The sequence below is a fragment of the Paenibacillus sp. FSL K6-2859 genome, assembly GCF_038008265.1.
Classification (GTDB): Bacteria; Bacillota; Bacilli; order Paenibacillales; family Paenibacillaceae; genus Paenibacillus_AQ; species Paenibacillus_AQ nitricinens.
Genome location: NZ_JBBOYU010000001.1, coordinates 5,358,566 through 5,589,251, shown reverse-complemented (window position 1 = coordinate 5,589,251; position 230,686 = coordinate 5,358,566). Strand labels below are relative to the sequence as shown.

The window sequence follows — 230,686 nt, the reverse complement described above, 5'->3', positions numbered from 1 at the left end:
TGTTAGTGATCCTGCACTTTTGGTGTATATCGTAGAAGATCAGCGCGAAGAAGGCTATGAGATTGTCCGAATCCTCACTAATGACGCTGATACTTCTACTGATTGGTTTGATAACAATATGCATGATGCTTTTAAAGATGTGACTTCGAGCGCGTTTACAGGCAGTATGATTATGACGCCAGAAGATGAACGTTCCAAGTTTCAGAGAGAATTAATGACATACGGAGATTTAAAAAAGCAGCTGGAGCAGCATTTTCGGAATCTGGAGTAATATGGAGTAAAAACGAGGGTATCCGTAAGCTATGAAAATAGCTAGGATGCCCTTGTTATTATTAAAATAGGATGAGAATTACTTATTTTCCAAAATGTTTGATCTTGAAAATTCTGCTGAATAAGGTATAATAAATATCGTTGCGTCAATACATATCATTAATTCTTATATGTCCCGGTAGCTCAGCTGGATAGAGCATGCGCCTTCTAAGCGCACGGTCAGGGGTTCGAATCCCTTCCGGGACGTCAAGTAACAGCCTTCCTTCGGGAAGGCTGTTTTTGCGAGCAGGGAAAGAGAAGCCCAAGTGGTTCGTCGGAGCAAAGGCATCGATAGGATCAGCTTCGCAGTCAGCCCGGAAGGGCTGCATCCCGCTCGGGGCAAGTAACAGCCTTCCTTCGGGAAGGATGTTTTTGCGTGCAGAGCATCCTCGCCAAAGTAAGCAAACTGAAGCTCTGATAGATAATTAGGGAAAATCTCCCTATAATTCAGAGCTTTCTACTCAATAGACTAATAATTAGGGAAATCCTCCCTGTAATTTAACTAATTCGTTGGCGAATATAGATATTCTCCCGATTTTTAGGGAGGATTTCCCTCTTTTCATTCATTTCAAGCAATTATCGGCTAAATAGAGGGAGCTTTTCCCTAATTACTCTCAAAAAAGGCCAACCCTATAATTGGGGTTGGCCTAATTATACGAAAAGAAGGTGCCGAGAAAGTAGCCTTCACTACTTTTTCGGCACCTTGAGCCTTCCCGTGAAAAAGCTGTCTTGCATATGGCCACCGCTATAGAAGCGGCCAGATCTCCTCCCAGACAGTGTCTAGAATAGCTTGCATATTATCTTCCATACTGTTAATAGCGATTACCACTTGAGCATCCGGGGCAACCATGCAGAATTGACCGTGAGCGCCATCGGCACGATAAGCATCGTGCGTACACAACCAGAATTGACAGCCGTACCCTTGGCCCCAATCACCAGCTCCGTTATTTTCGATCTGCTTTTGTGTAACAAAATCAATCCAAGCTGCTGGAATAAGCTGCTGTCCCTTCCACATTCCTTTTTGCAAAAGAAGCTGTCCAATTTGGCTTAGTTCTTCGGTATTGATCTGAAGTCCGGCACAACCGAGGGTGATCCCTTGAGGAGTCGTTTCCCAATCAATATTTTCTATGCCTAGTGGGGCAAAGAGACGGGGAACGAGGTAATCCTTTACGGTTTGTCCGACACGGGCCTGAACCATGGCAGAGATCATAATGGTATCCCCGCTACTGTAGGTAAACTGTTCCCCAGGAGGTCTGTCTAAAGGCAGCGATAGATAATGTTGTATCCAATTTACATCCTTCAAGGCCAATCTTTCTTCAACCCAAAACGGTGGGGAATCATGCCCTGTACTCATACGTAGTAAATCGAACAAGGTCAACTCCCCAGGTTGCATGGAAGAACAGGCCTCTTTATGAGTGAATGCATATTCCGGAAACACATCTTTAAGTGTTGTATTTAGTGATAGCTTTCCTTCTTCGATGGCTAGACCCACCGCCATGCATGTAAAAGATTTGCTGACCGAATGCTGCAAGCGCCGGATATCCTCTGCGAGATCCACTTTCCCCACTAGAGATCCGTTTTGAAGCACACGTACATTGAATACATTTAATCCACGTTCGCGGATTTGAGCTTCAAAGCGAGTCATGTTTAACATAAAATGCAGCCCTCTTTCTCTATGATTCCAAGCTTGATGAGGTAGATTGTCGATCAAAATGATTGAAAATAGAGTGGAAACGTTTCCTATGACCGGATATTTAATAGCTAAATTGATGGTATTCTATTCTTATTTTAAAGTCAATGTAAGCAGGAAGACTACTGTTTAACACTAAACTACTTAGAATTTAAAATGAATTCGAGATGTGATTCATTTTTATTCGAAAATCATAGGTTGACTTCTAAAAAATATCTGTCCATAATGAACGTAATAAGCGATTTAGATACGAAAACAGTCAAAATGATGTCATGGGAAACGTTTCCCATCATTTCATGCGTTTCCACCAAGCTGATTTCATCAGGTGCAGGGGAGCTCATTATAGGGGTGAAACAGGGGGAATTATGAATATCAAGGATATTGCAAGACTATCAGGCGTTGGTATCGCCACGGTCTCCAGGGTAATTAATAACTCCGGTGTTGTAAGTGATGCAACCAGAGCTAAAGTAATGGCTGTTGTAAGAGAACATAATTACATTCCAAATGGAAATGCGAGCAATCTGAAGAAAACGCGTTCCAATACGATAGCGCTTATGGTTAAGGGAATTGCAAACCCGTTTTTTGCAGACATGATCAAAGAAGTAGAGCGTCAAGTAAATCTGCGCGGCTGTCCGCTTCTGATCCAGCATGTTGAAGATGGAGTGGATGAGATCAATGCTGCTCTTCAGCTTGTGAAGGAAAAGAATTTATACGGGGTAATCTTTATGGGTGGTACATATGACCATTCTGAAGAAAAATTCAAACAATTGCCGATCCCATTCGTTTTGACTACCATCACGACTACGAAGGATGTTGATCCTGCCGTATTCTCAAGTGTGATCATTGATGATATGCAAGAGTCCTATAAAGCTGTGAGCTATCTAATTTCACTCGGACACCGGAACATTTGTTTTTTGGCCAGATTTCCTTTGGTTCAGCATACTACCGGAAACCGTCGTCTTATGGGTTATATCAAGGCGCTTGAGGATCATGGGATTGAGTATGATGCTGCCTTGGTAGAGGATTGTGAATACAGTCCAAGTTCTGGCTTTACAGCTACGAAAAGACTGCTCAATAAGAAGAAAGATATCACTGCTGTCTTTGCCGCATCAGATACCATTGCTATCGGAGCTGCCAAAGCTTTATTGTCCTTGGGTCTATCAATTCCAAATGATATTTCGATCATCGGATTTGACGGTATAGAGATGGCAGAATACTATCACCCATCGTTGGATACGATTAGCCAGCCTGGGGTGGATATGGCGAAAGCCAGTGTTGAAATTCTGTTTGACCTGATTTCGGGACAATCGGAGAACAAGCATGTGGTATTCGAGTCTGTTTTGGTTAAGCGGGGATCTTGCAAGAAGATTAATAAACAAGCATAAATACCTTCGGCGTCCTTGTAAGGACGGTAAGCGTTTGAGCGAGAAATAGAAGGATAATTTATAGCGTAAGCATATACTTTCTTATATTCTATAAAAAAGGTTCCGTAAGGAGATGACATATGGCACTTCTAACCGTTGAGACTGGTTCTCCTACCTTAAGAATGACAACGTCCATTAGCATAATCTCCCCCGTTGATTCGGGCAACACCTCCGGTGGGACGCTTTATCTGTTACACGGTGCTGGCGATAATGCTAGCACATGGTACAGGATGACCACTATTGAGCAGTATGCTAACAAGTATGGCTGTACAGTCATAATGCCTCAGGTAGGAAGAAGTTATTATACAGATATGGAGTTCGGACTTGATTACTTCCACTATGTTACGCAAGAGCTGCCTGAGCTTTGTGGCCGAATGTTGAGACTGGATGATGATCCGCAGAAGACGTATGTTGCCGGACTATCGATGGGTGGATATGGGGCATTAAAATGTGCGCTTACCTATCCTGAGCGTTATAGCAAAGTCGTTTCTTTATCAGGCGTTACAGATATTCAGAAAAGATTGAGAGACCCGCAAATGTCTTCGGATATGGCGAGGGAGATGGCAGGCACTTTCGGAAAACGCTTACAAATCAAGCCGGATCAAGATCTGTATGCTTTAGCGGCTAAATTAATCGACGAGGAACGTGAGCTGCCTTCGATGCTGACCTGCTGTGGTTCAGAAGATCCATTTGTGGAGATGAACAGGGAATTTGCTTCTTATATGCAGGCGAGCCCCTATACATTTCGATATGTTGAGACCTCAGGAACGCATGAATGGAGATTCTGGGAGCAGCATCTGAAGACGGCTTTTGATTTCTTGTACAACTAAGAGTAAAGAGTAATTTTAGAGAGATATTATGGAGGATTTGAGATGAAAGACCAGCAACTGACGTCCCTGTTGAATCAGATGACGCTTGAAGAGAAGATCGCACAATTACAGCAGCTTGCTGCTAATTTCTATGAAGGGGCAGAAGAAGGAGGGAAAATCACTGGCCCTATGGCATCCATGGGGATTACGGATCACATGATTGAGAATAGTGGTTCAGTACTTGGACTTTCGGGCGCAGAGCAAGTCATTGCCGTCCAGGAAGCTCATTTACGTAAAAATAGATTAGGTATTCCATTACTGATGATGGCGGATATCGTGCATGGCTTCAAGACGATTTTTCCGGTGCCACTAGCGATTGGCTGCTCTTGGGATATGGAACGAGCAGAGCTGAGCGCCGAGATTGCGGCTAAAGAAGCGGCGGTCTCCGGTGTACACGTCACTTTTGCACCCATGGCGGACCTTGTTCGGGATCCGCGCTGGGGTAGAGTGATGGAGTCTACCGGCGAAGATCCTTATTTAAATGGTAGGTTTGCTCGTGCGTTTGTACGCGGATTTCAGGGAAGTGACTTGACGGGCGATGAAAGTCGTCTGGCAGCTTGTGTTAAGCACTTTGCAGCCTATGGTCTATCCGAAGGCGGACGGGATTATAATACGGTCGATTTGTCAGAACGTCAGCTAAGGGAATATTATCTGCCAGCCTATCGCGCTGCTCTGGATGAGGGCGCAGAAATGGTGATGACTTCGTTCAACACGATTGACGGAATTCCGATAAGCGGAAACGTTAAGCTGCTTCGTCAGCTGCTGCGTGAGGAATGGGGCTTTGACGGCGTGTTAATCTCGGATTGGGGCGCGGTGAAGGAACTGATCCCGCATGGTGTCGCCGAGGATGAAGCTGAAGCAGCACTTAAAGCTATCAAAGCTAGCGTGGATATCGAGATGATGACGGAGTGTTATGTGCACCAATTACCAGCTCTTGTAGCTGATGGGCAAGTGGACGAAAGCATCATCGATGAAGCCGTACTTCGTATTTTGAAATTGAAGCAAAGATTGGGCTTGTTTGAGAATCCTTTACGCGGGGCAGATGTAGAGAAAGAGCGTGAAGTGATTTTCTGTGAAGATCACCGGACAGCAGCGCGTGAACTAGCAGTTAAATCCTGTGTACTCCTTAAGAATGATCAGGTTTTACCGCTTGCGGCTGAGCAACACATTGCACTAATCGGACCTTTTGCCAATAACGGAGATATTCTTGGACCGTGGTCCTGGTTGGGTTCAACAGAAGAAGCTAGCCGTCTTGCCCCAGCAATGGAAGCTCGTGCTGTTGCGGGTAGAATTACCGTTGCCGAAGGCTCCGGGATTGAGAGCTTTACAGAAGAGCAATGGCTGGAGGCGAAATCGGCAGCATTGGAAGCCGATGTGATTGTGCTGGCACTTGGAGAACATTCGGACATGAGCGGAGAAGCTGGAAGTCGTTCAGATATCCGTTTGCCGGAAGCGCAGTGTGAGCTTTTGCAGCGTATGAAGATGCTGGGCAAGCCTATTGTGGTGGTGTTATTTAACGGACGCCCACTGGATCTTAGTGGCGTGATCGAGAACGCGGATGCTATTCTGGAAGCCTGGTTCCCAGGAAGCGAGGGCGGCGCGGCGATTACCAGCCTACTGTATGGTGACGAGAATCCGTCAGGAAGATTAACGATGTCTTTCCCTGTATCTGTTGGGCAAATTCCGGTCTATTATAATCATTTCAACACTGGACGCCCTCTTGGACCGGGTGCGGACAAACGTTATGTCTCACAATATCTGGACATTCCTAATGAGCCGTTTCTGCCATTTGGCTTCGGTCTAAGTTATACGACATTCAGCTACAGTGAGCCGCTCCTTTCCGGTGAAATCATGACGAAGGATCAGCCTATTAAGGTGACTGTTACGGTGACTAATACGGGCAATGTAAAAGGTGAAGAGGTAGTACAGCTCTATATCCGAGACATTTCAGGAGAAGTTGTCAGACCGATGAAGGAACTGAAGGACTTTGCCAAGTTCAGCCTCTCCCCGGGAGAAAGCAAGGAAGTAAGCTTTACGCTTACGGAAGAACAGCTTCGTTATTATCATAGCGATTTAAGCTTTAGCAGTGATCCGGGCAAATTCAAATTGTTTGTGGGTCCAAATAGCCAAGAGGTTAAAGAACGCGATTTTCGCTTAACATTAGCTTAAGTAGAATATATACGACACACGCTGTCGTAATCGAGGAGTGCAAAAATATGACTACTAATATGAATTCTAACATCCATTTAAACGCTGGAGACTTATCATTCACTTTTACAAACAGTGGGGACTTGTTCCAAGTTCTTCATGAACGGACAATGATCAATCAATTATTGCCTAATATTGTGGATGGCTCCTTATCCAATCTATATTTACGTATTCATAGTAATGGAAGCATTCAAGCTGTTCCTTTGCTGGGCATTCATTCTTCAAGCACTGTACGTAAGGCCGGGAACCGCTTGGTTTGGGAAGGTACTGCGGAAAATATTGAATATCAGGTTATTTTTACTCCTACGGCTCAAGGCGCATGGTTCTGGGATGTGAAGCTTTCGGGACATGAGGCAGATGTGGATCTCGTGTACGGACAAGATGTAGGTATTGCCGATATCGGTGCTGTTCGCAGTAATGAAGCCTACCTGTCACAGTATATTGATCATGCCGTATTCGAGGATCAGTCAAAGGGATATGTAGTATGCTCCAGACAGAATCAACCGCAAGGTGGCAAATTTCCATATCTACAACAGGGTGCAATCACTAAGTCAGCAAGCTTCTCGACAGATGGTTTTCAATTCTTTGGATTGTCTTATAAAGAGACTAATCAACCGGAAAGCTTGAGCCGGGAGCAATTAAGTAATGAAATCTATCAATATGAATTCGCTTATACTGCATTGCAATCGGAGCGGGTGAAATTGAGTGGGGAAGCAAGGTTTGTATTCTACGGATTGTTCAAACAAGATCATCCACAAGCGATCACTACCCTAGAATTTACGAATGATATCGCTGCGGCTTGGGATGCTGTAAAAGATTTACCTTTAGAAGCTGAAGCACCGCTCGAACGTTCTTTCCTCACGGAGGAGCTTGGTGCTCCGCTGGTGGCAGATTCTCTATCAGAGAATGAGATCGAAGGTCTGTTTCCAGTTCGTTATCAAGAGGAGAAAGAAGGAGACGTTCTACTGTCTTTCTTCACTGAAAATTATGAGCATGTAGTCCTAAAAGAGAAGGAATTACGCGTAGAACGCCCACATGGTCATATTCTGATGAGTGGGGATAACGCTCGACTTAACGATAAGGTTATCACGACAACTTCATATATGTATGGGATTTTCAACTCCCAAGTAGTCATTGGCAATACCAATTTCAACAAGCTAATGTCCAATCCTAGAAATGCGCTTAATATTCCAAAAGCTTCGGGACAACGAATTTATGTGCAGTGGAATGGCGAATACCGTCTACTGACCATGCCATCCCTGTTCGAGGTTGGTTTCAACTATGCCCGTTGGTATTACAGAACAGAAGGCGAATGCTTTATTATTACGAACTACACTACGGCAGATTCTCCGGAAATATTCCTGAATGTGCGTACGGAAAGCGGAAAAGCTTATCGCTATTTAGTCACTAATCAAATCACTATGAACGTTAATGAATACGAGCTTCCATATCAATGCAAGCAAGAAGAGGGAACTGTGACCTTCTCGGCGGACAGAAGCGCACTAAGTGCTGGAGAGTATCCTGACTTGCAGTATAAATTCCAGGTACAGGGAGCGGAGTTTACGCTTCAAGATGAAGGCAGATTCGTTACCAATGCTCCACACACAGATGCACCGTTAGCTGTTCTGGAGTTGTCGGCGAGCAGTGAGTGGACTTTGAATATTCAAGGCCTTCTGGATGGTAAGGAGATTCATTCGAGCAGCCGTACAGTTGAAGAGGAAATTTCCACATACCGCGAGTTCTATAGCGGGGTTATGAATGGCTTCCGCTTGACGCTAGGTGATGGGTCAGAAGGTGAGCTGTTTAAAGTGAATGCTCTGGCTTGGTGGTATACACATAATATGCTCGTCCATTATTCTGTCCCTCACGGGCTGGAGCAATATGGCGGCGCTGCCTGGGGAACTCGTGATGTGTGTCAGGGACCTGTGGAATATTTTATGGCTACGCAAAAATACGAACAGGTTCGTGAAATATTGCTGACGCTGTATGCTCATCAATATGAAGATGACGGTAACTGGCCACAGTGGTTCATGTTTGATAAATATACGAAGATTCAGCAAGAGGAAAGCCACGGGGATATTATTGTGTGGCCGCTCAAAGTGCTTGGAGACTATTTGGCAGTAACTAAAGATTACAGCATTTTGCAAGAAACAGTGCCGTATACTCGTAAGCATAGTTTTGACTTTACAGAGAAAGAAGCGACACTGCTGGATCATGCGCGGAAGGAAGTTGCGTATATTAAGAACCACTTCCTGCATGATACGCATTTGTCTTCTTACGGTGATGGAGATTGGGATGATACACTCCAGCCTGCGAATCCACAGTTGAAGCAATACATGGTTAGTAGCTGGACAGTGGCGCTTACCTATCAGACTCTTAATCAGTTCTCGGAAGTTCTTCGTTCCGTTGATCCAGCGGAAGCAGACGAGCTGAAGGCAATGGTGGATGGTATCCATGAGGATTTCAATACACATATGCTCCAATCTGAGGTGATTCCTGGATTCCTGTATATGGAAGATCCAGAGCAAGTGAAGCTTTTGGTACATCCGAGTGATAAGGAAACAGGAATCCAGTATCGTCTGCTGCCAATGACGCGCAGTATGATCAGTGAGCTATTAACTCCGGAACAAGCCGAAGCTCATTATGAAGTGATCCAAGATAAACTATTCTGTCCTGACGGTGTACGTTTAATGAACCGTCCAGCACAATATGTTGGCGGTGTAAGCAGTCATTTCAAACGTGCAGAGCAAGCTTCTAACTTTGGTCGGGAAATTGGACTTCAATATGTACATGCGCACATCCGTTATGTAGAAGCTATGGCTAAGCTAGGGAAAACCGATCAGGTCTGGAATGGCCTAGCAGCGATCAATCCGATCGGAATTCGCGATGTGGTGCCAAACGCTGAACTACGTCAAGCTAACTCCTATTTCAGTAGCTCGGATGGTAAATTTAACACTCGTTATGAGGCACAGGAGAATTTCGATAAGCTGCGTAATGGTGACGTGGCGGTCAAAGGCGGCTGGAGAATCTATTCCAGCGGTCCTGGGATCTACATGAATCAGTTAATCTCGAATGCACTAGGGATTCGTACCGAAGGCGGAGATTTAATTGTTGACCCCATCCTGCCGGAGTCGCTGGACGGCATGCGCTTTAGCTTTGAATATGCTGGTACTAAGGTAGACTTTATCTACCACCTTACGGGTGGGGAGAACAGTCGGATTACTATCAACGGTACAGAAGTGCAGGCTGAAGGTACACTTAATCGCTACCGCAGTGGCGGTGTTCGGATTAAGCGTGAGGACTTTGATCGTCTCTGCGTAGAAGCCGGGAATGTGATTGACATTTATAAGTAAGCTAATCATTAAAGGGCAATCTCTACGATAAGTGTAGAGATTGCCCTTTTTTTTGAAATACTACATACGGCTCGGTGTTGGTAATCCAAGTACTTCTAGCACATCACCTAAAGTGTTCTTAAATCTCGAAGTAAGCCAGAGGCGAAAGGCAATGGTCGCCGCCTCCCCTTTTAAAATCGGACAAGTAGAATAAAAATTATTGAAGAGAGTGGCTAAAGTATGTGCGTAAGTGCAGAGTATATTCGGCGTCAGTTCTACGCTTGCAGAATACAAGGTCTCCTCCCAGAGGCTAAGCTGTCTCAGCAGAGCAAGCTCTGCTTTTTCCATTTCGAGTGGGAATTGAATCTGTGAGGCATCTGTGTGGATTGGGAGGGTGGATTTGCCCAAAACACTACTAGCACGGGCATAGGTGTACATCAGATAAACTCCTGTGTTGCCGGATATTTCGGTAGCCTGTTTGAAGTCAAACACAATTTCTGTTCCCAGATTAAACCGCAGCAGATAATAGCGAATGGCAGCAGCTGCAATGATATGGCTGGGAAGCCCCTCTTTATCGGAGCGTGAATGTTCGATATTCTGTTCCATAAGCTTCACTAAATCGATCACCTTAACACCAATTCCTTGGCGCCCTGACATGGCATAAGAAGATTTTCCTTCCGAAATATTTATTCCCAGCTCGGCTGCGGAAGCCGGACTAAGGGACACCACACCATAACTCACATGATGGAGTTTCGCGGCTTGATCGTTATAACCTAATGCGCCCAAAGCCTGCTTAACCATTTGCTGCGGATATTCCTGTCTATAATCGATCACGTTAATAACACGATCCGCCTGTCCATAGGGCTCCTGGGTTCCAGTTAATCCTGTAGTCCATAAGCCGGACGAGAATTCACTGTAGGTGAAATCCTTGGTTAATAGACCAAATTTCCAGAGGTGATAGGCAATGTCTTTGGCAGTGTAAGTCAGAATACCATTCGAACGTACAAGTACCTTATCCATATGATGATCCTCCGAATCCGCTCCATTGCTAATCGCTGTCCCTTGCTTTAACACCCAGCAGCCTGCCAGCTTACCTTCAGTCTCCTGTACAAAAACCGTGGTTTGCTTCAATTGCTCAGATGCGGCTGCCCAGAATCCCTCTTTTAAAATATTACTTTCCCATACCAGCAGGTCATAGTGAATACCGAAACGCTTCATTTCCTCTACATGTTCTCTCACCATACGTTCAGCGACAAGGTTACCCAGCCACGCCTCATTGCCGTTACCCTGTTCCAGGGCATGCAGCATTTCTGTGCGCTTATGTGTCATCTCTGGATTCTGTGCATATTCTTTATTCACTTTGGCATAAAGATCCCAGCAATAATCACCAAAACGCTGATGATCTCCTTCCAACGGTACATTCAATAAACCAACGACTGTATCCGCTAACTGGTTGCCCAGATCATCGACGTAGTTATGGACCTCTACGTTATGTCCGGTTCTTTTCATTAGTCTGACCAGCGCATCGCCGATGCACGCATTTCTCAGGTGACCAACATGAGCAGCTTTGTTTGGATTGATTGAGGTGTGCTCGATGATGACCTTTTCCCCTGTGCTGTTGGGCAGTTCAAAGGAATGTTTAGCCCATATCCGCCAATCCATGTACAAATTAATAAATCCAGGAGCAGCTACTTCGACCTTTTGTAAAAAGCCTGTGTAGCTCTCTTGTAATTTAAGCTCTGCTTTTACTAACTCTGCTATGACGAGAGGTGATTTGCGCAGGATTTTGGCTAGCTGCATAGCAATATTGCAGGAATAATCACCATGCTCTAGATTAGCGGGCTGCTCGATCAGAATAGGAACATCGTTTGGGTAAGGAATTTCTAAGGTGTGGAATACTTTTTTTACACTTTGTTCAATGCTGTTTTTGATGGTTTGACTTAACATTTTATACCCTCCTTTGAAAATACAAAAAAGCCCTCGTCTCAAAAGAGACGAGGGCTTTAGCGCTCGCGGTACCACTCTCGTTGCTAAACAGACGTTTAGCCACCTTACAGGATAACGGTCTTCAGCCGGGACTTCCTACTTGGGTTCAGAAGTCCATCTCACGGGTGCGCTTCATTAAGTGATCTGTACCGGCTTACACTTACCCGGCTCGCTGAGGACTAGAACACCTTAACTACTCTCCCGCTCATCGATGCTTGAATAATTTTAATCAGTATAACGAATATTTTGAAAAAAGCAATAGGGCGAAACTCGGTATCAATCTGGAAACGCTTGAGTTTTAGATTGTCCGATAAGTAATTACAAACTCACAAAACAGAAGGGGCTCTCATTATTGAGTGAAAATTCCTTTGCATAAATGTCCACGCATTAACTTTAAATACAGAATATTACTATATAGAGCTATTAATTATGGATCATATTACTAGTTTTATAGTTTGTATTTTTTCAAATTGAGTGAAAGAGAGGAGTGAATAAAGATGGAATTATTTTCAACCGGACCTATAGATAATAGTCCAATTCTGGGGATCAGACAAACACAAATCGTAACAGTAAAAGTGGTTAATCGGGATTCTCTTAATCCTTATAATCTCGTCATTCAAGGCTTTTTTCTAAATGGATCAAGAACGATGTATGTGAATGAAATGGTAAATCTCACACCTAACCAAGTTCTAACTAGGAACTATTTTGCAGATTTAGATGCATTTGAATTTGTGTTTGCAACATTAGAAGAAGTTGAAGCACAGGTAGGGATCTCGGTCTGGGGAAAACAGACTTCGGGGCAATTGGTAGATCCTCATCGTGTAGTAGCATGGGAGAAGCACGCAGAAATAATCTAAAGGAGTGTTGAGAATTGAGCTATTTATCTACCGGGCCGATAGATAATACCATGGTGGGTGGGATACGACCTACTCAACATGTTACGATCAAAATCGATAACCGAAGCGATGTTACTTCTTCTACGGTTCTCGTCCAAGGATATTATATGGATGGGACAAGAACTTTGTATGTTAGTCAGCTTATTAACGTAATGCCTGAGCAAGTCATAACCAATGATTATTATGCTGATTTTGATGCATTTGAATTTATATTTACGACTTTAAGCCTGGTAGATGATCCTATTCAAGTTTCAGTATGGGGGAAAAATAGCTCAGGGCAAATCGTTACTGCTCACCGACTTGTTCATTCAGAATTACTCGGAGCAACCGTAGGGGCAACTGGGGCTACAGGTGATACAGGAGTGACTGGAGCGACGGGAGCAGACGGAGCTACTGGTGCGACGGGGGCTGATGGAGTAGCTGGTGCAACCGGAGCTGCCGGAGCAACGGGAGCCGATGGAGTGACTGGTGCAACGGGAGCCGATGGAGCGACAGGAGCAACGGGAGCCGACGGAGTGACTGGAGCAACGGGAGCCGATGGAGCGACTGGTGCGACCGGAGCCGATGGAGCGACTGGTGCGACCGGAGCCGACGGAGTGACTGGAGCAACGGGAGCCGACGGAGCAACTGGTGCAACGGGAGCCGATGGAGCGACTGGTGCGACCGGAGCCGATGGAGTAACAGGAGCGACCGGGGCAGATGGAGTGACTGGTGCGACCGGAGCCGACGGAGTGACAGGAGCAACGGGAGCCGACGGAGCAACTGGTGCAACGGGAGCCGACGGAGCAACTGGTGCAACGGGAGCCGACGGAGCAACTGGTGCAACGGGAGCCGATGGAGCGACTGGTGCGACCGGAGCCGATGGAGTGACAGGAGCGACCGGAGCCGATGGAGTGACAGGAGCGACCGGAACCGCTGGAGCGACTGGTGCGACCGGAGCCGCTGGAGTAACAGGAGCGACCGGGGCAGATGGAGTGACAGGAGCGACAGGAGCCAACGGAGTGACTGGAGCAACGGGAGTCGCTGGAGCGACTGGTGCGACCGGAGCCGCTGGAGTAACAGGAGCGACCGGGTCTGATGGAGTGACTGGTGCGACCGGAGCCGACGGAGTGGCAGGAGCAACGGGAGTCGCTGGAGTGACCGGAGCAACGGGAGCCGACGGAGTGACTGGTGCAACGGGAGCTGAAGGAGCGACAGGAGCAACGGGTGCAACCGGAGCCGCTGGAGTGACCGGAGCAACGGGAGCCGCTGGAGTGACTGGTGCGACCGGAGCCGCTGGAGTAACAGGAGCAACGGGAGCAACCGGAACCGCAGGAGTGACAGGAGCAACGGGAGTCGATGGAGTGACAGGAGCAACGGGAGTCGCTGGAGTGACCGGAGCAACTGGATCCGATGGAGCGACTGGGGCGACCGGATCCGATGGTGCAACTGGAGCAACTGGAGCAACGGGAGCCGCTGGAGTAACAGGAGCGACCGGGTCTGATGGAGTGACTGGTGCGACCGGAGCCGACGGAGTGACAGGAGCGACCGGAACCGCTGGAGCGACTGGTGCGACCGGAGCCGCTGGAGTAACCGGAGCAACGGGAGCCGATGGAGCAACAGGAGCAACCGGAATCGCAGGAGTGACAGGAGCAACCGGAGTCGCTGGAGTGACTGGTGCGACCGGAGCCGCTGGAGTAACAGGAGCGACCGGGGCTGATGGAGTGACTGGTGCGACCGGAGCCGACGGAGTGACAGGAGCAACGGGAGCCGATGGAGCGACTGGTGCGACCGGAGCCGACGGAGTGACAGGAGCAACGGGAGTCGCTGGAGTGACTGGTGCAACGGGAGCTGAAGGAGCAACGGGAGCAACCGGAACCGCAGGAGTGACAGGAGCAACGGGAGTCGCTGGAGTGACTGGTGCGACCGGAGCCGACGGAGTGACAGGAGCGACCGGAGCCGCTGGAGTGACCGGAGCAACGGGAGCAACGGGAGCGGCTGGTGTAACGGGAGCAACGGGAGCGGCTGGTGTAACGGGAGCAACGGGAGCCGCTGGAGTGACCGGAGCAACGGGAGCCGCTGGAGCAACAGGAGCAACTGGAGTAACAGGAGCGACCGGGGCAGATGGAGTGACCGGAGCAACCGGAATCGCAGGAGTAACAGGAGCAACCGGAACCGCAGGAGTGACCGGAGCAACGGGAGCCGTAGGAGTGACAGGAGCAACAGGAGTCGCAGGAGTGACCGGAGCAACGGGAGCTGCTGGAGTGACAGGAGCAACCGGAACAACTGGTGTAACTGGAGCAACGGGGCCGAATATTCAAGCTGAAGGATTCTCTGCATTCCTGCCAACTTTGTCAGTATCTAGTTCTTCCCAACTTACGGGCTGGACTGTGACTTCTCCGTTCTATTCTGATCCATCCTTTAGCCCAGTTACGGGAAATTACACAGTTCCGACGACAGGCAGATATTCTATTGAAGCAACTATTAATTATTCCACAACCGCTTCTATCTCAATAAGTCTTGGTAGTGGAATTAATCCAGCATTTATAGTTCAGAGAACATCTCCTACCGCAACAAATCTGGTAAGTGGATTATTTCCTGTGTTAGATGTCAATGTTGCGCTTATTCTAGATTTGAGAGCTATTTTGGGGAGTGGGACTGTAACGCTGGCTGGTGAGTTTGCTCTAACAGCAGGTGATGTTATTGGCTTGTTCTATGTGTCTAATGGTTTGACAGTTCCTTTGAATTTGGGCGGCGCCAACACAGCAGGTATAGTTTGGTCTGTTCATGAATTGACTTAAAAATTGTTCTCTAAGTTTCAATGTTCAAAGAGGGGGATAACCTGTAGCTGTAAGTATAGCTCATGGGTTATCCTCTGTTTTGATAACACAATATGTTGTGGGCTAGACGGAGAAAAGTGCTTTTAAGATTTGTAGTAGATTGAATTCTCATAGATTTACTAGTTTGCTCTGACAGTACTTAATATGTATAGCAGTGGCTTTTAATGGATGTCCACGCAATATTTCAAGATAAGAATATTACTATAAAGAGCCAGAAATTATGGACTGAAAATATATAATAGGCTCATCGTTAACAAATTTGGAGTAGATGGGAGGAATGATTATAGTAACGTTACAATTTTTGGGATTTATAGTGGACTATCTTGTTGTAGGGGTTTTTGATCTACAGATTTTAAGAGTATTTATAAATCTATTTGAATTGAAGAGGAGTTGAGAACTTGAGTCATTTATCTACTGGACCTATAGAAAACAATCTGGTAAGCGGTGAAAGACCTACTCAGCTTGTTACTATTAAACTGGTCAACCAGAGCGATGTCACTGCGTCGATAGTTCAAATCGAAGGCTATTATATGAACGGTACAAGAACACTATATGTTAGTGAACTTCATACGGTGGGACCTAATGAAGTACAAACGAATGACTATTATGCAAATTTTGATTCATTCGAATTTATATTCACAACACCAACTCTAGTAGATGATCCAATTCAAGTCTCAGTTTGGGGAAAAAGTAGCACTGGCCAATTAGTGACTGCTCATCGGCTTGTCTACTCTGAATTGTATGGTGAAAATATAGGGATTAGAGGAGCCACTGGTGCAACCGGAGATACAGGAGCCACCGGAGCAACTGGAACAGCAGGAGCCACCGGAGCGACAGGAACAGCCGGAGCCACCGGAGCAACAGGAGCAGCGGGAGTCACCGGAGCGACAGGAAGTGCGGGAGCCACTGGAGCGACAGGAAGTGCGGGAGCCACTGGAGCAACAGGAAGTGCGGGAGCCACTGGAGCAACAGGACCAGCGGGAGCGACCGGAGCAACAGGAACAGCGGGAGCCACTGGAGCGACAGGAAGTGCGGGAGCCACTGGAGCAACAGGAAGTGCGGGAGCCACTGGAGCAACAGGACCAGCGGGAGCGACCGGAGCAACAGGAACAGCGGGAGCCACTGGAGCAACAGGAACAGCGGGAGCGACCGGAGCGACAGGAACAGCGGGAGCCACCGGAGCAACAGGAACAGCGGGAGCGACCGGAGCAACAGGAACAGCGGGAGCCACTGGAGCAACAGGAACAGCGGGAGCGACCGGAGCGACAGGAACAGCGGGAGCCACCGGAGCAACAGGAAGTGCGGGAGCGACCGGAGCGACAGGACCAGCGGGAGCGACCGGAGCAACAGGAACAGCGGGAGCCACCGGAGCGACAGGAACAGCGGGAGCGACAGGACCAGCGGGAGCGACCGGAGCAACAGGACCAGCGGGAGCGACCGGAGCAACAGGAATAGCAGGAGCCACTGGAGCAACAGGAACAGCGGGAGCCACCGGAGCAACAGGAACAGCGGGAGCCACTGGAGCAACGGGCGCCACAGGTTCAGGTGCAATTATTCCGTATGCTTCTGGTCTGCCAGTAGCTATGACCACAGTTTTGGGAGGTCTTCTGAATACTTCAAGCGCAGTCGGCTTCGGCAGCAACGCAACAAACATTGCTATTACAGGGGGCACTATTGATCTTACAGGAGCAGCCGGGACCTTATTGAACTTTGCCTTCTCAGTTCCTCGTGCCGGAACGATTACGTCTATGGCAGCCTATTTCAGTACAACAGCTGCACTATCTTTATTGGGGTCCACAGTAACAATCACTGCTCAATTATATAGTTCTTCTACGCCTAACAATACCTTCACAGCAGTACCTGGAGCCTTAGTCACATTAAGTCCTGCATTTACAGGTGTACTTTCACTTGGCACGATTAGCAGTGGTACTACCACAGGCTTAAGTATTCCAGTTACGGTAGGAGAACGATTGCTCCTGGTCTTCACTTCAACGGTAACGGCCGGGCTTGACGTTGCGACAACCATTGCTGGCTATGCTAGCGGAGGAGTTACAATCGCTTAATCCGATGAATCTGAAATTGGGATATCCCAAAAGCCGTATGGCTACAGGATATCCCTTTATTTAGATCATCAGAATTTCACGAATGTCTTGTTCTGTAAGGGTAGATAACCCTTCCTGACCTGGCTGAATTACCTCATCGATCAAGTTCTTTTTCTTCTGTTGTAGCTCATACATTTTGTCTTCCACAGTACCTTGGGTGACGAGCCGGATCACTTGCACTACTTTTTTCTGCCCGATTCGATGTGCCCGATCGGCTGCTTGCTGCTCTACGGCAGGATTCCACCATAGATCGTATAGGATTACAGTGTCTGCCCCTGTTAAGTTGAGTCCGGTTCCACCAGCTTTTAAGGAGATCAGGAAAATATCTCGCTCTCCTTCATTAAATTGATTACATAAATCTACTCGCTGAGACACAGGCGTTTGGCCATCTAGGTAAAAATATGGAACCCCCTGATATCCGAGTTCACGTCCAATCAAACCGAGCATTTCTGTGAACTGGGAGAATACTAGCATTCGTTTACCCGAACTGCGGCATTCCTCTATGATTTCAAACAGCTGCTCGAACTTGGCAGAGCTTCCTTCATACCCATCCACAAATAGAGCTGGGTGACAACATAGCTGGCGCAGACGAGTGAGACCAGCAAGGATTTTAATGCGATTATTATTACCGAAACTATCCTGGGTCAAATGCTTAAGCGCCTCTTTTTTCAAACGTGCGAGATAAGCGACATATAACTTCTTCTGCTCAGGGAACAGCTCACAGGCTTGGAGTGATTCGATTTTCTCAGGCAATTCTTTTAATACGTCACTCTTTAAGCGCCGCAGCAAAAAGGGACGTGCCCGTTTCGCGATAGTTTCCCTCGGCAAATCGTGAAAAGCCTTCTTACCTGGAAAGAGCCCAGGAAACACAGTGCCAAAGATAGACCAAAGATCTTCTAACGCATTCTCAACAGGAGTTCCAGTAAGTGCAAAACGATGCCGGGCCTGAAGAGCCATTACAGCTTGGGCGGTCTGAGTAGTATGGTTCTTTATGGTTTGCGCTTCATCGAGAATCAGGGTATGAAAAGATTTCTTAGCATACAACTGAACATCTCTTCGAAGCAGTGGGTAAGAGGTAATGATTACATCTGCCTTCGCTGCATTTTTTAAAATTCGACCGCGTTCCGTTAAGCTTCCATCTGCAATAACAGCCTTGATCTCAGGCGTGAACTTTTTAAGCTCATTATGCCAGTTGTAGGTGAGAGAGGCAGGAGCGACAATAAGAGCGGGCAGACCACTCTGACGAATATCCGGAAGCTCGGAGAGCAGAAAAGCGATACTCTGCAGCGTTTTGCCAAGACCCATATCATCCGCTAAAATACCGCCAAAACGATAGTGGGCAAGCGTCTTCAGCCACTGGAATCCATACTGCTGATAATCCCGGAGCACAGGAGCTAGACTCTCTGGTATAGGGAAATCAAGATTCTCAGGATTGTGCATATTCGCAAGTAAACGTTTAAAGGATCTGCTCAGTTTGACGGAGTCACTTTGAGAATCGGAAGAGGTTAGATGTAACCCGCGAACGACGGGTAAAGAGAATTGCGCACCTTTAATCTCACCTTCTCGAATGCCCATCTCGTTCATAAAGGTGATGATTTCTTGGAGCTCCTCGCTCTCCAGCGGTAGCAGTGCCCCTTCAGGCAATCGGTAGTATTTACGTTTATCCTGAAGTGATTTTAAGACCATCACAATCTCAGATTCGGGAATACCACCCATGTCGAATTTAAAATCAAGCCAATCGGTTTTCTCATTCCAACTAATGCTTACCTTGGGTGGCGTGGTTCCCGTGAACAATCTTTCTTTGACAGCGGTGGTCGCATAGACCGTGAGTAGTGGCTCAAGCAACGGAATCGTGTGATACAAAAAATCGTACTCACCTTCCTCATCCGTCATAATATACCCGCCTTCGGTTTTGGCGAAGGATTCATGCTCCATCATCTCTAAAATTCGGGCCTCTCCTTCACCGTCGCGTATAAGAATCAAGTCCGTACCGCGAACATGGGCTTTTTCATCCAAAGGATTGATGATAATATCACCATACTGAAACTCTAGCCCGGCGAGCAGCCGATCTCTCACACGGTCCAGATAGAGCCTCGCGATAAGCTTATGTTGCACAATCCGATCAGCGATAGAGTCGGCGATATGTACATTTCCCAGTTTTTTCAGACCAGGGATAACCTTGTCCATAAAGGGCTCCATTTGTTCGGGGGCAATATCGATGCCGTCTCGACGAGAGGATTCCAACATTTTTTTCATCTCAGATAGACGCATGCATTCCTGAGCAGATAGCTTCAACAGCTTACCTTCAGACAGCACGAGTCTGTAGTCTTCCAGAACTGAGATCTGCTCAAGTCCTTGAATATCCAGATGGTATCCTTCGCCTTCAGCTTGTTTGAATGCAAAGCTAAGGGGTGGTGCTTCATTAGACATATGAATACCTTCGTACAACACCTCTTCTTGTTGCAGATATACCGACGAAACTTCTGAAAGAGCGGGCTGAAGCGTCTCCCAGAAAAAAGGAGGGATAGCCAGCAGGCGATCTCCCCCCAGGTTGCCACCATATGGAGAATAGTTAGTGACGTTATCGCGATACATTTTTTCATTTAAGACAATTTCAATCAGCTTCTGAAGAACGATGTTATCTTCCTTCCGAAAGCTGTGAATGGCAGGATCATAGACGAAATGCTTCGAGAATTCCAAGGTTTCTCCACGGTGTACACGTTCCAGAAAACCTCTTATTCTATGAACGACATAGGGTCGTTTTGAGCCGATTTTCATTTCTATTCCCAGCATGGTAGTGCTATAGCTGTAAGTGAATGGCTTGCAGATGAATTCGACATTTAATGGAATTCTATTATCTACAAAAGCCCCAGTACCGCTCGGACGTGGCTTATGGTTGCTGAACATACCTAGCAGGCTGCTCACAAGATGCTGGTCTCTGGACCTTCCTCCCATGTCTCGCGTAGAATCCGTAGAAATACGTGGGGTTAAGACTCCAGTATCCTCAATAGAAGATGGTCTAGAAGTTCCAGTATGATCTGGCCGTTCTCCAGCAGCTTCAAGGGCATCGATGCTGATCAGTACGGCTGCGATATGTTTGCAGAAAGGCCCTCCATGCGAGTAAGCAGGACAAGTACACTCTGCCGTGACATCACCATCGATATCGATAACAACAGTGACTTCGTAGCCAATGCCCCCTTGAACAAGCGCTTCATAACGAGATCGTGGCAGATCTGGGATGGATTCATTACGTTCTTCAATATCTATTATATCTACGCTTCCAGATTGGTAATAAGCCAATCCTTTTTCAAAAACAGACTTGCCGCACAGCAGCTTAATTACCCGTTCTGTCACACTAAAGCCCATAACATAATTCCTTCCTCGTAACTTGTTCTTCGAAAAGTCCGATTATTATATAGTCTTTATGATAACAGAACGGGCGTGCGCATCAAATAGGGGCTGCTACTCCACTAATCCCGTGCATAATAAAACGGATCGTCAGGTTAATTTCTTCCTCGTCGTTCCAGTCCTTCTCCGGCTGCAGCAGCAGGCGATTAAGCACATATCCTACAACGGATGAAATAGTAAAGCGTAGAATAGCGGGTGTAGGTAATTCGATGACTTCACCTTTTGCTTTGAAGTGTTCAACGATTTCGATGACGCGCTCCAGCACCTTACTTAGAATATTTTCTGCGAACTGTTCTCTGAGCACCGGTTGGAAAGGGATTTCCTGTATCAGAATCTTTAGAATTTTAAAATTCCTGCGGATAAACTCCAGACGGTTGATAATAAACGCCCGTAGAAATTCCTCGAAACTGTTATAGGGAACATCGAGTACCCCGTTAAAATTACGCAATACAAAGGGAGCGAGCATCCGACTCATGGTGGGGCCTATGATGGACAGCAGCAAATCTTTTTTGGTTTTGTAATATCGGAAAATCGTTCCCTCGGCCACGCCTGCCTTTTGAGCAATTTCACTAGTCGCAGCAGCAGCGTATCCTTTTTCGGAAAATACCTCAATCGCCGCATGCAGGATGGAAATCTGTTTCGATGTCAGCTTTTCGTCTTCACGTAAGGCCAGCAGTTCTTCTATCCACTGTTCATCTATATTTTGTTCCGAAGAATCATTTTTCTTCATTATTGCCCTCCAAATTCGCTACATTTTGCGGTGCTTGCGCAGTGCCAATACATTCAGAAGCATGAATAATAATGAAAATCCGATCAGCACATACACATCCAGAGCGATGGCACTCCATCCTTTGCCGCGGATCATGATGTTCATAAGCGCTTCTGATCCATAATAAATTGGCGTTGCGTAGCCAACGCGCTGTAGCCACATCGGTAGGGTATCGAGTGGGAACAGTCCACTGAGGAAGACCTGTGGCACGATAATGAGCGGAATGAACTGAATCATCTGTAGCTCGTTAGCAGCAAAAGCAGACAATAGCGTACCCAGCGTCAGCGCTGTCATCGACAGCAGCATAGTGAGGAGCATGACATAACCAAAGCTGCCTATCATCATAATGCCAAGGATCTGAATGGAAAACCACGAGATCAACAGGGCTTGGAATACGGTGAAAATGCCGAAACCACATACATAGCCGAGTACAATCTCCCATCTTTTTAAGGGAGTAGAAAGTAGGCGTTCAAGGGTGCCTGTAGTCCGTTCTCGCAGGAAAGAAACGCCGGCAATCAGGAATACGAAAAAGAAAATAAATACACCAATCATAATCGGACCGAAGCGGTCAATGGTCTTCATATTCTCAGAACCGTATAGATAGCTAATCTGAGGTTGTAATTGCAGCTGTTTCTCTGTATCAGGAAGAAGCTTTTGTGATAATTGTTGAAGCGTCAGGATCACCGCTTTATTGGCGGTCGGATTGCTGCCTTCTAACAGCACTTGGGGGATGACTCCTGATTCCCCAGCCTTTCCGTCCAAAGTGATCAAAGCGTCAATCTTTCCTTCTACTAGAGCACTTTTCCCTAGCTCTTCGCTGGCATACTCTTTAATTGTAGCGTTTTCTTCTTTTAACACTGCGGAGATATTTAGTGGTACCCCGGATATCCCGATTTTAGGCTCATAGGCATCCCCGTTGAATACCAAGCTCATTAAACTTAGAACGATGAGCGGTGCAATGAACATTAAGGCCATCGTTCTTTTATCATGAATAAATTGTCGCAAAATCCGTAAGGTGATCGCTCGGATTCTCATGAACGGACACCTCCATAATATAGAAAGGCTTCCTCAATAGAAGCTGAGCCTGTGGCTTCAAGCAGTCCGGCGGGTGTGTCGGCGGCAAGCAGCTTGCCATCACGGATCATTCCAAGGCGATCACATTTCTCAGCTTCATCCATGACATGTGTAGTTAGTACAATCGTGGTACCTTTCCGATTAAGAGCTTTTAGTTCTTTCCAGATGGATAGTCGGAGTACAGGATCGATACCTACTGTCGGTTCATCAAGAAGAAGTAGCGGAGGCTCATGGAGCAGCGCAATCGCCAGGGATAGGCGGCGTTTCATTCCGCCGGAGTATTGATCTACTCTTTTGCGCAGATGCTCCTGAAGATCTACTAGTTCCATAACAGCTTTGATGCGTTTGCCGCGCTCCGCACCTTTTAGTCCATATAGCGCAGCGAAGAACTCCAGATTTTCTTTTGCGCTGAGTTCCGTATATAGGGCATCAGATTGAGCCATGTATCCAATTTGCTGCAGCATGGATAACTTAGGCATAGTGACACCAAGCACCTTTACCTCACCTGAGGTCACCTCATCGATACCTGTAAGCAGCTTTACTAGCGTTGTTTTCCCGGAGCCAGAGGGCCCCAGTATGCCGAAGGTTTCGGCACGCTCCACTTGAAGTGAAATATCTTCGAGCACCTGTTTGTCTCCAAAGGCTTTACTAACATGGCTCACTGAAATGACTGGAACTTCCGAACCCATATTCATCTCCTCGATTCTGAATAGTCTGGGATACAAAGTGGTGTTACTGAGTACTCTGCACAACACTAATGAGTGAGCGCTCACTCATTAGTGTGCTCCGGAATCCAATAAATGTAAAGTGCTAGATTTCCACTACTTGAAATCAACTGACAATCAGGTATAAATCGCAAAGTAGCGGCATTTTTGCACAAGATGTGAATACCTGCTCACGAACCAACTTGATATGATGTTAACAAGGAATACAGCTGGGGATGTTCGACAACTCAATGATGCAAATGCCATTGCTTCCGAAATTGATTTGGCGTTGTGCCGAAATGGGTTTTGAACAATTTGCAAAAATGAGAGCAATTTGTGATACCTACTTCCTCGGCGATGTGTGCAACCGTGTATTTGCTTGAAGTCAGAAGATGAACGGCTTCCTGCATTCTTTTGACCGTTAAATAATCGGAAATACTGCTGCCTGTACATTCCTTGAATAAGTGGGATAAATGATGGGGGGAAAGATGTAGATCCTTGCTCATTTGATCGAGCCGCAAAGGTTTCTTGTAATGCAACTGCAGCCATTCCATAATACGTTCTGCCTGATGTGGTTTACGAAGCAATTGTTCCATGGAGGTCGGCTTCTGCTGTGTATCCCAAAGCGGCTTTAAAGTACGCAGGAACGTGATGAGAAATAATGAGACCTCTTCCATGAAATCATTTTTAGTCAAACTTGGAAGCGCTTTACCCAGATCCTTCAGAAGAGCTATCAGCGATTGCAGATCCTGCTGTTCATACCATCGGGGTGAGGAAGAATTGCCGCTGTGAATATGATGGAAAAAGCTTTGTAGGACGGGCCACTTCTCAAAATAAGCTTTAAATAGGCTGGGTTCATAATGCACAATCGAACGCACGAACGGAACCGCCTCATTGATTTCAATTTGAATATGATGCAGTTGATACGGCTGGAAAATACAAATCATTCCTGGCTTTATTTCATAGCTATTTTGATCAATAATGAGCGTCCCTTTACCTTCATGAACAATAAGAATTTCAACACCCTGATGAGCATGGAATGTACCTTGATAGTCGTCTGTATTTGTACTTGTTCTTTTATATACAAAATAGAGCTGGAACGGTTGTAAGTCCTGCTGCTCATGGTACGTCACATTCGTGTTCCTCCTATTAGTAGGGATGCGGATAACCTATCGTTTACAAAAGTATAAGAGAACCATTGCACAGTCAGCAACACCTAGATTAAAAAGTCTTACTCACTAATGGAGGACACTGAATTATGGCAGAACAAAAGACGGAATTACAACACGCAGGGTATAAAGCTTGGCTCGAATATCCATATATTCAATCTAGTGCAGTAAGAGAGTGCTATGCTGCTTGGTGCAAAAACATTTTGATCTCCGAACAGGATCATCCAGTGATCAAAAGTGCTGTGCAAGAACTAATACGCGGCATACAAGGAATGCTCGATAAAGAAGTTACCATTGCTGAATCTCGGGATAAAGATATGCAGGGCTGTATTGTGATCGGTACGTTTGATAGTAATCATTCGTTGATTACGCATACCTTTAGCGAGGCTACAAGGACAGCCATTGGATCAGAAGGTTATGCCATTCGAACAAACACGGAGAAGGACTGTATTGCAATTGGTGCTTCCACACCCGTGGGATTATTGTACGGTGTATTTGCATTCCTACGCTTGCTTGGAACAGGTCAATCTATCGAAGCGTTGGATGTGATGGACAATCCTGTAAATCTTCTCCGCATGATGAATCAATGGGATAACATCGATGGAAGCATCGAACGTGGTTACGCAGGGAAGTCCATATTTTACTCAGACAACGAAATCACTAAGGACTTTGATCGATTGCAAGATTATGCGAGAATGCTCGCTTCGATAGGAATCAATGCGATTGCTATAAACAATGTCAATGTACATCGGTTTGAAACGATGTTTATTACGGAGCGCTATCTTCCTGAGATCGCGCGGATTGCCGATATCTTCCGTAACTACGGGGTCAAGCTGTTTCTAAGTATTAACTATGCTAGCCCGATCGAAATCGGTGGATTGAATACAGCTGATCCGTTAGATTCTGATGTACGCCAATGGTGGAAGGCAAAGGCGGTAGAAATTTATAAATTGATTCCAGATTTCGGCGGTTTCCTCGTAAAAGCTGATTCAGAGAATCGTCCAGGTCCATTCACTTATGATCGTGATCATGCAGAAGGTTCGAACATGCTGGCTGAAGCTTTATTGCCCTTCGGGGGAATCGTCATCTGGCGCTGCTTCGTTTACAATTGCAAACAGGATTGGCGGGATCGCTCCACCGATCGTGCACGAGCGGCATATGATCACTTTAAACCGCTGGATGGCCAGTTTATGGAGAATGTTATTTTACAGGTGAAGAATGGTCCAATGGATTTCCAAGTACGTGAAGGTGTATCTCCGCTGTTCGGTGCCATGGAGCATACGAATATGATGATTGAGTTCCAAATTACGCAGGAATATACAGGCCAACAGCGTCATGTCTGTTACCTCGTCCCTCAATGGAAGGAAGTTCTTGATTTTAATACTTACGCAACAGATTCGGAGTCATCGGTGAAGCGGGTTGTTGATGGATCTATGTATGGTTATAAGTATAGCGGCTTCGCTGCTGTTTCAAATATTGGCAATGATCATAACTGGACGGGGCATTTATTAGCGCAGGCCAATCTGTATGGTTACGGTCGTCTCGCTTGGTATCCGGAATTAAGTGCAGAGCAAATCGCGAAGGAATGGATTATGCTCACATTCGGTGCAGAGGATGAGCAGTTAATAGATACGATTCGTGAGATCTTGTTAACCTCTTGGCCTATCTATGAATCTTATACTTCGCCGCTTGGCGTAGGCTGGATGGTCAATCCAGATCATCATTACGGTCCAAGTGTGGATGGATATGAGTACTCGAAATGGGGAACGTATCATTTTGCAGACTTACAAGGGATTGGCGTAGACCGGACAATAAAGACGGGTACGGGATATGTTGCTCAGTATCAAGGAGCGAATGTAGATTTGTATGAATCGGTAGCTACTTGTCCAGATGAGCTATTACTGTTCTTTCATCATGTACCGTATACGCGTACTCTTAAATCTGGTAAAACGGTCATCCAGCATATTTATGATACGCATTTTGATGGCGTGGACCGGGCAGCAGGGCTCAAAGAGAAGTGGCGATCCCTTGAGGGGAAAATGGACGACAGCAGGTACGGGCAGGTGGCAGACCGTCTGCATGAACAGGTACTACATGCCCGCGAGTGGAGAGATATCATCAATACGTATTTCTATCGAAAAAGCGGTATTCCAGACCAGCATCAACGCACAATATACTAAATATTAGCATTAGTAGGAGTGTGCCAGCAGGGCCACTCCTTCTCTTGCTCCATCCCTTTGTTTCATAATCCTATGAGAAGAAAGGAAGATACACATTGAATCATAAAAGATTATTTAATGAGGGCTGGGAATTTGCTAAGAGCACTTTAGAGGTGACGAATGCTGAGTCCTTGGATTTCCATCCCGTAGATCTCCCTCATGATTGGTTGATTTATAACACATTAGATTTGTATGAGAATAGTATTGGATGGTATCGTAAGTCTTTTATGAATGCGAAGAATGATAAGCAGTTACTGTTATGCTTTGATGGAGTTTATATGGACTCTGCGATCTATGTGAATAATCAATGGGTTGGAGAGTGGAAATACGGCTATTCTTCCTTTGAATATGAGATTACGGATAGTCTAATAGACGGGGAGAACGAAATTCTTGTGAAGGTCGTGCACCAGAGTCCGAATAGTAGATGGTATTCAGGAGCGGGTATCTATCGGAATGTATGGCTCAAGACAAGAGATTGTAATCATATTGTGACAGATGGAATTTACATTCATGCGGTACAAAAGAATGACGTTTGGCAAGTGGAGATCGACACCGATGTGAGCATTACAGGAGATATGCGGCTTTCCCAAACCATTCTGCATAAGGATCGAGTGATAAAGACCTGTGTTGAGAAGATCTCGGCAGCAGAGCTAACACAAGATGCCTCACGTATAAGTCAGGTACTGACTGTAGAGAATCCTTTATTATGGAGTCCCGATGCTCCGCATTTATATCAGCTAAAAACAGAATTGCAGCATAAGGCATCTGACCAGAGTTCTGATGAAGTGTGGACAACAATAGAAGATGTAACACAGTGTTTAGGCTTTCGAACGATTGTATTAAATCCGCAAGAGGGGATGCTTCTGAATGGGCAAAAGATCAAATTGAATGGTGTTTGTGAACATCATGATCTTGGCGCATTGGGTGCGGCGTTTCATACAGCGGCATTGCGAAGAAGACTTGAGATCTTAAAGGACATGGGCGTAAATGCGATACGTACCGCTCATAATATGCCTGCTGCAGAGCTTATGGATCTGGCGGACGAAATGGGGCTGCTTGTGGTTTCGGAAGCCTTTGATATGTGGGAGCGATCGAAGACCCCATATGATTACGCAAGATTTTTTAAGGACTGGGCGTTAAAAGATGTGAGAAGCTGGGTCATGCGAGATCGTAATCATCCAAGCTTGCTCATGTGGTGTATTGGCAATGAAATTTATGATACGCATGCTGACAAGCGAGGGCAAGAATTGACGAGCATGTTGATGGAAGCCGTGCTTCAATATGATCCGAGAGGCAACGGGAAAGTGACCCTTGGATCGAACTATATGCCTTGGGAGAATGCTCAGAAATGTGCGGACATCGTAAAGGTGGCAGGCTACAATTATGCGGAAAAATATTATCATCAGCATCACGCGGAACATCCTGACTGGATTATCTATGGTAGTGAGACCGCTTCTATTGTACAGAGCAGGGGAATATACCATTTCCCATTCGAGCAATCCATCCTGGCTGACGACGACGAGCAGTGCTCTGCGCTAGGTAATAGCTCTACAAGCTGGGGAGCAAAGTCAGCAGAAGCCTGTATTATTGCAGAGCGCGATGCAGCCTTCTCATTGGGACAATTCATATGGACTGGCTTTGACTATATTGGTGAACCAACACCGTATCATACGAAGAATTCGTATTTCGGGCAGATGGATACAGCGACCTTTAAAAAGGATTCCTATTACATCTATCAATCGGCTTGGACAAATTACAAGGAACATCCTATGGTGCATATTTTTCCCTATTGGGATTTCAACCCCGGTCAAATGATCGATGTTCGAGTCTGCTCGAATGCTCCCAAGATAGAATTGCAGTTCAATGGTAAGAGTGTTGGGACCTATGAAATCGATCATGTGCATGGAACGCAGTTAGCGGGCTGGTGGAAGCTTCCTTATGAACCAGGTGAGCTCAAGGCAATTGCTTACGATGAGGCTGGCCAAATCATTGCAGTTGACATTAGGAAATCGTTCGGTGATGCGAGTCGAATCTGCTTAAAGGCTGATAAGGGTACACTCCTTGCGAACGGCACAGATTTAATCTTCATTGAAATTACGATGGAGGATGAGCGCGGTAACGCCGTTGAGAATGCAAACAATCGCGTTCAGGTTCAGGTGAGCGGAGCAGGCCGTTTGATCGGTTTAGACAATGGAGATAGCACGGACTATGATCCATACAAAGGAACGGGTAGACGTTTGTTCAGCGGTAAGCTTATGGCGATTGTTGCTGCGGAATTAGAAGCAGGCACGATAATGGTTGAGGTTACCTCGAAAGATTTAGCAGGTAGTAAGCTACAGCTTCAATCGCTTCCTGTGGAAGATAGTGGAATAGGCATTTCAGCTAACACTAGAAACCTAGAGATGCCATGTGTATCGGGAAATGTAGAAGAAATTCCTTTGCGAAAAATAGAAATTATAAGTCATTCTGGACAACAGTTTAATGAAAATAGAAGAGAAATGATTGTACACGCAAACCTTTACCCTGTAGAAACTTCCTATTCTGAAGTGGAGTGGAGGATTGTAAATGATGCTGGGATTGAGTCCAATCTAGCTCGGATCGTATCGTTTGGAAATGAAGCCAAGATCACGGCGTTAGGAGATGGGAGTTTCCGCGTTCGCTGTATGAGTAAGAACGGTACAGAAAAGACAAAGCTGATTTCACAGTTGGAATTTACAGCGACTGGTCTTGGGACGGCTTACAAGGATCCGTATGGATTTATATCTGGCGGTCTATATGATGAGGTTAAGGGCGAAGTCGGAAATGGAAATGAACGAGGCGTAGCTACGAGTCGAGATGGTGAGACCCAGGTTGCTTATCGCGAGATCGACTTTGGACCTTATGGATCGGATTTGATAACGATTCCCCTATTCGCATTGTCTAGCGAAGCCTATGAGCTCCAGATTTGGGAAGGCATGCCGGACGAAGAGAACAGTGAGCTTTTGGCAGATGTTATCTATCAGAAGGAGTCGCAATGGAATGTATATCAGGAGGCAACCTATCTATTATCCAAGAGACTCACTGGCATCAGCTCTGTTTGTTTCGTATTGCAGAAGAAAGTGCACATAAAAGGCTTTTCATTTGTGAAAAAGAACCGAGCGTTCGAGCAGCATAGGGCTGTAGATGGTGATCGTATTTATGGTGATACGTTCACCATCGCGGAGCAGGGTGTTGAAGGGATTGGGAATAACGTATCTCTCGTGTTCGAGCAGATGGATTTTATGACAGAAGGTACTTCTAAGCTGGTCATTTGTGGGAGATCCCCGATCGATAAGAACACCATTCATCTTCGCTTCGAAAAGGGTGAAGAGTCTAATAATCAACTGATCGAATTTACAGAGTCAGATGGATATGTAGAGCGAGTATTTGAGCTGGAGAAAGTGACAGGGGAACAGAAGGTAACCTTTATCTTCTTGCCTGGAAGTCAGTTCGATTTCGGTTGGTTTCGTTTTGAGTGATCGGTTGCTTCAACTACTACGATAAATGAGAAAAAAGACCGTCTCCAAAGCCATGAAGGTGGCTGCGTGGGGCGGTCAGTTTATTTTAAGTAAGTTTTTAAGTAAGTGATTACGCTTTAATATAATCCGCAAAATTCTCCAGTAAGTATAAGGAGTTCATATCCTCACGCAAATGATGCTGGACTAGCTCATCTACTTTGTCTGGTTCATGGTTTGTCATACAATCCAGGATCATGTGATGCTCGCTCAAATTTTTCTCCAGCTTTTCTTGCTTTAGGGTATGCAGGCGTCGATATCTTTCATAATGCACATGGGAGAACTTAATTTGCTCCCACAAAAATTCATGTCCTGCTAATGTGAATAACGTCTTATGATAGGCATCATCCAAAGCAAAAAAGTGCTCAATGGCATGTTCTTGATGTATGGCATTTCTTTGTTCTTCTAAGATTTGCTTAAGCTCGAGGATACCTTTTAGAGTAAGACTACCGGATAGACCTTTGATAATATCCTTTTCTAGAACACTTCTTAAATAGATCATCTGCTCGACAGATTCCAAATCAATGTACGAAACAAGATTCCCTTTCTTTGGATACACATCAATATAGGACTCTAGGGATAGCTGTTTTAGCACATCACGTAAAGGTGTCCTGGATATCTGGAACCGCTCAGACAACACGGTCTCACTTAGAATGGTTCCAGGCTTTAGGGTTAGATTACGAATTTCGTGCTTCAACAAGTTCAAAATTTCATTTTTGGTGGACATGAGGTAACGTCTCCATTGCCATTGATTTTGGAATTCGGATATCTGAAACGGGATCCTGATATTAGAAAGTGATTTAATTATATATTCTTTTTATCTTGTATACAAGTTTTCAATAAGTGAATTAATATCATTGACAAAAGATATTGCTTAAATCTAATATTTGAATATATTATCTTGTATACAAGATCACGACGTTTGAAATTAGAGGAGGTTTTATCTAGATGAACATGACATGGAGATGGTATGGAGAAGGCAATGACAACATTACGCTTGATCATATCCGGCAAATTCCGGGGGTAATGGGTATTGTCTGGTCACTACATCATAAGGTAGCGGGCGAAGTGTGGGAAATGGATGACATTCAAAAGGTTGCGGATCAAATTACGAGCAAAGGGTTTAGCACTGCCGTAGTAGAGAGTGTGAACGTCCATGATGATATCAAGATTGGACTCCCGACGCGTGATAAATATATCGATATTTACATAGACACCATACGGAAGCTAGCCAAGGTCGGTACTAAAGTGATCTGTTACAATTTCATGCCGATCTTTGACTGGACTCGGACGGAGCTGTACAAGGAATTGCCGGATGGCTCGAATGCACTTTTTTATGAAAATGCAGCCATTAATGAGAACCCGCGCGACATGGTGAATCGTATTCTCGAGGGGGCCGGCGAATTTACAATGCCTGGCTGGGAGCCGGAGCGTCTTGCGAAGCTCGATGAGCTATTCGCCGCTTATACAGATGTAACGGAAGAGAAGCTGTTCGAGAACTTGGTCTATTTTCTGAAGCGCATTATTCCTGTCTGTGAAGAAGTCGACATCAAAATGGCTATTCATCCCGATGATCCTGCTTGGCCGATCTTTGGCTTGCCCCGCATTGTCCGCAGCCGTGATACGATCCGCCGTTTACTTGACGCAGTAGATAGTCCGTATAATGGTTTAACCTTCTGCACTGGGTCGCTCGGTACGAATCCGAAGAACGATCTGCCAGCTATGATTCGGGAATTTTGTAATCGTATTCATTTTGCCCATATTCGAAATGTTAAGGTTTTTGAGAACGGTGATTTTATTGAGGTGTCTCATCGTGGACGGGATGGCAGTGTGGATGTGGCAGAGGTTGTTAAAGCGTATCATGAGAATGGATATACGGGGTATGTGCGTCCAGATCATGGTCGTCATTTGTGGGGGGAAGAGAAGACTTGCCGCCCGGGATACGGGCTGTACGATAGAGCAATGGGGATCATGTATTTACTTGGTGTGTGGGATAGTCTCAACAATACGACGGGGGTGAAGTGAATGCTGCTTCTGACAAGAGAGAGTATTGAATCATGTGCAGAGGCGTGGAAGGACGCTAACGTGGAGCTTCCTCACTTTGATTATGAGCAGGTGGCGGAGAATACGCGCGTTAGGCCGGAATGGATTCATTTTGGAGCGGGAAATATTTTTCGGGGATTTGTTGCGAATGCTCACCAGAAGCTGTTGGAGCTTGGAAAAGCAGATACAGGTATTATCGCCGCTACCTCCTCTGACTACGAGCTGATTGACAAGATTTATAAGCCTCATGATCATTTGACACTTCTCGTACTAATGAATGCTAGTGGCGAGTTTACGAAAAAGGTAATTAGCAGTATTACCGAAGCTATTATGGCAAACAAGAATCGAGCGCAGGATTACTGTCGTTTAGTTGAAATTTTTGAAAATCCGAGTCTGCAGATGGCCAGTTTCACCATTACAGAGAAAGGTTATACCTTGACCGGTGCTGATGGAATGTACCTGAATATCGTGAAGCATGATATGGAGCAAGGGCCGGAGCAGCCTTCCCACAGCATGAGTGTGATCGCTTCTCTAGCGTACCGTCGATATCTAAAAGGCCAGTATCCGATGACTTTTGTCAGTATGGATAACTGTTCGTACAATGGGGATATGCTGAAAAATAGCGTGATTACAATCGCCAAGGCATGGGCTTCGAAAGGGCTTGTGGAGGAAGGTTTTGTTGCGTACCTCGAAGACGAGAGTCGCATAACATTCCCCTTGTCGATGATCGATAAAATCACACCACGTCCATCCGAGGAAGTACGTAAGGCTTTACAGGAGCAAGGGATTGGCGGTATGGATATACTTATTACCTCGAGAAACGCTCATACCGCACCTTTTGTTAATGCAGAAGTTAGCGAATATCTGGTCATTGAGGATAAGTTTACGAATGGGCGACCTTTATTAGAAGAAGCCGGCATTATATTCACAGATCGTGAGACCGTAAACAGGGTAGAAACGATGAAAGTTACCACCTGTCTAAACCCCTTGCATACTGCATTAGCGGTCACTGGCTGTCTACTAGGCTATACACAGATTTCGGATGAGATGCAGGATCAGACCCTACGTACATTAGTCGAGCGGATTGGGTATAAGGAAGGATTGCCTGTAGTTGTAGATCCTATCATTCTACGTCCACAGCAGTTCTTGGATGAAGTACTGCAAGAGCGCTTGGCGAATCCATTTATTCCGGACACCCCGCAGCGAATTGCGACAGATACGTCGCAGAAGGTAGGCATTCGTTATGGGGAAACGATCAAATCCTATGTACAACGCGAAGATCTTCATCCAGCTGAATTGACGGCGATTCCACTAGCAATTGCTGCCTGGTGCCGCTATTTGATCGGAGTGGATGACCAAGGGAACGCTTTTGAGCTGAGTCCTGATCCTTTAATGGAGTTACTTCAAGCGCATCTGCAAGGAGTGACTTTGGGAGATTCGACCTCTAATGTGCATAGGATTCTAGAAAATGAGAAGATTTTTGGTGTACCTTTATATGAAATCGGTCTGGGTAGCAAGATTGAAAGTTACTTCTATGAGATGCTGAAAGGCCCAGGAGATGTTAGGAGAACGTTGGAACAACATTTAAATGAAGAGTTAGTATAGATCACATTTACAAAAAGCCTCATGGAGTAAAAGCTACTGCACCCCGCAGAGTTTTCCCCCATGAGGCTTTTTCGTGTCTAGTCCATTTGGTTTATCTGAATTTAGCAGTCTAGTACGCTAATATACCTACTTTTTCAAAAAAATAATTATAGTTAATATTTCCATTACATTCCTCTGCAACAGAGTTGACAATTGTAGACGAAAATGACATTAGCAGTTACCTATACGAAAAGGGTGAATCTAATTGAAAAACAGTAAATGGATTAGCGCAACGTTGGCTTCAGCACTTCTTGCAACAGTAAGCGTTGGGAGTGTATCTGCAGCTAGCATCGGCAGTAATGTAAAATCTGTAGCTACCAATCAAACCGCTGCAAAAACAGCAGTTAAAGAAGGTACAGCTACTTGGAATGTAAATGGTACGCCGATTGTGTTTAACACCATTAATAGCAGTGGTTACAAGCTGTACTCGCTGAATCAGGTAACTGGTGAAATTGGAGCTAAGTTAGTACTTGGAGCTGGCGGGTTTGAACTTAATGACAGCAAGGGATTACATAATGTGAAGCTCAAAACAGGCTCAAAGAGCTATCAAGTAGATGGTAATTCCGAGACGTTCACAGTTGCTCCAGTATTTTATAACGGTAAAACCTATGTAGAGCTTTCTAAGTTAGTTTATGCATTAGGTGGAGAACTGGATGCTGATGCTAGCACGATTCTAAGCTTTGCCCGTCCTGAAGGATTGTTTGATACTTTGCACTGGACAGCAGCTGGAAGTCTGATTGCGAACAAAAGTGATGCTGAATCTGCTCAACTTATCAAGTTCAGCACTGAGCCAGGTAACTACGAAGTATTTTCATCCAATGACAGTGCAGTGGATTTTGCAGTGTCGCCGGATGGGCAATGGGGAGCTTTCAATGATGAGACGGGTTTGTTGAATCTGATTAACCTGTCTAGCGGAGCTACTAAGCTGCTTGGTACGGACAATAGTGTAAAAACGGATCTGGTTTGGTCAAATGATGGTAAAAATATTTACTTCGTCCAAGGTGACAAGCAAGAGAAAATCGCAAAAATCTCAGTAGACACTGGTGAAGTTAAATCCGTATTGGCGGACAAAGTAGAAAATAAATCCGAACTGCGCATTTCCGCTGACGAAAAGAGCGCCGTTTATATCGTTAACCTGACGGGTGTTGCTAAAAACGATGCAGACAGCACAGAAGATTCCCTTACTGTTGACTTCAGCTCTGCTGGAGAGCAGCTTTACAAGCTTGACCTGGCTACGAAAGATGCTAAACCCGCTGCACTGACAACTACACCGGATAACAAACTGTACCCTGAAATTTCTGCAGATGGTAGCGTCGTTTACCTGAGTGCAGATGCTGAGGGTAATGCAGCTAACACATTGAAGGTTGTAAAAGCAGACGGAACAAGCAGCAACATTGCACTTGATGTTGAAGTAACTTGGTCTACTGGCGTTAAGAACGGCTTGGTTGTAGCAGGTTCAGCGGCAGATGGAAGCACAGTAGTCTATTCCATTGATAACAATGGAGCTAAGACTGAACTGTTCCGCTCCACTGAGGATGTATCTGAAGTAGCTGTTTCAAATGATGGAAGCAAGCTTGCTATCGTAAGTGACGGCGGTGTATGGGTGGTTCAAGGCGGTAAAGCATTGCAACTGTCGAAATAATAAATTTCCTAATTATATTTAACGGCGTAGAGCCGAGAGGAGAAATAATACAAATGAAGATTTTCAAAAAGCTAACAGTAACGGCTCTAACGGCTGTAATTGCGGTAACCGCATCTTTCGCAGGGGTTGCAGCAGCAGCCGATTCACTTAAAGGTAAAATCACAGTTAACGGTTCGACCGCACTTCTTCCATTGACGCTTCAAGCGGCAAAAGAATTCCAGAAGCTGCACCCTAAAGTAAAAATCGCAGCCTCCGGTAAAGGTTCAGTAACTGGACCTCAAGCTGTTAAAAAAGGCATCGCTGATATCGGCGCTTGCGACTGGGATGCTAGCATAGACGTACCAGGCTTCAAAGCTTTTGACGGACAGGTAGCAAACAAAGTAGCTGTTATTCCTTTTGCTACAATCGTGAACAAAAATGTTGGCGTAGATAACCTTACAACTGAACAGCTTAAAGGCATTTATGCAGGTAAAATCACGAACTGGAAAGAAGTAGGCGGTGCAGATGCTGACATCGTGGTTATCACTCGTTCTTTCGGTTCCGGTACACGCGTTAACTATCAAGCTAAAGCTTTGGATGGCGGAGATATCGTTAAAAAAGCTAAAAACTATAAAGAAACAGGTTCATCCGGTGACATGAAGACTGCCGTTGGAACAACTCCTAACTCCATCGGTTATATCGACCTTGTATATGTAAGTGGCGACGTAAAAGCTGTTAAACACAACGGTGTAGCTGCTACTACAGACAACGTAATCAATGGATCTTATAAGATCTGGGCTTATGGTTACTACATGACTAAAGGCCAACCTACTGGCGCAACAAAAGAATTTATCGAATACGTACAAAGCAAGAAGTTCCAACAAGGTTCCCTGAAAAAGCTTAAATTTATTCCGATCGCAGCAATGAAGGGCTAATATCATCTGAAGATCATATTGAACGGTAACAGCGGCCAGCTCCGATCTTGATACGGGGGTGGCCGCTTACAGGAGGGAAAGTATGGGGGCACCAGTCCACGGCTTGGCAACTAGGGGAAAAGAGAGCGTAACGCAGGTTAGCGCTAACTCCAAACGTCACGGTAGACATTTGTTTAGTAACAAATTGTTTAAGTTTTATTTTTTATTCAGCATTCTTGCGCTTTGCTTTGTGCTTGGACTTGTAATTCTATTTATCGGCAAAACGGCTATGCTTCTGTTCGGCCATCTCTCGCCTGCGGACTTTTTCTTTTCCTTTAACTGGACGCCGGAAGAGGATTCTTTTGGAGCGGCTGCCTTCATTGTAAATACACTTTCACTAACTGCATTAACGCTGCTGATCGCAGTTCCTATCTCGGTAGGGATGGCAGTACTTTGTGCAGAGATTGCCCCAAAATGGATGAAGACTTTTATTCGTCCAGTGCTGGATTTATTGGTAGGTATTCCTTCAATTGTTTACGGATATATAGGCTTAACGGTATTACTTCCTTTCTTACGCAGAATTAGCGGGGAGAGCTTAGGCGATGGCTTGTTAGCCGCTGCACTTGTGCTCGCCTTAATGGTACTGCCAACCATTTGCCGAATCAGTGATGATGCCATTGTCTCTGTGCCGCGCAAATATCGGGATGCAGCATATGCTCTTGGATCTACCCGTTTACAGGTCATCATGCGTGTAATCCTGCCTGCGGCCAGCCGGGGGATTATCTCTGCAGTTATTCTAGGTATGACTCGTGCTGTAGGTGAGACGATGGCTGTAGTTATGGTTATCGGGAATACACCGCAATTGGCGAAGACGTTATTCACGCCAGCATCGGTGCTGACTAGTAACATCGTTATGCAAATCTCCAATGTAGAGTTTGACTCTACCTGGAACTATGCATTACATATGATGGCATTTCTTTTGCTAGTAATATCATTTGTATTAATTCTGATCATCCGCGTGCTGGGTAGAAAAAGGAGGGATGCAGCGTGAACGGATTCGCAAGTACAAAGCATACAGCGCGTGCTCAAAGAAACAATAAAATTGCGACCATAGGGTTTTATACCCTTGGGGCTTTAGTCATGCTGCTGATCTTCTGGCTGCTCTTCACGATTCTTAGTAAAGGTTTACCGGCACTTCGGCCCGATTTCCTGATTAAACAGCCTGAAGAGATTGACGCAGGTGGTGGGATTGGCCCGGTATTGTTTAACTCCTTTTACATTTTGTTCATCTCGCTGATTATTTCCGTTCCCATTGGTTTGGGTGCGGGAATCTATATGGCTGAGTATGCCCCAGATAATAAATTTACAGGGGCACTACGTATTTGCGTAGAATCTCTGTCATCGGTTCCATCGATTGTGTTCGGTATGCTCGGACTTGCAATTTTTGCAGAATATTTCGATGTCGGTCTGACGATTCTTGGCGGAGGCGTCAGCTTGGCGCTGCTGAATCTACCTATGCTTGCGCGAGTGACAGAGGAAGCGGTACGTGCTGTACCTGGGGACATCCGCGAGGCTGGTTATGCGCTTGGGATGACTAAATTCCACGTGATCCGCACGGTAGTTCTACCCGTTGCAATGTCTGCCATTGTTACTGGGATTTGTCTCGTTGCTGGACGCGCCTTCGGGGAGTCTGCGGTTATTATCCTTACCGCTGGTCTCAGTACCTCGGGCGAAATGTGGGATTTCAATCTGTTCTCTCCGGGTGAGACGCTGGCCGTACACCTTTGGTATGTACAATCCGAGGCGATTGTAGAAGATGCGCGTCAAATTGCTGATAAGTCGGCAGCGGTACTTGTATTTGTAGTTCTGTTTATCAATTTTGCATTTCGATTTCCGCTGTGGCTTAGCAATCGCCGCAAATAATGAACTGGGGTCTACGGGGGAAACCTGTAGGCTTTTATTTCGAAAAGCTGCTCTAAGGGAATGTTAGCGTTCGCTTAGAACAGCTTTTTGAGATTTTATCTGGGAGCTTTTTAATGGAGAGAAAACTAGCTACGTTAATTTTGGATATGCAGATCTTCTGTGATTGAATGATTACGCTCAACCTAGTGAAATTGGCGAGTTGCTCATGAATTGTAAATGAAAACTTGCGGAGTGTTGGTGGATTCGGGGGTGTTAATGGGGACATGCGAATGCTGACCGATTCGGGGATTGCTTGATTGCTTATGGATTGTTTGTTGAGTATTCGCATAGAGGGAATATCTCCCTATAATTCGACGCTCTATGGTCTCTAATGTTTATATAGGGAAATCCTCCCTATAATATCTATGTTTTGATCATAGATAGGGATTTTGAGTATTATTAAGGGTAGAAATTCCTATAAAGCTTGATTTTTAGCGATTCTAGGCAATTTTATAGGGAGGATTTCCCTATAGTTACAGTCTAGCTAGGATAATATAATCCTTTTCGATCTGGTCCTAGGAGAGTTCTACACTAGAAAGTACCTGAACGTACCCAGCCTACACGCACTTCAAGTAACTCCGAGAAACATCAACTGTATCCGCACCAGAACAATTGCCGAAGTTACTCTATAAACCTAGTGCCCTGAACGTACCCATCCTATACGCACCGCAATTAACTCCGAGAAGCATCAACTGTATCCGCACTAGCCTGGCCACCTAGCACAAACTGTTCAACGAACCTAACTGTCTGGTTTTTATTAAGTCTCATCTGAAGAACGATGATTTCAGCTCCTGTTTTTCTAGCACTCGTGTCGAATGTCTTTCTCCCTGAACGCAGAAACAGCCTCCCCGAAGGAAGGTTGTTAACGGGTCCAGAGCGGGATACAGCCCCAAAGGGCTGACTGCGAAGCGTATGCTTTCGATGCCTATACTCCGACGAACCTCCGTGCTTCACATCCCCTGAACGCAAAAACAGCCTCCCCGAAGGAAGGCTGTTACTCTGACGTCCCGGAAGGGATTCGAACCCCTGACCGTGCGCTTAGAAGGCGCATGCTCTATCCAGCTGAGCTACCGGGACATGATTGCTGGCTGAAAAGCAAGCAGGATTTATCATATCATGTATGCCGATGTTTTTCAAGCTGTTTTTTAAAAAGAGTACGGGGTATGCTATAATCTACAATTATTAAGTTTCGGATGAAGCTTAAGGTCTTAATAACATTTATGACGTTTTAGAATTCAATTCACATAATTAGCTATAAGGAGGTGCCCTCATTAAAGATTCAGATTCCCCCGCCACAAAAGAGAATATCGTCCTGTTTCCCAAGACACTGGACTATTATCAAATCCAGCTTACGGTGATGCTGGAGAGTGAACGATACGGGGAAGCGATGGAGCTGCTGCGTTTTTTGTTGCAGTGTCAAGGACAGGAAGAGCGGAATTACGAGGAATGGCGGTCTCTGCTGGAATGGCTCGAAACAGCTTTCCCTTATGCCTCTCAGAATGGAGATGCAGAAGGAGCCGTTCACCCCGAAGACGAAGATTTAAGGGAAGAAGATATGGCCCGTCTCTTGGCCAAATCAAAAATGACTGAGGATGCGGGGTATCCTCAAAAGCTGCTGCAGCGGATAATGAATGAGCCGCTGTCAGAGGCGACAATCCTAGCACTAGAGCAGCTTTCATATCTGGAAGGCGGCGGAGTCGATGAGGCGCTGACGGCATGGCTGCAGGGGGATAATGTTCACCCGCTGCTGCAATTTCGGACCCTGCAGACCCTTCGGCGGCGTGGGATGCAGGGAACAGTGAATCTGATTCGTGGTCACGAAACAGCAATTGTAGAGATTGAAAGTGTGCCGCTGCAGACAGAGGATTTTCCACCACAGGTGAGTCAGGTGCTCGAGCGGGTAGCCGAGCAGGCGGAGGTACACGAGCCTACGCTGTATTATTTTGCACAGGAGCTCTGGGGCCAGTTCGTCATGTCGATTTATGGATCGGAAGAGTATCGGAAAATACTGGATGGGGAAGACGCGCTACTAGATATTTGGGCGGGGGCGTTACACCAGTTTGTATCTGAGAGCTTAAACGGTACACGGCAAGAGGAGGAGACTCGCGGAATGTACGGCATTACCGACGGCATGCGCTTTCAATTTGAGGGGGCATATCGTGCGCTCAAGGGTTTTGTAAAGACTTCTCTACTTGATAAATAAAGTAATGTTGTATATAATATAATGGTTATTCTGTGCGTGGATTGTATCATTTTTTGAAGTAAACTTGTGAACCTATATTTTGGAGGGAAAAGTATAATATGAAAGCAACATGGGAAAAAATAGAGAAGAACCTTGGAGTTCTTGAAGTAGAAGTTGACGCAGAACGCGTTGCAGCAGCACTTGATAAAGCTTTTAACAAAGTCGTTAAGAAAGCTAACGTACCAGGCTTCCGTAAAGGTAAAGTGCCACGCCCGATCTTTGAATCCCGTTTTGGTGTAGAAAGCTTGTACCAAGATGCAATCGACATTCTTCTTCCTGAAGCTTATGGTGAAGCCGTTGAACAAACTGACATCTTCCCTGTAGACCGTCCTGAAGTTGATATTGAGCAATTTGCTAAGGGTCAATCCTTTATCTTCAAAGCGAAGATCACGGTTAAACCTGAAGTGAAGCTCGGCGATTACAAAGGTCTGGAAGTTCCAGTACAAAAAGCTGAAGTGACTGAAGAAGAGCTGAGCGCTGAGCTTGCTCGTCTGCAAGAGCGTCATGCTGAACTCGTAGTAGTTGAAGAAGAAGCAGCAGCTAACGGCGACATCGCTGTGATCGATTTTGACGGATATGTTGATGACGTACCGTTCGAAGGCGGAAAAGCTGAGCGTCATTCTCTTGAACTTGGCAGCAACTCCTTCATTCCTGGATTTGAAGAGCAAGTAGTGGGAATGTCCACTGGAGATTTCAAAGATGTTGAAGTTACTTTCCCTGATGAATACCATGCAGAGAACCTTGCGGGTAAGAAAGCAGTATTCAAAGTGAAACTGCACGAAATCAAACGCAAACAACTTCCTGCACTCGATGATGAGTTCGCTAAAGATGTAAGTGAATTCGAAACTTTGGAAGAGTACAAAGCAGATCTGAAAGCTCAGCTCGAATCCCGTAAACAGGATGAACTGAAAGGCCTTCGCGAGAACGCAGTTGTTGATAAAGCAGCAGCAAACGCTGAAGTTGAGATCCCTGAAGCCATGATCAACAGCGAAGTTGAGAACATGGTTCGTGACTTCGACACTCGTCTTCGTCAACAAGGTATGAACATGGATATGTTCCTTAGCTTCTCCGGTCAAACTCGTGAAGACTTGCAGAACCAAATGAAAGGCGATGCTGAAAAACGCGTTCGCAACAACCTGGTACTGGAAGTTATCGCTAAACAAGAGAACATTGAAGTTTCTGAAGAAGAAGTTAACGAAGAGTTGGCTACTATGGCTGAAGCTTACAAACGTACTCCAGAAGAAATTCGCAGCATCTTGGCAGCTAACGGTTCACTGAGCAGCTTGAACGAAGAACTTTCTTTGCGCAAAACCATTGATTTCCTTGTTAGCAATAGTGTAGAAGTTGAAGCAGTAGAAGAAGCACCAGCTGCTGAAGACGCTAAAGCTGAGTAAGATTTTTTAAACTACCTAGAACGGCCGAGCAATCGGCCTCCATACAGATATGATAAGGCACGTAAGTTTCGTTACGTGCCTTATTTTTATCCTCGGGCACAGATATATGTGATTACATAGGTATCCGTATGAGCGTATGGTATTAAGGAAATTGGCGTGATGACTTCACTATCACAAGCAGTGGACAGGTCTGCTGTAGTGAAAAAATGACATCGGGCCGTGAACGTGTTAAAATATTTTTGAAACGATAAGACTAATCTGTATAGAGAAAAGAGGTTGGTGGCATGAGTCTGGTACCAATGGTTGTGGAATCAACAAGTCGTGGAGAACGTTCATACGATATCTATTCCAGATTGCTCAAGGATCGCATTATTTTCTTAAGCAGTGCGATTGACGATGATGTCGCCAATCTGGTTATTGCTCAACTGCTGTTCCTTGCAGCAGATGATCCCGAGAAGGACATTCACTTGTACCTCAACTCACCCGGTGGTTCAGTAACAGCCGGCATGGGTATATACGATACGATGCAATACATCAAACCGGATGTTTCAACCATTTGTGTAGGGATGGCGGCAAGCATGGGATCGCTCCTTCTGACAGCTGGGGCTCCGGGCAAAAGATACGCGCTGACTAACAGCGAAGTTATGATTCATCAACCGCTCGGCGGTGTTCAAGGTCAAGCGTCTGACATTTGGATTCATACCGACTGGATCCTCAAGACGAAACAGAAGTTGAATCAAATTTATGTAGATCGCACAGGTCAGCCCCTTGAAAAAATCGAACGGGACACAGACCGCGATAACTTCATGAGTGCGGAAGAAGCCAAGGAATATGGGCTTATTGACCAGGTTCTTTCTTCACCGATGAAATCTTAAAGGGGTGGTTAGATGTTTAAATTTAATGATGAAAAAGGGCAATTGAAATGTTCTTTTTGCGGCAAATCACAAGAGCAGGTTCGTAAGCTTGTAGCAGGACCGGGCGTTTATATATGTGACGAATGTATCGAGCTTTGCACGGAAATTGTGGAAGAAGAGCTCGGTCATGAAGAAGAGCTTGATCTGAAGGATATTCCGAAACCAAAGGAAATCCGCGATATTTTGGATCAATATGTAATCGGTCAAGAGCAAGCGAAGAAATCGCTGTCTGTTGCGGTTTACAATCACTATAAGCGTGTGAACAGCCAGAGTAAGATCGAAGATGTTGAACTGACGAAGAGTAATATTCTTTTGCTTGGTCCAACCGGTTCGGGTAAAACTTTGCTCGCACAGACGATGGCGAAGATTATCAACGTTCCATTTGCGATTGCTGATGCTACTTCCTTAACGGAGGCTGGTTATGTCGGCGAGGATGTTGAGAACATTCTGCTTAAGCTGATTCAAGCGGCAGATTATGATGTGGAGAAAGCCGAACGCGGCATTATCTATATTGATGAGATTGATAAAGTGGCACGTAAATCCGAGAACCCGTCCATTACCCGTGACGTATCCGGTGAAGGTGTACAGCAGGCGCTTTTGAAGATTCTGGAAGGAACGGTTGCTTCTGTACCTCCACAAGGTGGACGTAAGCATCCTCATCAGGAGTTTATTCAAATCGACACGACGAACATCTTGTTCATCGTGGGCGGTGCCTTTGACGGACTGGAGCAAATGATTAAACGCCGTATCGGTAAAAAAGTCATTGGCTTCAACGCAGCGGTTGAAGGACAAAAGGATCTGGGGCCTGGCGAATATTTGTCGATGGTATTGCCTGAAGACTTGCTCAAATTCGGACTAATCCCTGAATTTGTAGGCCGTCTGCCAGTGATCTCGACTTTGGAGCCGCTTGATGAGAATACGCTGGTGCGTATCCTTTCCGAGCCTAAGAATGCACTCACTAAACAATATATCAAGCTGCTGGAAATGGATAACGTAGCGCTGAAGTTCGAACCGCTGGCACTCGAAGCGATTGCCAAGGAAGCGATCAAACGCAATACGGGAGCCCGTGGACTGCGCGCGATTATTGAGAGCATCATGCTTGATGTGATGTATGAAGTGCCTTCACGTGATGACATTAGGGATTGTGTGATCACGGAGCAGGTCGTTCAAGAGAAGGCTTTGCCTGAATTGAACCTTAAGAAAGACAAGAAGAAAGAGGAAAGCGCGTAAGTCGCTTACCTTAACAATACATGTCACTGTCTCCACCTTTCTTCCGCTTATCCCGCTTCACTAGCGGTTGCGAAGGGGTGGAGCTTTGGCGTTATGGGGGAGAAAAATCATGTTCTTGAGACACCAAACCCGTCCTGTCAATGTTGGCGGGCTCATTATTGGGGGAAACAACGAGGTTGCGATTCAAAGCATGTGTACAACCAAAACAGCTGATGTGGAGGCTACTGTAGCCGAAATTTTACGGCTTGAGGAAGCAGGCTGCCAACTGGTACGCGTTACTGTCAACAATGAAGAGGCAGCCGCCGCGATTAAGGAGATCAAGAAGCAGATTCATATCCCACTCGTAGCGGATATTCATTTTAACTATAAGCTCGCGCTGATGGCTATTGAGAACGGCATCGATAAAGTCCGGATTAATCCGGGGAATATCGGTCGTCGGGAGAAGGTAGAAGCAGTAGTTAAAGCTTGTAAAGAAAAAGGAATTCCGATTCGGATTGGTGTAAACGCCGGTTCTTTGGAGAATCATCTCTTGGAGAAATACGGATACCCGACTCCAGAAGCTATGGTAGAAAGTGCGCTGTACCATATTGGCATTCTGGAAGAGCTGGATTTCCACGACATTATCGTTTCCTTAAAAGCATCCGATGTGCCTATGGCCATCGAGGCTTACCGTCAGGCTGCGGAAGTCATTCCTTATCCGCTGCACCTCGGGATTACAGAATCCGGCACCTTGTTTGCCGGTACAGTAAAAAGCTCCGCAGGTATCGGTGCACTGCTCTCTATGGGCATCGGCAGCACCCTGCGTATCTCGCTTAGCGCTGATCCAGTGGAAGAAGTTAAGGTGGCACGCGAGCTGCTGAAGACCTTCGGTCTGATCTCTAACGCGGCTACACTCATTTCTTGTCCGACTTGCGGACGACTCGATATCGATCTTTTCTCCATCGCTAATGAGGTGGAAGAATACATTTCGAAGCTTAAGGTGCCTATTAAAGTATCCGTGCTCGGCTGTGCCGTTAATGGCCCTGGTGAGGCGCGTGAAGCAGATATTGGTATTGCTGGTGCCCGTGGGGAAGGGTTGTTGTTCCGTTACGGTCAGATGATTCGTAAGGTGCCTGAAGCGGAACTAGTGAATGAGCTGAAGAAGGAAATTGATGCGATCGTTGTAGCGTATGAGGAGACTGGTGAAATCCCAGGCCGCGCTCATGCTAACCTTGCACCTCCGGTGCAATCGAAGTAACTGGTATTTTACGAATTAATGATTCAATTCATAATAAGTGGCGAAGAACGCCCTGTTACACCCCGGTATATCCGGTGGTGGGAATGGGGCGTTTTTTTTGCGTGGAATTAATTAGTGTGGGGAAGGACGAATGAATAAGGGGGAACATCGAATGAACTATGAACAAGCGCATGAAGCGTTTATTGAGAAACATCTAGCAAGCAGGACTGGGGAAAGACGAGGAAGGCTAGAGAGAGGGCATCGTCATGCCGAAGAGATGTTTTTACAGAATGTATGGTGGGCGCTTCGTGGGGATTTCGCTGATCTACATCCGGAGTATGAGGTGCTGGATTGGCGCGGGCGATCTTATTTTGCTGACTTTGCTTTCTTGCCAGGACCCGTAAAATTATTGTTTGAGATCAAAGGATATGCAGCACATGTAAGAGACATGGACAGGCTGAAGTATTGTAATGAGCTAAATCGTGAGACGTTTCTGTACGGAATGGGTTACCAAGTAATCTCATTTGCCTACGACGATGTGGAACAGCGCCCTGAGCTATGCGTTACGTTGCTAAGATTGGCGTTAAGCCGCTACCAAATTGTAAGTGCACCGAGTGGTGGAGCAACTCTCACGGAGAAAGAAATTATCCGATATATAGCTGGAAAAGCGGGTGTAGTTCGACTTAAAGATATAGCAGATTATTTCGCGCTAGATCCTAAAACGGTACGATTGATGCTTATGAGATTATGCGAGAAAGGCTGGCTGAAAGCCGTGAAAAGGGAAAATGGCGTTAGAAATGTAGGTTATGAGTTAGCTCGGGATGTCTTATTTTACTGGGATTGATTAGCATAAGTTAAGGGGAGTAGTTAGGGATGAGTGTATTGTGAGAAAGAGCTGCACTTCAAAAGTAACTATGATTGTATGCCTGTTATAGGGAAAATCTCCCTATAAATAGACCGATTTTGCTCGAAAAGTGAGATTATACGGAAAACCTCCCTATAAATTCGCTAAAAGTAGCTGTTTGTACGTAAAACCGACGAATTATAGGGAGGAATTCCCTATGAGCCCCTCATTGGGATCGCCCTTCTCGAACTATAGGGAGTTCTTCCCTATAGTTCGGGGTCATAACCGAGCAAACGAATAGATATTTACCGAAATATTTCAACAAGGTTACTTTGCGTACTTAGTGAATTCATTGTATTAAGATAATTTCCGTTACTGAGGAGCCAAGACTAATCAAGTTACTTTACCCATATAGACAAATACTACAGTTACAGTATCTAATTAGATTTGATACAAGTAGCAATCCAATTAGCTAAAGTAGGCATTCGGCGTAAATTGTGAATACGATTTGCAAGGTGAATCGGTGTACAGATGCTCACTTCAAAGGTAACTATGATCGCATTCCTGTTATAGGGAAAATCTCCCTATAAATAGACCGATTTTGCTCGAAAAGTGAGTTTATATGGAAAACCTCCTTATAAATTCACTATAAGTAGCTGTTTTTACTTGAATCAACGTAATATGGGGAAAAATTCCCTATAAGCCCTTCATTGGGACTACTTTCTTCAAACTATAGGGAGGTTTTCCCTATAGTTCTTGCTAATTGGGTCATAACTGAGCAAATGAGTAGATATTTAGCGAAATAAATTAATAAGGTTACTTTGCGTACTTAGTGAGTTCAGTTTATTAAGATAATTATCATTACCGAGGAACCCAGACTAATCAAGTTACTTCCCCCCATTCAAACAAGTTTGTTACTAAATCTCAGGACTCCACCGACTGTCCTACACCAACAATTCAACAAATCCTCATTTGTGCGTTTACTAATTACCGAAACGGCTATACTACCTAATAGTAGCCAAAGGTGGAAAGGTAGACTGAACGAAACAGGAGGATGACCTATGGAATTAAGTATAGTTGTGATGATCGTGCAGCTCTTTTTCGCGCTGGTTATCGGCGTATACTTTTGGAATCTGCTGCGGGGTCAGAAGACAAACAAGACGGCGGTAGACCGAGAGTCGCGTAAAGAACTGGATAAACTACGGAAAATGCGTATGATTTCATTAACCAAACCCTTGTCGGAGAAAACTAGGCCGGCTTCTATTGGAGATATTGTCGGGCAAAAAGACGGGCTGCGCGCCCTGAAGGCCGCATTATGCAGTGCTAATCCGCAGCATGTGATTATTTATGGTCCGCCGGGAGTCGGCAAGACTGCAGCGGCACGGGTGGTCATGGAAGAGGCAAAGCGCAATCCGCTATCCCCTTTTAAAAACGATGCCAAATTCACTGAAATCGATGCGACAACCGCTCGTTTTGATGAGCGAGGTATTGCTGACCCGTTAATCGGATCGGTGCATGATCCTATCTATCAGGGTGCCGGAGCTATGGGTGTGGCAGGCGTGCCGCAACCGAAGCCGGGCGCGGTGACAAAAGCACATGGCGGGATTCTTTTTTTGGATGAGATCGGTGAGCTTCACCCCATTCAGATGAACAAGCTGCTAAAGGTGCTGGAGGACCGGAAGGTGCTGCTAGAGAGCGCGTATTATAATTCGGAGGACAATAATACTCCGGCTTATATTCATGATATTTTTCAAAATGGATTACCTGCTGATTTCCGTTTAGTTGGCGCGACTACGCGTTCCCCGGATGAGATCTCTCCAGCACTGCGTTCACGCTGCATGGAGATTTATTTCCGTCCGCTATTGCCGGATGAGATTGCGGTCATCGCGCGTGACGCGATACAGAAGATCGGACTGAAGCCAAGCCCGGATGCAGTCACTGTTGTGCAGCAATATGCAACAAATGGCCGGGAGGCAGTCAATATGATTCAGCTCGCAGCTGGATTAGCGCTAACGGAGCAGAGAGATACGCTTAATGCTGCTGATGTAGAATGGGTAGCAGGCAGTAGCCAGCTGCCACTTCGAACAGAGCGCAAAATTCCTTCGGCGCCACAGATTGGATTAGTTAACGGACTTGCAGTGTATGGACCGGGAATGGGCACCTTGCTCGAGATCGAAGTATCCGCAGCACCTGCGCAGAACGGTCAAGGTAGACTGAACGTAACCGGAGTGGTAGATGAGGAAGAGATTGGCGGAGGTTCTCGTACAATTCGGAGAAAGAGCATGGCTAAAGGCTCCGTGGAGAACGTATTGACCGTACTGCGCACCATGAATCTGGAACCGGACCGATATGATCTGCATGTGAACTTTCCAGGTGGAACTCCCATTGACGGACCTTCAGCAGGGGTTGCGATGGCAGTGGCTATTGTCTCCGCCATTCGTGGTCTTCCCGTGGATAATACCGTAGCGATCACTGGTGAGATAGGTATACATGGCCGTGTGAAGCCTGTTGGTGGTGTAATTGCGAAGGTGGAGGCTGCTTTTCAGGCGGGAGCTACTACGGTGCTTATTCCAAAAGAAAATTGGCAGTCCCTATTCGCTGACCTCGCCCCACTACGCGTCATTCCTATGGAAACGGTGGATGAGGTCTTCCGTCATCTGTTTGGTGCTGATACAGCAGATGTAAGGCTTCCTGCAGTAGCTGGTGAGCTATTCTCTGCAGCACCTTCGCTTCTGAAGGCCGATGCCGCTGGAGAGTCTGCAAAGGGTTAAGCTTTAAATATTACCTGGAATGTAAGCTAGGGTGTGTTATAGTTTCGATAAGTAAATCGAGACTTGCCGCTGGAATATAAAGGGAGCCGCAGGCGTGTCTGCTGCTTCCTTTTTTAAAGTATAAATTCACACTTTCCATAATCCTTACATTTCTTTGAGAAACGTTGCTGTTTTTTAAGGATAATAAGGTTGTTTATTCTTAAATTGCAAGTACTTTGTTGGTGTTTTGGGGCTGCTTTTGTTAGAATGAATTCATATGAGATTAATTGAGAGCCATGGGAGGTGCGAAAGCGATGATGACAAATAAAACAAAAGGTCGTCGTTTTCCTTTATTACCGCTAAGAGGTCTTCTTGTGTACCCAAGCATGGTTCTTCACTTGGATGTGGGCCGTGAGAAGTCAGTTCGGGCACTAGAAAAAGCTATGGTTGAAGATAATTTAATTCTTCTGTGTTCACAGTCGGAAGTGAATATTGAAGAGCCTGGTCAGGACGATATTTTTCGGGTCGGTACTGTCGCGAATGTGCGGCAAATGCTGAAGCTGCCAAACGGTACGATTCGTGTACTGGTTGAGGGTGTAGAACGAGCCGAAATTATTAATTATATCGATAATGATGAGTATTATGAGGTTATGGCGCGCGAGCTACCAGAAGAGGAAGATGGCGATCAAGAGTGTGACGCGCTGATGCGTACAGTACTTAATCAGTTCGAACACTATATAACGTTATCCAAAAAAGTGACACCAGAGACACTGGCTGCTGTATCCGATATTGAGGAGCCCGGTCGTCTTGCGGATGTTATTACGAGTCATTTATCGCTAAAAATTAAGGATAAGCAAGAAATTCTAGAGACGATTGATGTCAGTAAACGGCTAGAGAAGCTTCTTGATATTCTTAATAATGAGCGTGAAGTGCTGGAGCTTGAACGCAAGATCAATCAGCGTGTGAAGAAGCAGATGGAGAAGACGCAGAAGGAATATTATTTGCGCGAGCAAATGAAAGCGATCCAGAAAGAACTCGGCGAGAAGGAAGGCCGGGTGGGAGAAGCGGAAGAACTGCGGAATCTCATGGAAGAGAAGAATTTGCCGGAACGCGTGAAAGAGAAGATGGAGAAGGAAATCGATCGTCTGGAAAAAATGCCAGTGAGCTCAGCGGAAGGTGGCGTCATTCGCAACTATGTGGATTGGCTGCTGGGTCTTCCTTGGAATGAACAGACAGAAGATGACCTCGACATTAAGAAGGCAGAGCAAGTACTCGATGAGGACCACTACGGTTTGGAGAAACCAAAGGAGCGGGTATTGGAGTATTTAGCTGTTCAGCAGTTGGTGAAGAAGCTAAAAGGTCCGATCCTATGTCTTGTAGGGCCTCCAGGTGTGGGTAAAACCTCACTCGCTCGTTCCATCGCCCGTTCACTTAATCGTAAGTTCGTTCGCATTTCGCTTGGCGGTGTGCGTGATGAAGCGGAGATCCGTGGTCATCGCCGGACTTATGTGGGGGCAATGCCAGGCCGAATCATTCAAGGGATGAAGACGGCAGGGACGATTAATCCGGTTATTCTGCTAGATGAAATTGATAAAATGGCTGCAGATTTCCGTGGCGACCCATCCTCCGCATTGCTTGAGGTACTGGACCCGGAACAGAACAATACGTTCAGTGACCATTTCGTAGAGTTACCGTTTGATTTATCGAACGTTATGTTTGTTACAACAGCGAATGTTGTGCATAACATTCCGCGTCCGCTACTTGATCGGATGGAAATGCTGTTTATACCGGGTTATACGGAACTGGAGAAATTGCAGATCGGTAGCCGTTATCTTTTGCCGAAGCAGAAGAAGAATCATGGTCTTGCAGAAGATCAGCTGATCATTGAAGACGACAGTTTACTACGTATCGTGCGCGAATATACTCGTGAATCCGGTGTGCGTAATTTGGAGCAGCAGATTGCAGCGTTATGCCGCAAAGCCGCGAAACAGATAGTGTCCAAGGAAAAAGAAAGTGTAGTCATTCTGCCGGATGACATCAAGGATTACTTAGGTGCATCGAAGTACCGTTACGGTATGGCGGAGCTTGAAGATCAGATTGGCACAGTAACTGGACTGGCCTGGACTGAGGTTGGTGGCGATACGCTGCTGATCGAAGTGACTGTTGTGCAGGGAACGGGCAAGCTGACACTTACTGGACAACTGGGCGATGTAATGAAGGAGTCAGCGCAGGCCGCTTTCAGTTATACACGTTCGAAGGCGGAGGAGCTGGGGCTCCAGCCTGATTTTTATGAGAAGATTGATATTCATATCCACATTCCTGAAGGTGCGATTCCGAAGGATGGCCCGTCTGCAGGGATTACGATTGCTACCGCATTGATCTCCGCACTTACGAAGCGTTATGTTTCGAAGGATGTGGCCATGACTGGTGAGATCACTCTACGTGGACGTGTATTGCCGATCGGTGGACTGAAAGAGAAGTCTCTAGCTGCACACCGTGCCGGATATAAAAAGATCCTTCTTCCTAAAGACAATGAACGTGATCTGAAAGAAATTCCAGAGAGCGTGCGTAATGATGTGGAGTTCATACCAGTATCTAACATGGATCAGGTCTTGCATCATGCGTTAGTTGAGCATCATAATGAAATTAGCAGTGAGCCACCGAGTAGTGTGCATTAGAAAGGAAGTCCTATGAAAGTTAATATTGCCGAATTTATAATCAGTGCCGTTGGCCCTGATCAATACCCTGATGATGCTTTGCCAGAGGTTGCTCTGGCAGGGCGCTCCAATGTAGGGAAGTCATCCCTCATTAACCGAATGATTAACCGCAAGAATCTGGCTCGGACAAGCTCCACCCCAGGTAAGACCCAGCATATGAACTATTACCGTATCAATGAAGGCAGCATGTATTTTGTTGACTTTCCAGGTTACGGATATGCAAAAGTGTCGAAGACACAACGTGCGACATGGGGCAAGATGGTGGAAAAATATCTATCTGAGCGTGATACGTTGAAGCTTGTTCTGCTCATCGTGGATCTGCGTCATCCGCCGACCAGCAATGATAAGATGATGTTCGACTGGTTGAAGCATTATGATCTTCCTATGTGTGTAGTAGCGACTAAGGCGGATAAGATTCCGAAGACTCGCTGGCAAAAGCATATTAAGATCATGAAGCAGGAGCTTGGCGTGCTGCCAGGGGATAATTTCATTCCATTCTCTTCAGAGATTGGCCTTGGTAAAGAAGAGCTTTGGGGATTGATCGACGGGTATGTTCTCTCCTCTCCAGATTCTGAGGATGCTGAAATAGATGGAAATGAACCTCAGCAAGAGGAACCTACTGAAGCCTAAGACAAGAACTCATTTACAATCAAGCAACCATTCCATTTGGGAATGGTTGTATTTTTTTGTGGGTAAAACTAAATTTTCTATGGGAAGGGACCGATAGATAACATATGAAAGATATCCATTGCCACATCTTACCCTTTATGGATGACGGAGCTACTGATTGGGAATCCGCTCTCGCCATGGCGCAAGACGCCTATAGGGACGGAATTACATCCGTCATTGCCACACCACATCACGCCAACGGTCAATATATGAATAACTCCGCTAGTATAAGAGAAGCGGTGGATCTGATGAATGAGAAACTTCGTCAGCATGGCAATCCACTGCTTGTTCTTCCAGGTCAGGAAATCAGAGTGTACGGAGATTTACTGGATGATCTGGAGCGGGGGCAACTGCTAAGTCTTGCAGACTCGCGGTATATTTTGCTAGAAATGCCTTCTTCACGAGTCCCACGCAACATGGAAGAAATCTGTCACGAATTGATCATTCAAGGGTTCGTTCCGGTCATCGCCCATCCGGAGCGTAATGCTGAAGTAGCTGCCGATCCTTCTAAGTTAGAAAGATTGATAGAACTGGGATCACTCGGTCAGGTAACCGCACAAAGTCTTGCAGGCGTCTTCGGGAGTAAACTTCAGAAGCTATCCCTGGAGTTATGTCGTAGAAATGCAGTACATGTGTTGGCCTCTGATGCACATGACAGTGTTCATCGTCCTTTTGGATTAAATGCTGCTTATGTGGTTTTAGAGAAAGAATTAGGTCCTGAGATGCGCGACTATATGCGCGAGAACTCTCAGCAAATTGTGGCAAATGGTGAGGTTAATCATGGTAATCACGTACAAAAAAGGAGGAATCGACACAAATTGTTTGGGATTTTTTCCCGAAAGGGCTGACTAATCTACCTAATAGTGGTAGAATGGGTTTTATTGGGTGAATCGTTGATATACGTAATAGTGTAGACATAAGGTGAAATAGTCTAGGACTATAGTAACACGAGAATTTAAATACATATAAAGAGGTGGATATTTAGTGACTTTGAAAAAGAAACTAGTAGTATCGACATTAGCAGTTAGCATGGCAGCGGTTGCAGTAGCAGGACTTCCGCTTAGCAGCAAAGGATTGGCAGCTCAGTTTGGGATCGTTGGAACAGCATCCGCTGCAACTAGCGTGGATTTTGCAAGCTTGAAGGAGCGCGCAACGAAGCTTTATAGCACGCTTACTGATGCTGATAAGCAGACGCTTCGTGATTTCCGTACTGAGCTTCAAGGTCTTTCACGTGAGCAACTGGAAAAAGATTTCGCGCCTGTTTTGGCTCAACTTGAACTCAGCGATGGACAAAAATCTACATTGTTTGATTTCTATTTAGAAGTAGTATCGTCTATCTATACTCCGGATTTATCCGCAGTTACAGATATTCTGAAGTCCCCTAATTATGAGGCTTATCAAGCGCTACTGAAGGAAATCGGTAAACAAGCTGGTGTTACAGATCTTTCGGTTGAAGAAGTTTACAGCTTCATCTTTGGTTCAAACGGCGTTGAACAGAAGCTAATTAACTTGCTAAAAGGAAAATCAGAAACTGATCTGATTGATCTTATTGCTCATCCGAACAGTGAACTCGCGAATAAAGTGAAGGGTATTGTTCTCGATAGCACCATTGGTTCTGCCAACTATTCCTTGAGAGCGTCTCTAGCAGAACTTAAGATTACTAAAGAGATGATTTCAGCAACCAAGAATAATGTTGAATCAACACTTAAGAATGAAAAAGCAGCTGCGCTAGTTCTGGCGAAAGCTTACTACAACGCGTATCTTAAGACATCTACACCAATTACTGATCCTAGTACTCCGGGTTCCGGCTCCGGCTCCATAACGACTCCACCTGTATTAACTGTGGATCAGAAATTGGCAGCTGCGGCTACTTATGATGTATCTAAACTGGTACAAGTAGTAGATGGTAAAGCAACTGTGAAATTGGTAGATACCGATACAATCAATGCCTTGGCTAATCTTGCTGCTGCAGCTAAAGCTGCCGGTAAAGAAGGTACTGCCCTCACGCTGACATTGAATCTTGGTACGATCACTGCGCCTACTGTTGAAGTTCCGTTGTCCAAAGCTATTGTTGAAGCAGCTAAGACGAACGGCATTGCGAATATCGCAGTAACCTTTAATGGTGTAACCGTAACAATTCCTGTAAGTCAGTTCAGCACAGCTATTGCATTGACAGTAACTACCGCTAAACCAGAAGTTGTAACTTCTGTTACCAAACTGAAATTGGCTTCGGATGTGTATGAATTTGCACTTAGCGTGAACGGTGTAGCAACAAGCACATTCAAACAACCAATTACCATTAAACTTCCGCTTAAGAATACTGATGGTCTTGATAAAGAATTGCTGTCCGTAGCGAAGCTTGTATACGGTAGCCTGCAATTCCAAGGTGGTGTGCTTGATGGAGAGTTCATCGTAGAACCACGTGATACTTTCTCATCCTATGCAGTGCTTGAGAATAAAGTGAACTTTACGGATATTGCTAGTGTACAAGCATGGGCTGGCAAACAAATTCAAGTCGTAGCTGCAAAAGGTGCGATTGAAGGCGTAGGCGAAGGCAAATTCGCACCGAAGAGCAATGTAACTCGTGCAGAGTTCGCTAAAATGTTGATTCGTGCGCTTAACCTGGAGAACAATTCAGCTGTACAAAGCTTTAGCGATGTAAGTTCAACTGCTTGGTATGCACCATATGTAGCAGTTGCAGCAGAAAAAGGAATCATTACTGGACGCAGTGCGGCTAAGTTCGATCCTAATGCAACTATCACACGTGCAGAGATGGCAACAATGATCTCCCGCGCAGTGAAATCTATCAATCCAGCTGCAACAACGAATGTAACGGCAATCAGCCAATTCTCCGATGCTGCTAAGATCAGCGCATCTTTGAGAGATGGCGTAGCATTTGCAGCAGATCATAACTTGGTTATCGGAAATGCTGGTAAGTTCAACCCGAACGATACGGCAACTCGTGCTGAAGCAGCAGTAATTATCTACCGTACCATTAACTTCAAGTAAGTAAATAAAAAAGTATAGTATACAGCCTCCTCTCATGTAGGTGAGAGGAGGCAATTTTTTGCCAATAGGGAAGTACTGTAATATAGTAACGAAATATTTCAGAAATAGCTTGGAGGTAATTACACTTGTCATCACAAGAATTGGATCTTCGCGATTATTTTCAGATCGTCAGGAAGAGACTATGGCTGATTGTTAGCATAGTTGTTTTGGTGTGCGGTGTTGCTGGTGTGTACAGTCTGTATATTAAGAATCCGGTGTACGAAGCATCCACTAAGATTATCGTTAACCAGACACCGACACAATCGGCAGCAGCACAGCTTGATTTGAACCAGATTAATACTAATATTCAATTAATTAATACGTATAAGGAAATTATTAAGACTCCAGCCATCCTTGATATTGTTACGAGAGATTATCCGCAGTTCAATATTACTGCAGAAGAGCTGTTGAAGATGGTTAATGTGAGCTCTGTCAATAATACGCAGGTGATGACACTTGTCGTTCGAGATAATTCGTATCAGCGAGCCGCTGAAATCGTGAATGCCATTTCACTTGTATTCAAGGATGAGATTCCTAACCTATTTAATGTGGAGAATGTATCGATTCTGAATGAGGCCAAAGTGAATCCACTTATCGAGCCAGGACCGGTAGAACCGAATGTCTTAATGAATATGGCTATAGCTTTCATCGTTTCCTTGATGATTGGTTTAGGGATTGCTTTCTTGCTGGAATACATGGACGATACGCTGAAGACTGAAGCCGATATTGAGAGATATCTTGGTCTGCCAACGATAGCAATGATTACAAGATTGGGTTCAGAAGAAAATAAACAAGGCATAACACAGGCACAGACGCAAACATCCAGAAAGGCGGGCGAACTCGAACATGTCACAGCTGCCAAATAAACAACGTCATCTGATTACCGTTACGAATCCTCGCTCCCCTGTATCTGAAGCGTTTCGCGCGCTACGCACGAATATTGATTTTTCTTCTGTGGATGAGACTATTCAAGTGATTATGGTAACTTCGTCCGGACCGGAAGAAGGTAAATCAACGGTTTCTGCTAACTTGGCGGCGGCTTATGCTCAAGCAGATAAGAAGGTATTGTTGATTGACGCGGATTTGCGGAAGCCTACAGCACATAAGACTTTTTCGCTTAGTAACCGATTTGGGCTTTCTTCACTACTGTCTCAGCAGGCGGTTCTTGAGGATACTGTCCAAGATTCTGGTGTTTCCAATCTTTCCATCATGACCTCAGGACCGATTCCTCCAAATCCTGCAGAAATGATGGCTTCTAATCGGATGAGTACTCTTTTGCAGGACTTGCGCCAGCGTTATGATGTCATTCTTATTGATACTCCACCGTTATTGGCGGTTACAGATGCGCAGATCATGGCTTCCAAGAGTGATGGTGTCATTATGGTTGTCAGCTATGGCAAGGTAAAGCGGGATATTGCTGTAAAAGCTAAAGCTAACCTTGATCGTGTAGGTGCAAAAATGCTTGGCGTGGTGCTCAATAATGTAAAACGTAAAGCCAGCGAAGGTTACTATTACTACTACTATGGAAATTGATAGGTTCTTAAACAATAATGTTGTTTTTGGAGGCACTGAAAATGACAGCGAAATCTAGAGTGGTTCTATTATTCCTCATTGACCTAGCAATCATCTGGTTCAGCATTGTGACATCCTATTTATTTCGGTATCCTAACCACGCTCTTCAGGAATACGGTGCACAGATGCTGCAATTTGGCTTGATTGCAACATTTGCATTCGGGGGAAGTTTGATATATTTTGGTCTCTACCGTAGAATGTGGCAATATGCCAGCATTGGTGAGATTATATCGGTTTCTAAAGCCATTGTAGTAGGGTCTTTGTTTTCATTTGCCCTAGCTTATCTGATTTTGCCAGATAGAGTACCCCTTGCAATAGAAGTTAGGTCGATGGAGACCATTCTTTTATTAGTAGGTGGGGTTCGGTTTTTGTGGAGAGTACTCCATAATGACAGAATTAATTACAAAGACACTAAGACCCAAACACTAATTGTAGGTGCAGGGGATTGTGGAATACTAATTGCTCGGGAAATGATGGGTCCGTCTTTTGCTCATACGAAGCTGGTAGGTTTCATTGATGATAGTATCAATAAATATCATATGTCTATACTGGGTGTGCCCGTGTTAGGGAATCGTTACGCGATCCCCGCTATTGTGAAAGAACGGGAAATTCATGAGATTATTATCGCCATGCCCTCAGTTTCACGTACTGAAATCTCTGAAATTATTAATCTGGCAAAGAAGACCGGTGCTAAGCTTAAGATTATACCCGCACTTAACGATCTGATCGCGGGGAAAATATCCGTGAAGAAACTGCGAGATGTTAGTGTTGAAGATTTACTAGGCCGTGAGCCAATTATAGCGGATTTGAACAGTATCCTAGGGTATGTCCACCACAAGACTGTGTTAGTTACGGGGGCTGGTGGATCGATTGGTTCAGAACTCTGCCGGCAGATTGCGCCATTCGGCCCGGACAAGTTAATGCTGCTTGGACACGGCGAGAATAGCATTTATACGATTGAAATGGAGCTTCGTAAGCAATTTCCTGATCTGAATATTGTTACCGTAATCGCAGATGTACAGGACCGCAGTCGGATGATGGACATATTCAGTAGTCATAATCCACATGTTGTCTTTCATGCGGCAGCACATAAACACGTTCCATTAATGGAGCGTAACCCTTCCGAGGCGATTAAGAATAATGTGTTTGGAACAAGAAATGTTGCGGATTGTGCAGATAAATATGGTGCGGAGAGATTTGTAATGATCTCTTCAGATAAAGCGGTTAACCCAACAAGTGTGATGGGTGCAACTAAGCGGATTGCAGAAATGTATGTGCAGAGTTTGCATACCACGAGTAGAACGAAGTTCTCAGCTGTGCGTTTTGGAAACGTGCTTGGCAGTCGTGGAAGTGTGATCCCGGCCTTTAAACAGCAGATTGCTGTGGGTGGTCCGGTTACGGTTACTCATCCAGAGATGGTTCGTTATTTTATGACGATTCCAGAAGCTGTGCAGCTTGTAATCCAGTCGGGCTCTTTTGCCAAAGGTGGAGAAGTATTCATTCTGGATATGGGTGAACCGGTAAAGATTCTAACCTTAGCTGAAGATTTGATTACACTCTCAGGTTATGAACCCTATAAGGATATTGATATTCAATTCTCCGGTATTCGTGAGGGTGAGAAGTTGTATGAAGAGCTGTTGACGGATGAAGAAAATTTAGGTTCTACAGATCATGGAAGAATATTTATCGGTAGACCTAATGTAATCAGTCTGAATCAGTTGGAGCTGGAATTTAAACGTTTGGAACGTGTTCTCGCTGAAGAACCTGAAGTTATACGCGAAATAATCAATCAGATTGTACCGATGCAGCCCGTTGCCCAAGTTGCTATTAGCTAATTCATTCATAAAGGGGGATATGCAAGTGTTTAATAAACGATGGAAAAAGATCCTTTTATGGACGCTATCAGTCATTGTAGTTCTGGGTGTTGGTGGTTTGTTCGCTGCGAATTATGCGGTCGATAAGCTGATGAATTCTATGGTGGATGGTTTTGATCTGGAGTCTGAGGATCAAGTTAATGGTGGTCAAGATCAAGGAACTACACCTGAAGATACAGTAGTGGATGGTAAAGTCGATCCTGTAGCGTCTGCAACACCTACTCCATCAACAGATGATGTGGGAAGCAAAGATACTGGGGAAGCTGGAAAAGATACAACAGCTTCAACTACTAGTGAGCCTACGAAAACACCATCAACAGATTCGAAAGATGGCTCTTCAGATGGCTATACGGCACAGGTCTCAATAGATAAAGCTAAAGAAATTCAAGACAATGTTACGATGAAGGATAAGGCAGATGTAGCTGCTATTGTACTCGGTCAACTAAGTGTATCGGATATCAATCGGCTAAAAGATCTAGCTAAGGGTGGTCTGACGCTTGATGAGAAACGGGAAGCACGCAGTATCATCCTCGGTAAAGTTTCTGAAGAACAATATAATGAGCTTTCACAGGTAGCTAAGAAGTACGGCGTGAGTCAAGGGAAGACACGTGATCAAGTCCTTAAAGAGGAAGAGCAATTAAAAGCGAAAGAAAAGGGAAGTGAATAAGTATGTCTAAAGCAACGCTACCAGTCATAGCTCTATCGTTAATAGCTTCAATAGGGTTAGCACCCTTAACGGCATCTGCACCTATTTCCGTATCAGCAGCGGCGGTCCCAAATGCAACAACTAAGGCGGCAGCAGCAGCTACAGTCAAAGTACAAAGCATGAATGTGAAGATGGTTTTTGATGGAGCAAGTATTGGGACGCCTACAGGTCAATATGTATTCATGTACAATAATACAACTTATGTTCCATTACGCTTTATGTCATATGCATTACAAAAGAGTGTAGCTTGGGATGCTAAGAACGTTAAGGTTAATGTAGCAGAGCCTAGCAGTTCAGAGCTAGTTGTGATTAAAGAGTATCTAATGAATGCAACCAACGGGAATAGTGCTTCAGTAGTATCTAAGAATCTTGTACTCAATCAAGTGAAGGCAAGTTATGTATTTAACGGTGCAGCTAAGGCATTACCTACGGGGCAATCCAGCTTTATCTTGAATGGCTCCTTATATGTCCCTCTACGTTTTTTATCGGAATCTGTAGGTCATAACATTAGCTGGGATCAGAAGACGAAAACCATTACTGCTGCTTCTAAGGCTTATCAAGAACAAGGTGGCACTAAGGATACATCTCCAGTAGCGACACCAGTACCAACGGATTCAACCAGTGCAGTTAATGGTGGTTCAGCGGGAACTGGAAAGGTTTCTTATGAAACCATTACTAGTGAAACGGAAGCCAAACTTACTGCGCTTGAAGAACAAAGCCGATCGACATTAATGAGTATTGCGTTAGAATATTTCGGAGCAAAAGATGAAGCGAGTAAAAAGAGTATTAAGGCTAAAGGTGTACAACAACTAGCCTCATTAACTGCCAACTTCAACAGTATAATAGCCGACACTGAACAAAAACTGAACAGTAACGGATATAGTACGGAGATTATTAGTCAGTATAGAAGTAAATTTGAATCGACACTTCAGTCAGGGAAAAATGCGGCTGAGGCAATGAAAAACTAAACAAGATAAGACGATCATCTCTATGTCTCTTGGACATAGAGATGATGTACATAGATAGAAAATAGTAACTTAAAGGATCAGGTGAACTTATGAGACCTTATGTTTACGTGAAACAAACCATTGATTTTCTGTTGGCTTTAATCGGAATGTTAGTGTTATGGCCGGTCTTTTTGATCATCGCGATCGCGATTAAGACAAGCTCTAAAGGGCCTATCCTATTTAAACAAAAGAGATTAGGTAAAAAAAAATCGGAATTCTACATTCTCAAATTCAGAACGATGCGAACGGATACGCCTAATGATATGCCAACTCATCTATTGAAGGACCCAGATTTTTTTATAACAAAAGTAGGCAAGTTCCTAAGAAAAACAAGCTTGGATGAACTACCTCAGATTATTAATATCCTCAAAGGTGAGATGAGTATCGTTGGACCTCGCCCTGCGTTATGGAATCAGTATGATTTGATTGCGGAGCGTGATAAGTACGGAGCAAATGATATTAAGCCTGGATTGACCGGGTGGGCGCAGATTAATGGTCGGGATGAGTTGGAGATTGAGAAAAAGGCGAGTTTGGATGGGGAATATGTTAATAAGATTGGATTTATAATGGATGCGAAATGTTTCTGTACAACTTTAGTGAGTGTTACAAAAAGTGAGGGTGTAGTTGAAGGTGGATCTAGAAAATTTGAAATGTAGGAAGATGTGGTAAGTAAGATTATGTGATGTGAAGAAGGCTCTGAACCTCTATAGGGGACTTCAATAGGGCTGATTTAGTTAATTGCATTCATAAAGGGAGATATATGGAATGAAGCTGCTATTTATTACTACGGAAGGTTTTGATACTCCAGGGCCTAATAATCAAATGGCTATGGTTATGATAAATGATTTCATTGATGCGGGATATGAGGTTCATCTTGTACAGAGTAGAAGAAAAAAAATTAATCCTGATGTTCCCTCTATGTTGAAAGATAAGATTGGTTTTACATATGATGTAGTTGATCGGAAAATAATAGATAAAACTAGTTTCATAAGAAGATATTTGGATGAGGCATTGTTTGCAATCACCAGTTTTGGAAAATGGCGCAAGATCAAAGATATAGATCTTGTATTTTTACAATCTTGTCCGACTGTTATTTATCAGTTGCTAATGCTCAGAATATTCCTTAGAAAGCCGATAGTTTATAATATATACGATGTTTTTCCAGGACACGCCTATGACATTGGTGTAATTAAGAATAAGTTTTTATATAATACACTTAAATTCATTCAAAAAGTAACATATAAAATGAGCGCCATAATCACTGTTCTTTCGGATGATATGAAAGAGAAAATAATTGAGGAACAGGTTCCTGTTGGAAAAATAAAGGTAGTGCCTGCGTGGTATGATGATAAGGCTGTTAAAGAAATACCTTTAGAAGACAATAACTTTATTAAAAAATATAATATTTCCACAGATAAGTTTTATGTTCAATTTGCCGGAACAATTGGTTATGTTTTTAATTATAAGGCTATCTTGGAGGCTGCCACTCTACTAAAAGAAAATGAAGCAATTGTTTTTCAAATAGTTGGTGACGGAAATGTCAAACAAGAATTCATGAATGAAGTGAAAAATCGTAATCTTAGAAATATAATATTTTATCCTCTTCAACCGATAGAAATCGTTCCGGATGTATATAGTGCTTGCTCAATTTGTATCATCCCCTTAAATAAAGGCGTAATCGGGAATGGGGTTCCGAGTAAAGCACCTATTCTAATGGCCTGTCGTCGTGTGATAGTGAATTCAGTAGAGCCCGAGTCAAGGTATTCTACAATGTTCAATGATAATGGAATTGGAATATCTGTATCGAATAGTGATCATGAGGAGTTAGCGAAAGTTATATTAGATCTTTATCTTCATCCTGAGAAAATTACAGAGATGGCAGATAAGGCGAAATTATTTGGAGAAGAGAATTATTCTAGTACCACTAACACAAGAAAATATATTGAGATTTTAAATGAGCTAAAGGTGAACGCACTATGAAAATACTGTTAATTGGTTTTACAAAGATTGCTTATATGCCGTATATGAATTTTTATTTAAAGCAATTTGCAAATGAAGATAATGAAATTCACTTATTATATTGGAATAGAGATGGAAAAGATGAAATTCCAATCCCCGATTATGTGAAATTACATGAATTTAATTTTTTTCAAGAAGATGAAGTAGCCAAAATAAAAAAGATGACGAGTTTTCTAAAATATCGAGAAAAAGCCAAAAAATTATTAAAAAATCAAATTTTTGATCTTGTGGTCGTAATGCATACATTACCAGGCGTATTGCTATATGATGTCTTAGTAAAGTATTATCACAAAAAATACATATTAGATTATCGGGACGTTACATTTGAAAGCATAGGCTTTTATAAAAAAATTATTCATAAGCTAGTAAATCGTTCAGTTGCAACTTTTGTTAGTTCAGATGCATTTAGAGTTTATCTTCCTTTAGTCGATTATATATATACTTCTCATAACATTTTGTTAGAGTCTCTTAATCATAGAGATGTTAGGTGTAATGAATTGCGAGAGATTAAACCCATTAGAATAAGATATTGGGGGTTTATAAGGCATGAAAGTATCAATAAAGCTATTATTAAGAGTTTGGCTAATGATAACCGATTTGAGCTCCATTATCACGGAAGAGAACAAGAGACTGCATTTAACTTGAAAAGGTATTGCGGAGAAAATGAAATAGGGAATGTTTTTTTTCATGGTGAATATAAGCCAGAAGAAAGATATGAATTCGCAAGGAATACAGAAATTATTCATAATCTATTTGATAATGATAGGACAATGCAACCCGCAATGGCAAACAAATATTATGATGGATTGGTTTTTTATATCCCTCAACTCTGTAATGAAGGTTCTTTTATGGGAGAACAATTAACTAAGAGTGAAATTGGTATTAAGTGTAACCCTTATGATAATAGCTTCTCCGAGGATCTATTTAAGTATTACAATTCAATTTCATGGCCCGATTTTATACGGAATTGTGATAGAGAAATAGATGGAATTCTGATTAGTTACAATAAAGGGCAATTAGCATTACGAAATATCGTAAAAGATAAGTAAACTTCTTTTGAGGCTTTTATGATATTGAACGGCGTTGATAATTTAGTTGTTATCTATTATTTTTTATAGAAAACTGCAACGAAGCAACGAATCTGTATGTTAAGTTCTATCAACTAAAATATTTATTGGTAAAAATTAAAATATTTTTTTGGCTGATGCTACTTATGATAGTGGTTAAGAAATATTGATTAAACAAAAATAAGTGGGTGCATAAGAATTGCCGAAACAATCAATAAATGAGATAGAGTTTAAAGAAAAACGAAGTTCATATATTATTATTTTCCTTTTAATTTATATCACTTCTTCTTACTTCGCTACCATATCAGGACTTGTATCTGGAACTATTTGTATAGTGGGTTTAATTTTCATTTCTATTTTAAGTGTGATCTTGAATAATAGAAATTTTAAAGAAAATTTTAATCTTAAAAGTTATTTGTTGTTGCTATTACTTATTATTGTTTCATTGGTATCATCTTTCATTTATGGTGATGGCATTTACAATCATATTATTATACTAAGTGCTGTGATTTCTGGTTATTTAGTAACATTAGCATATTCCTTTGAAAGATTTATAAATGTATATCTTAAAATAATGTATTTTATATCGGTATTTTCTATAATTGTTTATTTAATAGTATCTTTCGTTCCATCTATATTAAACTTCACCCCTGTTATTGGTTATAGAGTAGGGGTTGAGGTTCATAATTTGTTTTTTTCTGTCGCTTTACCTGGAGCTGAATTTAATAGAAATTATGGTCTGTTTTGGGAGCCAGGTGCATTTCAAGTATATTTAAATTTAGCATTGATTTTCGAATTGTTTACAAAAAAAACAGTAAGAAAAAGATACGTTGTAGGATTTATTATTGCAATTATTACGACATTTTCAACCACAGGTTATATTGTTCTTGTTCCTATTTTATTAGCATATCTAATTAACAATGGAAGAATTAATATGAACTACAAAAAAACTTATAAATATTTTTTGGTTATAAGTTTACTTTCATTTTTGGTACTAGAATTTATGCCTGAAGAGTATATTCGTTTAATATTCGGAAAGCTAGAAGGAGTATTCTCTGAGGGTGGTAGCACAAACTTTTCAACAACTGTAAGGGTTAATGCTATTGTTTTTCCGTTTTATGAATTTATAAGATCACCTTTAATAGGTGTTGGTTATAGACAGTATCTTGCAATGGCTGCTGAGAAAATCTTTACAATGCCGACATTCACCCCAATTAATTGGTTTGCTCTTTTCGGTCTATTATGGGGAGTTTCATGTAATTATTATTACTTAAGAAATATCATGCATTTTAAATCTGGTAATATTTCAAGGTGTCTTATAGCTATAGCATTGTTGTTAGTGATAATGAGTGAAGATTTTATTAGAATTGCCTTTATGTATGTATTAATTTTCTATGGAACTAAAAATTTTAAACGTAATAAAAAGAATCTAAATAAACCTTCTTTTGGAGGGGAATTATGAGAACTGTATTGTTTTTAGTCGGTGAAAAATCATCAGCTAATGGAATCTGTGTGGATGCGGTAATGAAAGAAATGATAGATAGAAACTATAAGGTCATCTGTATAACTAATGAAGAACATGATTCGCTTAAAAGTGAGATAAAAGATGGAATAATTTATAGAGTAATAAAACCACGCTTAACTTATCGTTTAGATAAATGGTGTAACTACCGATCTGGAATTATGTCCAAGTTAGTTAGCAAATTGTCTTATTCTTTAAATAAACTTAAATTATTATTAAGTATTTCTACATGGCCACTAATCTCTCCTTTATATACATTTCGTTTTTATAAAGAAGCTAAAAGGATATTCTTGAATGAAAGCTATGATTGTATCATTTCCACCTATACACAAATAGATACTATCATCGCAGGATATTTAATTAAAAGAAAATTTCCGGTAGTAAAGTTTGTTCCCTACTTTTTAGATTCACTATCAGGTGGATATGGACCAAAGGTTTTCTCAAAGGAGTGGACTAGAAAAAGAGGATTAAAGTGGGAAAGGGGATTACTAAACGATGCTAGTAAAGTAATTGTAATGAAATCAAGTCAAAAACATCATGAGAGATTTAGCACGTCCCAAAAATACTATTCAGAGATTCGATATCTTGATATCCCTTTATTAATTGAAAATAAAATTGAATTAGAACGTACTAACATTCTTGATCACAATAAAATAAATTTAGTGTATATAGGATCAATACCTTATCATATTAGAAATCCAAAATACATTCTAGAAGTCTTTAATAGACTGAATCTAGAAAACTGTGTTCTTACAATAATTGGTACTAATACTTGTCCTCAGATAATCAGGAATGCGCAAGAAACCTGTATTAGAAATCAAATTAATGTAATTGATAGTATATCGCATGTTGAGGCAATGAAGGTAATAAGGGACGCTGACATTTTAATTAATATCGGAAATAATATTACTACGATGGTCCCAAGTAAAATTTTTGAGTATATGTCTACAGGAAAACCAATAATTTCTACATATCCAATCGATGATGAGCCAAGTTTAGCTTATTTGAAAAATTATCGATTGTCATTGTTATTGAATGAAAAAACAGAAAGTATTGAAGATGATATTTTAAAAGTAGAAAGATTTATTGTATCTAGCAAGAATCAGAAAGTAGATTTTTATGAATTAAATATAAAAATGTATAAAAATACGCCACAAGCATTTCTAGATGAGATAGAATCACTATTTGAATAAAGACTCGAAATCGAGTCATCTCTTATCAATATAAGAATATTAAAAAAATGAGAAGAAATATTAATTTATATGGGAGAGATAGTTAAATGTTTACAAATAAAACTCTTTTAATAACTGGTGGTACAGGTTCGTTTGGAAATGCTGTAATGAAAAGATTTTTAAATACTGGTATTAAAGAAATACGTATATTCTCAAGAGATGAGAAAAAACAAGATGACATGCGAAAGCAATATAAAAATGAAAAACTAAAGTTCTATTTAGGCGATGTACGTGATTTATCTAGCGTGAAAAATGCCATGCACGGTGTCGATTACATTTTCCATGCTGCTGCATTGAAACAAGTACCTTCATGTGAATTTTTCCCGTTAGAAGCAGTGAAAACAAATATATTAGGAACGGATAATGTACTTACAGCCGCTATTGATGAAGGTGTAAAAAAGGTTATTTGTTTATCTACTGACAAAGCAGCATATCCGATTAACGCTATGGGAATCTCAAAAGCTATGATGGAAAAAGTGTTTGTTGCAAAAGCAAAAACAGTAGATCCTAATAAGACATTGATTTGTGGTACACGTTACGGAAATGTGATGGCTTCTAGAGGCTCAGTAATTCCATTGTTTATTGAGCAAATAAAGAATGGAAAGCCTATCACAGTTACTGATCCTAACATGACTAGGTTTCTAATGAGCTTAGAGGAAGCCGTAGAATTAGTAATATTTGCATTTGAGAATGCTGAAGCTGGAGATATTATGGTCCAGAAATCGCCTGCATCAACTATTGGTGATCTTGCACAAGCAGTCAACGAGCTATTTCTTACTGATAATGAGATCAAGGTCATTGGCACCCGACATGGGGAAAAATTATATGAAACGTTGCTTACTAGGGAAGAACATGTTGTAGCTCAAGATATGGGAGGCTTCTATAGAGTACCAGCAGATAATAGAGATCTAAATTATGATAAGTATTTCGAGTTAGGTGATCAAAAATTATCTTCAGAAAATGAATATAATTCACATAATACAGAAATGTTGAACATTGATCAAATTAAGAGGAAATTAGTGGAGTTAGATTATGTTCAAGAACAATTGAGAGGCAGGATTTCATAATGAATAATATTTTAATCACTGGCTCAGAAGGATTTATTGCTAGGAATCTTATAGCGGAACTGAAGAATCAAGGTAACTTAAATATATTTGAATATTCTCGAGAAACAGGTCAAGAATTACTAGATCATTATTGTAAAACGGCAGACTTTGTATTTCATCTTGCTGGAATAAACCGTCCAAAAGATAAATCTGAGTTTATGGATGGAAATTATGGGTTTTTGTCGATATTATTGAATACTCTTAAAAAATATCAAAACAATTGTCCGATCATGATCTCTTCTTCTGTACAGGCTCAATATAATAATGATTATGGAATTAGTAAAAAAGCATGTGAAAAATTGCTGTTAGAATATAGTGAAGAAACAGGATCTAAAGTTTTTTTATATCGACTTCCAAATGTATTTGGAAAATGGTGTAAACCAAATTACAATAGTGCTATAGCGACTTTTTGCTATAATATTGCTCATGATTTTTCTATTACGGTAAATGATCCTGATGTTGTAATGAATTTAGTTTATATTGATGATTTAGTAGAAGAACTAGTACTTATTTTAGTTAACAATAAAAATTTAAAAGGTGATTATGTCAGTGTTCCAGTAACTTATACTGTCACTCTCGGAGCGATTGTTGAAATGATTTATTCTTTTAGAAAAAGTCGTGAAACGCAATCTATTCCAGATATGTCTGATGCATTAACAAAGAAATTATATAGTACATATCTTAGTTATTTACCTGAAGATCAATTCAGTTATCATTTGAAAATGAATAAAGATCAAAGAGGATCTTTTACAGAATTTATTAAGACCCCCGATCGAGGGCAGGTATCTGTTAATATTTCTAGACCAGGTATTACTAAAGGAAATCACTGGCATCATACTAAGACTGAAAAATTTCTCGTAGTAAGTGGTAAAGGTGTAATTCGATTTAAAAAAATTAATTCTGATAAGATTATAGAATATTTTGTGAGTGGTGAAAATTTAGAAGTTGTTGATATTCCTGTTGGATATACGCATAATATCCAAAACCTTTCTAACGATTCGGATATGATAACTATTATGTGGGCAAATGAGCAACTTAATCCTGAGAAACCTGATACTTTCTTTTTGGAGGTGAAGTAATTGGAAAAATTGAAGGTTATGACAGTAGTTGGTACCCGACCTGAGATTATTAGGCTTTCTGCAGTAATTAATAAATTAGAACAGTCAAATGTAATTGAGCATACACTTGTTCATACTGGTCAAAATTACGATTATGAGTTAAATGAAGTGTTCTTTAAAGATTTTAATTTAAAAAAACCACAATACTTTCTTAATGCTGCTACTGGAACGGCAGTGGAGACGATAGGTAATATTCTTATTAAAATTGATCCTATTATGGAACAAGTTAATCCAGATGCCTTTTTAGTATTGGGTGATACAAACAGCTGTTTATGCGCTGTTGTTGCAAAAAAAAGACAGATTCCAATTTTCCATATGGAAGCAGGTAATAGATGTTTTGATCAGAGAGTGCCTGAGGAAACAAATAGAAAAATAGTAGATCATATTGCAGATGTTAATTTAACTTATAGTGATATTGCTAGAGAGTATTTATTAAGAGAAGGGTTACCTGCTGATCTGATTATCAAGACGGGAAGTCCCATGTTTGAGGTTCTTAACTCAAGAAAAGAAGATATAAAGAAATCGGATGTATTAGAGAGACTAGAACTAAAAGAAGATGATTATTTTGTAGTTTCAGCTCACAGAGAAGAAAATATTAATTCGGAAATCAACTTTATGAATTTAGTGGATACGTTGAATTCTATTGCGGAAAAATACAATATTCCAATTATTGTGAGCACTCATCCTAGAACAAAAAATATGATAGATGTCAAAGGTATTAAATTCAACCCACTAGTAAGGATTATAAAACCCTTAGGATTTAATGACTACAATAAGCTTCAAATAAATTCAAGGGCTGTAATTAGTGATAGTGGAACTATTAGTGAAGAGTCATCTATTCTTGAATTCAAAGCTTTAAATATTAGACAAGCACATGAAAGACCAGAAGCTATGGAAGAAGGCTCAGTCATGATGGTAGGTCTAAAAAAAGATAGGATTCTACAAGGACTTCAAATACTTGAAACTCAAAAAAAGGGATCTATGAGGTTGGTGGAGGATTACTCCAAAGCAAATGTCTCTGATAAAGTACTTAGAATAATTATCTCGTATACTGATTATGTGAATAGAGTTGTTTGGAATAAATAATAAGATCATTTGGCTTAATATAGCTCTATTTGGAATAGAAGGTGGAAAATGAGTTCAAAGCTGAAAATATTACATATCAATTCTGGTAATTTCGGAAGTACAGGAAGTATTATGATGAATATTTCTGAAGCAGCACAAGAAAACGGACATACTTCTTATATATCCTATGCTAATTCACGAACAAATAATAAGAAACAGATAGATAATGGAATCTTGATCGGAAGTATCGTAGAAAGAAATGCTCATTTGAAATTGGCATATTATACTGGATTTAACGGTTCATTTTCCATTTTGTCTACGAAACGTTTTCTTAAGAAGATTGATGAAATAAAGCCTGATATTATACATCTACATAATCTGCATAACTGTTATATCAATTTAAAATTACTGTTTGAATATATCAAAAAGAGGGATGTTCATGTAGTTTGGACTTTGCATGATTGTTGGTCGTTTACTGGTCAATGTCCACATTTCACTATGGTTAAATGCGAAAAGTGGAAGACTCAGTGTTATGAATGTCCTCAATATAAAGAATATCCAGCAAGTAGAAATGATATGACTAGTTATATGTATTCTCTTAAAAAAGTATGGTTTAATGGTGTCAAAAATTTGACTATTGTAACACCTTCACAATGGTTAGCAAATGAAGTGAAAAAATCATTCTTGAAATGTTATCCAGTCAAAGTGATAAATAATGGGATCGACTTGAATGTATTTAAACCGATAACAAGTAATTTCAGGGATGAAAATAATTTATCTAATATGAGGATCATACTTGGAGTCGCAAATCCTTGGAGTAAAGGTAAAGGGCTGGATATCTTTATCGAGTTGGCGGAGAAATTAGATGAAAAATATAAAATAGTATTAGTGGGATTATCATCAGAACAACTGACAAATCTTCCTAACAATATACTGGGGTTACCTAAAATTGATGACGTTAAAGAATTAGTGGGTATTTATAGCTCAGCTGATTATTTTATGAATCCTAGCATAGAAGAGACTATGGGACTTGTTACGGTGGAATCAATAGCATGTGGAACACCAGCTATTGTTTCGAATTTCACGGCAGTGCCAGAGATGATTAATTCTGGAAGTGGTGTAGTAATCAAAAATTATAGAGTTGAAGATTTTTATAATGCAATTAAATCCGATATTAAATTCAAACAAGAAAATCTTTTGAAATGGGCTAGAAAGTTTGAAAAAAATCAAAAATACAGCGAATATATTTTGTTATACGAATCTATATTTGAATAATATAATAGAATCCTCAACGGGGAAAAATGAAAAAAATAGTAATTTAGACTTAAAACCAAAATCGTCGGTAGATTTTGATGTTACGTCGTTTCTTCTCAATCCTCCTTACTCTTTGCTTCATTTGAAGTTAATCTCTTATTATTAGAAATTCTTGGAGCATTAATTACGACAGTCAAGGCAAAAAAACTATAAATGGCTTGGCTATACCAGTCATCTTGCCTTAGATACACCCAGTCAATATATTCTGGGAGTACTGCTTTCATTAGGAAGTATGAACGACTGGTGTAGTTATGATTATGAGCCCATTTACCAAGAGTTTCAGAAAAGTGACTTACAAGTATTAATTGAATATAACCAAAGGCAAGAACCCGAGTTGGAGTGTTTAGATGCAAATTTCGTAGCAACCTACTTCCGTTGACATTCCTACCGTTATGTGAGTTAGTATCTAAAGTGCGAAATAATGAGATGCGTTTACTGAAGGATTGTGGAATTGTCTTTTGGTAAACTAGTCCAAAGTAAAGATTACTATAGATTTAAGAGAATGTACTGTCCAACTCGTGGTAGTGTTCTATGAGAACTTATCGTAAAACAAAGACCAGTAGAGGAGTGTATTAATGCTTATCGCAAAGAGTTCCTTTAGTTAAACAATGTGAGACATCACACTGGAACCAAACCGCTATTGTTTTATATCTCGTTACTTTGGGTTGCAATATTATGAGGTCGATCATTGATCGGATGAACAAACAGCTAAAATCTTAAGCTGCATAGTTTTGAAAAATGATAAATTTACTAATTAGAGTAGAGTAGTTAATTCAATTTTACGACAATTCTTAATGAAATTGATAAAGTTTTTAAATCAAAAAAAGATTTATTGAAAATAATTTGGAGGATACTATGAAGAAAGCAATGATAGTTAGTTTTTTTAAGAGTAACAATTTAGGTGATCTGGCATTAAGCCATTCGATTGAGCAAATTATAACTAATCAGGGTTATAGTATAGAAAAAATTGATTTTCCTACTGTTTCTTTCATTGAAAATTCTTTTACTATGCTTAATCATGATTTGATAATTGAAAAAAAAAATATAGATAAAAGTAAAAAGAAAATTTTACAGAAAAAAATAAAACAAAGTATTAAAGCAATTATAGGAGAGTCTCAAATTAAATATATTCTGTATATTGTTTCAAAATTAAAGAATACTTTTAAATGGAATATATTCAAAAAAAAAATGAGGGATAATGATATATTAGTAATTGGTGGAGGAAATATGATCATGGATACTATAAATACATGGCCCGACATATTTCATACATATTGTAAAATAGCTAAAAAACTTGATAAAGAAGTATATATATTATACGTTGGTGCAGGTCCAGTGAATAATGACAAAAGTAAAAAAATTTATAAAGAAACATTTAAATATGCTGAAAAAATATCAGTAAGAGATCCACTTTCAAAAAAAGTATGCGAAAACATAGCTGAAAAAAAAATATCTATTGTTGAAACAATAGACCCTGTTTTTTCTATTTTGATAAACTCTTATGAACAAAGAATGTCTACTTTAAATGAATTAAAGAAGACACTCGAGTTCAAAATTGGTATCTGTATAATTGGAAAAGAGTGTTTTAACACAAAAAATGATTATGATAAGTATTTATTAGTATTAAAAAAAATGTTGAACTGTCTGGTATTGAAATCATCGGGTACAATAAATTTTGTATTATTTTCTACTGAAGCATTAGATTATATTGCTATTAATGAATTTTATTCTATGGTAAATAATTATAGAAACATTAGTATTGTAGAAGTGGAAAAAATAAATGATGTCATTGATCTTTATGAAAATTTACATTATTTAATTGGTGGTCGGATGCACTCATTAATATTTGCGCAAAAATGTTTATTACCATTTTTGGGCATTGTTTGGCAAGATAAGATCAATGGTTTTGGTCAAGTTACTAATTCATCAAATAGAATTTTTGAAGTTTCGCTATTATATAAATCAATTGAAACAGTAGCTGATGATATATTAGGAATGATGATAAATCCAAAAGTTATAATAAATATGAATGAAACTAATAAGGCCTTACTTGATCTTGTAGAGTTAGGTAGTATAAGCTAACACTTTAATATTTCGTTGGGGGAAATATGAATAAATACAATAAATTGGTATCTAATTCAGTGATATTTGCAATAGGTAATTTCAGCTCAAAACTTATAACTGTTATTATGCTTCCTTTCTATACTTCATATCTTTCACAATCAGACTATGGACAAATTGATTTAATGATAACTACTATAGCTTTATTATTGCCATTATTAACACTTAATATAGTAGAAGCTGTTATAAGATTTAGTTTAGATAAAAAAAAATATTCCTATGGTGATGTATTAACTAATGCACTGATGTTTTTATTGTTTGGTGTGTTAATTTTACTTATGATATATCCAGTTCTTATTCACATACAATTCATAGGCGAATTCGTAATTTTATTCTACTGTATATTTATAGCACAATCATTTCACACGATAATTAAACAGTTTGCAAGATCAATTAATATGAGCAAAGTTTTTGTGATAAGTGATATACTATATACTATTTATTTTGTATTATTTAACATTTTATTTATTTATTTTTTTCGTCTAGGAGTCCAAGGGTACTTCTTTTCAATGATTATTGCATATATCCTAGATTTATTTTATTTACTAAAAAGAACAAATGCAAGACAATTTATTAAGAGAAAATATATAGATAAGTCAAAAATGAAATTAATGTTTTTATATTGTATACCTCTTATCCCAAATAATATAATGTGGTGGATACTGAATATTTCTGATAAATTCTTAATAACATATTTTTTGGGATTGAGCGCCAATGGTCTTTATGCAGTTGCTAGTAAGTTTCCTTCTATAATCGCTAATTTTCATGGAGTATTTTTTAATGCATGGCAAATTTCAGCGGTAGAAGAATATGAAGAGTTGGATAAGGATGAATTCTATTCGAATATTTTTAATGTGTTTTTCTTTCTCATGCTAATATTTTCATCAATATATATGATATTTAATAAATTTATTATCGGAATGCTCGTTGCTGATGAGTTTTATTCAGCTTGGAAGTATGCACCTATATTAGTTATGGGCGTCGTGTTCTCTAGTTTCTCTGGATTCATTGGGACTAATTATATTGCCATGAAAAAAACAAGAGGTGCTTTATATACATCATTATTTGGTGCATTAACAAACTTTATATTAAATTTAATTTTAATACCATGTTACGGCATATATGGTGCATCAATAGCCACTATGATAAGTTTTGCTCTTGTTTGGTTGTTAAGAATAAAAGATACAAGGAAATATGTTAAAATAAATTATCCTATTATTAAAATGATATTTGCATTAACTCTAATAATGACACAGCTTTCTTTAAATTACTTTAATTTTGATAGTGATATATTTGGAACTCTAAATATTGTATTTTGTTTATTGCTATTTATTTTAGGGTATGAATATTTTAGAAGGCCTATATTATCGTTATTAAGAAAAATTGGCCTGAGGTAAAGTTTATTTAATAGTACATGTATGATAATTCTATATAGCTCAGGCTTCTATAGAAGAACTTTATAATATTAAACTTCATAATGTAAATTTTTCAACTATTAAATGAGAACTCATTCTTTTTAAAATAAATCTAAAGCCTATCTGAAAGAATACATTTAATTGAACAGCATTCGTCATCGCGGAGTACTTGTAAATTAACCGTAGTTCGCTTGAACCAATGCGTTAAAGCAAACAAACGGGTAGCGTAGCCCATAATTTTTTTTAATATGCTTGCATAAATATTTGGTTATTTTGACTGTTTTGAAGATACTTTATGAAATTGACTCAATTTGTAGTTAATTAAAATAGTATTCAAAATATTAAGGAGTTATCTTTAATATTGATGTGATGAACTAATATGTATTATTTCATATAGTTACGATATTAAGTAAATGCTAAACTGGAAAAAAATTATGTTTTTGTGTAACATCCTCGATATTAATACTACTAATATTGATTAAAAGAGCAGACAAGAGGATTTTCAAATATTAAAGTGTCAAGGAAAATATAAATATGATAAATAGAAAAAAACTTATATATTTTTTTATGATAGTTATTGTACTTGGTGGTTTCTTTGAAGCAGGCAACTCACTAATATTTTGTCAGATACCCAAACAATCCGACGCCATTATCATCCTAAGCGGAGGCCAAGACCGGATAAAAAAGGCTGTTGAGTTATACAATTTTGGCTACGCTCCCAAAATTATTCTCTCTAACGCCAAAGAGTTAGCAAGTTCTGCAGGCGATATGCTCCAAACCGCACTCAATCTCGGTATACCCAAAGAAGCAATCTATACCGAGAATGCGGCGGAAAGCACTTATCAGAACGCTGAGTTTACTCTCCCTATAATGAAGGGACACAATTTTCAATCTGCGATCGTTGTTTCCTCTGAATTTCACATGCGGAGAGTAAAGCTGCTTTTTGATCGTGTGTACAAAGATTCAGGCATTGAACTTACATATGTCGGATCTACTTCTGGGTATAATGCTAAACGTTGGTGGAGTGATCGAAAGAGTGGGGAAACTACATTCAACGAGTATGTTAAGATGATAGGGAACACCTTTGGCTATAACGGACCAGAGGCAAAGAGAACGCTTGATCAGATTAAAAGCTGGTTTCGCTAGGCTCTTTTTTTCAATACTATCAACTTTTATGAGGTGATCGTAATGAACCAAAACAATTTTGTATGCAAATCTTGTGGTGGAACTTCTTTTGTAAAAGATGCGGGGAAGTCGCTTTGATAAAAGTAGATAAGCCCGAGAAGTTTTAAGAGTTGCTCATTGCTCAACCCAAACACCAAAATAAAACTCAGCAGAATTATTTTATCCCATACAGCGGATTAACTATATCTTTAATATCCTGGCGAAGCGGGAAGGGCGTAACTATATTGCTCTGCTTTGCCTATTTCTACGCTCTCTTCATTAGTATTAGTAACGTTTAAATACAGCGCATCAGGTTTAATAGGAAACTTAATTTTGATCTTTCCCCCGGGTTTCGAAACTGTAGCTTGATCTTTTATTGTTTTATAAAAAGTATCCGGATGCAGAGGATTTGAGCATCTTCCTACCTCTTTCACCAGCATGATGAACCGGCAACATAATCTATTTTCGTTTGATCTAAGTTTATAACTGGTCATACAGGCTCGTCAGGTAAAACTGTGTGATTAGAGCAGCCTGTAATCAATATCGCTAATGTAATGGCACAGGAGAGAACTATTTTTCCAATCATATCTTCCCTCCTTAAATACGTTATTGCTTACTTAGACTCTACATTGCTTAATCTGGTTGCAAAATTTATTCAATTTATAACTACATAATCCTTCCAAATCGTAGCTTTGTTACGGTTTTTTAATTATAATAATTATTATCTGGATTTCATAAAGCGTTCAAAAAATCTGTAAAAAGTCGTATTTTCGTGTGATATACTTAACACAGTGTTTTGAGATGTTGTGAAAGTGAATATTATGTAAAATATTCGTTAATATAACTGTACACAGTAATGAATAGAGACTAGGATGGTGAACTATCGATGCACATCGTCGTCGTTGGCCTGAATTATCGTACGGCTCCTGTGGAGGTAAGGGAACAGTTTGCTTTTGCGGAGAGTGATCTTCCGGCAGCGCTTCATCAATTGATGAAGACGAAGGGTGTGCTGGAAGGGGTCGTAGTAGCCACCTGCAACCGTACGGAAATTTATGTGGTCATGGACCGCCTTCATATGGGAGGTTATTTCCTCCGCGGCTTTATGGAGCAGTGGTTTGGAGTGAAAAATGAGCAATTTGCACAGCATATGTATATATATGAAGACGAGCAGGCGATTGCGCATTTGTTCCGCGTGACCTGCGGCCTGGATTCCATGGTGATTGGCGAGACGCAGATCCTGGGACAGGTGCGAAGTTCTTTTCTCACGGCTCAGGCTGAGGGTGTAACTGGAACTTGGTTCAATCGGTTATTTAAACAAGCGGTGACACTCGGCAAAAGAGCACATAGTGAAACGTCAATCGGCGAAAGCGCAGTATCTGTCAGTTATGCGGCAGTGGAGCTGGGCAAGCGGATTTTTGGCATGTTCACTGGTAAAAGAGTTCTGATTCTCGGCGCCGGCAAAATGAGTGAGCTCACTGTAAAGCATCTATATAGTAGTGGTGCGGCTGAAGTGATTGTCGCTAACCGTACGCTGTCGCGTGCGATTGAACTGGCAGAGAAGTTCTCGGGTAAGCCGAGCACGATTGAAGAGGCGCTAAAAACTCTTAATGAGGTAGATATCGTGATCAGCTCAACGGGAGCTGACGGCTATGTACTTTCGGCAGATCAGGTAGCGAATGCTATGAAGCGTCGCCCTTCGCGGCCGCTTTTTATGATTGATATCGCTGTACCCCGTGATATTGATCCTGCAGCGGCTAATGTGCCAGATGTTTTTTTGTATGATATTGACGATCTGGAGGGCATTGTGGAGAGTAACCTGGAAATGCGCCGGAGTGAAGCTGCGAAGATTGAAGTGATGATCGGTGAGGAAATGGATGAGTTCCAGCTGTGGCTTAAGACGCTTGGCGTGAGACCGGTAATCCGGGCGCTTCAGGATAAGTCGAATGCGATTCATGAGGAAACGATGGAGAGTCTGTTCAATAAGCTGCCTGAGCTGGACGAGCATCAGCGCAAGGTGATCCGTCGCTTGACCAAAAGCATTGTGAACCAAATGATGCATGATCCAATCAATGTAATTAAAGAGATGTCCGGTGGCAAGCAGGGGAATGAAGCGCTTGATTATTTCTCCAAAATCTTTGCGCTACAGGAACAGCTCGAATCCAATTCAGATGGCGGAGATTCCGCCCCGGTTAAGCAGTCTAGTTCCACAGAACGTACTGCCGGTAGCGGCGATTTTTCTGTGCCTAAGACGGTGCTTGCTCCGGCAGGCCTGTTGGGTAGGTGAGTGATATGCAACTGCTGAACGGAATATATGATGCCGCTCTGCTGCTATATGCCCTGAGCCTGCTGTTTGTTTTCTCGGATTGCCTTTATCGCAACCCGAGTGGGAAGCGGTTAGGCACGGGGCTTCTTGTTGTTGTGGGTCTTTTGCAAGCTACAGGACTCGGGATTCGTTTCTCTCAGGAGAAGGGGCTGCCCATTTTTACACCTTATGATTTCTTGTTCTGGTTTGCATTTAGTATTGTTCTGACTTCGCTTGCGGTGGCTTTTACACGTGGAGGCGAGTTTACGATTCTGCTGCTTAGTGTGGCTGGATTCTGTGTTTTTCTGCTAAATCGGGTTTGGCTGACGGCGGGTGGGCATACGCTTGAGACTTGGAGCTCGGTGTATGGCTGGTTGACAATGCATGTGATTTTGGCCAATTTGAGTTTTGCTGCACTGACACTTGGGACGGTATTTGCCATATTGTACTTATTCCTGCACACCAGACTCAAAAGTAAGCAATGGAGTGATCGAATTCGTCGTTTGCCGAACTTAGAGACTACAGATAAATATTCTTACACCGCTATTCTGGTGGGGACTCCTTTGCTGGCAATCTCTCTGGTGGTGGCTAGCTTATCTATTGTTTCTGAGGGACGGACACTATTATTGAAGGATTTAAAAGTACTAACGACACTGATTGGCCTTGGAATTTACATATTTTATATTATCTTTAAGAAATCCGGGCGGAAAAGTGGAGTAAGTATGGCTCGCTGGGCGATTTTAGGATATGCTTTTACTATCTTGAATTTTTTGTTGAATTCTTTGTCTGGTTTTCACGGCTGGAGCGGGGAGTGAAGAGCATGACTCGGTATTTGCCCATAATGCTGGATTGTGAAAAGCAACAGGTTGTGGTTATTGGCGGTGGTGCCGTGGCTGAACGGAAGGTGAGTGGGCTGCTGGAAGCTGGAGCGGTGGTTAAGATGATTAGTCCCTCTTTGACAGATACGCTTGCCTCTCTAGTGAAAAAGGGTCTCATGACCTGGCATGACCGCCCTTATGCTCCCGGAGATCTCCGTGGGGCCTTTCTCGTATATGCAGCCACTAACGATAGAACGGTTAATGAAGAGGTTGCGCAGGAGTCTAGGCGACTTGGCATTCCTGTGAATGTGGCTAGCCATGCGGAAGCGGGGGATTTTATTACGCCCGGAGTTGTACGTAGGGGTCGTTTGACGGTGGCTGTATCTACTTCGGGTGCTGGTCCGCTTGCGGCTGCGAAGATTAAAAGTGTGCTTGAAGAGGCGCTGGATGCGGCGTATGAGCCATATTTAGATTTTGTACATACCATGCGAACCCGGATTAAGGAAAAAGAATCTTCTGCTGAAGTTCGTGGAAGGCTTTTGCGGAAGCTTGGGGCGCTCGATGTGTTGAATGAGATGAGAAACGGTAGCTTTATTGCGTGGAGCCTGGAGGATAGGGATGTTTGGATTGCTAGTCATCGGGCGGAGTAAAAGTGCGCGTGGACACTGTGAAGATTAGAAAATTGGGTTAGATTAATGATATGAGTAAAATAGGCTACTAGTTAAGCTAGTTCGAATAGTGGTGTCAGTAACGTTGTATTGGGCTGAAGTGGCTGGAATGTTCGAATGAGCGGTATAAGTACCGTTGAATTGGGCTGAAGTAGCTGGAATGTTCGAAAGTAGGGCAAAAATGCCTCGGAATTACCCAAAAACGGCCATACCAGCGAAAAGAGGGGCAAAAATGCCTCGGAATTACCTAAAAACGCTCATATCAGCGAAAAGAGAGGCAAAAATGCCTCGGAATTGAGTAATAACCGCCGAAGGAGCCAAATAAATGGCAGGCATGCCATTTAATAGTGCGAAGTAGCTTTTGGTTAGTTTGGATTACTATATACGGTCTACGGTGAAGAGTAAGAGGCAGACGTAATCAGGAGGAATGGACAATGCGTAAGATTATTGTGGGGAGTAGACAGAGCGCGCTTGCGTTGACGCAAACGGGGCATGTGATTGCCGATCTGGAGCGATTGAGCGAGGAGCATGGTTTTGGATTCACTTTTGAGGTGAAAAAGATTGTTACCAAAGGGGACCGTATCCTAGATGTCACCTTGTCCAAGGTAGGCGGTAAAGGGTTGTTCGTGAAGGAAATAGAACAGGCCATGCTGGAAAAGGAAATCGATATGGCGGTGCACAGCATGAAGGACATGCCCTCCGAGCTGCCGGAGGGGCTGATCAACGGCGCTGTGCCGAAGCGCGTTGATCCGCGCGATGCACTGATCTCTAACGGAGGCGTCTCGCTGGACGAGCTGCCTCCAGGCGCACGCGTAGGCACAAGCAGCCTACGCCGTTCCAGCCAGCTAGCTGCGCTGCGGCCTGATCTGGTCATTGAGCCCGTGCGCGGCAACATTGACTCGCGGCTGGGCAAGCTGGAGAGCGGCGAATACGACGCGATCCTGCTTGCAGCAGCGGGGCTGTCGCGCATGGGCTGGCAGGATCGCGTGAGCGCCTACCTGCCGCCGGAAGTTTGCCTGCCCGCTGTAGGGCAGGGCGCACTCGGCATCGAGTGCCGCTCAGATGACGCCGACCTGCGGAAGCTGCTGGCGCTATACAACGATGCCGATACAGCGTTGACGGTGGCGGCGGAGCGCACGTTCCTTGGCGTGCTGAATGGCGGCTGCCAAGTGCCGATTGGTGCTCATGCGGTGCTTGATGCAGCCGCGGAAGCTACTACCGCGGAGCGCCAAATAATCTCCTTAACCGGAATGGTGGGAACACCTGACGGTTCAACGATTTTGAAAGAAACTTGCACTGGGATAGACCCGGTACAGCTCGGCGAAGAAGTCGCTAAGAAGCTGATCGCAAGAGGAGCGGAGAAGATACTGTCAGACGTTAGGGGATGAGGGGATTGACGGGGAAGGTTTATTTGGTAGGTGCAGGTCCCGGGGACGCAAAGCTGATTACTGTAAAAGGCCTCGAGTGTATTCGAAAAAGCGACGTGCTGGTGTACGATCGGCTGGCAAGTCCTAGATTGCTGAAAAGCATGAAGCCCGGTGGCGAGAAGATTTATGTTGGCAAGCTGCCGGATCGCCACACGATGAAGCAGGAAGAGATTAATCAATTGTTAGTTGATCTGGCTTTACAGGGGAAAACAGTGGTGCGGCTGAAGGGTGGGGACCCTACGATTTTTGGCCGCGTAGGTGAAGAAGCGGAGCTGCTGCGCAAAAATGGGATCTATTACGAAATCGTACCGGGCATCACGTCGGCGATCAGCGTACCTGCTTATGCGGGTATACCTGTCACGCACCGCGATCATGCTTCTTCCCTGTCGATTATCACCGGACATGAGAGTCCGGATAAACTGGACCATTCCATTCATTGGGATAAAGTAACGAATGCCACAGGGACGTTAGTGTTCCTGATGGGCGTAGCTAAAATAGGATATATCAGCGCTCAGCTGATCAAGCATGGGCGTCCGCCAGAAACACCAGTGGCGCTGGTGCGCTGGGGTACCCGCGCAGATCAGGAGACGCTGACGGGAACCCTCGCCGATATTGAGGCGAAGGTGAAGGCGGCGGATTTTCAGCCGCCGGCCGTGATTGTCGTCGGCGACGTAGTGCTGCAGCGTGAGCAGCTAAAGTGGGCCGAGGCGATGCCGTTATTCGGCAAACGCATCGTGGTGACACGGGCTCGCAGCCAAGCGAGCGAGCTGGTGGATAGGATTGAGGAACTCGGCGGGGAACCCTACGAGTTCCCGGTGATCGAGACGATCATGCCGGATGGCGCAGAGAAGAAGGAGAAGATTGCAGCGGCGTTTGGCGCGCTGGAATCGTACGACTGGGTATTCTTCACTAGCCCGAACGGCGTGGAGTTTTTTTGGCGCCACTTGGCGGAGCAGGGGGCGGACATTCGGGGGCTTCACCGCGCAAGGATTGCAGCGGTGGGGCCAGGCACAGCAGCCGCGCTGGCGCAGCGCGGGGTGATTGCTGAAGAACTTCCGGCGAAGTTTCAGGCGGAAGGTCTGATTGAGACGTTCGGTCCCCGGCTGCTGCCGGGGCAGAACGTGCTGTTGCCGCGCGGCGATCTGGGGCGCGACTGGCTGCCGGACAAGCTGAGAGAGCTTGGCCTTCAAGTCACAGACGTCGATACCTATGAGACGGTTGTGACGGGTGAGGATGACGACGAGCTGTTGAAGCTATTGGAGGAAGGGCGTGTTCACGCAGTAACCTTTACCAGCTCTTCAACGGTGCGCAATTTCATCCACATTCTGAAACGAATGGGGCTCGAAGATCCACTTCCACTGCTAGCTAATGTTAAGATAGCCTGCATCGGGCCATTAACCGAGCAGACTGCCGTGGAAGCGGGACTTACTCCGGGTCTGCTACCTGAAGAAGCAACGATTAATAGTCTGGTTCAGGAGCTCTGCCGCTGGAATGCGGAGACTCAACTTCAAAAAGCTTGAATGGACGCGAATCGAACATCGGCTTTATAACATCGTCTGAAGTTATATCTATCTAGGAAGTCTCACACTGCTATTGTAAGTAACTTAAGTAGCATGAGCTTGGCCTCCGAACGTAGTTACTGTTGAAACTCAGAGTATGATGGACGGCTGAGTTGTAAACTAACTGGTGTGTATGGGTGAGTAAGTCTATGTACGTATAAAGTTCACGTAGCTCTAACTGATATGTTAGATATTGGGTACTTGGATTAATATGCAACCTAGTGGAAATATAGCTTTTTAATCTGGTTACGAGACTGGTTATGAGGTCTGTTAGCATGAGGTCAGATTGAGGTTTAGTTGCACTTTATACACTTAAATTCCCTGAATATTAGCGAAAATCCATTTTAGTTGTAATATGTGCAATTAAATATGCGCTAAAACAAGGGTTTTCGCTCTTTTGTAATAAATAACTGTAGAGAGTGCAACTAAAACTTACAGTTACGATAAAACTTCAAAATAACTGCACAAACTACAACTATGCCGCAGTTAGTCAACGATCGAGGGTTTAGTTATATATTTTATTTTTCAGGAGGATGAACCAATGAGCTTTCCAATTACACGTCACCGCCGTTTACGCGGTTCTGCAGGAATTCGCGGTATGGTGCGGGAGACGGTACTGAATGTGCTGGATTTTGTGCAGCCGATATTTGTGACTTATGGAACAGGTGTGAAGAATGAGATTAGCTCGATGCCGGGCGTGTATCATTTTTCGCTGGATACTTTAAAAGCAGAAGTGGACGAGATTGCCGCCCTAGGCATTCCGGCTGTGTTGTTATTCGGGATTCCTGAAACGAAGGATGCTATCGGTTCTTCCGGTTTTGCAGAGGATGGAATTGTGCAAGAGGCTACGCGCTTGATTAAGCAATGGTACCCTGAGCTATTGGTCGTTGCAGATACCTGCCTTTGTGAATTTACGGATCACGGACATTGCGGAATGGTGCATACGCATACGGTGAACGGCGTCGTGCATGGTGATGTCATTAACGACGCTTCACTGGACCTGCTGACTCGTACGGCGGTATCCCAAGCTAAAGCTGGAGCAGATATTATCGCCCCTTCGAATATGATGGATGGATTCGTACACGCGATTCGTGCGGGACTGGATGAGAATGGCTTTGAGCATGTGCCGATTATGTCGTATTCGGTCAAATATGCTTCGGCATTTTATGGCCCTTTCCGCGAAGCTGCGGATTCAGCACCACAGTTCGGGAATCGCAAAACGTATCAAATGGACCCTGCCAATCTGCGCGAAGCGCTCCGTGAAGCAGAATCCGATGTGCTGGAAGGCGCAGATATGTTGATGGTGAAGCCGGCTCTGGCTTACTTGGACGTGATTCGTACGATCCGTGACCAGTTCGATTTACCTCTCGTGGCTTACAATGTGAGTGGCGAATATTCCATGGTAAAAGCAGCGGCACTGCAAGGCTGGATTGATGAGCAAGCCGTTGTACTGGAAATGCTGACGGGCATGAAACGCGCCGGAGCAGATATTATTATTACTTATTTCGCAAAAGATGCTGCGCGCTGGCTGCGTGGTTAATCTATACTTATGTGATCAAGAACAGAACAGGAGTGAAGATAGATGAGTAATGAGCCAATGGCGCGTAAAGAAGAAGCGTCCCGCAAGGCTTTTGATGAAGCAAAACAATATATTCCCGGTGGGGTAAACAGCCCTGTACGGGCATTCAAATCCGTAGGATTGACTCCGGTTTATGTGGATCATGGGATCGGATCGCGTATTTATGATATCGACGGCAACAGCTTTATCGACTATGTATGCTCATGGGGACCGCTAATTATGGGCCATGCGCATCCTGAGGTTGTAAAGGCCTTGCAGGAGACGGCGGTAAAAGGGACAAGCTTTGGTGCACCAACTTTACTTGAAACTGAAATGGCAAAAACGGTTGTTGAACGTGTAGCCTCAGTAGATATCGTGCGTATGGTCAACTCCGGAACGGAAGCAACGATGAGTGCGATTCGTTTGGCACGTGGTTACACGGGACGCAGCAAAATCTTGAAGTTCGAAGGCTCGTATCACGGTCACGCAGATAGTCTGCTTATTAAGGCGGGTTCCGGGGTAGCCACATTAGGTTTGCCGGATAGCCCAGGTGTTCCCGAAGGTGTGGCAGTCAATACGATTACTGTTCCATACAATGACTTGGAATCCACTCAGATTGCTTTCGAACGTTTCGGCAGTGAGATTGCCGCAGTGATCGTAGAGCCGATTGCCGGCAATATGGGTGTTGTACCACCACTTCCGGGATTTCTAGAAGGACTTCGCAAATTAACTTCAGACCACGGATCTTTGCTTATTTTTGATGAGGTAATGACAGGCTTCCGTGTCAATCGTGGCTGTGCGCAAGGCTTGTTTAACATTACTCCGGATATTACCTGCTTCGGTAAAGTCATCGGTGGAGGACTTCCAGTAGGCGCTTATGGCGGCAAAAGAGAGATCATGGAGCAAATCGCTCCTACGGGACCAATTTATCAGGCTGGCACACTTAGTGGTAATCCATTAGCGATGGCCGCAGGACTTACTACGCTGAAGCTGTTGACACCGGAAGTATATGCTCGTCTGGAGCAATTAGGTGCGCGTCTGGAAGCGGGATTGAAAAAGAATGCAATCGAAACTGGTGTTCCGCTGACGATTAACCGCGTGGGTTCGATGGTCTGTCCGTTCTTCACGGAAGGGCCTGTAACGGATTTTGAGACGGCCAAGACAAGCAACACGGATCTTTTCCGTCGTTATTTTGGTCATATGCTGAGCCAAGGCATCAGCGTGCCACCTTCACAGTTTGAAGGCATGTTCGTGTCGGCTGCGCATAGTGAGCAGGATATTGATGATACCATTGAGGGCCACTATAATGCCCTGAAGGCCCTTTGAGTACTGGAGCCGGAGAACGAACCGGTGGCGGAGCTTGGACAAGACGTGGAGAGTGGCTGGAAGTAACACCCGGCAGAATCATTACTGGAGCCGAGGATGCTGAAGCTGCGATTGATAAGTGGCTGCTGGAAACCGTAGGCATGCCTGAGAAGCTTCATCTGCGTCTGCGCCGCGAGGGGGGGATTCAGTGGAAGGGAGATCGACTTCGACTGGCACTTTTTCCGGATCGTGAAGCGGGCATTGAACCCGTATGGGAAGCGCTTGAAGTGCTGTATGAGGATGATTTTTGCCTGGTTGCCCACAAGCCGGCAGGCATGGCGGTTCATCCGGATGGCAGTGGCTTAGGTGTAACGCTGGATCACCTTGTAGCTGCGCATTATGTTGCTTCCGGTGATAGTGTAGCTGTAAGGCATATTCACCGCCTCGACAAGGATACAACTGGCCCGGTGATGTACGCCAAGAATGAATTCGCTCAGCTTGTCCTAGACGAGAATATGCGTGAAAAAAGCATCTCGCGGCTCTACGCCGCGATCGTAGAAGGCATAGTGCCATCTGCGCTTAAAGTGATCGATGCGCCGATTGGGCGCGATCGTCATCATGCGGCGCGGAGAAGAGTCTCACCGGGCGGGCAATCCGCCGTGACTCGAATCCTCGGACGCGAAGCACTGCATGGCGGGAGCCTGGTGCATGTGCAGCTTGAGACCGGAAGGACGCATCAGATTCGCGTCCATCTCAGCCATATGGGTCATCCCTTGTATGGGGATGCGCTATACGGCGGCCCGGTCTGGGCTTCCAGCGCTAGTGGCCGACATGCGCTCCATGGCGAGCTGCTGTCTTTCCGCCACCCTTGGAGCGGTGAAATGCTCGAAGTGAGCGATCCGTGGCCGGAGGATATGCTGCAGCTGCGGGAGCTGCTGTCTGAAGCGCCTTGACGGTAACGTTATAAACCTGAGAACCGTGGAATCAGCAAATGCTGGTTTCACGGTTTTTTTTATCTATTTTTCGTAGAGTATATAATTTTCTGTTTTTTCAGAAAGAAGCATCTATCCATGTCCTAATAGCAAAAGCAGCATATAATACTTTGTTCATGCGGAGTAGTGCATCTATTGGTCGTCAGATAGGTTCAAATAGCCCCTGAATTCAGGAAATTAATAGCATCCTGTCCGGTTAGGGCTACCAAAGTTGTCATGCCTTTCTTTTTGAAGCATATACATGTGGGGAGTAACATTTTGGGCTTATGCTCTGGGCCTGTCTCAGGGTTAGATTATGCCAAGAAGGAGGACATATCCCGTGTTTGATCAGTCCCACGGCTTGCGGTTTGATATTTATGAACGCATTCACCTATCGGAAGAGCTTCCGGGAATAGCTGAGCTGGAGGAGGTTGAACTACTTCCGGAAATCCAGGTGATTCAGCGGGAGGATCGTGCCGAGTTATATGGTCAGCTGTTGCTTACCGGACTCTACCGGAGTGAAGATGACCGGACACAACGTCTGGAGCACGCCATTCCCGTTGAAATCACTGTTCCGCTTACACGCGTCAGCTCGATTGAAGATATTGGGGTGGAGATCGAGAATTTTGATATTGATCTGCTCACGATGCGTACTGTGAATATAACAGGCGTATTATCCCTGCGGGGAATCGGTGGTGCGGAACCTCAACCACAGCCGGCCTGGCAGCAGGAAGAGTACACAGTGGCTTATTCCCCTCTCAGTGATGACAGGGTAGAAGCAACAGCGGAGCATCAAGAACATGACAATGACGCACTTTATGAAAATTCTCAGTGGACCTTTGGTGAGGATGCATCGGAGGTTGCTGTAGAAGAACATGAGCACGCTGAAGCGAATGAACAGGAAACAGAAGAATCATTGGTCTCAAGTGGAACTGGTCAATCGTCCCCTATAGTGAATTTCTCATCCGCTCATGAGAAGGACAAGGGCGCGAAAGCTAGGACGCATAGTCTGGATTTGGAAACAGAGGATTCCAAAGCCGGAATAGCGGATTACTGGTTTAAAGCGGAGTCACAGAATGAAGCTGAGGCCACTCCGCTGGATCATGTTAGCCAGGCGAGTCAAGCGGATCAGGAGCAAGAAGCGGAATATACTTTTGCTTCAAGAGAAACCGCTGTTCCAGCAGCGATTACCGACGCAGACAAAGATATCGCTGTATTTGCTTCTGAAAACGTAGCAAACCATGAGCTTCACACACAAGAAGAGAATGCGCAGCCGATCAGTGAGAATACGAACGAAGGCTTAGTTTCTCAGGAGACTGTGCCACATACCGAGGAGAAACAAGATCTTAAGATTGCGCTAGGAAGCAAGCAAGAAGCGGAGGCTCCAGCCAAAGAACATCTCACCTTCTCTTCATTACTCAGCTCTAGTCGTTCTCGTAAAGAACAAGAGGCTCTCCTATCTGAAGGAAATGCATCGGCTGCAGCGATCATTCCAGAGGCCGGAAATAATACGGAGTGGAAGAGCAGATTCATTACCGGAGCAGATGGCGCTAACCTATTCCGTAAGGTTCGCCTTTGCATCGTACAGCGTGAAGAAACGTTGGATACAATCGCAGAGAAGTATCAGCTAAGTGCGCGGGAGCTGGGAATGTATAATCGATTGTCCGGGCAGAGTGTAGAAGAAGGGCAAGTGTTGTACATTCCATAAATGAATTACAATGCATATTCACATGAATAGATGAATCCCGGTCTGTTAGTAGATCGGGATTTTTGTCAAAATATAAGAATATATAAGTTTCACGTTATACATTATCCTTATATTTCTCGAATAAACGCTTACCGTCCGTAAAAGGACGTCGAAGGCGTTTATTCTTGTGTGACCGGAGAACGTTAGAATACGGGGTATCTAATCAATGCAGTGTGAGGAATCGAATGAAAATTCGACATATGCCCGCTATAAGTCGAAATTCCGCTCAAAGTCCCGCTGTAGAAGCCTATTCAGGTTGACTAGGGATGACTCAAAATGTATTATGGAGTAAGCAATATCTAAGTAAAGACTGGGAACGGGAAGAGTAGGCGGTCAGCCCTTCAGAGAGCGGAATGCAAGTGCTGTGACATTCCGTAGGATACAGCCACCGAAGTCGCCCCGGAGTCGCCCTTCTGAGCTTGTCTTCATGGATATGAAAGATAAGTTAGGATGTGGCCGGTAGCAGCCGTTATCTGTACGAGTGTCGCGCTAAGCTTCTGAACCGTAAGGTGAGAGAAGTGCAGGTTTATTTTTCATTGGCGCGAAACAAAGGTGGTACCGCGAAAGAATGGCCTTTCGTCCTTTGAGACGAGGGGTCTTTTTGTTTTTTAGAAACCAACTACAAGTAACCAAGTGGAGGTATCAGAGAATGGCTGACCCAAACAATCTAACAGCGGCAGAGGCTGCCGCTGCAAATGATTCTAAGAATGAAATGCCAACCACGTATGATCCGAAATCGGCAGAAACCAAGTGGTATTCCTACTGGACAGAGGGTGGATATTTCCGTGCAGGCGGGCGTCCAGATGCAAAAGCATACAGCATTGTAATCCCGCCACCAAACGTAACGGGAATGCTGCACATTGGTCATGCGCTTGATTTTACGCTTCAGGATATCCTGATTCGTACGAAACGGATGCAGGGCTTCGACACGTTGTGGCTACCAGGTACGGACCATGCCGGTATCGCAACGCAGACAAAGGTAGAGCAAAAGCTGCGTGAGCAGGGGATTTCTAGACATGATCTCGGCCGCGAGAAGTTCCTGGAGCAGGTGTGGGAGTGGAAAGATAAATATGCGAACACCATTCATGAGCAGTGGGCTAAGATGGGGCTTTCCCTTGACTATTCCCGCGAACGTTTTACCCTGGATGAAGGGTTATCGAAAGCTGTACGCGAGGTATTCGTTAAGCTCTATAATAAAGGCCTGATCTACCGCGGCAAACGTATTATCAACTGGGATCCGGCGGCTCGTACAGCATTGTCGGATATCGAGGTTGAATATAAAGAAGTTAATGGTCACTTGTATCACCTGCGTTACCCGCTCAAAGACGGTAGCGGATTTATCACAGTGGCGACTACACGTCCGGAGACGATGCTGGGTGATACAGCGGTTGCTGTTCATCCGGAAGACGATCGTTACAAAGATCTAATCGGCAAAACGTTGATCCTGCCGATTATTGGCCGTGAGATTCCGATTATCGCTGATGATTATGTAGACAAAGAGTTTGGTAGTGGTGCGGTTAAGATTACACCCGCTCATGATCCGAATGACTTCGAAATGGGTCAACGTCACAACTTACCGCAGATTAACGTAATGGATGAGAGCGGTACGATGAATGAAGAAGCAGGACCTTACCAAGGTCAAGACCGGAGTGTATGTCGTAAGGCCATTACTGCTGACCTGAAGGAGCAAGGCGTCCTGATCAATATCGAAGATCATGTGCATCAAGTAGGACACAGTGAGCGCTCTGGAGCGGTTGTTGAGCCGTACTTGTCTACACAATGGTTCGTAAAGATGCAGCCGCTGGCTGAAGCTGCCATCAATGCACAGAAGGATGGGAACGGGGTTAACTTCGTACCGGACCGTTTCGAGAGAACTTACCTGAACTGGATCGAGAACGTACGTGATTGGTGTATTTCCCGTCAGCTGTGGTGGGGACATCGTATTCCAGCATGGTATTCCGAGTCTACTGGTGAATTGGTTGTAGCGAATGATGAGGAAGAAGCGCGCCGGATCAGTGGCTTAACCGACTTGAAACAGGACGAAGATGTACTGGATACCTGGTTCAGCTCTAATCTGTGGCCTTTTGCCACACTAGGATGGCCGGATGAGGACAGTGCGGATTTCAAACGCTACTACCCGAACGATGTGCTCGTAACGGGCTACGATATTATTTATTTCTGGGTAGCACGGATGATCTTCTCTGCCCTCGAATTCACCGGAGAAAAACCATTCTCAGATGTATTGATGCATGGTTTGGTTCGGGATTCCGAAGGTCAAAAAATGTCCAAATCACTCGGAAATGGCGTAGACCCGCTTGAAGTCATCGAGAAGTATGGCGCAGATGCAATGCGTTACATGATTTCTACCGGCAGTACCGCTGGACAGGATCTGCGCTTCCGCTGGGAAAAGGTTGAGCAGGCGCGTAATTTCGCCAATAAGATCTGGAATGCATCACGCTTCGCGTTGATGAATTTGGAAGGCGTAAGCTTTGAGAATATTGACATTTCGGGTGAGCTAAGTACTGCTGATCGCTGGATTTTGCACCGTCTGAACGAAACTTCTCGTGAGATTACGCGTCTAATTGACTCGTACGAGTTCGGTGAGACCGGTCGCCAGCTGTACAACTTCATTTGGGACGATCTATGTGACTGGTATATTGAGTTCGCGAAGCTGTCACTTTACGGATCAGATGCCGCGGCCAAAGCGAAAACACAGTCTGTACTTGCCTATGTACTAGACCGCACAATGCGCTTGATCCATCCGTTTATGCCGTTTATTTCGGAAGAAATATGGCAGCATCTTCCGCATGAAGGGGAGACGATTACGCTGGCTGCATGGCCGGAGTATGATGCGGCTCTGGAGAATCCGCAAGCCGTAGCGGAAATGAACCTGCTGATGGATGTAATCCGGGCCGTTCGTAATATCCGGGCTGAAGTGAATGTGCCGATGAGCAAAAAGGTTGAATTGATCATCAAAGCGGGTAATGAAGAGACGCTGAGTATTATCACCCGTAACGACAACTATATTGGACGCTTCTGTAATACGTCTTCCTTCGAAGCTGGCCTGAATCCAGAAACGCCGGATAAGGTAATGTCCGCTGTAGTAACAGGAGCGGAACTGCTTCTGCCATTGTCGGGACTCATTGATATTGAACAAGAAATCGCTCGTCTGGAAAAAGAAGTACAGGCGCTGAACAGCGAAGTAGAACGCGTAGAGAAAAAACTGAGCAATCAAGGCTTCGTGGCCAAAGCTCCTGCTAAAGTTATCGAAGAGGAACGGGCGAAACAGGCAGATTATTCTGCAAAGCGTGAGAAAGTACTTGCCCGCATCGTAGAGCTGAGAGGATAAGAGACATGGATGACCTAAATCGGGGCGGAAGTACCGCCCCTCTTGCGACATACACCGAAGCGGTTGCTTGGATCAAGAGCCTAATCCCTTTTGGGATACGGCCAGGTTTAGATAGAATCGAGATGTTGATGGACAAGCTTGGGAATCCGCACCGTCGTCTGAAGTTTATTCATGTGGCGGGTACGAATGGCAAAGGTTCAACTTGTGCTTTTTTGACTAGTGCACTTATACAAAGCGGCTATTCAGTAGGCACCTTTACATCTCCGTATATTACAAAGTTCACGAACAGGTTCCAATATAATAATACGGACATCTCTGAAGAAACGCTTGTCGAGCTGGTTAACCAATTACGTCCACTAGTCCAAGAAATTTCGGAAACGGAGTTTGGCTCACCTACGATGTTCGAGGTAACTACAGCTGTGGCCATTCTATTTTTTGCGGGCGTCTCTTGTCCTGATGTTGTCGTATGGGAGACCGGGCTTGGGGGAAGGCTGGATGTAACGAACATCGTGACTCCGATTGTTTCTGTGATTACTAATGTTGGTCATGATCACATGGATATTTTGGGAGATACGCTAGAGAAGATTGCCATGGAGAAAGCCGGAATTATCAAGACGGGCGTACCTGTTGTTAGCTGCGTAACTCAGCCGGAAGTCGTGGCAGTTCTGAAAGAGAAAGCAGCGGCTTGCCGCTCTACGCTTTATCTTGCCGGAGAAGATTTTAGCTATAAGGCTAATGAAATCCGTGAGGATGTGCAGACTTTTCATTTTAAGGGTCCCTTTCGTTCGCTTGAACTTGGGATCGTAATGAAAGGCGAGCACCAGATTAGTAATGCGGCAGCTGCCATGATGGTACTTGAGGTTCTGCGTCAGTATATGGCCTTTATGCTTGAGGATGAAGATGTGCTTGAAGGTTTGCGCCACGCATTTTGGGCTGGAAGACTGGAAGAGGTAAGCAAGTCTCCAAGGATCGTACTGGATGGAGCACATAATCCGGAAGGTGCGGAGAGTCTTGCAAAAAGTCTGCCTCAGCTCTACCAATACGGTAAATTAAATTTACTTATGGGAATGCTGTCAAATAAGCATCATGAATCCTACTTTAAGCATATACTGCCTATAGTGGATACGCTCATCCTGACCGAACCGGATTTCCAGAACAAAATGGACGCGGAGAATCTGCAAGTTATCGCAGAAAGTCTGCGGGAGAAATATGCCAAGGAAAACTTGGCAATCATAGTAGAACATAATTGGGGAAAAGCGCTGCAGCTACTGAAGTCGATTACAGCGGAGGATGACCTTGCCGTCGTATCTGGTACGCTGTATTTAATCTCTGACGTACGCGGTACACTTTTGCAGCAACCCGATACTGAAAAAGGCTGGTGACGACTGTTGGATACTACTGAACGTGTGCATTTTATAGGGATCGGCGGCTACGGAATGAGCGCGATTGCCCGGGTAATGCTAGAAATGGGATATACAGTTACGGGCTCCGATGTGGCTGCCCAGGAATTAACGGAAAAATTGATTGCTAAAGGTGCCAAGATTTATATCGGGCATACAGCAGAACAAGTAAAAGGTGCGGATCTAGTCGTATACTCTACGGCTTTGTCTAGTGATAACGTGGAGTGGGTGGAAGCTGAGCGTCTTAAGATTCCCATTCTGCATCGTTCGCAAATGTTAGCCCGTTTATTGAATGAACGTAAAGGGGTAGCCGTTGCTGGTGCACACGGAAAAACTACTACCTCCTCCATGATTGCACTTGTGATGGAAGAGTGCGATGTTGATCCAACGTATATTATCGGCGGAGAAATTATGAACGTGGGTACGAATGCAAAGGCGGGACAAGGTGAGTTTGTAGTAGCGGAAGCAGATGAGAGCGATGGCTCTTTCCTGCACTACCACCCTTGGCTTGGGATCGTTACGAATGTTGAAGCGGATCACTTAGAAAATTACGACGGGGACTTTAACCGTCTTAAGGCTGCATACGTACAGTTCATGAACCAAACACGCGAAGATGGAACTGCTATAGTATGCGCTGACGACGAGAATGTGATTTCTCTTTTACCTGAAGTAACAGGTAAGGTAATTACTTATGGCATCAAGTCGAACACTGCAGATTATATTGCCACTGATATTATTCTAGGCGATCGTCAAGTATCGTACACGATGAATCATAATGGAGAAGTGCTTGGACGGATTGAACTCTCTGTTCCCGGACAGTACAATCTTTATAATTCAATGGCAGCGGTAATCGCCTGTTTGAAATCAGGGGTTTCTTTTGAGAAAATTGCTGAAGCGATTGTGAAATTCCATGGTGCGAAGCGCCGTTTTCAAGTGCTCGGAGAAGTCAATGACATTCTGGTCATTGATGATTATGCACATCACCCTACAGAGATTCAGGCAACGATCAGTGCTGCCAAGGCAACAGGGAAACGGATTATTGCGGTATTCCAGCCTCAGCGCTATACACGTACTTTCTTCCTGTTAGATGCTTTCAGCCGTGCCTTTAGCGAAGCCGACGAAGTCATCATCACTGATATTTACTCTCCGGCTGGAGAGAAACAAATCGAAGGTGTTACTTCTGCGAAGCTGGTTGAGCTAATCGTTAAGAACAGTAATGCGGGCGCGAGACATCTGCCAACTAAAGAAGATGTGCTTGCTGATCTGACCCCTCGTATTGCTCCAGGTGATCTGGTGATTACGATGGGCGCAGGCGATATCTGGAAGGTCGGATACGCACTGGCGGACGGTTTGAAGAAGAAGCATTAAGTTTACAAATTGAGGCAAATCCGAGGATATTTATATTCTCTATTCAATAGCACTTCCCCAAAATTCCGTTCAGATAATCCTTGTGTTTATCTGAACGGAACTTAGAGGGAAGTGTTTTTTTGGTATTGTTAACGTATTTACTGATATAGTTATAAAGTGCTATAGTGCTGGTTGAAGAGGATTGAATTTTTTAACATATATTTGTGGAGATATTTTCGCATAGGTGGTGACGTATGAGCTCCCTGTTTGAAATTAGAACACTGATTTATTTGTTTATTTTCGGAAATTTATTTATATTGCTGCTTATCACCAATTATCGGAGTACTGCTGTTAAAGATACAGCCTCCACCTTGTTCATCCGATCAAAGGAAGTGCAGCTACTCTTTTGGTGTTCGATTTTATTATGGGATTATCTCCCTCATGCGTTGTCCATTCCGCTTAGCAATGCTCTGATCCTTGGAGGGTGCTGTCTAGAAATTACAGCGTTACTGCTGATGATGGGAGTATTGGGGCCAAGAATAAAGCGATATTACATCATTCTTTCGGTATTGAGCACCATTAGTTTTAGTATCATCGCATTATTTTTTAATCATTCCAACTTGCGCATTGCTTGTACTTCACTTTGGTCTATCCTATTTATAGTTTATCCAGCTTATCATCTAACTGTGAATAAAAAGGCTACCCCTCTTCAAAAAATATTAGGCGTATTATTTTATGTATTTGCAGCGATTATGCTGATGCGGGCGCTTGTTGCATTGATTTGGGAGCCTGAAATGAATGTGTTCTCAATAAATCTTACGCAATATTTGTATTATTTGGGGATGTATTTATTATTTATCGTAGGGGCTGCCGGTTTTATTCTTCTCTCCAATGAGCATTCCTTCGTCAAACTAAAAAGAATAGCCAGTTATGATGATTTAACAGGGATCCTAAACCGTGGAGCATTTCTTCAGGAAGCGGAGATAAAGCTTGAAAAGGCATTTCGAGCACAGGAGTACTTCTCGTTTTTACTATTGGATTTGGATTATTTTAAAAAGGTCAACGATACTTATGGTCATGATACCGGTGACATTGTGTTGGAAGACTTCGCATCGACGATTAAAGATAATCTCGGAAATGGAGATTTGTTTGGCAGACTAGGGGGCGAGGAATTCGCAGTCATACTCTGTGGGGCAGATGAGCAAAGCTGCGATCAGAAAGCTGAAGCGCTTCGTGAGGCGATAATGAATACTTCCACTAATAAGGTTCAACAGGGGTACACAGTTAGTATAGGTGTAATTACGATCATGCCTGATCAGGAGATCTCGATAAATAAGTTGTACAAGCTAAGCGACAAGGCATTATATCAGGCCAAACAAGAGGGAAGAAATAGAGTCATCAGATACCGATATGTATACTGAGAGTCAGGAATACTAGGGGAGGTGAACTTCACTTATATGCATCTGGATCTCCAGACACTGCTGGTGTGTCTCTTTTGTGGCAATCGTTCACGGTGCTGCTTATCGTGGTGTATCGTTTGCGGTATGCGCAGGAACAGACTTCTTCATTGTTTATCACAGCAAAATATTTGCAACTAGCAGCCTTGATCCTCATATTACTGAAGGATGTTATAGATACACCACTTAGTCTACCGATCACAGCACTTCTTGCTCTGGCTGGGGGCACGCTCGAAAGCTTGGCGCTTCTAATGCTTCTCAGAGTATTCGGGAGCAAGGTGGAGCGATATTATTCTATATTATTCGGAGTATCCATTCTCGTTGTGGTGCTTATGTATTTGTTGATGCCAGAGGATCCGCTCGTTATTCCAGTCGCTTGTCTGGCCGGAGTTCTGATTATAGCCTATCCTGCTTATATACTATGTCTGAAGGTCATGGAGACTTCGCTGCAAATAATAATGGGACTGCTATATGGTCTTGTCATCTTATCGTTGGCGGGTAGAGCTTTGGAACCGCTGTATTCTGTATTAGGAATCAATACACAGGTTGCGCAATTTCTTGATTTATTCTTTTATCTCGGGATTTATTTGTATATGTTTCTAGGAACCGCGGGAATGATGCTGCTTTATAGAGAGGATTCCTTTGCAGAAATGGAGCGGGTAGCAACTTATGATGAGTTGACCGGAATTTTGAATCGCAGGTCGTTCGTTCTGCGTGCTCAGCCTTTAATAGCTGCTTCAGCGATGAAGAAGCTGCCCTATTCTTTTTTACTGCTGGATGTCGATCACTTTAAGAGCATAAATGATAATTACGGCCATAATACAGGGGACCAAGTACTGACTGATTTGGCGTCTAAAATAGAGCAACAGCTTGGACATGGTGATCTAGTCGGAAGATTTGGGGGAGAAGAGTTCGCAGTGCTCCTGCACAGAGCCGATGAGAAGAGTAGTGATGTTATTGCTGAAGGAATGCGCACAGCTGTTATAGGTTCAATGATTCATGGCATACCGCTGCACTACACGATAAGTATTGGAGTCATCACGATAGAATCGGGCGAACGTTTGTCTCTAAATAATCTCTACAAACTTTGTGATAATGCATTGTATAAAGCGAAGAGAAAGGGCCGGAACTGCGTTGTTAGAAGCTACGAAATATAAAAGTGTCTTTCTATCGTCATTAGATGAGGAAGACGCTTTTTTTGTTTGCATAGGGAATAGTTCAGAATACCTAACGAGTTTAAAATTTTCAGAATAGAAAATTCATGTTCGTGTATTACTGGAAAAATAGTTTTTTTCTTTAATCTTCAAAAAAATGGCGATTTATATAGGTTTATCGCAATGATTTCCGAATAAAGTATGAAAATATATAAAAAATTTAAAGGTTTCCCTATAAATCGACAAAAATTTTATGTGAAATGAGTTACTATTGAACTGCATCTAAAGTTGCAGTGATAAGTAGAGAGGATTTATATAAAAAATTCAAGGAGCCAGAGTCATGCGAGAAAGAATGCTGTTCCTTTCAGCTCAGAATCAAAGCGCAGAGGATCTAGAAGGAGAAATGAGAACAGGGAGTATTCTCGAGATTTTGCTAGGGAAATTTGATATTGATTTGCTGACCTATGCCAGTACGCTTAAGGATATATCTACAAATGATGGAACTGCACTAAAGGTTCATTACATTAACGGGTGCATTACCTCGTGGAGATCTATGCTACGTCCCTTACATATATTACAGAATTTCACTAATCGGAGTCATGCGGAAAAAGACATGAAGAGTACAATCATGGAACTTTGTAGATCGAATAATTACAGACACGTGTTTATATCGCATAGCTTGCTGGGAAATTGCATTGATATGGTTCGTAATCTGCTTCCTGAGGCCAGTGTTATTACAGATACGTATCGTTTTGAGAGCGGGCTTGCTGTTGGAAAAGAAATTGGGAAGCCGAGCAGCAGTAATCCTTATTATAAACTAAATGAGGCTTTGGTTCGGCGGAATAAGCGAAGACTAATGAATAAAACGGGTGTTCTCTTGGCAACCTCGGAATGGGATGCCCTTTCATTCAAATCTCTATCCTTTGCGGATGCCCGTAAAGTGCATGTTGTTCCTCATTTCATAAAAATGAATGAATATGACACTTTTACTGAGCCTGTTGCAAAAGAAAATTCAATGGTTCTGCACTGGAATATGAACACCAGACAGGGGATTAAGGCTGCTCAAAGCTTCTTTAAGAAAAGCTACCCTTTGATTAAAGAACAAGTGCCTGATATCAAGTGTTACATTACCAGCCCTGAGGTTCATACGGATGTGTTGATGCTTATAAAGGATGATGTATCGGTCATTATCACTGGACCTTTGAAACCGTCTGCTGATTATATACGTCGTGCTAAAGCGGTTCTTGTGCCTATCCTTGAAGGTTGTGAAGTCTCCAGAAACATTCTGGAATCATGGGCACTCAAAACGCCGGTGGTTACTAGTTCTACAGTATGCGAGCGATTGAACTGTGAGCATAACCGTAATATTTTGCTTGCTAATACCTCAGTTGATGTTGTTGCTAGCGTAATAACATTGTTAAAGAATCCTGAGATAGCAACGATTATTGCTGATCGGGCGCATCGCACATTGTTGAAGGATTACGAAGTGAATTATGTGAAGAATAAGATTCTTAGTCTTGTGTAAAAGGTGCGCCAGAGAAGGCTCTGCCTGCAGTATATAAATAACCCGCGAGGACTTTTTAGAGTCCTGCGCGGGTTATTTCGTTCTTGTATGATTTTACAGCAGGTTGCGGCGTAATTCTTCTGGAGATTTCGGAGATAACATTCCAAGTGGAATATCGAATACTGTACGTGCTCCGCTCTGTCCTTGTTGACTCATACGCTGAGCGGCTCTGGCATAGGCCACGAGAACACTGGCTGTAAATTCTGGATTGCTCTCCAGCTTCAGGCCGAATTCAACAATCTGCTTCGTGCCTTCCCCTGTTACACCACTACGAATAACAAATCCACCATGCGGAATACCGCTATGTTCAGCAGCTAGTTCTTCTTCAGTGATGAAAGTAACCGTAGTGTCATAATCAGCAAAATAGTTCGGCATATTCACGATTTCTTCGCGAATGCGTTCTTGATCAGCCCCTGCCTCAGCCACTACAAAACACTCTCTAAGGTGTTTTTGGCGAGTGGTAAGCTCTGGTGTTTCGCCAGCGCGAATGGCCTCAATAACCTCTTGTACTGGAACGGTATATTGTACACCGGCTTTAACTCCATCTACTCTGCGGATCGCATCGGAGTGGCCTTGGCTAACGCCTTTGCCCCAGAAGGTGTATTCTTTACCTTGTGGAAGAATGGCTTCTGCGAGCAGACGATTCATTGAGAATAAGCCTGGATCCCAACCAGTAGAAATTACGCTGAGTGTTCCGCCTTGTTTAGCTGCGGCGTCAACGGTCTCGTAGAACTCGGGGATTTTGGCATGTGTATCAAAGCTGTCCACGGTATTAAACATCCGGGCAATGGCCGGTGTTTGTTCTGGCAGATCGGTAGCCGATCCTCCGCATAGAATCATAACATCCACTTTACCCTTATATTGTTCGACGGCAGAGATGTGCTCGAACTTCACACCGGCTTCTCCGGCTTCCAGTTGCCCAGGTTCTCTGCGCGTAAAGATCGCAACTAGCTCAATATCTTCACTTTGGTTGATAGCCTTACGTACACCTTTGCCTAAGTTTCCGTAGCCTACAATAGCTGCTTGAATTTTTTGTTTCAGAAGAAGCCCTCCTAATCAGTAGTGAACTAAAGCATCATTTCTAGTTTACCTAGTATAGTGTACACTTTTAGCTCTTTTTATATAGTATATAAAAGGTACATGTAATGTAAACTGAATCTGCATAATCTTTCATAATTCCTATGGCATAAAAATAGCATATCTCTCTATTGTCTATCATATATTTACTTATAGATTAGATGAGGTGAGGTGTAACTGTTGAATAACGGAAGAATGACATTCCGATTTGACGTGAACAAGGACGAGCCTAAACCAAAGCCTAAAGTGGTGGAGCACTGGTCAAATGGCGGGTTGGGCACAGCTGAAGAGTACGCTGAAGGACTGCGTAAAGAGGTCGGTCCAGCACAGCAAACGTGGCTTTATGAGCCTGATTTTCGTTCTACGCATGAGGCACCACCGGAAGATTCCTATGACTATTACTCGGGTACTGTAGATCCGCGGCAGGAAGAATGGGACGAACAGGATAAGGATTTTAAATATACACAGCAATCGTATCTTCTGTCAGATACGGTTTCGGATAGCAGAGATGAATTAGAAAATGTATCCGCGGGCAATTATGGAGGCTCCTATCATACTCGGCGTCCTTCGTATTGGTGGAAGTTAGCTCTTTCTGTTACAGGAGCGATCGGTACAGGGGTTCTGCTTGGTTATGCTGCACTTTCTTTTTTTTACGGAGGGAATATGGACAGCAACGCTGGAAATGGGACAGCAGATATGGCGGCTACTTCAGTTCAGTCTAGTGGAGCTAAAGATCCTGCAGGTGTAGGTACATCTGGTTTACCAGTGGCGGGTACTGAAAATGCCGGGAAGAACACCATCCCAGTTCAAGTCGCCGCGCAAAGCTATTATCTGTTGCAGTACGGAGTATTCAGTACACCTGCAGGCGCTGAAGAGGCTCGCCAGGAGCTGTTAACCGCCGGATTGGCAGCGGGTATGGATCCTGCCGACGGCAATCGTGTGTACGCTGGAATGTCATCCGACCGTGAACAGGCCAAGCTACTAAGCAGCGGACTAAAGAATCAGGGGATTGAGCTGTATGTGAGAGAGGTGGCACTTCCCGGGGCAGAACAGCTTGTCTATACCGGTAATGCAGAGGAAGTGAAGAACTATTTCTCCGTGAGTGGGCAGCTGCTCAGTGAACTAAGCAGTCAATCTGCTTCTTTACTAAGCGCTGGCCAAACAAGTACGACAGCAATTACCCCCGCTATGAGTGATCTCCACCTGCAATGGAGTGAAGCAGTAAAAGTGCTGGAACAAGGCGTATCTCCTGAAGGCAAAATTATTTGCGCAGCGTTAGAGAAATCAATGAGCCAAGGGATATCTGCATGGAGTGAATATAACAAGAACAAGGCTCAGGGCCTGCTTTGGGAAGTGCAAGAATCAATGCTGAGCTTTTTGACTAGCCAAAAACAGCTGTTAACTTCAATGAATTAATTGATAGATTGTTGACTTTCAAGACAGCAAGCCTCCAGATGTGGGGGCTTGCTGTTTTGGTGCGCCAATGGATACGGAGGATGGTATCGCTCCGCAACTTTTAGTGCAAATGGTGGTAAACATTACCGTAAGGGATTTTACGTTTGTATTGATCACAATTTCACCGTATAATAATTAGGGTGTCAAAAAATGGCGAGGGAAGACTGAGATGAAGAAGAAAAATGTAGGAACACTGCTGTTATTTCTAATTCTAGGCTGGCTTGCTGGAGCCTGGATCGCCAAGCTGCTGCAGCCGGTAAAGGCTCTTTCTTTTCTAACAACATCGACTGTGCTTAAGTGGTCTCCGCGAGCCGATTTGGACATCATAACCTATGACATCACTATTCATTTGAAATTGTGCATGCTAAGTCTCGTTGGTATTATTACAGCTGTATGGCTGTACCGAAGACTGTAACTCTCGTTACTGATCAAGAAGGGACGTTTACAACGTGGACAACTCACAACACATTATTTTAGCCTCAGGTTCACCGCGTCGACGAGAGCTTTTGTCATTACTGGGCTTGCCTTTTGAGGTCATTACCAGCGAAGCTGACGAAAGCACACCACCGGACTTTACGCCGGAGCAAATTGTGCGCAGTTTGGCTCTGCGAAAAGCAGAGGCCGTAGTGGCTGCAGCAGGAGCGCGTAACACAGTAATCGTTGGTAGTGATACGATTGTTGTACTAGATGACACTGTACTAGGCAAACCGGTGGACGAGCTGGATAGTAAATCGATGCTTACCAGACTTCAGGGCCGGAATCATAAGGTATACACGGGTGTAGCCTGCATTGGACTTCCGCATGGAAAGACTATAGTGGAGCACCGTGTTACTTCCGTAACGATGAGAGCAATGACTGAGGATGAAATTATTGCTTATATAGCTACGGGAGAGCCCGCTGATAAGGCTGGCTCTTATGCGATACAAGGGCTTGGCTCCACCTTGGTGGAACGAATTGAAGGCTGTTATTTTAATGTTGTCGGATTGCCGCTGTCGCTTCTTGGCGAAATGCTGTCCGAGTTCGGTATAACTGTATTGAACCGGTAGGAAGCTTGGGAAAGAGGGATAGGGATGGAGTCGCAATCAGTAATGCTGCGGGACCTCCCCCATGAAGAACGACCAAGAGAGCGCATGATGCATTATGGGGCGGAATCATTAAGTCAAGCGGAGTTGTTAGCCATTCTGCTGCGTACGGGAACACGCCGTGAATCGGCTATTCATATTGCACAGCAGATGCTGGGGAAAATCGGTGGCCTGCGTGGGCTAGTTGACCTTAGCATCGAAGAACTGACCGAAATCAAAGGTATCGGCCCTGCCAAGGCCGTGCAACTAAAAGCAGGCATCGAACTTGGGAGGCGCCTCGCAAACTCCAGGTTTAACATGCCGGTCATTATCCGTTGTCCTGAGGACGCTGCGGAGATTCTGACCGAGCAATTGCGTTATTTGCAGAAGGAGCATTTTGTCTGCTTATTTCTGAATACGAAGAATCACGTAATTGGACAAGAAACGTTGTCTATGGGCAGTCTTAATGCTTCGATTGTTCATCCTCGTGAGGTATTCCGAGCAGCAATAAAATGTAGTAGTGCCTCTATCATATGCGCACATAATCATCCTAGTGGTGATCCAACGCCAAGTCCGGAGGATATCTCCTTGACCTCAAGACTGCTTCAGGCAGGCGAGATTGTCGGGATTGACGTGTTAGATCATCTAATTATCGGTGATAGCAGCTTTGTGAGCTTGAAAGAAAAAGGACATATGTAATATAAATGTGAAGATTTACTTAGGAAAAGGAGAATTAGCATGTTGGGTAGTTTTACGAAAGATTTAGGAATTGACTTGGGGACAGCGAATACGCTTGTCTATGTACGCGGTAAGGGGATCGTTGTAAGAGAGCCTTCCGTTGTAGCCATTAACACTGACACTAAGACGATTGAAGCCGTGGGTGAATCCGCTAAGAAGATGATTGGTCGTACACCGGGAAACATCCGTGCGATCCGTCCGATGAAGGATGGCGTTATCGCTGATTTTGACACCACGGCTACGATGATAAAATATTTTATTCGTCAAGCACAGAAACAACGTTCTATGTTCCAACGTCACCCTAATGTAATGGTCTGCGTACCATCCGGCATTACTGCTGTAGAGCAACGTGCCGTAGAAGATGCTACTAGACAAGCTGGTGCTCGCGAAGCTTACATTATCGAGGAACCTTTTGCTGCAGCAATTGGTGCAGATCTACCGGTATGGGAGCCAACAGGAAGTATGGTTGTTGATATCGGCGGAGGTACCACTGAAGTTGCTGTAATTTCACTCGGCGGTATTGTTACTAGTCGTTCCGTACGTGTTGCGGGTGATGAAGCGGATGAGTCCATCATTCAGTACATCAAACGTCAGTACAATCTGATGATTGGTGAACGTACTTCGGAACAGCTTAAAATGGATGTAGGTTCTGCATTGCCACTTGAGAAAGCTGAGACTATGGAAATTCGCGGACGCGATCTCGTTACAGGTCTGCCAAAGACGCTTACAATTACTTCTGATGAGATCTGTGAAGCATTGTCCGATACAGTGAATTCTATTATTGAAGCTGTTAAAGTAACCTTGGAAAAATGTCCGCCGGAGCTCGCAGCAGATATTATGGATCGCGGGATTGTCTTGACAGGTGGAGGAGCCTTGCTTCGTAACCTGGATAAACTGCTTGCGCGTGAAACTGGAATGCCGGTTATTGTCGCTGAGAACCCTCTGGATTGTGTAGCTATTGGAACAGGAAAGGCGCTTGAAAATATTCATTTGTTCAAGAGTCGCAGCAGTTCCAGTCTTCGCTCTAAGAGATAAGCCTATGTATTGCCACTTGTGTACGTCAACCCCTGTTATGGGAGAAATACTGTTGTTAGAGGGTGTTGAAACTGTTTAAACTCTTAAGCAATAAACGTCTGTTTATTCTGTTGATTACACTGGTGCTGTTCATTGTGGTGATGGGCTTCAGCTTGGCATCAAGGAGTTCCTTGTCCTGGCCGGAGAATTTTCTTAGAGATACTACTGGTTTCGTGCAAAAAATGTTCTACAAGCCCGCTGGATATGTAGCGGGCTTGTTTGAAGATATCGGAAATCTGAAGGATCTTTCTAAGGAAAATGAGCAGCTGAAGATTCTAGCCGCCCAATATGCACGTGATAAAGCGCAATACAATTTCATTCAGGTAGAAAATGAGCAATTGAAGGAACAGTTGAAGTTCACAAAAGCTCAGGAGGAATTGTATAAATATCAATACCATATTGCGCAGGTGGTTAGCCAGACTACAGAACCTAGTAATAGTACGATTGTAATCGATTTAGGCGCCAAAGATGGCGTGAGACCAAATATGTCTGTGATTTCGGTGGATGGTTTGGTGGGTGTGATTAGTCAAGTCAGCAATTTCACCTCTACGGTGAAGCTGATGACCATGATGGATACGAATGACCCTAATTCTCAGCCGCCAATTGCGGCAACCGCTATTACCAAAGAGGGCAAAACCTTTGGTATGATTGAAAGCTATGATCCGAAGACAAACAAGTTATTGATGAACAAGATCCCGCCAGGTGATCCTATCGCGCCGAAGGACGTTATCGTTTCTTCCGGTATTGGGGGATTGTATCCACGGGGGTTGACCATCGGTACGGTTGAAAGTGTTGAGGTTGGTGAATTTGGATTAACCTCCACAGCAGTGATTAAGCCTTCAGCAGAATTTCAAGACTGGAAGCAGCTGATTGTTGTTTTTACGGAGGAGCGTGCTGAATAGTGAATATGCGCAGATCTGTTCTTGTTCTGTTATTGTTCCTCTTGTTTATTCTGGAGGGAACCATTCTGCCTTGGCTGATTCCAGATGTTTGGCAGATGCGAATTATTCCGAATCTAGTGTTCGTTGTACTATTGTTCGTGGCTGTATATCATCATCGTCATACAGCGCTTATACTGGGTCTAACTTTCGGAATATTACATGATGTGGTTTTCTATGGCAGAATTCTAGGAGCACATTCTTTTGCGATGGGTCTGTCGGCTTATTTAATCGGCCTTCTGTTTCAGATTCCGCGTGCTCCACTGCCTCTTATGATGACTGTGATTCTGCTCGGAAGCTTGCTAGAGGATAGTGTGTTATTTGGTATTTATAGTGTATTCAATCTAAATCAGGAGCCCTATAGCTGGGCGATTTTGAATCATATGCTGCCAACGATGCTCTTTCATTTTGCTATTGCTCTGATCCTCTACATACCGTTACGACGCCAGCTTGAGCTGATCAAGAAAGAGAAGAGTACGGAAGAAGCGGCATAAAGAAGCTTCTATTTTCTTTCTTTATAAAGCAGGAATTTAAGGGGCCCGGCACGAATGAATGAGGATAGGGGGCCAGGCATATGACAGTAAAATCCAAGCATGTAAGGATTAAGGGCATCAAGGATGGCCTGATATTCCTGCTAGACGACAAGTGTCCCTTCGAAGATCTTCTGAGCGAGCTTCGCTATAAGCTGGAGCACAGCCATCAAAATATTTTGACTGGACCGATTGTCCATGTAGATATTAAGCTGGGCAATCGTCCCGTAACTGAGGAAGATAAGGAAGCTGTGCTGGAGATTCTGAAGGGACAGGGAAATCTACTGATTCGTTCCATAGAGGCGCTTCCAGTGCCCGGCAGTGAGGATAATGACGCGTTGTTTCTAATGAGCGGGATTCTTCGTTCCGGCCAGGTGCTGCACCATGATGGAAATCTTTTATATCTGGGGGATGTGAACCCAGGAGGAACCATTACCTGTTCAGGCGATATCTATATTCTAGGATCACTTAGAGGTATGGCGCATGCTGGAGTAGATGGAAATGAAGAGGCGATTATTGCTGCTTCATTAATGTCTCCAACACAACTGCGAATTGCTGATATTATCAGTCGTCCTCCCGATGAGTGGGAAACCCGAGAAAGCAGTATGGAGTTTGCATATTTAATGAACGGAGCTATGCAAATCGATAAAATTCATAATTTAGTCAAAGTACGTCAGGATTTAAATGTGTTTAAAGGGGTGTAGCCTCCATGGGAGAAGCGATAGTCGTAACCTCGGGCAAAGGCGGAGTTGGCAAAACAACCACAACAGCCAATATTGGAACCGCACTTGCACTGCAGGGTAAAAAAGTATGTCTCGTCGATACCGACATTGGACTGCGTAATCTGGATGTAGTAATGGGGCTTGAGAATCGTATTATTTATGATCTTGTGGATGTAGCGGAGGGGCGTTGTCGCCTAAATCAAGCACTCGTTAAAGACAAACGCTTTGATGAGTTGTATATGTTGCCCGCAGCTCAAACGAAGGATAAAACGTCCGTCACTCCTGAACAAGTAAAAGATATTATTCTGGAACTGAAGAAGGAATATGAATATATTTTGATTGATTGTCCAGCAGGGATTGAACATGGCTTCCGCAATGCGATTGCCGGTGCGGATAAAGCGATCGTGGTTACCACACCAGAGCATGCTGCTGTGCGGGATGCCGATCGTATTATCGGACTGCTTGAACAGTCGCATGTGGAATCGCCAAAGCTGGTGGTAAATCGTATTCGCCCAGGTCTTGTAAAGTCTGGGGATATGCTTGATATTGAGGATATTTTACAGGTGCTGAATATTGATCTTATCGGAATTGTTCCAGACGATGAACTGGTCATTAAAGCCGCAAATAGTGGAGAGCCTACAGTTATGAATCCCGATTCGTCAGCAGCTATTGCCTACCGCAATATTGCACGTCGAATTTTAGGTGATGCTGTGCCGCTAATGCAGCTTGATCGGAAACCGGGAGCATTTAAGAAATTTAAGAAATTTTTCGGTATGGCTTAATTTTGCACCAAGCAATCTTACTATAGAAGCATTAACGATCCCACCACTAGAGAAATCTATGGGTGGGATTTATTTTTTATTGGCAATTAAGTGCTCTACCCTGGGTGGGCTTGTTCTAAAGAGACTTCCGTGCTTCATAAAATGGAAGTAAAACAAGCCCGTCCGGAGGGATAGATATGGATCTCAAATCAGATATCAAGAATCGCCGCAAGGAGCGTATTCGTAGTTTGCTGGAGGAAATCCCGGATATAGAAACCGCGGAGGTGCCTCCGTTACTCGTTATGCCTGAAAAGAGTACGAGCTTCAAGGAGTGGGGTACGGGATTTAAGCGGAATGAGGAGCAATCATCTATAGAGCCTGATCCAGAAGTGATGTGGAAAGAGAGACGTGGGGGCTGGGAGGAACCAGGAGGAGGAGGTTCTAAATTTTCTTCCGGTTTTATTCGAAGGGTTATAGCCAGTGTGCTTGTGTTTGGAGCGGTGTGGGGAGTTTTTGCAGTTCACCAGCCATGGTCCTATAAAGTCCAAGCCTTTATTAGTGATAATTTGAGTAATGATATGGATTTCACAGCAGTGCGGGTCTGGTATGAGGACAATTTTAATGGTGCACCGGCGTTCATACCGATATTTGGTGACAAAGACGAACCTGCTCAAAAGGCAGCAGCCCAACATGAGCTTAGTGCTCCGGTAGCTGGAAGCATTGTGGAGCCATTTGCTTCCACGCTAAAAGGTGTAGAAATTATGCCTCAAATCGATTCAACCTCAAATGTGACGGTGAAGAGTATAGACATGGGACGTGTTCTTTCTATCTCCAAAGAATTGAATGGTGGCATACGGATTGCGGTTCAACATTCTGGAGGAATAACAGCAGAATACGGACATTTAAATGGCACTAAACTGGAGATTGATGACTGGATTCAGAGTGGAGATGAACTCGGGTGGATGCTGGAGAAAGAGGGCTCCTCAGCTCCAACGCTATTTTTTGCAGTGATGAAAGACAAGACTTATATTGATCCTACAGAAGTGGTATCGTTTGATTAGGATCTTAGGGATCGATCTGTCACTACATCCATTGTTCGTAATCATTATGTTGTTTTCTGTACTCACAGGACAATTTCTGGAGCTCATTACTTTATTTACGATCGTCCTCATTCATGAAATAGGACATGTGGTGGCTGCCCTTTTAGTTGGCGTTACAGTTAAATCGGTTCAGCTTCTTCCGTTTGGCGGAGTTGCGGTGATTGAGGATCATGGGCGGCTCACCGCTAGTCGTGAGATTGGCATTGCACTTGCCGGTCCGCTGCAAAATGGAATCATGATTGTTATGGCTCTTGGGCTTCAGCAAGCAGGTTATGGTAATCAGGAATTTTTAATCTATTTCATTAATGCCAATGCCATTATTGCGCTCTTTAATCTTTTGCCTGTTCTGCCACTTGACGGAGGCAAAGTACTTCAGGCTACAGTTAGTTTATTTCTTCCTTATTATTATACTTTGCTATGGAGCGGGCGAGTGAGCGTTGCTGCAAGCATTTTTGTGATTGTTTATGCGCTATTGCCTCTTGGAACGGGCGGAGGCTTGAGGCTGAATATGGTTATGATCGGTGCTTTTTTACTGTATTCAAATCTCACGGATCATCGGAATTTACCGTACCGATTCGTTGCATTTTTGATGAATAGGGAGGCAGTTTATGAGTATCATTTGCGGACAGGAAGTGTGGCTCGTCCAATTGTTGCTTTATCTGCGAAACCTTTAGATGCTATATTGCGTCTATTTAAACGTAATCAATATCATTTTATCTACGTATTAAACGGCGAAGGAAATGTTGTTGCTGTTGTGCCGGAACAGCGCTTAATATCTACCTACTTCGGAATGTAGTGTAATTATGCAGAACGTTAGAAGGGATGAATGAATGAACGAAACCAGAGGTGAAGCCATGAAACAGATGATCGTTCACTGCACGCAGCACATTACCCGAATGGCTCTTCTGGAGAACGGAAGGCTTGTGGAGTACGCGGCTGAACGCGATCAGCAGCAAGGGCTGGTCGGAAGTTATTATAAAGGCCGTGTGATTAACGTACTTCCAGGTATGCAGGCTGCTTTTGTTGACATTGGACAGAAGAAGAATGCTTTTTTATATGTTGATGATGTATTGCACCCTCATTTGGATAGACAGCCGGATGTGAAGCCTTCTATAGAGACGCTTTTGCAGCCGGGTCAGGATATTGTTGTACAAGTAAGAAAAGAGCCTAGTGGAGGCAAAGGTGCGCGTGTAACGACCCATTATACATTGCCCGGTCGCTGGATGGTGTACATGCCTTTTGCCGATTATGTTGGGGTATCCAAAAAAATAAGCCGCGATGCAGAACGTAGCCGGCTCAAAGGAATTGGTGAACGTCTGAGAATGAAAGAAGAGGGGGTTATTATGCGGACCGTCTCTCAGGATGAGCCGCATGAAGCAGTGGAAGGTGATCTTTCATTTTTACGTGCGCAATGGGATAACATTACACGTCGGGCACAAACTGCAGAAGCCCCAGCTCTATTGCATCGTGATCTTAGTATTGTTCAGCGCTTTATAAGAGATGCTTTTAATCCACAGCGTGATCAGTTGATTATAGATTCTCCAGTTGCAGTTAAGGAAGCCAAGGCATTTCTGGATGACATGGCGCCGGATGGGTACAAGCCTGTGAGTTTATATAATGCACCGGAGTCCATTTTTACAGCTTATGGGGTGCAGGAACAGCTGCACAAGAGCTTCAGCCGCAAGATCACGCTGGAGGGCGGAGCGACAATGATCTGGGATGAGACGGAGGCGCTCACCGTTATTGACGTAAACACCGCGCAATATATTGGAGGAGCATCGCTTGAAGAGACGGTGACGAATACGAATTTGCTTGCAGCAGAGGAAATAGGTCGTCTGATCCGTTTACGAGATACGGGCGGAATTATTATCGTTGATTTTATTGATATGGAAGAAGAAATACACCGTAAAATGGTTACCGAGCGGCTGGAGAAAGTGATCTGCAAGGATCGAACCAAAACCCATATTCTCGGTTGGACAAGACTTGGACTCCTCGAGATGACCCGGAAGAAGGCAAGACATGATTCAGCCAGCTTCGCACCTATCCTTTGTCAGTGCTGCGGAGGGACTGGGAAAGTTGGAGAATGGATGGAATGAGTTGACGATGGGCGAGAAGTATGATAATATCTACAAGTATGTGTTTGATTCATTCGGTCCTGCACATGCTGTAACCGCTCCGATCGGGTACATAAGTGCAGTTCCCACGGGAATCTGCCACCTAGACTAGGCGAGTCTGAGACATGAGGAGGTGCAAGTAAAATGTATGCAATTATCGAAACTGGCGGTAAACAATACAAAGTCCAAGAGGGCGATGTTTTGTTCATTGAGAAGTTGGAAGCTGAAGACGGCGCAAGTGTAACTTTTGACCGTGTATTGGCTGTTTCTAACGAAGGTGGTCTGACTGCAGGAACTCCGCTCGTAAGCGGCGCGTCTGTAACAGCTAAAGTCGAGAAACATGGTAAAGGCGCTAAGGTTGTAGTTTACAAATACAAACCTAAGAAGAACTACCACAAGAAACAAGGCCATCGTCAACCGTACACGAAAGTAACTATCGAGAAGATTCAAGCGTAAGAAGGTGCGTGGAATGATTAACGTACGGATTACACGATCTTCGGATCTAGGAACTATCGTTGGCTTTGAGGTAAAAGGGCACGCGGGTTATGCCAAGCGTGGCGAAGATATCGTATGTGCCGGAGTTTCGGCCGTAACGGTTGGAACCGTCAATTCGATTGAGACTTTGACCGGAATCTCCATGGATACGTCCATGAAGAACGGATTCCTAAGTGGAACATTAAGTTCCATTGATGATTTCGATACTTCCGCGAAGGTGCAATTGCTGCTTGAATCCATGGTCGTGATGCTAAATGATATCGCAGAATCATACGGAAAGTATCTTCAAATAGAGCAAGTGAATATTTAAAGAAGGAGGTTGACAACATGTTGAAATTGAATCTTCAATTGTTCGCATCGAAAAAAGGTGTAGGTTCCACAAAAAACGGACGGGATTCCCATTCCAAACGTCTTGGCGTGAAACGTGCTGACGGTCAAGCAGTAACCGGCGGTAACATCTTGGTTCGTCAACGCGGAACAAAAATTCACCCAGGCACTAACGTAGGCATCGGTAAAGATGATACGTTGTTCGCATTGGTGGATGGCGTAGTGAAGTTCGAACGTTGGGGCCGCGATCGCAAAAAAGTGAGCGTATACCCAGTTGATGTCGCTCCGGTAGCAGCGGCACTGGAAGCGTAAGCTTACGGAACCATATTTGCATGTAGAAGCCTCCGGCATGAGTGCCGGAGGCTTTTTTGTAGAATATTCAGAAGTGTTTGTGGATACCTCTTTGAGCACTTTAGAAATGTATACCTTCAGAGTTTTAAGAAAGCATAAACATCCTTAGACATATGTGAAATCTCACGGTTATCTCTGGTGAACTACAGGGAACTGCTGTGTTATACTAGGAAATGGTAATTGATGAGGATAATAATCTAAACGAAGTCATGAATTTTGCGAACTGAGGGACGGGGAGAAAGAATGAAATCCTGGAAAAGTGCAATCTGGGCAGTCATGTTATCCGTAATGCTTCCTTTAGGACTCGTGTATTGGCATACCTCCCTTTTGACGTGTCTGTTGCTTGGAATTTGGGTAGCAGCAACAGTTGCTTTCAGTTTGATTTGGAATCAGCGTCATTGGGAACGGGAACTGCGTATACAAGAGAACACTCTGCAACAGGCGGCGATTCGGACACTGAATCATCATCGTCATGATTGGATGAATGATTTGCAGATTCTTTACGGATATATTCAGCTTGGAAAGACTGATAAATCCGTGGAGTGTGTGGAAAGAATAAAGGAACGCATAGCGCTTGATAGTCGTATCGCTAAGCTGGGCATTCCTTCATTGGTCTTCTATATCCAATCTTTCCGAACTTACCGGACTAGTCTGGAACTGGAAGTTCAAGTGGAGGAAGGATTGCAACTGGAGGAGAAGCTAAACCGGGAAGCAGGAGATGAGCTGACTTCAGTGATCATGCAGACCGTACGAGCTTATCAATATAACGGACTGGCTCCTCAGGGTGAAACGCGCAAGCTGCGTCTTGGCTTTATTCAGGATGGAGGAGACATTCTTATCTCCTTCGAAGGTGAGGGAGAGCATGGCAATCCCGAGCAGCTCAAAGGGCAAATTTATAATATAGTACAAGGGAAAATCATGAAAGCGGAGCAGTTTAAGCCCAGCAAGGCTTATGTAGAGCTGCGTTTGCCGCTTGAGATGTGAGGAAGGTGAACATTAATGTTCGTAGATAAAGCTAAGATTTATGTTAAGGGCGGAGACGGCGGGGATGGTATCGTTGCGTTTCGTCGGGAAAAGTATGTACCGGATGGTGGCCCAGCAGGTGGTGACGGTGGCCGTGGTGGCGACGTTATCTTCCGCGTAGATGAGGGCTTGCGCACGCTGATGGATTTCCGTTATCAGCGCCATTTTAAAGCAGACAAAGGGATTAAAGGACGTAACAGAAGTCAGCATGGGGCGAACGCTGATCATATGATCGTGCGGATTCCACCTGGAACCATGTTAATTGACGATGATACTCAAGAGATCATCGCCGATTTGACTCGTCATGGTCAGCAAGTTGTTGTTGCCCGTGGGGGTCGTGGGGGTCGTGGGAATGCTCGTTTTGCAACAGCGGCTAATAAGGCTCCAGAGCTAGCAGAGAACGGCGAAGAGGGTCAAGAGCGGTATATTGTTATGGAACTTAAGGTTATGGCTGATGTGGGACTTGTAGGCTTCCCGAGTGTGGGCAAATCTACGCTACTGTCGGTTGTATCCGCAGCTCAACCAAAGATTGGTGCATACCATTTCACAACGATTACACCGAACTTAGGTGTAGTAGATGTTGGGGATGGACGAAGCTTTGTAATGGCGGATCTGCCAGGATTAATTGAGGGAGCTAGTGAGGGCATAGGGCTTGGTCATGAATTCCTGCGTCACGTTGAACGTACACGGATCATTATTCACGTAGTGGATATGTCTGGTTCAGAGGGGCGTGATCCCTTCGAGGATTGGGTTCTCATTAATGACGAGCTGAAGCAATATAATGCGGCTCTAATTGATCGACCTCAGATCGTGGCTGCGAATAAAATGGATATGCCAGAGTCAGAGGAGAATCTCATCTCTTTCCGAGAACGCGTAGCTGAGCTGCGTCCGGATCTTGAGATTATGCCAATCTCCTCGCTTACCCGTCAGGGTGTTCAGGAACTGTTATATCGTGCAACGGATATTCTTGATAGTATTCCGGTGGCACCGATAGTTGAAGAAGTATCAGGAACAACTGAACGTAAGGTTTATAAGCTAGAAGCGGAAGATGATAACACATTCACCATTACACGTGATAATGAAACATATGTGGTCAACAGCCCTCGTATCGAGAAAATGTTGAAACGTATGCAGCTTAGCACACATGATGCGATTCTAAAGCTCGCCCGGACTTTACGGCATATGGGTGTAGATGCAGAGCTTCGTAAACGTGGAGCTGTAGAGGGGACTATTGTCCGTATTGGTGAGTTCGAATTCGAGTTCGTAGAGAATAGTAGTTACTATTAATATTTAGCTGATTACAAAGCGCGATTTGTGTTCTCCTGTAAAGGAAGACACAAATCGCGCTTTTTTTTAAATATAAGAAAGTATAAGTTTCACACAATACTATATGTTTTATATTTCTCGCTTAAACGCTTATCGTCCTTATAAGGACGTCAAAGATGTTTATACTTGTTTCCATATTGAGCATATTTTTTTCATGAAAAGAACCCAAAACACGATATATATCGTATACAATAAATATCGAAATACACAATTTCCCATCCGGGAACGCATACGTTATTCATATATCATAGATGATGAAAGAGGGAATAGCAGATGGCAATTATAGAAGTGGTGAAGTACGACGGTCCTCCGGGGATTTTCGCATGGAAATATCCTAACCAAGAGCTAGGGACGTGGACTCAGCTAATCGTTAATGAATCTCAGGAAGCGATCCTATTCAAGGGCGGACAAGTGCTTGATTCCTTTACGGCAGGGCGGCACACCCTGAGCACCGCCAATATTCCTATTTTATCTAATATCGTCAACCTTCCTTTCGGTGGGAAGTCGCCGTTCACAGCAGAAGTATGGTATGTGAACAAGACCAATTCGATGAATGTTAAATGGGGAACCAGCGCACCTTTACAACTCCAGGATCCTAAATACAAAATAATGATTTCTGTTCGTTCCTTCGGACAGTTTGGTGTAAAGGTTGATAATCCGCGCAAATTTTTGTTGCAGCTTGTTGGAACGCTTCCTCAGTTTGATCACGATACGCTCGTAAATTATTTCCGCGGCTTGCTTATGTCGAATATAAATGAACTGATCTCATCCTACCTTGTACATAAGCAAATCAGTATATTGGAGATTAATGCCTATGTTGCAGAGATCTCAAAGCATATCCAGGGGCGGCTAGCATCAACTTTTCTGGATAATGGACTTGAGCTGAATAATTTCTATATTGATTCCATTAATATTCCTGATGATGATCCGGCAACGATTCGACTAAAGGAAGCTTTAGCTAAAAAAGCAGAAATGGATATTATCGGCTTCAACTATCAGCAGGAGCGTGGCTTTAACACGATGGAAAAAGCAGCGGGTAATCCTGGTAATCTTGGAGTAGGCATGATGAACACCGGGATGGGGCTTGGACTTGGTATGGGGTTCGCTGGACCGGCTGTGGATATGGTGAATCGTATGACCCGAGGGATGAGTTTTGATTCAGGGACTACAGTGGTGCGCCAAGAGCGCTCCTGTTCGAAGTGTGGGGTTATGAATTCTGTTGAAGGAAGGTTCTGCAGTGGCTGTGGGCATGCTCTGGAGAGCATTCAGCAAAGCGCATCGTCCGGAAACAAGATCAATTGTTTGGAATGTGGACATGAATTGAAAGCAGGAGCCAAGTTCTGTCCTGGTTGTGGCAATCCTTATCGTGCTTGTCCAACCTGCGGAGCAGATAATCCTGAGGGTACATCTTCCTGTGTGTCTTGTGGAAAAGAAATGCCTAAAGCCTGTGGTAAATGTGGAGAAATGGTATCACCAGGGGTGAAATTCTGCCCTCACTGTGGAGATAGCTTGGTTATTAAATGCGGAGGTTGTGGGCATGAGCTGAATCCTGGACAAAAATTTTGTGCAGAGTGTGGAACAAAAGCAGGCTGAAGGAGGACGTTATGAACAAGGGCAAAAGCTATATTCGTATCATCACCATTATTTATGTGGCTGCTATAATACTGACGGTATTCTCCTTTATAGGGTTAGGCTTCTCTGAATCACTGTTTCGATTCGTGACTTCGCTAGTTGCTGTTCTGCTGGCGGAGAGTGTGGTGTATGGCTATTGTATTTTTTGGCTCCGTACTGCAGGTAGTGTGCAGCGGACCTCACCCGTTCTTCTCAGCGGTGCATTCATCACGGGGATTTATGCGGCTGGAGTATTCGCATCGGCTATTGTCTTCGATTGGCTACTGGAGCTGTCTCCTCTGTGGTATGCTGCCGTTCAACTGCTGATTCTTTTAATGGGTGGAATCACGCTGGCTGTGATCGGGATTTATGGATGGAATGCCGGAAGTGAAGAACAGCAAAGGCAGAGGTCTTTGCAAGCTTTTCGGCAGCATCAGAGTGAAATAAACGAGATCAGTGCGCTGGCAAGCAGCTGGAAGAATCCCGAAACTGAACAGCTTATAAAAGTGCTCAATAATTTACGGGATCAATTCAAATTCAGTGATCCTATATCAGATCCATCTTTGTATGCTACTGAGGACATCATGAATCAGCAGATCGCCCTGTTGCATGATCATGTGAAGCTTCTGCTTATGACAAATGAGCCACATGAGAACTGGCAAGCTGAAATTAACGAAATGGCCGACAGTATTAAGGCTACACTTGAACGGCGAAATCGGGAATTAGCAGCCCTTAAATAGGAGGAAATAACTACATGAACAGATTGAACATACAAGAGCCGTCACCGGGCCCAGCGGGGAGTACAGCGGTTCCTCTAATTAAATTAGATCGGACTGGGTTTGATTATCTCATTCTTGCGGCAGCTTATCTATTCACGCCCATTGGACTCGTTCTTGCATTGTTACGTTTGATGCTAACTCATTATAAAAATCATCGGAGACCAACTAATCTAAATCTGATCATGCATGTATTTATCGGAGGATTTGTTGAGCTCTCTATTGCAATGTTTGTGGATACCATGAGTGGAAACACTGGAACTTCCGAATTGTTAACGATCCAGATTTTCCTTGCAGTCATATTTTTGATTCCGGCACTTATTCTTGCGAATGTGACAGCAAAAGCTAAACATACGCTTTCTAAGCTTAACACTTCTTATATAGAGCTGATTCTGATTAAAAATATCCGATATGTCGGCAGTATATCTGAACGGATAGGTCAAAGCGAAAGCGATGTACGGAGAGATGTCCAGTATCTCAAGAATAAAGGATTACTGGATATTGATATTGTACTTTCCGAGGGGCGCCAGACGCCAGATCCGTCCATGGCAGCACCTAATCTTGTACATTCTGGAAGGACATCAGGCTTCGGAGCCCAAGCTTCGGGTCAGCAGATTCATTCTCAGCCGCAGTCCTCACCGCTGCTGCCTAAGTCCATCCGTTGTCCGGGCTGCGGAGCACAGAATACGGTTCAGCCTAGTCAGTCAAAGAGCTGTGATTATTGTGGAACAATGATATCGTACAGTTAATGCCAAGGTTCTCCCTGAGCATTGTAGATATAACTTAACTAGGGGAGATAGAAGATGAGTAAATTGGATATACGAAGGCAGCCACCAACAACAGGCAAACCGATATATAAGCACGAATATGAGCGGACGGCGTTTGATTATACGATTATTGTGTTTGCGTATGTATTTGCTCCAGTGGGGTTTATACTGGCTGTCATTCGATTATTATCTACACATTCCAAGAGACAGCGCAAAGCAAGCAATATTAACCTGTTTTATCATGCATGTATGGGTGCCTTTTTAGAATTGGCGATCTATTTCATTATTAGCAAGCTACTCGGTCAAATCGATTATTTCGCACTCTTGATCAGGCTGGTAATCATCTACAGCATTTTTAGGATACCCGCAATCAAATTCAGGGTTAGGGCCGTAGGATGGAGAGAGGGATTCACTTATCTTTGCAATGATTATATCGCATTGGTTCTTGTAGACGGCATCAGGCATATCGGTAGCCTGTCCGATATTCGCGGATTCAGTGAAGAGAACGTCCGAGACGTTTTGGAGTATTTAAAAGATCAGGGGATACTTTCTCCAGATATTGTTTATTATGAAGGACGTGTAGACAATCCATTTGTAAAATTGCCGCCGAAGCTTATTTATTCCAAACGGACACAGGCACTGGTGCGTGCGCCTGAGAATAACCTTCGCTACCGTAACAAGCGAGACCGGACAGTTTTTGATCGAATCATCATAGCGGTTGCCTATTTATTTGCTCCGCTTGGGTTTGTGCTTGCGATCCTTAGTTTTGTAAGCACTCATTATAAGAATGAGCGAAAATCATTTAACTACAAATTGCTCTATCATGTATGTATGGGATCTTTTATGGAACTATCCGTCCTCTTCGCCGTGGGGACCTATAAAGGGGATTTTAAGTGGTCCACTTTATTGATCATTCTGGTGGTCCTCTACGTGATCTTCATAATTCCGGCCGACAGCTTCGCAAGTCGGGCTACCTTGGCAACCGAGAACTTTGATTTTCTGTGTAAGAAGTATCTCATGCTGATCATAGTGGATGATGTTAGACATATTGGAAATTTAGCTGATATCGTCAAACAAAGTGAAGATGATGTACGTAGAGACCTACGGTATTTGGTGAGATGGGGGTTACTTGCTTCTGATATTGTCTATTATGAAGGACGCGTTAAGCTCTTCGATAAACAACCGCCCAATCTTGTTCATCCTGAACGGGTACAACCCTACGGGGCACAGAACCAACAGCCATCATCACCTGGGCGGCAGTCATTGCCGGAGATCTGGTCTAAGCCACCTGTCCAACTGCCGAAGTCCATCGTTTGTCCGAGCTGCGGTGCTAAGAGTAGGGTGCTGCCGGGTCAGGACAAGATCTGTGATTATTGCGGGACGACGATTCCATACAGTTAGCGTACATACGATTGCCTGCTGCCCCCGGGAATCCGGGGCTTTTGCTGCACCGAACCCCCTGGCCTCAGAGTATACATATAAAGTTATTGCATTTTATAAGTCTTTTCCGATATAATGTCCACTAAGAAAACACAAAAGTCTTTGAGGTGAGGACGTTCGTGAAAGAACGCTATTATTTGGTCCGGGAGGACATATTACCTGATGCCGTACTTAAGACTATGCAGGTGAAGCAATTACTTGAAGCTGGGGATGCGAAGACCGTACATGAAGGTGTAGAACAGGTAGGATTAAGCCGAAGTGCTTTTTATAAATACAAGGATGGCATTCACCTGATCCATCAGTTAGAACGTGAGCGAATTGTTACGATCTCTATGGATTTAGAACATGAATCCGGGATGCTCTCCAAGGTTCTGGGATCTGTGGCGGGGCATGGGGCTAACGTGCTGACGATTCATCAGAGTATTCCGCTACAAGGACGAGCGAATGTGGTGATCTCCGTGGAAATCTCACATTTGAATGAGGAACTCGGAGAGATGCTGGATAGTCTGAAGGATATTCCGGGAGTGAAGCGCGCCCTAATCGTTGGGCAGGGATAGAGAAGTTATATACGTAAAACTTTTAGGAGGATACAGATGAAGCCGGTTAAAGTAGGATTGCTGGGTCTGGGAACAGTTGGTACAGGTGTAGTTCGTATCGTGGAAGGAAATCAGGAGGATTTAAGCAGTCAAGTTGGCTCTCCAATACTCATTGAGCGTATAGCGGTGAATAATTCCAATAAGCCACGTGATATTGAAGTTGATCCTGCCAAAATAACAACGGATCCATGGGAGGTTATTCGTGACCCTGAGATTGATGTAATCGTTGAAGTGATGGGCGGTATCGATGGAACAAAGGAATATATTCTTGAAGCTTTGGACCACGGTAAGCATATCGTCACTGCGAACAAAGATTTGATGGCGCTGCATGGTTCAGAGATTCTGGCTAAGGCGCAAGAAAAGCAATGTGATGTCTTTTATGAGGCTAGTGTTGCGGGTGGTATTCCGATTATTCGGACGCTTATCGAAGGCTTTTCTTCCGATAAGATCATGAAGATTATAGGGATTGTGAATGGAACAACTAATTACATACTAACCAAAATGAGTCAAGAAGGCGCATCCTATAGTGATGTGTTAAAAGAAGCGCAGGATCTGGGTTATGCAGAGTCTGATCCAACTTCCGATGTTGAAGGGCTGGATGCTGCCCGCAAAATGGCGATTCTCGGAACCTTAGGTTTCCGCACTAACGTAGAGCTTCATGATGTCAGTGTGAGCGGGATTTCAGAAGTGAGTAAAGCCGATATCGCTTTTGCAAAGCGTCTCGGTTACGAAATTAAGCTGGTAGGCATTGCTGAACGTCAGGATGAAGCATTCAGTATCAGTGTTCAGCCAACCTTGATTCGGGCAAGTCATCCATTGGCTTCCGTTAATGGTGTGTTCAACGCAGTGTATGTTTATGGTGAAGCTGTCGGAGAGACTATGTTCTATGGTGCGGGAGCGGGCGCTATGCCAACTGCAACCTCGGTCGTCGCTGATTTGGTAGCTGTTATCAAGAACCTTAAGCTGGGTGTCAATGGATTGAAGCAGATCGTACCTTATAAGCAGAAAAAGCTTAAGAGTGATGAGGATATTTTTTATAAGAACTTCCTTCTTTTGCACGTTGACGATAAAGCAGGCGTATTGGCCAAGATTACTCAAGTGTTTGCCGAGTACGATGTGAGTCTGGATTCGGTAGTTCAGCAAGCCAATCCAAATAATCCTGACGCGGAAATTATTATTGTTACTCATAATGCGAGTAAAGCGAGTATGAACAAAGTGCTGCGTCACTTTAAGGAACTGAAAGTCATCCACCGGATCAAGAGCCATTATCGTGTAGAAGGCTAGAACTGTAGCTAGGGTATACTTTTTATATTTAAACAATGAGTAAGGAGATTGCACCTGTTATGAGTACTTATGGAGTAGCAAGGGTTAAAGTACCTGCTAGTACAGCTAATCTTGGTCCGGGCTTCGATACTCTCGGCATGGCTTTGCCGCTGTATGCCTGGATTGAGATGGAGGAAGCCAAGGAGACTGTTTTTCATCTTTATGGTGATGAGATGAAGGGAGTGGCTCAGGATAAGAGTAATTTACTCTATAAGGTCGCTCAAATGGTATTTGCAGAGGCAGGCGTTACGGTGCCTGAAATATCTATATCGATGTACTCTGAGATTCCGCTTACACGTGGGCTCGGCAGCAGTGCTTCAGCCATCATCGGGGGTATGGTCGCTGCTAATACGATGATCGGTTCTCCACTGGATGATGCCAAACTGTTTGATATGGCTACCCAGCTTGAGAAGCATCCCGACAATGTAGGGGCTTCCTTGTTTGGTGGCATCATTACCGCAGTGTGGGACGGTGATCATGCGGATTACGTTCGCCTAGAACCTCCACAAGATCTAGAGGTTCTAGTGGTTATTCCTGAATTCGAGCTGGAGACCACAAAAGCACGGGGAGTGCTTCCAACAGAAATCTCAGTTAGTGATGCTGTGTACAACATCAGCAGAACCTCTTTAATGACAGCCTCCTTTGCATCAGGTCGGCTTGACCTGATCAGCAGAGCGATGCAGGATCGTCTGCATCAGCCCTATCGAGCAGCACTTATTCCAGGCATGGAGAAGCTGCTCGCGGAAGCGCCTAACCACGGTGCTTTAGGAATCGCACTTAGCGGTGCCGGTCCTACCCTGCTGTGTTTAGTTGATCGCCATGAGACTCGTAAGCAAGAGCTTGAGGCTTTCCTGATAAATACGATGCAAGAACACGGCATCTCTGCTCAGACTTGCTGGCTTATGCCTTGTACTTCAGGTGTTACATCAAAGCTTCTTGAAAGAAACGAGATGCAAAACGATTCATTTTTGGATATGATAAAAGGAGAAGTACGGTTATGAAATCAATAGCGGTATTGCCGCAGGGCTCGGTATCTCACGAAGCGCTGCTGCATTTGTTTAAAGGTGAACCTGTGAATATTGTGCATCACAAGTTAATTTCCGATGTCTTTCTCTCAACGGCTGGTGGCGCCACTGACTACAGCGTTATCCCGATTGAGAACACGATTGAAGGCTCAGTTAGTCTACACATTGATTGGCTCATTAATGAGGTCGATCTGCCTATGCAGGCTGAATGGATCTTTCCTTCGATACAGAATCTCATTGGTCACCCGCTGGAATTCAGAGATGCTGACGGGAATAAGGATTTCACTAGAATGAAAAAAATCCTTTCGCATCCGGTTGCCATGGCACAATGCATGCAATTTGTTCGGAAGCATGCACCTTGGGCTGAACTGGAGTCGGTCGGAAGTACCTCGGAAGCTGTCGAAATCGTTAAGAACAATCCTGGCAAGGGCTGGGCTGCAATAGGTACGGCTCTTGGCGCTGCTACTCATGGGCTAGAGATTGTAGATCGGAAAGTTACAGATCACAATAACAACTACACACGATTTGTTCTTGTTGGCCCGCAGAAGGCAGATCTTCCACGGAGCAGCAATGGGGTAAAGACGAGTGTCCTTGTAACGTTGCCGGAGGATTTTCCAGGTGCTTTACATCAGGTCCTCGCTGCCTTTTCTTGGCGGAAGCTGAATTTATCGCGTATTGAATCACGACCAACGAAAAAGAAGTTGGGTACTTATTATTTTTATATTGATGTGCTGGAACCGATAGAATCAGTCCTGCTGCCAGGAGCGATTGAAGAGATTAGCGCTTTAGGCTGTCAGGTTCGGATTCTGGGCTCGTATCCCACATACACCTATGAGGAAGAGAAAGCGGAGGTGCAGTAAATTCATGGCTGAACAATGGATCTATCTGGATGGACAACACGTAACTAAGGAAAATGCAAAGGTATCCGTTTTTGATCACGGTTTTTTGTATGGAGACGGCATATTCGAAGGTATTCGTATCTACAACGGTAATATTTTTAAATGTAAAGAGCATTTGGACAGACTATATGATTCGGCGAAGTCGATCATGCTGGACATTCCGCTCACTTATGACGAGATGCTGGAGGCTATGGCTGAAACGATTCGCCTTAACGACATGCGTAACGGCTATATTCGACTGATCGTATCCCGTGGTCCTGGTAACTTGGGTCTTGACCCACGTCGTTGTCCTAAAGCCAGCGTAATCATTATCGTTGAACAACTGGCTATTTACCCAGAAGAAGCGTACATCAACGGGCTTCGTGCTGTTTCTGTATCCCAACGTCGTAATATTCCGGATGCACTGAATCCGAAGATTAAATCGCTTAACTATCTCAATAATATTCTAGTGAAAATTCAATCCAATCTGGCAGAAGCCGATGAAGCGATTATGATGAATGCCCAAGGATATGTTACTGAGGGATCTGGCGATAATATTTTCATTATCAAAAATGGTGTGGTCTTCACTCCTCCTTGCTATTTGGGAGCGCTTGAAGGAATCACACGTCTGGCGATCATCGAGTTATGTGAGAAATTGGGTATTAAGCTAAAAGAAGAACCGTTCACTATGCATGATGTTTACATAGCGGACGAGGTATTCTTCACAGGTACTGCTGCTGAAGTTATTGCTGCGCGTGAAATTGACGGCCGAATCATTGGCGAAGGACAAGCGGGTCCAATCACTTTGAAATTACTTGAAGAGTTCCGCAACGTTGTTGACAAAGATGGCTACAAGGTTTGGGAATAACAGTTAATCGTACAATGTGCTCTTTACGTGCTAGTCGTGTAATGAGTATTGAATAGGCATTAGATATCCTTTCATGCATATGAAGAAGATGGCCGGAGGTCTCTGGTAAATCTTTTCATGTCTCATGAAAGGATTTTTTTTATTTCAGGGATGTCATTCGCCCATGGGCTGCATAAGATGTAGTAACGAAGGAGGCGGCTGTACCGCATATAACTTTGTAAGAGAGCAATGTTCCATCCAAAGGGTGTTTGCTTTCAAAGCCAGTTTTGCTGTGTAGCTGTAAGAAAGCAATACTCCACAAAACTTTTAGGAGGTTAATGCTACGTGAAAATACACATTGTCAAACAAGGCGATAGTCTGTATGCATTATCGCAAAAGTACGGAGTGCCGTTACAAAAAATTATTGAAGCTAATCCACAGATCAGTAATCCGAATGTGCTGGCACTTGGTGAAAAAGTAAAAATACCTACGGCTCCTGTATCCGTACCGGATAACAGTGAAGTTTACTACAAGCATACAGTCAAACAAGGAGATACCTTATGGAAATTATCTAAGGCGTGGGGAATCCCCTTAAAGGATATGGTTGAAGCAAACCCCCAGCTAAAGAATCCGAATGTATTGATGTTAGGAGAAGTAGTCAACATTCCTAAAAAAACATCAAACGCTTCACCCGTACAGCCAGGCTACATGCCTTCTAATGCTTCTGAGAAAACACAAGTTGGCGGGAAGGAATATACGGGTCCAAAAGAACAGCCAGTTGCTGAAGTAGTTCCTGCACCAAAACCGGAAACTAAACCAGAGGTCAAACCAGAAACTAAACCGGAAGCAAAAGCAGAAAATAAGCCTGAGGCAAAAGCAGAAAATAAACCCGAAGCTAAAGCGGAAACTAAACCTGCACCTAAATCATCGCCCAATGTCTCACCTTTGTATAATTCTGCACCACACCCATCAATGAACATCGCCCCTATTAATACTCAAAATGCTGCACCAAATCCTGCGCCGAATATGCAGATGGAAGTTGCTCCTGTGCAAGAAATTGAAATGCAGAGCTTATTCGTTCAGATTACAGTTCCAAATCAAGAGCCTGTAGCCCATCATGAGGCAGCAAAAGCTGAGATGAAGCCATTGGCTTACCAAGAGGAAAAGGCAGATTCTTGTGACAATATGGGATATCCAGGCCTAGGAGGAAATCCTTATCTCTATGATTCCTATCAAAATAGCCCTAATATGAATATGAATTGGGCACCAAGTTATGTTCAACCGGCGTCATATGGACCTGAGTGCATGTCTCCATACAACTATTCAGAAAATATGTATTCACCTAACATGAGTCCAGAACAATGGAATCCGAACGCTGCACCTAATATGATGAGCCCAGAACAATGGAATCCGAACGCTGCACCTAATATGATGAGTCCAGAACAATGGAATCCGAACGCTGCGCCTAATATGATGAGTCCAGAACAATGGAATCCGAACGCTGCACCTAATATGATGAGTCCAGAACAATGGAATCCGAACGCTGCACCTAACCATATGGAGGCTAATGTTTCAGGAATGAACCCGATGTATGGGATGTCATCGAACCTTCCTTGGCCAACTACTTGTGGGTGTGGAGGGATGCATGTTCAACCCTATTCATATGAAATGCCCGTATATAATACCTATCCTGCATATGGAAACCCAAATGGATTCTCTGCTTATGGAGCAGGAACACCTAATCAGGGAATAGTTCCAGCATCTCCACTTGGAGCTTTTGGCGGGCCGATAATGTCGAGTATTCCGTCTAATCCACAGTATCCAGGTATTGGTAATTATTCGCAGCATAATCGGGTTCCGGAAATCCAAGATCCTGAAACGTTTGTACAGGACGTTCCCGAAGTTGCTAGAACAGTGAGTGAGGAATCCACTTCTGGCGCTTCTCTCAAGAGCAAGGGAATTGCAACGAAGGAAACGGCATCAAAAGCAAAGACCTCGAGTCAAAACAGCAGTAAGAAAAACAAAACAGTTGTGAAGTCTCAACGTTCCAATGCTGGTGGTCGTACAGAGAGCTCAAAGAAACGCAGAAATCCGTGGATTTCTAATTAATACAGTCTAAACTAACATCCAATTTCTATTTAACGTGTAGGTTCTGATTATTAGAATCTACACGTTTTTTATGATAAGGTGTGAACGAGATGTAGGAGTGAAGAAGAAGTACTTATTTTTTTGAATTTAGGGGTTGTTTTTAGAGTGGGTTATATGTTACATTATAAATCCAGTCGTAAAGAGGAGATATAAACTTTCGGTTGGTGAATGTTAATCCGAATGAAATTACAAAAGACTTTGAAAAAAAGTGTTGCAATTCATCGGATAACATGATATATTATAAAAGTTGCTGCTGAGACATTAAACGGCGCCAACGAGAACTTGATCTTTGAAAACTGAACAACGAGTGAGTAGGAAATCACGAAAGTGAAATCCAAAATTAGAGAATTAATTTTCTCGTCAGATGTTTCAAAATGAGCATATCGCTCTTTTCAATACTAATTGGAGAGTTTGATCCTGGCTCAGGACGAACGCTGGCGGCGTGCCTAATACATGCAAGTCGAGCGGAGTTAATTTGAAAGCTTGCTTTCAAATTAACTTAGCGGCGGACGGGTGAGTAACACGTAGGCAACCTGCCCCTTAGACTGGGATAACTACCGGAAACGGTAGCTAATACCGGATAATTTCTTTTTTCTCCTGAAGAAAGAATGAAAGACGGAGCAATCTGTCACTGAGGGATGGGCCTGCGGCGCATTAGCTAGTTGGTGGGGTAACGGCCCACCAAGGCGACGATGCGTAGCCGACCTGAGAGGGTGAACGGCCACACTGGGACTGAGACACGGCCCAGACTCCTACGGGAGGCAGCAGTAGGGAATCTTCCGCAATGGACGAAAGTCTGACGGAGCAACGCCGCGTGAGTGATGAAGGTTTTCGGATCGTAAAGCTCTGTTGCCAGGGAAGAACGTCCGGTAGAGTAACTGCTATCGGAGTGACGGTACCTGAGAAGAAAGCCCCGGCTAACTACGTGCCAGCAGCCGCGGTAATACGTAGGGGGCAAGCGTTGTCCGGAATTATTGGGCGTAAAGCGCGCGCAGGCGGTCATTTAAGTCTGGTGTTTAAACCTTGGGCTCAACCTGAGGTCGCACTGGAAACTGGGTGACTTGAGTACAGAAGAGGAAAGTGGAATTCCACGTGTAGCGGTGAAATGCGTAGATATGTGGAGGAACACCAGTGGCGAAGGCGACTTTCTGGGCTGTAACTGACGCTGAGGCGCGAAAGCGTGGGGAGCAAACAGGATTAGATACCCTGGTAGTCCACGCCGTAAACGATGAGTGCTAGGTGTTAGGGGTTTCGATACCCTTGGTGCCGAAGTTAACACAGTAAGCACTCCGCCTGGGGAGTACGGTCGCAAGACTGAAACTCAAAGGAATTGACGGGGACCCGCACAAGCAGTGGAGTATGTGGTTTAATTCGAAGCAACGCGAAGAACCTTACCAGGTCTTGACATCCCTCTGAATCCACTAGAGATAGTGGCGGCCTTCGGGACAGAGGAGACAGGTGGTGCATGGTTGTCGTCAGCTCGTGTCGTGAGATGTTGGGTTAAGTCCCGCAACGAGCGCAACCCTTAACTTTAGTTGCCAGCAAGTAATGTTGGGCACTCTAGAGTGACTGCCGGTGACAAACCGGAGGAAGGTGGGGATGACGTCAAATCATCATGCCCCTTATGACCTGGGCTACACACGTACTACAATGGCCGGTACAACGGGAAGCGAAGCCGCGAGGTGAAGCCAATCCCATCAAAGCCGGTCTCAGTTCGGATTGCAGGCTGCAACTCGCCTGCATGAAGTCGGAATTGCTAGTAATCGCGGATCAGCATGCCGCGGTGAATACGTTCCCGGGTCTTGTACACACCGCCCGTCACACCACGAGAGTTTACAACACCCGAAGTCGGTGGGGTAACCCGCAAGGGAGCCAGCCGCCGAAGGTGGGGTAGATGATTGGGGTGAAGTCGTAACAAGGTAGCCGTATCGGAAGGTGCGGCTGGATCACCTCCTTTCTATGGAGAATCGTTTCCTGCAATGGAAACATTCAAATCGGAAGTTAAACTTCCACAATCTCAGGTTTAGGCCTGTTACTCACTCGTTGCTCAGTTTTGAGAGTTTAAGCTCTCAAGTAAGACTTGATCCTTGAAAACTGGATACCGAAACGAATTTGCGTTTTAGAACATCTTTTAGCAACTTGTGAAAACAAGTAAATGTTATTAGTGAGATGATTCCAAGAGAAATGTCATTGTATGATATTTTCCTGCGGAAAAATCAAGGTTAAGCTAATAAGAGCACACGGAGGATGCCTAGGCGCCAGGAGCCGACGAAGGACGTGGCGAACAACGAAACTGCCTCGGGGAGCTGTAAGCAAGCTTTGATCCGGGGGTGTCCGAATGGGGAAACCCAGCTGTGGTAATTCGCAGTTACTCATCTCTGAACACATAGGAGATGTAGAGGCAGACCAGGGGAACTGAAACATCTAAGTACCCTGAGGAAGAGAAAACAATAGTGATTCCGTCAGTAGCGGCGAGCGAACGCGGAACAGCCTAAACCTAAGAGCTTGCTCTTAGGGGTTGTGGGACGTCTCACATGGAGTTACAAAGGAATATGGTAGGCGAAGAGGTCTGGAAAGGCCCGCGATAGAGGTAAAAGCCCTGTAACCTAAACTGTGTTCTCTCCGAGACGGATCCCGAGTAGTGCGGGGCACGTGAAACCCCGTATGAATCCAGCAGGACCATCTGCTAAGGCTAAATACTACCTGGCGACCGATAGTGAAACAGTACCGTGAGGGAAAGGTGAAAAGCACCCCGGAAGGGGAGTGAAATAGAACCTGAAACCGTGTGCTTACAAAAAGTCAGAGCCCTATTAATGGGTGATGGCGTGCCTTTTGTAGAATGAACCGGCGAGTTACGTTTAACATGCAAGGTTAAGTCGAGAAGACGGAGCCGCAGCGAAAGCGAGTCTGAATAGGGCGAATGAGTATGTGGACGTAGACCCGAAACCGTGTGATCTACCCCTGTCCAGGGTGAAGGTGCGGTAACACGCACTGGAGGCCCGAACCCACGCATGTTGAAAAATGCGGGGATGAGGTGGGGGTAGCGGAGAAATTCCAATCGAACTCGGAGATAGCTGGTTCTCCCCGAAATAGCTTTAGGGCTAGCCTCGGTATAAGAGTAGTGGAGGTAGAGCACTGATTGGGTGCGGGGTCCGCAAGGATTACCAAGCTCAGTCAAACTCCGAATGCCATATACTTATTGCCGGGAGTCAGACAGTGAGTGCTAAGATCCATTGTCAAAAGGGAAACAGCCCAGACCATCAGCTAAGGTCCCCAAGTGTGTGTTAAGTGGGAAAGGATGTGGAGTTGCACAGACAACCAGGATGTTGGCTTAGAAGCAGCCACCATTGAAAGAGTGCGTAATAGCTCACTGGTCGAGTGACTCTGCGCCGAAAATGTAACGGGGCTAAACACACCACCGAAGCTATGGCTAGATACGTATGTATCTGGGGTAGGGGAGCGTTGTATGTGGGTTGAAGGTGTACCGTAAGGAGCGCTGGACAGCATACAAGTGAGAATGCCGGTATGAGTAACGAAAAGATCAGTGAGAATCTGATCCGCCGAAAGCCCAAGGTTTCCTGAGGAAGGCTCGTCCGCTCAGGGTAAGTCGGGACCTAAGGCGAGGCCGAAAGGCGTAGTCGAAGGACAACAGTTTGAAATTACTGTACCACCGTAATCCGCTATGAGCGATGGGGTGACGCAGGAGGGTAGTGACGCGGACTGATGGATATGTCCGTCTAAGCAGTGAGGCTGATGTGTAGGCAAATCCGCACATCGTTAAGGCTGGGCTGTGATGGGGAGCGAAAATTACAGTAGCGAAGGTCATGATCTCACACTGCCAAGAAAAGCCTCTAGCCAGGAGAAGGTGCCCGTACCGCAAACCGACACAGGTAGGCGAGAAGAGAATTCTAAGGCGCGCGGAAGAACTCTCGTTAAGGAACTCGGCAAAATGACCCCGTAACTTCGGGAGAAGGGGTGCCCCGGTAGTGTGAATAGCACGAGGGGGCCGCAGTGAAAAGGCCCAAGCGACTGTTTAGCAAAAACACAGGTCTGTGCGAAGCCGCAAGGCGAAGTATACGGGCTGACGCCTGCCCGGTGCTGGAAGGTTAAGGGGAGTGGTTAGGGGTAACCCGAAGCTATGAACCGAAGCCCCAGTAAACGGCGGCCGTAACTATAACGGTCCTAAGGTAGCGAAATTCCTTGTCAGGTAAATTCTGACCCGCACGAATGGCGTAACGACTTGGGCGCTGTCTCAACGAGAGATCCGGTGAAATTTTAATACCTGTGAAGATGCAGGTTACCCGCGACAAGACGGAAAGACCCCATGGAGCTTTACTGCAGCTTGATATTGAATTTGGGTACGATCTGTACAGGATAGGTGGGAGCCGTAGAAATCGGAGCGCAAGCTTCGGTGGAGGCGCCGTTGGGATACCACCCTGATCGTATCTAGGTTCTAACCTAGTACCGTAATCCGGTACGGGGACCGTGTCAGGCGGGCAGTTTGACTGGGGCGGTCGCCTCCTAAAGAGTAACGGAGGCGTTCCAAGGTTCCCTCAGAATGGTTGGAAATCATTCGAAGAGTGCAAAGGCATAAGGGAGCTTGACTGCGAGACCTACAAGTCGAGCAGGGACGAAAGTCGGACTTAGTGATCCGGTGGTACCGCATGGAAGGGCCATCGCTCAACGGATAAAAGCTACCCTGGGGATAACAGGCTTATCTCCCCCAAGAGTCCACATCGACGGGGAGGTTTGGCACCTCGATGTCGGCTCATCGCATCCTGGGGCTGAAGTAGGTCCCAAGGGTTGGGCTGTTCGCCCATTAAAGCGGTACGCGAGCTGGGTTCAGAACGTCGTGAGACAGTTCGGTCCCTATCTGTCGTGGGCGCAGGAAATTTGAGAGGAGCTGTCCTTAGTACGAGAGGACCGGGATGGACGTACCGCTGGTGCACCAGTTGTTTCGCCAGAAGCATGGCTGGGTAGCTACGTACGGACGGGATAAGCGCTGAAAGCATCTAAGCGTGAAGCCCCCCTCAAGATGAGATTTCCCAATTAGTAAGACCCCTTGAAGACGACGAGGTAGATAGGTTGGAGGTGGAAGTGCAGTAATGCATGGAGCTGACCAATACTAATCGGTCGAGGGCTTATCCTATACTTAAAACGCAAATTCGATTCGGATTCAGTTTTCAGGAATCAAGTTCTAAACCATATGGTCCTAGTGGCTGTATGATGATGAATTTGTTTTCAGCATTTGGCGATGCTGAGACCTGAATAATGCATTTGTACCGCAAATGCCCGTTTGGTGGCGATAGCGGAGGGGTTCCACGCGTACCCATCCCGAACACGACCGTTAAGCCCTCCAGCGCCGATGGTACTTGGACCGAAGGGTCCTGGGAGAGTAGGACGTTGCCAAGCACGCAAGACCACTGTTGAGTCATCGACAGTGGTCTTTTTGTTATGCCTTGTACAGAGTATTTGCTTGTAAGGGTTTTTATGATAATGTGCTTTAATAGAGTCACTAATAGATTATTCATGGGGGATAAAGATCATGATAATATGGATCAATGGAGCTTTTGGTGCGGGAAAGACAGAAACTGCATATGAATTACATCGCAGAATTCCTAATTCTTTTGTATACGATCCAGAGAATGTAGGGTATTACATAAGGGAAAACATTCCTGATGTGATGACAAAAAGTGACTTTCAAGACTATTATCTTTGGCGTGAAATTAACCATTCCATGTTAAAATACATAGCTAGCGAATATAGGGGAACGGTTATCGTACCTATGACCATAGTCAACCCAGAATATTGGATGGACATTGCTGGTAATCTAATAAATGAGGGATTAGAGGTTCACCATTTTACTTTGTGTGCCTCACGAGAGACGCTGCTCAAGAGATTGGGTGGTAGAGGTGAAGGAAATGACTCATGGACCGTTCAACAGATCGACAGATGCCTCACAGGGCTTAATAAGGATGTATTCAAAGATCAATTAGACACAAATAACCTGACTACTATAGAAGTCGTTGAGTTGATAGCCAGTAAGCTTGATATCACTTTAACGCTATTATAGGAGAAAAGTGAAAATATATTAATTTAGGTATTGCTATACTTTGAAATACATGATATAATCTTTTTTGTTGTCAAAACATTTTGTTTTCAATAAGGCCCGTTGGTCAAGGGGTTAAGACACCTCCCTTTCACGGAGGTAACATGGGTTCGAATCCCATACGGGTCACCAATTCCTTTAAAACCTAATTTTTCTTCAGGAATAAAAGGTTGCATTACAGTTTAGATTGTGTTATGATAATTGAGTTGCTTCTTTACATGGAGGCTTAGCTCAGCTGGGAGAGCATCTGCCTTACAAGCAGAGGGTCGGGGGTTCGATCCCCTCAGCCTCCACCATGAAGCTTTCTTATTGTAATGGATAGCTAAATATTTTTTAATGACGCGGGGTGGAGCAGCCCGGTAGCTCGTCGGGCTCATAACCCGAAGGCCGCAGGTTCAAATCCTGCCCCCGCAACCAATTTTCATCAAGCAATTATATCTTTTGGAACCGTGGTGTAGTTGGCCTAACATGCCTGCCTGTCACGCAGGAGATCGCGAGTTCGAATCTCGTCGGTTCCGCCATTTTTCTTGCTTCATGAGCCATTAGCTCAGTTGGTAGAGCACCTGACTTTTAATCAGGGTGTCGAAGGTTCGAGTCCTTCATGGCTCACTTCTTAAGTGAGTCGGACACTAATACATACTGTGTGCGGACGTGGCTCAGCGGTAGAGCATCGCCTTGCCAAGGCGAGGGTCGCGGGTTCGATTCCCGTCGTCCGCTCCATATAAATTTTGCGCCCTTAGCTCAGCTGGATAGAGCGTTTGACTACGAATCAAAAGGCCGGGAGTTCGAATCTCTCAGGGCGCGCCATATTTTAACTTCATACTTTGCCGGCGTGGCGGAATGGCAGACGCGCTCGACTCAAAATCGAGAGGGAAACCGTGGAGGTTCGAGTCCTCTCGCCGGTATCAATTAGCAAGCGAAGCTCTTATGCGTTAAGCTAAGAGCTTTTGCTTTTCAAGTTTAGTAAGGTAAATCATTATATTGTGGACTCTTAGCTCAGTTGGTAGAGCAGTAGACTCTTAATCTATTTGTCCAGGGTTCGAGCCCCTGAGAGTCCATCCTTTAAAGAAACGGCAGAGATGCCGTTTCTTTTTTTTTATAAGAGTTATACGGTTTCAATCATAGTCACAAAAAAAGCCACGAAGTGCGATATTAGCGTACTTCGTGGCTTTTAATATTTATGGAAGGATATTACCCGCAGCGCGGTAAATTTCATACCATTCGGGTCTGGTGAGTGTAATATCGGATGCTTTGGCAATATCCCGCAATCGCTGCGTATTGGTTGTACCTACAACAGGCTGCATATTTGCCGGATGTCTGAGAATCCAGGCAATGGCAATAGCAGTATTGGTAACCTCTTTTTCAGCTGCCAAACGGTTAATGACCTCGTTCAATTCAGGGAACTTGTCGTTGTCCAAGAATACACCTTCAAAAAAGCCATATTGGAAAGGCGACCATGGCTGAATGGTCATGTCGTGTAGACGGCTGTACTCCAAGATCCCGCCATCATGGACAACCGAACCGGAGTTGGTCATATTCACATTAAAACCGGTATCAATCATACCCGTGAACATAATGCTTAATTGGAGCTGGTTGAATAGCAACGGTTGCTTTACATTTTTCTTGAGCAGTTCGATTTGCAGTGGGTTTTGGTTGCTGACACCAAAATGCTTGACCAAACCCTTGCTCTCCAGAATGTCAAAAGCCTCAGCCACTTCTTCCGGCTCGAACAGCGTGTCAGGACGGTGAAGCAGAAGCACATCGATATAATCGGTCTTTAAGCGCTTAAGACTGCCTTCAACGGATTGTAGGATATGCTCTTTGGAGAAATCAAAAAAACCGTCGCGGATTCCACATTTGGTTTGGATCATCATTTTATCACGCATACCAGGATTGTTCTCTAGTACACCTGCGAATACTTCTTCGGCCTTACCACCTGCGTAGATGTCGGCATGATCAAAGAAGTCTATTCCGAGCTCCAACGCACTATGTACATGTGTATCAGCCTCTTTTGCAGACAAGTCCGCAATCCGCATACAGCCAAGCGAAATTTGGGACACGTCAAGTGCACCATTCGCTACACTAATTTTTTTAACCATGAGGGATTCACTCCTTAGAATGTAAGTTAGAACTTGCAGTATTCTATCAAACCATATCACAAAGTGGGAGGCTAAGCCAATATGCCCTACGACGTATAGGTAGGCTGCAAGCAAAGTGCAAAAAAAGAGGCTGCCAACTCAGTAGAATTCACTACTTTTGCAGACAACCTCTTTTTTTATACATCCATAATTATTATATGGATGTGCTCAGAATCATTCTAGTACATATTCGGAATGTCGACATTAGGATCAATATCTGCTTCGTAGTCTACGCCATCTGTTCTAAAGCCAAACAGATTGAAGAAATCTTGGCGGTAGCCTTCAAGATCTGCTAGCTCACCTGCATTATCAGTTGTCAGCTCGTCCCAACGTTTCATAACCTCTGTCTGAACGTCCTCACGCATTTCCCAGTCGTCAATGCGGATCAAGCAGCTTCCGTCAGCAGTAGCCTTGCCTTCGCCGTATAGGTGCTCAGAGAACAAGCGATACATTTGTTCAATACAGTTCTCGTGCAGGCCTTTTTCCTTCATCACTTCGTAAAGGGCTGAGATATAAAGGGGCACTACAGGAATCGCTGAGCTGGACTGAGTTACGAGCGCCTTATTAACGGACACAAAGGCACGTCCGCCTTTTGATGAAAGAAGGTCATTCATTTGAATCGCAGTTTGTTCCAGATCGTGCTTGGCTTGGCCGATTGTTCCGTCCCGATAGATAGGATGAGTGATTTCAGGCCCGATGTAGGAGTAAGCAACGGTAGTAGCACCATCTGCAAGGACATCAGCTGCTTGAAGCTGATCGATCCACATTCTCCAGTCTTCGCCGCCCATTACAGCGATTGTCTGACGTACTTCTTCTTCATTAGCAGGCTCAATGGTGGTCATGGATACTTCGCCTGTATGGAAGTTTAAGGTTTTATTCGAATAAGCTGTTCCCACTGGTTTAATAACGGAGGAGAAGGTTTCCCCTGTTACCGGGTGGGTACGACGAGGTGAAGCGACACTATAAATAACTAAATCGATGGTGCCATATTCAGCTTTAATCAATGCAATGGTCTTCTCTTTAATAGCATCAGAGAAAGCATCGCCAACTATGCTGTGTGATTTAAGTCCAAGCTTTGCTGCTTGTTGTTCAAAGGCAGCGGAGTTGTACCAGCCTGCAGAAGCGGTGCGCTGACCTTCCGCTGCTTTATCGAAGAACACACCAATGGTATTGGCGCCAGCACCAAATGCAGCTGAAATTCTGGAAGCTAGTCCGTATCCGGTAGAGGCACCGATGACGAGTACATTCGCAGGTCCCTCAATTTTCTTTTGTGCTTTTACATATTCAATTTGTTGTTCTATTTGTTTGGCGCATCCCTCTGGATGGGCTGTTGTGCATATAAATCCGCGTGTTTTAGGTTGAATAATCATCAAGGAATTCCCCTTTGTATAAAAATTAAAGTCTACTGATACACAGAGAAAGTATAGCAAACAATATTTACTAATACAAAGAATTTAGGATATTCGGTAAGAATACGCTGCCCTGTATTTTTGTTTGTTGGCTAGCTGCGCTATCGAGTCTTGATCATTTATTAAGGCTTTCGGACTCCAGTAGCGCTAATCCTTAGAAAAGGGGCTGCCCCAGTAGCCATTTCATGACTTCTAGGACAACCCCCTTTATTTTACTTACATAAAAGGCTATTACGCCTTAAAGATTGAATCAATCGCTTTGATCTCTTCTGGTGTCAGCTGAACTTTCAGAGTCTGGAGATTCGATACGATCTGTTCCGGACGTTTAGCTCCGGGAATAAGTGCGTCGATGGAAGGTACAGTTAAATACCAGGCTAGCACTACATGTGCGACTTCAACACCTTTGGCATCGGCAATTTGGCGAACCTTGTCTACCTTCTCCAGGTTTTTGGCAAAGGTCGCTCCTTGAAACATTGGGTTGTTCTTTCTATTGTCGCTGAACGTATCGCCTTGCTTATACTTGCCGCCAAGAAGTCCTGACGCCAGTGGGAAGTAAGGAACGAAAGAAATGCCATGCTCCTGCGTGTAAGGGAGCAGGTCTTTTTCCGCATCACGATGCAGCAGGTTGTAATGGGATTGGAGTACATCTACATGGCCGTCCTTGTTGGATTCTCTCAGCTGTTCAATGGAGAAGTTGGAGACACCAATCGCTCTGATTTTTCCTTCATCCTTCAGTTTCTTAAGCTCGCCGACAGCATCATCCTTAGGAGTGCTTTCATCAGGGAAATGAATATAGTAAAGATCGATATAATCGGTCTGGAGGCGTTTCAAGCTGTCTTCCACAGACTGTCTTAGAAAAGCTGGAGAGTTGTCGATCGTAACCTTATCGCCAGTAATCTTATGAGCGCCCTTAGTAGCAATGACCACATTGTCACGACCGCCTCTTTCTCTCAGCACTTCTCCAATCAGTTCCTCGGATCTACCTGGACCATAGATAAAGGCGGTATCAATGAAATTGATCCCATGGTCAAGAGCATTGCGAACAATGTCTTTACCAGTCTCATCATTTAAGCCGGGAAATAAATTATGCCCGCCAACAGCATTGGCACCCAGCCCAAGAGGGAGTACCTGCAAATTTGTTCTACCTAAAGTTATTTTACTAGACATAATCAATCGTCAGCTCCTTAAAATAGAATATGAACTATATTAAGTATAGCGAATAGCTAGTGGTTAAACAAATTCCTGAATTCCAGCTTTATACATGAATATTTAAAGCGTATAAGTTATGATATAAAGAATAATTTTGTGTTCCCATATTTGTTTTCTTGCCACAATGAAGTAATGGAGGTTTGTCTTATGCTAGTTATTAATCAAAATGAAGTGGCTGAGTTATTAGCAATGGAGTCTTGCATCACTGTGATGGAATCCGTTTTGAAGGATTTGTCCGCAGGACAAGCCATACAAAGCTTAAGACAAGTACTCCCGCTGCACCAAGGCAATCTGATTGGCTTAATGCCGGGCTTTTTGCAGAGCGAAGAAGTAGCAGGCGCCAAGATCATCAGTGTGTTTCCAAGTAATCATGGCTCAGGTTTACCTTCCCATCAAGGGCTTGTTACGTTATTCGATTCTTCTACCGGTGTTCTGAAAGCTGTAGTAGATGGACAGAAGATTACTGCAATTCGCACAGCGGCTGTTAGCGCAGTAGCCACTCGTTATCTGGCCAGAGAAGATGCAGAGGTGCTTGCCATTCTGGGCACGGGTGAACAAGCCAAAAGCCATCTGGAAGCGATGTTACTGGTTCGATCGATTCGTGAGGTCAGAGTTTGGAATAGAACACCTGCAAAGGCAAGAGATTTTCAAGCAGAAATGAGCCCTAAATATGGTGTGGATATAATAGTGGCGGAGTCTGCTCAAGAGGCAGTCAGCCCTGCAGATATCATTTGTACCGTAACAGCATCCACAGAGCCTGTGCTCAAAGGAGAATGGCTGAAGCACGGAGTACATATCAACGCTATTGGAGCGTGCAGATCTGCGGATCGCGAGCTGGATTCGGAGACCGTTCGATTAGCTAAGTTATATGTTGACCGATTGGAATCCGCACATCATGAATCTGGGGATTATTTAATTCCGCTGAAGGAAGGCATGATTAATTCAGGTCATATCATCGGTGAAATCGGTGAACTGATCAGCGGGAGTATTGAGGGCAGAGCTAAAGCTGATGAGATCACTCTTTTTAAAGGACTAGGACTTGCGATAGAAGATTTAGCAGCGGCTAACTTCATTTATAATGAAGCTGTTAAATTACAAAAAGGCATTGAAATTGCATTCTAAGGAGCGACCACACGATGAGCACATATGAAGGTTTGTATGATTTCAAGTTGACGGAACAGGACGAAGAACGGGCCGTACGTTTGCATGAGCAGAACATTAATATTGATTTGCTATTTCAAGGTCCCTTATCTCCAAACGCAATTCCAGAGTCTGTGTCTGAAAAAATAAAAGAGCTGTGTGAGCCCTATAAAGATGAGCCGATGATATACAGCAGCATGCCAGCAAAAATGATCACAAAGCTGTCGGCCAGCGGTGAGATTCCTGAGTATAAAAGTGAATGGTATAAATCGGGAATTACCGCGGGTAACCGGGAGCTTCATTTAGAGTCCTTAGAAAGCATGATCAATAGTATGGCTGAAGTTCAGCTTCAGTTCGACTCCGCAGATTGGTTAGTGAAAGCTTTAACCGCAGAGGACATACGTGCAGCCAAGCGTAATGGCCATAAGGCGGGTATTATCACGGCGCAAGAAACGGATGGCCTAGGTACCAATCTGGACCTATTAGATGTGTTACATAATTTTGGCTTAAGAATTTTACAATTAACCTATAACAATCAGAATCAGGTCGGTGCAGGCTGTGCAGAACAGTCGAACGCTGGAATTACGAATTATGGAAAAAGATTCATTGAGCGCCTCAACAAGCTCGGGATCATTGTAGATACGGGACATTGCGGAAAACAAACAACACTCGATGCCTGCCAGTACTCTAAGACTCCGGTCATTGCTTCACACACGGGTGTTGAGGCCATCTATCCGCATATGCGCTGCAAAAGTGATGAGGAAATCATCGCGATCGCTACGACGGGTGGAGTCATCGGTATTTTTGCTATGCCGTGGTTTGTTCATGAAGATCCTAACCATACGACCATTGATCATGTGCTAGATCATATCGAATATGTGATTCGGCTTGTAGGCGTGGTTCATGTCGGGATTGGAACGGATTGGCCGATGAGCGATGTGCTCTGGTCATTGATTTATTTTAAAGAACATATTGCACCTAAGCTAGGATTTGCCAAAGGAGACGGACCTTCTACTGAAACCGTTGCTGGGCTTGAAAAATATAGCTATTTTATCAACTTTACTAGAGGACTAGTGGCACGCGGTTATAAGGATGAGGATATTGCAAAGATTATGGGTGGTAACTGGCTGCGTGTATTTGAAGAAATTTGGGGATAGGGGATAAATAGATGACAACATACTTGAACACTACTGCATTTAACTTCTACTGTTCTGGCATTTATTCAGGGAAAATACATTTCACGGAACAACAAATTATGCTCGCTAAGGTTGATCCACGCAGACGAACACAAATGCAATACAATGTGCTGGATAGCCAGTTCAAGACCGTCCTTCCATTTCAAAAAATCCACGAATACATGGACGCTTACGCTAAAGCAGAATGGGTCAATGATGAGGTAGTCCTAAGTAATGGTGATCTTTATCAAAAGCATATTCAGTATCAGGCTGTATTGGATGGCCGTGTGCTTACTTCTCAAGTATGGGCGCTACGAAAAGAGACGGCTCTGGATATTGTGACCTTGGATGGTGAGATTATTGCTTTTCTTACGCCGAACCGGTATGGCATCGAGCTGATTGTTAAAGCAGGATATGAGAAGCTGACGCCTCTGGTTGTTTATGATGATCCCTTTTTGTCGAAGCCAGAGTATGGTGTGAATGATTTGGGTACGGATCTGATTCCGATGCGTGATGGCGTGAGACTGGCTACGGATGTGTTTCTTCCTGAGGGCATTCAGCCGGGAACCAAGCTGCCGACGATTCTTGTGAGAACCTGCTATGACCGTAACGGAAAAAAAGAGATTTTTATGAGATGGGCTAACAAAGGTTATGCAGTGGTGTCACAGGACGTTAGAGGTCGGGCGGATTCGGAAGGGGAATTGATTCCTTTTTATAATGAACGGGATGATGGCTACGATACGATCGATTGGATTATCGCGCAGGATTGGTCAGATGGCAATGTTGGAATGTGGGGCGCGTCCTATCTCGGCTTTGTTGTTGTCTCGGCGGCGACCAGTGGACACCCTAATTTGAAGGCTGTGGTGGATGAAGTGAATGTTGGCTCACCGTTTGTAGATACAGCGCGTAAGGGTGGAACGCTTTGCTCTTGGCCGCTCTTGTCTTGGACGCTTGCACAATCTGTGGGTACCCGGACGGATTTTGATATTTTTTGGGGCATAACGGTGAACCCAGAAGCGGCCGTCGATGCGAGACCGATTAAGGAGATTCCACAGCAAATGATCGGCAAAGCATCAGGTCCTTGGGATCTGTGGAGCCAGCATCCGGAGTATGATGATTTCTGGAGAAACTGTACCTTTACGGAACGCGGGGATCAGGTACAGGTCCCTATGTATGTAATCTCAGGCTGGTATGACGGGGACAGCCCTGGGGTATCAGAGACATGGAGAATGCTGACTGAACATGATGTGCCGAACCGGAAAATCCGTCTGGGGGCATGGGAGCATGGACCCAACAGAGCCAGAGACTATGAGGGGTTAAGCTTTGGCAATGATGCAGTGGTTTATGATTACGATGTTTCTGTCCTGCGCTGGTTTGACCGTTTCTTGAAAGGTATTCCGAATGGAATAGATCAGGAGCCTAGAGCCTCTTATTATGTCGTTGGCGAGAATCAGTGGAGAACATCGGAGGATTGGACACCTGCTGAAGCAGTGACTTCTCCTTTCTATCTTTCCAGTGGGGGCCGGGCTAATTCAGGACAAGGTGATGGGAAGCTGCTCACAGCACCAGAGGAACACTCTCCCGAAGATACTTACGTCTATAACCCAAATGATCCGATGAATGATAGCGGTGAGCGAGAGCCTGAAAATTTACGGAAATACGAGCTGCGGAATGATATCCTTGTGTACACCAGTGAAGTGTTGAAGGAAGAATTGACTATCGCTGGGGAATTGTCAGCTGTGATCTACGCTGCTAGTACAGGTAAGGATACAGATTGGGTAGTTACGCTTAGCGATGTGAATGAACAAGGCGACTCTATCCGGTTATCTAACTATATTGTTAGAGCTAAATATCGTCATGGATTTGATGCACCTGAACTGCTCACGCCTGGCCAAGTAGAGGAATATGATATTTTCATGCCCAATATTGCCCATAGATTTGCAGTGGGGCACCGGGTTCGGTTCTCGATCACCTCGTCCAGTAAATTCGTTGCTTTCCCTAATACGAACACAGGTAATAATCCATATGAAGATACAGAAGCAATTACTGTTCTGCAGACCGTTTACCATAATAGTAAATATCCAAGCCATGTGAAGCTGCCGATTATTCCAAACGCTTAAACTGCAAGGTCAACCTTATAATTGTTATAAAATATCGATTATTCACAGAAAAGCGCATAAATGATCCCTTCTCAGGTCACAATAGGGAAAAACCAGAATGAAGGGATTAACGTGTCGCGCATAAAAAAACAACTTTGGCAGCGATGGAGACGTTGGAAAAAGGCGCTTTGGGTAGGGGCAGCTTGTTTAGCTCTTACTGTACTGGCCTGGCGCAGCATGCAGGTACCTGAGGAAATCAGTGGCCTGCTGACGGATTCTAGTTGGACGGATAGTGCCGAAAGTGAGTTGGCCGCAGCTGTATTTAAAGTAGGCGTGGACAGCGGTGAGGAGAAAGAGAAGGGCACCATAAAAAACGAACAACTGTTGCAGACGATCGCTCAAAGCGGACTCAGCAGAACCGTTCATTTAAAAATATCGTATGTATCTGGAGAAGAAGTTCAGACATTGCCAGGTGTAAAGAACCCGCTTCAGCTTAAAAAGATAATTCACGAACACTCTGCATGGAGCGGTTGGATTAGCAGCGATGGAGATTTGTGGCTGGAACAAAAAGTGAATGATCTATCGACCCTGACGAAAAAAGAAGCCTATATCGGAGTCGATGCATTTGGGAACTTGAAATTATTTAAAGGGCCTCCGGTACAGGAAAAGGTGCTGAAGACTTTTTTTCAAATGGATATGGGTTCCTTGAAATCCTCTCTGCCGGAAAGTATTTGGAAAGAGCTTCATGAGGGCATTCGTGTACAAGATATTGAAGAGTACAATAGCGTATTGTCCACCTTCAGTGACTACGCGCGTGAGGCTGCAGAACATGTCATGCAGAATAAGCAATAGCATCCTTAAGCATATCAGCTGTCCTAAAGTCATTATTAATGGCTATAGGGCAGCTTTTTCTTTGCAAATATAAGAAGTTTTGAGGTTCTCATTATAGGCCTAAAGTTGTCATTTCGCATCAGAGGGTAAACTTTTTTTCTCCCGGAAGAGGTATTTTTGCTATAATGGTTTGAAGGAATACATATGTTCGCTTCGTAGCGGAGTAATGGATGAAAACGGTGGAATAAACTGCCTGTTATAGAGGAGAGATCGTGTTTGCGCATTTTGGGAATTGATCCGGGGCTGGCGATTGTCGGTTTTGGCTTTGTGGATAAGGAAGGTCATAAATTGACCCCAGTCCAATATGGTTGTATCCAAACCGAGGCTCATACGCCTGAGGAAGAACGTCTGCTGCATGTCTATGAAGGCATGGGTCAGCTTATTGATAAATATAAACCTGATGCTGTAGCGATAGAGAAGTTGTTCTTCGCACGTAATGTTACAACAGCATTGCCAGTAGCTCAGGCCCGCGGAGTGACGATATTAGCTGCTGTACAGCGTGGCTTACCCGTATCGGAATATACACCTATGATGGTGAAGCAGGCAGTAGTTGGTTATGGTAAGGCTGAGAAGCGGCAGGTACAGGAAATGGTGAAGCTGTTGCTGAAATTATCGGCGATCCCTAAACCGGATGATGTGGCCGATGCACTAGCGGTAGCGGTATGTCATGCCCATTCGAGCAGTCTTAATTCTAAATTAAATGAGGTATTGCGAAAATGATAGATTTCTTAAGAGGACCCGTCGTTCATTTAGAGTCGGAATATGTGGTGCTGGATGTGCAGGGCGTAGGATACCGGGTATTCTGCCCGAACCCTTATGCTTTTGCTAAAGTAGAAGGACCTGTAACGATCTATATTCATTATCAAACACGTGAGGATGCGACGCTTCTGTTCGGGTTCCCGACTCGGGAGGAGCAAAAATTGTTCCGCAAGTTGATTGAGGTATCCGGGATCGGTCCGAAGGTTGCGCTCGGAATACTGACAGGTGGGACTCCAGATCAGTTGATCTCGGCAATTTACCAAGAGAATATAACCTTCTTAACGAAACTGCCGGGCATTGGCAAGAAGACGGCGCAGCGGATGATCTTAGATTTGAAGGACAAGCTGGACGGACTCAGTATGGCTTCGATGCAAACGGGATTATTTGCAGTTCCAATGGAAGAAAGAGCGGATGGATTAGCTTGGCAAGAAGCTAGAGATGCCCTTAAGGGATTGGGCTATACCGAAAGTGAATTGGACCGTGTATGGCTCGCTATGAAGAAAGAGGGCGCAGAGACAGGGACTGTAGATGTGTTGATGAAGAAAGCACTTGGGCTATTATATATTGCTAAGTAAAACCGAACACATCCTGAAGAAAGGGAGCGATAGGAATGGATGACCGGATTATATCCGCTAATTTAATGATGGACGAGCAAGCCGTAGAATTAAGCTTACGCCCTCGTTATCTGGGAGAATATATCGGACAGAATCAGGTGAAAGAAAACCTGAAAATATATATCGAAGCAGCCAAAATGAGAAGTGAAGCGCTGGATCATGTGCTGCTCTACGGGCCTCCAGGTCTCGGTAAAACAACACTTGCGAACATTATCGCCAATGAGCTGGGTGTGAATTTACGAACAACATCCGGTCCTGCTATAGAGCGGCCGGGAGATTTAGCCGCCCTGCTGACGAACCTGCAGGAAGGCGACGTGCTGTTCATTGATGAAATTCACCGCTTACACCGGACGGTGGAGGAGGTAATGTATCCGGCGATGGAGGACTTCGCGCTGGATATCATGATCGGCAAAGGGCCAAGTGCCCGTTCGGTACGATTGGATTTGCCGCCTTTTACACTTATAGGTGCTACCACACGTGCTGGCCTGCTGTCAGCGCCACTACGAGATCGTTTCGGAGTGGTCAGCCGCTTGGAGTTCTATACCATAGATGAGCTAAGCTTCATTGTTGCTCGAAATGCAGATCTTTTAGGGATTGAGATTGTCGGAGATGCGGCGGAAGAGATAGCGCTTCGTTCCCGTGGAACGCCGCGGATTGCGAACCGGCTCCTGAAGCGAGTTCGTGATTTTGCTCAAGTTCGCGGCGATGGGATTATAACCCCGGAGATTTCCGGGGAAGCCCTGAAGATGCTGCAAGTAGACCCACGTGGGTTGGATAGCATCGATCATAAGATGTTAAGAGCAATGATTTCAAGCTTTCGTGGCGGTCCTGTAGGTCTGGATACGATTGCTGCTACAATTGGTGAGGAAAGTCAGACGATTGAGGATGTTTATGAGCCTTACCTGCTGCAGATAGGGTTCTTGCAGCGGAGCCCTCGTGGAAGAATTGTAACCCCGGCCGCTTATCATCACTTAGGCCTTCCGCTCCCTCCGGAGCAGCACTGAGTCAGTAACTACATTTAAAAGGAGGATGCTGGATGAAGCATACGAAGATGAAATGGGGAGGAATAGCTCCACTAAGCAAAGGATTGCTGGCAGCTGCGATTGCTGTGGGAAGTCTCTTGATCCCTGCGGGCGCCAGTCATGCCGATTCTAATAGTACGATTCGAGTTGCCCTTTATGCCGATATTGGTAGTAAATATAAATCTACCGTGCCAGTAGTAACTATGCAATCGACACAAAGCTTCACTTTGATGTCAAACCAACCAGGGAGCACTCCTTTGTTATTGGTGCCTGCCCAGAGCAGAATACGTGTTAGTGTGGATGGTTATAGAGTAAAGGTTATGGAGACTTCAAGCTGGAAAACAGCTGCTGATGCGGCTAAAAAGCTTCAGTCTACCTCTGATAAGCCTCAAATTTATATGATTTCTAGAAATGGAACCAATGTGTATCAGTTGTATACTGGTGTCTATGTCAGTGAAGCTGCTGCCAAGGATGGGCTTGCCCGTGTAGTAAAGGCAGGACTCGGCATTCCTGCTGATCAAACCCCTGCGGTGAAAGGGGATAAGCATTTATCGGCGGGTCGCTATTCTTCGGAACAAGAAGCTGATACTGCTCTGAGTAGTATTACAGCTGCTGGTTTTGATGCCTGGAAGGTGTTTCTTTCAGGAAGTGATGGCAGTGCCCAGTTTGAGGTATGGGTAGGCGAAGCTGCAAACGACAAAGATTTGGCTGCTGTTCAGACCACAGTGTCTGCAGCATTGCCACAGCTTGCTATGTCCGCTGCAACTTCACCTGGGTTAATCATGCGTTTGGATGCTGGGCTGGACCTTAGCAGCGAGACACAGGCTAATCATTATATGGTTTCCGGAAATGATGCTAAATTTTTGGCCGTTGGCAGTGAGGCTGGAATTCAGCTCGAAGAAAGATCCAAGCGTACCTACCGTGGAAATATGGAGCTAAGTAATTTGAGAGGTTCCCTTGCGGTTATCAATGAAGTGCCACTGGAACAATATTTGTATGCAGTGGTTGGAGGAGAGGTTTCCTCCAGCTGGCCGGATGAAGCTCTAAAGGCTCAGGCTGTCGCCGCCCGAAGCTATGCAATGGCGCAAGGCAACCGTTTCGAAGTAGCGAATGTAGTAGATTCTACATTGAGTCAGGTATATAACGGAATCGGATCAGAGGCTCCAGTTATTATTAAGGCAGTGGATGCTACTGCCGGTGAAGTATTGATGAGTGGTGGTAAAGTTATAGAGGCTGTATTCTCCTCGAACAGTGGTGGAGTAACCTCTGATCCATCGGAGGTATGGGGCAATGGTGGAGATGCGTTTGCCAGCGTTCCCAGCAAAGAGGATGTCGCAGCTACCGCGGCCGCTAAGAAGTGGTATTATTTACTGCTCGCTAATGGAACCTCTGGATATGCACGTGAGGATAACATTAAATTGACAGGAAATAAAACAGCAGCGGGACTGGATATAGCGACAGCTACCACTAAAGATGTCAATGTGCGCCCCCTTCCTGCTGTTGAAAGTAGTGTAAGTGCGGTAGGCAAGTTGAATCCGGGCGAGAATGCTGTTGTTCTAGACAAAGTCTATGAGTCCGGTAGTTATAGCTGGATCAAAGGGCCATATACCTCTGCCGACCTTCTAAAAAGCTTGCAGGGTAAAACAACTAGCACGCTCCCTTCTAGCATCCTTAATTTGCAGGTCACTCAGCGCGGCCCTTCTGGAAGAGCGATTCAGGTGAAAGCAAATGGTCAGGCACTGGATGTGAAATATCCTGATATGTTCCGTTCTGCGTTCAATGGATTGCCAAGTACATTGTTTGATATTGTACCAGCCGGAAGTTATACTGTATTAGGCGCTGACGGTGCTACCAGCACGATTGGAAGTTCACAGAGCGCAGGTGTACTCTCTGCATCAGGTAAGGTTAATGTGAACGGTAGTGGAACTGTAGTGATGGGGGGGGATTCCTCAGCCAGAGCGATTACTAACAGTTCGGGCTTTCTGTTCATTGGCCAAGGATACGGTCATGGTCTAGGCATGTCGCAATGGGGCGTGAAAGGCATGGCTGACAGCGGGTATGATTACAAGCAGATATTGCAACACTATTATCAGAACGTTACTATAGTTAAGGAATGAAGACAGACCATGAATGTAGACGCATATGATTTTAATTTACCGGAAGAATTAATTGCCCAGACACCACTCTCTGACCGTAGCTCTTCTAGACTGCTCTTAGTAAATAAGGAGGATGGGGAGCTGGCTCACCGGCATTTTACCGATATTATTAATTATTTTCAACCGGGAGATACGCTTGTTCTGAATGATACGAGAGTCATTCCTGCCAGATTGTTTGGGGCTAAAGAAGATACGGGGGCTAAAGCTGAAGTGCTTCTCCTTAAGAATCTGGGAGACGATCGATGGGAAGCTCTTGTAAAGCCAGGTAAAAAGCTCAAGACAGGAGCGGTTATCATCTTTAGTGATGAGCTTCGTGCGGTTATTGAGGATGAGGCTGATATGGGGGGACGAACGCTTCGGTTCATTTATCAGGGTATTTTCCAGGAGATTCTGGACAGGCTGGGAACAATGCCACTGCCTCCTTATATTAAGGAAACACTCGATGATCGGGAACGATATCAGACCGTTTATGCTAAGCATGAGGGATCAGCTGCTGCTCCTACAGCAGGGCTTCATTTTACCAAAGAACTGTTGGATCAGATTGAAGCCAAGGGTGTGAATATTGCTTATATTACACTTCATGTAGGTCTCGGAACGTTCCGTCCGATGTCTGTTGAGAAGGTTGAAGAGCATGTTATGCATTCAGAGTATTTTGTAATGTCTCAAGAAACAGCAGATACTATAAATGCTACCAAGGAACAAGGTGGTCGCATTATAGCGGTAGGGACGACTTCTTGTCGGACACTTGAAACAGTCGGAAGACAATGTGAAGGCGGTCCATTAGTGGAATGTAGTGGCTGGACGGATATTTTCATCTATCCGGGCTATAAGTTTAGTGTAGTTAATGCGTTAATTACTAATTTTCATTTGCCGAAGTCTACTTTGGTGATGTTGGTTAGTGCTTTGGCAGGTCGGGAACATATTCTAGCTGCTTATGAAGAAGCGATAGAGCAGAAGTACCGGTTTTTTAGCTTTGGAGATGCAATGTTTATTTACTAAGGTAAGAGGATGGGTTAACTTATGGCAGCAATTACTTATGAGCACATCAAAACGTGCAAACAATCCGGAGCAAGACTTGGAAGAGTCCATACTCCACATGGTGTGATTGAGACACCAGCATTTATGCCAGTCGGCACACAAGCTACAGTCAAGACAATGAGTCCTGAAGAACTGAAGGAGATGGATGCTCATATTATTTTGAGCAATACGTACCATTTGTTCCTGAGACCGGGCCATGATATTGTTCGTGAAGCAGGCGGACTGCATAAGTTCATGAACTGGGACCGCCCCATTCTAACGGATAGCGGCGGGTTTCAAGTATTCTCGCTTAGTGACATGCGCAAGATTACCGAAGAAGGCGTTCATTTCCGTTCCCATCTAAATGGGGATAAGAAGTTCTTGTCTCCTGAAGTAGCTATGGAAGTTCAGAACGCACTTGGTTCTGATATCATGATGGCATTCGATGAATGTCCTCCATTCCCAGCGGAATATGACTACGTGAAAAAATCACTGGAGCGTACCACACGCTGGGCGGAAAGATGCCTGAAAAGTCACGCCCGTCCAAATGATCAAGGTCTATTTGCTATCGTGCAAGGTGGTATGTATGAGGATCTTCGCCGTCAGAGCGCAGCAGATTTGACTTCCATGGATTTCCCGGGGTATGCTATTGGGGGGCTCAGCGTCGGAGAGTCCAAGCAGCTAATGTATGAAGTGCTGGATTATACAGTTCCCCTGCTGCCACAAGGCAAACCTCGCTATTTGATGGGCGTTGGTTCACCGGATGCGCTGTTGGAAGGATCAATCCGGGGAGTGGACATGTTCGACTGCGTTCTGCCTACCCGTATTGCTCGTAATGGAACAACGATGACCAGTCAGGGAAGACTCGTTGTACGCAACGCAAAGTATGCCCGCGATTTTGGGCCGCTTGATCCGGAGTGCAACTGCTATACATGCCGGAATTATTCCCGCGCTTATTTGCGCCATCTAATCAAAGCCGATGAAACCTTCGGACTTAGATTGACGACATACCATAACTTGCACTTCCTGTTGGATTTGATGCGTAAAGTGCGCGAAGCCATCAAGGAAGATCGGCTGCTTGATTTTCGCGATGAGTTTTTTGCTAAATACGGATTATATGATAATCTTAAAGGCTTCTAAAGCTTCGTTGAGGTCCATGTTTTAATGTGCTTTGAAAGGGGGGAGAAATATGTTTCAATATGCAGCAGCAACAGGCGGAGGTAGTATACTGGGTCTCGTAGGTCCATTCGTACTTATGTTTGTAGTATTCTACTTCTTGCTGATTCGTCCGCAACAGAAGAAGACCAAAACACGTAATGCAATGTTGAAGTCTCTGAAAAAGGGCGATAAAATCGTTACTATTGGTGGTCTTCACGGTACGATCATGGAGATTTCCGATGATATCGTGGTTCTACGGGTCAATGATGTAACTAAACTGACCTTTGATCGCGGTTCCATTAGTCACTCCGTTGCCACGGATGTGGAGGAGAAAGTATAGTTTCGTTATTAATAAGTACATAAAAAGCGGTGTCTTCTCGTTAAGAGAGTGACACCGCTTTTTTTGACGTTCATCTTTTATCGTGATCTAAGGGTTTAACGCATATCCGTTATTCGGCTGCGAACTGCGAGCGATTCTTCACGTCCCCGTAAGGTTAATTTGGCAAGCTGTACACCAACTGTTGAAGCTAGGACTGCTAGCAGAGTGCCGCCTATCATATCTGTAAGCCAATGAATGCCCAGATAAAATATACCAAAGACGATTACGACTGCGGAAATACTCGTAATGACCATCCACCGGCGGTTTCCAGAACGGAATGCCAGTAAAGCCATCGTAACGGAAATGGACGTATGTAGACTCGGGAAGCAGTTGTTGAGACCGGATAGAGGGCGGTACTCTTGCTCAAACTTAGGAAATACATCCAGCATAGTAAATCTAACGCCTGCAGGTACATAGGACCATACCTCATTTACAGGGAAGTATAGGTAGAATGGAATAGCTACAGCATAGTTAATGATAATAGCATAGCAGGTGGCGTACAGCATCACACGGTTCTTATCTAACAGATAGACACCTAGAGAAGCTGCCAGTACAGATTGAAGCATGAAAATGTAGAAGAAAACTATGATAGGCGTTAGCCATGGACTATAGAATATATCCTGAACAGCTTGGACAAAATGCCCCTCTAGTCCAAATACAAATGATGTATAGTCTGAGGTAAGATGCATTTTTTCTTCAATTTGTAGTTCATATTTATTCAAGACCAGTACACCAAACATGCCTACCATCAGTAGCAGAAACTTATAGGATCGCAGCATCTCTTTCCCAATTTCAACTAATGCCATGATTGGATTTCGACGAGCGCCAATCCATACTAATATCACTACTAATGCAACTGTGTACAAAACAATATGATTCATTGATTGGTAAAACAAAGCATTCGAAGCCTCCTTGATTCTCTTTATGAAGTCAGATGATCACAGTTTAACATATTTCCAAGGAATGTTTCGAATTTAATGGAATAATAATTTTAGCTTTTCTGTAAATTAACCCCAAACATTCCACCAAGTGCACCAATTGCTGCTGCAGCTAGAACCCAAAGAAGGTCAACACCAGAGGGTGAGCTATCCAGTGCTAGAAATCCAATTAACAGAACGATAATCCCGTAAAAGATTCCTGTAAGACTTCCTTGATACCAGCCTTTGTTCGTTGCTCTGCGACCGGCGGTTAGTCCTCCGAATGCTGCGGCTATGCCGTGTACTATATAAGTGTACATTGAGAGATCCTGCTCCTTCAGACCGCTGCCCCATAATAAAAGAGAGAGGACAAACGCGCCAAGCAGCATCCAAAGGAATGATCGACACAGGCCAGACAATACAGGATTGGCTATTCTCCATGAGAACAGGCGCCGGATTAAATACATGGTACAACCTCCTAAAGTTTTTTTAGAAAAATAATCTACATAAGTTATTATTCATTGTATGGGAAGGCTTGCCCCAATAGTACAAGAATGGGCATTGCAGCCTTTTTACCATTAATTAATAGGTGAGCTTCCGAATGTTCCCTGTGCTGAGCGGTCAGAATAGGGTTACATTAATCCGCCCGAGAAAACAAGTCTGCGGGTGAGAGTGGAGGGGAGCGAAGCTATATGTCCCAGCATATCACTACCCATATTTTCTTGACCGTGCTGATGTATTTCTTCATATTCCTGTGCATGCGTATCATGGGGAAGAGGGAAATCGGTAAGCTATCTGTATTTGATCTAACGATCTCAATTATGATTGCTGAGATTGCTGTTTTTGTGATTGAGGATATTAATCGCCCGATTTACGAAGGTCTGGTTCCGATGGCCACACTGGTCATTATTCAAGTTGTGGTTGCTCAGCTCAGTCTTAAGAGTAGAAAGATTCGGCTGTTAATGGACGGCAAACCGAGCATACTTATTTCTGGAGGCAAGCTGCACCGGGGAGAAATGCGTAAACAAAGGTACAATATTGATGATCTGCTGCAACAATTGCGTGGTCAGAACATCGCTAGTCCCGCTGATGTGGAATTTGCGATTTTAGAGCCCAGTGGTCAGCTCACCGTTTTCGAGAAAGACAAGGGAATGTCATCTTCCAATCAGACAGGCAATAGCAGTTCAGTTGCTGAGAACAATAAGATCGAAGAGGAAGCAGATGTAAGCAGTCAGAAAGTTAAGCTGCCAAAGAACAAAATCAGATATGAAGGGCTTCCTATTCCACTGATTATGGATGGAAAGGTCCAGGATCAAAATTTAGAGATGATAGGGAAAACAAGGTTCTGGCTAAGAACTCAGATCCGCCAAAAGGGAGTATCCGATTTTCGGGATGTTTTTCTTTGCTCCATAGACCATAAAGGCCGAGTTTATGTTGACCGTTTGGATAATCGATGACCATTCTAAAGCCAACGCTTAATGAAAGGCAGTCGATCCAAATCACGAAGGGAAATAAGGCCAGCTAATAGACTGAGACCGAAATACAGGGCCATTCCTACCGCAGAGGCAAATAAAAATTGAATCCATTGTGCTTCTGCAATGGGAATGGAGATGTATACATAACGCACGCCTGCTCCCATAATGATCATTGCACATAAGGTTTTAATGGTATCGGTTATTCGTAAGGATAATGAAATTAGACTGACTACACTGTACCCGTGCAGAAGAGTAACAAGAACGCTGTTCACAATAATGGCGATGATTGCGCCGTAGATTCCGTATTCTGGCTGTGAAGCCAATATAACAATCAGAATGATTTTGACTACTGCCCCAATAAGAGTATTGATGAGTGCTCTTCCCGGTCTGTCCATAGCTTGAAGTGCAGCTTGTAAGGGGGCTTGAACATAGATGAACAAAGCGAAAGGGGCCATTAGTTTTAGCATAGGAGCAGTGTCCGGATTTCCGTATAACAAGTTGCATAGTGGGACTGCTAGTACATACATAAGAACAGCAAAGGGAGCCCCTGTTACAAGAGCTAGTCGAAGCGCTTGATGCATTCGTTTGTGAATGGTAGGCAGGTCCTTTCTCGCGGCAGCCTCGGATAAGGATGGAACCAAAGAAACCGCGAGAGAGGAAGTTAACGCTCCGGGAAGCAACAGTAAGGGAATAACCATTCCCTGTAAAGACCCATATTGAGCAGTCGCGGCGGCTGTTGCGATTCCGGCTAGTGCAAGACTACGTACGGTAATTATAGATTCCAGTAGATAGGAAAAAGAACCGACAAGCCGGCTTGCCGTAACAGGAATTGATACACCTAGTAAACGCCTTAGTATGGGAGAAGTTGATATTACGGCATCTGGATCAGAAGGTATAACTTCCTTCTCAATCATTTGCTGTTCTAGGATGGGGGTTGTTTTTTTATCCCTTTTCGTGATGACATAATATTGCCACAGAATGGCTAACATTCCGCCAATCTCTCCCACCGTTACGCCTAGCATCGCCCCTGCAGCTGCAAAAGCGATTCCTTTGGGTAACAGCAGCCAAGAGAACCACAGCATAAAAAATATTCGCACGATAGACTCAAAAACTGAAGAAAGTGCAGAAGGAATCATGTTCTGCCTACCTTGAAAATAACCGCGGTATATTGCAGATACAGCAACAATTCCAATCATTGGGATCATGGCAATGAAAGTATAATAAACTCTGTGGTCTGTTAAGATCACATTGGAGACCCATGAAGCACTGACCAGCGCAACAATGGTAAAGAAGATTCCTAGTCCGACACTAAGAGTAAGGCCAGTCCGTAAAATTTGCCGCGATTTCTCAGGGCGGTTCTCTCCCTCTGCTTCGGCTACCATCTTTGCAATTGCTAGGGGAAGTCCGCCTGTAATAACAGTAACCAACACGATAAAGAATGGGTACGCGAGCTGATATAGACCCACACCTTCTGCTCCAATGATGCGTGGCAAAGCAATTCGGGGTATAAATCCAAGCATTCGATTAATGATGCCGGCGGCAAGCAAGATTAAAGTTCCTTGTATAAAGCTCTGTTTCCTCAAAGGTCACGCCTTCTTCCCCAAATGAAATGAAACGCTGGCCAACTTGTCTATTCTTATGGATATGCTATACCCCTGTCCCGGCATGCCTTGTTTTAGTAGTTGTAACTTTTTGTGACGGAAGGAGGAAAGCAGAGAACTTGGGTCGAATACCTATGGTAAGCATACGAACACGAGCGTTCTTTGGAGGTGTCATCACGTGGAATCGGAACAGTGGAATCATGATCAACATAGCGAAGAAATCGAAGCCATGTGCCGCAGCAAAGCTGAAGAATTCCGGCTCCTCGGCTATGAGTATGTAACCAGCAAGGATATTTGGGATTGTATCAGTCGTAATTATGATAAGGACGGAATGCCCCCCTTGCATAAGCTGGTAAATGATATTTATTCCTTAAAAGCCAATAGTTACATGACTTATTTGACTCTTGCAGCTTATCGGGGGTTGAACTGAACAATAAACATCTCGCTTCTTTTCTTTGCGAAAAGCCTTATAAAGCAGTAAAGTAAGAGAATAATAATAACTTCACATCTCCTATATAAACGGATGTCTTGCTGATATGGGCAGGGGCGGCCGTTTCTTTGTGTGAGTATCGCTATGACTATGCTGTGAATTGACGGTCATTTCACGTGTAGCTATAATAGGAATATTGAGTGAATGAAAGGGGAACTAGCTAGAGCATGAAGAGACTAATGGGCTTTATTATTACCGTGCTCGTTTTGACAGGCGTCATGGCATTTACTACTCCTGGACTGCTGGACAAGGTTAGACTTGGTCTTGACCTGAAAGGCGGATTTGAGATTTTGTACCATGCAGAGCCTATGGAAGCGGGAGCAGCGTTGTCCCGAGCTTCACTGTTGAAAACAGCAGAAAGTTTGGAGAAACGGGCCAATGCGCTCGGAACCAGTGAACCAGAGGTTACAACTGAAGGTACTGACCGTATTCGTCTGAAAATTGCAGGCGTTACTGATGAAGCCGAGGTTCGTAAGAAGATGAAGGAGCCTGCAGTTCTGACTTTCCGTAGTGCTGCTGATGGTGACGCTGAAGGTACTTACAGCAAGATCGAACTGGTAGGTAGTGATTTTGTTGAAGGTGCGGCAGAGGTTGGACGGGATAACCTGAATCAGCCAATCATCAGTATCAAAATAAAGGACAAGGATAAATTCGCAGAGATTACGAAACGACTCTTAGGAAAGAATCTCGCAATTTATTTGGATGAGAACAAGCTATCTGACCCTACGGTACAAGCAGTACTTACCGACGGTAGTGCGTCTATTTCCGGTCAGTATACAATTAAAGAAGCACGTGAACTGGCTGACACTATTAATCTGGGTGCGTTGCCACTGAAACTTACTGAGAAATACTCCCAAAGTGTGGGTGCAACACTTGGTAAACAATCGCTTGATCAAACGATCAAAGCCGGTCTTTTGGGTTCTTTGATTATTCTTATCTTCATGATAGGTATGTATCGCTTGCCAGGTCTCTTGGCTAGTTTTGCACTGATCTTGCACACATGGCTGCTAATTGTAGTCTTTGTCTTTGCAGACTTCACATTGACGTTGCCTGGTATAGCCGCATTTATTCTGGGTATAGGGATGGCCGTCGATGCCAATATCATTACAAATGAACGGATAAGGGAAGAAATGCGCAGTGGTAAAAGTGTGCTTTCCTCTGTTAAAGCAGGTAATAAATCCTCTTTCCGGACAGTAATGGACTCCAATGTCACAACTGTTATTGTGGCAGGTGTCATGTTCGCCTTCGGTACAGGTGCAGTCAAAGGCTTCGCATTGGTGCTGATCGTAGAAATCGTACTGAGTATTGCCACGAATCTTTATTTCTCCCACTGGTTGCTTAGCCAGCTTGTTAAAGCCGGTAAGCTGAACAAACCGAAGAGTTTCGGTGTTAAGGAGAGTGATATCCGTGCGCTTTAAGAAAGAGCTTGATTTCGTACATTTGAGTAAATATTTCTATATTTTTTCCATCGCCCTTACAGTGGCAGGTTTGATTTTCTTAGCAACGTTTGGATTGAATTATAGCGTTGATTTCAAAGCGGGATCTAATGTTGATATCTCTCTGTCTAAGAATTTGACATTGGAAGAGGTTAATTCAGCAGTTGAAAAATCCGGGATTTCAAGTGAGCCAAGCATTACGTTAGGGAGTGAACGGGTCAACGTTCGTTATGATCAAGTGCTCGATGAGCAACAAGATGAAGCTCTTAAAACAGAGATCTTGAAGCTTGACGATAAAGCATCGTTTGAGATTAACACTGTGGATACAGAAATGTCTAAAGAACTTGCACGCAATGCGATCTATGCGGTTCTCATTTCTTGTCTAGGGATTATCATTTATGTAAGTATTCGTTTTGAATGGCGGTTTGCATTGGCAGCTATTGTTGCATTGCTTCATGATGCTTTTATGGTCGTTGCTATCTTCTCCATTTTCCGCTTGGAAGTGGATTTGACGTTCATCGTAGCGGTGCTTACGATTATCGGTTATTCCATCAATGATACGATCGTTATCTTTGACCGTATCCGTGAGAATTTACGTTTTGGTAAACAGAAAACTTACGAAGATTTGAAAGAGCTTGTGAACAAGAGTGTGGCTCAGACCCTTATGCGCTCTCTCTACACAGCATTTACCGTATTTATCGCGGCGTTCTTCCTGTTAATTCTTGGAGGAGAGTCCATCAAGATGTTCTCGCTTGCGATGGTAATCGGATTGCTCTTCGGAGCGTATTCCTCAATCTTTATTGCAAGTCCGCTCTGGTTACTGCTTAAGAAGCGTGAGAAGATAAAGGTAAAAAGCCCGGCTAAAGGGTAATGTCTCAAGAAAAATAACATGGCTACACTTGAATGAAAAAAACATCAACTTTATAATTTAAGAAAGCCGCGTCAAATGCGACGCGGCTTTCGAAATCTTTGGGGTAGTATGTCATGTGTATTGTATCATCATGAGATTACTTGCTAGTGGTAAGGGGGGCCTCGTATGAATAAAGAACGATCACCGCAAAGCAAGACGGTTGCTTGGACAGGGATCATCAGCGATGTTACTTTGGCAGTAGCTAAGGGGAGTTTTGGCTATATTTCAGGTAGCAAGGCATTAATGGGCGATGCATTATATTCGGGAGCAGATGCTGCAGCTAAATTGGCGGATATTCTCCCGTGGCGCTCTGAACAAAGCAGAAAGAGCAAGCAGCGGATAGAAGAGCGACGAGGGAATAAGGAGCCGCTTTTAGCTATACTTTTTTCGGTATTAATTCTTATGGGGGGGCTGCAGATCGCCTTCTCTGCAATCCGTGACTTAACCGAGGGACAGTCATCCACTCGCGGAGAACTTGCACTTGTAACTGTCTTGCTATCTATTGTACTTAAAGAAGCTGTATTTCAATATCAATATCGGTACTTTAAAAAAATAGGGGATGGCAGTCACGCTGCTTATGCCAATAGTCATCGTTTCAGTTTGTATACTTCTATCACAGTATTAGTAGGGATATCGTTATCAATGGGGGGGACCTATTGGCATCCTCTACTCTACATGGACCCTATTGCTGCACTTTTAACAGGATGCTTAATTCTACGTAAAGGTTATCTGCTCATTGTTAATACTGTTAGTGTTAAGAATGCGCAGGAGCTACCTTCTGAGGAAGCAGCTAATTTTATTGAAACTGTACAACGTGTTCATGGTGTTATTCGTGTAGAACATTTGAAGGCACTTGAGCAAGGGAATTATGTGAATCTGCAAGTGAAGATCAGTGTAAATCCGCGTATTACGGTGATGGAAGCACAGGATATTTCAGAATGTGCAAGAAAGTTGCTGCAGCACAGGTTTGTTCATGTTGGTGAGGTACATATGGACGTAGTTCCTTATGATCCCGGTTATCCATACAAAAGTAATTATGAATTGGCGGATAATGATATTCCGACGCTGCTTCAGTAGTCCGCAAGGTGAAAGAAAGGTGAGCGCTATTGCTTTATTCAAAAACAAGATGGCAATCTCCGGCAGCCGATCCCAACGTCGTAAGGGATATGGCCCGGAGCCTTTCTATTTCTCCGCTCTTATCCTCACTATTAGTGACTAGAGGAATTGATACGCCACATGAGGCTCTATCGTTCATGGATGGCGGTGTGGAAGCTCCGAATGATCCGTTCCTTCTAAAAGGGATGGCCGAAGCGGTTCCCAGAATTAGAAAGGCTTTAAAAGAAGAAGAACATATTCTGATTTACGGTGATTATGACGCTGACGGTGTGTCCAGTACAGCATTAATGATTCATTTGCTGCGTTACTTGGGCGCTTCCTTTGATATTTATATCCCGCACCGTTCTAATGAGGGCTACGGGCTGCATAATCATGCATTGGATTGGGCTTTACAGCAGGGGGTATCCTTGATCATTACTGTAGATACTGGCATTAGCGCCTATCATCAGATTGCTTACGCTAATGAACTCGGGATTGATGTGATTGTTACGGATCACCATGAGCCTCCAGAGCTTCTCCCAGAGGCTTATACGTTAATCAATCCGAAGCTGCCCGACTGCCCCTACCCGTTCAAGGGATTAGCGGGTGTAGGGGTAGCTTATAAGCTCGCCCAGGCTATGTTAGGGGAGGAAACTCCAGATGAGTGGGCAGAGATAGCTGCTATAGGTACTGTAGCGGATTTAATGCCGCTGCTGGGTGAGAATCGTGAGATTGTTCGAAACGGTTTGGTCAGTATGCGAAATTCTCGATTCCCAGGTATCCGTGCTTTACTCGGTGTTAGCGGCGTGACCATGAGTACTGTGAGTGCGGTTAATATCGCTTTTGGAATGGCGCCTCGTATCAATGCGAGTGGTCGTCTGGATCATGCTGGACGGGCAGTGGCGTTGCTTACAACTGAGCATGCTGATGAGGCTGAGCAACTGGCTGGGGAGCTTGATCTGCTTAATAAAGAACGCCAATTGGTTGTAGAAAGAATTGTAGTGGAGGCCACTGCAAAACTGGAACAGATGACTCAGGGTGGAGAAATACCAGACATCATAGTTCTTGCTGAACAAGGCTGGAATGTGGGTGTGGTAGGTATAGTGGCTTCCAAACTACTGGAGCGTTACTATCGGCCAGTGATTATTCTGGATATTCATCCGGAGACCGGCATGTGCAAAGGTTCTGCCCGCTCTATTCCTGGACTTGATATATATGCGGCGTTATCCTCTTGTTCTGACTTAATGGATCATTTCGGTGGTCATCCAGCAGCCGCGGGAATGAGCCTGCATCGGGACGGCTTAGAAGCCTTCGCTGCGGCATTAAATGAATACGCTGCTACTGTGTTAACACCGGAGCATTTCGTGCCTGTTACTTCTGCTGATGCAGAAGTGCCGATTTCCGATTTGTCCCTACAGACCGCGCTTGAATTGGAAAGGCTTGCACCTTTCGGGATGTCGAATCCATTGCCAAAGTTCATCATTCGCGGGGCTACAGTGAAAGAGACACGCACCATGGGGCAAGACGGAAAACACTTGAAAATCGTCTTGCAACAGGGAAAGAGCACGATCGAAGCCTTAGCTTTTGGTAAAGGGGATTTGGCTAAGCTGCTCCCTGTGGGCACCCCGATCAATGTGCTGGCTGAACTGTCGATCAACGAATGGAATGGCTCGAGGAAACCACAGCTTCTGCTACAGGATTTATCAGTCCAGGATGCTCAATTGTTTGATCTTCGTGGTGCTGCTGACGCTGTACGGCAGGCTGCGCATATTAGAGAGCTGCTACTTCCCTATAGTGGTGCTGGCCCATATCGTGCCGCAGCAGTGTGTCAGAGTGGACGTACGTCTCCGCAGACTGAATTGATAGGAATGTCCTTCTGGGTATATGATAAAGAAGCTGGCATTAGCGCCGCTATTAAGGATGATTCGATTCAGGAATCAGGGCATGTCTCACTGTTATGCCTACTGGATATGCCGGAGACTCCTGAACAACTTGACGCATTACTAAAGGCTTTTCCTAATGCTGATAATATTGCGCTTTTGCATTCTATAAAGGATGGCCGAGAACGACTTATCATTCCGACACGGGATCATTTTAAAATACTCTATAAATTGCTGGCTTCGATCACTGCTGTTGCGACGCCAGAACATGAAGTGCTGCTGCGGCTAAGTCGACAATCCTCATTAAGTATTCGAATGCTAAGTAATATGCTAGATGTGTTTGAGGAGCTTGATTTTATCGAAAGAAGTCAAGGAAGTGTGACCTTTATTACGCAGCCTGCAGCTAAAAGCCTTACAGCATCAAGACATTTTGTCAGACTGGGGCAGATTGCGGAAATGGAGCAGTATTTCATGGAAGGTAGCTTGTCTGAACTGCAGGATTGGATGTTATCACGCCGTTTAGGCGTATCATAATTACGAAGTAAGTTTTGTCGAACCGAACTCAAAGTAGCCTATGCTAACAAAACAAAGCAGATGCTTACGAAGTGAGTTTTGTCGAACCGAACTCAAAGTAGCCTATGCTAACAAAACAAAGCAGATGCTTACGAAGTAAGTTTTGTCGAACCGAACTCAAAGTAGCCTATGCTAACAAAACTTTTAGGAGATGAAAAATTTGGATTTTAAAGATAGTATTCGCGTGATTCCTGATTTCCCAAAAGAAGGTATTAGCTTTAAAGACATCACCACTTTGCTAAAAGACGGTGATGCATATCGCCAGGCCATTGATGCCCTGAAAGCACTTGTATCCCACTTAGAAATCGATGTGATCGCTGGACCGGAAGCACGTGGCTTTGTAGTTGGCGCACCTCTCGCATATGCATTGGGTGTAGGTTTTGTGCCAATTCGTAAGAGTGGTAAACTGCCGTATGAGACGATCGAGGTTGGATATGATCTTGAATATGGTAAAGATACACTTGCTGTTCACACGGATGCCATTAAGCCTGGACAAAATGTACTGATTGCTGATGACTTGTTAGCAACAGGAGGTACTATAGCTACTTCGGTTAGCCTTGTGGAGCAGCTTGGCGGTAAAGTGGTAGGCGCAGCGTTTTTGATTGAATTGGTTGAGCTTGCTGGACGTAATAAGCTTTCTGGAATTGAAGTTATGACATTAGTTGATTACGAAGATTAATACGATATAATTGTCTTTTCCCGGGAAATAAATCGGGATTTATGTATCGATTCATGTGGAAAAGTGCAAACAACAGCAATTCTCTGTCACTACTTGCGGAGGGTTGCTGTTTTTCAATTTTTTGGTCAAAAGAGACACAAAAAAAAGACTGCTCAATCCATAAAATGGATCTGAAGCAGTCTTTTTGAATGATTAATTCATAAATAAATTAGTGAGCTGCTTTATCGCTTTCTCCACCTTCATTTGACAGTCCAAGAACTTCAATGAGTTTGAAGAATAAGGCTAGAACGATACCAACAATTGTAGCTAGAGCCATACCACTGAGTTTTACGCTACCCATAGTAAGGGTTGTACCACTAATTCCGACAACAAGCACCAACGTAGCCATAATCATGTTAGTAGCTTTGGAAAAATCAACTTTTTGCTCTACGAAGATTCGCAGACCGGATGCGGCAATTACACCGAACAACAGTAGTGATACGCCGCCCATTACAGGTGTCGGTATGTTAGCGATAACGGAGGTGAAAGTACCAGAGAACGATAGCAGAATTGCAATCACTGCTGCGCCACCGATCACATATACAGAATAAACTTTAGTTAATGCCATAACCCCGATGTTCTCACCGTAGGTTGTATTTGGAGTAGAACCGATAAAACCGGAGATAATTGTAGATATCCCGTTACCCATCAGAGATCGATCAAGTCCAGGGTCTTTAGCCAGATCTCTGCCAACAATATTGCTGGTTACAAGTAAGTGTCCAATATGTTCAACGATTACTACTAGCGATACTGGGATGATAGTCAGGATAACATTCCAATCGAAGGATGGAGTAACAAGGGTAGGGTGCGCTAAAAAATTCGCATTAGATATTGTAGCCGTATCCACCATTTTCATAATATAAGCTAAACCATAACCAGTTACGATACCGATGAGGATGTGAATGATCTTTGGGAAACCGCGGAAGAGTACAGCTCCAATTACGGTTACGCCCAGTGTCACCATAGAAAGCGTGATTGCTTTGCCATCTGGAGTCCAGTCTGCAACTGCAACACCTTCAGGGGCAATAAGTCCTGCCATTCGCGCGGCAACAGGCACAAGTTCAAGTCCGATCGTTGCTACGATAGCTCCCATTACTGCTGGAGGAAAGACAACATCGATCCATTTTGTTCCAGCATAACGGATGATTAAAGCAACGAGCACAAAGATAACACCAGTGATGATGAAAGCGCCCAAAGCAAGAGAATAGCCTTTCATATGATCATCTTTATGATCGGCAAGTACTGATAATACGGGGGCGATAAATGCAAAGCTGGAGCCAAGGTAGGCAGGTATTTTACCACGGCAAATCCAAATGTATAGCAGTGTGCCGATACCGTTCATCAGCAAAATCATGCCAGGGTCAACCCCGAACAAGTTAGGCACTAGCACTGTACTGCCAAACATGGCGAACAAATGCTGTAGGCTTAATAGAAAACCGGGGCCCCATGGAAGTTTTTCATTAACTTGAATTTCGCGTTGCAATGGAGTTCACTCCTCTTTCTTAATGGATATGATGTTGTCCAGCGAAAATCCGCCTTTACTAGATTAAATAGAACGGGACATTTTTACAACAACATTTTCACAAGTGTTATTAATTTGTCCGATTTTCATATCTTTTACTTCTTGAATACCATGAGATGGCAAGTGTTGACGTAATCCTTCGTAAGCGTCATAATTATAGACAACTTTGAACAAGAGCGTAAGTTGCTTGCGAAATGATTGGAACCTGCAGATTTCAGAATGATTGCGGGTTCATTTTATTATAGAAAGGAAACGGATACGACGAGAATGGGCATAGAGCGATTAATTGATAAGGCTGGCGCCTATATAAAAGATAAAGATCTTCTCCGCATCCGGGAAGCTTATGAATTTGCCGATCAGGCTCATCACGGGCAGATCCGCAAGTCGGGGGAGCCATACATTCTGCATCCGCTGGCGGTGGCAGATATTGTCGTCAATATGCAAATGGATGTTATATCTATTGTTGCGGCGCTTTTGCATGATGTTGTGGAAGATACGACGGTCTCATTGGAACAAATCCGCGCGAAATTTGGCGATACCTGCGCGATGCTTGTGGATGGCTTAACTAAGCTGGAACGCATCCGTTTTCGCTCAAAGGAAGAGCAGCAGAACGAGAATTACCGTAAGATGTTTATTGCAATGGCTCAGGATATCCGGGTCATCGTTATCAAACTAGCGGACCGACTGCATAATATGCGTACGTTAAAGTATCAATCTGAAGAGAGCCAGCGTCGTATTTCTTACGAAACGTTGGAGATTTTCTGTCCTGTGGCTGATCGACTGGGGATTTCCGCGATTAAGTGGGAGATGGAGGATATTGCGCTTCGTTACTTGAATCCGCAGCAGTATTATCGCATTGCTAATCTGGTGCATAAGAAGCGGGCAGAACGTGAGCAATTTATCGACAGTGTAATTGGCCGTATTCGTGCCAAGCTGGATGAAATGGGCATTGAAGGTGATCTTTCAGGTCGTCCGAAGCATATCTACAGCGTCTATAACAAAATGAGTACGAAGAACAAACAGTTTAATGAGATCTATGACCTATTGGCCATCCGTATCATTGTGGATAATATCAAGGATTGTTATGCAACCCTCGGAATTATTCATACCCTTTGGAAGCCAATGCCAGGTCGATTCAAAGATTATATAGCTATGCCCAAAGCCAATATGTATCAATCTTTGCATACTACAGTCGTAGGTCCTGGCGGAGAGCCGACCGAAGTGCAAATTCGCACTTGGGAAATGCATCGTACGGCTGAATACGGGATCGCAGCGCACTGGGCATACAAAGAAGGAACCAGCAATAATGTGAATCCAGAGAATCGGATGCCTTTTTTTCGGGAAATATTGGAGCTGCAGCATGAGGCAAAGGATGCCGAAGAGTTCGTAAAATCACTCAAAATGGATTTTTTCTCGGATCTCGTGTTCGTATTTACGCCTAAAGGCGAGGTTATTGAGCTTCCTGCGGGCTCTGTACCGCTTGATTTCGCTTTCCGTATTCATACGGAAGTGGGGAATCGTACAATCGGTTCTAAGGTGAACGGGCGAATCGTGCCGCTGGATCACAAGCTGAAGACAGGCGATATCGTTGAGATACTGACGTCTAAGCATTCTTACGGACCAAGCCGCGACTGGCTCAAGATTGCCCAATCCTCACATGCACGGAGCAAAATTAAGCAATGGTTCAAAAAAGAAAAACGTGAGGAAAATGTCGAAAAAGGTCGCGAAGCGATTGAACGTGAGCTGAAGCGTCTGAATGTCGAGGTTTCTGAGTGGATTTCCGATGAGAAACTATTAGAAGCTGCGAAGAAATTCGCTTTTAATGATGTTGAGGATATGTTATCTGCAGTTGGCTTTGGTGGAATTACCGCATCGCAGATTGCTTCCCGTTTGACAGAGAAGCTGCGCAGAGAGCAGGAAGAAGCCGCTAATCACTTAGAGCTCACCTCAGAGATGAAAGAGATTAAGTCTTCCGGCGAAAAACGTAATCAACCCACCAATGGCGTAAGTGTAAAAGGAATTGAGAATTTGCTCGTTCGTTTTGCACGATGTTGTAATCCGGTGCCGGGTGACGATATTGTAGGGTATGTTACACGGGGCCGGGGTGTATCTGTACATCGCCAGGATTGTCCTAACATTCCGGGTGAAGGTGATGGAGAAGAAGCGGCAAGAGTGATTGAAGTAGAATGGGAAGGTACGATGGAAGCGAACTACAGTGTGGATATTGAGATTACAGGCCATGATCGTAATGGACTACTCAATGAAGTGCTGCAGGCAGTTTCCGAGAGTAAAACGAACATTTCTGCAGTCACTGGGCGCTCTGACAAGAATAAAATGGCAATGATTCATATGACCATTCTCATTCGTAACACGGAGCATCTGCAATCCGTTGTAGATAAAGTGAAACGAGTCAAGGATGTATATACAGTGAATCGGATCATGCAATAGGGCAAGGAGCGAGTAGTACGATGAGAGTTGTAGTACAGCGTTGTAAGGACGCCAAAGTAACCGTGGATGAGACAGTGACCGGAGAGATTGGCAAAGGTTTGATGCTGCTTGTTGGCGTTACGCATGAAGATACAGAAAAGGATGCCAAATATTTGGCGGATAAAATAGCAGGACTACGTATTTTTGAAGATGATGCTGGTAAAATGAACTACAGTGTTACAGAGACTGAGGGAGCTATTCTTTCAGTGTCCCAATTTACTCTTTACGGGGATTGCCGTAAGGGGAGACGGCCGAATTTCATGGGAGCAGCAGCACCTGCGGAGGCCGAGCGACTTTATGATTATTTTAACCAAGAGCTTAGAGCTGGAGGACTTCAGGTAGAGACGGGCGTATTTGGAGCGATGATGGATGTATCGCTGACCAATTGGGGCCCGGTTACTCTTATTCTAGATAGTCGCAGTTAATAAGAAATTGTCGAAAATTGCTTCTGTATTTATTAGGACCTTAACATCGAAAAAAATCAAATTTTAAAAGCGTCCAACATAATTAGTCATGACTAATATGTTGGACGCTTTTTTTTGTTATTGTAATATTCGTTCTCCGTTGGTGTAATCAACATAGTGATTTTAATTTGGCATTTCGCTGTCATTTTTTTGAAATTTGACCTACTTACTTCAACATAAGCCGATAAGTCGTCAGCTTGGGCTTGTTATCCACAAATGTGCTCGTCGAGACCATTATTTGCTTGCCAGAAGGGCTCCAGGCGACGGTTGCGACATCCTGGAAATCTCCGAGCTGCTCGATCTTGCCGGTCTTTGCATTCGCAACGTAGACACCGTTCATGCCGTCCTTGTCCTTGTTATACACGGCGAACGCCAAGTACGAGCTATCCGGGGACCAATCGAAGGCGTACATCTGAGTCGTCACGGTGAGCTTAGTCTGCTGCGAGGTGTCGTTCGAGTTCATGAGGAACAGCGTGCGTTCCGTATCCCCCGTACTCTTCAGCATGGCCAACTGATTGCCGTCAGGTGACAGCGACATTCTCCAGACGGATTTGTCCACGATCGTCTCTTTCTTCGTCTCCAGATTGTAGGCCGACAATGTGTTATCAAGACTAGGGTTGACGTAGAAGAGCGTATTTCCGGTCTTTGCTGCATAATCGAATATGATGTTTTTATCTTTGCTAAGCAATACCTCGTCTTTACTGTCTGTCCCAACCTGTAGAATAGCACCCTTACCGTTGCCGACGATCAGATGACTGGAGTCTGTCCACTGGCCCCATTCCTGTCCGCCCTTATCCTGATCCGTGACTAGTCGGCTAGTTCCGGTTGGCACATGTACAAGGACACCGCGGCCACCGTCCATCATGAACGAGGTATTTTCATGGAAAAAGACATATTGGCCGTCCGGCGAGACTATCGGACTCTCATGCACGCGGTCTTCGCTTGGTTTCAGCGCCTTGACCTGTTTCGTTTTCAAATTGTAAATGTACAGCTGGGCAGGCTTCATCGGACCGGAGTCAGAATCAATCTTCTTTGCGTCCGGATTCGTCTGGGCAATTAACAATTCGTTCTCGTTCAGCCAATCTTGCGCATACAGGCCGTCAAGCCGCTCGAGTTGATCCATGGTGATTGATTTATCGGTTTGCGAATCAGACTTCTCTGGCTTGTTCTTGTCGATGACGGTAACTGGCGGTTCATTAGTTGCTCCCCCGCCGTTATTCTGTGTTGTGCTGCTGCAGCCTGCGATCCCAACCGCTAGTATTACGATCCCAATTTGTTTCATCTTCATGATTGATGTATCTCCTTCTAAGTTGTGTTATAAATCTGATAAGAGTGTACCAACAGGATGTCTCCACAATATTTCGAATTGTTTCCAAGTTGTAAACGTACCGAGACTTGGCGGAGGGAGAAGTTGGACTTATACAGAATCATGATGATAGAGAGGAAACTGTACTTCAAACATGCTTCCAGTGGTGTCCGACCGTTTCAATTGTATGATTCCTTTTTGCTTCTCCACCCATTGCTGAACGAGAGCAAGTCCCAAGCCACTTCCTCTCGTTTCTTTTGAACGCGCCTTGTTCGCGGTGTAGAAGGGTTCAAAAATACGTTCCTGGGATTCAGAAGGAATGCCAATTCCCGTATCAACAATTTCTACCTTTGCCTGATTCTGTTCGGTATACAATCGAATATTGACGCTTCCACCGGGGACGTTGTATTTGATCGCGTTGTCCAGCAAATTAACGAAGATGTGTATTAAACTCTCGCGTTCCGCCCATATGGTGGCTGGTACTGTGTGAAGCTGAAAGGTTAGTCCGAATTTGTCGGCCTTGCCTTTCATCAGAGAGACCAGCTCGTCCAGCACGATATCAAGTGACACGGCTTCAGCCTGGTATTCGAATTCGTACTTCTCGAGTGAGGCAAGGCGCAGCGCGTTTTCCACTAGCTTGTGTAGTCTAGACGATTCCTTGCGAATGCTTTCAATCGCTTGCTGAAGCAGTAAAGGATCATCTGGGTACAGCTCCAGTAGATCGGCATATGCAGTAATAGAAGTGAGAGGTGTCTTAAGTTCATGACTAATATTATTAATGAATTGCTTCTGTTGCTGCTCCAACACTTGCAGCTTGTCTACGACAAGCGATAGCTTCGCTTTCTCCGTTTCTAACTTCTTCATGCTCGATTCAATCTCACGGCTCATCCTATAAATGCCCTCGCTTAAGTCGCCAAGTTCATCCTTACGGACTAGCGGTGCATGATCAATATACGCTCCTGCTCCAATGTTGTTCGCCGTCTGCTTGAGCCGAGTTATAGCTTTAGATTGTCGGTAGACATAGAGGAAGCCAAGCAGGAAGCTGGCTAACAGAACGATGGAGCCGGATAGGAGGAACATTGTTTTTGTCTGCCGGTAAAAGGCGTGCAGCTCGCCCACGGGTTTCTGGAATTCGGCTACAGCGATCATTTGTTCCTCGAACATGAGGGGTGTGAAATAATATAGCACGTCCTGAACGTCCGAATAAGCGATCTTGCCCTGGAGTGCATACTGCAGCGCATCCGGCAGAGCAGGGGAAGGAACGAGAGGCAGTGAATTCCCGATCTCGACACCGGTCTCATCGTACAGGCGGACATGCAGTCCGTTGGATTGCCCTAATCGATTGGAAAGATCCATGCCACGATATTTCATGAATGCCTTCAAGCTAACCTGTTCCCCGGACAAGTAGCTCATCTTCACCGTCAATTCGGCGCGGTTCGTCATCTCCGCCATTTCACGCTCTAGTCCAATGCGTTGGTTGTGACGGATACTGCGTAGTACTAGCACACTAAGAACGCTCACCGTGAACAACAGGAGGCCAGCGAGCAACAGGGAGAACTTCCATCGTAAGCTCACCTTCATACGGACTCCCGGGTGGCCTTGTAACCTACTCCGTATACGGTCTGGAGCAGATGTTGACCTTTGTCGCCAAGCTTACTACGGATGCGCTGTATATGAATGTCGACCGTGCGTGTGCCCCCGTCATAGTCGAGCCCCCAGACAAGATCCAGCAGTTCCTCGCGCGTGTATACCCGTTCCGAATGGAGGACGAGCAGGTGTAGCAGCTCGAATTCTTTGGGCGTCAGCCCCACCTTCTCACCCGCCACCTGTACGTCTCGATGTGACGGGTTCACTGTCACCGCACCAATCATGATTGGACTGTCGGAGGGAGCATGTTCCACGCTTTTCTCGACACGACGGTGCAGCGCTCTAACTCGGGCGACGAGCTCCCGAATATCGAACGGCTTGGTCATATAATCATCAGCCCCCAGCTCCAGACCAAGTACTTTGTCTACAATGTCGTTCTTGACCGTGAGCAGCAGGATGCCAATCCCTCTCCGGTTCTCCAGCCGACGGCACACATCATAACCAGACAGCCCTGGCATCATGACGTCCAGTACGAACACTTGCGGCTGGAACGATTCGGCAAGCCTAAGCGCGGCTTCGCCGTCAGCGGCCGTTTCGACCTGAAAGCCTTCCCGCCGCAGTGCATAGGCGATTGCTGTCACGATAGAGTATTCATCGTCTACGACTAGCACTCTTTTATCCATGCTATTAATTATTTCCACCTCGCTACAGTTGTCTTGATACGCCTATTCTACATATTGCGCTCAGCAAAAGCGAACCCATTGGGGGAGCACAAACCCGGATCAAACAGTATAGCCTAAATTCCAGTAAGCCTCCTTTTTCTGATGGCTACAAGTGTCCTGTGCCTAAAAGTCTGCTTGTTTCTGTTGTGTTGTAAGTAGATACTTGCGCGGATAGACCCTCTTGGAGCTGGATAAACTAAAGGTAGACAGTTATCCCGCACGATGCAAGGAGCTTAGCAATGAGACATTCACAGAAGGCATGGGTATGGAGAAGTATCCCGGTACTAGCGACAGGGAGTCCCGTAGAAGCCTATGCATTAGCCAAAAAGCCGGAAGATGAAATTGAATCTCAGGTGATTAAAGGAAGAAGCCGTAATCGCTTACCGCGTACCTGAAATGGGTGGTGGAGGCGGCTTTTTGATGCGGTTAGCCGGGGATATTTTCTGATTAGAGGTTAGAAATCATTGTGATAAGGGTAATAGACGACAAGAAAGATCAATAAGTACCTATTCATTTGCACAAGCAGAGAGGAGAACTTATCACATGAGTAATGTTGCATTTTTACTAGCTAATGATTTTGAAGATTCTGAGATGAAGGTCCCTTACGATGAAGTTATAAAGGCAGGACATCAAGCTGACATTATTGGTTTAAAGAAAGGTGAGACCTTACTGGGCAAAAAGAAGGAGGTCTCCTACGCAGCCGATAAAGCTATAGCTGACGTTGAAGCAGGTAATTATGACGCGATAGTAATTCCTGGAGGCTCTTCCCCAGAAAATTTACGGCAAAATGCAGATATTTTGAAGTTTGTGAAAGAAGCAAACGAAGCTGGTAAGCCTATCGCTTCTATTTGCCACGGACCCCAAATTCTGATCAGTGCAGACTTGCTCAAAGGACGTACCATCACCTGTTATCCTCCGTTGAAAGATGATGTTGTGAACGCCGGTGCGGAGTTTAAAGATGAAGAAGTGGTAGTTGATCGTAATTACATTACTTCACGTACCCCGAAAGATGAGCCTGCCTTCGTTCGTGAAATTTTGAAGGTCCTGAAATAGCAATTTATAACACTGAGTCTTATAATCTAAGGAGGTAATGGTAATGACCAGAAAAATCCAAGCATATTTTAGAACGGAAAATGAAGCAGAAGGTGCTAAAATAGCATTGATTAGTTATAAGGTAGATGGCTTGGAGGTATGGCCGCTCACGGATCCTATTGGGGAAGATCGTAGAATTCTGTTTCCGATAGCCCCGTTTAGTAATACGACGTTAGCCGCTGGTACAGTAGGGACGCTTGGAACGGGCAGCACTCCGGCAGCTGGAGCTATGCTGGCCCCTGGTGTTGCCGCCTCCGAAACGCGTGATGAACCTGAGACCCATTATAGCGTGGATGAAGACCAGCTTAGTGCGGATGTAGCAGATGGTGAGCTCGAAGATGGGGATTTAAGTGAACTTCGTTATGTGATGGACCTAAGTGTCGCAGAAGAGAATTATAATGAGGTTGTGGAAACCCTTCGGGGCAAAGGGGCATTTGTGGAGCAATTTGATTAACAGCAATCTATTAAAATAAACCGCTTTCATGAATGTAATATAATCGTAATATTACATACATGTTTCCTTAATATAGCGTGTTTATAATAAAGGCATGACCCCCTTTTTAATAATATATGATGATGGACCTGCAGCATTCGGCTGCAGGTCATTTTTTTTGTAACAGTTGAAGTTAAAGGTCAAAAGTTGAAAGTTGTCGAATTTTTTATTCAGCTTCGCATTTCCTGCCTTGACTTTAGCACAGTAGTTCAGTAGAATTTAAAAATATACGATTTTATCATATGGTTTTGATGACGGGAACAAGTAATTCGAGGACCCACAACGCCAGAGAGGAATCCCCTGTAGATTCAGATGATATCCAGTATAATGGATGATCTATCGTTTCTGCTTGGCTGCAAGGATTCTGTTGATGAGCGAATGAATGACCTCCCCGAGAACGTACGGCGAAAGTGGGCAATGCATATTGCCGCGATCAGTAGCCGTTATGCGTAGGCGGGCGTTAACCGCTTTGAGCGGATTCAGAATGGTTCTAGTCCGGAATGTGGGTGGTACCACGGGTGTATTATTGGTTATGATAATCCCTCGTCCCTGTTTTTTATAAACAGGGCGGGGGATTTTTTGTTTTGTTTAGCCTGATGAAGTGATGAAGAGAGCAGATTTAGAGGGGTATTTTTTAGGAGGGATAGACTGTGGCTAAAGAAAGATTCGAGAAACCTACAGGAACGCAGGATGTGCTTCCGGGAGCTGTGGAGAAATGGCAGTATATTGAGGGGAAGGCTAGAGATTTATGCCGTCGTTTCAATTACCGTGAAATCCGTACACCGATGTTCGAGCACACGGGGTTATTCGAGCGTGGAGTAGGCGAAACAACGGATATTGTAGAAGGCGAGATGTACACTTTCAAGGATAAAGGCGATCGTGATCTGGCGCTTCGTCCAGAAGGAACGGCGGGTGTCGTTAGAGCTTATGTTCAGAACAAGCTTTACGGTGAACCTGATGTAAGTAAGCTGTATTATATCGGACCTATGTTCCGTTATGAGCGTCCACAGGCAGGCAGATATCGTCAATTCCATCAGTTTGGTATTGAGGCTTTTGGAGCTGTGGATCCGGCTATTGATGCGGAAGTAGTATCCTTAGGCTATCAATTCTATAAGGATCTTGGCCTTAAGGATGTAAGAGTGGAAATCAATTCTGTCGGTAACGCACCTAGCCGTGCAGCTTATCGGGAGAAACTATTGGGTTTCTTAAGACCTATGAAGGATACCCTTTGCAGTGACTGTCAGCGTCGTATGGAGCGTAATCCGCTTCGCGTGCTGGATTGTAAGGTCGATCAAGATAAATTTACAGATGCGCCTTCCATTTTGGATAGTCTGGACGAAGAGTGCACCGCTCATTTTGAGAAGGTGAAGATGCACCTTGATATCATGGGTGTGGAATTCACCATTAACCCTCGCCTTGTAAGAGGACTGGATTATTACACGCATACAGCGTTTGAATATAAAGCAGCAGGTATTGGTTCGATTGATACCGTGGGCGGCGGAGGCCGGTACAACGGTTTGGTTGAAGAAATTGGTGGACCGGATCAACCGGGTATTGGTTTTGGGATTGGACTTGAACGAATTCTCCTCATTTTGGAGGATCAGAAGGTAGAGCTGGAGACGGCGAAGCCACTGGATGTGTACTTTGTAGCTCTCGGTGAAGAAGCTGATATCGAAATCTCTAAGCAGCTATATATTCTGCGTAGCCAAGGGTACTCAGCAGAACGTGACTACCTAGGCCGGAAAATGAAGGCACAGATGAAATCGGCAGACCGTATGTCGGCACGTTATACTGCGATTCTTGGCGAAGATGAGCTGAAGAATGGTGTGATTACCGTGAAGTCGATGAACACAGGGGAGCAGCGCACCGTGAAGCTGGAAGAGCTGGGTCAGGCACTAGTTTAGACCATCTGACTAACGTCTTAGGGTGACTGTATAGAGAAAGATTAAAAATGTATTTTTAACCATGAAGGGGAATGATAAATTATGCAAAGAAGTCATCAGTGTGGACAGCTAACACCAGAACATATTGGACAGACGGTAACCTTGAACGGATGGGTGCAGACCCGCCGCGACCTCGGGGGCGTACTATTTATTGATCTGCGTGACAGAAGCGGTATTGTGCAAGTTGTATTTAACCCAGACTACTCTGGCGAAGCCTTACAAATTGCTGATAAGGTTCGTAGTGAATACGTTCTGGCTGTTAAAGGTAAAGTTGTTAAACGTGATGAGGAAACCGTTAACCGCAACCTGCCAACAGGTGAAATTGAAGTGCAAATTACGGATATCGAAGTGCTGAACGCAGCTAAGACACCTCCGTTCTTCATCGAAGATGGTGTGGAAGTAGACGAGTCTCTGCGTCTCAAATATCGTTATTTGGACCTTCGTCGTCCAGAGATGCAAAGAACCTTGCTGCTTCGCTCGAAAGCTTCTAAGATTTTTCGGGATTTCCTTGACAGTGAAGGATTCATCGACGTTGAAACACCGATCCTAACTAAAAGCTCACCGGAAGGCGCGCGTGATTATCTGGTACCAAGCCGTGTGCATGAAGGCGAATTCTTCGCATTGCCGCAATCTCCACAAATCTACAAGCAATTATTGATGGTGGGCGGCGTTGAGCGCTATTACCAAATTGCTCGTTGTTTCCGTGATGAAGATTTGCGTGCTGACCGTCAGCCTGAATTCACTCAAGTCGACATTGAGACGTCATTCCTGTCACAAGATGAACTGCTTGGTATGATGGAGAAGCTGATGCAGCGTCTGTTCAAGGAAACTGTAGGCGCAGATATCGAGCTTCCGTTCCAACGTTTGACTTATGCTGAGGCTATGGGCAAATACGGTTCTGACAAACCTGATCTGCGTTTTGGATTAGAGCTTGTAGAAATGAACGATATTGTTGCTACTAGCGGTGTTAAGGTATTCGCTTCTGTAATCGAAAAAGGCGGCGAAGTGAAATGTCTAAACGCTAAAGGCTGTGGCACTTGGACTCGTAAAGAAATCGATGAACTCGGACCTTATGCTGCTCGCTATGGCGCGAAAGGTTTGGCATGGATTCAAGTGAAAGACGGCGAATTCAAAGGGCCGATTGTGAAATTCTTCTCCGAAGAAGAAATTGCGGCTGTGAAGGAGCGTACAGGCGCTGAAGAAGGCGACCTTCTCCTCTTCTCCGCTGATAATAAAAAGGTTGTAGCAGACGTTCTAGGCGCCCTTCGTGTTAAAATTGGACGTCAGCTCGGTCTGATTGACGATAATGTGTTCAAGTTCGCTTGGGTTACAGACTTCCCGCTCCTTGGATATGACGAAGATCAGAAACGTTATGTAGCAGAACACCATCCGTTCACTCGTCCGCGTGAAGAGGATCTGCATCTATTTGACACAGATCCAGGTGCGATCCGTGCACAAGCTTATGACATCGTTCTGAACGGTTATGAAGTAGGCGGAGGCTCCATGCGGATTTACAAACGCGAAGTGCAGGAGAAAATGTTCGAAGCCCTTGGATTTACGAAAGAGGTTGCTTATGAGAAGTTCGGCTACCTGATGGATGCGTTCGAATATGGTACACCTCCACACGGCGGTATCGCTTTCGGTTTAGATCGTCTGGTTATGCTACTGACCGGTCGTACAAATCTGCGTGAAACCATCGCATTCCCGAAAACAGCAAGTGCAACAGACCTGCTTATGGATGCACCTTCGCCAGTAGATGGTTCACAATTGGAGCAGCTGCACATTAAGCTGGCGCTTAAACCGAAGAAAGAAAAAGAATAATTAACTAATCGAAGCGGGCGAGGCAGATTTCTGCTTCGCCAAAGCTTTTGAAGGAGGCTGTACCTCATGCTACATCAGTTCTCACGCACGGAACTGGCGATCGGGCCGGAAGGTCTGGAAATAATGAAGAACAGCACGGTAGCGGTGCTAGGCATCGGCGGTGTTGGCGGTATGGCTGTTGAGGCTTTGGCTCGTACCGGCATCGGCAGACTAATTTTGATTGATAAGGATTCGGTAGACATTACTAATGTGAATCGGCAGATTCATGCTCTCACCACCACGGTTGGGCAGAAAAAGGCTGAACTGATGGTAGAACGTGTGAAGCTGATCAATCCCGAATGTGAAGCGATTGCGCTCAACATGTTCTATACGGAAGAAACCTATGAGGAATTGTTCAAATTAAAACCTGACTATGTACTCGATGCTTCGGATACGATTATTTATAAGGTTCATTTGATCAAAGAATGTCTGTCCCGTGGAATTCCAATGATCTCAAGCATGGGCGCTGCCAACAAAATGGATCCTACAAGATTCCAGGTAGCCGACATTTCCAAGACAACTTATGATCCTATTGCGCGTGTCATTCGTCAGAAGCTGCGTAAGGAAGGGATTAAGAAAGGCGTGAAGGTGGTTTTCTCAACGGAGCCGCCTATGAAGCCACGTCAGGATGTTACGGACAAGATCGTTCCGGAGAATGCGCCGGATCGACGTAAAGCGAAACAACCACCAGCTAGTAATGCCTTCGTTCCGCCGGTAGCAGGCCTGATCATGGTCAGTGTTGCCGTGCGTGATTTGCTTGAGGCTGGAGGCGTCAGCGTGTAAGTGAATCGCTGAGCTGAAGCTGTTTCAATTATAACGATAGTAGTAGTAAAATGGACCAAAAGGGCGACCAGCTGAAATCCAGTTGCGTACGCCCTTTTGTTGTGGTTAACAGGCGGGTCTGCAAGATGCAGACCACAAATAGGCATAATAGTTAAACCGGGATGAACCGTTGATTATAAGCCTTATTATCCGGTAATATCCGCCTGCGGAACTTAATATCAGTGGAGGTTTTAGTACATGAAATCAAATTTTTGGCGAAATAGTGTAGGGCTTGCACCTGAGAATGACTGGAAACGGGAGTGGGCTGCAGGGATCCTCTCGTATTTTGCTTCAGTATACATTGTGATGGTGAATGCGACCATTCTTCATGACGCGGGTATGCCGCTTAGACCAGCAATGGTGGCTACACTATTGACTGCCATTACAGGCTGTCTACTGATGGCTTTCGGTGGGAAGACACCGATCATCGTGGTACCAGGGATGGGGATAAACGCATTTTTCACATACACACTTGTACATTCTATGAATTTAGGTTGGAGAGAGGCGCTTACTGTAGTCGTAATAACCGGTGTGTTATTCGCTATCGTGGCCTTCACATCGCTCTATCGTATTCTGAGTGAGGCGATTCCTCAAAACCTACAGCATGCCATTACAGTCGGGATAGGGCTTTTTCTGACCTTTATAGGACTGCAAAAAAGCGGGATTGTGATTGCGCATCAGACCACATTTGTTGCTATAGGACATTTTAGTGATCCAGCAGTTATCACTTCTTGTGTAACTTTATTACTCGCTTTAGTACTGTTTATCCGCGGGACCAATGGTGGTTTACTAATCAGTATGCTGGTTGGTACAGGTCTAGCCTACTTGCTGGGAGCGGCACACGCGCCTGAGAAGCAGGCATCAGGGCATGTATTTACGGGTTATGAAAGCTTATTTCTGGGAATGGACTGGAGCGGCATTGTGAGCCTTGTGTTCTGGATTGCTGTTTTCTTACTGCTCTTAATTGTTGTATTTGAAAATATTGGGCTTGTCGCCTCACAGACTATGATGGCAGGGCGTCCTGAGCGCTTCAAGAGTAGCTTACGAGCACTCTCTATTGCCAATATCGCTGCAGGTCTCTTCGGAAGCAGTCCTGTAGTAGCTGCTGCGGAATCTAATGCAGGTATTGCTGCAGGCGGACGTTCGGGGCTGACCTCACTCGTGGCAGGGCTGCTGTTCGGGGCGACATTCCTGTTCCTCCCTCTGCTCTCCTACATTCCAGACAGTGCTATCGCTCCGATCTTGATTGTAATTGGTGGGCTTATGGTACAGAATGTGCGTGAAATGGATTTGGGAGATTTAACAGAGCTCTTTCCTTCTTTCCTGATCATGGTCATGATTCCATTCACTTATAGCATCGTAGATGGTATGGCTTTTGGATTTATTACGTATCCGATCGTGAAGCTTGCGGTGGGTAAGGGCAAGGAAGTACCTCCTGCGCTGTATGGGATTGCGGGTTTATTTGTAGCTAACTTTATTTTGCAAGCTGTGCTGTAGTCGTATGTTCGCTTGAAAGATTTGGTATTTTAGTGCTGATTATGCTACAATGGGTATCCTTTTTGCGTGAGAAGAGGGAATGAGGAGAATGGAAATTTAAGCTCGATAAACTTTTAGGAGGTAACTGAAATTGGAAGACAACTTTCAAAGTGCCTATCAAGAGGAAGAAGACAGGCTGAATCAAGCGCTTACTGAGATTGACACCTTACTGGAGAAACTTAACCAGACTCCAGTGTACACGGGACACGATTATACGGAACAGGTGTTAGAAGCGAACCGTGATCAGAAGCGCAAAGATCTTGCCAAGCTTCGGCAGGAGCCTTATTTCGGACGGCTTGATTTTCAGGGCAATGATGAGAAGCAGCGGAAGGCACTCTATATAGGCAAAATCGGCGTAGACCGCGAGCAGGTAAGCGACCGTCCGCTAGTCATAGACTGGCGCGCACCGGTAGCAAGCCTGTTCTATTCGTTTACCGGTGGTACGGAGCCTGCCTCCTATGAAGCTCCTGAGGGACTGATAGAAGGACTGGTATACCTCAAGCGCAACGTGGTGATCCGGAAGCAGATTCTGGAGCGGGTCGCAGATACGTACAACCGGGAGAGTGACGCACCTGTGGTGTCAGATGAGTTTCTTGTCTATCGCCTGGGTGAGAACAAAGATAATCGTCTCCGTGATATCGTATCGACCATTCAGGAAGAACAGGACAAGATTATCCGTGCCGCCAAAAATACAGCATTGATCATTCAGGGTGTAGCGGGAAGTGGTAAAACTACAGTTGCACTACACCGGTTAGCCTTTCTGCTGTATCAATACAAAGATCAGGTCTCTGCAGAAAAAATGATTATTTTTGCACCGAACCGAATGTTTCTGGATTATATTTCGGATGTACTGCCTGAACTCGGTGTAGGAAATATTGCCCAGAGCACCTTCCCGGATTGGGCTGCAAATGTACTAGGTCTGGAGCTTCCAGAGCAAGATGCTACGGAGACGATGAACCGTTGGTTCGAAACTCCGGGCGGCATGCCTGTGATTACAGAAGAGACGCCTGGGCGCTTCAAGGGATCAACGGTGTTAATGGGAATAATAGGGTCCAGTATCAAGCTATTGGAAAGCAGCTCGGTACCTGAGGGTGATTTTATCCCATGGGAAGGCGCTGTACTGCGCCGCTCCATGATCTTGCGCTGGCATAATGAGGAGTACGCTCCTTATCCGCCAGCAAAGCGTAAGGAACGTGTAATGGCACGGATACATCGCTGGATTGAGATGGAGCTGAAGAAGAGCCCGTCAGCTGCAGCTATGAAGGATCGCAAGAAAAAAGGTGCTGCGCGAGAAAAATCATACAGTGCAAAATGGCCTAAGTATGATCCGCTGACGATCTACAAGCAAATCTTTCGTGCGGCTAAAGTCCCGGAAGATTGGCCGGTTGATCCACCTGAGAATATTCCAGCAGCTGTGCTGAAGGAGACGGCAAAAGGGCTGAAAAAAGGGATCATACGTGAAGAGGATTTACCGCCTCTGTTGTATATTTATTATCTTTTGAATGGGAACGAAGGCGGCACTCGCTTTGATCATGTGGTGATCGATGAAGCCCAGGATTTCTCCCCCTTCCAAATTGCAGTGCTGGATTTATACGTGCGTGGACATTCCTTTACCATTCTAGGCGATCTGTCGCAGGGTATACATGCCTATAAAGGCGTACACGCATGGGAAGAGATGCAGGCCTTATTTGCCCCTGAGAACACGGCTTATCATGCGCTGACACGCAGCTATCGTTCAACCATGGAAATTATAGACTTCGCAAATGGAATTCTATCCTCGGGAGTAGAAAGTTCGTTGTTGGCTGTTCCTGTCTTTCGTAGCGGGGACCCCGTTCGGATGATCACCTACGGAGACGGAGAAATAGTCGGAGAACGGGTAGCTGAACGAAATGCTCGTTTGAACACTATACAATCGGCACTGAAGTCCCTGTCTGGAAGGGAATATCGTACGGTGGCTGTGCTAACACGTAGTCTGCGTGAAGCTACAGAGCTGTACGCTGAACTGGAGCAGCATTTTGAAGATATTCATCTGATCGACGGTAGCATGACGCAATATCAGGGTGGATTATCGGTACTACCTGTGTATTTATCTAAAGGTTTGGAATTTGATGCGGTCATTTTAGCAGATGCCGATCAAGACCATTACGGGGCAACGGCATGGGACGCAAAGTTGATGTATGTGGGCTGTACACGTGCTCTTCACGAGCTGTGGCTGCTCCATAATGGGGAAGTTCCTTCCTATGTGCAAACGGCGGCTGGAAGCGATTCTGAGGGCAATTAAGACTGGTGGAGAATGGTTATAACTGTTCTTGGTCTTGTAACTAACCTATAGGTATGGCTTAATAATAAGTGTCCGGCCGGGCAAGAACACTCTGGAAGGAGGCTGATTGAAATGATTTCAGTATACGAGGTGGTTTCCGTCTAAGACGGAAATCTGCTTAAAGCGAGGAGGCCGTCAGGCCTCCTTATTACTAACATAGACAGTACCACACAAATCCATAAGAACAATGAAAAATTAATTCGAATGTAGACGCTACCAAAAGGTTTTTATATAATGAAATTACGGATTTTTCCAAATATGAGGAGAAGAAAGGAGGCAGGTGACGTGGAAATTACTTTATCAGTAGTTGACGGACGCATAGGAACACACCTGTTGAAGGAGGAAATGCAAGTTGAGTTATGTAAATGGGAAGGATGTGCTCCCCCCTGGCTTGCTCAAAGAGCTTCAGGGATACATCCAAGGTGAACTGCTCTACATCCCGAAGAAAACGGAAGAGCGGGTTAGATGGGGCGAGAACAGCGGTTCGAGGAAAGAGATAGCAAACCGCAATGAGGAAATTTTCAGTTGTCATCGAAAAGGCGATTCCGTAGCAGAGCTTCAGAAGAAGTATCATCTGTCGGAAGAGAGTATTCGAAAAATCATATCAAAAATGAGGCTGGCAATAAATTGCTAGCGTACCATTCAAGCATAAACGCCTTTGGCGTCCCTATAAGGACGGTAAGCGTTATGCGAGAAATAATAAGGATAAAGTATAGCGTGAAACCTATACTTTCTTATATTTTGAAAAAAGAGCATGGCTCCCGCCTTTCTAAGACGAGATCATGCTCTTTTTATTTTTGGTGAAAAATAAGTCTATGGTATGATAATGGGAGATGACATTGTCTTTTATAAGAATATAGCAAGGAAGTGGAGTTATGGATTTATTTTCTATGGGAGAGGACAACGGGGGCGGACGGTTACTTGCGGACCGGATGAGACCGGAGAATCTGGATGAATATATTGGTCAAGAACATATCATAGGCCGGGGGAAGCTGTTGCGAAGAGCGATCGAGGCAGACCAGGTCTCTTCGATTTTACTCTATGGACCTCCTGGATGTGGCAAAACAACATTAGCTCATATCATTTCTCATCACACACAAGGTGAATTCGTACGCCTGAATGCGGTGGAGGCTTCTGTAAAGGATGTGCGGGAGGTCATTGAACGAGCTCAAAATAATAAAACACTTTACGGTTCTAAGACGATTCTTTTTCTGGACGAGGTACATCGGTTTAACAGTTCACGTCAGGACGCGCTATTGCCAGCAGTAGAAAAAGGTACCATTACATTTATTGGCGCAACTACGGAGAACCCGTTCCATTACGTAAACGGAGCGCTTATGAGCCGTTCTACCCTGTTTCAGCTAGAGGCGCTAACGAGTGAACACAGTCTGGTCGCGATGCGCAGAGCTTTAGCAGACAAGGATAGAGGGCTTGGATTCATGGAGCTTCAGGTCGATGAAGAAGCATTGCTGCATATTGCTACCATGGCTAATGGAGATATCCGGCGGGCTTTAAATGCTCTGGAACTAGCAGCGTTAACTACTGCTCCGGAGGTAGACGGGAGTGTGCATATCACGCTGGAGGTGGCGGAAGAGTCGATTCGGCGCCCCATTGTGAAGGCAGATGAATCGACGCAGTATGATGTTCTGTCTGCTTTTCACAAAAGCATTCGAGGTTCTAGTGATGCCGCCTTGTTCTGGTTTCTATATGCGGTAGAGAAATTGGGGATGGACCCGATGACTTTTATTCGTCGCCTGATAGCAGCGAGCAGTGAAGATATTGGCTTAGCTAATCCCCAGGCTATGGTCCAAGCGGTAAGTGCGCTTGAAGCTTATAGAAATAACGGTTGGCCAGAAGCGAAGCTAAACATTGCGCAAGCCATTCTTTTCGCAGTAGAGAGTCCAAAGTCTAATGCCGTCTATACGGCTATTTCAAATGCAATGGCAAGTATGGATGAGATTAAATCTGCCGAGGTACCGCTACATTTACGTGATACACACTATAAAGGTGCTGCTGCACTAGGGCATGAAGGATATCAATATCCGCACAATTTTCCGGGGCATTATGTGAAACAGGAGTATCTGCCTAAGGAGATTTCTCAGCGTATTTTTTATCAAGCGACCGAGCAAGGAAATGAAATTAAGATCCGTCACAATCAAAGACTCCGACGAGAACAATAGTCCACCAGCAACTAAGATATTTTCCATTTTAATGCTAAAAAGCAAATAAATTTAAGGTGACATACAAAATATTTTTTTCCTAGAAAAAGGCGGCCTAGAGCCGTTTTTTTGTTGTCTACGTTACTTTTAATCACATGCATTGAAATTTTTTTTAGGAAATGATTGATAATTTACCATAAGTTAATTAAAATGAACTACAAAGTTACGGAGAAACAAGTTTTAATTCCGATGGAAGTACTTGTACTATTCTTAATGGTGTTAATAATCATAACAGTCAATGTTTTGATATGTTTCATGAAAAGAATGCTGTTTATATCAAAATTTACATAATATTTCATTGTGTAAATTTTGGAATTCTTGCCGATAGGGGGATTAATTTGAGCGAAGAATTACTAGAAATCAAAAATTTGTCGACATCGTTCAGGATCGAAGATGACTATTATGCTGCAGTAGATGATGTTACCCTGTCTGTTCGTAAAAATGAGATACTTGCTATTGTTGGAGAGTCCGGTTCTGGAAAAAGTGCGCTGGCCTTTTCAATTATGGGATTGCACACAAGGGCTAAAATAGACGGGCAAATCAAATACAAAGGTCAGGATATCGTTACTATGTCTCCTGCTGCGCTCAACAAGCTGCGCGGTCAAGAAATGTCTATGATTTTTCAAGATCCTTTATCCGCATTAAATCCGCTCATGATTATCGGTTCACAGATTGAAGAAGTACTCATCCTACATGATTCCAAGCTTTCGAAGAAGCAAAGAAAAGAGAAGGTCATTGATCTTTTGACCAAGGTTGGAATCTCCCGTCCCGAACATACATATCAGCAGTACCCCCACGAATTATCTGGTGGCATGAGGCAGAGGGTTGTGATTGCTATAGCGATTGCCAATGGCCCCAAGCTTTTGATCGCCGATGAGCCGACTACGGCACTAGATGTAACCATCCAATTGCAAATTCTTGAACTTATAAAAAAATTAAAAAACGATATGCAAGCAGGCATTATCTTAATTACCCATGATCTAGGGGTTGTGAGTGAAATGGCTGACCGGGTTGCGGTAATGTACGCGGGGCAAATCGTAGAAATCGCAGATATTTATACGTTAACGTCTAATCCGAAGCATCCGTATACAAGATCATTGTTGAACTCCATACCAACCGTTAAAGAAGAGAAATCCAGACTTCACGTGATTCAGGGGATTGTTCCACCATTACAGAATCTTCCGCGTAAAGGATGCCGTTTCGCGGCCCGAACACCTTGGATTCCGGAATGGGAGCATGAGGAAAATCCGCAGCTGCATGAAGTAGGCCCTGGGCATTTTGTTCGCTGCACCTGCCATAATAACTTTCATTTCCCTGATACTAACGAGGAGGCAATCTACAATGGGACTTCTTGAGGTTAAAAATTTAGCAGTTCATTTTCCAATCCACGGCGGCGTTTTTCGAAGGGAAATTGGCGTAGTCAAGGCAGTTGATAATGTTAGTTTTACTATTGAAGCAGGCAAAACCTACGGCTTGGTTGGTGAATCCGGATCAGGGAAGACAACCACAGGCCGTGCAATTATCGGCCTCAATTCTATTACTAGCGGCAGCGTGGTTTTTGAAGGACAGGATTTGGCTTCAAAGGGTGTACGTAAGCAAAAAAATATCCGCAAGGACATTCAGATGATCTTTCAGGATCCGTACTCTTCCCTGAATCCTAAGAAACGAGTGCTGGATATTATTGCCGAACCCTTACGTAATTTCGAAAAGATGTCTCCGGGGGAAGAAAAAAGACGTGTGCAGGAGTTGCTGTTGCAGGTTGGATTAAGCCCTGAAAATATTCTTAAATATCCGCATGAATTCTCAGGCGGTCAGCGGCAGCGGATCGGTATTGCAAGAGCTATTGCGCTCAAACCGAAGTTGATTATTGCGGATGAACCTGTCTCTGCGCTGGATGTCTCTGTACAGGCACAGGTGCTCAATTTTATGCAGGATATACAAAAAGAGCTGAATCTTACCTTCCTATTTATCAGTCATGATCTCGGAATCATCAGACATATGTGCGATCACATCGGAATTATGTATAAAGGACGACATGTAGAGCAAGGGACTGCTAAAGATATTTTTGACAATCCTCGCCATATTTATACCAAACGTCTAATTGCTGCGATTCCTGATATTGATCCTAAGCAAAGAGAGAAGCAGACGGAGTTTAGAAAATCAGTAAGTCAGGAATATGAACAAGCGCACCGGAATTATTTTGATGAACAAGGCATGCCTTATCCATTGAAATCTATTTCCGAGACTCATCTGGTAGCCTTGCCTGAGAAAGGTTGAGAATATGTGGAAGATTATTGTTCGTAGAATTCTTATTATGATCCCTCAAATATTTCTATTAAGTATTCTTGTTTTTCTAATGGCGAAGGCGATGCCGGGAGATGCGTTATCAGGGATGCTTGATCCAAATATTGATCCTGCGGCTATCGATGCGATGAGAGAAAAGCTAGGCTTAAATGATCCATGGTACATCCAGTACTGGGATTGGATTACTAAAGCGATACAAGGGGATTTTGGTCAATCCTTCCGTTTCAAAATGCCTGTATCAGAGCTTATCGGTCAACGCCTTATGAATACACTTTGGCTGGCGATTGTCACACTGATTCTTACATACCTCATTGCTATTCCACTTGGTATTACTAGCGGTCGTTATAACGATTCATGGCTGGACCGGCTCATTACTGGATACACCTATATTGGCTTTGCCGCACCATTGTTTATTTTCGCTCTGTTAATGGTATGGCTCTTCGGCTTTCATCTTCATTGGTTTCCTACTAGCGGCAGTGTTAGTCCTGGAGAAGTTCCGGGCACGCTAAGCCACTTCTGGAGTAAGTTATACCATTTGCTACTCCCTGCTTTATCAATGGCTCTAATTGCAACGGTAGGAACGGTACAATATTTGCGGAATGAGATCATTGATACGAAACAAAAAGATTTTATCCTCACCGCAAGAGCAAAAGGTGCTTCAGAGTCGCGCGTCTACAATCGACATATATTGAGAAATTCCTTACTGCCAATTGCTGCATTTTTCGGATATGAGATTACTGGACTGATCGGCGGAACGGTGTTCGTTGAAAGTATCTTTAGTTATCCGGGTATGGGTATGTTGTTCCTCAGTTCGATAACAATTCGGGATTTCAGCGTAGTAACGGCTCTCGTTCTTCTATATGGGGTTGCTGCCATCGTCGGTGCGTTGTTATCAGATATTATCTTAAGTATCGTAGATCCGCGTATCCGGATTAAATAAGAAGATGAACACTTTGAGGTGAATAAAATGGCAAAGACAAGCGCAGAGTTAGCTCTGCTGCAGGAAACAGATAAAAGTCCATCAGGCTTCAGGATTGTTTGGCGTGAGATCGTGCGGGATAAGCTGGCTTTGGTCTCACTGATTTTCCTATTTACGATTATTGCCGCCGTTTATGGGATTTCCTTATTTTTAGATCAAAAAGAGATTGTTACGGTTGACTTGTTCGCACTGTATGAGAAGCCTTCGGTTGTACACTGGCTGGGGACCGATTATGGAGGGCGGGATGTATTCGGTCAATTAATTATAGGCACACGAAATTCCATGTCGATTGCTTTTATGGTTACTTTTTTTACGGGAATCATCGGTATTCTAGTAGGTTTGTTCTCTGGATATTTTGGGGGAACGATAGATAATATTTCGATGCGTGTTGTAGATTTTTTCATGATTCTACCCTTTCTAATGATTGTTATAGCTTTCGTAAGTGCAGTTCCTAAATACAATACGTTAACCTTCTCCTTTATTATGACTGCCTTTCTATGGATGGGGATTGCCAGGTTAATTCGTTCTAAAACGCTACAAGAGAAGGAACTCGATTACGTTCAGGCATCGAAGACCTTAGGTTCTTCTAATCTTAAAATTATGTTCTCACAAGTGCTGCCGAACCTAAGCTCAATCATTATCGTAACGATGACCTTGAATTTGGCAGCTAATATTGGATTGGAATCCGGCCTATCCTTTCTAGGTTTTGGTTTTCCAGAAAGTACACCCAGTCTGGGTACTCTAGTAAGCTATGCGAGAAATCCGCAAACACTTGAGTTCAGATGGTGGATCTGGTTACCCGCATCACTGCTGATCCTGGTATTGATGTTGAGTATAAATAATGTGGGTCAAGCGCTTAAACGTGCGACCGACGCAAGACAAAGAAAAGGATAATAAGGGAGGAAATGATTAAATGAGAAAACCCATCCGTTCTAAGGCACTACTAGTTTCATTAATGTTTGTAATGTTGTTTGTCCTTGCAGCCTGTGGCTCCAAGAATAACAACGGAGCGGCTGAGTCAACAGCAGCCCCTAGTGCCAGTGCACCTGCGGAAACCGCAGAGGCTACTACAGCACCAGAAGCAGAAGACGGACTTTATAACATTAAAGATTTCAGTAATGTTAAGACAAATCAAGGCGAAGCTATTGATGGAGGCTCGATTACTTTTGGACTCGTTTCCGATAGTCCTTTTGAAGGTACTTTGAACTGGAACTTCTATTCCGGAGATCCAGATGCACAAGTGTTGAATTGGTTTGATGAAGGCTTGTTAACATGGGATAAAGACTATGTATATACAAATGATGGTGCAGCAACGTATGAAGTCTCGGAGGATGGACGTACCTTTACCTTTACAATTCGCGACAATGTGAACTGGCAGGACGGCAAGCCAGTAACAGCAGAAGATTGGTTGTTCGCGCATGAAGTTATTGGTAACCCGAAATATGATGGTCCACGTTACGGTTCTGACTTTACCAATATTGAAGGTATGGATGAGTACCACTCTGGTAAGGCCAAGACCATTTCTGGTATTAAAGTACTGGGTGATAAGAAACTGCAAATTACTTACCTGAAATCTACACCTTCTCTGTTAACAGGCGGGGTATGGATTTATCCGTTAGCCAAACATATCTTTGGTGGTATGGATGTTGCTAAAATTTCCTCTTCTCCTGAATTACGTCAAAAGCCGATTGGCTTTGGAGCTTTCAAAGTGGAAAGCATTGTTCCTGGTGAATCTGTAGTATTCGTTAAGAATGATGATTACTGGCGTGGAGCTCCTAAACTGGATAAGGTAATTCTAAAGGTAATCAACCCTACAACGATTGTGCAAGAATTGAAATCTGGCGGCGTTGACTTGGTGGATGCGTTCCCTGTTGATCAATTCCCGGATAATGCAAAAATGTCAAACGTTGAATTCCTAGGTGCGATTGACCGTGCTTATACGTATATTGGATTTAAACTGGGAAAATGGGATGCAGAGAAAAAAGTTGTTGCTACCGATCCTAAAGCTAAAATGGCTGATGTGAACCTGCGTAAAGCCATGTGGGCTGCTGTAGATAATGATACAGTCGGTAAAAAATTCTATAACGGTCTGCGCTGGAATGCGACTACGCTGATCCCGCCGTCCCATCCTGAATTCCATGATGCTTCCAATCCAGGTGTAGCGTATGATCCAGAAGCAGCTAAGAAGATCCTCGATGACGCTGGTTACAAACTTAACGGTGAATTTAGAACGAATCCAGATGGCAGTGAGCTGAAGATTAATTTTATTTCAATGACTGGTGGAGATATTGCTGAACCGCTGGCTCAATATTATGTACAATCCTGGAAAGCGATTGGTCTGAATGTAACTTTGGAAATGGTAGAGTTTAATACCTTCTATGATCGCATTGGTCAAAATGGTGAGGATGATCCTACAGTTGATGTGTACCAAGGCGCTTGGGGTGTAGGGATTGACGTCGACCCATCAGGTCTATACGGTAAAGATGCGATCTATAACTTCCCTCGTTATGCAAGTGCAGAGAATGATCGTTTGCTCGCCGAAGGGGTTTCCGAAGCTGCATTTGATGTAGACAAACGTAAAGAGATCTATAAAGAATGGCAACAGCTTATGGTGAATGAGATCCCAGTTTTCCCTACGCTTTATCGTGCAGTATTAGCTCCGGTAAATAACCGTGTTCTTAACTTTGCGATTGGTGATGGAACTGGACTTTATTATAATGACATCGCAGTTTCTGCAGACAAAGCTATAGTAGCTCAGTGATAAAGAAATAACTCGGAACAGCAGTTCAGGGAGAGCTTCCTGAACTGCTGTTTTTTATGTATTCTGTTTGGTGTTTCGTTTCTTGTTTCATCTTTCATCTTTTATCTTTCATCTTTTATCTTTCTTTTTAAATGTCTCTTAGCTATTTCTCCGCTCTGAAGCTGGCTAATTGTACTTTGTACAACTAAAACCTCACTCTAGAACTGCAAAGGTAATATAACTGTACTTCATACATCTATTTTCCGGATGTGAAGATAAATAAGGGATATCGGATGATTTTAACTGTACATACTACAACTAAATCGTAAAGGGATTCTCAAAACAAAAAAATAGCTGTATCAAATACAGCTATTTCTCAGGTCTACGTATGTTAGAGTTGATGCAGTTGTATAGAATACAATTTAAGCTTGCGCTGAAGGAACAACCTTTTCAGCATATTCGATCGTACCGCCACCGAGACATTGCTCCCCGAGGTAGAAGACAACGGCTTGGCCAGGCGTTATCGCTTTTTGTGGAACATCAAAGTCTACGTTTATCGTTCCGTCTTCCCGTGCTGTAAGGGTCACGCCTTGATCAGGCTGGCGATAGCGGAATTTGGCGGTGCATTTTAGCGGCTCAAGACCTAGCTCTTGTCCGTTAATCCAGTTTACACCGGAGGCAATCAGACTAGTGGAGTACAGGCTGTGGTGCTTGTCTCCTTGAACTACATAAAGAATGTTGCGGCTAAGGTCTTTTTCGGCTACAAACCAAGGTTCTCCATTACCGGAGCCACCAATGCCAAGGCCTTGGCGTTGACCTAATGTATAGTACATCAGTCCATCGTGGCGGCCTTTGATTTCTCCAGTGGTTATATCTATCATATCACCCGATTGTGCTGGAAGATACTGGCTGAGGAATTCGCGGAAGTTACGCTCACCGATGAAGCAAACGCCTGTGCTGTCTTTTTTCTTGGCAGTATAAAGTCCGGCTTCTTCGGCAATTCTCCGAACTTCCGGTTTCGGAAGATGACCAATCGGGAACATTGCTTTAGAGAGTTGATACTGTCCCAGCGCATTCAAGAAATAGGTCTGGTCTTTATTGTTGTCTACACCACGAAGTAGCTTGTACACACCATCTTCTTCTATAACACGTGCATAATGTCCAGTCGCTACATAATCGGCGCCAAGCTGAAGGGCTTTGTTCAGGAACTCCCCGAACTTAATTTCTCGGTTGCACATGACGTCTGGATTCGGCGTCCGGCCGGCCTTATATTCATCGAGGAAATAAGAAAATACTTTGTCGAAGTATTCCTTCTCGAAATTAACGGTATAGTAAGGAATATCAATCTGCTCGCAGACGCGGCGAACATCCTCTGCATCGCTTTCGGCCGTACATACTCCGAATTCGTCGGTATCGTCCCAATTTTTCATGAAGATGCCGATGACGTCATAGCCCTGCTGCTTGAGCAGAAGCGCCGTGACGGAGGAATCGACCCCTCCGGACATGCCGACGACGACACGGGTGTCTTGTTTTGCTTTTGTCATCGTAATCACCATTTCTGTACCCAAAATACCGGTCATTCATGGAACACCCGGCTCAGAAAGTATTATAACATACCTGTCTACAGTAAACCCTAAATTAAGAGGCTGGGAATAGAAAAATGTCCACCAGGGGTGAACATTCTCGCAAAATGTTTCGTTTTCCATTTCATTTGTGACTTCGAATATGATAACATAAACTAAGAGTAATCATCGGAATACCTTGATATGACAAACGCATGACTTACCGAATCAATAGTATACAATAACTAGAAACTAAACCGAAAGAGGTGCCCCTTTGAAAATATCAACCAAAGGACGTTACGGACTAACAATTATGATGGAGCTTGCACTGAAATTTGGTGAAGGACCGACCTCACTTAAGAGTATTGCTGAGAAAAATGGACTTTCTGAACACTATCTGGAGCAGCTAATTGCTCCTCTTCGTAACGCAGGACTTGTAAAAAGTATTCGTGGTGCGTACGGTGGATACATTTTATCTCGTGAGGCTAGTGCTATCACAGCGGGGGACATCATTCGTGTGCTAGAGGGCCCAATTTCTCCAGTAGATTTTACTGAAGAAGATGATGCAGCAAAACGCGATTTATGGTTGCGTATTCGCGATAGCATCGCTGATGTACTAGATTCCACGACTCTTCATGACTTGATTAATTATAAAGAAGAGAGCTTGGCGGACAACTATATGTTCTACATCTAGGTATTTCACATGGAATAATAAACTTAAAAAAGCCCCCCCTTTTGGGGGCTTTTTTAAGTTTATTAGAGCTTATTGATTATCACCAAACCAGATGTTCTCTGTACCAGTCCGCGTGTCTGTCCATACGCTCACTAGACGGCCTGTTTGGGGGACAATGGCATTTCCGATGTAGTCCCCAATCAGGGGAATGCCGGTGACGTCAAAGGAAGTTGTCGTTATACGGGTGTTTGTATACGTCATCCCTCCATCTCTAGATGTAGCTAGATAAACATCAAGGTTGAGGGGATTGACTCGATTAGTGTAATAAGTAACGAATATTGCACCATCCGCAGGGGATACGGTGATGGCTGGGAAAAAGTTTTGGGAGCCTGCTGGACTGCCCGTAATGGAGATTGGTGTACCCCAATCCACACCAAAATTCGTGGAAGTAGCAAGGAAAATATCGGAATAACCTTCTCGAAAATCTTGCCATACAGCATAGACATTACCTTGCGTCGTCGGGGCATTAGAAATATCCGCTGCGAGGGAAGGGTATGTCAGACATCTAAATGTATATCCCGGCAATGGATCTGGTGGGACTACAACACTGGCGACCATCGTTTCTGGGGTGAAAGTGACCCCGCCGTCTGGGGAGGTGCGAATTTTAAGATCAGTATTACCGGGAGGCTGATTGATCCATCCCACGACAACAATCCCATTTAATGTAATGGCTATACCGGGAAATTCTTCAAATTCTTCGACTGAAGACAGCAGGACGGGACTGAAATAAGTATTACCGCTATCTAGGGAACGATTGAAGAATATCGTATTTCCTGGTATGAATTGTGTGTTGTAATCATGCGTATAACCAGTATAAACATTTCCAAAAAAGGGACTTGATCCAGCCTTGTCGGTGACAACGACCACCTGATCATCATTCACAAACTGTCCAAATCCTTGATTCACGATGACTGGTGGACTGAATGAAGAGGCGTTGTCGACAGAAGTGTAGGAAACAATCGACCCGCTGAGACCGTCTGAATCGAAGGCATGAGCCAATACTACGAAGGTGGTCGGAAAAATATAATCAATATGTGGTGCTTCGATGCCAGCAAATCCTACCGGTAACGGTAATAACGTTGTTGTCCAAGTGGCACCTGCGTCAATAGATTTGTACAAACCTATATTGGGAGGGCCTGCTCGAAGATCTACAGCTACGGCGACCATAACCGAAGGATTAAGCCAATTTACCGCGATGGTGGGCTCGAATTGAGCGCTTGTGCTCGGCGAAAGTTGAATATTAACCATACAAAACTCCTATCGTAATAGAGTTTTCGGTATTTACGGGTTCAGCTGAGCTATGAAAGTAAGTTCGGATAGCAGCACTCTTTGGTGAGGGATGACGTTTCCTGATGAATCTGTTCCGAATACCGTAATAATCGTGTCTGCCGGTGCATTTCCGGTTACGAGAAATTGGACTTCATAAGCTGAATTGCCTGCAATAGTAAAACCGAGAAGCTGGCTGGTGTTAGCATTAACATTTAATGAGCTGGAGTACACTAAAGCCTTACTAACAAAGGTATTCCATACATAAACGTGATAGACTACGTTAGATGAAAAACTTAGGTTATCATTGTCGATATTAATGATCAGATTGGATGCGGGGGTAGTCCCTGTATTCGTAATGATGCCTGTTGTTGTTGCCATGAGCTTCACCTCTTCTATTAGTTTGATATATATATATGAATTAAGATTCGTTGTGTTTGGACAAGGGAATCAGAAAAATGGCGGAAATTGGAAATGTGAGAGGTATGCTATTATTCCATGAATCCCCCAGTCTTCCTGCCTCACAACTATCTGCTTCCGATTGAATAAGTTGATAGTATCCCAAGAGGAGGAGTGAGGAAATGCCTTATACAACAGGTCTTATTACGAATACGAGAGCAACTGGTACTGCAGCAAGTAATGTAGTGGTCAGTGTTCGTAACACAAGTAATGCGAATGCAATGATAATTGTCGAGGTCTTCGGTGTTCCGTATTCAACGCTTGCGCTTACCCCGCTTTATGTCACTGGTTATTATGTTCCAGCAATGAGTTCTGATATCAGAGAGTTCTTCATTGCAGGTAATGTCGCATATGAGGTTCAGATAGATACCTCTTTTCCATTAGCAAATGTAGTATGTTCCGTGTATGGATTGGACGAGTTCGGAAATCTCGTTACCGATCAGAGAGTGCTTCAATCTGAATTAACGCAGATTTCCGCACTTTCTATACCTGTATAAGTGATTTTGGAAATCAAGAAGCAATCACCGATAGAAACAGGTGGTTGCTTTTTTTTAGGCGCAATAAAAGCTCTTAGAGGCATTCACACAGGCACAAAGGTGGAATTTAAATATACTAATTTTATACTCCAATGTAGAGAGAGGTAAAAATAATGGCGGATGTAGGAGTAGTTATGCCTTTGTATACCCAAAAGCCGGAATTCCTCCGGCAAGCTCTGGAGTCTGTTCTGCGCCAAACCTTCACCGAATTTCGACTGATCATTGTAATTGATGGTGCGCCAGAAATGGAACCGCTTGTGAGATCTATAATTGCCGAGGATCCAAGGGTAACTATTATCTCTTATGAACAGAACAGGGGTATTGCATATGCGCTGAATACGGGCTTTGATCTTTTATTTAGCGAACCCAGTATTCAGTATTTGAGCTGGGTCTCCAGCGATAATGTTTATGAACCCCGTTTTCTCGAAATCCTTCGAGGGGCACTAGTGAAGGGGCCGCAGGAGCTAGGAATCGTGTACAGTTCTTTTCAAAGTATAGATAACGAGGGGAACCTGCTTCATAACGAACATCAGCTAGCTACTCAGCGAAATTACCAGTCACAGCCCAAAGAGAGATTGCTGGATTACTCGCTTATTGGTGTTTCTTTCATGTACAAATCGCAGGTTGCGAAGCTTGTTGGGGGGTACGGAATGGAGCCGGTGGAGGATTATGATTACTGGCTGAGACTTGCTGAACATTGTGATATTCGCTTTATCCCCGTGGAGCTGGTGAATTATCGTGTGGACTCTACCTTTAGTGTATCTGCACAGTTACATTCCACTGAAAATCATCGGAGATGGAGATATTCGTACCACTTGACCCGCCATCAGGCGCGATTCCGTAGAGGGATTCCTCCCATGATTACCGTTTTATTTCCAGTAGTAAATGCTGGTGCGGAGGAAATAGCGAGGATAGAGAATTTGTATGAACAGACGTATAGCAATTATGAGTGCCGGGTGCTGGATTTATCACTTACGGGTCAACCATCTGCTCTAATTGGTTCAATCCCTCATCCTGCAACTGAGTTTGTTTACATGCCAGGAGTTGTGGAGTCGCACGCGATTTGTGGAGCGCTAGAGCACTTGTCCACTCCCTACACGATAGTTTTAGGTCCCAAAATTTTCATAGGAGCTCTCGATATTGAATACATGCTGGAGGCTTTGGTTACTACCGGTGGAGACACGATCTCCAATTATTATACGGATGATCATAGCTTGATTGGATTCCGGCATAGACATGTCCCATCGACCAAAACTCACTACTATAATGAGCTGTTTCGAAGCACAGATTTGTATGATTTGTTGAAAATCCATTTTTCCTAAAATAATATGTGAATGAGTGATCGTAATGAAGATTTTGTTCACCTTCTTCAACCCGAGCGGCGGCATGCAAACCCTGAACCGAGTGCGCTGCCAAGCATTACATGATCGCGGTGTAGAGTGTCATTTATTGTACACACACCCTGGAAAAGGGCAACAAAATATCCCTAATATTCAAACCTATATTACCAATAATGATGACGAGATCAGGGGATTGCTCACTCGAGAAGCTTTTGACTTGATTGTAGTGTGTACGGATATTTACTTAGCGGAGAGGTTCAGAGGGTTTGGTTACAAGGGGCCGCTTGTTTTTGAGGTGCAGGGATTGGGGACGTTAGATGAAGCGGAGCAAGTTATTAGTAATTTTAATGAGCGGATTCACAAGCTAACCGATGCGCTGCTCTATCCAGAAACGACCCATTTGCAGACGCTTTTCAAAGGTGGATTCCCATCCATTTCTCAATATTGCTTTGACAATCCGATCGATTGCGATCAGTTTGGATATACCAATTATCCCGCCAAAAGCTTTCCTATCCTCGGCTGGGTAGGACGAATTCAAACGAATAAGAACTGGAGAGAGTTTCTACAAATCGGACAACGGCTGCTGGCGATCCATCCCGAGCTTTATTTATGGATTTTTCAGGATGATACGTTGTTTGAGCCGGAGCAAAAAGAGAGTTTCGAACAATTTGTAGCCGAGACAGGGATTTCTTCACGTTTGATTTCGTATTCCAATGTTCCTCATGGGCAAATGGCAGATTATATGAGCATTATTGGTGACTCAGGAGGATTGCTCTGTTCCACCTCTATTCTCGAGGGATTTGGGTACGCCGTAGCCGAGGCGATGTTGTGTCGTTGTCCTGTTCTTACTACGGATTCGGATGGCATTCGGAGACTTGTCATTAATAATCATACTGGAAAAATATACACAAGAGGGCAGCTGGATGAAGCTGTGAATGCTGCTTTATCTTTAATGCATGATCCTGCACTGCGGGACAGAATTAGGATGAATGGTGAATGGCATATCCGAAACAATCTTTCCTCCGGGCTGTATGCGGATAGATTTCTCCAGATGGCTCATCAATTGATCAGACGCCGATCTAAGATCGAGCGTCGATGGTCTTAACTCTGCGGTTAAGCCGCAGGGTTAAGATGTTTTTTTAATATAAAAATTTATATGCTTACGTTATAAATTATCCTCTATTTCTCGCATAAACACTTACCATCCTCATAAGGACGCCAAAGGCGTTTATGCTTGTGCTTCTTCAATTAATTCCTCAGTATCATTCCTAACATTTCCGACAGCGGTGGAAACTGGATAGGTTCTCATTAGTTGTTGATCATACGGTTTCAGGAGCTTTATTAGAGAGGTAATGTCCTGATTGCCCCGATCCAGCCATTCTGTCTCATTCTCAGGCTTCAAAATAACCGGCATGCGGTTATGGATTTCAGCCATTAGATCGTTCGGAGTAGTCGTTATAATCGTGCAGGTACTTAGTTTATTACCCTCAGGGTCCATCCAAATATCATATAATCCGGCCATGGAGAAAATCCCCCCATCGCGCATCACGATCCGCATGGGTTGTTTGTTGCTACCTTGCACCTTCCATTCGTAGAAGCCATCAGAAGGGATAATGCAGCGGCGTGAGCTTACTAAGCGCTTGAAAGAAGGCTTCTCCAGTAGTGACTCTGCCCGTGCATTGATCATTTTACTGCCGATTTTGTCATCCTTTGCCCATGAAGGAACCAGACCCCAACGCAGTTCCCCAAGCTTATTGCTGGAGCCTGTATGAATGACTGCCGGAATTTGCTGCATGGGCGCAGTGTTATATTTAGGGGCATAGTGGATAATGGTTGAATCATTCGCAAAATATCTGACCATCAACTCTTCCATAGTGACGGTTATTGTATAGCGTCCGCACATGATTTACACTCCCTAGTCAGTAGATTAGAAGTTCACTCCGTTTACAGCTTAATTTCATCATGTTATGCTCGGAATATTTCTTATTATAAACGAAGCGGAATGAATGAAGAAAGAGGTGCTCATTGGTGATTTTGGTAAGCTCTTGTCTAGCTGGCATGAAGGTGAGATATAATGGTACGGATTGTTTGGATGAGAAAATCCAGAAGCTTTTGAATGAGAATCAAGCTATTGCTGTGTGTCCAGAATTGCTGGGAGGATTCGCAACGCCTAGAGAACCAGCTGAAATCATTGGTGGGAATGGCGAGGATGTGCTGGCAGGAACGGCTAAAGTAGTGGATCGATCAGGTACAGATGTTACAGATATGTATTTAGAGGGTGCTTATATCACACTTGCAAAAGCCCAAGAGGTATCAGCTACGATGGTAGTGCTTAAAGAAAACAGTCCTTCTTGCGGCAGCAGTATGATTTATAATGGGGAATTCAAAGGGAAGAAAATAGCGGGAAATGGCGTTACTACAGCTTTACTTAGAAAAAATGGCATTGAGGTAACCTCTGAAGAGAACTGGCTATTATAATCCTAGCTTTCATAGGGAAATGATTACAATATTGTGTTCTTTCGCTTGTGGAAAACTCACTTCTCGCGCGGTATAATTTAATAGTTGCAAGTATAAACGTCTTCGGCGTCCTTTTAAGGACGGTTAGCGTTTTAAGCGAGAATTATAAGAATAATGTATAAGGTGAAACTTATACCTTCTTATATACTTAGAAGAACTAGTTTCCTATACTCTAGAAGCGGAGAAATGAATATGAAATCCATCTATTTGGACCACGCCGCATCAACCCCGGTTCATCCCGAGGTGGCTAAGGTCATGCTGAATATAATGACAGAACAATACGGAAATGCATCTAGTGTACATCAGTTCGGGCGTTCAGCTAAAAGAATATTGAACGGGGCGCGCGATAATATCGCCGCCTTTTTGGGCTGTTCACCTGACGAGTGGGTGTTCACTGGAGGCGGCACCGAGAGCGATAATTTAGCGCTCTATGGAGCAGCAGCTGCAGTTTCCCATAAAGGAAAACATATTATCACCACCCAGATCGAGCATCATGCAGTGTTACATACCTGCGAAGAGCTAGAAAAGGAAGGCTTCAAAGTTACCTATCTTCCTGTGGATTCGACGGGCAGGGTATCTGTTACAGACGTAGAGGCTGTATTGCAGGAAGACACGGTGTTGATCAGCGTAATGTATGCCAACAATGAGGTCGGCACCGTTCAGCCCATCCAGGGGATTGGTCAGCTTGCCAAAGAACGGGGTATTCTGTTCCATGTAGATGCTGTACAAGCTCTTGGTGCCCTTCCAATTACATTGCGGGAGCTTCCAGTAGATTACATGAGCTTTACTGCTCATAAGATCAACGGGCCTCAAGGGATCGGTGGTTTATATGTTCGGAGTGGAGCGCCACTGCATCCAAGACTTCATGGCGGCCTTCAGGAGCGCGGCAGACGTGCCGGAACAGAGAATCTAGCCGGAGCAGCAGGGTTTGCCAAAGCCGTTGAAATAGCGGTTGAGGGTCTGTCAGAACGTCAACAGAATATGAAGCTCCTGCGCAGTAGACTACTCGAGGAGCTGGATTCTCTGATTGGACAGGAGCGTTACTCGCTTAACGGTAATACCGAGCATTTTTTACCTAGTATTCTGAATTTGAGCTTCCCAGGGGCTGGGACAGATATTATGCTGATGAACCTGGATATGGAGGGAATTGCGGCAGCAAGCGGTTCAGCTTGCACCTCAGGATCCCTGGAAATATCTCATGTTCTGAGAGCAATGGGACTTCCTCAAAATATTTTAGAGTCTGCGATTCGATTTAGTATCGGTTTGGGTAATACTACTGAAGAAATCGAGTACGTTGCTCGAAAAGTTGAAACCATTTTGAATCGCCTACGTAAATGAGACTAGTTACTCTAGGTTTCGATCTGTATCGGGGCGATTCGGGCTTTTGGCTTTCTGAGAACTCGTAAGTACACTCAAAGTGAGGGGACCGAGGCAGCCATGAGACTTCAAGATCTGATCGGCTTGGCTGTATTTGAAGTTGAAGAGGGGAATGAAATCGGCAAGATTGTCGATATCCTACTCGATTCAAACTGGAATATTACGGGTATTGAACTGGAAAGCAAATCTTTTTTTGGCGGCCATGTGAAATTTGTGGCATGGAAAGATATTGTGGCCTACGGCGAGGATGCTGTCATGATTCGTAGTAAAGAGTCGATTGATAAGACAGATGCCGATCATATACCTTGTACTTTTCTATTAGGAAAGAACAAACTTAAGGATTTGAAAGTACTGACTACAACTGGAACTATACTTGGACGAATATCGGATGTTTATTTTGACCAAAAGTTGGGAAACACAATAGGAGCGCTGGAAATCAGTGACGGGCTTGTGACTGATTTGATCGAAGGCCGCAAATGGCTGCCTTGTTCTGATGAGATGTCCATTGGTGAGAATGCTTTAATGGTTCCTGCAATGAGCGAAGAACGGCTACAAAAAGCCATTAATATTGTTAACGGATAGGTGGAATGTATTATATGAAGTGTCCAAACTGTAACTCTAAAGATATCGGAAAGATTGGTTCCCACCAGTTCTATTGCTGGGGCTGTTTCATTGAATTGACGGTAAACGGCGAGAAAATGTCGGTGTATCAGGTGGAAGAAGATGGCACTCTCAGCTCTCTGGACGATCTGTTCTCCGGGGATGATATGACTCAGGATTTCCCGCAAATTCATGCGTCGTCTTAACTATGAATCTTGCTTTGTAAGCAAGAATGATCTAGGTACTTAAAGCGTCAATCTCCTTACAGTTGAAACAGCTGCAGGGTTATTGGCGCTTTTTTTGGGGCTCCCTGCAAAGTACCTGAATCAGCATCGAAGAAAAAGCCCCACTTTGTAGGGGTATTTTGGGGCTCCCCGCAAAGTACCTGAATCAGCATCGAAGCACAGGCCTCACTTTGTGGGGTTATTTTGTGTGCTTGATGGTTATTTTGCTGCGGCCATACATATACTTATTTACGAAGCTAGTCCAGGCTACAGTCGCAGGAGGGTACACTCATGGAGCAATGGTCCCAAAGTAAGTGGTTCCGCTGGATGATCGGAGTGCTGCTCTCCTTGATCATTTTGTATTTTGTTTGGTTGCTTCGTCCAATGCTGCAGGGGATATTTGTATTTTTGAAGGCAATCCTTGCTCCATTTCTGGCAGCTATGATTATTTCCTACGTGCTGAATCCCGTCGTTAGTATGCTTGCCGGACGGAAGATGCCGCGTAGTGTAGCTGTTCTACTTATATATGCAGTATTCCTAACGGCGATTGCAGTGATCGCAATTAACCTTATCCCGATGTTTATCGAGCAGCTTGAAGAGTTGAATGAACATTTGCCAGAGATGACGCTGCAAGCCCAGGGGCTGATGCGACATATGAATTCTAGACTAATCCCGCCCGGGGTCGAAATGGGGATGAACAACTGGTTTTTTCAACTGGAAAGTCGTCTCGCCGAAGGGATCTCTAATTTTCTCGATAATATAGGGACAACGATTAATGTGCTGTTCAATGCTTTCATTGTACCGTTTCTAGTGTTCTATATTCTGAAGGATTTTGATGTGTTTGAGCGGACGGTGGTGTCTTGTCTGCCCCGCGCACGCCGTAAGTCGATTGTAACTTTGTTAAAAGATATCGATGATGCACTCGGCAACTACATTCGTGGACAGTTTCTGGTCTGCATTATTATAGGTGTGCTTGCTTATATCGGTTATGCCATCATCGGAATGCCATATGCTTTATTGTTTGCGAGTGTGGTGGCAGTGTTCAATATTGTTCCGTATATGGGTCCCTTTTTGGGGGCTGCACCAGCCATTGTAATGGCTTCGACGGTTTCTTTCCGTTTAGTGCTGTTGGTTGCAGTGGTTAACACAGTGTGCCAAATCGTGGAAAGTAACATAATCTCACCTCAGGTGGTGGGAAAGAAGCTGCATTTGCATCCGCTGCTCATTATTTTTGCACTTCTGGTTGGCGGTGAATTGGCGGGGATGATCGGACTTATCCTTGCTGTACCGTTCTTCGCGGCTGCAAAAGTCGTTATTCAACACTTTATGACGTATTTAATCAAACGAAAGCCCGTGTAAATAGGGTAAAACATTGACTATAGTCAACAGTTTTGTATATAATGTTGGGGAATATTACTGATGAACAGTCGGTATATATAGTTGATCGATGATGAGGAGTATTAATTCTATACCGTTATTGCAGAGAGCCGGCACTAAGGTGCGAGCCGGTTAACGGAACGGAGTGAACTCACCTCGGAGTAACGGCGCAAGTTTCAGGATATCCACTAGATATAATGGATGTCCTAGGTGAACCGTCGTCGCCTCACCCCCGCTAAAGGGTGCAAAGTGAGTGGCAGAATAAAGTATATTCAGCCGCTAACTAGGGTGGTACCACGGGAATTATAACCTCTCGTCCCTAGCGATAATACGCTAGGGATGGGAGGTTTTTTTGTAAATATAAGAGGGTATAGGTTTCACGAAATACTTCATGTCTTATATTTCTCGCATAAACGCTTACCGTCCTTATAAGGATGCCGATGGCAGTTTATGCTTGGTTAAGAAATCTAAGTAGTAACACTCCAAGGAGGAGCAGACAATGAGCGACAATCAAACAAACAGTATACCTGCCGGCGGTTACCGGGCACAGGCTATTGAGCCCAAGTGGCAAAAGTTCTGGGATGAGAACAAAAGTTTTAAGACAGGTGAAGATCCAACCAAACCGAATTTCTATGCACTGGATATGTTCCCGTACCCTTCAGGTGCAGGACTGCATGTAGGTCATCCAGAAGGCTACACAGCAACGGATATCGTATCCCGTTACAAACGGATGCGTGGTTTTAACGTGCTGCACCCGATGGGCTGGGATGCTTTTGGACTTCCTGCAGAGCAGTATGCCATGGATACTGGTCAGCATCCACGTGATTTTACAGATAAGAACATCGATAATTTCCGTCGTCAGATCAAATCGCTGGGTTTCTCCTACGACTGGGATCGCGAGATCAGCACTACAGATCCAGATTATTACAAATGGACGCAGTGGATTTTCATCCAGTTGTACAACAAAGGCTTGGCTTATGTAGCAGAAGTACCTGTTAACTGGTGCGAGGCACTGGGTACAGTACTTGCCAACGAAGAAGTTATTGACGGTAAAAGTGAGCGCGGAGGACATCCGGTTGTCCGCAAACCGATGCGTCAGTGGATTCTGAGAATTACTGAATATGCTGAGCGTCTGCTAGAAGATCTGGAAGAGCTGGATTGGTCTGAAAGCATTAAGGATATGCAGCGCAACTGGATCGGCAAATCCACAGGTGCAGAAGTGAACTTTGAAATTGAAGGTCACGACGCTAGCCTGACCGTGTTTACAACACGTCCAGATACATTGTTCGGAGCGAGCTACTGCGTATTAGCACCAGAGCATGAACTGGTTGATGCCATTACAACAGAAGCACAACGCGCAGCGATTGCAGAATATCGTGTGAAAGCTTCTCATAAGAGCGATCTTGAACGTACAGATTTGGCTAAAGAGAAGAGCGGTGTATTCACGGGTGCGTATGCAATCAATCCTGTGAATGGTTCTAAGACGCCGATCTGGATTGCAGATTATGTACTTGCCGGATATGGAACGGGTGCGATCATGGCGGTTCCAGGTCACGATACACGCGACTGGGAATTTGCTAAACAATTCGGCCTGGATATCGTGGAAGTCGTGCAAGGTGGCAACGTTGAAGAAGAAGCATATTCCGGAGACGGACCGCATGTCAATTCTGATTTCTTGAATGGCCTTAAGAATGACGAAGCAATTGCGAAGATGATTGCTTGGCTGGAAGAGAAGGGCGTAGGTAAAGGTAAAGTAACCTATCGTCTGCGTGATTGGCTGTTCAGCCGTCAACGCTACTGGGGAGAGCCGATTCCAATTTTGCATCTGGAAGACGGTACAATGAAGACTGTTCCGGTTGATCAGCTGCCGCTGGTACTGCCTGATGTAGATGCGATCAAACCATCGGGTACTGGGGAGTCTCCACTTGCCAATGTAACAGATTGGGTGGAAACGATCGATCCTGAGACTGGTATGAAGGCTCGCCGTGAGACCAACACCATGCCGCAATGGGCGGGCAGCTGCTGGTACTACCTGCGTTACATTGATCCGAAAAACGATCAAGAGCTGTGCTCCCCAGAGAAGCAAAAAGCATGGCTTCCAGTGGATCTGTACATTGGTGGAGCCGAGCATGCCGTGCTTCACTTGCTCTATGCACGTTTCTGGCACAAAGTGCTTTATGATATCGGCGTAGTAGAAACGAAAGAGCCTTTCCATAAGCTGGTTAACCAAGGTATGATTCTTGGAAATAATAATGAAAAAATGAGTAAATCACGCGGAAATGTCATCAACCCTGATGAGATTGTTGAAGCTTTTGGTGCAGATACACTGCGTGTCTATGAAATGTTTATGGGCCCTCTGGAAGCAACCAAGCCTTGGAATGAAAAGGGTGTTGAAGGGGTTCACCGGTTCTTGTCCCGTGTATGGCGCCTGTTCGTGAATGAGGAAGGTAAGCTCAATTCCAAAATCACAGCAGATGGCGGAACGGAAGAGTTCAAACGTACTTGGCACAAAACGATTAAGAAAGTTACTGAGGATTTCGAGCATCTGCGTTTCAATACGGCGATTAGCCAGTTGATGATTTTCATTAACGATGCCTACAAGCAAGAAACGTTGTCCCATGAAGCTGCCGAACATTTTGTGCAAATGTTGTCACCACTGGCACCGCATATTGCTGAAGAGCTATGGCAACTGCTTGGTCATGAAGGAAGCATCAGCTACGTGGCTTGGCCAACTTATGATGAAGCATGGACAGTTGATGCTGAGGTTGAAATCGTTATTCAGGTGAATGGTAAAATCGTACAACGCGCATTGATTCCGCTGGATATGGGTCAGGAAGAAATGCAAGCTCATGCGCTGGCACTTCCTAATGTAAGTGCAGCTGTAGAAGGTAAAACTGTACGCAAGATTATTGCGGTTCCTGGCAAGCTTGTAAATATTGTAGTGGGTTAAGCGAAGAACGCAATTCTGCCCGCAGCATCGGAGAAATCCGTGCTGCGGGCTTTGTTGTTCTAACGTTATTTCGGACCTTGATTAATAGTGTCATGTCCGAATAGTTCATCAAGCTTAATAACATCCTCATCATATTTATCATGCGTTGTCGTGATGAGGCGTTCAAATACACCATCTAGACTGGTACGTAAGTGGTTTAACGCTTCTGCGGTAATGCCGCCGCGAACAGCGACCCGTTCTTGAAGCTCTTGCGGGGTAAACTCACCTTCTGTTAGCAATTTTCCTGTACCCAGCAGCATTTCACCAGCAAGTCGGCTGATTAATGACTCTTCAATTCCAGTGGCCTCAACAGCTGCTTCAATCCAGCGCTCAATGAAATAGCTTAAGAACGCAGGTCCACAGCTGGAGAAATCAGAAGCGATTCGGGTATGTGCCTCTTGGATTTCTAAGGGGACACCTATGAAAGACAATAGCTGTAGCAGTACAAGCCTGTCTTCTTTATTAAGCCTGCTGCCAAAAATGCACAGTGAAGTCCCACTCTTGACGCAGTGCGTAATGCTTGGGATAATCTTAGCGATTTTGGACGGCAAAGCGGATTCCAGATGATGCAATTGAACTGGACTTGTAATGGATACGACGATTTGCTCACTCCGGAGACATGAGCCGATCTCATTGGTTAATGTTTTAAATTCAAGCGGCTTTACGCATAAAAAAACGATATCACTTCCTAACGCTGTCTCCCTATTGCTTCCGCAAATGGAAATGCCGGGGTGACGCTTCTCAAGCTCCAGCAGCTTATTCAGACTGCGGTTGCTGGCAAGCACATCACACGGTTCTAGCGCTCCGGAAGAAAGAAAGGCGTCGATCAGCAGGCTGCCCATGCTGCCTGTTCCGATAAATCCTACTTTCACCTGTGGTTCCTCCTTTCTAGCATTGCTTTTTACTAACTGACATGAATTCTCTTCGTTATATGTATGCAGGATAGCCTTGGACAAATGACAGGTTTTGTATGAATTATTAAAGGGAATTCCAATTAAAGGAATGTATGAAGATTCACAAAAAAGTATAGGACGAATTTTCGTGAGGGGGAGTGCATTTTGAATAAAGGGAGTATAGTGCTCGGAGTGGCTGTAGCTTTACTAGGTAGCGGACTGTTATGGGCTGCTGGGAGTAAGGGGGATTCCGGCATTGCCGGATGGGAGACCTTGAATGGAAGCATGGAACAAGCGATTGGAGTCGCTGAGCCAGATGAAGCTTCGGCTACAGAGGGCAAAGTGGGAGGCCAGCAGACGAAGGTAGATAAGCAATGTGCTGGGAAAGTTACAGTGGGAGCCGAAGCCACTGGGAAGACTGATGCTTCTGGGAAAACTGATAGTGCCGGAAAGGCTGAAGTTAGTGATAAGTCTGATGCTGCTCAGAAGGTGAAGGATACTGCACAAGCAGATCATACTGTCCCGGCTCCAGTAGATGAAAAAGGGACAACGGTTACTGGAGAGAATGCTTTGGAGGCGCTTGAGGTTACCACGCCAGTCGCTTCACAGGAAGGTAAAATAAATGTGAACACTGCGGGTGCTAAGGAGCTGATGGATCTCCCGGGCATCGGAGAGAAGAAGGCACAGACTATAATCGAGTACCGCAACCGTGAAGGGGCTTTTCGTAGTCTGTCAGATTTGGGGAAGGTGAAGGGGATCGGGCCCAAAATGCTGGAAAAGCTAAAGCCTTTAGTAATATTTTAAGATATAAGGGTATTGAAGGTACTGTTGAATGTGCTACAACCGTTGTCCTAGTGAATACTTGCGGGGATGTGTTACAATAGTTAACAACTATTTAGAAGGATATGGAGATTGATTATGACTGCTGCTTATCGTAAAGACTGGGATACTTACTTCATGGACATTGCCTGTATGGTCTCCACTCGTTCACGTTGTAATCGCCGACATGTGGGTGCTGTACTGGTACAAGGCAAGAAGCTGCTAGGAACAGCGTACAACGGGGCGCCAATGGGCGTACCTGATTGTTCAGAGGCAGGCTGTATGCTCTCGGAGCAATATGAAATGGAAATCGTGGATGGCGTAGAGACGATGGTGAAGAAACAGCGCTGTATTCGCACGATTCATGCGGAACAGAATCTTTTGCTATTTACAGACCGGATCGATCGGGAAGGCAGTACCGTCTATGTGACAGATGAGCCCTGCTGGACCTGCGCCAATATGCTGGCGAACAGTGGTATCGTGGAAATCGTGTATTACCGACCTTACCGTAAGGATATGGAAAAGGTTGAAGCGATGATGGCTGCCAAGGGTATCATATTTCGCCAATTGGAGAACTATGAGCCGCCAAGTGAAACGATGATCAAAGTATCGGAATAACTGATCTGTATAACACCAATTTAATAAGATGGCTTGAGGAAGAACCTCTCGTGCGCTTTTATGGCGTATGCAGAGGTTCTTTTTTTGTATCCAGTATTGTGAAAGGGGAATGGGCACGTGAAGGAAAGACCCTTGTTAAGCTTTACAGTATGTTGGGTGGCTGGAAGCGCAGCGGCTTGCTTAAGCTCAGGGAGCGGACTGCTATTGGCGTGGGCAGGATTAATACTTTTACTGGTGAGTCTTAGGGTGTGGGGAACAGTAAGCTGGAAATACATAGCCGTGTTGTGTTTATCCATTTCTTTAGCGGCTGGATATTGGAATTGGAACGAAGCTCGAAATATTAGCGGAATACCTGAAGCGCTGGGTAGCACGATTGCAGAGTTGAATGGGAGTCCCGTGGAAGCTAGAGGCATGATCATTTCCGTTGTGGAACGGGATGGGGATCGGGTTGATTTTACAATGAAGCTCTCACATATGAACCTGCTTGCAGAGGGAGATGAAAAAGCATCTGATCCTGTGGAAGAGCAGGATGAAAAGGTAGAGGGTGAGGGTGAGTTAATCGCAGTGCAGATCAAACTTCTGGCCGAGCATGAAATTACTGTTGCTGCAAAGTGGCGAAGAGGGGATGAGGTGCTGCTTAATGGCGTGCTGGAAGAGCCTGCAGTAGCACGTAATTTTGGAGGCTTCGATTACCGTGCTTATTTACATACAAAGAAGATTCATTGGCTATTGAAGGGGCAGGGAGCGGAAAATGTAAGGGTAACTGTGCCAGATTCATGGAGTCCGTTAACGATTTTTCGCTTAAATGACAGCGCGCGGACGGCCCTTGGGGCGGAGCTGGACCAACTTTTTCAAGGACGCCACTCTGGGTACATGAAGGGTTTAATCATTGGGATGCAGGATGATCTCGATCCGGATACCTTTAAGCAGTTCTCGCAGCTTGGTTTAACGCATATTCTCGCTATTTCAGGTATGCATGTAGCGGTGTATGTAGGCGTTCTTTTATTTCTGTTCAGGCGCTTACGGCTGACAAAAGAGACGGCACTAACGCTCACCTTCATACTCGTTCCTGTATATGTCCTCTTGTCGGGTGCGGGCCCGTCCATTGTGCGTGCGGGGCTGATGAGTATGATTGCCCTGCTCGCTGCACGAGTTGGGATGCTGAAGGATGGACTGAATATTTTGGCGGCATCGGCACTGGTTATGTTGATCTGGAATCCTTATATGCTGCTCAGTGTCAGCTTCCAGCTGTCTTTTCTGGTGACCCTTGGCTTAATGGTTTACGTTCCGCTTATGAATCCTCTTTTGAGCATACTGCCACGCTGGCTTAAAGGTGCGGTCTCTGTGACGTTAGTGGCCCAATTAGTTTCTTTCCCGCTCACGATTTATTATTTTAATCAGTTTTCGCTACTGTCCTTTGTCGCCAATTTGGTCTTTGTACCTTTGATTACCTTTGTAGTATTGCCGCTAGGGACGCTTGCACTACTGCTTGGACGACTGTGGGAAGATGCTGCATACGTACTGGCGCATGTTACGGAGCTGCTGAATAACTTTACTTTTTTCGCTGTGGAATGGATCAATAAATTTGCCGGTGGAGTTTTGATTTGGGGCTCACCTTCACTGCTGTGTATCGGGGTGTACTATGTTTTATTGTATGGTCTGCTGTATGTTGCCAAGCTAAGAAAGGAAGCTCGTTCTGCACCGCAATATATGGAGGATGAGACGAGACCATTAACGGAGGCTGGTTTACCTGTGAACAGTCACGGTGGGTTTGGGAATGTGGGGAATTCACAGTTTGCTATTGATGGTTCCAAGGTTGGACGCTGGAGCGGGGCGATTGTTCTACTGTTGGCAGTTGGGCTGGGGATGCTGCTGTATTGGGGTTATCAGTCGGACGGTCAAGCAGGCAGAGGTACAATTAGTTATCTGGATATTGGACAAGGCGACAGCATTCTCATCACTACATCGAGCGGAGCACATATTCTAGTGGACGGTGGCGGAACCTTAAACTTTGGTCAAAAAGAAGAGTGGCGCGTTCGCCGAAGTCCGTTCGAGGTTGGCGCTAAAGTGCTGGTTCCTCTGCTGAAAAAACGTGGTATCCACCGTTTAGATGTCATTATTTTGACACATGGAGATCAGGATCATGCCGGAGGACTTCAAGCCGTGTTGGAAGAGATTCCGGTTTCGGCATTGCTTTTTAATGGGACAATAGTTGATCGCGAGTTTTATATGGGGATGATGCGGACTGCGCTAGAGAGGGATGTTCAGTTGTATGCTGTGCATCAAGGAAAGACCCTTTCCCCGGATGATAAGACGAAGCTGTCCTTTTTATGGCCGGAGGGAAGGGGTGGAGAAGCGTCGGGTAATCCTTATCAGAATGGCATTCCTCTACTGGAAGAGCAGAACCACGATTCGGTAGCTTTTCGCTTAGAGATGAATGGTAGGAACTTTCTATTCACCGGAGATATGGATTTGGAAGCCGAGGAGGAGATTGTAGAGCAGGCTAAGCAAAAGGGGATTAGCACTGGACCTGTCATTGATGTGTTGAAGGTGGCTCACCATGGGAGCAAGACATCCACTGGCGAAACTTGGTTAAAATTCTGGCAGCCTGCAGCAGCGGTGATCTCAGCGGGTGTTAATAATCTGTATGGTCATCCGAAAGCTGAGGTGTTGGAGCGATTGCAAGACAACCAAGCATCTATTTTCCGGACGGATCAGCAGGGGGAAATACAGATGCGGGTGCGGGCAGAGGGGGTTGAAGTGCGATATAAGTTGGTGGAGGCATTGCATTTTGTGCAATAGAACGCACTCCAAGATAGCGGGATCTTCATTCTGTTGTACTTTGTACACTCAAAATGAGGAAAAGCGCCTATTTCTGTGGATTTTAAGAGTATCTATTGCATGAAGTGCAACAGATACTCTCTATGGCGTTGAAAAATCAAGTTCTATTGCACGAAATGCAATAGAACGCTTTTTACAGATATATCTGAGTCCGGAGAAAAGCAAGGTTTATCATTATCCTCCGATTACGGGCGACAAACTTACAAAGAGAGCAACAATCAAGATTCAGATCAGCCCTATCAGATATCCGAGCACTACCGATGACGTTTAGACGTTCATCGGTGGTGCTTTTTAATAGACAGATATAGAGAATATACTGTTAAGTAATGTAAAACCTAATTATTTATTTTATAGGGAACTTTTTCAAGTTTGGAAAGTCATATTAGGCAAGGGGTGAGACGAAACATGCTAAGCGAAGATATGCCATATGCAGAAGCGTATGCGTCGAAATGACCTTGCGGGAAATGATGGAGGCGTATGGATCGGATGTGTGGAATTATGCTTTTTTCTTAACTAGAAGCCGTGAGCAAGCGAATGATATTAGCCAAGAAGTATTTTTGAAGGCATATAAAAATGTGGGGAAGTACCGGGGACAATCGTCGATGAAGACCTGGCTGCTCACGATTACTAGAAATACAGCCTTCAGCTGGAGCAAAAATAGCTTTTGGCGCAGATTCATACCATTTGGAGATCAACCTGTTACTGTAAATGCTCCGTCTGCAGAAAGAGAAGCGCTCGGCAATCAGTATGCGAACCGAATCTGGGAAATTATTATGAACCTACCAGATAAGAATAGAGAGGTGCTTGTACTGGATATTCAGTATGGACTATCGATCGGCGAAATGTCCGATTTACTGAATGTACCACAAGGGACTGTGAAATCTCGACTCGCGCGAGCGAGGGAGAAGGTTAAGCAAGCCATTCAGAAGGAGGAGAGAGAATGAAAGGCAAAGCTGATAATAGTAATCCAGTGATGATCGGACAGACTGATTGGTATGCGCAAGCAGGCAAAAGACCTTTTATTGAAGATGGCTTTACACCTGAGCTGATGATGCGGATTGAGCAGGCTGCTGTGCTAAAAAATAAAAGTCGCGGACGTTATCGAATAAACAAAAGTGTGTTACTGACCAGTGTGGCTATGATTTTGTTGATAGGTGCACTTAACTTGCCTATAGGCGCATGGAAGAGTCATGGTCCAGTCCAATCTTCATCGGTGCAGTCACAAGCCGCAGCGATACTACCTTCTTCTACTCCTGTTACTAATGACAAAGCGTCAGAGCCTCCGACAAGTCCAGCAGAGTTTGAGATTAGCGGTAAGAAATACTACATGCCTTTGCCAATGAGCAGAGATAAGACTAAAGCATATGCCGTTGAGACAACAGCGGGAATCCTTTGGTCGCCGCCCCCTCCGATGGTGGACTACAAGAAGCCAAAGTACACACATCCTACAGAACCGTTCACCCTTTACCTGAGCTCGAAGGACCAGACGGAGCTATCGGCTTCTTCGGCTACTAGGATTTATACATTTCCTCTTTATGCTGGAAGTGCAAGTACTTATCAATATTTGAATGGATTCTATGGAGCGGGAGATTATATCCTGTTAACTTCTTACAAAAAGACTCTTGGTGTAGGTATGTATGAGGATGTTGAAATCTCAATGCTTAATGTTAAAAAAGCAATGGCTGGGGAAACTGTGGTACCGATCGCGCTTAAATCCTTTGATATTACATTATTAGATTACAAGTCAATCATTGCTGTTGATAAGGAGCATGAGCAACTCGTACTTAGTTACTTAGAACATGTAGGGGATAAAAAGTACAAAGAGAAAACCGTACTTTATGATATGGAGACCATGAGCATTCCAACATCTGCTACAGCAATTGGTTTTAAAGAGATTAAGGGAGAAACATTACTCATGGATTATAAAGTGGGCGGAGAACAACGTAAAGCGGATATTCTTATGAAAGCTGGATTGGGGTGGCTGGATGAGAATTGGGCTTTTTTATCGGAAGAGCAACAAAATAAGCTTTATATGGATTATTTGAATTCTACTCCTTAGTAGATAATTCACCCAATAAAAGCTATACTTTTTGATAAAGTAATTTTCTTTTGAGAAGAGCGGAGCCGAAGCGATGAAGAAGTTAACGATTGATGATGTGGCTCAAAAAGCGGGAGTGTCGAAGAGTACAGTCTCCCAATTTTTGAACAAACGTTTTAAATATATGAGTGAAGCGACGAAGAATCGGATTGAGGCTGTGATCGAGGAGCTCAATTATCAACCGAATGGACTTGCGCGCAGTCTGAAACAGAATCGGACGCATATGGTCGGAATCATCGTTGCTAATATCGATTATTCGCTGTCTATTCAATGTATCCGGGCGATCGAGAACGAGCTGCAGCAACACGGGATTCAAGTAATCATATGCAATGCCGATGAGAATGCGGAAAAAGAAAGTAAGTACGTCGAAACCTTAGTCGCCCGACAGGTGGACGGTTTAATTATTTTTCCGACAGGGAACGATCCGTCTGCTTACAGTCGGCTGATCGAGTCTGACTTTCCGCTAGTGTTTATGGATCGTCTAGTAGATGGAATCACCACGCAGAGTTTGCTGCTCGACAATGAAATGGCGGTCAAGATAGGTGTGGGGCAGCTGACTCAGCAAGGACATGAGCGAATCGCTCTCGTATCCCTTCCATTAGGTGAACATGCGATTACCCCTCGTAAAGAGCGGATCAGTGGTTATAAAAAAGCGATGGAAGAAGCCGGCATACCTCTGCGTGAGGAATATATCTGTAGTGTGCCAAAAGAAGAATTAGCTACAGGACTGAAGCGCCTTTTAGCATTGCCGGACCCTCCGACAGCGCTATTGGCTACGAACGATATCACGCTAGCAGAGATTTTGAAATATGCGAATCGAAATGCGATCGCTATTCCGGAACAATTGTCTGTCATCGGTATAGATGATGCGGAATTCGCGCAAATTTATAATCCAGTCATTACAACGATTCGTCAGCCTGCATACGAAATGGGTATGCAAGCCGCTAAGATTATACTCTCTTGTATTGAGGACAAGGGTGCTTCCGTTCCAATCACCTATCGATTCCCGCCGTCCTTGCAACAAGGGCAATCTGTGAAGTTATATAACTGACTACAAGCTATAGAAGCACAAAAAAATGCCGTTCCACAGATCAACTGTGAGACGGCATTTTTTAATAATAAAACTCCCAAGCTACTAGATTATAAGGCTGCAACGTTGTTGTTTCTTCTTATGGTTAATTGTACTTTCTACAACTATTTTAGTTTGTGCTTCCTGAATTGAGAGTTTAATTGTATTTTGTGCAGTTATTTCTGCGGGAAATTGCTGACAGCGATGTTCACCTGGTTGTTAAATGTATAAAGTGCAATTAAAGGTGAGAAGAAACGATTTTGACTCGATATAGTTGTATAGAGTACAGCTATGTTGTGTAGATTTGGTTGCGTTCAGCTATTTATGAGAATTACAGAAGTTTACAGAGATTATGTTGCGAAAGCTGACTCAAATCTATGTGCTTAAACCTCCTGCTGCATAAACTTCGCAAGCTCCTCACGGGTCGGAAGTCCATCCATATCGCCAGGCGACATGACGGCTAACGCACCGATCGCATTGCCGCGTTTGACGGCCTCAACAATCGGAAGCTTTTCCAGCATTGCGCTGATTACACCAACGGCAAACCCATCACCTGCACCTACGGTATCAACGACCTGCGCTACCTTAAACCCGTCTACATAACCTTCTCCTTCCGCGGATTTATAGTAAGCGCCTTCAGGTCCGAGCTTGATGACGACTAAGCTGACGCCACGCGCCAGATAATAGTCCGCAATCTCTTCTGGTGTACTTAGACCTGTAAGAATCTTGCCTTCACCGAGTCCTGGAAGGAACCAATCACAGCGTGTAGCCAGATCATTGATCGTCTTCACCATTGTTTCTGTATCCGGCCATAAGCTAGGGCGCAGATTTGGATCGAGAGAGACCGTCTTTCCTTGTCGCTTCATAAACTCCATAGCATGAACAGAGAATTCATGACAGCTCTTGGATAAGGCGGCGGAGATACTTGTTACGTGTAAATGTCCTGCAGCATTAAAGTATGCCTCGTCAAAATCAACCAGACTAAGCTTGGAGGCTGCGGAATTTTTGCGGAAGTATTCGACTTTAGGATCGCCAGTAACAACCTTTGATTTGATTAACATACCCGTTGAATTTTCTTTAGTAAAAGTAATGTTGGCGGTATCAATGTTTTCTTTCTTCATTGCTTGCGCAATGAAATGACCAAAGTTATCTTCGCCAAGCTTCGTAACATAACCTGTAGGATGATTTAAGCGCGATAAGCCTGTAGCTACATTGCTCTCGGCACCTGCCAACGCTTTGGAGAACGAAAACACTTCATGCAGGGGACCCGTTTCATTCGCATAAAACATCGCCATCGGCTCCCCGAAAGTGACGGCATCTAACTGTTTACTCATTTGAGTTCCTCCTAGGGTAATGAATTTATCCCAGTACAATGATGTATAATTTGAAAGTATCACATAAATCGGTTTTGTACAATAAAAGAATGATTTTTAATTCGTATGGTGTTTTGGGGAAAAGAAAATAATCGACCAAAAAATCCGTATAATACAAGGGTTTATTGGTCAATTTAACAAATTGATATCTCTATATCCATAAAAATGTATTGACTGTTAACCGTATTATTATTACTATCTGATTATAGATTATATCGTTTTAATTAGTAAATTTAATAAAAAAGTTTATCTAAATTAGTATTTCATATTCATCTACGATCGTACCAAGAGAAAGGGAGTCTACTGATGAAGAAAATGAAAGTATTGCAGAATGTGGCGTCCGTTGGAGTTGTAGCCGTAATTCGTGCTGATAGTGCTGAGGAAGCTTTTAAAATGTCCGTTGCTTGTATCGAAGGCGGTTTGAATAATATTGAGGTGACTTTTACTACTCCGGACGCGGATGTGGCGATTAAACGATTGGTAGCGGAGTACGGAGATCGCGCAGTGATTGGAGCAGGAACTGTACTTGATCCATTAACGGCGAGAATAGCCATTCTTGCAAGCTCGGAATTTGTGGTCAGTCCCTCTTTTGAAGCGGAGACAGCTAAAATGTGTAATCTTTATGGGATTCCGTACATGCCTGGCTGCATGACATTAAATGAAATGAAGGAAGCATTGAAGTTTGGTGTGGATGTGCTTAAGCTGTTCCCTGGCAGTGCGTTTGGTCCGGATTATGTGAAAGCGGTTAAAGGCCCTATGCCACATGTGAACATTATGCCAACAGGTGGCGTGGATCTGAATAATATGGAAAAGTGGATTGCCAACGGCTGTATAGCAGTAGGTATCGGGGGCAATTTGACTGCACCTGCGAAGGATGGACGATACGATCAGATTACCGATCTTGCGGCTCAGTATGTGGCAAAATTTAAAGAGATAAAAGGTATTTGATCAGGTATGTTTCTTAATTTCGAATAAATAGATTTATTGAAGGTTGTATAGCTGACACATGTCAGCCGTACAACCTTTTTGTATACTTATTTTCCGACATTCGGATTTTCTTACATTATATGTTTTCATAAAGTATAGAATGAGGACAAAGGCAATAAACTATAAAGTAGAAGAGTTATGATGTTTGACTGACGTCTACGAATTGGAATGGTTTATTATCGGACCGGGAGTGAGTATATGCCTGCTTATCATGATAAAAAGCTGTATCTTGCAGCTGATGAAGAGGATGCGGAATACGTAGAAATTGCGTCGGCATTCCATGGTTGTAAGGTGACGGAGGGCCAGATCTATAGATTAGAGCGGAATTACAATAACCCTCATATTTTTGAGAATGGAGAGGCGTATGTTGTGGATGATGAAACTAGGGACAACTACGCAGTGTTCATGCTCTGCAAGATTGTGTTATATAAATAGAGTTATGTGCTCGATTCTAAGGTTCTTTCTTGTTTACTGACGGCTTCTTTTCCGATAGGAGGATAAGCCGTTTTTTTTGGAAATGGGAGATATTTCTTACCTAAACGCTTGCCGGCCATATTGCGATGCCGAAGGCGTTTATACTTGTGTCATTTTTGTTATAAAGTTATTCAAAAGAGTATTTGAATGATTGAAGTTTCCCCTGTATGCTTAGTAGGAATTATTGACTGTGAAATGCTATGAAATGTGCGATAGCGCTTTATAAAAGATGGCTTAACATGACGTTCTTAGAAAAGTTTGGTATTCTAAAAATATTAATTACAGGGTTGCAACAAATTCGCAGTCTTGCGCGTCAGTAAGATTGCATAGAGAGGGGGAACCTTCGTGGTGGAGCAGGGACTCATCAGAGCCGCTCAAGCGGGCGATCGCGACGCTCTAATCACCCTATTGCGAGAAATTGAAGGGCATGTATATAAAACCGCCTTCTACATTTTGCATAATGAACAAGATGCGCTGGATGCATCTCAGGAGGCCTTGATCCGGGTTTATACCAAAATCGGTTCATATGAGGAAAAGGCCCAGTTCAAAACGTGGGTTCAGCGAATCGTTACCAATATTTGCATTGATAAATTCAGAAGAACTAAACCTACAGTTTCTATTGATGAGCATGAAATGGTGTTTCAGGATAAACACAATGTGGAACGTGAGGTTCTGTCTTCTTATTTAGCTGAGGATATACGTGAAGCGATTGATCAATTGCCCGAGCATCATCGGACAGTCATCGTCCTGCGCTATTTACAAGATTTTTCTTACAACGAGATTGCAGACTGCCTGGATTTGCCTTTGAATACAGTGAAATCATATCTGTTTAGGGCCAGACAGCAGCTGCAGAATAGACTTCAGGAGTACCAGAAAGGTGGTGTATCGGGATGAAATGCGCGGAGGTGATGGAATGGATGCACCGCTATATAGACCAAGACTTGAGCCAAGATGAGATTGTTGAGATGTTCCGTCATATCGATAATTGTCCTTCCTGCGCGGAAGTCTTTGAGCGGCTGACACTTCTCTCCAAAGAATTGGAGCAGTTGCCAGACGTGAAACCCCCGTTTAGTCTGGTTGACTCTATTTTACCTCAGCTTGCAGAATTGGATCGAAGCAGCCGTGAACAAAGCGCTGTGAGAACCGAGGAACCAGTTGTAGTTCCATTTTCACGTGAAAGCTCCCGCGGTAAACCTTCCAAGGGAACTTCTATAGCAGCACGGACAGGCATTGGAGCTATCGCAGCTGCCGTAATATTAGGGATCGCTATTTTTAATATGCCGGATAAAATGCCTGGGGCAGAGGTAGAACAAATGATGCAGGATAGTAGTAAAGCGACCAGCGATAGTGCTGATAATATGGCTATTGAATCGCAAGCCTCTACTTCTGCTGATTCATATGAGGCTGCGCCTGCTAATAGCGGAATCGATTCGGGGGCTCTACCAGCTGCTCCTGATGTGAATGAGGATAACGCTGCATTAGATAGAGCGATGGGGCCGGTAGACCCTGCGTCGATGCCGACTTCTCCAACAGAAACTAATGCTGGATCTGGAGGACGATCGATACCGGAACCAACAAATAATGTGAAGCCCAAACCTACGGAGAAGATTATGACGCCGAAGCCGGATACTGTAACGAAAGTTCAAACTCCGGATACTAGTGCTGGCAGTAATAATCAGTTCAAGGCTGATAAGAAGGATCAACCTGGTTCTATAGATAAAGGAATCGCAGCTGATTCAGCGCCACCTACGGAGGAATCATTAGATAGTGCGAATGATTTTAGGAGAGAGGTTATGGGCTTTAACATTTCTAGTGATTCCAATGATTCTAATGTGCAGACTTGGACTTCCCCTGATGGGCATTATGCCGTTGAGTTTGTTGGATTACAGCTTGTTATTTATAAGAATTTACCCGAAGGTTCTGTGGAAGATAGGACAGCAGTGACTTCTTATCCATTAGAAGGAAATTGGATTTCTGGAGAATGGTCGGCGGATAGCTCGCAGTTTACGTATGTGACGGAGAAAGATGGTGTGAATACCACTAAGGTGTACACTGTACAGGAAGCGTCAGCAGCTTCTTCAACGCCGGTTACAACACCTGGGGCGACACCATCGAAGACTCCGTCTTCAATGTCAACAAATTAAATTGAGGCTGGAACATTTTTCGGAGTTTCAGAATATACTATAGCAACCGGACAGGAACTGGAAAGTATAGGATTTGAAGAACATCGGTATGACCGTCGGATGGGAAGTTTCTAGGGCTTCTCACTCCGGCGTTTATATAGATGCGCCGCTTAAACGGAGGGGCTTTGGCCATGGCTGCCAGAGTTTCTCCGTTTTTGCATGTGCATTTATGTCGTTTTTTTTGCTACAATAGGAATCTGGGCAAATTGGGCTAGATGAATGGAAAAGGAAGTGGCGGAATGGATGCCAAAACGGCGATAAAAGAAATCAAACAAGGGAAAATCTCGCCGCTGTACCTTTTGTACGGCAGTGAAAAATTTCGAATGAATGAATTTTCGGCATTGCTGGAAGACCAGCTAATTGCTAAAGAGGATCGTGATTTCGCAGTTATTCCCTTTGATCTCTCGGAGACGCCGGTGCAGGCTGTGATAGAAGAAGCAGAGACTGTACCTTTTATGGTAGAACGTAAATTATTGCTGGTGCGGGACGCATCTTTATTTACAGCGGGAAAAGAAAATGCCAAACTTGAGCATCGTATAGATATTTTAAGTGATTATTTGCAGCATCCTGTAGATTTCAGTGTGATTGTCTTTATGGTGAATAATGACAAGCTGGACGAGCGTAAGAAAATTGTGAAGACCGTTAAAACGGCGGGTACGGTATTAGCTTTCAACCCGCTAGGGGCAGAAGAGCTGCTGCGCTGGGTAGAGAAAGGGATTCGTGAGCGAGGTTGTACGATGGCATCTGGCACCGCAGAGATTCTTATCACTAATGCGGGGACAGGTTTGCAGGGCTTATCCGCGGAAATGGACAAGCTATGTTTGTTCGCTGGTAAGGGCGGAACCGTAGACGCAGAAGCAGTAGAGAGTCTGGTGCATCGCGGAACGGAACAAAATGTGTTTACGCTTGTAGAGGATATCGCTAACCTGCGTCTAGATAAGGCGCTTGATACGCTGTATGAGCTGTTGAAGCAGCGGGAAGAACCCATTAAGATTGCTGCGCTGATTGCACGGCAGTTCCGGATTATTTTGCAGGTGAAGGATTTATCATCTCATAGTTATTCGCAAGGTCAGATTGCCTCACAGATCGGACTTCATCCTTATGCAGTAAAGCTTGCAGGGGAGCAGGCCCACAAGTTCTCAAGTGAACGTCTGCGGCAAATTTTAAGTGCACTGGCTGATCTGGATTATAAAATGAAGACAGGAGCTATAGATAAAGTGCTTGGTCTGGAGTTGTTTATGTTACGGCTAGGTACTTGAGCTAAGTAGTGGATAACTTTATGACGAATCACTATTATGAAATGAAAAAAGAGAAAAGTTGATCGTTCAAGAAAACTACCTTTCTAAGGTGGTTTTTTTCATTCAACTAACGTCTAAAAGGAGGAAACTATTACTTATATTTATAGAATAGTAGGCACAAAAAAACCCAACCGTATGAAACATAGCGGTCAGGTTCTTCAATTGCTCATTATGAATGTCGTCCTAGGCTTGAGCCTTAAGAGCGTTCAATTTCTTCGCCAAGCGGGATTTTTTGCGGGCAGCCGCATTTTTATGAACCAGACCTTTAGTTACGGCCTTGTCCAGCTTTTTGGAAGCAGCTTGGAAAGCAGCTTGAGCAGTTTCAACTTCCGTACCTGTCAGTGCTACATCAGCAGTTTTCACAGCTGTACGAAGCGCGGATTTTTGGGAAGCGTTCAGTGCACGGCGTTTTTCGTTCGTGTTTACGCGTTTAACCGCGGATTTAATATTTGGCATTGCATTCACCTCCTGTAAGACATTCGAAATCATTATCAAATGATTCACAACTTAAAATAGTTTAGCATGACCGGTAGTAAAAAGCAATACTTAAAGCTTTCAAATTAAACCATTTTAACCTGCATAAACAAGGGCTTTCTCTCGCACACTATCGACAAAAGAGCATAGGCAGAAGCTTGCAATTTGAGTTTTTGTTTGAAGTAACTCAAGGGAAGCGTCTGCTCACAAAACTAAGTATCGCTTACGAAGCAAGTTTTGCTCGAAGTAATTCAATGGAGCGATGCTTACAAAACTTTTAGGAGGCTGGAACAATGGAACCGGATCTGCAGCTATATTCGGTACGCACGGACTTGGCGTTAGAGGCGAAGGAAATGGCTCAAGGGCCACAAAGGACGCCAATTCCTGGTGTAAACGAAGAAGTGGAAGAGTCTGATGGGATAAAAGTTACCCGGCTTGGTGTGGCTAACGCTGCCGGATCACAGGCGATAGGTCGCGCGATTGGGAATTATGTCACCCTTGAGGTGCCGGCATTGCGCGGTGGAGATACTGGCTTGCAGCAAAAAGTAGCTGAAGTCTTTGCTCGCGAATTCGAGGACTTCCTGACTAGGATTGGGATTGGAAAGGATGCATCTGTACTGATCGTTGGACTGGGAAACTGGAATGTGACTCCAGATTCATTGGGGCCGCTGGTGGTGGAGAATGCGCTCATTACTCGGCAATTTTATGAGCTCGTGCCGGATCAGGTCTCTCCTGGCTACCGTAAGGTAAGTGCTATTGCTCCAGGGGTGTTAGGGTTGACCGGTATCGAGTCGAGTGAAGTTGTACAGGGGATCGTGGATCGTACCAAGCCGGATCTCATCATTGCCATTGATGCGCTGGCATCCCGTTCACTGGAACGGATCAATACGACGATTCAAATTGCCGACATCGGTATTCACCCTGGTTCGGGGATTGGCAATAAACGGCGCGGATTAACACAGGAAATTCTGGGTGTTCCTTGTGTTGCTATCGGTGTTCCTACCGTTTGCTATGCTTCGACCATTGTAAATAATGTGCTGGAGATGATGAAGAATCATTTTGGCAAAGGAGCGGGTCATACTAAGGAAATCATGGGGATGCTGGACGATATTTCCGAGCAAGAGCGACTGTCACTAGTGAAGGAAGTACTGGAGCCGCTTGGACATGATTTGATCGTTACCCCTAAGGAAATCGATGAATTTATTGAAGGCATCGCTAATATTGTTGCGAGTGGCCTTAATGCGGCGCTACATGATGCGGTCGATCCTGAGAATGTTGGCGCTTATACCCACTAATTGAATCATAGCTAGCACACAGTCCGGCGGGATGCTGATGTACAGTATCCTGTGCGGGCTTTATGTCAATTCTCTCATTTACGGTTCTACTACTACTCTTTCGCTCATAGATTTGGAGTATAAGAGATTACAGAGGGCTGGAGGAGGACATAAATATAATGAATAAAAAATGGTTTCAGCTTTGGAACATCGGCCGTTTACGTGGAAGAGTGCTGGATGCTTTATCGCTGGGAAGAACGATGCTGCTGCTCGCCGGAGGTTCGCTAGTATTTTTTATGCTGCTTGGAGCTGGCGGTTTGGCCGGACAGAAGTTGAACTCTTCACCCATTCCATCTATGAAGGGGCTTGCGGCCTCGCTATCCAGTGGATTTTTCATGGAGCTGTTGGGGATGGAAGTACCGCATTTACCGCAGGGGAAAGAGCCTTCCGCTTTTTCAGGTGAAAAAGTAACTTCCTTTGTATTTCAATTGCTGACCAGTGTGAATCCAAGTGATCCGAAGAGTTTAGTCTCTCGTGAAGTGCCAGGCTTGGCAGCGGATGATCCATTTCTTTTGCGACAAGGCTCAGGCGGCTCTACAGGAGCACCTGTTGATTATCATCCGGGAACGGATGAACTTGCTGAGGGCGGGGAAGAAGTTGATCCGTCTGCTCCAAACGAAGTGGACAAGCCTGAAGATCCCCCAGCACAGCAGCCTGAAGCGACGATAGCTCCATCTCCTGAGCCATCAGCAGCTGCAGGAGGTACGGATAAGAGTGATCCGCAAAGCGAGACAGATAATCCCAAGGACACCTCGGTTAAACGGATCCTTATCTATCATTCACATCCACGGGAGGCCTTTAACCCTCTACTAGGCGTAGCGAACGAAAATCCAAGCTCGGCGGTTTCTTCTAAAAATGTAATGCTGGTAGGATCATATATTACGAAAAGATTGGAACAACGCGGAATTGGTACCGTTCATGCCAAAGATGATTTTCCAACTAAAATTGCCGACTATAACTGGAATTTTTCCTATAAGTATTCCCGAATGTTGGTTAAATCAGCAATGAGCACAAATCAAGAAATGAGTGAACTTATCGACATTCACCGCGACTCACAGCGTCACGGCAAAACAACTGCAACGATTGATGGGAAAAGTTACGCTCAGGTGTATTTTATTATTGGACATGCGAATAAAGATTGGAAGAAGAACGAAGAGTTTGCAAACAAGATTCATCAAACGATTGAAAAGAGTTACCCAGGAATATCTCGCGGAATATGGGGAAAAGCTGCGGGTAAAGGAAACAACGGGGAGTACAACCAAACCCTCTCACCTAATAGTGTCTTGATTGAAGTGGGCGGTATTGATAATACAGCAGAGGAATTGAAGCGTACGGCTGATATTTTGGCAGATGCTATTGCGGATGTGTACTGGAGCAGTCATGACTCGGAGAAGGTAAATGCTACAGCACCTCAAAAGTCGAACGGAGCTTCTTAAGCTATAGATATTTCATTAGAATAAACAACCTTATTACCAAGTATTTAAGAAGGAGTGGATTACATGTCTCGTTTCGGTAAAAAACTGGTTATGGTCGGTATTTGGGCAGGGGTTGGCATACTGTTAGGTATGCAGTTCAGTGGCAGCGGAGGCGCAACCGTCTCTAAGCTGCTACCAGGCTGGACCGACCTATCGACTACGCCAACCAGTCAAGTGACGGGCATGCAATCTCAGCCGATTAAGAATGGGGTTACACAAGGTGGGCAGACTTATGTGTATGTTCCGATGGTGATCGACCCTATCACAGGTGCATATACGCCTGTTTCTCCATTGCCTCAGAATAGCAATCCTGCGCCAACTGAAGATCTTCCTCAGCAAGTGGTAGATGGGGATAATACGAAAACTCCGGAGCAGATTCTGATTCCCGAGGAACAAAAGCCGACAGTCGATGTGATAGCGGATAAAACGGCAGGCCTTTTGCAGCAGGCTTCTCAGAAGGGCATACGCTGGGTAGTCTCATTGTTCGATTCTGCGGAAGAATCACAATGATTTCAGGAGAAACAGTTATTTCACGGGTACGTGAATAGCTGTTTCTTCTGTTTTACGTAAGGGCGGGATTGATGGAGTAAGCTTGTACTGTTATAATAAGTGGATTAATATCAGGCTGTCTGTGGGGGTAAGGAATGACTGACGTTCAGAAAAGACAACAACAAATTCGCAATTTCTCGATTATTGCACATATAGACCATGGTAAATCGACACTAGCTGACCGCATTTTGGAATACACGGGGGCACTAACCACGCGTGAAATGCAGGAACAGGTACTCGATCAGATGGATCTGGAGCGCGAACGCGGTATCACAATCAAGCTGCAAGCCGTACGTTTAACCTATCGTGCAGACGATGGTGTAGAATACTATCTCAACTTGATTGATACACCGGGGCACGTCGATTTCACCTATGAGGTTTCCCGCAGTCTTGCAGCATGCGAAGGCGCGTTGCTCGTAGTAGATGCGGCACAAGGGATTGAAGCACAGACGCTTGCCAATGTGTATCTTGCGCTGGATAACAACCTGGAAATTCTGCCTGTCCTCAACAAAATTGATCTACCAAACGCTGACCCAGACCGGGTAAAGCAGGAGATTGAGGATGTTATCGGACTGGATACCAGTGAAGCGGTAATGGCCTCTGCCAAAGCCGGTATCGGGATCAAGGAAATTCTGGAGCAGGTGGTGAAGCAGGTTCCTGCGCCATCCGGTAATTCAGAAGAGCCGCTTAAAGCGTTGATCTTTGACTCTCATTACGATCCTTACAAAGGTGTTATCGTCTATGTGCGCGTAATGGACGGGAAGATCCGTGCGGGATCGAAGATTAAGATGATGGCAACGGAGAAGACCTTCGAGGTCATTGAAGTTGGTGCATTTATGCCGCGTATGACCATTGTCGATGAATTGAACATCGGGGATGTTGGATTTATCGTAGCTGGGATCAAGCATGTTGGAGATACCCGTGTCGGTGATACTGTCACTGACGCAAAGAATCCTACTGCTGAGCCGCTACCAGGCTACCGTAAGATCAACCCGATGGTATATTGCGGGTTATATCCTATTGAAACCTCCGATTATAACGATCTTCGTGAGGCACTTGAGAAGCTCCAGCTGAATGATGCTTCGCTAAGCTTTGAGCCGGAAAGCTCGAGCGCGCTTGGATTTGGTTTCCGTTGCGGATTCCTTGGACTCTTGCATATGGAGATCATTCAAGAGCGGATTGAGCGCGAGTTCAATTTGCCGCTGATTACAACTGCACCGAGTGTTATTTATCGAATCATGCTGACCAATGGCGAAATGATTCAAATTGACAACCCGTCACATTATCCGGAAATCGGAACGATTGACTACATTGAAGAGCCTTATGTTAAAGCAGCAATCATCGTGCCTAACGACTTTGTAGGTACTGTAATGGAGCTGTGTCAGAACAAACGTGGCGAGTTCGTAAATATGGAGTATCTTGATACTAACCGTGTAACGATTACTTACGAGATCCCACTGTCTGAAATCGTTTATGATTTCTTTGATCAGTTGAAATCAGGTACAAAAGGTTATGCATCCTACGACTATGAAATTTGCGGGTACCGTCGTTCGAATCTGGTCAAGATGGATATCTTGCTTAACAATGAGCAGGTTGATGCCTTGTCCTTTATCGTTCACCGTGATCGTGCATACAACCGCGGTCGTATCATCTGTGAGAAACTACGTGGGATTATCCCTCGCCAAATGTTCGAAGTGCCGATTCAAGCCTCTGTGGGTACGAAGGTCGTTGCGCGTGAAACCGTTAAGGCGATGCGCAAAAACGTACTTGCTAAATGTTACGGCGGTGATATTTCGCGTAAGCGTAAGCTGCTTGAGAAACAAAAAGAAGGTAAGAAACGCATGAAGCAAGTCGGCAGTGTCGAGGTACCACAAGAAGCATTCATGGCCGTACTGAAAATCGACGAATAACAAATCTGGAGCATCCAGGATGAAGTCTCCCCCACCGTATACCCACCGGAAAGGTGAAATGGTGGGGGAGTTTTCTTATTTGAAGGCTTGCGACAAGGCAATGTTTACGATAAAATGCAGGGGAATATCGCACTGCCGAAGGAGGAAAAGGGAATATGCAAGATCAGTCATCTATCAAGAAGCAAATTAAATCCTGCCCCTCTACCTATAAGACATTTAGCTTAGCGCTTCAAGCGTTGGTGATCCTTGCCAAGGAGAATACAACGTGCACGAGTAATGATATTGCGGGATCGATTCAATCCGAGGCGACACTTCTGCGACGAATTCTATCTGTCTTAGCAGGTGCTGGCATCCTTGAAACGCGTGAAGGACGTGATGGCGGATATAAGTTAAGCCGTCCTGCGGAGACCATTTTGCTCGGGGAAGTATACCATGCACTTCAGATTGCAGAAACACGTTGTCAGATCATGTTAGATGCAACAGGGGAACATTTATTTGGAACTAAGATGAAGTCTATTATTGAAGAGCTGACTGAAGAAATGGACCAAAGTATATACAATACATTGCAGAGATATACGATTCTGGACTTGCTAGAGCGAACTTATGAGCTCTATTGACAGTTTAACTTATCAGGAATATACTGTGCGTAATATAACACAGTTAAGGTCGTAGGTCTTAACTGTGATAAATTAGACACAGTAAAGATAATATTGGAGGAGTAATTTATATGTCTACACAGGTTGAGAAACAACAGGAATTTTTCACGGTATTAGAGGATCGTCGTTCTGTACGTTATTATGATCCAGCCGTCAAAATTTCGAAAGAAGAAATTGAAGATATTCTGAAAGTAGCGATCACATCGCCATCCTCTAGCAACTTGCAGCCTTGGCGGTTCCTGGTTATTGATGAGCAGGATTTGAAGGATAAGCTACTTCCTATCGCTTATAATCAGCAGCAGATTGCAGATGCCTCTGCGGTTATTGCCGTATTCGGTGATTTGGAGTGGTTTAATGAAGGCGAAAAAATTTATTCACGCTCGGTTGAAGCGGGTTTTATGACAGATGAAGTGAAGACCATGATGATCAATTCAGTAGATAACGGCTACCGTAGTATGAGCGAGGAAACCTTGAAGAAGATCGTTCATGTTGATGGTGGATTAGTAAGTATGCAACTGATGCTTGCCGCACGTGCGAAGGGGTATGATACCGTGGCAATGGGTGGCTATGATGCAGTGAAATTAAACGAAGCCTTTAATGTACCCGTAAGCTATGAGAATATTATGTTGATAGCGCTGGGTAAGGCTGCGAAGCCTGGGCGTCCTACGGTTCGACTATCCGTGGATGAGGTAACGAAATGGAATACGTTCTAATAAAAGAATAAGATTAGGTAGAGCTGGGAGGTAATCCCGGCTCTATTTTTTTTAGCAGGAGAAGTTTAGAATAAAAGGGGAGAAGAGCCGCTTTTGGTGAAGACAAAAAGATAGCGCGAGAGCTGCGGCTTGAAAAATTATCAAACGAAGTGTATGCACAAAAAATGTAAGGGGAGTTTTCGTTTGAAGCGATTATATTTGAAACTTACGCCAAGTACCTTTAAGAATCGGATTTTGTTAGCTTTCTTACTGTTAGTACTATCACCCATTGCCATGCTCGTTCTGTATAACTTCAAAGAGACAGAACAAATGCTTCAGGATAATGCGGAAACGAAGAACATAGAGCAGCTTATTGGGATTAAGAATGGTTTTGTTGATCTCATGAGTCTCGTTATGAAAACTGGGTCATTACTTGAACAAGATACAACGATTTTATCGATAATGAAGAATCCCGAGCAATCTGATGAAATCACGAGAAAAAAGCTCGTTGAAAACAAGTTTGGAGCGATTGAAAATACATTCTTCATGAGTGGAGCGACGGTATATTATACTTTAATCGACCTTCATGGAAACGCATACACTTCCTTTATGCCAAGGGAAACCTTGAGCTACGACGAAATCCAATCGGAGGATTGGGTTCAAGCATTGAAGCGAGAAGGAGCGAATCGATATATATGGAATCCGAATGACAAGAATAATGTAGTCCGGGAAAGTACAACAAGTAAGAAAATGCTTAGTCTCTATGAGGTTATGCGTGATAATGGTTTTAACATTTATGCCTATGCAAGACTAAGTATCGATTATGAGGAGTGGTTTACTAGATCAACGTTAGGGAGTAAGCAGGAAGGGGCTTTTTTTCTGCTCGATGCCTCAGGGAGAGTGATGCTTAATCCGGATAAGGATGAGACCTTTTCACCTGATATTGCGCAGAGTATTGTGAAGAGCGCCAACCAGCGGCAGACAGAGCGTGCGGCATCCATCATCGATCCGAAGGAGAAAAGCTTATACACATACAGCTACATCGAAGAGTTGAATGGTTATGTCGTTAAAAAGGTACAGCTAGATCAGCTATTTCTTGAGGTGTACAAGCAGAAGCAACGATTTTTTGCTGTATTTGGAGTCATACTACTGCTATTTGTTCTATTAACTTATTTTATATCATCGACGATTACAGTGCCGCTAAAGAAGCTGCAGAAGAAGATGGAGATGACCGCTAAAACGAATCTCAAAATGAAATTACCCGAGCAAGGGCGGGGAGAGATTCTTGCGCTGACTCAGAGTTTCAATATAATGATTCATGATTTAAATGAGCTGTTGCAGCGACTTCAGCTTGAAGAAAAACAGAAGCAATTCGTTCGATTTCAGGTGTTGCTCTCGCAGATGAACCCGCATTTCCTACTAAATACATTGAATACGATAAAGAGTATCGCCTTAGATAAAGATGATGATGAAATTTATGAAATTTGTGTTGCACTAGGCAAAATATTGGAAACAACATTAAATACGGAAGTGGATTTGATTCTGTTAAAGGATGAGATCGTACTGATTGAATCTTACATGGAGATTCAGCGGCAACGCTTCGGACATGGGATTGAGATTCAATATGATATCAACGAGGAGCTGCAATACGCATTAATCCCTAAATTCTGTCTTCAGCCCTTAATTGAAAATAGCTTGATTCACGGCTTCGGTCAGTCTGTGAAACAAGGGAGAATTGATATTTCCGCTAAGGTGACTGGACAACAACTATATCTGCAGGTTAAAGATAACGGCATGGGGATAGAGAGAGCACAGCTGAATAAGGCTGCACGGAAACGAAAAGGAATCGGTGTTCAGAATATTAGGGAGAGCTTAGAGCTGTTGTTCAAGAATCAACGGACAGGCATGGACATTGTATCATCAGACACAGGAACTGAAGTGATTATCCATTTTCCACTTCTTATTTCAAAACCTTACGATGGAGGTTAGCTCACATGTGGAGAACGTTAATTGTGGATGATGAACAACCCGCGGTTAAAAGTATACGGAAGTTATTCTTAAAGGCTGGAATCCCGTTTGAAATTATAGGTGAGGCGGAGAATGGAGAAGCAGGCTTACAAATGATTCGTGAGCTTCGACCTGATGTGGTAGTGACGGATATCAATATGCCAGTGATGGATGGGGTGAAGCTCCTTCAAGTTGCGCGAGAGGAAGGCTTCGACTGCCGATTTGTAATGTTGACCGCATTGAGTGAATTTGAATACGCTCGGCAAGCAATCGTATTTGGAGCTTCGGACTACATTCTGAAGCTATCTTTAGATCTACAAGGTTTGAAGCAGACCATGGATAAGGTTCATGCCGAGCTGGAGCGAATGGTGAAGATGAAGAAGGCAGATAAATGGTTTCCTGAGAAGCAACAAACGGGACCGACAGACCATGTGGAGATGAACAAAATAATTGCTTACATTGAAGAGCATTATTCTGAGGACATCTCGCTCAAATCCATGTCAGAGCTGATACGAATGGATGCCAGCTATATAAGTGACTTATTCAAGAAAAAGACAGGGAAAACGTTGACGAATTATATCCAAGAGCGGCGTATTCAGGCTGGAAAAATGCTGCTTGCCGAGACGAAGCTAACGATTAGTGAGATTGGTCAGCAGGTGGGCTTTGAGAACGATAATTATTTTATTAAAATTTTCAAAAAGTGGTGTGGCGTCACGCCAAATGAATTTCGCAAAGAACCAAAAAACGTTCTATAGTTTCCCAAATGTAGTTCATCCCCCAGAATCCGCTCTGATGATAAAGTTATAGACGTAGAGCACAACACATAATCCTTCCAAGGGGGAAGATATCGATGAAGAAAAAGTGGGTTCCTGCAGTGCTTTCTGTCTTATTAGCAGGTACGATGCTGGCTGGTTGTGGTACTAGTGGAAGTAATGATGCGCAGGGCAGTGCAAATGGACAAACAGCAAAGGAGAAAATAAAGCTTACGATGTGGGGGGCCGTTCCTGCAGAAGCCGGGCCTCAAGCTGTAATTGATAACTGGAATAAAGATCATCCAGACATTCAAGTCGAGTATATCCGTAATGTAAATGACGATGCTGGAAACTTAAAGCTGGACACTGCCTTGATGACCAATCAAAACATAGACCTTTTCATGAACTACGATCTTGCTCATTTACAGAAACGTATGGATGCAGGCGTTGCCTTGGATCTAAGCACGAAAACAGATTATGACATCGACAGCCAGATCGGCGAGGACGCAGCGATGTGGAAAATCAATGATAAGTACTATGGGATTCCAACAAAGAAAAATATGGCGTTTGTATGGTTGAACAAAGATATGCTGGATGCAGCAGGATTACCGATTCCTGCGGTGGACTGGACCTGGTCAGATCTTGAGGAGTATGCGAAGAAGCTGACGAAGCCTGGTGTGTACGGATTATTGCAGGCAGATTCCTCCTTCTCAACAACGATGGACGGTACGCTTGCTGGAATGGGTGTGAAACAGGCGGATGGTACTTCAAACTTTGGAAATGATCTATGGAAAGAACACCTGGAAATATTGCATAACATGATGTTCGTGGACAAATCCACACCGGAATATGGCGAGCAACTGACCAGTAAGATGCCGGTTGATACCATGTTCCTGCAAGGCAAAGCGGCAATGCTGGCAGCAGGTGAGTTTATTTTCCGAAATGCGAACAACTTGAAAGACTATCCGCATGATTTCAAAACCGCGTTCGCTGCGATTCCAAAAGTGAATAAAGATCAAAAGGATTATAAATATTCGGGCGGTGTGGGTGACATGCTTGCTCTTAATGCGAAATCCAAGAACCTGGATGCAGCTTGGGAGTTCGCAAAATGGTATGCGGATGGCGGTATGCTGCCAATGGCAAGCGGTGGTCGTATTCCAGCCTCTAAGAGTGTAGATAGTAAGGAAGCAATGAGCCTTCTCATGAAGGGTGTGGAAGACAAATATGATACAGATTCAATGAATAAAATTGTATTCGGCAAATTCCCATCCTTCCAGCTAAATGTAACTCAACAAGCCATTGATGCACGTAAAGAAGAGTATGAAAAATACTTCTTAAATAAGCAAGATATTGAAACCACGATGAAGAATATGCAAACCCGTTCGCAAGAGTTATTGAAATAATGAAATAGTTAACACAAAAGAGAAGGAGGAAGATTTCTTCGTTCTTCTCTTTCGTATACCCATTTTTCAGCATACGAAAGGCGGCGATACCGTGAAGCGGAGAAGCTGGATGGACAGACAAGGCTGGATCGGCATGACCTTTATTCTTCCGAATATGATTGGTATTCTCTTATTCTTTATTATTCCTGCAATCTATTCCTTTGTTCTCATGTTTACGAATTATCAATTTTCAAATCCAAATTGGCAATTTACTGGGCTGGATAATCTCAAACGGTTGTTCCATGACGATAATTTCTATGCCTCGATCAAATATACGGTGATATTCCTGATATCGGTTCCAGTATCGATGGTGCTCGCCTTTATTGTAGCGCTATTTCTAAACCGCAGTGTGTATCTTAAAGGCGTATTACGTGGAATGTTCTTCCTACCGTATATCTCCAGTGGAGTAGCCATTGCATTTGTCTGGATGCTGTTATTTCAGCCTTCACAGGGACCCATCAATGAAATGCTTCGCTGGATTGGCATAACATCGCCGCCAGGCTGGTTTGCGGATACGGAAACCGCAATGTATGCCATTGATATCGTACAAATCTGGCTGATGCTTGGCTACAATATGATCATCTATTTAGCAGCACTACAGGAAATTTCGACAGAACAGCTGGAAGCTGCTCGGATTGATGGTGCAAGCACATTCAAAACAACATGGAAAATTGTATGGCCTCTTGTTAGTCCAACAACCTTCCTATTAATGATTACCGGATTAATTATGACGATGAAATCATTCTCGATTATTCAAGCCATTACGGCTGGAGGTCCTAGCGGAAGTACGACGGTCTTATCACTATTCGTTTATAAAACAGCATTCAGTTATTACGATATGGGATACGCTTCAGCCATTTCATGGTTCTTGTTCGCCGTCATTCTCGTCATTACAGTCTTTCAGTGGATCGGCCAAAAGCGCTGGGTTCATTACTAAATGACCCCATAAAGTGGGGTTTTGCGGGGGCCCTGAAACCATAAATTAAAGGAGCAGGCGGTATGAATGAAAATGCAGGAAACATGAAGGTGAAACTGCCAGTAACGATCATCATGTTTATTCTAGGACTATTTATGATTGTGCCTTTTCTATGGATGCTCAGCACATCCTTTCAGACACCTGCCGAGGTGTTTAACAAATGGCTGCCTTCATCTCTCAACTGGAGCAATCATATCCGGGTGTGGACAGGAAGCCATGATTTTGTTCCTTATTATTTAAATTCTCTTAAGATTTCAATGATTGGAACTGTGGGGGCTGTGTTTCTATCTGCCCTTGCCGCTTACGGATTTTCACGTACGTCGTTCAAAGGGCGAGATGGACTATTTGTCATATATCTATCGATGATGATGGTCCCACCTCAGGTGCTTTTTGTTCCAAAGTTTATCATGTTTAACTGGGTGGGGATTTACAATACGCATTGGGCGCTCATCCTGCCAGCCATGTTCTCGATCTTCGGTGTATTTATGCTTCGGCAGTTCTTCATGAGCATTCCTAAGGAAATTACGGAATCTGCTTTTTTGGATGGGGCGGGGCATTACAAAATATTTTTTCGCTTAATTCTGCCATTAGCGAAGCCAGCAATAGCAACGTTTGCTATCCTCGATTTCTCCTGGCAATGGAATGATTATGAGAATGCGCTTGTATTCTTGCAAAGTCCTAAGCTATATACCATTCCGCTTGGATTGCAGAATTTTATTCTTGAGAACAATGTGGACTACAACGGGATGATGGCTGCTTCATCGGCTGCGATAATTCCAATGATTATTATCTTCTTTGTGGGTCAGAAATACATTATTCAAGGGATTTCAAGTTCGGCTGTGAAAGGCTAACTTTAGGAGGGATACTTAACATGAGAACAGAAACGGTTAAATCCGATGTAACAATAGTCGGTGGGGGACTTGCAGGGATGAACGCAGCGATCGCTGCAGCGCGCCTTGGGTTAACAGTATCGCTAGTGCAGAATCGTCCTGTACTTGGTGGTAACTCGAGTTCAGAGGTTCGGGTATGGGTATGTGGTGCAACAGGACATGGTGTAAATCGATATGCACGTGAGACAGGCATTATGGGTGAGTTATTCATCGAGAATCAATACCGGAACCCGGAAGGAAATCCATACTTATGGGATCTAACCTTACTCGAAGCCGTGAAGGCAGAGTCGAATATCAGCTTGTTTCTAAATACCGATGTACGCGAAGTGGAAGCGGAAGGTGAGGAAGGGGATCGTACGATTCGCAGTGTGATCGGTTGGATGATGGGATCTGAGCGGTTGATTACGTTCGAGAGTGAGGCGTTCATCGATTGTACGGGTGATGGTTTGGTAGGCTTTCTAGCAGGGGCTGATTTCCGGTTAGGACGTGAAGCCCGGCATGAATTTAATGAGGAATGGGCACCAGAAGTGCCTGATAACATCACATTAGGCAGTACATTATTGTTTTATACACAGGATACAGGAAAACCGGTACGTTATGTTGCACCATCGTTCGCGAAGGTTATCACGACAACGTCGATCCCGATCCGTCGGGTCATTCGGAGTGGAGATTCAGGCTGTCACTACTGGTGGATTGAGTGGGGCGGTGAGCTTGATACGGTGGATGAGAATGAACGAATACGTGATGAGCTATCCTCTGTTATTTATGGGATTTGGGATTATATTAAAAATTCAGGTCATTTTGATGCCGAAAATATGACGCTGGAGTGGGTTGGCTCGATTCCGGGTAAACGTGAATACAGACGGTTTGTTGGCGACACGATTCTAACGCAAAATGATATTCTCGCGCAGCGTGAATTTGAAGACCGGATTGGATTCGGAGGTTGGTCGATTGATTTGCATCCACCGCAAGGGATGTACGCACAAGAGAGCGGCTCGAAGCATCTGCATGCGAATGGGATCTATCATATTCCATTTAGTTCACTCTATTCGAAGAATGTGCGGAACCTACTTTTCGCGGGTCGGAATATCAGCGCATCTCATGTGGCTTTTGGAACAACTCGCGTCATGGCGACCTGTGCGATCATGGGTGAAGCGGCTGGAACAGGTGCAGCATTATCCGTCATCAAAGGTGTAACCCCTCGTGAAATTCGGAAGCAACATATGCATGAATTGCAACAGGTGATGTTAAAGCAAGATGCTTCGATTATTGGATTGCGTAACGAAGATCCTTTAGACCTCGCGAGAAATAGTGAGATTCATGCGTCCAGTACGATGAAAGGCATATTACTGGATCGTCCAGCTGAAGCATATGAGCTTTCTCATGACGTAGGAATTTTGTTTCCGGTTGAAGGGAATATCCTGGGGTTGAAGCTGCTTGTGTCAGCAAGTACTCAGTCAGAGCTGACCGTTGAGCTATGGACGACTGGGCGTGCGGAAAATTACGTTCCAGCAGAGTGTAGACAGGTTGATGTTGTAATACTACAAGCTGGGGAACAGCAATGGGTTGATGTTCCGGTACAAGAGGAGCAGTGGAGTTCAATCGGTGAATGTAATATCTTCGCTATTATTCGAGCTAATGAGCATATTCAATTGCATATTTCAGAAACCCCAATCACAGGTGTTATTACATTTGAGCGAGGCGTTAAACCTGTAGTCGATTCAGCGCTGGAGGATCATCAGCCAGATCAGCCGGTGATGGAGTGGAGCATGAAACAGCTTGTACGCAGGCATTTCTGCTTTGCGGTTGAAACATCCGCATATGCTGCATCCAAAGTCACTGACGGGTATGTCCGGCCTTTTGCAGGGCCACATAGCTGGGTTTCTGAGCCGATGACTGCCGGTAGAACGGAGTGGTTAGAGGCGCGTCTGCCGGATGCTGCTTCAGTATCTGAAATTCATTTTACCTTTAACGATGATG

At 44.4% G+C, this 230,686-nt stretch carries 186 protein-coding genes, 11 tRNA genes, 3 rRNA genes and 3 other annotated features (2 of these 203 cut by a window edge); of the genes, 170 read left to right on the top strand and 30 right to left on the bottom strand.

Going from position 1 to position 230,686, the window contains the following annotated elements; all coding sequences use genetic code 11:
* Positions 1–271, top strand: partial view of a hypothetical protein gene (locus tag MHB64_RS24945; protein ID WP_076286059.1) — the 3' portion only. 86 nt of this gene lie to the left of the window's left edge; the window shows 271 of its 357 coding nt (coding positions 87–357); the start codon falls outside the window, past its left edge; its stop codon occupies positions 269–271.
* A 171-nt stretch (positions 272–442) separates the two neighbouring features.
* A tRNA-Arg gene (locus MHB64_RS24940) sits at positions 443–516 on the top strand.
* A 538-nt stretch (positions 517–1,054) separates the two neighbouring features.
* Here MHB64_RS24940 and MHB64_RS24935 read toward each other — a convergent pair.
* Positions 1,055–1,963: a serine hydrolase domain-containing protein gene (locus tag MHB64_RS24935; protein WP_341135589.1), complete on the bottom strand. Its 909-nt coding sequence runs from the start codon at positions 1,961–1,963 to the stop codon at positions 1,055–1,057.
* Positions 1,964–2,364: 401 nt separating this feature from the next.
* Here MHB64_RS24935 and MHB64_RS24930 point away from each other — a divergent pair, with 401 nt between their 5' ends.
* The 4 genes from MHB64_RS24930 to MHB64_RS24915 all read left to right on the top strand — a co-directional run bounded on the left by MHB64_RS24930 (position 2,365) and on the right by MHB64_RS24915 (position 9,853).
* Entirely contained in the window at positions 2,365–3,384 is a 1,020-nt protein-coding gene (locus MHB64_RS24930; protein ID WP_094874611.1) for a LacI family DNA-binding transcriptional regulator, read from the top strand.
* 119 nt (positions 3,385–3,503) lie between these two features.
* Entirely contained in the window at positions 3,504–4,253 is a 750-nt protein-coding gene (locus tag MHB64_RS24925) for an alpha/beta hydrolase (RefSeq protein WP_341135588.1), read from the top strand.
* A gap of 42 nt (positions 4,254–4,295) precedes the next feature.
* A complete protein-coding gene (gene bglX, locus MHB64_RS24920) occupies positions 4,296–6,461 on the top strand; it encodes a beta-glucosidase BglX (RefSeq protein ID WP_341135587.1) in 2,166 nt (721 codons plus the stop codon).
* Positions 6,462–6,508: 47 nt separating this feature from the next.
* Complete coding sequence (locus MHB64_RS24915; protein WP_341135586.1) at positions 6,509–9,853, top strand: GH36-type glycosyl hydrolase domain-containing protein; 3,345 nt, start codon at positions 6,509–6,511, stop codon at positions 9,851–9,853.
* 60 nt (positions 9,854–9,913) lie between these two features.
* Here the strand turns inward: MHB64_RS24915 and MHB64_RS24910 are convergent, their stop codons facing one another.
* Positions 9,914–11,779, bottom strand: coding sequence for an arginine--tRNA ligase (locus tag MHB64_RS24910; protein ID WP_341135585.1), 1,866 nt, complete (start codon positions 11,777–11,779; stop codon positions 9,914–9,916).
* A gap of 40 nt (positions 11,780–11,819) precedes the next feature.
* Positions 11,820–12,036 (bottom strand) — a binding site (T-box leader).
* A 279-nt stretch (positions 12,037–12,315) separates the two neighbouring features.
* Here MHB64_RS24910 and MHB64_RS24905 point away from each other — a divergent pair.
* The 3 genes from MHB64_RS24905 (at position 12,316) to MHB64_RS24895 (ending at position 17,596) form a co-directional block, all read left to right on the top strand.
* Positions 12,316–12,675 carry a hypothetical protein gene (locus MHB64_RS24905; protein ID WP_341135584.1) on the top strand — a complete coding sequence of 120 codons (360 nt, stop codon included), beginning with the start codon at positions 12,316–12,318 and terminating at the stop codon, positions 12,673–12,675.
* A 14-nt stretch (positions 12,676–12,689) separates the two neighbouring features.
* On the top strand, positions 12,690–15,494 hold the full coding sequence (locus MHB64_RS24900) for a beta strand repeat-containing protein (protein ID WP_341135583.1): 2,805 nt from the start codon (positions 12,690–12,692) through the stop codon (positions 15,492–15,494).
* A gap of 437 nt (positions 15,495–15,931) precedes the next feature.
* The gene (locus tag MHB64_RS24895) at positions 15,932–17,596 is read left to right on the top strand and encodes an exosporium glycoprotein BclB-related protein (protein WP_341135582.1); all 1,665 of its coding nucleotides are present in this window, start codon (positions 15,932–15,934) and stop codon (positions 17,594–17,596) included.
* Between the two features lie 60 nt (positions 17,597–17,656).
* Here MHB64_RS24895 and MHB64_RS24890 read toward each other — a convergent pair whose 3' ends face one another.
* The 5 genes from MHB64_RS24890 to MHB64_RS24870 all read right to left on the bottom strand — a co-directional run bounded on the left by MHB64_RS24890 (position 17,657) and on the right by MHB64_RS24870 (position 24,723).
* Entirely contained in the window at positions 17,657–21,001 is a 3,345-nt protein-coding gene (locus tag MHB64_RS24890) for a DEAD/DEAH box helicase (protein ID WP_341135581.1), read from the bottom strand.
* A gap of 82 nt (positions 21,002–21,083) precedes the next feature.
* Positions 21,084–21,773 carry a TetR/AcrR family transcriptional regulator gene (locus MHB64_RS24885; protein ID WP_280788271.1) on the bottom strand — a complete coding sequence of 230 codons (690 nt, stop codon included), beginning with the start codon at positions 21,771–21,773 and terminating at the stop codon, positions 21,084–21,086.
* An 18-nt stretch (positions 21,774–21,791) separates the two neighbouring features.
* Entirely contained in the window at positions 21,792–22,847 is a 1,056-nt protein-coding gene (locus MHB64_RS24880; protein WP_341135580.1) for an ABC transporter permease, read from the bottom strand.
* On the bottom strand, positions 22,844–23,575 hold the full coding sequence (locus MHB64_RS24875; protein ID WP_373455907.1) for an ABC transporter ATP-binding protein: 732 nt from the start codon (positions 23,573–23,575) through the stop codon (positions 22,844–22,846). The genes MHB64_RS24880 and MHB64_RS24875 overlap by 4 nt, the downstream gene beginning before the upstream one ends.
* A gap of 263 nt (positions 23,576–23,838) precedes the next feature.
* The gene (locus MHB64_RS24870) at positions 23,839–24,723 is read right to left on the bottom strand and encodes a helix-turn-helix domain-containing protein (RefSeq protein WP_094874305.1); all 885 of its coding nucleotides are present in this window, start codon (positions 24,721–24,723) and stop codon (positions 23,839–23,841) included.
* 125 nt (positions 24,724–24,848) lie between these two features.
* Here MHB64_RS24870 and MHB64_RS24865 point away from each other — a divergent pair, with 125 nt between their 5' ends.
* A complete protein-coding gene (locus tag MHB64_RS24865) occupies positions 24,849–26,939 on the top strand; it encodes an alpha-glucuronidase family glycosyl hydrolase (RefSeq protein WP_341135579.1) in 2,091 nt (696 codons plus the stop codon).
* A 95-nt stretch (positions 26,940–27,034) separates the two neighbouring features.
* Positions 27,035–30,475, top strand: coding sequence for a glycoside hydrolase family 2 TIM barrel-domain containing protein (locus MHB64_RS24860; RefSeq protein WP_341135578.1), 3,441 nt, complete (start codon positions 27,035–27,037; stop codon positions 30,473–30,475).
* A gap of 109 nt (positions 30,476–30,584) precedes the next feature.
* Here the strand turns inward: MHB64_RS24860 and MHB64_RS24855 are convergent, their stop codons facing one another.
* Positions 30,585–31,238, bottom strand: a complete 654-nt coding sequence (locus tag MHB64_RS24855; RefSeq protein ID WP_094878459.1) for a GntR family transcriptional regulator — start codon at positions 31,236–31,238, stop codon at positions 30,585–30,587.
* Positions 31,239–31,459: 221 nt separating this feature from the next.
* Between MHB64_RS24855 and uxuA the strand changes: the two genes are divergently transcribed.
* The 6 genes from uxuA to pstA all read left to right on the top strand — a co-directional run bounded on the left by uxuA (position 31,460) and on the right by pstA (position 38,656).
* On the top strand, positions 31,460–32,536 hold the full coding sequence (gene uxuA, locus MHB64_RS24850) for a mannonate dehydratase (RefSeq protein ID WP_094878458.1): 1,077 nt from the start codon (positions 31,460–31,462) through the stop codon (positions 32,534–32,536).
* A complete protein-coding gene (locus MHB64_RS24845; RefSeq protein ID WP_094874310.1) occupies positions 32,537–34,159 on the top strand; it encodes a mannitol dehydrogenase family protein in 1,623 nt (540 codons plus the stop codon). It begins immediately after the preceding gene.
* A 244-nt stretch (positions 34,160–34,403) separates the two neighbouring features.
* Complete coding sequence (locus MHB64_RS24840) at positions 34,404–35,840, top strand: stalk domain-containing protein (RefSeq protein WP_341135577.1); 1,437 nt, start codon at positions 34,404–34,406, stop codon at positions 35,838–35,840.
* A 53-nt stretch (positions 35,841–35,893) separates the two neighbouring features.
* Complete coding sequence (locus tag MHB64_RS24835; protein WP_234538107.1) at positions 35,894–36,754, top strand: phosphate ABC transporter substrate-binding protein; 861 nt, start codon at positions 35,894–35,896, stop codon at positions 36,752–36,754.
* 82 nt (positions 36,755–36,836) lie between these two features.
* A complete protein-coding gene (pstC, locus tag MHB64_RS24830; RefSeq protein ID WP_094874313.1) occupies positions 36,837–37,784 on the top strand; it encodes a phosphate ABC transporter permease subunit PstC in 948 nt (315 codons plus the stop codon).
* On the top strand, positions 37,781–38,656 hold the full coding sequence (gene pstA / locus MHB64_RS24825; RefSeq protein ID WP_094874314.1) for a phosphate ABC transporter permease PstA: 876 nt from the start codon (positions 37,781–37,783) through the stop codon (positions 38,654–38,656). The genes pstC and pstA overlap by 4 nt, the downstream gene beginning before the upstream one ends.
* Positions 38,657–39,367: 711 nt before the next feature.
* On the opposite strand, the gene MHB64_RS24820 is transcribed toward pstA, so the two are convergent.
* Together MHB64_RS24820 and MHB64_RS24815 are read right to left on the bottom strand one after the other, a co-directional pair.
* Positions 39,368–39,664 carry a hypothetical protein gene (locus tag MHB64_RS24820; RefSeq protein WP_341135576.1) on the bottom strand — a complete coding sequence of 99 codons (297 nt, stop codon included), beginning with the start codon at positions 39,662–39,664 and terminating at the stop codon, positions 39,368–39,370.
* 34 nt (positions 39,665–39,698) lie between these two features.
* Positions 39,699–39,772: transfer RNA gene (locus MHB64_RS24815), tRNA-Arg, on the bottom strand.
* 280 nt (positions 39,773–40,052) lie between these two features.
* Here MHB64_RS24815 and MHB64_RS24810 point away from each other — a divergent pair.
* The 28 genes from MHB64_RS24810 (at position 40,053) to MHB64_RS24675 (ending at position 76,003) form a co-directional block, all read left to right on the top strand.
* On the top strand, positions 40,053–40,898 hold the full coding sequence (locus MHB64_RS24810) for a hypothetical protein (RefSeq protein WP_256989995.1): 846 nt from the start codon (positions 40,053–40,055) through the stop codon (positions 40,896–40,898).
* A 98-nt stretch (positions 40,899–40,996) separates the two neighbouring features.
* Positions 40,997–42,331 (top strand): trigger factor, encoded by a 1,335-nt coding sequence (tig, locus tag MHB64_RS24805; RefSeq protein ID WP_094873532.1) that lies wholly within the window; start codon positions 40,997–40,999, stop codon positions 42,329–42,331.
* Positions 42,332–42,615: 284 nt separating this feature from the next.
* Positions 42,616–43,206, top strand: a complete 591-nt coding sequence (gene clpP / locus MHB64_RS24800) for an ATP-dependent Clp endopeptidase proteolytic subunit ClpP (RefSeq protein ID WP_036685049.1) — start codon at positions 42,616–42,618, stop codon at positions 43,204–43,206.
* A gap of 12 nt (positions 43,207–43,218) precedes the next feature.
* Positions 43,219–44,475 carry an ATP-dependent protease ATP-binding subunit ClpX gene (clpX, locus tag MHB64_RS24795; protein WP_341135575.1) on the top strand — a complete coding sequence of 419 codons (1,257 nt, stop codon included), beginning with the start codon at positions 43,219–43,221 and terminating at the stop codon, positions 44,473–44,475.
* A gap of 109 nt (positions 44,476–44,584) precedes the next feature.
* Positions 44,585–45,712, top strand: a complete 1,128-nt coding sequence (gene ispG / locus MHB64_RS24790; RefSeq protein ID WP_060621818.1) for a flavodoxin-dependent (E)-4-hydroxy-3-methylbut-2-enyl-diphosphate synthase — start codon at positions 44,585–44,587, stop codon at positions 45,710–45,712.
* Positions 45,713–45,863: 151 nt separating this feature from the next.
* Positions 45,864–46,535, top strand: coding sequence for a hypothetical protein (locus MHB64_RS24785; RefSeq protein WP_341135574.1), 672 nt, complete (start codon positions 45,864–45,866; stop codon positions 46,533–46,535).
* Between the two features lie 1,061 nt (positions 46,536–47,596).
* Entirely contained in the window at positions 47,597–49,306 is a 1,710-nt protein-coding gene (gene lonB, locus MHB64_RS24780) for an ATP-dependent protease LonB (protein ID WP_094873524.1), read from the top strand.
* Positions 49,307–49,599: 293 nt separating this feature from the next.
* Positions 49,600–51,963 carry an endopeptidase La gene (lon, locus tag MHB64_RS24775; RefSeq protein WP_042191259.1) on the top strand — a complete coding sequence of 788 codons (2,364 nt, stop codon included), beginning with the start codon at positions 49,600–49,602 and terminating at the stop codon, positions 51,961–51,963.
* A gap of 12 nt (positions 51,964–51,975) precedes the next feature.
* Positions 51,976–52,632 (top strand): ribosome biogenesis GTP-binding protein YihA/YsxC, encoded by a 657-nt coding sequence (gene yihA, locus MHB64_RS24770; protein ID WP_256989994.1) that lies wholly within the window; start codon positions 51,976–51,978, stop codon positions 52,630–52,632.
* 104 nt (positions 52,633–52,736) lie between these two features.
* A complete protein-coding gene (locus MHB64_RS24765) occupies positions 52,737–53,519 on the top strand; it encodes a tyrosine-protein phosphatase (protein ID WP_094873522.1) in 783 nt (260 codons plus the stop codon).
* Positions 53,520–53,655: 136 nt separating this feature from the next.
* Positions 53,656–55,680 carry an S-layer homology domain-containing protein gene (locus tag MHB64_RS24760; RefSeq protein WP_341135573.1) on the top strand — a complete coding sequence of 675 codons (2,025 nt, stop codon included), beginning with the start codon at positions 53,656–53,658 and terminating at the stop codon, positions 55,678–55,680.
* A gap of 125 nt (positions 55,681–55,805) precedes the next feature.
* Positions 55,806–56,585, top strand: coding sequence for a YveK family protein (locus tag MHB64_RS24755; protein ID WP_341135572.1), 780 nt, complete (start codon positions 55,806–55,808; stop codon positions 56,583–56,585).
* Positions 56,566–57,252, top strand: a complete 687-nt coding sequence (locus MHB64_RS24750; protein WP_060621833.1) for a CpsD/CapB family tyrosine-protein kinase — start codon at positions 56,566–56,568, stop codon at positions 57,250–57,252. Before MHB64_RS24755 ends, MHB64_RS24750 begins: the two co-directional genes overlap by 20 nt.
* 41 nt (positions 57,253–57,293) lie before the next feature.
* Positions 57,294–59,126, top strand: a complete 1,833-nt coding sequence (locus MHB64_RS24745; RefSeq protein WP_341135571.1) for a polysaccharide biosynthesis protein — start codon at positions 57,294–57,296, stop codon at positions 59,124–59,126.
* A 25-nt stretch (positions 59,127–59,151) separates the two neighbouring features.
* Positions 59,152–59,832 (top strand): hypothetical protein, encoded by a 681-nt coding sequence (locus MHB64_RS24740; RefSeq protein ID WP_280788286.1) that lies wholly within the window; start codon positions 59,152–59,154, stop codon positions 59,830–59,832.
* Positions 59,833–59,834: 2 nt separating this feature from the next.
* Complete coding sequence (locus MHB64_RS24735; RefSeq protein ID WP_280788287.1) at positions 59,835–60,839, top strand: copper amine oxidase N-terminal domain-containing protein; 1,005 nt, start codon at positions 59,835–59,837, stop codon at positions 60,837–60,839.
* Between the two features lie 89 nt (positions 60,840–60,928).
* A complete protein-coding gene (locus MHB64_RS24730; protein ID WP_341135570.1) occupies positions 60,929–61,534 on the top strand; it encodes a sugar transferase in 606 nt (201 codons plus the stop codon).
* Between the two features lie 109 nt (positions 61,535–61,643).
* Positions 61,644–62,858: a glycosyltransferase family 4 protein gene (locus tag MHB64_RS24725; RefSeq protein ID WP_341135569.1), complete on the top strand. Its 1,215-nt coding sequence runs from the start codon at positions 61,644–61,646 to the stop codon at positions 62,856–62,858.
* The gene (locus MHB64_RS24720; RefSeq protein WP_341135568.1) at positions 62,855–63,946 is read left to right on the top strand and encodes a hypothetical protein; all 1,092 of its coding nucleotides are present in this window, start codon (positions 62,855–62,857) and stop codon (positions 63,944–63,946) included. The genes MHB64_RS24725 and MHB64_RS24720 overlap by 4 nt, the downstream gene beginning before the upstream one ends.
* A gap of 217 nt (positions 63,947–64,163) precedes the next feature.
* Complete coding sequence (locus tag MHB64_RS24715) at positions 64,164–65,426, top strand: hypothetical protein (RefSeq protein ID WP_341135567.1); 1,263 nt, start codon at positions 64,164–64,166, stop codon at positions 65,424–65,426.
* Positions 65,423–66,679, top strand: a complete 1,257-nt coding sequence (locus tag MHB64_RS24710; protein WP_341135566.1) for a glycosyltransferase — start codon at positions 65,423–65,425, stop codon at positions 66,677–66,679. The genes MHB64_RS24715 and MHB64_RS24710 overlap by 4 nt, the downstream gene beginning before the upstream one ends.
* An 86-nt stretch (positions 66,680–66,765) precedes the next feature.
* Entirely contained in the window at positions 66,766–67,785 is a 1,020-nt protein-coding gene (locus tag MHB64_RS24705; RefSeq protein WP_341135565.1) for a nucleoside-diphosphate sugar epimerase/dehydratase, read from the top strand.
* The gene (locus MHB64_RS24700) at positions 67,785–68,903 is read left to right on the top strand and encodes a capsular polysaccharide biosynthesis protein CapF (protein WP_341135564.1); all 1,119 of its coding nucleotides are present in this window, start codon (positions 67,785–67,787) and stop codon (positions 68,901–68,903) included. The genes MHB64_RS24705 and MHB64_RS24700 overlap by 1 nt, the downstream gene beginning before the upstream one ends.
* Positions 68,904–70,028, top strand: a complete 1,125-nt coding sequence (gene wecB / locus MHB64_RS24695) for a non-hydrolyzing UDP-N-acetylglucosamine 2-epimerase (RefSeq protein WP_341135563.1) — start codon at positions 68,904–68,906, stop codon at positions 70,026–70,028.
* Positions 70,029–70,076: 48 nt separating this feature from the next.
* Positions 70,077–71,282, top strand: a complete 1,206-nt coding sequence (locus MHB64_RS24690; protein ID WP_341135562.1) for a glycosyltransferase — start codon at positions 70,077–70,079, stop codon at positions 71,280–71,282.
* Between the two features lie 894 nt (positions 71,283–72,176).
* Positions 72,177–73,403 (top strand): polysaccharide pyruvyl transferase family protein, encoded by a 1,227-nt coding sequence (locus MHB64_RS24685; RefSeq protein ID WP_341135561.1) that lies wholly within the window; start codon positions 72,177–72,179, stop codon positions 73,401–73,403.
* Positions 73,404–73,429: 26 nt separating this feature from the next.
* Complete coding sequence (locus MHB64_RS24680; protein ID WP_341135560.1) at positions 73,430–74,839, top strand: lipopolysaccharide biosynthesis protein; 1,410 nt, start codon at positions 73,430–73,432, stop codon at positions 74,837–74,839.
* Positions 74,840–75,424: 585 nt separating this feature from the next.
* Positions 75,425–76,003 (top strand): YdcF family protein, encoded by a 579-nt coding sequence (locus MHB64_RS24675; RefSeq protein ID WP_341135559.1) that lies wholly within the window; start codon positions 75,425–75,427, stop codon positions 76,001–76,003.
* 227 nt (positions 76,004–76,230) lie between these two features.
* Here the strand turns inward: MHB64_RS24675 and MHB64_RS24670 are convergent, their stop codons facing one another.
* Positions 76,231–76,461: a hypothetical protein gene (locus MHB64_RS24670; protein ID WP_341135558.1), complete on the bottom strand. Its 231-nt coding sequence runs from the start codon at positions 76,459–76,461 to the stop codon at positions 76,231–76,233.
* A gap of 446 nt (positions 76,462–76,907) precedes the next feature.
* Here MHB64_RS24670 and hemA point away from each other — a divergent pair, with 446 nt between their 5' ends.
* The 15 genes from hemA (at position 76,908) to MHB64_RS24595 (ending at position 98,608) form a co-directional block, all read left to right on the top strand.
* Positions 76,908–78,305, top strand: coding sequence for a glutamyl-tRNA reductase (hemA, locus tag MHB64_RS24665; RefSeq protein ID WP_341135557.1), 1,398 nt, complete (start codon positions 76,908–76,910; stop codon positions 78,303–78,305).
* 5 nt (positions 78,306–78,310) lie between these two features.
* A complete protein-coding gene (ccsA, locus tag MHB64_RS24660; RefSeq protein WP_094873478.1) occupies positions 78,311–79,138 on the top strand; it encodes a cytochrome c biogenesis protein CcsA in 828 nt (275 codons plus the stop codon).
* A 5-nt stretch (positions 79,139–79,143) separates the two neighbouring features.
* Complete coding sequence (locus MHB64_RS24655) at positions 79,144–79,791, top strand: precorrin-2 dehydrogenase/sirohydrochlorin ferrochelatase family protein (RefSeq protein ID WP_341135556.1); 648 nt, start codon at positions 79,144–79,146, stop codon at positions 79,789–79,791.
* A gap of 452 nt (positions 79,792–80,243) precedes the next feature.
* On the top strand, positions 80,244–81,197 hold the full coding sequence (gene hemC / locus MHB64_RS24650; RefSeq protein WP_341135555.1) for a hydroxymethylbilane synthase: 954 nt from the start codon (positions 80,244–80,246) through the stop codon (positions 81,195–81,197).
* 5 nt (positions 81,198–81,202) lie between these two features.
* Positions 81,203–82,756 (top strand): uroporphyrinogen-III C-methyltransferase, encoded by a 1,554-nt coding sequence (cobA, locus tag MHB64_RS24645; RefSeq protein WP_094873237.1) that lies wholly within the window; start codon positions 81,203–81,205, stop codon positions 82,754–82,756.
* Between the two features lie 580 nt (positions 82,757–83,336).
* Complete coding sequence (gene hemB, locus MHB64_RS24640) at positions 83,337–84,335, top strand: porphobilinogen synthase (protein WP_280788301.1); 999 nt, start codon at positions 83,337–83,339, stop codon at positions 84,333–84,335.
* A 42-nt stretch (positions 84,336–84,377) separates the two neighbouring features.
* Entirely contained in the window at positions 84,378–85,679 is a 1,302-nt protein-coding gene (gene hemL / locus MHB64_RS24635; RefSeq protein WP_341135554.1) for a glutamate-1-semialdehyde 2,1-aminomutase, read from the top strand.
* Positions 85,676–86,611, top strand: coding sequence for an RluA family pseudouridine synthase (locus tag MHB64_RS24630; RefSeq protein WP_341135553.1), 936 nt, complete (start codon positions 85,676–85,678; stop codon positions 86,609–86,611). The genes hemL and MHB64_RS24630 overlap by 4 nt, the downstream gene beginning before the upstream one ends.
* Before the next feature lie 358 nt (positions 86,612–86,969).
* Complete coding sequence (locus MHB64_RS24625; protein ID WP_280788304.1) at positions 86,970–88,337, top strand: LysM peptidoglycan-binding domain-containing protein; 1,368 nt, start codon at positions 86,970–86,972, stop codon at positions 88,335–88,337.
* Between the two features lie 342 nt (positions 88,338–88,679).
* Positions 88,680–88,963: a binding site (T-box leader), on the top strand.
* 62 nt (positions 88,964–89,025) lie between these two features.
* Entirely contained in the window at positions 89,026–91,725 is a 2,700-nt protein-coding gene (locus MHB64_RS24620; RefSeq protein WP_094873229.1) for a valine--tRNA ligase, read from the top strand.
* A 5-nt stretch (positions 91,726–91,730) separates the two neighbouring features.
* Positions 91,731–93,107, top strand: a complete 1,377-nt coding sequence (locus tag MHB64_RS24615) for a bifunctional folylpolyglutamate synthase/dihydrofolate synthase (RefSeq protein WP_094873228.1) — start codon at positions 91,731–91,733, stop codon at positions 93,105–93,107.
* Positions 93,108–93,113: 6 nt separating this feature from the next.
* Complete coding sequence (gene murC / locus MHB64_RS24610) at positions 93,114–94,493, top strand: UDP-N-acetylmuramate--L-alanine ligase (RefSeq protein ID WP_094873226.1); 1,380 nt, start codon at positions 93,114–93,116, stop codon at positions 94,491–94,493.
* 233 nt (positions 94,494–94,726) lie between these two features.
* The gene (locus MHB64_RS24605; RefSeq protein ID WP_094873225.1) at positions 94,727–95,893 is read left to right on the top strand and encodes a GGDEF domain-containing protein; all 1,167 of its coding nucleotides are present in this window, start codon (positions 94,727–94,729) and stop codon (positions 95,891–95,893) included.
* Positions 95,894–95,958: 65 nt separating this feature from the next.
* On the top strand, positions 95,959–97,086 hold the full coding sequence (locus MHB64_RS24600; protein WP_341135552.1) for a GGDEF domain-containing protein: 1,128 nt from the start codon (positions 95,959–95,961) through the stop codon (positions 97,084–97,086).
* Positions 97,087–97,423: 337 nt separating this feature from the next.
* The gene (locus tag MHB64_RS24595) at positions 97,424–98,608 is read left to right on the top strand and encodes a glycosyltransferase (protein WP_341135551.1); all 1,185 of its coding nucleotides are present in this window, start codon (positions 97,424–97,426) and stop codon (positions 98,606–98,608) included.
* A gap of 93 nt (positions 98,609–98,701) precedes the next feature.
* Here the strand turns inward: MHB64_RS24595 and MHB64_RS24590 are convergent, their stop codons facing one another.
* Positions 98,702–99,688, bottom strand: a complete 987-nt coding sequence (locus MHB64_RS24590) for a diaminopimelate dehydrogenase (RefSeq protein WP_094873220.1) — start codon at positions 99,686–99,688, stop codon at positions 98,702–98,704.
* A 216-nt stretch (positions 99,689–99,904) separates the two neighbouring features.
* Between MHB64_RS24590 and MHB64_RS24585 the strand changes: the two genes are divergently transcribed.
* The 41 genes from MHB64_RS24585 (at position 99,905) to MHB64_RS24385 (ending at position 132,317) form a co-directional block, all read left to right on the top strand.
* Positions 99,905–101,140 (top strand): SPOR domain-containing protein, encoded by a 1,236-nt coding sequence (locus MHB64_RS24585; RefSeq protein ID WP_341135550.1) that lies wholly within the window; start codon positions 99,905–99,907, stop codon positions 101,138–101,140.
* A 208-nt stretch (positions 101,141–101,348) separates the two neighbouring features.
* On the top strand, positions 101,349–101,594 hold the full coding sequence (locus MHB64_RS24580; RefSeq protein ID WP_042191180.1) for a DUF4321 domain-containing protein: 246 nt from the start codon (positions 101,349–101,351) through the stop codon (positions 101,592–101,594).
* A gap of 34 nt (positions 101,595–101,628) precedes the next feature.
* Positions 101,629–102,225 carry a Maf family protein gene (locus MHB64_RS24575; protein WP_094873218.1) on the top strand — a complete coding sequence of 199 codons (597 nt, stop codon included), beginning with the start codon at positions 101,629–101,631 and terminating at the stop codon, positions 102,223–102,225.
* A gap of 24 nt (positions 102,226–102,249) precedes the next feature.
* A complete protein-coding gene (radC, locus tag MHB64_RS24570) occupies positions 102,250–102,939 on the top strand; it encodes a RadC family protein (protein ID WP_042191176.1) in 690 nt (229 codons plus the stop codon).
* A 39-nt stretch (positions 102,940–102,978) separates the two neighbouring features.
* Positions 102,979–104,013 (top strand): rod shape-determining protein, encoded by a 1,035-nt coding sequence (locus MHB64_RS24565; protein ID WP_042130579.1) that lies wholly within the window; start codon positions 102,979–102,981, stop codon positions 104,011–104,013.
* Between the two features lie 62 nt (positions 104,014–104,075).
* Complete coding sequence (mreC, locus tag MHB64_RS24560) at positions 104,076–104,954, top strand: rod shape-determining protein MreC (protein ID WP_094873216.1); 879 nt, start codon at positions 104,076–104,078, stop codon at positions 104,952–104,954.
* Entirely contained in the window at positions 104,954–105,484 is a 531-nt protein-coding gene (mreD, locus tag MHB64_RS24555) for a rod shape-determining protein MreD (RefSeq protein WP_094873215.1), read from the top strand. The genes mreC and mreD overlap by 1 nt, the downstream gene beginning before the upstream one ends.
* 80 nt (positions 105,485–105,564) lie before the next feature.
* Positions 105,565–106,224: a septum site-determining protein MinC gene (minC, locus tag MHB64_RS24550; RefSeq protein WP_094873214.1), complete on the top strand. Its 660-nt coding sequence runs from the start codon at positions 105,565–105,567 to the stop codon at positions 106,222–106,224.
* Positions 106,225–106,229: 5 nt separating this feature from the next.
* Positions 106,230–107,024, top strand: a complete 795-nt coding sequence (gene minD / locus MHB64_RS24545) for a septum site-determining protein MinD (RefSeq protein WP_042130573.1) — start codon at positions 106,230–106,232, stop codon at positions 107,022–107,024.
* 176 nt (positions 107,025–107,200) lie between these two features.
* The gene (locus MHB64_RS24540) at positions 107,201–108,064 is read left to right on the top strand and encodes a M23 family metallopeptidase (protein ID WP_094873213.1); all 864 of its coding nucleotides are present in this window, start codon (positions 107,201–107,203) and stop codon (positions 108,062–108,064) included.
* Complete coding sequence (locus tag MHB64_RS24535; RefSeq protein ID WP_094873212.1) at positions 108,057–108,899, top strand: M50 family metallopeptidase; 843 nt, start codon at positions 108,057–108,059, stop codon at positions 108,897–108,899. The genes MHB64_RS24540 and MHB64_RS24535 overlap by 8 nt, the downstream gene beginning before the upstream one ends.
* A gap of 58 nt (positions 108,900–108,957) precedes the next feature.
* Positions 108,958–110,199 (top strand): Rne/Rng family ribonuclease, encoded by a 1,242-nt coding sequence (locus MHB64_RS24530; protein WP_341136121.1) that lies wholly within the window; start codon positions 108,958–108,960, stop codon positions 110,197–110,199.
* Positions 110,180–110,329, top strand: coding sequence for a hypothetical protein (locus MHB64_RS24525; protein WP_341135549.1), 150 nt, complete (start codon positions 110,180–110,182; stop codon positions 110,327–110,329). Before MHB64_RS24530 ends, MHB64_RS24525 begins: the two co-directional genes overlap by 20 nt.
* Positions 110,262–110,347, top strand: a sequence feature (ribosomal protein L21 leader region). (Overlaps the previous gene by 68 nt.)
* Positions 110,348–110,361: 14 nt before the next feature.
* Entirely contained in the window at positions 110,362–110,673 is a 312-nt protein-coding gene (gene rplU / locus MHB64_RS24520) for a 50S ribosomal protein L21 (protein ID WP_042130566.1), read from the top strand.
* A 13-nt stretch (positions 110,674–110,686) separates the two neighbouring features.
* Entirely contained in the window at positions 110,687–111,022 is a 336-nt protein-coding gene (locus tag MHB64_RS24515; RefSeq protein ID WP_042130565.1) for a ribosomal-processing cysteine protease Prp, read from the top strand.
* Between the two features lie 17 nt (positions 111,023–111,039).
* Entirely contained in the window at positions 111,040–111,351 is a 312-nt protein-coding gene (rpmA, locus tag MHB64_RS24510; RefSeq protein ID WP_042130564.1) for a 50S ribosomal protein L27, read from the top strand.
* 282 nt (positions 111,352–111,633) lie between these two features.
* Positions 111,634–112,374, top strand: coding sequence for a Spo0B domain-containing protein (locus MHB64_RS24505; protein WP_341135548.1), 741 nt, complete (start codon positions 111,634–111,636; stop codon positions 112,372–112,374).
* 15 nt (positions 112,375–112,389) lie between these two features.
* Positions 112,390–113,700, top strand: coding sequence for a GTPase ObgE (gene obgE, locus MHB64_RS24500; protein ID WP_094878108.1), 1,311 nt, complete (start codon positions 112,390–112,392; stop codon positions 113,698–113,700).
* Between the two features lie 312 nt (positions 113,701–114,012).
* On the top strand, positions 114,013–115,332 hold the full coding sequence (locus tag MHB64_RS24495; RefSeq protein WP_341135547.1) for an SPFH domain-containing protein: 1,320 nt from the start codon (positions 114,013–114,015) through the stop codon (positions 115,330–115,332).
* A gap of 11 nt (positions 115,333–115,343) precedes the next feature.
* Entirely contained in the window at positions 115,344–116,090 is a 747-nt protein-coding gene (locus MHB64_RS24490) for a hypothetical protein (protein WP_341135546.1), read from the top strand.
* 14 nt (positions 116,091–116,104) lie between these two features.
* A complete protein-coding gene (locus tag MHB64_RS24485; RefSeq protein WP_341135545.1) occupies positions 116,105–116,875 on the top strand; it encodes a hypothetical protein in 771 nt (256 codons plus the stop codon).
* A 54-nt stretch (positions 116,876–116,929) separates the two neighbouring features.
* Positions 116,930–118,294, top strand: a complete 1,365-nt coding sequence (locus tag MHB64_RS24480; RefSeq protein ID WP_341135544.1) for a hypothetical protein — start codon at positions 116,930–116,932, stop codon at positions 118,292–118,294.
* A gap of 158 nt (positions 118,295–118,452) precedes the next feature.
* Positions 118,453–118,890: an ACT domain-containing protein gene (locus tag MHB64_RS24475; RefSeq protein WP_060621882.1), complete on the top strand. Its 438-nt coding sequence runs from the start codon at positions 118,453–118,455 to the stop codon at positions 118,888–118,890.
* 36 nt (positions 118,891–118,926) lie between these two features.
* On the top strand, positions 118,927–120,213 hold the full coding sequence (locus tag MHB64_RS24470) for a homoserine dehydrogenase (protein ID WP_094873201.1): 1,287 nt from the start codon (positions 118,927–118,929) through the stop codon (positions 120,211–120,213).
* 59 nt (positions 120,214–120,272) lie between these two features.
* Entirely contained in the window at positions 120,273–121,253 is a 981-nt protein-coding gene (gene thrB / locus MHB64_RS24465) for a homoserine kinase (RefSeq protein WP_341135543.1), read from the top strand.
* A complete protein-coding gene (gene pheA / locus MHB64_RS24460; protein ID WP_094873197.1) occupies positions 121,250–122,137 on the top strand; it encodes a prephenate dehydratase in 888 nt (295 codons plus the stop codon). The genes thrB and pheA overlap by 4 nt, the downstream gene beginning before the upstream one ends.
* A 4-nt stretch (positions 122,138–122,141) precedes the next feature.
* On the top strand, positions 122,142–123,023 hold the full coding sequence (gene ilvE / locus MHB64_RS24455; RefSeq protein ID WP_094873196.1) for a branched-chain-amino-acid transaminase: 882 nt from the start codon (positions 122,142–122,144) through the stop codon (positions 123,021–123,023).
* 324 nt (positions 123,024–123,347) lie between these two features.
* Positions 123,348–125,111 carry a LysM peptidoglycan-binding domain-containing protein gene (locus MHB64_RS24450; RefSeq protein WP_341135542.1) on the top strand — a complete coding sequence of 588 codons (1,764 nt, stop codon included), beginning with the start codon at positions 123,348–123,350 and terminating at the stop codon, positions 125,109–125,111.
* 438 nt (positions 125,112–125,549) lie between these two features.
* A 16S ribosomal RNA gene (locus MHB64_RS24445) occupies positions 125,550–127,107 on the top strand.
* A gap of 263 nt (positions 127,108–127,370) precedes the next feature.
* Positions 127,371–130,299: ribosomal RNA gene (locus MHB64_RS24440) — 23S ribosomal RNA — on the top strand.
* Between the two features lie 146 nt (positions 130,300–130,445).
* A 5S ribosomal RNA gene (rrf, locus tag MHB64_RS24435) occupies positions 130,446–130,562 on the top strand.
* The 16S, 23S and 5S rRNA genes sit together here, the layout of an rRNA operon.
* 133 nt (positions 130,563–130,695) lie before the next feature.
* A complete protein-coding gene (locus MHB64_RS24430) occupies positions 130,696–131,223 on the top strand; it encodes an AAA family ATPase (protein WP_341135541.1) in 528 nt (175 codons plus the stop codon).
* 93 nt (positions 131,224–131,316) lie between these two features.
* A tRNA-Glu gene (locus MHB64_RS24425) sits at positions 131,317–131,391 on the top strand.
* 88 nt (positions 131,392–131,479) lie between these two features.
* Positions 131,480–131,555, top strand: a tRNA-Val gene (locus MHB64_RS24420).
* A gap of 44 nt (positions 131,556–131,599) precedes the next feature.
* Positions 131,600–131,676: transfer RNA gene (locus MHB64_RS24415), tRNA-Met, on the top strand.
* Between the two features lie 26 nt (positions 131,677–131,702).
* Positions 131,703–131,780, top strand: a tRNA-Asp gene (locus MHB64_RS24410).
* Positions 131,781–131,795: 15 nt separating this feature from the next.
* Positions 131,796–131,868: transfer RNA gene (locus MHB64_RS24405), tRNA-Lys, on the top strand.
* A gap of 36 nt (positions 131,869–131,904) precedes the next feature.
* Positions 131,905–131,979: transfer RNA gene (locus MHB64_RS24400), tRNA-Gly, on the top strand.
* Between the two features lie 10 nt (positions 131,980–131,989).
* Positions 131,990–132,066, top strand: a tRNA-Arg gene (locus tag MHB64_RS24395).
* Positions 132,067–132,085: 19 nt separating this feature from the next.
* Positions 132,086–132,164: transfer RNA gene (locus MHB64_RS24390), tRNA-Leu, on the top strand.
* Positions 132,165–132,244: 80 nt separating this feature from the next.
* Positions 132,245–132,317: transfer RNA gene (locus MHB64_RS24385), tRNA-Lys, on the top strand.
* A gap of 120 nt (positions 132,318–132,437) precedes the next feature.
* Here the strand turns inward: MHB64_RS24385 and MHB64_RS24380 are convergent.
* The 3 genes from MHB64_RS24380 to MHB64_RS24370 all read right to left on the bottom strand — a co-directional run bounded on the left by MHB64_RS24380 (position 132,438) and on the right by MHB64_RS24370 (position 135,973).
* On the bottom strand, positions 132,438–133,358 hold the full coding sequence (locus MHB64_RS24380) for an aldo/keto reductase (RefSeq protein ID WP_094874225.1): 921 nt from the start codon (positions 133,356–133,358) through the stop codon (positions 132,438–132,440).
* A gap of 218 nt (positions 133,359–133,576) precedes the next feature.
* Positions 133,577–134,767 carry an enoyl-ACP reductase FabV gene (fabV, locus tag MHB64_RS24375; RefSeq protein ID WP_280788879.1) on the bottom strand — a complete coding sequence of 397 codons (1,191 nt, stop codon included), beginning with the start codon at positions 134,765–134,767 and terminating at the stop codon, positions 133,577–133,579.
* A gap of 270 nt (positions 134,768–135,037) precedes the next feature.
* Positions 135,038–135,973: an aldo/keto reductase gene (locus MHB64_RS24370; protein WP_341135540.1), complete on the bottom strand. Its 936-nt coding sequence runs from the start codon at positions 135,971–135,973 to the stop codon at positions 135,038–135,040.
* A 189-nt stretch (positions 135,974–136,162) separates the two neighbouring features.
* On the opposite strand from MHB64_RS24370, the gene MHB64_RS24365 reads away from it, so the two are divergent.
* The 11 genes from MHB64_RS24365 to yajC all read left to right on the top strand — a co-directional run bounded on the left by MHB64_RS24365 (position 136,163) and on the right by yajC (position 148,386).
* Positions 136,163–137,137, top strand: coding sequence for an ornithine cyclodeaminase family protein (locus tag MHB64_RS24365; RefSeq protein ID WP_341135539.1), 975 nt, complete (start codon positions 136,163–136,165; stop codon positions 137,135–137,137).
* 14 nt (positions 137,138–137,151) lie between these two features.
* A complete protein-coding gene (locus MHB64_RS24360; protein ID WP_341135538.1) occupies positions 137,152–138,312 on the top strand; it encodes a dipeptidase in 1,161 nt (386 codons plus the stop codon).
* 11 nt (positions 138,313–138,323) lie between these two features.
* Positions 138,324–140,450: a CocE/NonD family hydrolase gene (locus MHB64_RS24355; protein WP_341135537.1), complete on the top strand. Its 2,127-nt coding sequence runs from the start codon at positions 138,324–138,326 to the stop codon at positions 140,448–140,450.
* A 111-nt stretch (positions 140,451–140,561) separates the two neighbouring features.
* Entirely contained in the window at positions 140,562–141,281 is a 720-nt protein-coding gene (locus MHB64_RS24350; protein ID WP_179281752.1) for a BofC C-terminal domain-containing protein, read from the top strand.
* A gap of 255 nt (positions 141,282–141,536) precedes the next feature.
* Positions 141,537–142,040 carry a crossover junction endodeoxyribonuclease RuvC gene (ruvC, locus tag MHB64_RS24345; RefSeq protein WP_036677679.1) on the top strand — a complete coding sequence of 168 codons (504 nt, stop codon included), beginning with the start codon at positions 141,537–141,539 and terminating at the stop codon, positions 142,038–142,040.
* Positions 142,037–142,654: a Holliday junction branch migration protein RuvA gene (gene ruvA, locus MHB64_RS24340; RefSeq protein ID WP_094874232.1), complete on the top strand. Its 618-nt coding sequence runs from the start codon at positions 142,037–142,039 to the stop codon at positions 142,652–142,654. The genes ruvC and ruvA overlap by 4 nt, the downstream gene beginning before the upstream one ends.
* A 35-nt stretch (positions 142,655–142,689) precedes the next feature.
* On the top strand, positions 142,690–143,697 hold the full coding sequence (gene ruvB, locus MHB64_RS24335; RefSeq protein ID WP_042191128.1) for a Holliday junction branch migration DNA helicase RuvB: 1,008 nt from the start codon (positions 142,690–142,692) through the stop codon (positions 143,695–143,697).
* Between the two features lie 32 nt (positions 143,698–143,729).
* Positions 143,730–145,832 (top strand): SpoIID/LytB domain-containing protein, encoded by a 2,103-nt coding sequence (locus MHB64_RS24330; RefSeq protein WP_256990032.1) that lies wholly within the window; start codon positions 143,730–143,732, stop codon positions 145,830–145,832.
* A gap of 9 nt (positions 145,833–145,841) precedes the next feature.
* Entirely contained in the window at positions 145,842–146,870 is a 1,029-nt protein-coding gene (gene queA / locus MHB64_RS24325) for a tRNA preQ1(34) S-adenosylmethionine ribosyltransferase-isomerase QueA (RefSeq protein ID WP_341135536.1), read from the top strand.
* Positions 146,871–146,891: 21 nt separating this feature from the next.
* Positions 146,892–148,028, top strand: a complete 1,137-nt coding sequence (gene tgt / locus MHB64_RS24320) for a tRNA guanosine(34) transglycosylase Tgt (RefSeq protein WP_042130504.1) — start codon at positions 146,892–146,894, stop codon at positions 148,026–148,028.
* A gap of 49 nt (positions 148,029–148,077) precedes the next feature.
* The gene (gene yajC / locus MHB64_RS24315; protein WP_042191123.1) at positions 148,078–148,386 is read left to right on the top strand and encodes a preprotein translocase subunit YajC; all 309 of its coding nucleotides are present in this window, start codon (positions 148,078–148,080) and stop codon (positions 148,384–148,386) included.
* 95 nt (positions 148,387–148,481) lie between these two features.
* On the opposite strand, the gene MHB64_RS24310 is transcribed toward yajC, so the two are convergent.
* Both MHB64_RS24310 and MHB64_RS24305 read right to left on the bottom strand, forming a co-directional pair.
* Positions 148,482–149,306 (bottom strand): phosphatase PAP2 family protein, encoded by an 825-nt coding sequence (locus tag MHB64_RS24310; protein WP_341135535.1) that lies wholly within the window; start codon positions 149,304–149,306, stop codon positions 148,482–148,484.
* A gap of 110 nt (positions 149,307–149,416) precedes the next feature.
* On the bottom strand, positions 149,417–149,809 hold the full coding sequence (locus MHB64_RS24305) for a TIGR04086 family membrane protein (RefSeq protein WP_042191121.1): 393 nt from the start codon (positions 149,807–149,809) through the stop codon (positions 149,417–149,419).
* A gap of 225 nt (positions 149,810–150,034) precedes the next feature.
* On the opposite strand from MHB64_RS24305, the gene MHB64_RS24300 reads away from it, so the two are divergent.
* On the top strand, positions 150,035–150,799 hold the full coding sequence (locus MHB64_RS24300) for a DUF421 domain-containing protein (RefSeq protein WP_341135534.1): 765 nt from the start codon (positions 150,035–150,037) through the stop codon (positions 150,797–150,799).
* A 5-nt stretch (positions 150,800–150,804) separates the two neighbouring features.
* Here the strand turns inward: MHB64_RS24300 and spoVB are convergent, their stop codons facing one another.
* Positions 150,805–152,400, bottom strand: a complete 1,596-nt coding sequence (spoVB, locus tag MHB64_RS24295) for a stage V sporulation protein B (protein WP_341135533.1) — start codon at positions 152,398–152,400, stop codon at positions 150,805–150,807.
* A gap of 196 nt (positions 152,401–152,596) precedes the next feature.
* Here spoVB and MHB64_RS24290 point away from each other — a divergent pair, with 196 nt between their 5' ends.
* The 6 genes from MHB64_RS24290 (at position 152,597) to MHB64_RS24265 (ending at position 159,481) form a co-directional block, all read left to right on the top strand.
* Positions 152,597–152,848, top strand: coding sequence for a post-transcriptional regulator (locus tag MHB64_RS24290; RefSeq protein WP_042191115.1), 252 nt, complete (start codon positions 152,597–152,599; stop codon positions 152,846–152,848).
* Between the two features lie 227 nt (positions 152,849–153,075).
* Positions 153,076–154,326 (top strand): protein translocase subunit SecD, encoded by a 1,251-nt coding sequence (gene secD, locus MHB64_RS24285; protein ID WP_341135532.1) that lies wholly within the window; start codon positions 153,076–153,078, stop codon positions 154,324–154,326.
* Entirely contained in the window at positions 154,316–155,215 is a 900-nt protein-coding gene (secF, locus tag MHB64_RS24280; RefSeq protein WP_094874236.1) for a protein translocase subunit SecF, read from the top strand. Before secD ends, secF begins: the two co-directional genes overlap by 11 nt.
* A 165-nt stretch (positions 155,216–155,380) precedes the next feature.
* Positions 155,381–156,331 (top strand): cation diffusion facilitator family transporter, encoded by a 951-nt coding sequence (locus MHB64_RS24275; protein WP_094874237.1) that lies wholly within the window; start codon positions 155,381–155,383, stop codon positions 156,329–156,331.
* 29 nt (positions 156,332–156,360) lie between these two features.
* Positions 156,361–158,763 (top strand): single-stranded-DNA-specific exonuclease RecJ, encoded by a 2,403-nt coding sequence (gene recJ / locus MHB64_RS24270; RefSeq protein ID WP_341135531.1) that lies wholly within the window; start codon positions 156,361–156,363, stop codon positions 158,761–158,763.
* Positions 158,764–158,962: 199 nt separating this feature from the next.
* The gene (locus MHB64_RS24265; protein WP_094873659.1) at positions 158,963–159,481 is read left to right on the top strand and encodes an adenine phosphoribosyltransferase; all 519 of its coding nucleotides are present in this window, start codon (positions 158,963–158,965) and stop codon (positions 159,479–159,481) included.
* Between the two features lie 208 nt (positions 159,482–159,689).
* Here MHB64_RS24265 and uraA read toward each other — a convergent pair whose 3' ends face one another.
* Positions 159,690–161,003, bottom strand: a complete 1,314-nt coding sequence (uraA, locus tag MHB64_RS24260) for a uracil permease (protein WP_341135530.1) — start codon at positions 161,001–161,003, stop codon at positions 159,690–159,692.
* A gap of 306 nt (positions 161,004–161,309) precedes the next feature.
* Between uraA and MHB64_RS24255 the strand changes: the two genes are divergently transcribed.
* Both MHB64_RS24255 and dtd read left to right on the top strand, forming a co-directional pair.
* Complete coding sequence (locus tag MHB64_RS24255) at positions 161,310–163,490, top strand: RelA/SpoT family protein (RefSeq protein WP_042132407.1); 2,181 nt, start codon at positions 161,310–161,312, stop codon at positions 163,488–163,490.
* Between the two features lie 20 nt (positions 163,491–163,510).
* Entirely contained in the window at positions 163,511–163,954 is a 444-nt protein-coding gene (gene dtd, locus MHB64_RS24250) for a D-aminoacyl-tRNA deacylase (RefSeq protein ID WP_094873663.1), read from the top strand.
* Positions 163,955–164,159: 205 nt separating this feature from the next.
* On the opposite strand, the gene MHB64_RS24245 is transcribed toward dtd, so the two are convergent.
* From MHB64_RS24245 to MHB64_RS24230, 4 genes are all read right to left on the bottom strand, one after another.
* Positions 164,160–164,924, bottom strand: a complete 765-nt coding sequence (locus tag MHB64_RS24245; RefSeq protein ID WP_341135529.1) for a TolB family protein — start codon at positions 164,922–164,924, stop codon at positions 164,160–164,162.
* A 143-nt stretch (positions 164,925–165,067) separates the two neighbouring features.
* On the bottom strand, positions 165,068–165,190 hold the full coding sequence (locus MHB64_RS24240) for a hypothetical protein (protein ID WP_341135528.1): 123 nt from the start codon (positions 165,188–165,190) through the stop codon (positions 165,068–165,070).
* 220 nt (positions 165,191–165,410) lie between these two features.
* Positions 165,411–166,874 (bottom strand): sensor histidine kinase, encoded by a 1,464-nt coding sequence (locus MHB64_RS24235; RefSeq protein WP_341135527.1) that lies wholly within the window; start codon positions 166,872–166,874, stop codon positions 165,411–165,413.
* Between the two features lie 2 nt (positions 166,875–166,876).
* A complete protein-coding gene (locus MHB64_RS24230) occupies positions 166,877–167,569 on the bottom strand; it encodes a response regulator transcription factor (RefSeq protein ID WP_094873669.1) in 693 nt (230 codons plus the stop codon).
* Positions 167,570–167,847: 278 nt separating this feature from the next.
* Here MHB64_RS24230 and MHB64_RS24225 point away from each other — a divergent pair, with 278 nt between their 5' ends.
* The 16 genes from MHB64_RS24225 to MHB64_RS24150 all read left to right on the top strand — a co-directional run bounded on the left by MHB64_RS24225 (position 167,848) and on the right by MHB64_RS24150 (position 185,937).
* Positions 167,848–168,003 (top strand): hypothetical protein, encoded by a 156-nt coding sequence (locus MHB64_RS24225; protein WP_179283733.1) that lies wholly within the window; start codon positions 167,848–167,850, stop codon positions 168,001–168,003.
* Positions 168,004–168,151: 148 nt separating this feature from the next.
* The gene (locus tag MHB64_RS24220; protein ID WP_094873671.1) at positions 168,152–168,661 is read left to right on the top strand and encodes a type 1 glutamine amidotransferase domain-containing protein; all 510 of its coding nucleotides are present in this window, start codon (positions 168,152–168,154) and stop codon (positions 168,659–168,661) included.
* Between the two features lie 43 nt (positions 168,662–168,704).
* Positions 168,705–169,154: a hypothetical protein gene (locus MHB64_RS24215; protein ID WP_094873673.1), complete on the top strand. Its 450-nt coding sequence runs from the start codon at positions 168,705–168,707 to the stop codon at positions 169,152–169,154.
* Positions 169,155–169,520: 366 nt separating this feature from the next.
* Positions 169,521–169,646 carry a hypothetical protein gene (locus tag MHB64_RS24210; protein WP_256990000.1) on the top strand — a complete coding sequence of 42 codons (126 nt, stop codon included), beginning with the start codon at positions 169,521–169,523 and terminating at the stop codon, positions 169,644–169,646.
* A 197-nt stretch (positions 169,647–169,843) separates the two neighbouring features.
* Positions 169,844–171,097, top strand: a complete 1,254-nt coding sequence (hisS, locus tag MHB64_RS24205; protein WP_094877949.1) for a histidine--tRNA ligase — start codon at positions 169,844–169,846, stop codon at positions 171,095–171,097.
* A gap of 81 nt (positions 171,098–171,178) precedes the next feature.
* Positions 171,179–172,957 carry an aspartate--tRNA ligase gene (aspS, locus tag MHB64_RS24200; RefSeq protein ID WP_094873677.1) on the top strand — a complete coding sequence of 593 codons (1,779 nt, stop codon included), beginning with the start codon at positions 171,179–171,181 and terminating at the stop codon, positions 172,955–172,957.
* A gap of 66 nt (positions 172,958–173,023) precedes the next feature.
* Positions 173,024–173,779 carry a tRNA threonylcarbamoyladenosine dehydratase gene (locus MHB64_RS24195; protein WP_341135526.1) on the top strand — a complete coding sequence of 252 codons (756 nt, stop codon included), beginning with the start codon at positions 173,024–173,026 and terminating at the stop codon, positions 173,777–173,779.
* Positions 173,780–174,016: 237 nt separating this feature from the next.
* Positions 174,017–175,315 carry an NCS2 family permease gene (locus MHB64_RS24190; protein WP_042191085.1) on the top strand — a complete coding sequence of 433 codons (1,299 nt, stop codon included), beginning with the start codon at positions 174,017–174,019 and terminating at the stop codon, positions 175,313–175,315.
* A 130-nt stretch (positions 175,316–175,445) separates the two neighbouring features.
* On the top strand, positions 175,446–177,635 hold the full coding sequence (locus MHB64_RS24185; protein ID WP_341135525.1) for a HelD family protein: 2,190 nt from the start codon (positions 175,446–175,448) through the stop codon (positions 177,633–177,635).
* 391 nt (positions 177,636–178,026) lie between these two features.
* A complete protein-coding gene (locus MHB64_RS24180) occupies positions 178,027–178,308 on the top strand; it encodes a CD3324 family protein (RefSeq protein ID WP_042191081.1) in 282 nt (93 codons plus the stop codon).
* 241 nt (positions 178,309–178,549) lie between these two features.
* Positions 178,550–179,854, top strand: coding sequence for a replication-associated recombination protein A (locus MHB64_RS24175; protein ID WP_094873683.1), 1,305 nt, complete (start codon positions 178,550–178,552; stop codon positions 179,852–179,854).
* A 377-nt stretch (positions 179,855–180,231) separates the two neighbouring features.
* Complete coding sequence (locus MHB64_RS24170; protein WP_094873685.1) at positions 180,232–181,248, top strand: ABC transporter ATP-binding protein; 1,017 nt, start codon at positions 180,232–180,234, stop codon at positions 181,246–181,248.
* Complete coding sequence (locus MHB64_RS24165) at positions 181,235–182,170, top strand: ABC transporter ATP-binding protein (protein WP_094873687.1); 936 nt, start codon at positions 181,235–181,237, stop codon at positions 182,168–182,170. The genes MHB64_RS24170 and MHB64_RS24165 overlap by 14 nt, the downstream gene beginning before the upstream one ends.
* A 4-nt stretch (positions 182,171–182,174) precedes the next feature.
* A complete protein-coding gene (opp4B, locus tag MHB64_RS24160; protein WP_076284831.1) occupies positions 182,175–183,137 on the top strand; it encodes an oligopeptide ABC transporter permease in 963 nt (320 codons plus the stop codon).
* Positions 183,138–183,164: 27 nt separating this feature from the next.
* Positions 183,165–184,070 (top strand): ABC transporter permease, encoded by a 906-nt coding sequence (locus MHB64_RS24155; RefSeq protein WP_341135524.1) that lies wholly within the window; start codon positions 183,165–183,167, stop codon positions 184,068–184,070.
* A gap of 19 nt (positions 184,071–184,089) precedes the next feature.
* Positions 184,090–185,937, top strand: coding sequence for an oligopeptide ABC transporter substrate-binding protein (locus MHB64_RS24150; protein WP_280788895.1), 1,848 nt, complete (start codon positions 184,090–184,092; stop codon positions 185,935–185,937).
* Between the two features lie 401 nt (positions 185,938–186,338).
* Here the strand turns inward: MHB64_RS24150 and mnmA are convergent, their stop codons facing one another.
* Positions 186,339–187,460, bottom strand: a complete 1,122-nt coding sequence (gene mnmA / locus MHB64_RS24145) for a tRNA 2-thiouridine(34) synthase MnmA (protein ID WP_341136120.1) — start codon at positions 187,458–187,460, stop codon at positions 186,339–186,341.
* 292 nt (positions 187,461–187,752) lie between these two features.
* Here mnmA and cymR point away from each other — a divergent pair, with 292 nt between their 5' ends.
* On the top strand, positions 187,753–188,172 hold the full coding sequence (gene cymR / locus MHB64_RS24140; protein ID WP_042191066.1) for a cysteine metabolism transcriptional regulator CymR: 420 nt from the start codon (positions 187,753–187,755) through the stop codon (positions 188,170–188,172).
* Between the two features lie 69 nt (positions 188,173–188,241).
* Here cymR and MHB64_RS24135 read toward each other — a convergent pair whose 3' ends face one another.
* Both MHB64_RS24135 and MHB64_RS24130 read right to left on the bottom strand, forming a co-directional pair.
* Positions 188,242–189,459, bottom strand: coding sequence for a sialidase family protein (locus MHB64_RS24135; RefSeq protein WP_094877945.1), 1,218 nt, complete (start codon positions 189,457–189,459; stop codon positions 188,242–188,244).
* Between the two features lie 33 nt (positions 189,460–189,492).
* A complete protein-coding gene (locus MHB64_RS24130; RefSeq protein ID WP_341135523.1) occupies positions 189,493–189,858 on the bottom strand; it encodes a hypothetical protein in 366 nt (121 codons plus the stop codon).
* 200 nt (positions 189,859–190,058) lie between these two features.
* Between MHB64_RS24130 and MHB64_RS24125 the strand changes: the two genes are divergently transcribed.
* The 3 genes from MHB64_RS24125 (at position 190,059) to MHB64_RS24115 (ending at position 192,917) form a co-directional block, all read left to right on the top strand.
* Positions 190,059–190,433, top strand: coding sequence for a hypothetical protein (locus tag MHB64_RS24125; protein WP_280788896.1), 375 nt, complete (start codon positions 190,059–190,061; stop codon positions 190,431–190,433).
* Between the two features lie 152 nt (positions 190,434–190,585).
* Positions 190,586–191,794: a glycosyltransferase family 2 protein gene (locus MHB64_RS24120; protein WP_341135522.1), complete on the top strand. Its 1,209-nt coding sequence runs from the start codon at positions 190,586–190,588 to the stop codon at positions 191,792–191,794.
* 25 nt (positions 191,795–191,819) lie between these two features.
* Complete coding sequence (locus MHB64_RS24115) at positions 191,820–192,917, top strand: glycosyltransferase family 4 protein (RefSeq protein ID WP_094873700.1); 1,098 nt, start codon at positions 191,820–191,822, stop codon at positions 192,915–192,917.
* 123 nt (positions 192,918–193,040) lie between these two features.
* Here MHB64_RS24115 and MHB64_RS24110 read toward each other — a convergent pair whose 3' ends face one another.
* Positions 193,041–193,715, bottom strand: a complete 675-nt coding sequence (locus MHB64_RS24110) for an SOS response-associated peptidase (RefSeq protein WP_094873702.1) — start codon at positions 193,713–193,715, stop codon at positions 193,041–193,043.
* A 125-nt stretch (positions 193,716–193,840) separates the two neighbouring features.
* Here MHB64_RS24110 and MHB64_RS24105 point away from each other — a divergent pair, with 125 nt between their 5' ends.
* The 6 genes from MHB64_RS24105 (at position 193,841) to leuS (ending at position 200,857) form a co-directional block, all read left to right on the top strand.
* The gene (locus MHB64_RS24105; RefSeq protein WP_094873709.1) at positions 193,841–194,290 is read left to right on the top strand and encodes a DUF523 domain-containing protein; all 450 of its coding nucleotides are present in this window, start codon (positions 193,841–193,843) and stop codon (positions 194,288–194,290) included.
* Between the two features lie 231 nt (positions 194,291–194,521).
* On the top strand, positions 194,522–195,667 hold the full coding sequence (locus MHB64_RS24100) for a cysteine desulfurase family protein (RefSeq protein ID WP_094873704.1): 1,146 nt from the start codon (positions 194,522–194,524) through the stop codon (positions 195,665–195,667).
* A gap of 99 nt (positions 195,668–195,766) precedes the next feature.
* Positions 195,767–196,288 (top strand): PRC-barrel domain-containing protein, encoded by a 522-nt coding sequence (locus tag MHB64_RS24095; RefSeq protein ID WP_042191050.1) that lies wholly within the window; start codon positions 195,767–195,769, stop codon positions 196,286–196,288.
* A 14-nt stretch (positions 196,289–196,302) separates the two neighbouring features.
* Positions 196,303–196,512 (top strand): hypothetical protein, encoded by a 210-nt coding sequence (locus MHB64_RS24090; RefSeq protein ID WP_036677557.1) that lies wholly within the window; start codon positions 196,303–196,305, stop codon positions 196,510–196,512.
* A 309-nt stretch (positions 196,513–196,821) separates the two neighbouring features.
* The gene (locus MHB64_RS24085) at positions 196,822–197,889 is read left to right on the top strand and encodes an AI-2E family transporter (protein ID WP_042191048.1); all 1,068 of its coding nucleotides are present in this window, start codon (positions 196,822–196,824) and stop codon (positions 197,887–197,889) included.
* Positions 197,890–198,406: 517 nt separating this feature from the next.
* Complete coding sequence (gene leuS, locus MHB64_RS24080; RefSeq protein ID WP_341135521.1) at positions 198,407–200,857, top strand: leucine--tRNA ligase; 2,451 nt, start codon at positions 198,407–198,409, stop codon at positions 200,855–200,857.
* Positions 200,858–200,922: 65 nt separating this feature from the next.
* On the opposite strand, the gene comER is transcribed toward leuS, so the two are convergent.
* Positions 200,923–201,768 (bottom strand): late competence protein ComER, encoded by an 846-nt coding sequence (gene comER, locus MHB64_RS24075; RefSeq protein WP_094877381.1) that lies wholly within the window; start codon positions 201,766–201,768, stop codon positions 200,923–200,925.
* Between the two features lie 186 nt (positions 201,769–201,954).
* On the opposite strand from comER, the gene MHB64_RS24070 reads away from it, so the two are divergent.
* The 6 genes from MHB64_RS24070 to MHB64_RS24045 all read left to right on the top strand — a co-directional run bounded on the left by MHB64_RS24070 (position 201,955) and on the right by MHB64_RS24045 (position 209,216).
* Positions 201,955–202,593, top strand: coding sequence for a ComEA family DNA-binding protein (locus MHB64_RS24070; RefSeq protein WP_341135520.1), 639 nt, complete (start codon positions 201,955–201,957; stop codon positions 202,591–202,593).
* Positions 202,594–202,707: 114 nt separating this feature from the next.
* Positions 202,708–203,226, top strand: a complete 519-nt coding sequence (locus MHB64_RS24065; protein ID WP_042191041.1) for a deoxycytidylate deaminase — start codon at positions 202,708–202,710, stop codon at positions 203,224–203,226.
* Positions 203,227–203,343: 117 nt separating this feature from the next.
* Positions 203,344–206,028, top strand: coding sequence for a ComEC/Rec2 family competence protein (locus MHB64_RS24060; protein ID WP_341135519.1), 2,685 nt, complete (start codon positions 203,344–203,346; stop codon positions 206,026–206,028).
* Positions 206,029–206,516: 488 nt separating this feature from the next.
* The gene (locus tag MHB64_RS24055; protein WP_341135518.1) at positions 206,517–207,011 is read left to right on the top strand and encodes an RNA polymerase sigma factor; all 495 of its coding nucleotides are present in this window, start codon (positions 206,517–206,519) and stop codon (positions 207,009–207,011) included.
* Complete coding sequence (locus tag MHB64_RS24050) at positions 207,008–208,126, top strand: hypothetical protein (RefSeq protein WP_341135517.1); 1,119 nt, start codon at positions 207,008–207,010, stop codon at positions 208,124–208,126. Before MHB64_RS24055 ends, MHB64_RS24050 begins: the two co-directional genes overlap by 4 nt.
* 73 nt (positions 208,127–208,199) lie before the next feature.
* Complete coding sequence (locus MHB64_RS24045; RefSeq protein ID WP_094872683.1) at positions 208,200–209,216, top strand: LacI family DNA-binding transcriptional regulator; 1,017 nt, start codon at positions 208,200–208,202, stop codon at positions 209,214–209,216.
* Between the two features lie 401 nt (positions 209,217–209,617).
* Here the strand turns inward: MHB64_RS24045 and MHB64_RS24040 are convergent, their stop codons facing one another.
* Positions 209,618–210,568, bottom strand: a complete 951-nt coding sequence (locus tag MHB64_RS24040) for a sugar kinase (RefSeq protein WP_341135516.1) — start codon at positions 210,566–210,568, stop codon at positions 209,618–209,620.
* 345 nt (positions 210,569–210,913) lie between these two features.
* Between MHB64_RS24040 and MHB64_RS24035 the strand changes: the two genes are divergently transcribed.
* The 5 genes from MHB64_RS24035 (at position 210,914) to holA (ending at position 215,510) form a co-directional block, all read left to right on the top strand.
* The gene (locus MHB64_RS24035) at positions 210,914–211,555 is read left to right on the top strand and encodes a bifunctional 2-keto-4-hydroxyglutarate aldolase/2-keto-3-deoxy-6-phosphogluconate aldolase (protein WP_341135515.1); all 642 of its coding nucleotides are present in this window, start codon (positions 210,914–210,916) and stop codon (positions 211,553–211,555) included.
* A gap of 237 nt (positions 211,556–211,792) precedes the next feature.
* Positions 211,793–212,029 (top strand): hypothetical protein, encoded by a 237-nt coding sequence (locus MHB64_RS24030; protein WP_042191032.1) that lies wholly within the window; start codon positions 211,793–211,795, stop codon positions 212,027–212,029.
* Between the two features lie 384 nt (positions 212,030–212,413).
* The gene (locus MHB64_RS24025; RefSeq protein ID WP_036677530.1) at positions 212,414–212,962 is read left to right on the top strand and encodes an RNA polymerase sigma factor; all 549 of its coding nucleotides are present in this window, start codon (positions 212,414–212,416) and stop codon (positions 212,960–212,962) included.
* Entirely contained in the window at positions 212,959–214,212 is a 1,254-nt protein-coding gene (locus MHB64_RS24020; protein ID WP_341135514.1) for an anti-sigma factor family protein, read from the top strand. The genes MHB64_RS24025 and MHB64_RS24020 overlap by 4 nt, the downstream gene beginning before the upstream one ends.
* Positions 214,213–214,490: 278 nt before the next feature.
* A complete protein-coding gene (gene holA / locus MHB64_RS24015) occupies positions 214,491–215,510 on the top strand; it encodes a DNA polymerase III subunit delta (protein WP_341136119.1) in 1,020 nt (339 codons plus the stop codon).
* A gap of 222 nt (positions 215,511–215,732) precedes the next feature.
* On the opposite strand, the gene rpsT is transcribed toward holA, so the two are convergent.
* On the bottom strand, positions 215,733–216,005 hold the full coding sequence (rpsT, locus tag MHB64_RS24010) for a 30S ribosomal protein S20 (protein ID WP_042130412.1): 273 nt from the start codon (positions 216,003–216,005) through the stop codon (positions 215,733–215,735).
* Positions 216,006–216,316: 311 nt separating this feature from the next.
* Between rpsT and gpr the strand changes: the two genes are divergently transcribed.
* From gpr to MHB64_RS23950, 12 genes are all read left to right on the top strand, one after another.
* A complete protein-coding gene (gpr, locus tag MHB64_RS24005) occupies positions 216,317–217,318 on the top strand; it encodes a GPR endopeptidase (RefSeq protein ID WP_094872691.1) in 1,002 nt (333 codons plus the stop codon).
* A 158-nt stretch (positions 217,319–217,476) separates the two neighbouring features.
* A complete protein-coding gene (locus MHB64_RS24000; RefSeq protein ID WP_094877372.1) occupies positions 217,477–218,793 on the top strand; it encodes a stage II sporulation protein P in 1,317 nt (438 codons plus the stop codon).
* Positions 218,794–218,856: 63 nt separating this feature from the next.
* On the top strand, positions 218,857–219,342 hold the full coding sequence (locus MHB64_RS23995; RefSeq protein WP_094872694.1) for a hypothetical protein: 486 nt from the start codon (positions 218,857–218,859) through the stop codon (positions 219,340–219,342).
* Between the two features lie 134 nt (positions 219,343–219,476).
* Entirely contained in the window at positions 219,477–221,291 is a 1,815-nt protein-coding gene (lepA, locus tag MHB64_RS23990; RefSeq protein WP_036677511.1) for a translation elongation factor 4, read from the top strand.
* A 155-nt stretch (positions 221,292–221,446) separates the two neighbouring features.
* On the top strand, positions 221,447–221,908 hold the full coding sequence (locus tag MHB64_RS23985; protein ID WP_094872696.1) for an Rrf2 family transcriptional regulator: 462 nt from the start codon (positions 221,447–221,449) through the stop codon (positions 221,906–221,908).
* A gap of 110 nt (positions 221,909–222,018) precedes the next feature.
* Complete coding sequence (locus MHB64_RS23980) at positions 222,019–222,660, top strand: nitroreductase family protein (RefSeq protein WP_341135513.1); 642 nt, start codon at positions 222,019–222,021, stop codon at positions 222,658–222,660.
* A 183-nt stretch (positions 222,661–222,843) separates the two neighbouring features.
* Entirely contained in the window at positions 222,844–224,628 is a 1,785-nt protein-coding gene (locus MHB64_RS23975; RefSeq protein WP_341135512.1) for a cache domain-containing sensor histidine kinase, read from the top strand.
* Between the two features lie 5 nt (positions 224,629–224,633).
* Positions 224,634–225,401, top strand: a complete 768-nt coding sequence (locus MHB64_RS23970; RefSeq protein ID WP_341135511.1) for a response regulator transcription factor — start codon at positions 224,634–224,636, stop codon at positions 225,399–225,401.
* Positions 225,402–225,496: 95 nt separating this feature from the next.
* Positions 225,497–226,801 (top strand): ABC transporter substrate-binding protein, encoded by a 1,305-nt coding sequence (locus MHB64_RS23965; protein ID WP_094872701.1) that lies wholly within the window; start codon positions 225,497–225,499, stop codon positions 226,799–226,801.
* Positions 226,802–226,892: 91 nt separating this feature from the next.
* On the top strand, positions 226,893–227,777 hold the full coding sequence (locus tag MHB64_RS23960) for a carbohydrate ABC transporter permease (RefSeq protein WP_341135510.1): 885 nt from the start codon (positions 226,893–226,895) through the stop codon (positions 227,775–227,777).
* A gap of 62 nt (positions 227,778–227,839) precedes the next feature.
* On the top strand, positions 227,840–228,667 hold the full coding sequence (locus tag MHB64_RS23955) for a carbohydrate ABC transporter permease (protein WP_094872704.1): 828 nt from the start codon (positions 227,840–227,842) through the stop codon (positions 228,665–228,667).
* A gap of 20 nt (positions 228,668–228,687) precedes the next feature.
* A protein-coding gene (locus tag MHB64_RS23950; protein WP_341135509.1) for an FAD-dependent oxidoreductase crosses the window boundary here: on the top strand, positions 228,688–230,686 show its 5' portion. Its footprint extends 251 nt past the window's final position; 1,999 of the gene's 2,250 nt are visible here — the first part of the coding sequence; it begins with the start codon at positions 228,688–228,690; its stop codon lies beyond the right edge, outside the window.

What these genes read in the sequence shown, in the direction of transcription:
- MHB64_RS24935 (WP_341135589.1), bottom strand. Translation starts at nt 1,963, where the DNA reads ATGTTAAACATGACTCGCTTTGAAGCTCAAATCCGCGAACGTGGATTA.
- MHB64_RS24930 (WP_094874611.1), top strand. Translation starts at nt 2,365, where the DNA reads ATGAATATCAAGGATATTGCAAGACTATCAGGCGTTGGTATCGCCACG.
- MHB64_RS24925 (WP_341135588.1), top strand. Translation starts at nt 3,504, where the DNA reads ATGGCACTTCTAACCGTTGAGACTGGTTCTCCTACCTTAAGAATGACA.
- bglX (WP_341135587.1), top strand. Translation starts at nt 4,296, where the DNA reads ATGAAAGACCAGCAACTGACGTCCCTGTTGAATCAGATGACGCTTGAA.
- MHB64_RS24915 (WP_341135586.1), top strand. Translation starts at nt 6,509, where the DNA reads ATGACTACTAATATGAATTCTAACATCCATTTAAACGCTGGAGACTTA.
- MHB64_RS24910 (WP_341135585.1), bottom strand. Translation starts at nt 11,779, where the DNA reads ATGTTAAGTCAAACCATCAAAAACAGCATTGAACAAAGTGTAAAAAAA.
- MHB64_RS24905 (WP_341135584.1), top strand. Translation starts at nt 12,316, where the DNA reads ATGGAATTATTTTCAACCGGACCTATAGATAATAGTCCAATTCTGGGG.
- MHB64_RS24890 (WP_341135581.1), bottom strand. Translation starts at nt 21,001, where the DNA reads ATGGGCTTTAGTGTGACAGAACGGGTAATTAAGCTGCTGTGCGGCAAG.
- MHB64_RS24885 (WP_280788271.1), bottom strand. Translation starts at nt 21,773, where the DNA reads ATGAAGAAAAATGATTCTTCGGAACAAAATATAGATGAACAGTGGATA.
- MHB64_RS24880 (WP_341135580.1), bottom strand. Translation starts at nt 22,847, where the DNA reads ATGAGAATCCGAGCGATCACCTTACGGATTTTGCGACAATTTATTCAT.
- MHB64_RS24875 (WP_373455907.1), bottom strand. Translation starts at nt 23,575, where the DNA reads ATGGGTTCGGAAGTTCCAGTCATTTCAGTGAGCCATGTTAGTAAAGCC.
- MHB64_RS24865 (WP_341135579.1), top strand. Translation starts at nt 24,849, where the DNA reads ATGGCAGAACAAAAGACGGAATTACAACACGCAGGGTATAAAGCTTGG.
- MHB64_RS24855 (WP_094878459.1), bottom strand. Translation starts at nt 31,238, where the DNA reads ATGTCCACCAAAAATGAAATTTTGAACTTGTTGAAGCACGAAATTCGT.
- uxuA (WP_094878458.1), top strand. Translation starts at nt 31,460, where the DNA reads ATGAACATGACATGGAGATGGTATGGAGAAGGCAATGACAACATTACG.
- MHB64_RS24845 (WP_094874310.1), top strand. Translation starts at nt 32,537, where the DNA reads ATGCTGCTTCTGACAAGAGAGAGTATTGAATCATGTGCAGAGGCGTGG.
- MHB64_RS24835 (WP_234538107.1), top strand. Translation starts at nt 35,894, where the DNA reads ATGAAGATTTTCAAAAAGCTAACAGTAACGGCTCTAACGGCTGTAATT.
- pstC (WP_094874313.1), top strand. Translation starts at nt 36,837, where the DNA reads ATGGGGGCACCAGTCCACGGCTTGGCAACTAGGGGAAAAGAGAGCGTA.
- MHB64_RS24810 (WP_256989995.1), top strand. Translation starts at nt 40,053, where the DNA reads ATGCTGGAGAGTGAACGATACGGGGAAGCGATGGAGCTGCTGCGTTTT.
- tig (WP_094873532.1), top strand. Translation starts at nt 40,997, where the DNA reads ATGAAAGCAACATGGGAAAAAATAGAGAAGAACCTTGGAGTTCTTGAA.
- clpP (WP_036685049.1), top strand. Translation starts at nt 42,616, where the DNA reads ATGAGTCTGGTACCAATGGTTGTGGAATCAACAAGTCGTGGAGAACGT.
- clpX (WP_341135575.1), top strand. Translation starts at nt 43,219, where the DNA reads ATGTTTAAATTTAATGATGAAAAAGGGCAATTGAAATGTTCTTTTTGC.
- ispG (WP_060621818.1), top strand. Translation starts at nt 44,585, where the DNA reads ATGTTCTTGAGACACCAAACCCGTCCTGTCAATGTTGGCGGGCTCATT.
- MHB64_RS24785 (WP_341135574.1), top strand. Translation starts at nt 45,864, where the DNA reads ATGAACTATGAACAAGCGCATGAAGCGTTTATTGAGAAACATCTAGCA.
- lonB (WP_094873524.1), top strand. Translation starts at nt 47,597, where the DNA reads ATGGAATTAAGTATAGTTGTGATGATCGTGCAGCTCTTTTTCGCGCTG.
- lon (WP_042191259.1), top strand. Translation starts at nt 49,600, where the DNA reads ATGATGACAAATAAAACAAAAGGTCGTCGTTTTCCTTTATTACCGCTA.
- yihA (WP_256989994.1), top strand. Translation starts at nt 51,976, where the DNA reads ATGAAAGTTAATATTGCCGAATTTATAATCAGTGCCGTTGGCCCTGAT.
- MHB64_RS24765 (WP_094873522.1), top strand. Translation starts at nt 52,737, where the DNA reads ATGAAAGATATCCATTGCCACATCTTACCCTTTATGGATGACGGAGCT.
- MHB64_RS24750 (WP_060621833.1), top strand. Translation starts at nt 56,566, where the DNA reads ATGTCACAGCTGCCAAATAAACAACGTCATCTGATTACCGTTACGAAT.
- MHB64_RS24745 (WP_341135571.1), top strand. Translation starts at nt 57,294, where the DNA reads ATGACAGCGAAATCTAGAGTGGTTCTATTATTCCTCATTGACCTAGCA.
- MHB64_RS24735 (WP_280788287.1), top strand. Translation starts at nt 59,835, where the DNA reads ATGTCTAAAGCAACGCTACCAGTCATAGCTCTATCGTTAATAGCTTCA.
- MHB64_RS24730 (WP_341135570.1), top strand. Translation starts at nt 60,929, where the DNA reads ATGAGACCTTATGTTTACGTGAAACAAACCATTGATTTTCTGTTGGCT.
- MHB64_RS24725 (WP_341135569.1), top strand. Translation starts at nt 61,644, where the DNA reads ATGAAGCTGCTATTTATTACTACGGAAGGTTTTGATACTCCAGGGCCT.
- MHB64_RS24720 (WP_341135568.1), top strand. Translation starts at nt 62,855, where the DNA reads ATGAAAATACTGTTAATTGGTTTTACAAAGATTGCTTATATGCCGTAT.
- MHB64_RS24710 (WP_341135566.1), top strand. Translation starts at nt 65,423, where the DNA reads ATGAGAACTGTATTGTTTTTAGTCGGTGAAAAATCATCAGCTAATGGA.
- MHB64_RS24705 (WP_341135565.1), top strand. Translation starts at nt 66,766, where the DNA reads ATGTTTACAAATAAAACTCTTTTAATAACTGGTGGTACAGGTTCGTTT.
- MHB64_RS24700 (WP_341135564.1), top strand. Translation starts at nt 67,785, where the DNA reads ATGAATAATATTTTAATCACTGGCTCAGAAGGATTTATTGCTAGGAAT.
- MHB64_RS24690 (WP_341135562.1), top strand. Translation starts at nt 70,077, where the DNA reads ATGAGTTCAAAGCTGAAAATATTACATATCAATTCTGGTAATTTCGGA.
- MHB64_RS24685 (WP_341135561.1), top strand. Translation starts at nt 72,177, where the DNA reads ATGAAGAAAGCAATGATAGTTAGTTTTTTTAAGAGTAACAATTTAGGT.
- MHB64_RS24680 (WP_341135560.1), top strand. Translation starts at nt 73,430, where the DNA reads ATGAATAAATACAATAAATTGGTATCTAATTCAGTGATATTTGCAATA.
- MHB64_RS24675 (WP_341135559.1), top strand. Translation starts at nt 75,425, where the DNA reads ATGATAGTTATTGTACTTGGTGGTTTCTTTGAAGCAGGCAACTCACTA.
- MHB64_RS24670 (WP_341135558.1), bottom strand. Translation starts at nt 76,461, where the DNA reads ATGCTGGTGAAAGAGGTAGGAAGATGCTCAAATCCTCTGCATCCGGAT.
- hemA (WP_341135557.1), top strand. Translation starts at nt 76,908, where the DNA reads ATGCACATCGTCGTCGTTGGCCTGAATTATCGTACGGCTCCTGTGGAG.
- ccsA (WP_094873478.1), top strand. Translation starts at nt 78,311, where the DNA reads ATGCAACTGCTGAACGGAATATATGATGCCGCTCTGCTGCTATATGCC.
- MHB64_RS24655 (WP_341135556.1), top strand. Translation starts at nt 79,144, where the DNA reads ATGACTCGGTATTTGCCCATAATGCTGGATTGTGAAAAGCAACAGGTT.
- hemC (WP_341135555.1), top strand. Translation starts at nt 80,244, where the DNA reads ATGCGTAAGATTATTGTGGGGAGTAGACAGAGCGCGCTTGCGTTGACG.
- hemB (WP_280788301.1), top strand. Translation starts at nt 83,337, where the DNA reads ATGAGCTTTCCAATTACACGTCACCGCCGTTTACGCGGTTCTGCAGGA.
- hemL (WP_341135554.1), top strand. Translation starts at nt 84,378, where the DNA reads ATGAGTAATGAGCCAATGGCGCGTAAAGAAGAAGCGTCCCGCAAGGCT.
- MHB64_RS24620 (WP_094873229.1), top strand. Translation starts at nt 89,026, where the DNA reads ATGGCTGACCCAAACAATCTAACAGCGGCAGAGGCTGCCGCTGCAAAT.
- MHB64_RS24615 (WP_094873228.1), top strand. Translation starts at nt 91,731, where the DNA reads ATGGATGACCTAAATCGGGGCGGAAGTACCGCCCCTCTTGCGACATAC.
- MHB64_RS24605 (WP_094873225.1), top strand. Translation starts at nt 94,727, where the DNA reads ATGAGCTCCCTGTTTGAAATTAGAACACTGATTTATTTGTTTATTTTC.
- MHB64_RS24595 (WP_341135551.1), top strand. Translation starts at nt 97,424, where the DNA reads ATGCGAGAAAGAATGCTGTTCCTTTCAGCTCAGAATCAAAGCGCAGAG.
- MHB64_RS24580 (WP_042191180.1), top strand. Translation starts at nt 101,349, where the DNA reads ATGAAGAAGAAAAATGTAGGAACACTGCTGTTATTTCTAATTCTAGGC.
- radC (WP_042191176.1), top strand. Translation starts at nt 102,250, where the DNA reads ATGGAGTCGCAATCAGTAATGCTGCGGGACCTCCCCCATGAAGAACGA.
- MHB64_RS24565 (WP_042130579.1), top strand. Translation starts at nt 102,979, where the DNA reads ATGTTGGGTAGTTTTACGAAAGATTTAGGAATTGACTTGGGGACAGCG.
- minC (WP_094873214.1), top strand. Translation starts at nt 105,565, where the DNA reads ATGACAGTAAAATCCAAGCATGTAAGGATTAAGGGCATCAAGGATGGC.
- minD (WP_042130573.1), top strand. Translation starts at nt 106,230, where the DNA reads ATGGGAGAAGCGATAGTCGTAACCTCGGGCAAAGGCGGAGTTGGCAAA.
- MHB64_RS24540 (WP_094873213.1), top strand. Translation starts at nt 107,201, where the DNA reads ATGGATCTCAAATCAGATATCAAGAATCGCCGCAAGGAGCGTATTCGT.
- MHB64_RS24530 (WP_341136121.1), top strand. Translation starts at nt 108,958, where the DNA reads ATGAAACAGATGATCGTTCACTGCACGCAGCACATTACCCGAATGGCT.
- rplU (WP_042130566.1), top strand. Translation starts at nt 110,362, where the DNA reads ATGTATGCAATTATCGAAACTGGCGGTAAACAATACAAAGTCCAAGAG.
- MHB64_RS24515 (WP_042130565.1), top strand. Translation starts at nt 110,687, where the DNA reads ATGATTAACGTACGGATTACACGATCTTCGGATCTAGGAACTATCGTT.
- rpmA (WP_042130564.1), top strand. Translation starts at nt 111,040, where the DNA reads ATGTTGAAATTGAATCTTCAATTGTTCGCATCGAAAAAAGGTGTAGGT.
- MHB64_RS24505 (WP_341135548.1), top strand. Translation starts at nt 111,634, where the DNA reads ATGAAATCCTGGAAAAGTGCAATCTGGGCAGTCATGTTATCCGTAATG.
- obgE (WP_094878108.1), top strand. Translation starts at nt 112,390, where the DNA reads ATGTTCGTAGATAAAGCTAAGATTTATGTTAAGGGCGGAGACGGCGGG.
- MHB64_RS24495 (WP_341135547.1), top strand. Translation starts at nt 114,013, where the DNA reads ATGGCAATTATAGAAGTGGTGAAGTACGACGGTCCTCCGGGGATTTTC.
- MHB64_RS24490 (WP_341135546.1), top strand. Translation starts at nt 115,344, where the DNA reads ATGAACAAGGGCAAAAGCTATATTCGTATCATCACCATTATTTATGTG.
- MHB64_RS24485 (WP_341135545.1), top strand. Translation starts at nt 116,105, where the DNA reads ATGAACAGATTGAACATACAAGAGCCGTCACCGGGCCCAGCGGGGAGT.
- MHB64_RS24480 (WP_341135544.1), top strand. Translation starts at nt 116,930, where the DNA reads ATGAGTAAATTGGATATACGAAGGCAGCCACCAACAACAGGCAAACCG.
- MHB64_RS24470 (WP_094873201.1), top strand. Translation starts at nt 118,927, where the DNA reads ATGAAGCCGGTTAAAGTAGGATTGCTGGGTCTGGGAACAGTTGGTACA.
- thrB (WP_341135543.1), top strand. Translation starts at nt 120,273, where the DNA reads ATGAGTACTTATGGAGTAGCAAGGGTTAAAGTACCTGCTAGTACAGCT.
- pheA (WP_094873197.1), top strand. Translation starts at nt 121,250, where the DNA reads ATGAAATCAATAGCGGTATTGCCGCAGGGCTCGGTATCTCACGAAGCG.
- ilvE (WP_094873196.1), top strand. Translation starts at nt 122,142, where the DNA reads ATGGCTGAACAATGGATCTATCTGGATGGACAACACGTAACTAAGGAA.
- MHB64_RS24430 (WP_341135541.1), top strand. Translation starts at nt 130,696, where the DNA reads ATGATAATATGGATCAATGGAGCTTTTGGTGCGGGAAAGACAGAAACT.
- MHB64_RS24380 (WP_094874225.1), bottom strand. Translation starts at nt 133,358, where the DNA reads ATGGTTAAAAAAATTAGTGTAGCGAATGGTGCACTTGACGTGTCCCAA.
- fabV (WP_280788879.1), bottom strand. Translation starts at nt 134,767, where the DNA reads ATGATTATTCAACCTAAAACACGCGGATTTATATGCACAACAGCCCAT.
- MHB64_RS24370 (WP_341135540.1), bottom strand. Translation starts at nt 135,973, where the DNA reads ATGTCTAGTAAAATAACTTTAGGTAGAACAAATTTGCAGGTACTCCCT.
- MHB64_RS24365 (WP_341135539.1), top strand. Translation starts at nt 136,163, where the DNA reads ATGCTAGTTATTAATCAAAATGAAGTGGCTGAGTTATTAGCAATGGAG.
- MHB64_RS24360 (WP_341135538.1), top strand. Translation starts at nt 137,152, where the DNA reads ATGAGCACATATGAAGGTTTGTATGATTTCAAGTTGACGGAACAGGAC.
- MHB64_RS24355 (WP_341135537.1), top strand. Translation starts at nt 138,324, where the DNA reads ATGACAACATACTTGAACACTACTGCATTTAACTTCTACTGTTCTGGC.
- ruvA (WP_094874232.1), top strand. Translation starts at nt 142,037, where the DNA reads ATGATAGATTTCTTAAGAGGACCCGTCGTTCATTTAGAGTCGGAATAT.
- ruvB (WP_042191128.1), top strand. Translation starts at nt 142,690, where the DNA reads ATGGATGACCGGATTATATCCGCTAATTTAATGATGGACGAGCAAGCC.
- MHB64_RS24330 (WP_256990032.1), top strand. Translation starts at nt 143,730, where the DNA reads ATGAAGCATACGAAGATGAAATGGGGAGGAATAGCTCCACTAAGCAAA.
- queA (WP_341135536.1), top strand. Translation starts at nt 145,842, where the DNA reads ATGAATGTAGACGCATATGATTTTAATTTACCGGAAGAATTAATTGCC.
- tgt (WP_042130504.1), top strand. Translation starts at nt 146,892, where the DNA reads ATGGCAGCAATTACTTATGAGCACATCAAAACGTGCAAACAATCCGGA.
- yajC (WP_042191123.1), top strand. Translation starts at nt 148,078, where the DNA reads ATGTTTCAATATGCAGCAGCAACAGGCGGAGGTAGTATACTGGGTCTC.
- MHB64_RS24310 (WP_341135535.1), bottom strand. Translation starts at nt 149,306, where the DNA reads ATGAATCATATTGTTTTGTACACAGTTGCATTAGTAGTGATATTAGTA.
- MHB64_RS24305 (WP_042191121.1), bottom strand. Translation starts at nt 149,809, where the DNA reads ATGTATTTAATCCGGCGCCTGTTCTCATGGAGAATAGCCAATCCTGTA.
- MHB64_RS24300 (WP_341135534.1), top strand. Translation starts at nt 150,035, where the DNA reads ATGTCCCAGCATATCACTACCCATATTTTCTTGACCGTGCTGATGTAT.
- secD (WP_341135532.1), top strand. Translation starts at nt 153,076, where the DNA reads ATGAAGAGACTAATGGGCTTTATTATTACCGTGCTCGTTTTGACAGGC.
- MHB64_RS24275 (WP_094874237.1), top strand. Translation starts at nt 155,381, where the DNA reads ATGAATAAAGAACGATCACCGCAAAGCAAGACGGTTGCTTGGACAGGG.
- MHB64_RS24255 (WP_042132407.1), top strand. Translation starts at nt 161,310, where the DNA reads ATGGGCATAGAGCGATTAATTGATAAGGCTGGCGCCTATATAAAAGAT.
- dtd (WP_094873663.1), top strand. Translation starts at nt 163,511, where the DNA reads ATGAGAGTTGTAGTACAGCGTTGTAAGGACGCCAAAGTAACCGTGGAT.
- MHB64_RS24240 (WP_341135528.1), bottom strand. Translation starts at nt 165,190, where the DNA reads ATGAACCGCCAGTTACCGTCATCGACAAGAACAAGCCAGAGAAGTCTG.
- MHB64_RS24230 (WP_094873669.1), bottom strand. Translation starts at nt 167,569, where the DNA reads ATGGATAAAAGAGTGCTAGTCGTAGACGATGAATACTCTATCGTGACA.
- MHB64_RS24225 (WP_179283733.1), top strand. Translation starts at nt 167,848, where the DNA reads ATGAGACATTCACAGAAGGCATGGGTATGGAGAAGTATCCCGGTACTA.
- MHB64_RS24220 (WP_094873671.1), top strand. Translation starts at nt 168,152, where the DNA reads ATGAGTAATGTTGCATTTTTACTAGCTAATGATTTTGAAGATTCTGAG.
- MHB64_RS24215 (WP_094873673.1), top strand. Translation starts at nt 168,705, where the DNA reads ATGACCAGAAAAATCCAAGCATATTTTAGAACGGAAAATGAAGCAGAA.
- MHB64_RS24210 (WP_256990000.1), top strand. Translation starts at nt 169,521, where the DNA reads ATGGATGATCTATCGTTTCTGCTTGGCTGCAAGGATTCTGTTGATGAG.
- aspS (WP_094873677.1), top strand. Translation starts at nt 171,179, where the DNA reads ATGCAAAGAAGTCATCAGTGTGGACAGCTAACACCAGAACATATTGGA.
- MHB64_RS24195 (WP_341135526.1), top strand. Translation starts at nt 173,024, where the DNA reads ATGCTACATCAGTTCTCACGCACGGAACTGGCGATCGGGCCGGAAGGT.
- MHB64_RS24190 (WP_042191085.1), top strand. Translation starts at nt 174,017, where the DNA reads ATGAAATCAAATTTTTGGCGAAATAGTGTAGGGCTTGCACCTGAGAAT.
- MHB64_RS24175 (WP_094873683.1), top strand. Translation starts at nt 178,550, where the DNA reads ATGGATTTATTTTCTATGGGAGAGGACAACGGGGGCGGACGGTTACTT.
- MHB64_RS24165 (WP_094873687.1), top strand. Translation starts at nt 181,235, where the DNA reads ATGGGACTTCTTGAGGTTAAAAATTTAGCAGTTCATTTTCCAATCCAC.
- opp4B (WP_076284831.1), top strand. Translation starts at nt 182,175, where the DNA reads ATGTGGAAGATTATTGTTCGTAGAATTCTTATTATGATCCCTCAAATA.
- MHB64_RS24155 (WP_341135524.1), top strand. Translation starts at nt 183,165, where the DNA reads ATGGCAAAGACAAGCGCAGAGTTAGCTCTGCTGCAGGAAACAGATAAA.
- MHB64_RS24150 (WP_280788895.1), top strand. Translation starts at nt 184,090, where the DNA reads ATGAGAAAACCCATCCGTTCTAAGGCACTACTAGTTTCATTAATGTTT.
- mnmA (WP_341136120.1), bottom strand. Translation starts at nt 187,460, where the DNA reads ATGACAAAAGCAAAACAAGACACCCGTGTCGTCGTCGGCATGTCCGGA.
- MHB64_RS24135 (WP_094877945.1), bottom strand. Translation starts at nt 189,459, where the DNA reads ATGGTTAATATTCAACTTTCGCCGAGCACAAGCGCTCAATTCGAGCCC.
- MHB64_RS24130 (WP_341135523.1), bottom strand. Translation starts at nt 189,858, where the DNA reads ATGGCAACAACAACAGGCATCATTACGAATACAGGGACTACCCCCGCA.
- MHB64_RS24125 (WP_280788896.1), top strand. Translation starts at nt 190,059, where the DNA reads ATGCCTTATACAACAGGTCTTATTACGAATACGAGAGCAACTGGTACT.
- MHB64_RS24120 (WP_341135522.1), top strand. Translation starts at nt 190,586, where the DNA reads ATGGCGGATGTAGGAGTAGTTATGCCTTTGTATACCCAAAAGCCGGAA.
- MHB64_RS24115 (WP_094873700.1), top strand. Translation starts at nt 191,820, where the DNA reads ATGAAGATTTTGTTCACCTTCTTCAACCCGAGCGGCGGCATGCAAACC.
- MHB64_RS24110 (WP_094873702.1), bottom strand. Translation starts at nt 193,715, where the DNA reads ATGTGCGGACGCTATACAATAACCGTCACTATGGAAGAGTTGATGGTC.
- MHB64_RS24100 (WP_094873704.1), top strand. Translation starts at nt 194,522, where the DNA reads ATGAAATCCATCTATTTGGACCACGCCGCATCAACCCCGGTTCATCCC.
- MHB64_RS24095 (WP_042191050.1), top strand. Translation starts at nt 195,767, where the DNA reads ATGAGACTTCAAGATCTGATCGGCTTGGCTGTATTTGAAGTTGAAGAG.
- MHB64_RS24090 (WP_036677557.1), top strand. Translation starts at nt 196,303, where the DNA reads ATGAAGTGTCCAAACTGTAACTCTAAAGATATCGGAAAGATTGGTTCC.
- MHB64_RS24085 (WP_042191048.1), top strand. Translation starts at nt 196,822, where the DNA reads ATGGAGCAATGGTCCCAAAGTAAGTGGTTCCGCTGGATGATCGGAGTG.
- leuS (WP_341135521.1), top strand. Translation starts at nt 198,407, where the DNA reads ATGAGCGACAATCAAACAAACAGTATACCTGCCGGCGGTTACCGGGCA.
- MHB64_RS24065 (WP_042191041.1), top strand. Translation starts at nt 202,708, where the DNA reads ATGACTGCTGCTTATCGTAAAGACTGGGATACTTACTTCATGGACATT.
- MHB64_RS24055 (WP_341135518.1), top strand. Translation starts at nt 206,517, where the DNA reads ATGACCTTGCGGGAAATGATGGAGGCGTATGGATCGGATGTGTGGAAT.
- MHB64_RS24050 (WP_341135517.1), top strand. Translation starts at nt 207,008, where the DNA reads ATGAAAGGCAAAGCTGATAATAGTAATCCAGTGATGATCGGACAGACT.
- MHB64_RS24045 (WP_094872683.1), top strand. Translation starts at nt 208,200, where the DNA reads ATGAAGAAGTTAACGATTGATGATGTGGCTCAAAAAGCGGGAGTGTCG.
- MHB64_RS24040 (WP_341135516.1), bottom strand. Translation starts at nt 210,568, where the DNA reads ATGAGTAAACAGTTAGATGCCGTCACTTTCGGGGAGCCGATGGCGATG.
- MHB64_RS24035 (WP_341135515.1), top strand. Translation starts at nt 210,914, where the DNA reads ATGAAGAAAATGAAAGTATTGCAGAATGTGGCGTCCGTTGGAGTTGTA.
- MHB64_RS24030 (WP_042191032.1), top strand. Translation starts at nt 211,793, where the DNA reads ATGCCTGCTTATCATGATAAAAAGCTGTATCTTGCAGCTGATGAAGAG.
- MHB64_RS24020 (WP_341135514.1), top strand. Translation starts at nt 212,959, where the DNA reads ATGAAATGCGCGGAGGTGATGGAATGGATGCACCGCTATATAGACCAA.
- holA (WP_341136119.1), top strand. Translation starts at nt 214,491, where the DNA reads ATGGATGCCAAAACGGCGATAAAAGAAATCAAACAAGGGAAAATCTCG.
- rpsT (WP_042130412.1), bottom strand. Translation starts at nt 216,005, where the DNA reads ATGCCAAATATTAAATCCGCGGTTAAACGCGTAAACACGAACGAAAAA.
- gpr (WP_094872691.1), top strand. Translation starts at nt 216,317, where the DNA reads ATGGAACCGGATCTGCAGCTATATTCGGTACGCACGGACTTGGCGTTA.
- MHB64_RS24000 (WP_094877372.1), top strand. Translation starts at nt 217,477, where the DNA reads ATGAATAAAAAATGGTTTCAGCTTTGGAACATCGGCCGTTTACGTGGA.
- MHB64_RS23995 (WP_094872694.1), top strand. Translation starts at nt 218,857, where the DNA reads ATGTCTCGTTTCGGTAAAAAACTGGTTATGGTCGGTATTTGGGCAGGG.
- lepA (WP_036677511.1), top strand. Translation starts at nt 219,477, where the DNA reads ATGACTGACGTTCAGAAAAGACAACAACAAATTCGCAATTTCTCGATT.
- MHB64_RS23985 (WP_094872696.1), top strand. Translation starts at nt 221,447, where the DNA reads ATGCAAGATCAGTCATCTATCAAGAAGCAAATTAAATCCTGCCCCTCT.
- MHB64_RS23980 (WP_341135513.1), top strand. Translation starts at nt 222,019, where the DNA reads ATGTCTACACAGGTTGAGAAACAACAGGAATTTTTCACGGTATTAGAG.
- MHB64_RS23970 (WP_341135511.1), top strand. Translation starts at nt 224,634, where the DNA reads ATGTGGAGAACGTTAATTGTGGATGATGAACAACCCGCGGTTAAAAGT.
- MHB64_RS23965 (WP_094872701.1), top strand. Translation starts at nt 225,497, where the DNA reads ATGAAGAAAAAGTGGGTTCCTGCAGTGCTTTCTGTCTTATTAGCAGGT.
- MHB64_RS23955 (WP_094872704.1), top strand. Translation starts at nt 227,840, where the DNA reads ATGAATGAAAATGCAGGAAACATGAAGGTGAAACTGCCAGTAACGATC.